Here is a 230,686-nt window from a genome sequence, read left to right as displayed (position 1 = left end):
ACTACCCAGATTCTATCCCAGCATCGTTGTCGAGCTCGGCGCACTGCGTCTATAGCAGATTTGCCTGGCCGATAGCCGTAGGAGTCAGGGTGAAATACCTTCTCCAATTCTGGCTCCAGCAGTTGCTTAGCCACCATTTGCGCAATGCGATCTTCGATTGTGGGGATACCCAGTGGTCGCAGGCTGCCATCGAGTTTCGGAATATCCACTCGTTTGACGGCTGATGGAAAATAGCTGCCAGATGACATCCGATTCCATAGCTTGTACAGGTTTTTGGCGAGATTCGATTCATATTGCTCTATCGTTATCTCATCAATCCCCGCTCCGCCGCCATTGGCCTTGATCTGCTTCCACGCTTCCCAAACCGCTCGCTTGGGAATATTGAATGGCTTTGCGCTAATCGTTAATTCCTCCCCATCTGGGTTGATTACACGGTTAGTCGCCGAATACGACAACCCCTTCGCTCCACGTCCATTACAGCCGCTTCTCCACTACTACGGGTTGTTCCGCCCCTGTGACCAGTCTTGGTACTCAACGTCTTGCAGGGCCTCTACTTGACGCTCTTCCTTAACACCTGGACGACAGGTTCTCCTGTTCCACCCAAAAGCCTGTTGTGTGTTCACGCCACCTCTATGCCGGATGCCACTCGGTCGGTAAACAGGTAACCTCCAAGCTTATCCCCGCACTTAGCCAGTGCACGGGTTTTGACATCATCTTGGTAATACGCTTTCGACACCTCATCAGTGGTTCATTTGCATTCGTCTCTACACAACATACCTGACGTATCTCGTACGCCTTTTCCTCAAGCGCTTCTAACCAAAGCTCTTTACTCCGATCACCTTGAGGGGGTTTGTTATCACTTCCTGCAAAGCGATAACGGAGGGCCGACCTCCATCTCCTGGATAGCACGTATTTTTTTTTTTATTTATAAAAAAAAAAAAAATACTCAGGACGCACTGGCTTCTGGTATCATATTTATAGTGGAAAGTTCACGGCAGAAAAGTGCGTAGAATGCTTCAAAAATTTCCAGAGAAGTCAGAAAAGACCAGTGATTCTCATTGTTGATGGGCACCCAGTACACAAATCGAAAAAGGTATTGGAGTATGTCGATTCACAGGATGGAAAGCTTGAAATGGTGTTCTTACCGCCATATGCACCAGACCTAAATCCAGATGAGTTGGTCTGGAATCATATGAGAAATATAGGGACTTCAAAGAGGCCGCTGAAAAAAGGTGAGACACTACTGAGTCGTGCAAATGCAGATTTGCAGAGCATCAAGAAAAATAGAAAACTTGTGAAATCATTTTTTCAAGAGTCGACTGTATTCTTTGCTGCTGCCTAGGTAGTAACCAGGCACACCGTGAACGGCGAGAAAGCAGGCCAGGGCCTCGCTAACGCTCGCCCCGTGTGCGCGTCATTATGCATTACAGTCGACTGAAGCTTATACTCTCCCCTGAGGTAAAGCACACTTACTAGCGAACCGCCCGATTCATGCCCCCATCAGACAAGATACTTTGCCCATTGATGTATCGGGCTCCATGAGAGGCGAGAAAAACACAGGTCTGCCCGATTTCTTCGAACGTCGCAGTTCGACGTGCAGGTATAGACCTGCGGGCAAACTCCGACAGGTTTACATTTTCACAGAAGCCCGGCATTAGATTATTCATGCGAATATTGAATCTTGCATAGCGATCACCATAGAACGGAGCCTTAAGTGTTAAGCGAATCATATCAATATGCTAAAAGAATATTTAAACCTTAGATTATTAGGGGCTTTTCTATTAATTTCAGTATTTTTGTCCATGCATGTAGGCTATTACGATACTGTATTATTTATTCCACTTATAATTAGCATCCCCTTTCTTGGATACAAAACGGAATCAAACGATAGAGATGAAGTGTGGCCGCACAAGTTGTTATATTTTATATACGCTAGTTTGGGCATACTCCTAGGACGGCATGTTGATCCCCATGCTTTATTATTCATTAAGTCGATATTTGACAATATTATTATTGTTTCATTGCTATGTTTAGGTGTATTCTTAATTTATTATGGTAACACGATTAAAAAATTATCAGAGAAAAGTGAAGCATAAAAAACAGAATAAGTATAAGCAGGTTACTACGAGCTTTTGGCTCTTCTCGGGAAGACCCACACTCCACACCAACCTCCCTGTTGTAGTCATTAAGGAGATATCATGAGTAGCAAGGAAGACCCTAAAGGGCTATCCGGTTGGCTTATATTAGTCGGAATTGGTGTCGTACTAGGCCCAATCAGGCTATTTACAACTACCTTCCCTATATTTCAACCAATATTCGTTGATGGTACATGGGAAGCTTTAACAACCGTGGGCTCAGAAGCCTACAATCCACTGTGGGCGCCAATTTTAATTGGTGAGATTGCATACAATGTAGCAATGTTCGTAGCTCTAATATATTTAGCATTTCTATTTTTCAGCAAGCACTATCTTTTTCCATCAATTTATATCTTAATAGTAGTTGTTTCATTGATTATTATACCTTTAGACGCATGGCTAATACAGTTTGTCATGCCTAATGAGCCGATTTTTGATCCAGAAATAGCGAACGAATTTTTTAGGGTTCTGATAGGTGGAATCATATGGGTCCCATATATGCTGCTCTCCAAAAGGGTTAAGGCAACCTTTGTTGAGGGAATGCCTAACAAATCAGGCCAGCTGGACGCTAGTGGAACTGGTGCCTCTGCTTGAAACATTAGATGTAAGAGATGATCCAAGGATACTTTCAATCTGAAAGCAAATGCTATCTTAGAGGCACTTTAAGCACTTCTTATTATTTGATGGTTCTGGTGGCGTCTATAAAAGGGGAATAAACAGTCAGTATGAGAGAGGAAAGAATGAAGTGGCTTAAGATAAGCCACCTCTATCACAAACAGCTAATATATGCTAAAGCGGTAGCGGCATAGGTTTTTCATTCACCTTAAGCTCGCTGTCTTTCAGGCTGACATTTGAGATGTAGCCGTCATTGGTAGACACTAACAAACCTTGCTGTTCAAGAGACGCTAATATGGTCGGCACTTGTTGAGCAGCGATTTGCTCCAGTTGCTCTTCACTCATACCTTGAGTTTGAGGGTTATTTTTCAATTGAGCTTTCATCACTTGTACGGCAATAAATTCAATCACAGCTTTATCGCCACTTAGCTCTCCGTCAACTAAGGTATGTGACAGCCAAAAAGCCGGATCTAGCGGTTGTTCCGGTAACGCACTGATGCCAACTAAGCTAGTATGAAGATTACTGTTAAAGCTGCCTTGTGGGAAAGTTCCACGTAAGCTGGTAATGTTCAGTTGAGGCTCGCCAGCCACTAAAGATAGCAAGTTTTCACTCATAAACTCCATTGTCTTAGCAGTTGCTTCTTCCGTAGGTAGTTTATTGAGTGAGATGGCAAACTCCTGATAAGACTTCATAAATTCCTGGCTGATATTGGTGACCTCAAGCTCAAGGGCCAGATCTTCACCGTGGAATTCAGCTATATCAACCTTTTTAGTTCCATAGGCAACTTGCATATTCCCCAGCTGATTTTCTGGATTGAGTTCAGTACTGGCCTTTATATATAGATCAGCAATGTCAACATTTTCTTCCTGCTCTTTATCATTTAACTTGATGACGCCAAGGTTAATTGTTGTATCAGAATCATAAAAAGCACTCTCAAAAATTGCTTCAAGGGAGGAAGGTATGGTCATATCTACAGTCAACCTTTCAACCTTAAAATCCCTTAGCTCGGAAGCAACAGTAAGGCTATCGGCACTCCCCTGGTAAGCTAGTTGCTCATCCTGATATTGCCCTTTTCCTTGAAAACCGCTAAAAGTTAACTGAGCTTTTTGATTCTCAACATCAGTAGTAAATGGCGTAATGCTATCGTTATAGTAATAACCACCTAAGGCATTCATATTGCCGTGAATCTGGTAAAAAGGAGCTTCCTCAGCCCAAACCAAGTGTTCACGTAATTGATCACCGGCAACTTCTAGCGTCCAGCCGAGCCAACCAAAACCAGCATGCTCGCCGAAACGGAAGGGGCCGTGGGAAGCACTAAAGTCTACTTCTACAGAAAAAGGATCAATTTCAGGGGCACCTGATACATCAGAGAAAGCACTGACATCCATGCTCACCAAAAAGGTGGTCTGGGTTGAAAACCAGGATGAATCCATGCTTTTTACTTCAACCGTGTATGCCGAATTTTCATTCGCGGTAGAGACTATTTCATCAATAGATGACTCGAGCTGAGTGCCTACTATTTTGGGCCCAACAATACCGGTAAGCACTGCTGCCGGAAGCAATACACTTAATACTTTTTTCATTAAGATAAATCCAAACTACAAATGGGATGGGAAATAAGTTTATTATTGCTATTATTATCTCATACTTACAGTTAGCTGTAAGTCAAAATGTAAAATATTTATTCTTTTCGCTCTAAACTATAAAACGGACGTCCCACAACAACAATATGTAAAGCCGACTCTATGAAACCCACCACATTAACTATCTTGACTGACGCGCGTGATGGCAAAGAGGGGGACCTCCCTCGCCGACAATGCGAACGCCGTGTTCAACTGTAATTGGCACAAATGCTTATGTTCTGTAAGGGATCGTGTAAATGTAACCGTTGGCGAGTTGAGGTTCAGTTTACTGGGCCACTCGAAGGTTTAACTCCACGCGTATGCGATTGTAATTATTGCCAAGCCAACCCATCACGCATTATTAGTGATCCAAATATGTTAGTAACTTTCATTGGCGATGGAATTTCAACTAGACAAAATGGGGATCAGCTCGCTAATTTCTATCATTGTAAAAGTTGTAATCAACTGTTAGCCGTAGGCTGCGATATAAATAGTCAGCTTCGCGGAGCGGTAAATCTCAACATATTGAACGACACGAATGAAATTGGCAAACCTGTTCAAGTGCAGCCAAGGCTGTTAAGTGCCGAAGAAAAACTAGAACGCTGGGACAAGTTGTGGGGCTCCCTCAGTGGGCTTTAAAGGCATAATGAGATACAACAATGGGTCCCGTTGATCACAGAGGTAGCCAAAATGTTGCCTCAACCAAAGTGATCTTGAAATTTCAGGATATTAACACTAATACCGCCTAACCCAGCTTTATTCGTCCGGGTAAATAACCATAGCGCGTAATAGAAGGTTTACCATCCTTGGTTTTCAATGAGTGGTGCTGGTCAAGCAATTCAACTTGCTCAGCCTGAATCGCCTGCGCCTTCTTTAGCGTTATTCTGAATCAAGTCAGATGAGATCGTTTTCCACAGTAACGCAGCATGATTATCATTCATGGAAAAGCACTCCTCTTGGTTGTTAATTAAACCGGATCAATCAGTGCACCGCATCACAGTCTTTCTATCTCAAACACCAGAAACGTCACATCTAATTAGCTTCTGAAATGTCTCTTTGAGATTGAGAGACATTGTTGAGGTCTCCTCCTAAAGAAAGGTTAAGGCGAGTCAGTTTTGCATTCAGAGTTACCACAATCGCTAAAACGGCCAATAGGACAGTAGCTGGTAAAGCAGTGCTGAGCGCTTGCCCTGCCAATAAGTGCGATCCCGCAGCTCCGGTCAAAGCGATGGAGAAACCTGCATATCCCCACTGTTTAAGTGTTTCAAACTTTGATTGAAGAATTGCAATCGCGCCAATCAAATAGGCGGTTCCTAAGATTTTCAACAAATAAAGCGGGTAGCCTAAATCAACCGTTGCCTGAACAATGGCTTCCTGTCCTGTTAGTTTGGCCATGCCTGATATCATCATCAGCACCGCGAACATAGATGAGGCCACGTAAAAGATGACTACCTGTTTTCTCATGAAGGGAACCCTATTTCGTTAATGACGAGCACAGACTAGGTGTTCTCTTATTGCAGTTATATAGACAAAAAGGCAAACTTATATTGCATGAATGCAACGTCAGGGTAATGTCATGGATTGGAACGATTTGAAGGTCGTTATCGCGCTTGCAGAGAAAGGAACCTTAAAGGCGGCTTCTAGCCAGTTGAATGTTAATTCAACCACTGTTTGGAGGCGGATCCAGCAGCTTGAAAGCGAGCTTTCAACGCAGCTATTTATTGTTAGTCGTCGCGGCTACCAACTGACTGAGGCGGGGCGAACTATTTTGGATAGTGCCAAGCGAATGGAGTCATTAGCCGATGGCATCCTCATTCAAAGTTCTCTGCAACATGAAAAAGTTCAAGGTTTAATTCGTGTTACCGCACCCTCAACAATGGCAACAACTACTTTGCCCAAATGGGTTAGTGAGTTTCGGATAGCATTCCCCGATGTTGAATTTGAGATCCTTGAAAGTGAGCAGGCTCTGGATATTGAACATCGCGATGCGGACATTGCCATTAGGGCAAGTCATACAGCACCAGAAAACCTAATTGCACGCAAAATCATAGGCATATCATTAAGTATCTATGCATCTGAAAACTTTTTGAAGACTAGTGGATATGACGCTTCTTTCAAGTTGTCTGAAATTGAGAGCCTAAGGGCAATTGACTATGTGCATTTAGATAACCCTGCAGTGCACTGGTATCAGAAACAAATTAAGAACAACGCCAAATCTATATACTGTAATTCTATAACTACGGCTCTGAACGCGGCTCTCAATGATCAAGGGATAGCTTTGTTACCAACTGATGATTCATACGATCTAGTTGAACTCTATAGACTGGAAACTAAGTACAACTCATCTTTGTGGATTCTGGCTAACAAGGATTTAAGAAACACAGCGCGCATCAAAGCATTTTGGGACTTCTTAATTACTAAAGTAGATAGCTATGAAGGCCAATGATTTGAATATTTCTATATATGAACAATGATGGGCAATAAAAATCTTGTGTATGACAAACTTTTGCAACGCCAAAGGTTCCTCGATCCCTTCTTCACTTGCTTCTTGTCTTGTTTTTCTGCCTCAAAACCAAATCTAACTATGTAGATATGCTTATTGGGTCTCTGACACATCCCTATTTATGTGGCCTAAATGGACCGACAATCAAACAGTATGTGATAATCAGGGCTTTCGATTACCGCTAAATGTGGGCTTCAATTTCCCCATTAACGAATGGTGATTTTTAGTATCATAATCAAACAAGAACAATCTTACAATCATAGTCAGCAAGGCTACCACCCTTCGGCCCCGCCCGGGGCGGCTTATCTTGTGGGCGTTTTCTGCAGTCGCTTTGCTGCGAGATTTAGACAGGAATTAGAATGATCTACAAATTGTCACCTGTATCAAAAGAGGATGGTAATTTTACATGCGCTTGGTTTGATGATGATGAGTATCTATGGCACGATCCTCGCATTGGCATGCCAGGATCACTTCTGTCAGACTGGGATGTTCCCGAGCTTCGCATTTATTCGAAATCAGGGTCGACAAGTGTCTTATTTAACCCAGGCGCTTACGCTGTGTCTGAGCTAGTAAAAGAGAAGATCAATTATATTCCGGGAGTTGAATTTCTCCCGATTTATCTTCAAGGTGAAGGCGTATATTACCTACTTCATGTGACCACTTGTATCGAACTTCCTAAAGGCACTGATCATCGATTAGCAGCAGGGCCTTCAGGCAACATAAGCAATATTTATTCTTTTCCCAGAGGGTGTTCTGTACCTAGTGGTTTTTTTCGTATTTTACATCCTTCAAATTCGGCTGCTGGTAAAGCCGGATTTTATACAGCTGAAATTTACTTATCTGGTGATGAAAGTAGAGTGGTTGAAGTTGCATGCGAAGGATATTTAAAACTTGAGAGCGTGCAAAGTTCCTAACAAGTAGTGGCCCTGATAGAACCCCCTACGCTAAGCATTATGTATCCTAGAGAATATTATGAATTTACTGTTCGTATGTAGTGAAAACAGACTTAGAAGCCCGACAGGTGAAGAGGTTTTCTCAGCCTATCAAGGCATCAATGCCATCGGTGCAGGCACAAATAGTGATGCCGAAACAGTGGTGAGTGGCGACCTAATCGAATGGGCTGACATTGTCTTTGTTATGGAAAAGTCCCACCGGAATAAAGTTTCAAAAAAATTCAAAGACCTCCTAAAAGGCAAGAAACTGATCTGTCTAGACATCCCTGACAATTACGCTCGCATGGACCCGGCATTGGTTCGTCTACTTGAAAGCAGGGCATCCAGACATGTCCGATTTCGGTAACCTCTATAAAAATAAACGGTCCGTAAGACCGGCGATGGGTGCCGAGCCCTGCGGCCTACACATCGTTTCGCCCTGTTTCAGTCGCCCATATACTAAAAATTAAGTTTCCATGAAAAATAGACTGATATTTACGAAAAAGCTTGATGTTAGCAGTGATCCCGAATTTGGCATATGCATAGAGCTTTGTAGCTGAGACCAGCTTGATTACATCGAAGATGTGTTGGCTGAGCACTTCGATATTGAATATGATTTCAAAATAGATAACTCCGAGAAAAACAGATACGCACTGTTTTTTAACGAAAAAGTCGATGAATTTTTTTTGAGAAAAGCGGTATCAGAAATAAACAATTATCATATTTATTCCAACCAGCTCTACACCACGTTATAGTGTGACATTTAACAAGTAAAGACTCTCGACACCAAAAACACCATTTGATTTTACCTGGAGATTTTCAGACTTATACAGATTTGAATCAAGTATGAGCATTCAAAAAAGGCTACAGAAGTTAAATAGCAATCACGACAACCAAAATAGGATAAAGATACACCTTCTAAATTTTTACTTAAAATATATTAAATATAGATTTAATGAAAATCTAGAAAAGGCATAAAAGCAGTCAGAAAAATCAATACAAAACGCACAACTTGGAAACAACTCCACGAACATGGGTGGCTTATAGAAGGAGAGGCATTTTAGTGATAATGGAAATTAAAACTCACCTTAACTTTTGAATTGGGCACACCAATTTCCGATCGATCATTTGTAGAGTGATACGAATTAAGATCCTGCACCAAACCAAAAACTGAAAGATAGTCGGAAACAAGCGATGACTACCACTATCATACGAACAATTTTCATCTTAATTTTGGTTTCCGGGATTATGTTCCTCCTTGGCTTTATAAAAATCCACAACCCAGATGTTAGCTTTGAAAGCTCAGATGGCCGCTGGGGGGACTCTGAAGTTCAGCTCAAGGGGCGAGATTATTCCGTAATAGAAGAAGGGTTCCGTAGGTACAAACTTCAATGTAACGCAAGCGATGTGTACCTTGTTAGAAATACCGAAAAGAATTGGTTAAATGTACTTGCTTGGCCAAACTACCTCTCTCATGAGAAATGGAAAGTCCCATACAGAAACGCAAGTGGAGTACGCTATGATGGCATTATTAGGTGCCAAACAAGCCAATGACATCACACTCTAATTCCACTACTACGAAACCCTAAAAATTCCGATCTGCTTTTGATCAGAGGAATAGTTTAAGAACAATAGGCCCCTCCTTCATCTTCTGAATACTGGCGCACATCTTCATTTATCGAACTGTCGCAAGACATTACATAACCCTACCGAATAAAAAGTATATACATAAGAATTAAACGTTCCTTCGCACCACTGGCGCTATCTCCCGCAACGATTTATAAATCAGACAAGCGAAAAGGATTACCGACAACTAAAAAATTTCGCAGAAAAGCAATAATCGTTTTTCAAATTATCTCTTCTTGCGTGAGAGCACCCTCAAAATCAGAATTCTTGATTTGCCCTTTTACTGCAAGACCAGTGATTGATACGGGCTTCGCCCGCAGAAACATGGGAGAGCGAAGTTGAATTACCCGGATCAGTTCACTCCTCAGATTTGGCCATTGATTGTTTATTGCCTGGCCGTATTTGCCCTAATTACCTTAATGCTCAGCCTTTCCTATTTTCTCGGTCAAAAACGCAGGGACCCGGCTACCGATGAGCCCTACGAGTCGGGTATTGTTTCCCAGGGCAATGCGCGCCTGCGCCTCTCTGTCGCCTATTACCTTGTTGCCATCCTGTTTATCGTCTTCGACCTGGAGGCGATTTACCTGTTTAGCTGGTCCATCGCATTTTATGAAACTGGCCTGCTCGGGTTTATCGAGGCCACCGTATTTATCGTGATACTGCTGGTGGGGCTTATTTATCTGTGGCGCCTGGGTGCACTTGACTGGGGCGGATACCAGAAGAGTTTGGAGAAACGCCAAAAACCCCGATAACAACAATGAGAATTCATAATGCGCTGGAAGCTGAGCAAAGCCGACGACCTGATTGCTACCGAACACGGCAATCCTTCTGAAGAAATAAGCACTCAAGATTTAGAAAAAAATATTCTCCTTACCAAACTCGAAGAGCTGGTTTCCTGGGGCCGTTCAAATTCCCTGTGGCCATTTAACTTCGGGTTGTCCTGTTGCTATGTAGAAATGGCCACCGCCTTCACCAGCCGCCACGACATCTCCCGATTTGGCGCTGAGGTCATCCGAGCAACCCCACGACAAGCGGATTTGATTGTAATTTCAGGGACGGTTTTCCTGAAAATGGCACCAGTGGTACAGCGACTCTACGAGCAAATGATCGAGCCTCGTTGGGTCATCTCCATGGGTTCCTGCGCAAATTCCGGCGGTATGTACGATATCTACAGTGTGGTTCAGGGGGTCGATAAGTTTCTCCCGGTCGATGTTTATGTGCCCGGCTGTCCACCGCGCCCAGAGGCCCTACTGCAGGGATTAACCTTGCTGCAAAAGTCGGTGGCTGCGGAGAGACGAGCCTTCAGCTGGGTTGTCGATGATCAAGGAACTCACAAGGTTCCAAAGCCCAGTCAGCGTGATCTCCATAGGGAGGAACGTATGAAAGCTGACATGCTACGTGCGCCCGACAGTGTTTAGGCTTCATGGAATAAGAAAAAAACAACGGAATAGCCAATGACTGGCGTAATTGCGAAAACTGTCCACACAGCAACTCCCTACAGGAAAGCAGCAGAGGCATTTATTCGGGACCTCGACACCGGATATAAGCTTCACTCGTTCTGGTGGCAGCCACACTGTGATGATATGCCCACACTATGGATCGAGAAACATGCCTTGATCCCTCTTTTGCTCTTTCTCAAGCGGGATATCACCCAGCCATTTGAAATGCTGTATGACCTGAGTGCTATCGACGAACGGCTGCGGGTCAACCGTGGGGAGGGAACCGAAAAACAGCCTTCCAGCGATTTCACCCTGGTATATCAACTACTTTCATTTACCCGCAATTTATTTATCCGTATCAAGGTGGCTCTTCCCGAGAGTGATCTGAGCGCACCGACTATTACTGCCGTTTGGGAGAATGCCAACTGGTATGAACGGGAAGTGTGGGATCTATTCGGTATCGACTTTCCCGGTCATCCCCATTTACAGAGAATCATGATGCCGCTGACCTGGAAGGGGCATCCACTGCGCAAGGATCACCACGCCCGAGCTACCGAAGTCGACCCATTTAGTCTGTCAGAAGAGAAGGAGCGCAAAGAACAAGACGCCCTGCTGTTCCGGCCGGAAGACTGGGGCATGGCCAGGAGTAATGAAGACTCAGAGTTTATGTTCCTCAATCTGGGCCCGAATCACCCCAGTGTGCACGGGGTATTCCGTGTAGCCCTTCAGCTGGATGGTGAACAGATTATCGATGCAGTGCCAGATATCGGTTACCACCATCGCGGTGCAGAGAAGATGGCCGAGCGCCAGGCCTGGCATACCTATGTGCCCTACACCGACCGTATCGATTACCTCGGCGGTGTCATGAACAACCTGCCCTATGTGATGGCACTGGAGCAACTCGCCGGCATTAAGGTCCCTGAACGCGCACAGATGATACGGGTGATGATGTGCGAGTTCTTCCGCATATCCAGCCACCTGGTATTTTTTGGCACCTTTGCCCAGGACGTGGGGCAGATGTCTCCCGTGTTCTATATGTTTATCGATAGGGAAAAACTGTTTGGAATAGTTGAGGCCATTACCGGCGGCAGAATGCACCCGGCATGGTTCCGTATCGGCGGAGTAGCGCAGGACTTACCCCAGGGTTGGGACAAGATGGTGCGGGAATTTCTTGACTATATGCCCGCACGCTTAGCCGATTACGACGGCATGGTAATTAAAAACAAACTCCTGCAACGCCGCACCCGTGGCATTGGTGTCTACGATACGGCGGAGGCGTTTGAGTGGGGGGTTACCGGGCCAGGGCTTCGCGCCACGGGCCTGGATTGGGATCTGCGTAAAAAGCGCCCTTACAGCGGCTATGATCAGTTCGAGTTCGAGATTCCCAGCTACGATGGTGGGGACTGTTTCGACCGCTGCCGGGTCCGGGTGGATGAGATATGGCAGAGCCTGCGGATTATCCGCCAGTGCCTGGAAAATATGCCGGCAGGCCCTTATAAGTCGGACCACCCTTTGACTACCCCTCCGCGAAAGGGGCGCACCATGGAGGATATCGAGACTTTAATTCAGCACTTTGTGAATAACAGCTGGGGACCGGTAATGCCAGCCGGCGAAGTGTGTTATCCCATTGAGGCCACTAAAGGAATCAACAGCTACCAGATCGTTAGTGATGGGGGGACCACCTCATACAGGACCCGAATTCGCACCCCTTCATTCCCACACCTGCAAATGATTCCGTTAATGTCCAACGGACTGTTGATTGCTGACCTTATTGCCATTATTGCCAGCATCGACTTCGTCATGGCGGATGTGGACAGATAACAATAAAAAACTACGGCAGGCACAGGGCCGTACAGCAGCGGAGTAGAAAAGTGCACGGAAATATACCCAGCGTTTCAGCCATCGCACACACAGATGGCAGCAGCGCCTCAACGAAACCTCCGCAAGTTCTATCTCGGGGGCGACTATGTCCAGCTTACTAGAACCGGAATTGATTGAAGTAATGGAGCAAGGCAATAGCAATTCAGCAGACACCCTGGCGACCTTAACAGTACAAGAAAAAGAGGAAATTGATCAGGAAGCCACCCACTACCACGAAAAAACTTCAGTGGGGCTCGAGGCGTTGCGGATTGTACAGAAACATCGCGGCTGGATTTCCGATGAGAGCCTCCAGGCAATTTCCAATTATCTGGATATTCCCGTTGCAGAACTTGAGAGTGTCGCCACCTACTTCCAGTTGATTTTCCGCCAACCAGTAGGCAAGGAAGTGATCTACCTGTGCAAAAGCTCCAGCTGCTGGATTATGGGTTGCGATAATTTGCAGAAAAAAATATCTGAGCGCTTAAATATCCAGCCTGGAGAGACCTCCGAAGATGGGATTTTCACCCTGCTGGAAACGCCTTGCCTGGGAGATTGTGACAAAGCCCCAGTCCTTATGCTCGGCGAGGAGATGCACCGCCATTTGGATGAGAAAGGTATTGATGAATTAATCGATAAGAAGAAAAAATACCATGCTGATAAATCCACTGACTAAAAATATTTCCAGTGAAAATATTGCCGCCACTATTGAGCAATATGTGGAAAACGACGGCTACCAGGGCTGGCGCAAAGCCATCACCATGGTACCGGACGATATTATCAACGAAGTAAAAGATGCAGGCCTGCGCGGACGCGGTGGAGCGGGGTTTAACACTGGGCTGAAGTGGAGTTTTGTACCTAGGGGTGAAGATTCGCCCAAGCAAAAGTACGTTGTCTGTAACGCCGATGAAATGGAGCCCGGCGCCTTCAAAGACCGATTGCTAATGGAGCGAGACCCTCACCTCCTTCTTGAGGGAATGGCGATAGCCGCCTATGCCATTGGCGCCTCTCACGCCTATATTTTTATTCGTGGTGAATACCACCTGGCTGCAAACCGGCTCGAACAGGCAATCGATGAAGCCAAGCAGCAGGGCATGATTGGCGAAAATATTTTCGACAGTGGCTTTAATCTGGAGATCTGTCTGCACCGCAGCGCCGGTAACTATATCTGTGGTGAAGAAACCGCACTGCTAAACGCCCTTGAAGGCAAGCGGGCCATTCCCCGCGCCAAGCCCCCCTTTCCACAGGTCAGCGGGCTTTGGGGCAAACCCACTGTCGTTAACAATGTAGAGACCTTGTGCAACCTCCCCCATTTAATTAGCCACGGCGTGGAGTGGTACAAAAACCTTAGCCGGGGTGACGATGCGGGAAGCAAAATATTTGGTGTTAGCGGCAAGGTTAATAATCCAGGAGCTTGGGAACTCCCGATGGGGACGCCCATTCGCGAAATTATTGAACAACATGCCGGTGGCATGAAAGATGGCCTGCAACTGAAGGGCATTCTTCCCGGTGGAGGATCGACCGACTTCCTCGGCCCGGACCACCTCGATCTTCCCATGGATTACGACGTTATCGGCAAGGCCGGCAGCCGTATGGGGACCGGCACGATCACCGTGCTCGACGATAAAACCTGCCCCGTTGGCTTGGTACTGAACTTGACCCAGTTCTTTGCGCGGGAATCCTGTGGCTGGTGCACCCCCTGCCGGGACGGCTTGCCCTGGGCCGTCAAAATTCTGGAGAGAATAGAGTCTGGCCAGGGGACTAAAGAAGACTTGGAACTCCTCAGGGAACAGTGTGAGCGTATTGGCCCCGGCAATACCTTTTGCGCCCTGGCTCCCGGCGCTGCAGAGCCTATACAAAGCGCGTTAAAACTCTTTGAACAGGATTTTATCGACCATATTGAAGGCGGTTGTTGCCCCTACCAATAAATTAGCGCGACAACCCTGCCCCTGAAAGCATTAATAAAAAGAAAATGGATTTCAAATGCCAACCATCACAATAGACGGTAATAAATACCAGGTTGATGGAGATCAAAACCTGCTCACTGCCTGCCTGTCCCTGGGTTTGAATGTCCCCTATTTTTGCTGGCACCCCGCCATGGGTTCTGTTGGCGCCTGCCGCCAATGTGCGGTTATCGAGCATAAGGACAGCGAAGATCAACGGGGCCGGTTGATTATGAGCTGTATGACGCCGATAAAAGACGGCGGTATTTACAGTGTCAGTTCGGAAGCTGCGAAAGATTTTCGCGGTTCTGTGATAGAAGACTTGATGACCAACCACCCTCATGATTGTCCGGTTTGTGAGGAGGGCGGCGAGTGCCACTTACAGGATATGACTGAAATGTCCGGTCATACCATGCGCCGCTATCAGGGTACCAAGCGCACCCACCGAAACCAGTATCTCGGCCCCTTTATCAATCACGAAATGAATCGCTGTATTACCTGCTATCGATGTGTCAGGTTCTATCACGACTATGCCGGTGGCGAGGATTTACAAGCACTGGGCCGCAATCACCAGGTCTTTTTTGGCCGCAATACTGAGGGCATGCTGGAAAATGGTTTTAGTGGGAACCTTGTCGAAGTGTGCCCCACCGGAGTATTTACCGATAAGACCTTCAGCCAGCACTTTGTCCGAAAATGGGATTTGCAAACAGCTGCCTCAGTCTGTGAACACTGCGCCGTGGGTTGCAACACCGCGCCAGGAGCGAGGGAATCCGGCAACAACCAAGACCCGATGTTGCGCCGTGTGGTTAACTTATATCACCACGATATCAACGGCTATTTTCTCTGTGACCGGGGGCGCTTTGGATACGAATATGTCAACAGTAAGAGCCGGATAACCCAGGTACTTTCTGCGCGCAAAGATGATGTGATCAGCTCTACAGCAGAAACTGATGAACGTCTGCACAAAGAGGTTTCCCCCAAGGATGCAGTATTCTCACTTTCAGAAAAACTCGCATCAGCACAGAGAGATGAGCACCGCTTGATCGGCATTGGTTCACCCAGGGCATCATTGGAAAATAACTTCGCCCTATTAAAGTTTGTAGGGCGGGATAACTTCTTCTCTGGCCTCAACCAGCGGGATATGCAGCTACTACACCTTGTAGACAGAATTCAGAGCGATGCCAATATCCACAGCCCGACCATCCCTGAGATAGAAAATTCAGATGTTGTATTGATACTCGGGGAAGATATCTACAACACAGCCCCCAGGGTTGCCCTGGCAGTTCGCCAAGCAGCACGGAGCCGCCAAAAAGAACAAGCTGAATCATTAAGAATACCCTTGTGGCAGGATGCTTCTGTTCGACAATTAGAGGGTGAACCCAGCCCGATTATTTTTATCGGCACTGAACTCAATCAGATCTCAGATATTACCTGTAAAGCGATCTATACCCTGCCGGAACAGGCTGCCCAAATCAGCCAGGCAATTGCCAATAATATTCTGGAGGTTAAAAGCAACAAAACTTCACTGAGTGCAGAGAATCTGGAGGAAGCTGAAAGAATCTCTGCAATATTAACTGCGGCCAAGAACCCAGTGATCATCTCTGGAACCAGTAGCAAGAATATCCAACTAACCCACAGCGCAGCAAAAATCGCCTGTGCACTGGCGGAAAAAAATGGCAAACCCACGTCTCTATACTTGTGTTGTGAAGAGGCTAATAGCTTGGGAGTTATTCAGCTGTTTGAGCCCGAAACCGGTTCCCTTGAGCATCTGATCACTGAACTCAAGAATGACAAAACCAATATCGATAAAACCCTAGTGATTCTGGAGAATGACCTCTCCTTAAGAATCGCGAGTGAAGAGTTAAACAGTCTGTTTGCCAGCGTCGACCATATCATTCTGCTGGACACCCTGCTCAATGAAACCGCCAAACATGCCGACTTAATCTTTCCTGTATCCGCAACGGCCGAATCCCAAGGGACATTTGTTAACAATACTGGTTTGGCACAGCGATTTTATGCGGTCTATGAAGGCACTGGCTATATCCAGGAGAGCTGGCGCTGGCTGGTAGATGCCGCTGGTTTTTGCACAGAACACTCCGAGAGTATCGACACTATTATCAATTGGAATCACTGCCCGGATATCACCGATTCCCTGGCAGAAAGTGTTGCTTCACTCAAGGTCATCAAAGATTTAGGGCCGGATGAAAATTTCCGGATTGAAGGGCTGAAGGTTGCTCGGCAAACCGCTCGCTACAGTGGGCGCACGGCTATTCACGCAGAGGAACATGTCTCAGAGGAGCCCCCACACCAAGACCCCGATGCTCCTATGAGCTTTAGCATGGAAGGCGTGCACAATCCAAACCGGTCACCGCTGCAAGCCAATATCTGGTCTCCCGGATGGAACTCCAACCAATCAATTTTCAAGTTTCAGCAGGAAGTGGGTGGCGAACGCCGTGGTGGTGCCTCGGGTAAATATATCCAGCGGCGAGAGCAAGCACTATCGGAGTGGTCCTTGCCCACAGCCTCCGATGGCGATACAGATAGCGATAACCACAGTCTAGCGACACTGCCGATTTACCGAATGTTTGGTTCGGAAGAGCTCAGTAACCGCGCAATGGCCATCGCTACAGTGATCGATAAGCCATTCTTTACTTTAAATCGCGGTGATGCCGAAAGTGCCAACCTCAACCAGGGAGATACAGTGGCGTTAGACACCAATAGCGGTGTTTTCCGGGGCAGTGTGGTTATCTCCGATAGCCAACCTTCGGGCAGCCTGGGTGTGCCCTATGGTCTTCCAGGGCTTGAAACTCTTGCCCCCGTATTACCTGGGGGCGCCAATCTGTTGCCAGTGGAAGAAAGCTCCGCAATCGGGCAAGAGGACTAATTATGAGCACAAATATCTGGATCATATTGCTCAATATTTTCGGCGTATTGATAGTTACCGTGCTGCTAGCAGCCATTTTAACTTGGGGCGAGCGCCGCCTATTGGGTTTTTGGCAAGATCGTCCGGGCCCTAACCGGGTCGGAAAATTTGGCACCCTGCAAGTTATTGCAGATATGATCAAGCTGTTCTTTAAGGAAGACTTCACTCCGAAATTTGCAGATATTCCCGTATTTGTACTGGCACCCACTGTAGTTATGGCAACCATGTTGATTGCCTTTGCCGTAGTGCCCGTATCGCCCAATATTGGGGTCACCGACCTGAATATCGGTTTACTGTTTGTGCTGGCTATGAGTTCTATTGCGGTCTATAGCGTAATTCTTGGGGGATATGCATCAAATAATAAATATGCTCTGCTCGGTGGGCTAAGGGCTGCCGCTCAAACCGTGTCCTATGAAGTATTTATGGGTTTGAGCCTGATGGGCGTTGTTATGCTCTCAGGCAGTTTCAATCTGCGCGAGATTGTTAATGCCCAGGCAGATGGTTGGTTTATCATCCCTCAATTCCTGGGTTTTATTGTTTTCTTTATTGCCGGTATTGCCGAGAGCCGCAGAACTCCATTTGATCTTCCGGAAGCTGAGCACGAACTGACAGCGGGATTCCATACCGAATACTCCGGTATGAAGTTCGGCATGTTCTTTGTGGGTGAATATCTGGCAGTGATTCTAATTTCAGCGCTAATCACCACCCTGTTTCTCGGTGGATGGCACGGCCCCCTACTGCCCCCATTTATCTGGTTTTGCCTGAAGACTGCCATTCTGGTTGGTGTGTTTATTCTTTTAAGGGCGGCGATTCCACGCCCCCGCTATGACCAATTAATGAAATTCGGCTGGAAGGTCATGCTACCTCTGGCCCTGATCAATCTACTGGCTACCGCAGCGGTACTTTTGTGGACTGCCTAGAAAATTAAAATAAGCGTGCGAGGCCAAAGAAATGATTTCAAGCCAGATTCGCAGCATGTGGTTGGTATTTAAACACCTGTTCCGGAAGAACGTTACCGTACAATACCCTGACCAAAAGCCCTACCTGGCACCCAGATATCGTGGCAGGATCGTGCTCACCCGAGATCCCAACGGTGACGAGCGCTGCGTTGCCTGTAATCTCTGCGCCGTTGCCTGCCCTCCTGATTGTATTTCACTGCAAAAAACAGAAGATCCAGACGGCCGCTGGCGCCCCGAATATTTTCGTATCAATTTTTCCCGCTGCATTATGTGCGGGCTTTGTGAAGATGCCTGCCCAACCTATGCCATCCAGCTAACACCTGACTTTGAGATGTGCGAGTACGACCGGCAAAACATGGTGTACGAAAAGGAAGATCTTCTAATCAGTGGTCCCGGTAAGTATCACGATTACAGTTTTTATCAAATTGCAGGAAAGGCCATCTCAGGTAAGGACAAGGGCGAAGCTCAAAATGAGGCCGAGCCCATTAATGTAAAAAGCCTAAATCTCTGATTTCAATAGGGCTGATAACTAAAAAGAGGTTTTCCCAGTGAATTACATTTTCTACTTAACCGCTGCGGTTGCCATTGTCTCAACCGCCATGGTTATTTTTCACAAGAACGCGGTCCACGCGCTACTTTATCTTGTCACTTCACTTTTGTCGGTTGCCGTTATTTTCTACCAGTTTGGCGCTCCCCTGGCAGCAGCTTTGGAAGTTATTATTTATGCCGGCGCCATCATGGTATTGATTATTTTTGTCATCATGATGCTCAATCAGGGAGACGCTTCAGTTGCACAGGAGCAAGCCTGGTTACAACCCCACACCTGGATTGGCCCAGCCCTTCTATCAGCCATTTTGTTAATCCAGCTACTTCTGCTGGTTAGTAGCGGGCAAATTCCTTCAGAGCAAACCTATCACTATATCGGGCCCAAACAGGTCGGTATTGCACTTTTTAGCCATTACGTTCTCGCTGTCGAACTGGCTTCAATGCTGCTTTTGGCGGGGCTTGTTGGAGCTTTTCACCTCGCCCGACACAGAAGAACAGTTAAACCGGAGTGAAGCTATGCCTATCGAATCTGCACCTGGTTTGGAGGCTGGCGTGCTGTTGGCCTCCATTCTGTTTTGCTTGGGGTTAGCCGGATTACTCATCCGAAGAAATATTATTTTTATGCTGATGTGTATTGAAATTTGCACCAATGCCGCAGCATTAATGTTTGTTGTCGCCGGCGCACACTGGGGCAATGCTGATGGGCAGGTGATGTTTGTTTTTGTTGTCACCCTGGCCGCTGCCGAAGTAGCCATTGCACTGGCGCTGGTCTTGCAATTCTATTATCGCAAACACACGGTCGATATTGACCAGCTCAATGGATTGAGGGGTTAATATGAACGGATCACTAGCCTGGATACCATTGCTTCCCTTTCTTGGTTTCCTGACCCTCATCAGTATTCCACTGTTTACACAAAAGGAACCCTCACAAAAGTTAGTAAGCCTGATTGGTGTGGGCAGTGTGGGAATCGCAGCGATTCTGGTTTTTAACCTCGCACTCTCCACCTTTCTGGGCAACCCGGAATCGGTCGTTACACTGTCAGTTTGGCAGTGGATGCGGGTATTAGACCTCCAGCTAGGCTTCACCTTTCATGTGGACTGGCTAACCCTGGTAATGCTGATGATCATTACCGGAGTGGGCTTCCTTATCCACTTATACTCAGCCGGATATATGCGTGAAGATCCGGATTTCCGCCGCTACTTTTCCTACCTGAATCTATTTGTCTCTGCCATGTTAATTCTTGTAATGGCGGACAACCTGGTACTTCTCTATCTGGGATGGGAAGGCGTTGGTCTTTGTTCCTACTTGCTCATTGGCTTTTGGTATAAGGACCCTGCAAACGGCGCGGCGGCACAGAAGGCATTTATCGTCACCCGCGTCGGCGATACCGCCATGGCGATCGGCTTGTTCCTGTTGTTCTTTGAGTTCTCAACACTAAATATACCGGAGCTCATCACAGCGGCAGGGAATCCCGAGGTCAACACTCAAATTGTCACCATCGCTATGCTGCTGTTACTGGGTGGCGCTGTGGGTAAGTCAGCACAGATTCCACTCCAGACCTGGCTTCCCGATGCGATGGCGGGCCCCACTCCCGTCAGCGCCCTTATCCACGCTGCCACCATGGTGACGGCCGGGGTCTACTTGATCGCCCGCATGCACCCGCTTTACCAGCTGTCTGGAACCGCCATGACGGCTGTGGCCATTGTCGGCGCTCTGACTCTATTAATCTCCGGATTCAGTGCTATCGCACAAAGTGATATCAAACGGGTCCTGGCCTATTCAACCATCTCCCAGATTGGATATATGTTCCTGGCCCTGGGTGTCGGTGCCTGGTCAGGAGCCATCTTCCATTTGATGACCCACGCCTTCTTCAAGGCTCTGCTCTTCCTCTCCGCAGGGTCAGTAATCCTGAGCGTACATCACGAGCAGAATATCTTTGCCATGGGCGGCCTCTATCGCAAAATCCCCTTTACCTTTATCTGCTTTACCATCGGTTGCGCCTGCCTGGCAGCGCTCCCATTTACGTCCGGCTTCTACAGCAAAGATCATATTTTGCTCAGCGCTTATGAATATCATCAAGGAGTAAACCTGCTTTGGCTTGCCGGTCTATTGGGAGCACTGGTCACAGGGATTTATAGCTTCCGGGTTCTGTTTCTTGCATTTCTGGGCAGTGAGGGCAGCGCCTCCTCACACTGTAAAGACGCCAATAACACGGTGATGATGCTTCCCTTGGGCCTCCTCGCTGTGCTTGCTCTATTTGGTGGAATTCTCGCTCCACCTCTACAGGGAGTCTTTGGCACCCCAACCGATGAACACCACTCCTGGGTCATTGAAGCCATTGCCATTGCTATGCCGCTGATCGGCCTGTTTATCGCTTGGAAAATGTTCCTGTTCGAGAAGAAAGTTGGGGAGCAGCGCTCTCCACTAATGCAGTTTTGGTTTAAGGGATGGGGTTTTGACTGGGTCTATGACCGGGTCTTTGTAAGACCTTTTAAATTTATCACCGCCCTTAACCACAAAGATATTATCGACAGCATCTACAAGGGTACCGCTTCGCTGAGTGCACATTTAAATAACGCCCTCAGCTCTTCACAAAACGGCCAAATACGTTGGTACCTGGCCACCTTTGTAGCCGGATCAATTTTATTCCTAGCCCTGTTGGTGGCTCTATGACATTACTGGCAATAATTATAATTTTATTTGTTGGGGGAATATTAGCCTGGCTGGCAGAGAAACATCTCTATGAGGGTGGACGCTTAATCAGCCTGGTTTCCCTGATTATCGCATCCCTACTCTTGATCAGCTATTTCCCCCAGGCAGAGTCCACAGCTGTTACAGGTGGCAGTCAGTGGTGGGATAGCCTTTTGGTATCCTGGATACCCAGGTTTGGGATCAGCTTCCATCTGGCGATTGATGGACTCAGCTTTCTTATGCTGCTACTGACAATGGGGATGGGGATCTTTGGGTTAGTAATGACCTGGAATGATGTCACCTTCCGACGCGGCTTCTTTTATTTTAACTACCTGTGGACACTGGCCGGTATTGTCGGTGTGTTTACCGCTATCGACCTGTTTTTATTCTTTTTCTTCTGGGAAGTCATGCTGATTCCCATGCTGCTGTTGATTGCAGTTTGGGGCTATGAGGGCAGAGTCTACGCTGCGATAAAGTTCTTTATTTTCACCCAGGCAAGCAGCTTGTTAATGCTGATTGCCATCGTTGCCTTGGCATTTATCCACTATCGGAATAGCGGGCAACTGACCTTTAACTATATGGATTTGTTGGGTGCTCAACTGTCTGCAACAGCAGCTTATTGGCTAATGCTCGGATTTTTTATTGCCTTTATCGTCAAGTTGCCAGCGCTGCCCTTCCATACCTGGCTACCTGACGCCCATACCCAGGCCCCTACTGCCGGCAGTATTTTGCTGGCGGCGATTCTGTTGAAGACAGGAGCCTATGGTTTACTACGTTTTACACTGCCCTTATTCCCGGAGAGTTCACAAGCTTTTGCACCGGTTGCAATGACCATTGGAGCCATCAGTGTGGTCTACGGCGCATCGCTGGCATTCGCTCAGAAGGATATGAAAAGACTTGTGGCCTATTCCAGTGTGAGCCATATGGGATTTGTTCTATTGGGGCTCTATGCGCTGAATACTATCGCCCTGCAGGGCGCAGTGATGCAAATGATCGCCCACGGCTTGAGTACCGCTGCACTCTTCGCATTAGTAGGCGCACTACAGCATCGTCTCCATACTCGGGATATGAGCCAGCTCGGCGGTGTCTGGTCTCTTCTGCCAAAGCTGTCCGCCGTTGCACTCTTCTTTGCCATCGCCTCTCTGGGACTGCCTGGGCTGGGTAATTTTGTTGCCGAATTCCTGGTACTTGTTGGTAGCTTTAAAGCTAATCACTGGTTAACAGTTATTGCAGCAATTGGGCTTATTGGAGCAGCGCTCTATGCACTATTGATGATGCAGCGTGTCTTCTTCGGCAAGTTTAATGACAAATTGAAGCCCGCTACAGAGGGGAAAACTGTCAGTGATCTAAGCCTCAGGGAGATATCCGCGCTTCTTTCACTGGCGGTGCTTCTCGTGATCTTCGGGCTCCGCCCCCAGCCTATCTTTGATATCGCCGAGCCTACGATTGCCAAATCAATGCAAAAATTTCAGCCCCCCGAAAATGAAGAAGTCGTCATAGAAAAGACAGGGCCGGAAACTTCAACAAGCTTATCCTCTCCTACTGCTAAAAGCGCTAATACAGGTACATCTCTATGAGTGCCCAAGAACTATTTTCTATCCTACCGCTTTTACTGATTAGTGCCGGTATTGTAATTTTGCTGCTCCAAGTATCCTTCTGGAGAAATCATGCGGGCGCTCTGGTTACAACTCTTATCACTTTGATAGCCGCTATCATTGCCTGTTTCTGGGTTGGAGCCACCCTATCGGTCAATAACGGGTCCATTCAAGTGACTGCCCTACTCTCGATTGACTACAACTCATTGTTCTTCTGTCTGCTGATATTAGTTACCGCCATAGCCGTCAGCGTTATGGGGTACAACTATTTAAAACTTCGGTGTGACCTGAATAGAAATCCGGATAGCTATCCAGAAGAGTTTTATATACTACATTTACTTGCCATTTTGGGAGCAAGCACCCTGGTATTTGCCAGCCACTTTGCCACTTTCTTCCTCGGTATAGAATTAATTAGCCTCGCACTGTATCCACTGTTGGGATTTGCGGTTACTGGCAATTTATCCTCAAGTAAAGATCAAGTAAATTCCCTGGAATCTGCCTTTAAATACTTAATCCTTTCAGCACTTTCTACCGCTCTCGGTCTATTCGGTATTGCATTAATTTATGCGGCGTCTGGGGCATTGGACTTTGGCAGTATCGCTGCACGTATACAGGATCTTTCTCAGACTTCTGCTCTTTTTGCAACCGGCGCTACTCTGCTGGTCATTTCTGTTGCTTTCAAGTTATCACTGGTTCCATTTCATATCTGGACACCCGATGTATTCCAGGGCGCACCTACGCCTACGACGGCGTTGATCGCCACAGTGGGAAAAACAGCCGTAATTGCCTTTCTGTTGAGATTCTTTAATACCTTAAACCTCTATCAGAGCCCTATTCTTATTGACTTACTGACAATCGCCGCCATAGCTAGCATGTTGATAGGAAATTTATTGGCCCTGATGCAAAACAATATCAAAAGGCTGCTGGCCTACTCCTCAATCGGCCATATAGGCTATTTAATTGTGGCGTTTATCATCGGCAATAGCGCGTTTGGTACAGAGGCGGTTATTTATTACATGGTCGCTTATGTCATTACTACACTAGGAGCCTTTGCAATTGTTGGCCTGATAGCTGATTCAGTGGAGGCCGCCCAACTAACCAATGGAACAAATGTCAGTGACGTGACCGACAGTGCAGATGATCCCTATCACAGGGACTTTTACCGGGGATTACTCTGGCGTAGTCCATGGCTGGCGAGCTGTCTTGCTCTAATGCTGTTATCTCTGGCTGGAATTCCCTTAACTATTGGGTTTATTGGGAAGTTTTACGTCTTTACCGCAGGTGTTGAAGGAAAAATGTGGGCTCTTCTCGCAGGTGTGGTTATTGGTAGTGCGTTGGGCCTCTTCTATTATCTTCGTCTTCTACTTACGATGGTACAAAGAGATGCCATTGACACCAGCAGTAACAGCGAAACGTTACAAATTACCACCTCAGGGCAGTTTTTAATCTCAACTCTCGCCGCTGCCCTGGTTTTTTTCGGAATATTTCCACAGGTCCTTATTAACTGGATAAATGCTATATAAAGTAGAGAGCGAGTGCTGATGTAATAATATTTTAAAGCCCAGGCAATAGCCTGGTCATCAGAGGGTACTTACTATGAAGACTTTCAAACAAGCATTTGAAGTCATCAAGGATGCTGAGAGATTTCACCTGGAAATGGCAGCGGTATACGAGACCTTGCTGGACAAATCAGAGGACTACCGAACCCAATTGCTATTAAAACACATGCTTGAGCATGAGCAGAGAATGGCAAAGAACCTACAGAACTACAGTGATGTAGCGCAAAATAAGGTTATGAAGACATGGCTGCAATACACCCATGAAGAAAGTGCCAATGAATTTATTCGCCGCCTCAATCTGAGTGATCCACCGACAATTCGTGAAATTAATAATATGGGACGAGAGGTAGACCGCTATTTCTCAGAACTCTATCAGGCGGTGTATGGAGCAATTGAGTCGATGGAGGTGAAAGAGGTGTTTGAAGACCTGAAACAAATACAAGATAAGGAAAGAATTACCTTATCTATGGCCACAAATTCACTGTGGGATATGTAAGAAATCCCGCTACTTTTAGCGTGACTAGCTCTGTAATCGGCTAACCCGGTATTAAGAAATACCAGGTTAGCCAGCTACAAAGCAACTAGAACTACTTAAAACTCATACTGCGCTCTTACGTAGTACAGAGCTCCATTAAATCCCATAGGTGCCGTTTCTGGATATTCCGCTCCAGCAACACCGGACCAGGGGTTTTTATCCGGGTAGTTGTTGAATACGTTTTCCGCACCTGCGATCAAGGTCATGGAATCATTGAAGTCATAAGCAGCCTCAATATCCACTGTCCATTCATCACCGGCATCAATAGGCAAGCTGTAATCATCCAAATGTGCTTCCCAGTAGCTACCGTAGTAGTTGAGTCGCACTAGGCCGCGCCAGCTATCACCGCTATGGGTGACAGATGCATTACCACGCACCTCTGGTAGTCCGTCCTCCAGCTGCCTGATACGCATTTCATCCATGGTATCCGTACTGAAATCGGTAACTTCTGTTTCCGTCCAGTTGAAAGCCAGGTTGAAATCTGTTGCATCACCGAGTGGGTAAGTCGCCACTAAGTCAACACCCTGGGTTTGGGTATCGAAGTCATTGGTGTAGAAACGGAAATATTCCAAGGAATCAGCACCACTGATGCCATCCTGAACCAGCTGATCGCGCTCTTCATCAGTCAGTTCCTGGTTAGCAGATTGAGTGATTCGATCTGTTACCTCAATGAGGAAGTAATCCAGGGTAATATCCCAATCACCTGCGGCAATAATTGTACCGAAAGTAAAGCTCTGAGACTCCTCTGGCTGCAGCTGCTCACCGCCTTTCAATACGGCAATGGGGTTAGTTGGAGGAATGGTTCCCCGATTAGCCAATGCACCATTGGTATAGGCGGTAGTGACATTGGTAATGTTGGATTGGCCCGGTGTCGGGGCACGGAAACCGGTGCTCAGCGTAGAGCGCAGGGCAATCACATCGTTGATTGTATAGTGGGCTGACAATTTGAAATTGGAAGTGTCGCCGAAATCAGAGAAATCTTCCCAACGCAGTGCCGCACCTAACCGAAGAGCTTCGACGACTTCGAGTTCGAAGTCGGTGTAAAGCGCAATATTATCCCGGTCAAAAGTACCTACAACCTCTGGACCAAAACCAGAGAACCCATTCGAACCAATCAAGAAACCCTGCTCTGCCAGATCGCCGACTTGCCAGGAGGCTGTATCACCCTGTTTAACTTCAAACTCTTCCTCACGCCATTCAAAGCCCGTGGCCATGAACAGTGGCATTCCGGCAAGTTCAATGCTCTTAGTCAAATCTATATTGAAATTGGTTTCTTCCTGTACATAACCGCCAGGGCTAAATCTGGTCGGGCTGTCAGGCCCGAGCGTAGCGTTAACGGTGTTGTAGATTAGGAAGTCTACTTCGTTGTGACCGGTACTGGCACTTACGTCGTAGCCAATGCCATTTGCAAATTCACCACGAACACCAAATACCGCTGAGTAGTCCTCTAGCTCACCGCCAAAGCGCGGAGTAAATCCGCCAGGGAACATTTCGGTGTATGAGAAGCACTCATCACTAGACTGTGCTTCCTCATGGGTCATGCCAATACAATCATAGATACCATTGCTAGCATCCAGATCACCAATTAAGGGCTCATCATCAAGCGCATAAACGCCGGGACGAGTTTCCGGGTTCCGGAAGTAAAAGCCCCCATCTGTTTCGCGGCTGGCATAGTTACCAAAGGCATACAGCTCAGCAGTATCATTTAGCTCTATGGCACTGTTAACAAAGAACTTGGTGTCGTCATTAACTTCTGGCTGGCCCCAGATCTGCGCAGGATTGGCAACATAGGTATTGCCATCGGCGATCAACTGGGCTGCATCATCCCGCTGCACACTGCGGCTGGTAGAATCCTGCTCACGATACTCAAGGCTGACATTCACAAAACCAGAGTCTGTCAGAGGCAGGCCAAAATTCGCCGCTATCGTACTCTGATCACCATCACCTTCAGCGGTAGTTGCATACTTGGCTTCAACCGTGCCGCCCTCAGCTGCATCCTTTAACTGAAAGTTGATAACGCCGGCAATCGCATCGGAGCCATATTGGGCTGCGGCACCGTCACGCAGGACCTCAACCTGTTTCAGAGCAATCGCCGGAATTGCAGAGATATCTGGCCCCTGGGCACCATCTGAAACACCACTTCCGAGGAAGGAAATGACGGCAGCGCGATGGCGACGCTTACCATTTACCAGAACCAGTGTGCTATCGGGTGGCAGTCCACGCAGGTTTGCAGGGCGAACGATTGAGGCAGCATCAGAAATTGGCTTTGCATTAACGTTGTAGGATGGAACAACGTTTCTAAGCAGGTTACTGAGATCTCCATCACCCTGGTTTACAAATTCTTCTCCGGTCACGATATCGATGGGAGCAGAGGAATCTGTAGCGGAGCGCCCTTCAACACGGGTACCGATTGTTATCACTTCCTCAAGGAGTGCATCTTCAGCAAAAGTGGGACTGCTTAATGCAGCAATCGAAGCTGCCAGCAGAGAGGGAGCGCCACAGGCCGTAAGCCAGCGCTTCTTTTTTTCATTCATAGGAGAAATACCCTGTTTTAGTTATCTCTTATTTTCTTCCGAGCCAAATCAACCAGCTTTCACTTAAACCAATTTGTGCGTTACAGCAAAAATAAATTGGCTAATTAAGGTAGTGCTCCAGGAGATCAATAAAAATTTTTTACGCACTTGAAAGCTCGCTTATGCAGAGGGAGGTTACCACCAATACATTCACTGCAAGAAGTGTGACAACCAGAGAAAATGCCAGAAAAACTACAATTTGCAAGAGCAAAAAAGGCAATTTAAAAATTAAGAACGACTAAAAATGTAGATACTGACAAAACTGCCAAAAATAAAATAAATCTAATTAAATAATTAAATTAAATTCTATTACAAGAGGAAGCAAAATAGAGCGCACATACACAAGAAGGGTATATCCCAAATAATAACTTCTACAGAGGACAAATGAAACTTATTTGATGACTTGAGGTGAAAAAATAACCTTAGCCTACCGTAATAAACATGATAAATATCATTTCCACAAACAAATACTGTGAAGATATTTTATCTTGTCAGCTCTAACTCACAGACAAACGTCCACAGAAAACCCACTTAACAAAAGAGATTAATACTAAAAAACTAATGAATATGGGACAAGCAAGCCTAACAAGAGTGGATTTGTGTTATAAAAAAACCACCCACTGATACACTTCGAAGCTAGTAGAGTTGCTTTAATGGATGTCACAGTGGAGCATCAGTCTAACTTTTGGTTGACAAAGATATCTCTAAGTAAACCTAGCAACACTATTCAACAATCAAGTGCGAACTTTATTGCGGCTTGAGCGTGAATCTCTGTGGAGTTCATCAGGTGAGTAGAGGTATCCTCTTGCGAAAGCAACATGCAAATCTCTGTACACCCTAGGATCACACCTTCGGCACCTCGATTGGATAGCAAATCCACAATGCGAATAAATTCCATTTTTGAACTATTAAGGACTCTCCCCTTACAGAGCTCTTCGTAAATAACCTGGTGGACTATCTCTCTATCGCTGGGCTCCGGAATCAAAACCTCAATCCCATACTTTTCCTGCATATAGCCACGATAGAAATCTTGCTCCATAGTAAAAGCTGTCGCCAACAAGCCGACGGTCTTTATCCCTCTGTTCTTAAGTGCTTCAGCTGTAGCATCACCAATATGTAAAAAAGGTACATCAAGAGTCTCGATAATATCTCCAGCTACTTTATGCATAGTATTAGTGCACAATAAAATGCCCTCAGCACCAGCTTTTTCCAGGCATATTGCCGCCTCAACCAATAGCTTACTTGCCTGAGCCCAATCACCCTCCATTTGTAACCGTGCAATTTTTTCAAAATCGACGCTATAAAGTAGAATTTCGGCCGAGTGCAGCCCTCCTAACCTTTGAGCAATTCCTTCATTAATCAGGCGATAATAAATTGCTGTACTCTCCCAACTCATTCCACCCAAAAGGCCAACCTTCTTCATCTTTGAGCTCATCTAATATCCCTTAATACATGTTGCGAATACTAACATGAGAGAGTCGAAAGACTGATTGTAAATTGAGGGCATTCAGGAATAGCAACAACTTAATTAAAAGTACCAATTTATATAAAATCGGTACTCATTTATAAATTGCATACGGACGTGATTTAATACTTTTCTTATTCTTAGTGAAAGATCAATAATTAGACACTTCTGTAGGATCAACCCGCATACAGGAAGCTATTAAGTTTCTCTTACTGAAGTTGTAACCGGACACGACACTCATCAAGTTTTCCCTTCCCAATAGCCGGTGGGTAATCTCACCAAGAGGCAATCCTTGCCGGTCCAATTCCCGTGCTTCAGTTGCAAGATTTAACAAATAATCATACTTGGCTTGTAAGCGAATTTTTCCTTTTTCTACAATCCCTCTATGAGGGCAAAATATAATATCAAAATCATAGGTGAGTACTTTTTTGATACTGTGCATTAAAGTTGGAATACTTTCATCTTTACGCAATAGCTTTAACTTACTAGCCACATACAGGTCAGCAGTGAATATCCACCCTCGATCCTGAACCAGATAACAGGTCATGTCTTTGGCATGCCCAGGTGCGGGAATAACAACTACCTTTTCGCCGGAGAACCTTAAATCTTCTGGTAGTGGCGCAGCTTCCGCACGCCCGGCCCTCCCCCAAATCAGCATCTGTATTGGCGGTATCCGAAAACCTCTCTTTAATATCTCTACTGTCGCCTTAGGGGCTCTTGGCTGTATACCAGTAAGCTTATAAATTGCTCCGGCGTTACCACTATGATCTTCGTGGTGATGGGTGAGGACCAATTGCCGAAAAGGTTTATTTTTTACAAACCACTTGACGTATTTCCACTGGTTACTGGGGCCGGCATCGATAATAGTGTCACCCAACCGATATACAATAAAGGTTGTATTGATACCAAAGTCGAAACGGCCGACCCTTTGCGCATCCAGATCTTGATAGTCAAAAGAATCAATAACCGACACGCCACTCTCCAGCGCAAGAGACAGACCTTTAAGGAATTATAGAAGCATATCTATAAGGGCTGTCCTCCCCGGCAATTGAGCAATTTTAACGCCAACCATCGCAGGCTCGGGGAAAGAGAGTTTGATATAAGCTTAAATACGACACAGTGACATTAATGTTGACTAGCTACTTTGTCATTTTTAAACGCAACTGCAAACCCAACTTGGATGTGGCTCCAGTAGTGACCCAGGCAACGCGCCCGTCAGTGTCGACAATCAGCAAGGTTGGCGTCACTTTTACGCCCCATTGGGCGCTTAAAACACCATATGGATCATTTAGAGAAGGAAAAGCAAGTTCGTGATTCCGCATATATTCGGTAACCACCTCTTCTGTTCCAGACTGCATCGCAACACCAACAACCTGGTAATCCCGAGACAGGTCAGTCACAGCGGGGGAAACTATCCGGCAATAGGGGCACCAGGTTGCCCAAAAATAAATTAATACTGGACCTTTAGGGTACATTTGCTTTAGATCAATAAGATTTCCCTGCAGCGATTGCCCCTCTAACTGAGGGGCCTGGTTCTCAGGGATATCTCTTTGGTGGAAATAACCCACGGCAGTAACCATTAGTACCACCAAGGTGATAAATATCAACGCCTGAATCAGGTAGCTATAACGAGCTTTTTCCACCCCAAATAAACTCCTTTAGTACTTCACACTACACCCATAAGCCCGCGACGAGGACTTGGGCACAGCCAGTCCCTTCAGTGAAGCATCCAGTGCAGCAGAAACATAATTGTGTGAACTGCCTATAACCGCAGGATTGGCGGAGTCATTATCATCAATGGCTCCAGCATATACGACTTCCCCCTGAGGATTAATGATAAACATATGCGGGGTAGTTTTAGCTCCATAAGCACGCCCCATAACTCCAGAGGTATCCAGCAAGAAGGGTACGCTTGCGCCGAGGTTATGACTCTGTGCAACTGCCATAGCCTGCTCTGGCTCCAAATAGCCCTGCTTTCCTTTAGCGGAAGAAATTACCGTGAGCCAATTTACTTTCTGTGCTGTATACCTTTTTTGAAGGGACTGCATATTACCACTGCCATAGTGTTTCCTGACATAGGGGCAATCTTTATTAAACCATTCAATAACCAACCATTGGCCTGTGTAATCGGAGAGATTGTGAGTTTTTCCAGCAGCATCCACTACTGAGAATTCTGGCGCTTTTTGTCCAGGAACGGCTGCTGCCAACACAACACTCGGCAACATCAGGAATAAAAGCAAAACTCCTCTAAGTATCGAATTATTCACGTTGAAAAGTAATTTCATAATTAACCATCCTCACTATTAACAGTTAAGAGCTTACTAAACAGTGCTGCAATTAAAGACTCTTGCAGCAGTGGTGGAAGTAACTCTGGTTTTTTCTCTCCTGCAGGATACCATGCATATACAGGTACAGAGTTCCTCCCTAAATCCTGCAAAGCTTGGGTAATTTCAGGGTTATAACGCGTCCAGTCAGCCCGAATTAGAAGCACGTTATTCTTTTTAAATAATGCTTGTACACTTGGGGTATCAAGCACCAGCTTTTTATTTACCTGGCAGGTAATACACCAGGCTGCGGTATAGTCAATAAATACAGGGCGCCCATTATCCAAGGCTTCCGTCAACAGTGCCTTGTCATAACGATGCCAGTCATACGCCATTTCTGCAGGTTGCTCACCACCCTCCATACGGATTGCCGGTAGAGATATTAGCAAAATAGCAGCGACACAAATCAGACCCGCTGCTCCCCCCTTTTTGGAAAAATTTTTTACTAGCCAGATTGCAAGAGTAACAACGAGCAACAGGCTTAAACCGGCCAACCAACCTGAGTCCCCAGCTAGGCGCCCTAAAATCCATAGTAGCCATATCACCGTTGCGTAAAGCGGAAATGCAAGAAACTGACGCAACTTCTCCATCCATGGACCTGGAGCTGGCAGATGCCTCAGTATTACAGGACTTGCACACATCAAAATAAATGGCGCAGCGAGCCCTAAACCGAGGCATAAGAAGATGAGTAGAGCCTGAAGTGGAGGAATCACCACCGCAGCTCCCAGAGCTGCTCCCATAAATGGACCGGTACAGGGGGCGGCAACAAAGACAGCTAAAACACCGGTGGTAAAGGAGCCACGGCTACTGGAGCTAGCAAGCCCCATTAATCGGTGCCCAAACTCAAAAAAGCCGCTAAAGGATAGGGCCATCAGCCAGAAGAGCATAATTAACCCAATTACCACAACCGGTGACTGAAGTTGAAAACCCCAGCCAACGGCCAACCCTCCCCAGCGTAGCGCCAATAAAGCAAGCCCCAAAGCAAGAAAAGTCACCATAATGCCGGCGCTATATAGGAAAGATTCACGCAAACGTTCGGCTCGGCGATTACCACCGTTAATCAGTCCAAATAGCTTTATGGACAGCACCGGGAAAACACAGGGCATCAGATTCAATAGGAGACCGGCAATAAATGCTGACAGAAGTAAAAGCCATATAGAGGTCGCGCTCTTCTCAATTTCCACTTGGGATAAGAGGGGGGCAGAGACTTTCCAGGCCCGGCTCGAGTCTGTAATCACAAAATCGCTGCTTTCAATAATCTCAGAGCCTGGCAGACGCTTGAACTTGTAGAGGAGAGTTTCATCTTCGCGCTGAACTTCTGGCTCAGACGCAGAGTACAAGTCACCATTTACGGGGAAAATACTAGGTATTTCATCGCTACGATTCCCACTGAGCTGCAAAGTAATATGCTCACTACCTCGCGCTGAAATGGATACTGGTTGCCACGGGCTCTCACTTTCTCCCCCTGGAAGCCTGTTGGCAAAGTAATTCCTTAACGCCAGATCTGCAGCTGGCCAAGCCGCCTGCTCTGCAACCGACCGTACAAGGCTCATAGTGGCAAAGCCCGGTATGCAATCCACTTTACAAACCAACCACTCCAGGTCCGCATACAGGGTCACCTCTTGCGTGCGCATATCTGGGAGGAGCTGGAACAGGTAGGCAACATTCCCGGAGTACCCCAGGTTAGTAAGATGCTCTACCCGGAGGCGCGTTGGGAATGGCCATTCGATCGGCCCTAATAAAGCCCCCTGAGCCTCCATCTCAAACCGTGGAGCCGCCCCTGAATCTCCAGCATTACGCCAATACACATGCCATCCAGGATCTACCTCAAAGTAGAATCCAACCGTCTCTCTCATTCCTTGGCGAAATGTATCAGGTGCCAGCCAACGTACCTTGACGTGATCACCAGATGCCGTCTCCTGTGCTACAGGGAGACCCGCAACCAACAGTAACGTCAAACAGCAGATGTTGATCAGCGTGGTCTTTATTTTCAATGTGATTCTCCTTCTCGCCTACTCAACTGGTACTCCCCCTTTGGGTCAGATACAAGTTACAACATTGGCCTCACCCATCACAAAACGAAGTCTCACTATACTCCGATCATACCTAACCTAAAGAAGCGCCCAGAATGCCTGCCTTGCAGATAAGTGACGGCCGTATCCTTACTTATGATGACTATGGTGATCCAAATGGCTGGCCTGTGCTTTTCAATCATGGTTTCTCAGATTCGCGACTAATTCGCAATCCTGATAAGGACCTTACCGCATCTCTTGGCGTAAGAATCATCTCTGTAGATCAACCTGGTGTGGGGGGATCATCTCCCCATAGAGGCCGGCGAATGGTTGATTGGGGGTCGGATATCGAAGAACTGGTTAATCGTCTAAATATCGAGACATTTTCGGTAGTCGGCCATTCAGGTGGTGCCCCTCATGCACTTTCTATCGCTAACAAACTTCCCCACAGAGTCTCTAAAATTGCCCTTGCAGCCCCAGTTGCGCCACTGGACTACCCAGGAATGACTGACCTGCTAAAAAACCCGGATATCAGACTTATCGCAAAGATCCATCGTTGGCAATTTCTTACTCGCTGTCTGTGCCGATTAAGTGCATACCAAGCCAATAGCAATATACAAGATTATATTCAGCTCTTTGCAAAGAAAGACGCCTCTGATGCCGCACTGTTTATTCGAGACCCGGCACTTAAGAAAATGTTTGAAGAATCATTTTCTGCTGGAGCAACGCAGCATGGGGAGGGTTTTTTTGAAATGATAATGGCGCTTTGGGATTGGGGGTTTGATCCTCGTGAAATCACCACTTCCACCAAAATATTTTATGGTGATGCCGACGATATAATTGATATTAAAATGCCAGAATATCTCTCAAGTATAATGCCAAATAGCTCAACTCAAAGCTGGCACCAGCTGGGACACTATGCATTTGTTAACAAGTACTGCTGGGTTGAATTGCTCAAGTCAGCTCGCAAGTAAGCCTTGCGAACTTTACGAGCAACGCTTTTATCTAGCCATCAACAGGCAAAGCCTCTACTGCACTTACCGGGACCAGGCTTGAAATAAAATCCTCAGTGGCAACATCCCAGGAATAGGTCCTGGCATGAGTAACACATTCCGATCGGTCCAATAATAGTGCCTTTTCTATGGCCACTTGCAGATTGCTATCCAACGCTCCAACGGGGGCATCACCAATGATATCTTTCGGACCTGTCACAGGGTAGGCGGCAACGGGCAAACCACAGGCTAAAGACTCAAGATTAACCAGACCAAAAGTGTCAGTTACCGAAGGAAATACAAAAACATCTGCAGCGCTGTAGCATTCAGTTAAGTCCTTACCCTCTTTAATTCCCAGATATACCGCCTGTGGAAACTTCCTCTTTAATTCATTGAGTTGAGGACCATCCCCCACGATAACTTTTGTTCCCGGTAACTCAAGAGATAAAAACTTGTCCAGTGATTTTTCCACTGCAACACGCCCTACATTGAGCATGATAGGTCGAGTTAGGCCCTCAAAAAGTTTTGTCTCAACCGGGTGGAATTTTTCTAACTCTACGCCTCTTCGCCAGCGGGTGACACGGGCAATCCCCAAGGTTCGAGCTTCCGCTGCCATACCATCTGTAGTCACCATTGTTTGTGCTGCGGAATTATGAAAGCGACGAAGGAGACCGTGTAACCACTTCAGTGGAACTTTATAGCGAATCGATACATATTCAGAGAGACGGGACAGCCAAGATGTCGTAAAACGCAAATTATTCCGCTTGCAGTAGCCACGAACAGCCCACCCCACAGGACCTTCACTCATAATGTGAATAGCGTCCGGTGAAAAATCCTCAATAATTCGGGCAGCTTTCCCACCAGGAAATACTGCAATTTTCACTTCTTTATAGCCCGGCCAGGGGAAATTAGTAAAATCAGTAGCAGAAACAATTTTTACTTGGTGCCCCCTTGCTATGAGTTCTTTCTCAGTTTTTTCCAGTACTCTGGAAACACCATTTAGTTGCTCCGGATATGTATCCGTAGCAATCAAAATCTTCATATTTTGCACTCTTCAGCTATAGACATTAAACCTCACCTTCCACAGGCAGCCTTGATTTCATATAAAACCAGGACCATTGAAGTATAAAAAAATCACCACTTCGACACACAAGGGATTTTAGCTTGGTCACATCGATGTGAATATTTTTTGGCAATACCCTCAACTTCAGTGAGAAGATTATCATTCAGGGTTATAGGCTTGAGCCCCATCTCGATAAGCTGGTCATTATTTACCAACAAATCATTTTCTGCTGACTCTTTTCTGGGGTTGTCCAAGTAGGCAATTCCCACCCCTGTCTTGTTGGAGATTAAATTTGCTAGATCCCTGATACGATGCGTCTCTGTCATTTGATTCAGAATTTTGACTCTATCGCCTATCTCTGGAGGATTTTCAATAGCTAACTGAATACATTGACAGGTATCCTGAATATGAATAAATGCCCGCTTCTGGCCGCCAGTGCCATGAACGGTAAGTGGGTAATTAATCGCCGCTTGCATCAGGAATCGATTGAGGACTGTTCCATAATCACCATCATAATCAAATCGATTAATCAGAGATTCATCCTTTTGTGTTTGTCGGGTCTGGGTACCCCAAACGATCCCTTGGTGTAAATCAGTGACACGTACCTGATCGTTCTTGTTATAGAAGGCAAATAACAATTGATCCTGAGCCTTTGTCATATGATAGATAGAACCTGGATTACTAGGGTAAAGAATCTCCTGTTCACTCAAATACCCTTCAGTCTCTACCTGGATTTTTAAATATCCTTCGGGAATAGTGAGACCAGCTGTTCCATACCCGTAGACACCCATAGTACCCAAGTGAATCAAATGTATATCCAATCCGCTTTCTACTATAGCCGCCAGGACATCATTGGTAGCATTCAAGTTATTATCAAGTGTATAACGTCTATGCCGGACAGATTTCATCGAATAGGGTGCGGCACGCTGTTCAGCAAAATGTACAATCGCGTCTGGTTTTTCCTCTTTTAAGAGAGTGACCAATCGCTCAAAATCCTGTCCGAGGTTAATATAAATATGCCTGATGGACATACCGGAAACTTCACGCCATACACGAAGCCGCTCAGACAGGTGCCTGATTGGTGTCAATGAATCAACTTCAAGCTCAATATCAATTTTTCGCCGTGATAAGTTATCAACAATAATAACTTCATAACCCGCCTCTGAAAGGTGGAGAGATGTAGGCCAACCACAAAATCCATCACCTCCCAAAATCAATACTTTCCTCACCCTACCCCCTAAAAACTCTTAGGAATTTATACAATTCGAATACACTAATATTTTTATCAGCTTCGAATTAACCTACCTCATTCAAAAGTACCAGCCACAGTTAAACGAAGCCATACGGGCAAATTTATTCGATTTTTTGTGACATTGTCGTGACAATCCATATCACTATCCATGTTCCTTGTACGCCACAATGAGAAAAAACGAACCACTCGTTAAAAATATCTCTCAGCAGCTTTGTAGTTGATAGTAAGTTGGGGGCTTCCTCGCCTACAGGCGCAATGATAGAACTATCTCATTGTTTCTATATTGAAATATATGGCGACAAAGATCTTTATCGCGCCATTCAAATGAATAGTGCGCCAATTTTACTTTAAGCCTAAATACATTGAGCACTCGAACGGAAACACCATTGTTTTAGACCGATCACTCTATCCCTCTACTAGAAAGGAAAATACGCCAATAATGTTTTCAATAAAGCTAAACTTTTTTGACAGTTATACGGTTCACATTAGTCGCCCCCCCAAAGCACCTTTCTGTAAGTAAGAGAGCGATCAAATACCCTTCATCTCTGTATCTACGCTCACAAGCGCATGCTGAAATTTGATCTGGTATAACGAACTGGCACGCACCGAAGGTAAGAAGTGTTTCCATAAACCCTATCTACAAAGGTGATATTAAATTCCACAAACAGATAAGTTATTAGCCTCCAAACCATGTGTCACCTGAAGACAATACGAATTCACAATTGGGGAATTCACTCTCAATCGAAAATAATTATAAGTTTTTCAAAATATCCATTGCCTTCAGTAACGTTAATAACCAGCACTTTTTCCTAAATCTAATGTCACAACCACCAGGAATAGGGACTTTCCGTGAAGTAGGAAAGCCTGTCACCGAAAGGCAAATATGCAAATACCTACCCTTTCAAAGGAACTTATTTATCACAAACGGCAACTAAAAAAGCCGAAAAACAAAAACATAGCCGCGTACTAGCGCGGTAGGTTATGGGCAAAATCGACACAATCGGGATCGCATTTTAGATCTTTAGGTCAGTTAATCTGAGCTTTAAAATCTGCTATCGCAATACTGTATCTCCCGTGGTCTTGACGCCTGCCATAAGTGGCAGAACAGGCACAGTTCTACCTATAAGAAGCTTGCAAGGATGCTGTTAAACCTTCACTGGATGCACTTTGCGAGATAAAAATGTTATTACCAAAATCTCTATCAATTTTTCCTTGTAGCACAACTGATAATCAGTTTTTTGGGGAATCGTGCTTAAAAGAAAAGTGTTCGAGTGTCTCCGCATCGAGTGCATTTTCGTAGAAAAACTCACCTTACGTCCGCTCAATATCAGTACCCGGAGATATAGCTGATGATACTTAAAAAACACCTGTTGCCTGTCGCTATGGCAATATCGGCTTTAACATTTAATGCCACTCCAGCGCTTGCCGACTTTGGTTCCAAGCACGATAAAAACCGAGTTCCCAAGCACGCAAGAAAAAACCAAAGACAGCAAAGGACCACTCCTTTCGATTTTAGTGAAGTCTTCGATACCGTACAGATATTGCATGCTGGGGCAATTGAAATTCACCTGGGTGGACATTTAGAGCAATCTGATCTCGAATCCATGGATACCTTGGAAGCCTATGTTCACGCTTTTGAGGAGGGCGATGAGTTATTCGAGATGAATTACAACGCTCTCGACGGGGTCGGCGTAAATGTAGGCAACGGCAAAAGGTTCACCAGCTTCCCTCGACCTGACCTGAAAGGGCCAAATGCATGGGCAAATGTCTTGCCCCACCGCACGACGGGCCCCAACGGTGACTCCTGTATCAGTTGTCACAACGTACCCGTGGCCGATGGCGGTGGTGGTGTTAACGATAATGTGATTCGCATGGACCCTGAGCGCAAGCAAAGAGGATTTATCGAACGCCAGTCGCCCCACTTGTTCGGTATGGGGGCTGTACAGTTGGTAGCAGAAGAAATGACTACCCAACTGCACACTCTGCGGGATGAGGCTATCAGTGAGAGCTGCTCATCCGGCACCGATACAACTGTCGCACTAACCGCAAAAGGCGTTAGCTTTGGTGAGATCTCCGTCTCCTGTGATGAGGTCAACTACGATAGCGTTGAAGGCCTCGATACTGACCTGGTAGTCAGACCCTTTGAGTGGAAAGGCCTAACCGGATTTGTACGCGCATTCGTTCGTGGCGCGGCACACCAGGAATTGGGCATGCAGGCCACTGAACTGGTCGGTGATGCGGATAGTGACTTTGATTCGATCACTAACGAGCTCAGTGTTGGTGACATCACCGCGTTAACTATCTACAACGCAGCGCAACCCCGCCCGGTAACAAAGATCGAGCTTAACAGCGTAATCGACTCCCTAACGGAAGAGGAGCAGGAGACATACGGCCTACCCTTAAGCAATGAGGAAATTGCCAGTATCGAAAATGGCGAAGAGCTATTTAGCTCCATTGGCTGTGCCTCTTGCCACTCCCCCGAGATGGAAGTTGCATCGCCGGTATTCTATGAGCCCTCTCAGCACGCTAGCTACCGCGATGAAACTTATCCCGCGGGCGATATAGCCGGCCTACCCAGCCAATCCCTGCAATTTAACTTGCTCACAGAGATCATGGATAACCCGCAGGAGCTTCCTTCTGGACAAACGCTGGGGCAATTTGAGGAATCGGAAAATGGCGGGGCTATCGTCCGCCTATATGGTGACCTTAAGCGTCACGATATGGGAACAGCCATGGCCGAGGAAATTGATGAAGGCAATGTGGGAGCCTCAGTATTCCTTACAGAAAACCTCTGGGGTGTTGGCTCAACACCACCTTATTTACACGATGGACGCGCTACCACTATGACTGAGGCGATTGTCTATCACGGTGGTGAAGCTGAATCCAGCAAGGAACAGTTTGATGGGCTGAGTGACACTGAAAAGGCAGACCTGGTCAACTTCCTGGATAACTTGGTGCTCTATCTCGCGGAAGAATAAACGCAAGGTTAACTCTATAAACCTGAAGCGGGGCGGCCACAGGCTCGCCCCGCCTCTCTTTATCCCCTCCCTAATCGGGAACATTTCGCTGGTGCCATTCAGCCAGGGTCTCCTCTGGGTAGCTTCCAAATATTTCGTCCCCTTCCCGGATATCTGGCTGCACCCAACCCGGAGCATAATCCAGCATCATATGGCTACGGACCGGCGGTACCGGCAACTCAGAATCAATCGCAGAAGCGAAAGGGTGTACCAGTTCTGGCCAGCGCGGGTCCCAAAGCCATAACGCACTGCCACACTTTGAACAAAAATGTCGCCGTGCCGGACTCTTCCCACTATTTTCCCGACTTTGTATCCCAATTTCAGCCTGATAAACACTTAAATAATCCTCGCCCTCCACTTTCAGGGTTTGGAAATCTGCCCCCAGGTTGATAGCAAAACCTCCACCTCCAGCAGTTTTTCGGCATATTGAGCAATAGCAACGATTGAAGGGATAGGGTTGCCCGGAGTTCATACTGAACTTAACCGATTGGCAGTGGCAAGATCCTTTGAGTTTCACAGCGCTTCCCCTAATTTTACCTTTCGTTCGGCAGATTATCAGTAGGGCAAATCTACGATTAATGCAGATTCCTATGCCACATTTAGCGGTGACTGAAATTACTAAAAGAATTTCACTAAGAAAAACGAGCCAACCAGAGTCATCCTCACCAAATATACATCAATAGACAAACCTATCAGGCACGACAATTTACAGGTCCAAGAGTAATTAAGGCTGCCAGCCTATAGCAACATCGATTTATTTTTCAATTATCAAAATTGACCTGCCGAAAATTTGATTCTTTATATCAATGGTAACATTGACACCTACCACCTACTATAAAAGGATTCGCGATCGCAAAGATTAGGGTAGATCTAATGTCATTTTTTCCTATTTAGCAGCTAGTTTAGCCGCCCATTTTTATATTCAAACTAAACTAACTAATCTTTTCCCTTCCGATGTAAATCCAGTGAAAAAAAATGTAAGACATGACAACTGGTGCGCTGCTGAATATGTCAAAGCATCAGAAATGCAGTGGCACCAAGCCATGGAAGCGATCGAACGATGCCCTTTTCAGAAGGCAAAATCGATCTTAGATGTAGGCTGTGGAGATGGTCGAATCACGCGATACATAGCAGAAAATCTAGAGCATGGTTCAGTTATTGGTGTTGATCTCACGGAGGATATGATAAAGCATGCCCGCGAAATGCATGGAGATGTCCCCAACCTTTCTTTTCAACAGATGAGTGCCGATGAATTAAATTTCAATAAAAAATTCGATATGATTTTCTCTTTTAGCTGTCTACATTGGGTTAAAAATCAAGCGAAAGTCTGGGAAGGATTCCACAAATACTTAAAAGATAATGGCGAAGTTGTTTCTGTAGTAGGATTTCAGGCAGGACATGAAAATTTTTGGGATACCGTTGAAGACTTCCAGAACAGCAATAAATGGAAGCCTTACTTCACTGATTTCCATGACCCATACAATCATTTTTCACTGCAGGAAATGCGCAACTTCATTGAAAATGCGGGCTTCTACCTTTCAAGGATAGATGAAATATACAAGGTGGAATATTTCGGAACCAAAAAGAACTTGACTGATTTTTTTCTTTCCTGGGTCCCCCAATTTCGACACATCCCCAGCCCACACAGAGAAAAGTTTGCAAACCAAGTAATAGAGGAATACCTTCGCAAGATCCACATCAAAATGAAAAATAGGGCCGGAATCCGAATTAAACGGTATATTATCGAGGTTGAAAAATAACAATATTGATTTCCAGCATTAAAACAAAATACCCCCTACCCTTTCGGCACTTGGGTTTGGGCATCTGCAACAAAGATCAACCCCACACTTAAAAAGGATAAACAATTTATTATCACAACAAAAAGCAGGCCGATAGTACCAGACAAATTAACCCAGACCTTATACCGACACCCCAACACCTTTACTATCTACTACAGAAATATCCGGTATGTTTTTATAAATAATAGCGGCACCAATTATCAACATTATCAATTCAAGTAAGTAATGAGTACTACTTAAAGCTAAATACGCAACAGAGTCTTCAGGGAATACTGCATAGATAGACACACACAAATAAGATACAACCAAGCCGACACACAACCAGCGCTTTAAGCCCGCCATTATCAACCGAGTCAACAAAAAGAATGCATAGGCAAAAGCAATAGATACCAATGTAAAATAGGGATAGATAATATCTATCAAACTAGGTGCAAGCCCCCCAGAAGATTCATCATAATTTAGTGCTATCAGGAAAGGTTTTAAAAAACTCAATATATTGCTTAGTAATGGCCAGGCAAGCAACCCAAAAATAAATACCCTTAGCGATTCCCTGATCACAAAACACCCTTCTTCTGCAACTCTTAATCCAGAAGCAACGATCATCTTAACAAATAACTTTGCATCGAAATTGGCTACTGGCTAGTACGTAATGAAAACCTAGAGTCTAGGCATCTCATCCAAGTTAACCTGTAAGCATGAAGCAATCAAATTTCTCTTGCAGAAGTTATAACCAGTCAAAGCGCTGAACAGTCCTTCTTTGCCCAATAAACGCAAAGTAGTCTCTTCTAAGGTCAGTCCCTGTTGTTTCAACTTCTGCGCCTCTCCAGATAAATTAAGCAGATACTCATATTTTTTATTCAACTGCTGCCAGCCATCCTCTACCACACCTCTATGAGGGCAGAGGATAACGTCAAATGAATGATCCAGGGCCCCCTTTATACTTTTCATTAATGTAGGGACATCTTCATCAATACGCAGGAATTTTAAGTAGTTGGCAATAAATAAATCAGCACTAAACAGCCAACCGCGCTCAGGCAGTAAATAACAGGTCATATCCTTTGCATGCCCGGGACTAAATACTGGAACCACTTTTTCTTCACCAATGTAGACTTCCTCTGGAAGAGGTGCCACCTCCGCTTTTCCCGCAGTTCCCCAGAAAAACTTCTGCATCGGGGGAATTCGGAAGCCTTTTTTTAATATACCAATAGTCAGATCCGGGGCCACCGCCTGCACACCGGTAAGTTTCTGGATAGCGCCGGCATTGCCACTATGGTCTTCGTGGTGATGAGTCAGCAATAACTGCTTTAGCGGTGCGCTTTGTATAAACGGCTTGACATACTTCCACTGATTGCTGGGACCTGTATCAATTACGGTTCCATTGAGGCGATAAACAACAAAGGTTGTATTAACACCCATATTGACTCGGCCGACGCGAATAGCATCTAAGCCTTGATAATTAAAGGTTTCACGTACTGGCATAGCTGTGCCCTTGGATAGCTAGGCGTTATTTTTAGGCGAATGCCGTATCTTGGGGAATTGTATTTCCCATGAAAATGAATGACATATCCTTTCCGAACCCTAGACAGTTACGTAGGAGACACATCCTGGCTTGCTGCAGAATACTGAAACTAGCTGGTCGAGGGTTATTCCAGTGCCACCACTTCTATTCCCGCATCGGTATAACGCCAACGCAAATTGAATTCACACAATTGCATGCCATAAATGCGCTGTGGATCGGTCTTTTGGTATGCCGGTTTTGGATCCTGGGATAACACCTGTTCAATTAAACGGGGGAGATCGGTACCCCAGTCATCGCGGTAGGCTTTGGCTTTATTCAGAACTGGCTCGGGGATAGCAACGGGAATTTGCACTGGAGCTGCGTCGGCAAATTCACTTTGCGCATGCGTTAATGCATCCGCATAGGGAACATAGGGTTTAATATCTAATACTGGCGTACCATCGACCAAATCTGCCCCGGCAACGATCAGCTCCACTTTAGGAGAGGTGCGTACCTCCAGAAGACGAACTACTGACAGCCCGATATTATTGGGACGAAAAGGCGAGCGAGTGGCGAGTACACCCAGTTTCTTATTGCCGCCCAAACGGGGCGGGCGCACTTTAGTTGACCACTGCCCAGCGGCTTGGTGAAATTGGAACACTACCCAGATATGGCTATTTTGCTCCAGACCTGCAACTGCATCTGGCGTATCCAGGGGAGGTAACAACGCAATACTGGCGCGACTGGCATCCGCCAATAGTGGCTGGCGGGGCACTCCAAACTTTTCTCCAAAGCAGGAATGCACCCGCGCAATAGGCTCTACAACCATTTAAAATCCAAACACTTTTATAAACTACTTATCAATACCACCGACACACAGATATTTTATTTCCAGGTAATCCTCAATACCGTATTTTGAGCCCTCGCGCCCCTGCCCGGATTCTTTTACACCGCCAAAGGGTGCCATTTCGTTGGAAATAATACCCTCATTGATACCGACCATACCGTATTCAAGCCCCTCTGCAACACGCCAAATACGACCGATATCCCTGGAGTAAAAATAAGAAGCCAGACCAAATTCCGTATCGTTGGCCATTTTAATGACTTCCTCTTCAGAGGAGAATTTATATAGCGGAGCTACCGGACCGAAGATCTCTTCTTTGAACAAGTGCATTTGATCGGTGGCCCCACCCAATACTACAGGAGAATAAAAGCATTCCCCCATAGTACTGGGACCACCAGCAACCAGGGGTTGCGCGCCTTTTTGCAGCGCATCTTCCACCAGAGATTCCGTTTTCTTCACTGCTTTGGTGGTAATCATAGGGCCCATGTCGACACCGCTATCAAAACCACTGCCCATGGAAAGCTGGTTTACCGCAGCGGAAAACTTCTGTGCAAATTCATCGTAAACACCTTCCTGCACGAAAATGCGATTGGCGCATACACAGGTTTGACCGGCATTGCGATATTTACAAACAATTGCGCCCTTTACAGCTTCGCCAATGTCAGCATCATCAAAAACAATAAATGGGGCATTACCGCCCAATTCCATAGAGGTTTTTTTCATGGTTGCTGCACACTGGGCTTGCAGCAATTTTCCGACAGCAGTAGAACCGGTAAAAGTAAATTTCCGCACTAAGGGATTGGCCGTCATTTCTGCGCCAATCTCCGGTGCCTTATCCCCTGCAACAATATTAAAAACACCAGGGGGAATTCCCGCTTCCTCAGCGAGAACTGCGAGTGCCAGTGCGGATAGAGGTGTTTCGGAAGCGGGCTTGGCAATAAATGGACAGCCTGCGGCAATAGCGGGAGCCATTTTGCGTGCGATCATAGCGCTGGGGAAATTCCATGGCGTTACAGAACAGGTCACACCAATCGACTGCTTGATAACCAAGAGCCGTTTATCACTGGAAGGCGGGCTAATAACATCCCCGTAGACGCGCTTGGCTTCTTCCGCAAACCATTCGACATAATTAGCACCATACACAATTTCGGTACGGGACTCTGTCAGTGGCTTGCCTTGCTCTGCGGTCAAAATAATGGCTAGATCATCGGCGTTAGCAATTATCAGCTCATACCAGTGCCTGAGTATTTTCGCTCTTTCTTTTACCGGAGTATCGCGCCAGGCAGGCCAGGCTTTATCAGCAGCTTCTATTGCGCGGCGAGTCTCATCTGCCCCCAAGTTGGCGATATTGGCAACCGCCTTGCCAGTTGCCGGGTCCAACACATCGAAGGTATCACCAGAATCAGCGTCAATCCACTGGCCATTGATATAGGACTGGTTGCGCAGCAATGCAGGATTCTTCAGCTTCAACATCGTATTCTCCTTGTGGTTTCTTCCCTGGCCCCGTCAAAAACGGGATCACTGGTACGATAGAAATCCCACAATGCCATTCCACTGTGGGTTAAGGCTGTAGAAGCTGGAGTGGTGCGCAAACCGGCAGTATCCCTTGCCGGCTTACAGGTAACCTAAGTTACCGCCTCTTATTTTTTCTTCTTTTTAACAAACTTCATCAGGCGGCGTTTCTTGGCCTTCTGGCGGTCACTCAGCTTGTTCTTTTTGTCCGCGTAGGGGTTGGAGCTGGTGCGGAACTCAATTTTTACCGGAGTACCGTGCAAATCCAGAGCCTTGCGGAAAGTCTTCTCCAGATAGCGCACATAATGTGCCGGTACCTGCTCAGTCTGATTACCGTGAATCACAATAACCGGCGGATTTTGTCCACCGGCGTGAGCGTAACGCAATTTGATACGATGTCCGTGCACCAATGGTGGTTGGTGCTCACTTACCGCCCACTCCAGAATACGAGTGAGGTGATTAGTGGACAGTTTGTCTGTAGCGCTCTGGTACGCACCCTCAATGGACTCGTACAGATGTCCAACACCGGTGCCATGCAGTGCAGAAATAAAGTGCACATCAGCAAAGTCCACAAAGCGCAGGCGGCGCTCCAACTCGGTTTTAACATAGTCGCGGTGATCTGCTTCCAGCCCATCCCACTTGTTCAGGGCAACTACCAGCGCGCGTCCCGCCTGTACTACGCTGCCCATCAGGTGCATATCCTGGTCCACCAGGCCTTCGCGGGCATCGATCACCAGCACCACCACGTTGGCATCTTCCACCGCCTGCAAGGTTTTGACGATAGAGAACTTCTCCACCGATTCCTTGATATTTTTCCGGCGGCGAATGCCCGCAGTATCGATCAGGGTGTAAGGCTTTTCGTCGCGTTCATAATTGATATAGACGCTATCGCGGGTTGTGCCGGGCTGATCGTAGACAACAACCCGGTCCTCACCCAAGAGGCGGTTAACCAGGGTGGATTTACCCACATTGGGGCGGCCCACAATGGCAATCTTGATTCCGGTCGCTTCCTCGGCTTCCTCTTCAATCTCCTGCTCGGGCAGGTCCTCGATTACCCGCTGCATCAGGGAGCGAACACCGCGTCCGTGGGTAGCAGTCGTCGGGAAAAGCTCACCAATACCCAATTCATAGAAAGGTGCCAGGGCAATATCCGGGTTTACCCCATCAACTTTGTTGGCCACCAGGAAAGTGGGCTTGGAGCGGGTGCGCAAGCGCTCGGCGATCATCTCGTCGGCTGGGGTCAGGCCGGCGCGGCTGTCCACCAAAAAGAGTACGAAGTCTGCTTCTTCGATGGCCTGCATAGATTGTTCGGCCATAGCCGCATCGATGCCTTCTTCGCCACCGGAAATACCACCGGTATCGACCAGTAACAGCTTGCGCCCGTCGATCTCCGCCTCACCGTACTTGCGATCGCGGGTAAGCCCGGCGTAGTTGGCCACTAAAGCGTCGCGAGACTTGGTCAACCGGTTAAAAAGTGTGGATTTGCCCACATTGGGGCGCCCGACCAGGGCAATTACTGGCAGCATACAAATTCTGGTTTTAGCCGTATAAAAAAATACAAAAGCCCGCGCGAGGCGGGCGATTTCAACTTGCCTGCGCAGCAGGCTCCATTTGCGGGCTCTAAGCCCTAAGGCGGACAGCCTGTCCGCCTCTCGTCAGTTGGCTGCGATTATCAGGAATCAGCGAGGCGCAGAGCTGATAACTTGCCATCATCCGACAGCACAAATATCAGGTCGCCATCAACCAGAATGGGGATGCGAATCGCATCACCGTCCACCTGCTCGCGGCCAATAAATTGTCCGGAATTGGGGTCCAGCACATGCAGGTAGCCTTCCAGATCTCCCACAACGACCACGTCCTGGAAGAAAGCCGGTCCGCTCAATTCGCGGCGCAATAGTTCGTTATTACTCCACTCGATCTGGCCGCTGCCCACATTGTAGGCATAGACGCTACCGGAGGCATCACTGAGGTAGACATGGCCACCACCTACTGCCACTTCGTGGTGGGTAGAGGCATCGCGAGCCCAGAGGCCGCGGCCATTATCTTTGGACAAGGCGACAACACGGCCCTGGTAGCTGGCGGCAAACACCAAATCGCCGCGCACTACTGGAGCACCATCGATATCAACTACCCGCTCCAGCTCCGCAGAGCCCTGGGGAATAGCGACTCGCTGTTCCCAGCGCTGAATGCCATCGCGGGCGTCCAGGGCCAGCAGTTTGCCGTTATCCAGGCCGGCAATCACCATACCACCGCTGATAACAGGTGCTGCAGTACCGCGCAGGGTCAGTACTGGCAAATTGGTATTGTGGCTCCACAACTCTTCACCGCTGGTAGCGTCGAGGCCAACCAGCTTGCCATCTACGGTCTGCAGGACAACCACGCCAGCACCGATCGCTGGAGCGGCAACTACTTCGCCGGAGACTTGGTAATTCCATAGCTCAGCGCCGTTTTCGAGGTCCAGAGCCACGGCGCGGCCGCGGTAGTCGGAGACTACCGCCATGCCCAGGCCAGTGCCCACGCCACCGCTCAGATCTACATCCAGATCTGTCTCCCAGAGCTTGCGCCCGGAGCTGCGATCAAAAGCACTGATTTCACCATCGCTACTGGCAGCTATCAGGCGACCATCGATAAGGCTCGGCTGCAGCATCGCGTAACGCTTTTGGTCAATACCGCCAATATCGGCAGACCACACCTCTTGCAGGGCAACAGTGGAGTTAATATCCACCAGTTCGACGGGGTCGACATCTTCCTTCTCGTCATTAGAGGCACAGGCGGCCAGGGCCACCGCTAGCGCCACCGCTGCAGTGCGACCCGCAGCGCGATTCAGAAATCCCATTACTCGTCTCCCTCAGATACAGGCTCGGTTTGGTTCTGAGCGTCACTGCTCTCGGTTACCGCCAGGCTTTCAGCCTTCAGGCGCAGAAGTTGGGTGTTGCCCGCTTGCTCTGGCAGAAGCTCTGTCAGTGCTTGCTCGTACGCGGCACGAGCGCCGGCGATGTCACCCTTTTGCTTCAGGATATCACCACGAGTCTCAGAATAAAGGGCCGCGAATGCCGGGGGTATAGTGCCCTCGAGCAATTTCAGGCCTTCATCGGACTCACCGCGGGCCGCCAAAACAGCAGCCAGGCGGCGTTTAGCGAGCAGCTCCAGGCTTGCTTCACTGGTGTTGTCGAGTACCCACTGCAGCTGCTGCTCCGCAGCTTCCAGGTCATTGCTCTCCGCTGAAATAGCTGCGAGACGCAGTGCAGCCTGGCTGGCGTAGATACGCTTGGCAAAATCACCTTTCAGCTGCTCGGCCACATTCTTGGCAGTGGTAAGCTGCTTGTTGTCCGGTTGATTGTTGTTGGCGGAGACCGCTTCAACGAAAGTCTGGTACAGGTCAGAGGCCGCTTCAGCCTTGGTGCGCTGATCTCCCTGCCACCACTGATAACCGAAGTAACCGGCCAGGGCCAGCACAATGCCAGTCACAATTCCCTTGCCATTTTCCGCCCACCAGCGCTTCAGCGTTTCTATTTGTTCTTGTTCGGTAAGATGCTCAGCCATTGGGTAATTTGCCTTTCCTGTAGATTACTAACTTTCCCGGCGGGGGCCTCCGCCTCCCTCAGTGTTTCTTTCAGCCTTGCAGCAGTGCTGCCAGCTCTTTCGGTGCCAGCGTTTGCTGCGGTTGGTCAGCGCGAAGGTACTTCACAGTTATCTGACCACTTGCAGCCTCATCTTCGCCGATAATCAGCGCATAATCGGCGCCGCTCTTATCAGCTTTCTTCATCTGGCTTTTAAAGCTTCCTCCACCACAGTGCAACTGCAGTCGCAACCAGGGCAGCTCGTCGCGCAATTGCTCGGCGGCTGTCATGGCAGCTGATTGTACATCACCAACGGCAACCAGGTAGGCATCTACCTGTTGCGAAAGGGACTCAGGCAACACTTCTAGGGTTTCCAGCATCAATACAAGACGCTCAACACCCAGGCCAAAACCCACTCCCGGAGTGGCTTTGCCACCCATCTGTTCTACCAGGCCGTCATAGCGGCCACCGGCACACACAGTGCCCTGGGCACCGAGGCTGTCGGTCACCCACTCAAATACGGTTTTTCCGTAGTAGTCGAGACCGCGCACCAACTTGGGATTGATCTCATACTTAACGCCAGCCCCGTCCAAAAGCGCCTTTAGCTGACTAAAGTGGGCGGCGGATTCCTCATCGAGGAAGTCCAGTAGACAGGGCGCATCCGCCAGCAGTTCCTGAGTTTGCGCATTTTTACTGTCGAGAATTCGCAGCGGATTGCGCTCCAGACGGCGCTGGCTGTCCTCATCCAGCTGGTCACGACGCTCACTTAAATAAGTGACCAGCGCATCCCGATAAGCAGCGCGGCTCTCAGCGTTACCCAGGGAATTGAGCTGCAGGGTCACATGCTCGCTGATACCCAGCTGACGCCACAGTCGCGCAGTCATGATCAGGATTTCTGCATCGATATCCGGCCCTTGAATGCCAAACACCTCGACACCAAACTGGTGGAACTGACGCAGGCGCCCCTTCTGTGGGCGCTCATAGCGGAACATAGGGCCGAAATACCACAGGCGCTGTGGCTGGTTCAGCAAGTTGCTCTGGATTGCTGCACGCACAGTGCCCGCTGTGCCCTCAGGGCGCAGGGTAACGCTGTCACCGCTCTTGTCATCAAAGGTGTACATTTCCTTCTCGACAATATCGGTAGCCTCGCCCACCGCACGGCAAAATAACTGGGTCGACTCCAGGTAGGGAGTGCGAATTTCGGTGTAGCCGTAGCGACTAGTAAGTTCACTCAGTGTGGCTTCCACGTACTGCCATACCGGGGACTGTTCCGGTAGCAGATCGTTCATGCCGCGAATTGCGCGAAGCTGTTTCAACGCTGTTCCTTAATTTTTCACTCAATTAATTGGGGCTTGCGCAGGGAGCTGTTGCCCTCTACGCCTTGGCGATGATATCCGCTTCGCGCTCGGCCTTGGCGGCCGCCTTCTCGCGAATCAAACGCTCTAAATCATCCACCAGATTTTCATTCTTAAACTTGCGGTCTGGCTGCCCATCCACATAGATGGCATGGCTCGGGGTACCACCAGTCAGGCCTACATCGGCTTCTTTCGCTTCGCCGGGGCCGTTGACGATACAGCCAATTACTGCCACATCCAGCGGTGTGGTCACATCTTCCAGGCGCGTCTCCAGCTCATTCATGGTTTTCACCACATCGAAGTTCTGGCGCGAGCAGCTGGGGCAGGCAATAAAGTTAATACCTTTACTGCGCAGACGCAGGCTTTTGAGCAGATCCCAGCCCACTTTGACCTCTTCCACCGGGTCTGCAGCCAGGGAAACCCGCAGGGTGTCACCGATACCGTCGAGCAGAAGGGCACCGAGACCAATCGCCGACTTCACTGTGCCGGCACGTAAGCCACCAGCTTCGGTAATACCCAAGTGCAGCGGTTGCTCAATCTGCTGGGCCAGCTTGCGATAGGCAGCCGTGGCCATAAAGATATCGGATGCTTTTACACTGACTTTGAAGTCCTGGAAGTCCAGGCTGTCGAGGATCGATACATGGCGCAGCGCCGACTCTACCAGAGCATCCGGCGTGGGCTCGCCATACTTTTTCTGCAGGTCTTTTTCCAGGGAGCCCGCATTGACACCAATACGAATCGGGATATTCAGATCGCGAGCTTTATCCACTACGGCCCGAATACGCTTCTCTCGGCCAATATTGCCGGGGTTAATACGCAGGCAATCCACCCCCAGGTCTGCGACCCGCAGGGCGATACGGTAATCGAAGTGAATGTCTGCGACCAACGGGACATTCACCTGTTTTTTAATTTCTCCAAACGCCTCTGCGGCATCCATGCTGGGCACAGAAACCCGCACTATATCGGCTCCAGCCTGTTCCAGGCGCTGGATCTGGCCAACAGTAGCTGCTACATCGCAGGTTTCGGTGTTGGTCATACTTTGCACCGAGATCGGGGCATCCCCTCCGACCGGTACATCACCCACCATGATCTGGCGCGACTTGCGGCGGACAATGGGAGATTCAAATTGCATAGGCTGACCTGGTGGTATTACTGATAAAAATCGAGGGGAGATTATAGAGAGATTGGGCGCAAACCTACAGGGTTCGCGCCCAAACGGGGAAGATCATCTTAATCGCCGACAATCAGACGGCGAGTGCGGCGGTCGCCAATAGGCTGGCTGTCGATAGTTTCATCGCGGTAAACCACATGGGTTGCACGGGCATTTCCCAACATCAGCTCAAATGGAGCGTCTCCATCTAACGATTTAGCACTGCCAGCAGCTTGGACCCCGGCCAGTAAAATCACACCTTGTGCGTCTTTCACCTCAACCCAGGCATCTTCATCAAAGCGAAGCCGCAAAGCGCCTTTCAGGGCCTGTTCTAACTGGGCTACTTGGGTGGGTACAGGCTCAGTCACTGTTGCTACAGAAGAAGTGGGTTGAACTTCCACCAAATCAACGCTGGCAACCTCAGGTCGGATATTCACAGAATCATTGACTGCGGACTCTGAGCCAAGGTTTCCAGCTGCTACAGTCATCTCTTGCTGCTGGATTTCAACTTGCTCACCATTAGCGACTGAATTATCTATAACTGCTTTGGCAACCGGGGACTCAGCTACTTGCTCAGCACCATCTTCGCCAAGGGGCATACCGGGAATATTGACCGGAGTACCGTATTTCCACCAAAAGACACCAGCGGCAAGTAGCAGAGGTATTAGAGCCAAAGCCCCATGCCCTCTTCTGCGTTCGGGCCTGAATGCTTCAGCCTTGGTGATTCGCCGGGATTCGCTACGCTGTTCCGGCTGTGGCCGGTCCCTATCATAGGCTTCCAAAACAGGTTCAACGGGAATACTCAATTCACGGCAAATATTGCGAATATAGCCTCGTGCATAGACAGCTTCCGGCTGCCGCACGTAATTGTCACTTTCCAGCCACTCAACAGTGTTGTCGATAATACAGAGGCGCTGCGACAGCTCCGCACGGGAGAGCCCCGCCGCTTCTCTAGCCGCCAGCAAGAGACGGCCGGCAGAGTCTTTAGAAGTTTGCGTACTGGATACGAGTTCACCACCATCGCAGTGCTCGGGACTACTATCCGTCATTACCACTCAACTCCTGATATTTCAGTGTCTCCGCAGAGTACGGGTACAAATTTTTCAAAGCAAGGGCGTAACTGCGCTCCTTGTCACGATTGCCAAATACTTTTTCTATTCGAATTCCAAGCCACAGTGACTGTGGAGTCTGGCGGTTTTTTTCACTAAACTGATCCAGGTAAACTTTGGATTTAGCATAATCACCGGCATCGAATTTCAGTTCGGCCATTTCAATCAGAGCCAATGGCAAATCGGGGTTCAACGCCAACGCCCTGGCATAAGCCCCTTCCGCCTTGTCTTCAAGTCCAAGACGTGCAGCCGTGCGACCATAGTTGACCAAGGCAAAAGAGCGGCGGTTGTAAGTGAGATCTGTGGAGGCATGCTCAAACTGCTTGAGGGCTTCTTTATAGCGCTCTTGCTTATAGAGAAAAACGCCATAGTTGGTATGAGCCATGGAAAACCCATCGCTATAGCGTAGAGCTTTCTTGAAATGAGACTCGGCAATATCCAACTCACCATCCACTTGATAGAGCAACGCCAGGCCATGATGTGCCAATGGATTCTTTTTACCCAATTCCAAAGCACGGTTTAAATGGCGACGGGACTGCTCTCTGTTATCAGGATCTCTCAAGTAGCGAAGCCCCAACTGGACATGGGTTTCCAAAGCTTTATCCAGATTAACTGCCTTGCGCTCCGCCCCTCCAGAGGTTACACAGCCTCCCAAAAGGGTACCGAGTAGCACTAGGAGCGGCAGGCTCTTAAATTTCGCGGACACTACACCACCTGTATCTTTATTTTTCACTTATAGGCCCAGCGAGATTATGCGGATGACAGTGCTACACCAGTCAATGCCGCCGCCAATCCCTGGACAAAGCAAGCCCGCAAAACAAAGAAAAACCGTCTACAGCCACCAGCATCCTTTGATAGTGATTCGGTTTTTCTGTTAGAAAACTGTTTCCGCCTCAACTGGCGCTTCCCAAGCCCCTATACTGCCGGAAAGCCTTACCAGTTGCAGCCCTAAAACCCAATCAATTCCATTTAGTGACGACTTTGTCCAACATTGCCATCACACCAGCCACAGGGGTCTATTCAGTGTTTAGAGTTGGTTACCCTCCTGGTCTTCTGCATCCAACTGCATCCCATCCGGACCACTGTCTCTAGGTGGAATCAGCGATTGAACTGCATTAGAGCCAATATTTGCCGCATCTGGGTCAGTTAGAGCTTCAAGGAATGCCACAAGTAAATCAACCTCATCATCGTCCAAATTAACAGCGCCATCACCATTTTCAGCCAGCAATGCTTCAGTGAGAGCTTGGCCATTAGGCGCAACTTTTGCCGCGCACTCGTCCACTCCTACAAATTGATCCAAATCACACATTTCACTATTGGTGAAGTACTGGGAAACAGAATCGGCACGACCTGTATAATGCTCCACATTTCTCTTCAAACTGCCGAACTGGCCGGCATGTCCCCAGGGGCCAGTAAGCGCTACGTTAAGCAGGGTTGGAGTTCGGAAACTACCACTTCCATTCCCGCCGAGATCAGCTCCGTTGCCACTCTCGTCCTTGCCAACACCAATTTGCGGATAGCTGACTGCTCTCAACCCCTGATTAGAGAAAAAGGCACCTGAGTGGCAATTAGTACACCCTGAATTGCGTGTCATAAAGGTGATAGCCCCACGCTTTTCATCGTTATCAAGGGCTGTTAGATCACCGTCGACATAGTCGAAAAAGGGGTTGTCGATAAAAATTTGTACCGCCTCGTAGGAGGCAATAGCCTGCGCAATCCTGCTAAAATTAATTGCCGAGTCACCGAAAGCTGCGGTAAACATCGCGCCCCAAGAGTCCTGGGTTAATTTTTCAGCAAGAATATCCTCACGGTAATCCGTAAACCCGTCATCGCTGGTATCATCGTAACCAAACTGGGTTATATCTCCCATCTCCGCAGCTTCAGTGACCGGAAAATGAGCCTGGGCCATCATAAGTGCCAGAGTGCCGGTGCCCACCGCGTCTTCAGTATTATTCGTAACATCCCGGGAGTCTGTTCTAAGTCCTCCATTACCATTTATTGCGACCCGATTATCCCAGAATAAGCCGCTATCCCAGAGCGCCACATTACAGATAGGTTGGGCATTGCGCGGCACAAGTGGAACCTCGTTCTGACCGTCAGAGCGACCCGGACCTAACAAATTAGCATCAATGGGGTCGACACCAACCGGCATCGACAAATTATCACCACCACAGCCCATTGACGGGTGATGACAAGAGGAACATGAAACGTCGTTATCAGCGCTCAGGCTTTTGTTGTGAAATAAACGCATCCCCAACTCCACCATAGCTGGGTCCTGCTCGCTCCTAACCCGAGCTGCAAAGGCACGCATATCCTCCAACTGCTCAGCCATGCCAACGTCATCCAGCACCGCCTGTAAACAGCTGTCCAGACTGCCAGCAGCAATATCTACCGCTGAGCGTGCATTTTGACATTCATCAAAATCAGATACCCGGTTATCTGCACCATCGGCATCGGAGCCATTATTTAGGCCCGCATTCGAGTTATTAACTAATGTTCTAGCAGTAACACTGGAAGTTTCATCGCCGTTATCAATATCACCAGTAGTGACCCAGTATGTGTACTCAGTATCTACCGAAAGGCCTTCATCGACATAGTATCCTTCGGTGGTCTCCGCAATTCTTTCACTGCCACGATAAACCGCATAGGTATCTCCAGTACTCTCCCAGGATAGGCCGATACTGGTGCCTGAAAATGCATTGCCAATCAATTCTGCAGGGATGATTCCCTGCCCTGAGCCTGTACCAGTATCATCACCTGTACCAGAATCATCATCGCTTCCCGTGTCGCCAGTCTCCGTTGATGAATCACTATCGCTGTTGGAGGAACCACCGCCTCCACAGCCGGTCATCACAAGAATTAAAGATAGAAATAACGACTTTATCAGCGCCGTTTGCTGTTGAGTTAATTTATTATTAACAGAGTTCATAGTTCTTGACCTGCCCGTCAATGACCTTTTCTTGTTCCGAGTTCTTGACAGCAAATACAGATCTAAGTGCCAGTACTGACACCAAAGGGTAAGGAAACACTTGCTGTAAAACTAAAAATAAAACGGTGAATTAAAACTCACTCAAATTAAAGCGAAGGAAATTTCGGCCTTACTATAGATAAGGGCCAAATACCCAGGAAGCCCCTGAACAGCTCCGTAATATCTCTGCAGATCCTGGGAACTACAGATTTTGAGCGCAGCTCGCCACGAATGGCCTTATTGCAAGTGCTGCAACACAGCCAAGGCCCGCCCTACTGGCTTTCAGGGGCTCCTTGGATCTACTCTAACCATCAAACGCAGGAATAACTGCTAAGAAAGTCGCAGTAATCTATTACACCTGTTCTCATTGCGTGAAAATTAAAGAAACTAGTCACCAAAGTGGAATTTAATGAAATCGAAAAATTTAATTCCTTGGTATTAACGGGTGGTGGTCCTGCTTAAATATTTTGATTGGCTTTAACCTAAAGATGAAAAAGCAAAAAGCATTTGAAGCAACCCAGTTCTTATTCAAACTATTACATATAAACAAAAAATGGCCTGTAAGGACTGACAGCTTGAATAACGGAAGCAAGGAAGAAATGTATAAGAACCCAGAACAGAGTAGAGAAGTAATTAATAGGGCTTTATGGGTACAAACCAAAAACTTGGGAAGGGGGATAGATAGAAAATCGATCCCCGAATAAAAGGTTCGAATATGAAAACATTTCTTCGGAGAACGGCGCCTCGGTGATAGTCGGCTATAAAATGAGGCGCCAAAATTTATTACAGGGAGTGCTTAGAGTTCATTGCCGTCCTCATCCCAAGCGTCCAACTGCATCCCATCAGGACCACCATCACGAGGTGGGATTAGGGACTGGGTTGCGCTTGAATTCACATTCTCTGCATCCGGATCGGTAAGTGCTTCAAGAAATGCTGCAATAAACCCCACTTCATCGTCATCTATGGGGAGCGCTGCATCACCATCTATCTCCAGAATAGCCTCCGTCAGTTCCAGGCCGTCTGGCGCAACTTTCTCCGCACAATCTTCAAGCTCGGCAAACTGATCCAGATCGCACATTTCGCTATCGGCGAAATACCGGGATACCGAATCCGCTTGACCAGCGTAGTGCTCGATATTTCTCTCTAAAGTACCGAACTGCCCCGCATGGCCCCAGGGACCAGTAATTCCCGCATTGAGCAGTGTTGGAACACGGAAGCCACCCAGTACGGCCCCGCCCCAATCCGCGCCATCATCCTCTTTACCAATACCAATTTGTGGATAGTTAACAACTCTCAATCCCTGATTGGTAAAGAAGGCACCCGTGTGGCAAGCAGTACAACCAGAACCTGGCGTAAAATAAGTAATGGCTCCACGCTTCGCATCGTTGTCAATTGCGGTCAGGTCACCATCGACATAATCAAAGAAGGGGTTATCGATAAAGATATAGACCGCTTCATAGGCAGCGATTGCCTCTGCGACCCTGCTGAAATCAATTTCAGAATCGCCAAAAGCAGCAGTAAATAAAGCTCCCCAGGAGTCTTGATTGAGCTTTGGTATGAGATACTCTTCACGGTAATCAGTGAGATCATCGTCGCTACTTTCATCATAGCCAAATTCAGAAATATCCCCCATCTCAGCGGCATCAGTCACCGGAAAGTGTGCTTGGGCCATCATCAGCGCCAAGGTGCCAGTACCAACCGCCGCTTCGGTATTATTGGTTACATCCCTGGAATCTGTTTTAAGGCCACCATCGTCGGTAAACAGGACCCGGTTATCCCAAAACAACCCATTATCCCAGAGCGCCACATTACAAATAGGCTGGGCATTACGTGCTACCAACGGCACTTCGTTTTCACCATCGGAGCGCCCAGGGCCGAGCAAATCGGGATCAACGGCATTAACGCCAACAGACATAGAGAGGTCATCACCAGCACAGCCTATTGTCGGGTGGTGGCAAGAAGAGCAGGCTGTATCACCGTTAGCACTGAGACTCTTGCTGTGGAACAGGCGCATGCCCAGCTCAACCATCGCAGGGTCTTGCTCACTTCTAACCCGTGCAGCAAAGGCGCGCATATCTTCGAGTTGCTCTGCCATGCCCACTTCATCCAGTACAGCTTGCAAGCAACTATCGAGACTGTCATCGTCCACATCGATTGCTGAACGCTCATTTTGGCATTCCTCAAAATCAACTATTCTCTTATCAATAGCCTCTGCATCTGTACCGTTACTGAAACCATCATTAGTGTTATTGACCAACGTCTTTGCAGTAACACTATCTGATTCACTATCAATGCCTCCGACACCAACCCAATAGCTATATTCGGTATTGACTGAAAGACTTTCATCCACGAAATAGTTATCAGTGGTTTCTGCAACCAATTCACCATCTCGATAAATGGAGTAAGTCTCTTCAGAGTCTTCCCAGGAAAGCCCTATGCTGGTACCTGAGTAGGCGTTCGCGATCAACTCAGAAACCACAATCCCCTGCTCTGAGTCCGAGCTAGTATCATCATCCGAATCAGAACTACCTTCCGAGCTACCATCACTTTCAGTGGTCTCTGTAGATGAGTCGTCATCGCTACTGGAGGAACCGCCCCCGCCACAGCCCACCATAAAAAGAAATATAGAGATGACCAACAGCTTCATTAGTGCCGCTGGCAATCGAGTTAATTGGTTTTTTTCAACGTTCATAATAATTGAACAGTCCCGTCGATGATTTTTCTTAATCTTGGCCAGGGTGATAAATAAAGTGCCGCGTGCTCCAGTCTCCCATGTACATGGAAAAACACCTTAATAAATTGTTATTCCTGAACCCAAGCCCACTGCAACTACTCCAGATCAAACGAAAAATGACTGGGCAGTACGCTCTAACGGCATGTTGTTTTGATAAACAGTGGAAATTACAAGCGCGGCCACTCTATAGTTTCAGTGCCACAATATCTGTTGAAGGTGTCGCACCAGTGGATATCCACTGTACTTACGGTTGAATTATTACAGGCAAACTGCAGATTAAAAAAATATGATCGTTCTAACTTAGCGATATACATATATTTAACACTCCCTTCCCGGGTAAATTTTCCTCGAGCGTTAAACGTTAGATAAAGCAATTTCGTTGACACGAAAAATAGAATAGAAAGGAAATTTCAGGCTGAACAAAGTTTTTTTGAGAAGGGGAAAATCGAAGCCAATAGGCTGCCAACAATTTGGCAACCTATACAAAAAATTACCAGCGACTAGTTAACAATACGAACGGGGCGCTCTGCGTTGCGGTAGCGCTCGGAGCGGCGGGTGCGGTCGTTAACACTGCCGGCCAACTGGCCACAGGCCGCATCAATATCATCGCCGCGTGTAGTGCGCACAGTCACGGTATAACCTTTGTCGAGCAAAATCTGCTGGAAGCGACGCAGTGCGTTATTACTCACTCGCTGGTAGTCGGACAACTCAAACGGGTTAAAGGGAATCAGGTTAATTTTCACCGGAATCTCTTTAAGCAGCTCCGCCAATTGCTCAGCGTGCTCCGGGCGGTCGTTAACCTCGCGCATCAGCGTGTATTCAATGGTCATTTTACGGTGCGTATCCGGCATGCGGTCGATGTAGCGCTTGGCGGAATCCAGTAGCACCGCAATAGGGTATTTTTTATTGATCGGCACCAACTCGTTACGCAATTCATCGTTGGGCGCATGCAGGGAAATTGCCAGGCTCACATCGGTCACATCGGCGAGGCGGTCCAGTGCGGGCACTACACCGGAGGTCGACAGGGTAACGCGGCGCTTGGAAATACCATAGGCGTTGTCTTCCATCATCAGGTTCATGGAATCGACCACATTGTCGAAATTGAGCAATGGCTCACCCATGCCCATCATCACCACGTTGGTAACCTTGCGCGGTCCTTTCGGGTCTAATTGACCGAAAGATTTACAGGCAATCCAGACCTGCCCGATAATTTCTGCCGCGGTTAAATCGCGGTTAAAGCCCTGTTTGCCAGTTGCACAAAAACTGCAATCCAGGGAACAGCCCACCTGGGAGGAGACACACAGGGTGCCGCGATCGCCATCGGGGATATAGACAGTCTCGATAGCATTGCCACCGGAGACTTTAATTAACCATTTCCGTGTGCCATCGGCGGAATCCCACTGATTCAATACCTCTGGGGCACGGACTTCGGCCACTTCCGCCAGCTTTTGGCGCAGGGCCTTGCTGACATTGGTCATCTCAGCAAAATCATCAACCCCATTCTGGTGAATCCACTTTAAAACCTGAACAGCGCGGAAGCGCTTCTCGCCCAATGATTCAAAAAAGGCGGCCAGCTTTTCTACCGAAAGGCCGAGCAGGTTGGTTTTCTCTGTGGTCATTCATTTCACCTCGGGGGAAGAATTGCACCGGTCCGGACCGACCGGTGCGATTTGTGGCGCGGATTAAGCGCGCGCGCAGATTTCGTCGTCGGCGAAGAAGTAGCTTACTTCGCGAGCAGCGGACTCTGCGGAGTCGGAACCGTGTACAGCGTTGGCGTCGATGCTGTCAGCGAAGTCAGCGCGGATGGTGCCAGCAGCAGCTTCTTTAGGGTTGGTAGCACCCATCAGGTCGCGGTTTGCCAGGATAGCGTTCTCGCCTTCCAGAACCTGTACAACAACTGGACCAGAAGTCATGAAGTCAACCAGGTCTTTGAAGAAAGGACGCTCTTTGTGCTCAGCGTAGAAACCTTCAGCTTTTTCGCGGGACAGTTGAACCATCTTCATGGCAACAATGCTCAGGCCAGCTTTCTCAAAACGGCTCTCGATTTCACCGATTACATTCTTGGCTACTGCGTCCGGCTTGATGATAGAAAGGGTACGCTCCAGGGCCATGGTTATCTCCAAATTGATTTTTTGTAACTTAACTTAGGAACCTCTAAACAACTCTGTAAGCCCCGTAAGGCTCGCAGAGGTGTTGCGGAGTTGTTCAGAGGTTCCCTACATAAAGAAAGAGCAACCTACTCAGTTGCTCTTCCCTGATATTCCTTTCATACCCACCGGGGGTACTCAATTTTTGATCACCGCATTTCGCGGCCGGCGGATTATACGGGGTATTGATCGACTTTTGTACTCTCTTGCCAATACTGCCCCGAAGGCCGGTTACTCCCGCTCTTCGATCCAGGCAGCCTGGATCGCCTCGAGGATTTTCTCTCCGCAGCGATCGGGATCGTCATCAAATCCGGGCAGCGCCATCACCCAGTTGCGCAGGTCGACAAAGTTGACCGTCAGAGGGTCCACATCCTCGTGAGCTTCGCTCAACTCTATGGCAATATCGTGAATATCAGTCCACTTCATGATTCGGCTTCCTCTGCGTGCAGGTCAGTGCTTTTCCGACACCTGGTTGATGGTGTACTTGGGGATCTCGACCACCAGGTCTTCATCCTCCACAATCGCCTGACAGGACAGGCGAGACTCCGGTTCCAAGCCCCAGGCTTTATCCAGCAGGTCCTCTTCAAGCTCGTCCGGCTCTTCCAGGGAATCGAAGCCCTCGCGCACAATGACGTGGCAAGTGGTACAAGCACAGGCTTTTTCACAAGCGTGCTCAATTTCAATATCGTTGGCCAGGGCCGCGTCGATCACGCTGACACCGCTCTCCGCTTCCACCACTTTGCCCTCGGGGCACATTTCCGGATGGGGTAAAAATACTATCTTCGGCATGGGGTACTGAACCTCTGTGGTCTCAATCCGACGGGGAGAAAGTAACGACTCCCCGGCCGCCGGCAGCGCAGAGTCTGCGCCTGATCATGGTTATTTATCAAATTCATCCAAGCTGTGGCCCTGCATAGCGCGCTTAATGGAGGCATCCATACGCTTGGCAGCAAAAGGCTCAGACAGCTTATTCAAGGCTTCGATACGTCGACGAATTTCCTCTGCGTCGCCGCCGTTATGGGCCAGGCGCAAAGCCTCCATCGCGTGCTCAAGCTCGTTTAACTCACCTTCGTCCAGCAGCTGGGCGCCGTTCTCACGCAGGGCCACCAACATGCTTTCCAGGGTTCTCTCCGCTTCTACCTGAGCCTCGCGCAGGGCGCGCAGGGCGATATCCTCAGCGGCGTGGGTGTAGGACTCCTGCAACATGCGCGCAATATCCTTGTCTTCCAGGCCGTAGGAAGGTTTAACCGTAATATCGGCACTGACGCCACTGCTTTTTTCCATGGCTGTCACCGACAAAAGACCGTCAGCATCCACCTGGAAAGTTACACGGATATGGGCGGCACCGGCCACCATCGGCGGTATACCGCGCAATTCAAAGCGCGCCAGCGAGCGGCAGTCACTCACCAGTTCCCGCTCGCCCTGGACGACATGGATTGCCATGGCAGTCTGGCCATCTTTAAAAGTGGTGAACTCCTGGGCTTTGGAGACGGGGATAGTCGTGTTGCGATCAATCAGTTTTTCCGTAAGGCCACCCATGGTTTCAATCCCGAGGGACAGAGGGATAACATCCAACAGCAGCAGTTCTTCGCTGGACTTATTGCCCACCAGTACATCCGCCTGAATCGCGGCGCCGATTGCTACTACTTGGTCGGGGTCAATTTCCGCATGGGGGGGACGGCCAAAATAACCCTCAACCCGCTCCCGCACGCGCAAAGTACGAGTGGAGCCACCCACCAGAACCACTTCCTGCACCTCATCGGCACTGATACCGGCATCGCGCAGGGCGCGTTTACAGGCGCGTAGGGTTTTGTCGATCAGGGGGTCCAGCAGTGAAGCCATGGTGTCGCGGTCAAGCACACCGGACCAGTCGCCGTATTGCACTTCCACTTGCTCGACACTGGACAGGGATTCTTTCGCAGCACAGGCGCTGTCTAACAGGACTCGCTGGGTCGCGGCGTCGAGATCGGTACCCAATCCCACTTGCTCGGCGATCCAGGAAGCGATAGTGCGATCGAAATCGTCGCCACCAAGGGCTGTATCGCCGCCGGTAGACATGACTTCAAACACACCCCGGGACAGGCGCAGAATAGAGATATCGAAGGTGCCGCCACCGAGATCATAGACCGCGATCACACCCTCTTCGCCTTTATCCAGGCCGTAGGCAACAGCCGCTGCTGTGGGCTCGTTGAGCAGGCGCAGGACTTTCAGGCCCGCCAGTTGGGCGGCGTCTTTGGTCGCTTGGCGCTGGGCATCATCGAAGTAGGCAGGCACGGTGATCACCGCACCATCCAGCTCACCGCCCGCCTTGCCGTAGAGCGCTTCGCGGCCGCGCGCGGCCAGTTTTTTCAGGATTTCTGCCGATACCTGCACCGGGTTTACCGGTCCGGCTGCAGTTTCAATCGAAGGCATACCGCCACTGCTCTCAGCCAGGCGATAGGGCAATTGCTCACCGAAACTTTTGATATCCGCAACACCCCTCCCCATCAGGCGCTTGATAGAAATCATGGTGTTGTAGGGGTCTTCTGCAGCGCACGCGCGGGCTTCAGCACCCACGGTAATCGCCTCGGCTCCATAGTGCACCGCTGATGGCAGGATCACTTCACCCTGCTCATCGGCAATGGCCTCTGCCGATCCACTGCGCACGGTCGCTACCAGTGAGTTAGTGGTCCCCAAATCGATACCCACTGCATGCTTGCGCTGGTGGGGAGCTGGGCTCTGGCCCGGTTCAGAAATCTGCAGTAATGCCATTAGTTATCTCTTCTTTAAGCGGGGCGCGGTACCATCTGGCCCTCTCAGTCAGTGCTCTCGCAACTAGTCGTTGAAAAGGTCTTCTTCCAGCTCGTCAATTTGTTTCTCAAGCTTGGCCAGGAACTGAAGCTTGCGCAGCGAGTCCTCTGCTGCGCCCAGATCGCCCCCGTCATAAGTTTCGGCAAAGCACTGTTCCTCATTGGAGATCAGCCCCCGCGCCTCAGCACTGAGCTCATCCAGCGCAGCTGCCGGATCGGGCTGCTCACGCACTTCTTCCAGGCGCTCGCGCAACATCATCTGCTGCATCAGAAACTCAGTATCTTTGGTGGTCTGCTCAGGTGGCACATCTACCCCGGCTAACTTGAGTAGGTAGGCGGCGCGCTGTACCGGGTCGCGCAAAACGGTGTGCGCCTCATTGATCTGAGCCGCCATTTTGATGGCCAACAATTGTTCGCCCTCGGAATGGGAAGCGTATTTGTCCGGGTGGAATTCCCGCTGTAACTCCCGGTAGCGGGTCGCCAGGGCACTGCGATCGACCGCGAACGCGGGTTGCAGACCAAAAACTTCGAAATGGTTCAGGTTGGTTGCCATCTGAATATACCTACTGGGGCACAGCCTGGGACGCGGCTGAAGTTGCCGCTTACTGCTGCACGGCCCCCAACTGTCCGAGGAGCCAATAAAAAGGCCGGTATGCGCAGCGCACCCGGCCTTGTGGGGCGAGAGCGAATCAGACGTGGAAACTCTCGCCGCAGCCACACTCATTTTTTACATTGGGATTCGAGAAGGTGAAGCCTTCGTTCAGGCCTTCCTTGACGAAATCCAGCTGGGTGCCGTCGAGGTAAACCAGACTCTTGGGGTCCACCACCAACTTAACGCCGTTTTGCTCAAATACCGTATCTTCGGCTTCGAACGAATCGACAAATTCCAGCACATAGGCGAGACCGGAACAGCCGGCCGTTTTGACACCGACACGAATGCCAATTCCCTTGCCTCGCTTGGCCAATTGACTTTGAATGTGGGCCTCAGCGGCCTCGGTCATACTAATAGCCAAAACAACACCTTCGCTATGTTTAGACGCTACATTTGGACGAAAAGTTAACCCGCCGCAGATTCCTTGGCTTCTACAGCGTCATCGGACTCACCGCGCTTTTCACGGATATCGCGAACCGCAGCTTTAATCGCGTCTTCGGCGAGAACCGAGCAGTGGATTTTTACCGGCGGCAGCGCCAGCTCCTCTGCAATGGCAGTGTTCTTGATCTGCTCCGCTTCGTCGATCGTCTTGCCTTTCACCCACTCGGTCAGGAGGGAGCTGGAGGCAATGGCGGAACCACAGCCGTAGGTCTTGAACTTGGCATCTTCGATAACGCCCTCGTCGCTTACCTGAATCTGTAGGCGCATCACGTCACCACAGGCGGGCGCGCCAACCATTCCGGTACCTACATTGTCCGCCTTGTCGTCCATACGTCCAACATTGCGGGGGTGCTCGTAGTGGTCAATTACTTTATCGCTATAGGCCATGACTTTTCTCCTAACTCTTGCGCGCGCTTAGTGAGCGGCCCATTCAATCTTGTTCAGGTCTACGCCGTCTTTGTACATATCCCAAAGCGGTGACAATTCACGTAGTTTCTCCACTGCTTTGCGCACTTCTGCGGCAGCGGTATCGACATCACTCTCGCTGGTAAAACGACCAAAGCTGAAGCGCAGTGAGCTGTGCGCCAGTTCGTCGTTAACACCCAGGGCTCGCAGTACGTAGCTGGGCTCCAGGCTCGCAGAGGTACAAGCGGAACCGGAGGAGATCGCCAGGTCGCGCAACGACATGATCAGGCTCTCACCTTCTACAAACGCAAAGCTCACGTTCAGGTTGCCCGGAATTCTCTTCTCGGCGGAACCATTGATATGGACCTCTTCCATATCTTTGATCTGATCCCAGAAACGGTCGCGCAGAGAGCGCAGACGCTCGGCTTCCTGAGCCATTTCTTCTTTGGCAATACCAAAGGCTTCGCCCATACCGACAATCTGGTGAGTCGGCAGGGTACCGGAGCGCATACCGCGCTCGTGGCCGCCACCGTGCATCTGGGCTTCCAGACGGACGCGGGGCTTGCGGCGTACGTAAAGGGCACCGATACCTTTGGGGCCGTAAATTTTGTGGCCAGAGAAGGACATCAGGTCAACTTTCATTTCCTGAAGGTCGATCGGCAACTTGCCGGCGCTCTGGGCCGCGTCCACATGGAAAATAACTTTGCGAGAGCGACACAGTTCGCCGATCGCAGCGATATCGTTGATCACCCCGATCTCGTTGTTAACGTGCATCAGGCTCACCACAGTGGTGTCCTCACGCATGGCTTCCTCAACCTGCTCCGGATAGACGATGCCGTCTTCGCGGGGATTCAGGTAGGTCACTTCAAAACCTTCCCGCTCCAGCTGGCGACAGGTATCCAAAACTGCTTTGTGCTCAATTTTGGAGGTAATGATGTGCTTGCCGCGACTCTGGTAAAAGTGGGCCGCACCCTTGATACCCAGGTTGTCGGACTCGGTGGCACCGCTGGTCCAGACAATTTCCCGCGGATCGGCGTTGATCAGCTCCGCCACTTGGCGTCGGGCATTCTCCACTGCTTCTTCCGCTTTCCATCCAAACAGGTGGGAACGAGAGGCCGGATTGCCGAAATTGCCTTCCATCGTCAGCTGCTCTGCCATTTTCTTGGCGACGCGTGGGTCAACCGGACAGGTAGCCGAATAGTCCAGATAGATGGGAAGCTTCATAGTCATACCGTTTCCGCTTAGTAAATCTCTAATATCTGTCTGCTGGCCCGTTTGGGCCCCAATCACAGGCCGCCGAGTACAGCGACCCTCTCTTCCGGCGCCTCGCGCATATCTTGCCGACGCGCAACTTCCTGCACCTCAGCTCGGGAAACCAGGTTGGCCAAGCTGATACTGCTGAGGAAGCTATGAATCTGATCGCTCAAGTCTGACCAGAGGTAGTGGGTCAGGCACTGTTCGCCATTGGCGCAATCTGCATTGCCGCCGCAGCTGGTGGCATCTACAGACTCATTGACCGCATCAATGATCTGCGCCACAAAAATCTCTTCACCATCCCGCGCCAGGCGATAACCACCGCCGGGCCCGCGCACACTGGACACCAGCCCAGAATGCCGCAACCGGGAGAACAGCTGCTCCAGGTAGGACAGCGATATACCCTGGCGCTTGGATATGTCTGCCAGACTGATCGGTCCGCGATCAGCGTGCAACGCCAGGTCCAGCATGGCAGTCACCGCGTAGCGGCCTTTGGTTGTCAAACGCATATCAGCTCCCAACTGATGTACAGCCCTTTTCCGATCGGGGCGCGAGTATGGAATAACCCACTACTGTAGTCAAGTATATAACCCAGCGGGACACTCGGGTACTCAACTAGTCGGGTCGCCCCTTACCACCAGAGCGATGAATGTAATTCTGGATTGAGGTCAACATACCGCGCAGGATACCCAGCTCCATATCATCGGGGCGCACCCGACTATACAGTCGGCGCAGGCGGGTCATTGTTTGGCGGGGGTTATCCGGGTCAATAAAGCCCAGCTCGCCCAGCGCCTGCTGCAGGTGATCGAAGTACAACTCCATATCGCTGGCCTTGGCCGGTGGACGATCCCAATCGGTGTAATTCACTGGCTCGCCCTTTTCCGCTTCCAGGGCCGCCATACGCACTTCGTAGGCAAGTACCTGAACAGCAGTCGCCAGGTTCAGGGAGCTGTATTCCGGGTTGGCAGGAATATGCACATGGTAGTTACAGGCCTGTAACTCTTCGTTGGTAAGCCCTCGATCCTCGCGGCCAAACACCAAAGCAACCGGATGAGACGTGGCCTCGGCGACGGTACGCTCTCCACACTGGCGCGGGGTCAGCAGGGGCCAAGGGATTCGGCGCTCGCGAGCGCTGGTGGCCACAACAAGGCCACAATCAGCCACGGCTTCTTCCAGGGTATCCACCACAACGGCACTATCGAGCAGCTCAGCTGCCCCGGCTGCACGCCAAACAGCATTGGCTGCAGGAAATTCCCGAGGCGCTACCAGGTACAGCTGACTCAGGCCCATATTCTTGAGCGCGCGCGCCGCACCACCAATATTTCCGGGGTGTGCGCTGTTAACCAGAACCACGCGCACATTGTCGAGTGCAGCAAGTGGAGTCGTGTCTAAAGGTGACTTGGCCATACTGAAAGTAATAAATCGGTGTCATGGGGGCGCGCGAGTGTAGCAAAAACCAATCGGAATCCCTACAATCGCGTCCGTCGCAGTTAACCTGCGGCCTGCTTTTTAACCCCTTTAACCACTTTGTGCGGAATAGTTATGGAACCCATGCTAAATATTGCCCTGCGCGCGGCGCGTAAGGCAGGAGAACTGATCGAACGGGCCTGGGAGCGCGGCGACCTGATGAAATTCGAAGAAAAGACGCGCAACGATTTCGTTACTGAAGTGGATAAGGCCAGCGAACAGGAGATTATCTATCACCTGCGCAAGGCCTACCCCAAGCACAGCATCCGCGCTGAAGAGAGCGGCCTGCAAGAGGGCGCAGAGCCCGACTACGAGTGGATTATCGACCCCCTCGATGGCACCACCAATTTTATCCACGGCGTCCCACAGTTCGCTGTTTCTATCGCCTGTCGCTATCGCGGCCGCATTGAGCACGCAGTCGTACTGGACCCCATCAAACGCGAAGAATTTACCGCAAGTCGCGGTCGCGGCGCTGCCCTGAATGGCCGCCGTATCCGCGTCTCTTCACGCCAGGGCATGCGCGGCTCTCTGATTGGCACCGGCATTCCCTTCAACGGCCTGCCGCTGGATAACATCGACGCCTACCTGGCCGCCCTAAAAGATATCGCTGGGCAAACTGCGGGAATCCGCCGCCCCGGCGCTGCAGCGCTGGATCTTGCCTATGTTGCTGCCGGGCGATTCGACGGCTTCTGGGAAATGTACCTGAACACCTGGGATATCGCAGCGGGCTCCCTGCTAGTCAAAGAGGCCGGCGGCCTGATCAGCGACTTCCGCGGCGGTGAAGACTACCTGGATTCCGGCCACCTGGTCTGCGCCACTCCAAAAGTATTTAAGCCCCTGGTGAAAATCGTGGGCAAACATATGGGGCACATACGCTAAGAGCCTGAACGGCACTCCGGCAAATAAGATGCCGGGGTGCTGATTCCAAAAGTCCAGTTCACCTCTTCCCCGTCAAACACTCCACCAAAACTCGCGCAAGCTGCGCTCGATCAAAGTTATCTGGCAAAGCGGTTGTCACCCCCGAGGAAGCCTCTCCTCCCATAACCACCAAACAGGTTTTTTGAGTGACTTGACCCTGCTTGAGGATACTTACCAAATCCCCAACTGACATTCCCCGCAAGGCATTGGGAAACAACAGTACATCCGGCGCTTGGGTACGCGCCATAAATATGGCTTCAACAACATCTGCGGCCACAGAAAGCTGTACTTGCGGTGCTCCCTGCAATAGTTTTTCCACCCTGGCCACACTTTCAGGACGGTTATCGACTAGCAGCAAACTACAATCGGGCAATGTTGATGGGGCGTCAACAGCATTTCCAAATGACAAGAAAGATTCCGCTGCATCGACCATCGGGAATTCAACCCAAAATACTGAGCCCTGCCCTTCCTGACTGTCAAAATCGATCCGCCCCCCCATCGCCTCAGCCAGACGCTTGGCAATTGCAAGACCGACGCCCGTACCCTCGATATGCCCTTTTTCCTCCCCCAAACGGTTAAAGGGCTCAAAAACTTCTTTGCGTCTCTCTGCGGCAATCCCCTTGCCGGTATCCAAAATATTCAGCCTCAACCAACCATCGGCCTGCGGCGTAAAATTAATGATGACACGGCCATTTTCGCGATTGTATTTCACTGCGTTGCCCGCCAGGTTCAATACGACTTGCTTATAGCGCACCGGGTCCGCACAAATATAAGCGGACTCCCAGCCAAGAGGTTCAAACATCAAACTTACGCGACGGGTTTCAGCTAGGGGCTCGAGTAAACGTTTACATTCTGCAACCAAATCGGCCGGACGAATCAATTCCATCGAGGGGCCCAAACGCCTACTGTCAATTCTGGCCAGCTCCAATACATCGCCGACCAAATGCAATAAATGCTGCCCCGCGCGACGAATTTCTGATAAGCGCTGACGCTGGTCTGCGTTGAGGCTCTGATCTAACTCGACAATTTGGCTGTAACCTAAAATTGCATTAAGTGGTGTGCGTAATTCATGACTCAGGCTAAATAATAAATCTGCCCGATGCGCATTTTCCTCCCGCTGCAACTCCAGCTCCCGCTCCATTTGCGAAAGTCTTTCCCGGCTGCGGCTGACATCTTGTAAAACTCCCAACACCCGCACCGGCTGACCGCGACTATTTAATTGGGCCTTGCCGCGGCAGCGAACCCAAACCACACTGTTATCCGAACGCCAGATGCGAAATTCCACATCGAGCGGCAACCCCTCGCGCACATGATCCCGCATGGACTGCTCAACCCGAGGGAAGTCCTCCGCTAAAATTCGAGCCTTCCACTGCTCCGCAGCTGAAATACCGATACTGCGTATCGGGCTCACTTCGTAACCCAGAATCCCCCAGCAGGCATCATCAAGTACCATTTCATCTGCGCGTAGATCCCACTCCCATAAACCATCGCCAACTCCAGACAGTGTTTGTAAGGGGCGCTCGCCAGGCAGGTTGGATAGGTAGCGCTGGGCCAAGGTTTCAGTGAAGTCAGCGCAACTTCCAATCACAACAAACCCACTGTCATCCTCGAGGTTTATTGCGCGTCCCCGCAATCGCAGCCAGCGCAATTGACCGAGACTATCGTAGGCCCGAAAAGTAGTATCGAAGTGTCCACCTTTGTTGGTAAGACGACGCCGCACAGTGATAATTCGATCCCGCTCATCAGAGTGAACCGAACGCAATTCATCACCCGTCCACAGGGAAGTCAAAGAGAGTTCTGCAGTTTCTGCAAACAGGAGCCAAATTTCACCCTGAGCACGCTGGGCACCGGAATCCGGATGCCACTCCCACAATCCGTAATCTGAATCTAAAAACAAATCTTGCAAAGAAGCGGTATGACGAGACAGACGAGATGCATCCAAAGAAGAGAGCTCATCGCTGGTTGCCAAGTGGAACACTGCGCTGGACGGATTTGGGGTTAGTGACTCTGACACACAGGGCTCGACTATCGAAATTAGCTCATTAATTACCTGGCTCATGCATCCTTGCCATAAAAGAGAGCCTCTCTCCCGGGGCCGTCAAATTTGGGAACGCCTTGGGAGACCCTAAACTAAAGCATTATGAGCTTTGCGCAAAGTGCGGGCAAAAAAAAGGCCCCGCAATGCGGGGCCGTAATCAGCGATGATGAGAGAAAACGGGAAGTCACCCAGTGTTAATGGTTTGCCATAACCCTAAGAAACTCTCCCGAAATGCGGGTCCTTTGCCCCGCACATTTACCAATGCAACCCTTATGCCAACTTTTAAAACAGCGTTTTTTAAGGCCTTAGCTTTCATACTCCAGCGCTTCTGTGGAATAGCGAACCAATGCGATCCTTCAGATGGCCAAAATGCACCAAAACAATGCATTCAAGTGAAAAGCTACGAAGAAAAAGTAAAATCTGGCCAAAGGAAATACTTCCACCCCTACCTCAAAATAGTCATGGGCAATCCTCAATAAAGGGGGCCTGCTATGAACGCAACTCCTCTAAGTTCCAGCAATCAGCGAAAACGTTTTTGGATTCCCACAATTTTATTTGCCAGCACAGGTTTGTTAGCACTTACCGCAGTACCGATTTATGGATTTGTCTACGGGTACCACTGGTATCAATGGCTTGCATTTGCCATTTTTGGTGCACTTTGCAGCTTTTCTATAGCAGCAGGAAATCACAGGTTGTGGTCACACAAAAGCTACGAAGCCCACTGGTCAATTCGACTTTTATTTATTTTATTCAGTGCGGCAGCCATGCAAAACACCACTTTAAATTGGTGTGCAAGCCATAGATACCATCACCAATTTATCGACGATAACAATCGAGACCCCTATTCAGCAGGGCGCGGCTTCTGGTTCTCCCATATGGACTGGATGATGCACGAATATCCCAGCAGTTATCTCGATTACAAAAATGTTAAGGATCTTCAAAGGGACAAGTTGGTAATGTGGCAACACAATAACTATGTTCCCATCATTATCGCCATGAACCTTGGCCTACCTATAATCTTGGGGATCATTACTGGAGACGTTCTCGGTATGGTTTTGCTGGCCGGAGTATTGCGCCTTGTGGTTAATCATCACACTACTTTTATGATTAACTCATTTGGGCATTTATGGGGCCGGCGCCCCTATAAGGGATCAATCAGCGCAAGAGATAACGCTTTCCTCAACCTATTTGTATTTGGCGAGGGTTATCACAATTATCACCACACCTTTCAGATAGATTATCGAAGTGGTATTCGCTGGTTCCAGTATGACCCTACCAAATGGTTGATCAAATCATTGAGCCTTATTGGACTCACCTATAATTTAAGGGTTGCTCCACCTATTCAGATCCAAAAAGTAAAGGTAGAGCAGCTTTTCAAACAAGCCAGGGAGAAAATTGAAAAGATTAAAGATAAAGAGAGCTGGCAAGAGATTCTGGAAAGTGAGGCTCGTGGATTCGCCAAGTTATTGAAGAAGTGGAAATCCCTTCAATTTTTACGCCATGGAGAAAAACATGGTCAGCCACCCAGCGAGTGGGAACTCACTTCGATCCAAACGAAAATCCAAGAACTTGAATATGGACTCAAAATGCAAGGAAAGCGGTTAAAAACTCTAATTGAAAAAATTCGACTAACCGAAGGGGCGACCACCCCCTAACCAGGCAATAAGTATTGCTTTGCAAGATAATAAAATCGATAAACTATTAGCGGACTTTCCTAGTCGCTGGCAAATTTGCGCATGGAAAATGCCACCCGTTCATCCACATTTTTCCTGAACATTTCTTCATCAAATTTTTCGATAAAGCCCAAGCGCTCGCGCAAGCCAACACCATTGGCGATTTGGATTGCCAATCCCGGGCGCGCATTAGCCTCCAATAAGAGGGGGCCACGTTCACGATCCAGGACAATGTCACAGCCTAAATAACCCAGCCCAGTCATTTCGTAACAGCTTGCCGCCAAGCGGACCAACTCGTACCAACCTGGTACCTGCAATGCATCGAAAGGCACTTCAGTATCCGGGTGCTGGTCAATTCGCAACCCGCGCATTACCGCATGGCAACTTTTGCCCGTGGCCAGGTCGATACCAACACCTACAGCGCCCTGGTGCAAATTGGCTTTACCATCTGAGGCGTGGGTTGAGCAGCGCAGCATGGCCATCACCGGATAACCGCGAAAAACAATAACCCGCACATCAGGCACACCCTCAACAGAGTAGCGATCGAAGACCGGGTCAAAGTCCACCAGGGCCTCTACCATCACCCTGTCGGGTTTGCCACCGAGACTGTATAGGCCGCTGTGAATATTGCTCACGTGCCGCAAGATATCCAGCGCATCAATTTCAGCACCGGATATCTTTTTATATTTGTCGCCATTGCGACCGGCAATAACGAGAATACCTTTACCACCCGAGCCTCGTGCTGGCTTGATTACAAACTGCCATAGAGGGTCAATCACCTCCATAACTCGCTTGCGGCTGGCAGGGCTTTCAAATGCCTCGATCAACTCAGGCACAGGAATTCCCGCTTTTTTAGCCGCGCGCTTAGTGTTTAACTTGTCGTCGACGATGGGATATTTTTTGCGATCGTTATAGCGCGCAATATAGTCAATATTACGCGCATTCATCCCCAACACCCCCATGCGGCGCAGGGTCAGCGGAGATACCACTCCGCCGCGAACTTTATTGAAGATATGCTTAACTGAAAATTGCAGCATAACGCCCCCTAGCGAACCAGCGGACGGAAACGCATCAACTCACTGAGTCGATATCCGGTGTAGTTGCCAACCACCAGAATAAAGGCCAGCAATACCAACAGTAACTCGGGGAAGTTGAACGTCCAATGCTCAATATAGCGGTTGGTCATTACCCACCAAGCCAGTATCGCCACTAATAAGCTACCCCCGGACTGCACCACCACTTCGTAGGGGCCATCCTCCTCCCACACAATCGACATACGCTCGATAGTCCAGGCAAGGATAATCATTGGGAAGAATGTCACTGTGAGAGCCTGCTCAATGCCCAGCTTATAGCTGACCACACTGATTGCCCCCATTATTATCACCACCGTCACCACGACGGCGGCGATCCTCGACACCAATAGCAAATTGAGCCTACTGAGATAGAACCTCACCCAAAGGCCGAGGATCAGGATCAAAGTAAAAATGGCTAAACCGGTAATCAGCTGGGTTTCGATAAAGGCAATTGCCAGAAGTACCGGCATAAAGGTACCGGAGGTGCGCAGGCCCACAAATACACGCAGCAGCACCACCACCAGGGCCCCCACAGGCACCAGCAGGATCAGCTTGAAAATACTCTGCTGCTCAATGGGCAAACTGTAGATCGAGAAATCCACCAGCGCATCTTTCTCATCTTTGGTGCTGCGCATAGAGACATCGCGAGCGGGGACATCATTGGCAATCACAGAGAAAGTCACTTGGGAGTTACGACCGCCCTCAAGATCTAAAAGACTCTTGCCGCCGCGCTGCCAAATAAAGAAATTTTCCGGCACACCAGGCTGGCCACTGCTGGGTTCAAACACGATCCAACGCTTGCCATCATAGACCTCAAGCAGATCTTCTGGAGATAGTCGACGTCGATCATCCTCCAGGTAGAGGCCGCGAATACGGTGAGCGGGGATATCGGCTGTGGCCAGTACAAGCAAGGCAACATCCACAAAAGAGCGGTCGGCGTAATGACGGAAGATCAGGTTGCGATCCTGATTTTCATCGTCATTCAATTCGAATAGTAACTGGGTAGTGAGAGATTCCACATCGGAAGAGCGCTCACGGGCCTGTTCAACCAGGGAGTAAATCGCCAAGCGCACCGCTTCTTGCTCACGAGCCCCCAGGAAAGGTTTTTGTATCTCAGTGCTCAGATCCAGAGGCTGCGCCAGCGCAGCACCGGGCCGCTGGTAGACATCCAGCTGATAGAAGAGAGATTGGGGGCCTCTTGCGGCCCGGCGAGACCAAATAGCCCGATAGGCATCATCTTCTCTCGCGATATAGAAACCAAAACCGGAGGAGCTGAAGGTCTCCCCCAGTATTTCCATATTGCGCTGTTCGCGCGGGAGGGTCAGCGCGGCCTTTACCGGACCGCCATCGGCATCAAAGCCCACTTTTGCTTCGATGGTCCACACGGTGCGGTACTCACCCGGCAACAGCGGAAAACCCAACTCGAGGTTTTTATAGGCGGTCAGGCCTGCTCCTACCAATGCGAGTAACGCCGCAATTACATAAACTTGGACACGCGGCGACATTCGCCATTCCCCGTAACTCTGAGGTCCCAATTAGGAACCCAATTGGATAACTGGCCTATTTAACCCCGTCTATTTGGGGTTGGCCCTGGACATTGCGCCGGCTCACATCGACAACAGCGGCATCTTTGAGGAAGTTGCGTCCCAGCAGCATCAATAAATCAGAGCCGCCCTCATCGGTCAGGTTAACTTCGACCTGGTGGGTTATACGCCCAACAGTCAGGTTAAGCTCCACTACCGGCCTGCGCTGATTATCAAAGCCCAGGCGCTCCACTCGAACATGGCGTTTTATCGGCAGCTCTACCGAGACCGGGTCCATTTTGCTCGACTGAACAATCTGGAACCTAATCCAGTCCCTGCCATCCCGCTCGAACGGAGTCAGCTTCCTGACCCGCAGTGTGGAAGTGGGTGAACCTGTATCGACAACGGATTCCAGAATCAGGCCGGGAGGCTCTATGGCCACTTCTTCTACCGATCCCAAAACCAACTTATCTTTGGCAACGGGCACTTCGACTACTTTTTCTACAGTTCGTTCGATTACCCGCTCAACAACCTTCACTTCCGGTTCCGCACAAATCACTTCCGCAGGCTCTGGGCACTGCATCGCAAAATCTGGTGATTCTACCGGTGGTGCAACTTCCGCTGGTTGAGCGGCCCTGTCCCGCCCCGGATACATCAGTGACTCACAACCGGCGAGCACCGAAAGCGTCAACATTAACCACAGAAGGGAAAATCTCTGCATACCGACCAATTACCTCAAGCCCCATTAGCAATGCCATTCGGACCGCTACAAACGCGCGGTGTTCGCTTATCTGACGGAGAAATTGCTCCCCGCCTCAGGCAAAAGGTCGATATTAGCTCATGAGCGCGGCCACTGCACAGCGATGTCCGCCGAGTCGCGGGACTCAACACTAACAATGTGACATGCCGCCCAGAGTGATTGGGAGCACCGGGCTCAGGGAGTCAGAAGCCGGTTAGCCCTGCTGCAGGCGCTGATCGATAGTCTCCAAAATAGCCAGCAGTGCCGCAGCATCATCCCGCCCCTTGAAGAACTCTTCGGCAACCGGAGCAATACCACACTGGCCCGGTAGGGGCATCTCCCCTTCAATCAGGACCTGCATACGCGGCAAAAAAATAAATTGAAGCCACTGGGGCAAGGTCAAAGTATCCACACAAAATGGCTCGGTGCTGGCCAGGGCTTCTGCGGGTGGCGCATTATCCTGCCAAACCTGCAGGCTGCGCAGTTCAGATTCAAGGAACAGGAGCTGATCAGCGATTTCAGAATAAATAGGTTGCATAACTCATAGAACCTTCACATTTACAGCCGTGATAATACGCAATAGCCACCTGCCCAATCTGAGTAACAGCGCAAATACGACTAAAGATTTTCTAAATTTTTCGATTAAAGGGCGGCAGTGAATTGAGTATTGCCTGACCATAGCGACGGGTAACCACCCGGCGATCCAGCAAAGTGACTGTGCCGCTGTCCCCTTCTGCCCGCAGTAAGCGCCCGCAGGCCTGCACCAATTTTAGGGCTGCATCCGGCACTGTGATTTGCATAAACGGATTGCCGCCCTTAGCTTCAATCCACTCCGCCAGCGCCGCCTCAATCGGATCATCGGGCACCGCGAAAGGCAGTTTCGCAATAACCACGTGGCGGCAGTAGTCACCAGGCAAGTCCAATCCCTCGGCAAAACTTGCAAGCCCGAACAGGATACTGCTGCCACCGCCATCGATAATCTCACGGTGGCTATCCAGCAACTGCTGGCGGGATTGCTGCCCCTGCATCAGAATTCGGTTGCGCCAGGTACCAGGGAGCGCCTCGTAAACCGTCTCCATCTGGCGCCGGGAGGAAAACAGCACCAGAGCGCCACCCTCCCCTTTCAACAGGTCTGGCAACGCATCGATAATGGCGTCTGTGTGTTGCTCTGCATTGCCCGCATCTACAGCTTCCGGGGGCACTTGCAGTGTTGCACGGGAAAAATCGAAAGGACTCGGCACCACCTGATAGCTGGCATTGTCTGGAGTACCGGCACGCATTTGCAAACGATCAAATTTCCCCAAAGCTGTGAGTGTGGCCGAAGTCAGTACCGCGCCGTAACAGCGGCGCCACAAGCTGTACTCCAGGGTTTTGCCTGCGAGTATCGGTGAGCTGCAAACCTCAAAATCTGTGGAGCCGCCCCAGTCCACCAGGGTGACCCAGCGCGCCTGGGGCAATGCGCCATCAGCATCGGCACGGGCGTAATTCGCCCACAACAGAAGATTGGCCTCAGCGCGCCCATGCCAACTGCCCAACTGGGGGTACCAGCGCTCCAGATCTGCCAGGGGTACCGGCGAGTGGCCGTCCTCCATCATGCGTTGGGCGGCCTGCAACATCTTGCTGAGCAGGCTTTCCAACTCATCAAAGTCTTCCCGCAGCTTTTCCGCCAGCTGCGACATGGAATCGGGGATTACCCCACCTTCAAAGCGATGGCGGATGGTATTGCCCCGCTCATCTTCAAATTCACACAGCTCTTCAATCAGCGGCCACATCTGCTCCAACCCCTGCTTGGCAGAGGTGAGAACCGCCGGCAGCTGCTCGCCGCAGCGGTCGATCTGGGCGCCGTCACCAATCTCACCCAGCATCTGCCCCAGGGCCTTATTGGTTTGATCCAACCAACCGGTGGAAGCCCCTACGCGACTGTGGTGAGAGAAATGATTGAGAGCCTTTTCCGGTAGATGGTGGGCTTCATCAAGTACATAGATAGTCTCTTCCGGGGGCGGAAGAATCGCGCCACCACCCAGGGCCAGGTCCGCCAGCAACAGGTCGTGGTTAGCAACGATCACCTGTGTCTTGCCCAAGCTCTCTCGCGCTCGGAAGAAGCTGCAATTGGTGACATGGGGGCAGCGGCGGCCACTGCACTGGCGATGGTCAGTGGTAACCCGACTCCAATCATCCGTCTCGATCGTATCCGGCCAGTTATCCCGATCGCCATCCCAGGTACCCGATGTCAGGCTATCCGTCATCTTCTGGTAGAGAGCGACACTCTCCGCTTCCACCTGCGGGAGTTCATCTTCATAGAGACCAAGGGAAAGGCCGGTGCCGGAGGTAGAAAAGCTGGACAAGAGTTGATCCAACTTGGATAGGCAGAGATAGCGACCACGGCCCTTCGCCAGGGCAAACTCAAATTTGAGCCCGCTGTGACGAGCAACTTCTGGCAGGTCCTTGTGGATAATCTGTTCCTGCAGGGCCACCGTGGCGGTGGATATCACCAGGGTCTTGTCCTGGGCTTGGGCCAGGGGAATAGAGGCGAGAAGGTAAGCAACGGTTTTACCGGTGCCCGTACCCGCTTCAACTACACAGATATGCTCACCATCAGTCTTGTCGCTATCGCGCTCACCACTGGCATTCTGGGTGATGGAACCCAGTGAGCGGGCAATGGCGGCTACCATCAGCTTCTGCCCATAGCGGGCTTTCAGCCCTCGACCGGACAGGAATTGGCTATAGGCGCCCTGAATGGCGCTTTTGTGTTTTTCGTTGAGCACGGGGGTGAGGTCTATTCGCTAAGTGGCTGGCGCAGGGGGCGCTATTATCCACTAAGCGCCCTCTCCCCACCAGCTTCTGAACTCAGCGGGCCTTACTCATAGGCGAGGCGAGATACCACGGGATTGGCGTAGGCCTGAATAGCCTTGTCGCGCCAGCGCTCATCGACCCGAGCCATGCGCGCTTCAAACTTCTCCCGCTCTTCTTTATGTGCAGCGGGGTCCCAGGCTTTAGCCGGATATCCCACCGGTAATTGCGGAACCTCACCGTAAACCATCTCGTAGGCAATCATATTGGATGGATGCAATGTGTAGTTGCCGATAACTTGGCGATCTATTTCTTCAGCCAGGCTGTTTACATCGTTAAAATCACCTTCAATCGGCGTGCCGAAGGCGGCATGTACACGGCCTTTGTGACCGACAATGCCCTTACCAATCGAGGCCAAGTCCTCGTTCTTACCCTTCTTGTACTCGTCCTTGTGCTCGGTAACGTAAATTTCCTTGGCCTTCTGTGCATCACAGGGGTCCCATTCGTAGGAAATAGACACCGGAACAATATGCAATTTGCGCCAAAAATCGGCAAAGGGAGTTTCCCGGTCCTTAGTCATGGCGAACATGGCGCAGAGTGCCGGATTGGTGCGATCCAGGCCATCTTTGGCGCGCCCGGAACGCTGAGCGATCCACACATGCTCGTTATCGTTGACGATGGAGTGATAGATGTAATTGGACAACTGGGTTGCTGCCTGCAGCTTTTCCCGGCGACTGCCCGAGCTGCGCACCACGGTGAAGCACTTGTTCAACTTCATCAGGTCGCTGGCAAACTGCTTGCTGAGCAGGTTGTCTCCAATCGCAATGCGGGAGGTCTCATGCCCTTCGCGGAACATCGCCTGAATCATTAGCGCCGGGTCCATAGCAATGTCGCGGTGATTGCTGACAAACAGACAGGCGCGGTCCCTGGGCAGGGTGTCCAGACCAGAAATGCTCAGACCGGAGGTGGTGCGCTTGATCACCTTCTCCATATATTTGCCGACAATCTCTTGAAGATCCCGCACGTTGCGAACATTGCGGAGTTCAAAGCGCAGAAACTGACGCACCAGCCAGGCGACGGCGCCCTCCAGCTGAGCCAGTTTGGGGACAAGGAAATGCGCAGCTGCATGGGACATTTCCGGGTCGGCAATTAGCCTTTTGATAACCTCGCGCACTTCATCATCGCGATAGGGGCGCATATCCTCGAATTGAGAGGGGTCTAACTCACTTGCTCTCATGAAATACTACCTGTCGGGCCTGCCTCAGACGGCCCGCACTTATTTATTTTGCGGCTGGATCAGCCGGGACTACTGGGCGCAGAACATACCGGAAGCGTCGACGAACTGCCAGCACTGGACCCGACCAGATAGTTGACCGCAGTGATAAATCCGGTTTCGACGACCAGGTCAACGCCAAAATGCATGGATAGTGCGATGATACAAAGTGGACTTCACCGCCCCAAGCTATGAGAATAAGGCTATTAACCGCCGCCGACGGCAAAACAACGATAACGAATACGGCGCTAGCCACGCAGTCAAGCAGGAGTTCACCTTGTCTCAATCTACCCCCAGCTCAGAGCCGCGCGCTCCCAGCTTAACGGACGCCCTGATCCCTCTCGGGATTCTCGTCGCCCTGTTGTCACTATCCGTATATTTCTACGGTGCAGACTCCTCCTACGGTCCCAATCAAATAGCGCTACTGCTCTGTGCCTGCGTTGTGGCCCTAATGGGGATGAAGAACGGACACAGCTGGAACGACATGGAAGGTGGGATGCTCCATGGCATTGGCCTGGTATTTGGCGCTATTCTGATCCTACTGTCTGTAGGTGCACTTATCGGTAGCTGGATTCTGGCCGGCACAGTGCCTTCAATGATCTATTACGGCGTGCAGATTCTGTCGCCACAGTGGTTCTACGCCGCCAGCTGTATTATTTGTGCCGTAGTAGGACTAAGTATTGGCTCCAGCTGGACCACAGCGGGCACCTTGGGTGTGGCACTGATGGGAATCGCCGGCGCGCTGGGCCTATCCCTTGAGGTTACTGCCGGAGCAGTAATCTCTGGCGCCTACTTCGGTGATAAGATGTCCCCGTTATCCGACACTACCAACGTGGCCGCAGCGGTAACATCCAATGATCTGTTCCAGCATATTCGTCATATGATGTCCACAGCGATCCCGGCCTTCGCGATCGCCCTGGCGGTTTTCGCTTTCCTGGGTTTTACCTCTGAAGCCAGTTCTGCCTCCGCAACTGATATCGAATCATTGCTCACCGCCCTTAGCAGTGAGTTCAAAATTTCCCTGGTTAGCCTGCTGCCTTTGATCTTGTTGCTAGCAATGGCTTGGCGCAAAGTCCCCGCGTTCCCAACCTTGATCATTGGCTCCCTGGTTGGCTGTGCCATCGCACTGATTTTCGAACCGGAGGCCGCCCGTCGCCTCGGTGGCGGTGAAGGCGCACTGGCCCCCCTGAAAGGAGCCTGGTACAGCCTGTTTGACGGCTATAAGTCCACTTCCACCAATGAGAACGTGGCTGCATTGCTCTCCAAAGGCGGCATGAGCAGCATGCTCAACACCGTATGGCTGATCACCTCCGCCATGGCCTTCGGCGGCGCTATGGAGCGGGCCGGATTCCTTCAGGTCATCGTTCAGGGTGTTTTGTCACTGGTTAAAACAGTGGGCGGCCTGGTAACTGCCACCGTATTCACCTGCTTTGGAATGAACCTGGCCGCTGGCGATCAGTACATGGCGATTATTATTCCGGGCCGTATGTTCCGCGAAGCCTTCAAAGAAAAGGGCCTACACGGGCTTAACCTGTCCCGCACCCTCGAGGATTCCGGCACCATCACCTCTGTGCTGATTCCCTGGAATACTTGTGGTGCCTTTATGGCGGCAACGCTGGGTATCGCTACCTGGGAGTATTTGCCTTTTGCCCTATTCAATATCATCTGCCCTCTGTTGGCGATCGCCTATGGCTGGTTGCACTTTAAACAGAAGCCCATTTCTGTAGCGGCTACGGCATCTTAAGGAAATAGACAAAACCCCTATGAGTGAAAGCGGTACCCTAAGCGCCCTGATCGAGCAGGCTGATTTCAAATTGCGCTGGTTCGATCTGGGCCGGCGCTTGCAGTCGGTTTCGAAATCCACTGCGGCATCCTTCGAAGCAGGCCTGACTCCCTGGCCACACCCATACTTGCGCCAGGCCTGGACGGGCCTGCTGCTGCAACCAGCCGAAGGCGGTGAACCCATCGTCTGGTTCCTGCGATTTCCGCTGGACGAGCAGGGCAAGCTGCAACTTCAAGCCCGAGATGGATTGCTTCGCGCTCTGGCACAGGAACTCAAGCAGGGACCCGCTTCTGAATCTGCAGCGCAGCTAGACCAGCTACTGCAGCAAAGTGGCTTGCTGTTTACCCCGTCAACTGAGCGGCAGGCAGCATTCCACTCCCAAACAGCGCTTCTGCTGGGCCGCCAGCCCAGCGAACATTACGAGTCTGTCCTGCGCTATTTTGGCGACCCGGAAAATCACCGCTGGGACAACCTCGCGCTGCAAGGGATCGCCGACTTGGCCGTGCGCTGGGAAAAAGAAAGCACTTTGTTAATGCGCCAGATTGGCAAAGTCGCAGCTCCGGTTTTTATTAACCTTTGCCATTGCCTGGAAAACCAGCCGGTCGACCACCGTCTTGCGACAGCCATTATTGAGCGAGCAGAGCAAGAACTGACCGCAAACACGCCGGATATCTCGGTGGCCGCTGCTGCTATCAGGGGGATCTCTCACTCACCAGCCACAGGATTGCAACAGGCATTTATACAGTCACTTTTGGCTGAAAATGCCAGCAACCGGAATAAAGAAGTCCTGGCCGCAATAGGCAGTCGCTGCGTCCAAGATTTGGAAGGACAAGAATTGGCCGCACAGTGGGTTGGCAAGCTGGCCGATGCCGCTGACCAGCAGACTTTTAACTTACTGCTTTCCGATTTAATGTTCATTCCGAAAGTACGAATCGCCCTATTGAGTGCTATGCGTGACCCAGCAAGAAAGGAAAGTCTCGCAATAGCCTTTGGCAATTTTTTGCATGGCCCCAAACCGACACATTGACGACTAATTGATAACGCCTCTGCTGGTGCTCCCCCCATCCATTAAAGCTACTTTCACGAGTAAGAATTTTTAACAGAAAAAAACCTTACTCGTGAAACCATTTTCTTTGCATCGCAAAAAAAATCCCCAATCCATCAAACGACATTATCAGCCACAATAATAATTTTTAAGGCCCACCTCAAAATTGGCGCGATCGGTTTCAGCGCGTAGATTAAATAACCGAAATTCACCATAAAAAATGGTCGGCACAAACCACATTTTTTAAAAACCCCCTTATTTAAGTAGTTTTTTAAAATAAATTGGCGCACCTCTTTTCATAACTTGATCATTGACAGACATTTAAACCCAACGCCTATTACACTCAAATAGGCGGTACCTTTGTAGAACAGATTTTACAAAGCTGACCAACAGGTGACGTTTTATTGGCTATGCTAATGGCTAACATCAACGGAAAGGAGTTAGGGGATGAATTTCACTCCAGCCAAGTACTTAATTGGAATTATCAGTGCACTGGTTCTTGCAGGTTGCTGTAGCCCTCCGGCACCTCCAGCTTACTGCCCACCCGGCGCTGAACAAATTCCTCTATCCATGGCTTGTCCTGCAGATGCCGACTGCTGGATGGCTTCCGACAGAGTGCGCTGCATGAAGGTGGTCAAGTAAAATCTTTTTCTTGCCCGACAGCGTGGTGATTCATACTAAATGAAGGTTTGACCCAATCACTGCTGACAGACACCCGATTTACAAAGCCTTATTTAGTATGGATCACCACAAAATGCCGCTCTAACGAGCGGCATTTGTCTTTCCCCACACAGTTCCTTATCTCGAAACACTCCCTGTAATAGACTGTGATGTCTGCGGCGCTGGCCCGGCAAAGAAAATGCCGTTAGCATTGCCGCCCAGAAATAATAAATAAAATTTGATTTGTGTACGTTTTAGCCAAGTGGCAATAAAAAGGCTCAGAAGAGAACAAACCGAATACCATGACTAGTGAAACCCTGGCTTTAAGCCGTGTAGCGGCAATCTCACGGTTGAAGTCCCATTTTGACCAACATAAGTGGTCCCTGAGAGAGCTGTTTGCAACGGATCCCCAAAGGACAGATAAGTTCAGCTCAGACGCAGCCGGAATCTATCTGGATTACAGTAAAAACCACTTGCGTGAAGACACCCTTAAGTTGCTGTTGGAATATGCAGAAGAGCAGGGTCTGAACAACCAAATTACTGCGCTGGTGAACGGGGCCATTGTCAACAATACCGAACACCGCCCTGCCCTACACACCGCACTACGATTTCAGGGGCAACCGAAAACTGAACAAGAGCACGCGGTAAAAGATTGCCGCGAGCAAATGAAACAGTTTGCCGAATCGGTGCACAACCATAGCTGGCGCAGCTTCTCAGATAAGCCGATCCGCCATATTGTGAATATCGGTATCGGTGGCTCCGACCTGGGTCCGCGCATGGCGGTAGAGGCCCTCAGTCCTTGGCACAAAGACTCTATCGATATGTACTTTGTATCAAATATCGATGGCGCAGACCTCAGTGATACCCTGGCTGGTATCGATGCGGAAGAAACCCTTTTTGTGATTGCTTCCAAGTCCTTTTCTACCTTGGAAACCCGTGAAAATGCGCTGTCTGCACGTCGCTGGATATTGTCTGCCGGTTGCGATGAGTCACAGTTGGCCAAACACTTTATTGCGGTGAGCAGTAATATTACTGCTGCTCAGGATTTCGGAATTGCTCCTGAGAATATTTTCCCAATGTGGGATTGGGTGGGTGGTCGCTACTCACTCTGGTCAGCTATTGGCCTGCCCATTGTTCTCGCTTGTGGCTATGAAGTTTTTGAACAGCTTCTGCAAGGCGCCAATGCAATGGACCAGCACTTCGCCACGGCTCCATTGGAATCCAATCTACCCGTACTGATGGCGCTGACCCAATTCTGGTACCGCCAGTGCTGGCATACGACCAGCCACGTCGTACTGCCTTACGCGCAGCGCCTGGCCCGATTCCCCGCCTGGTTACAGCAGCTGGATATGGAGAGCTTGGGTAAAAGTGTCGACAAAGACGGGCAGGCATTGGGCTACCCCAGCGGCAGCGTTATCTGGGGCAGTGAAGGTACAAACGGCCAACACTCTTTCCACCAATTATTGCACCAGGGAACCGACCTTATTCCAGCAGACTTTATCGCAGTCAAGGAACCGACGTCAGAGCTCCTCGAACAGCACCGCTGGCTGCAGGCCTGTTGTATTAGCCAGAGCCAGGCGCTACTGCGAGGCAAAAGCCTGCATGAGGCCCGCCAGGAGCTGGAAGAAGCTGGTCACACTCATCGTGAGGCCCACGCCCTGGCCCCACATAAAGTGATCCCTGGTAATCGCTCCAGCAACACCCTGATCCTGGAAAAGTTAGATCCTTTCCACCTGGGCTCGCTCCTGGCACTGTACGAGCACAAGGTCTACGTTGGCGGCTGTCTGCTGGGGATCAACCCCTTTGATCAGTGGGGCGTCGAATTGGGTAAGCAGTTAAGTTCAAAAATTCATAAGGCTGCCAAGGGTGAAATTCCTCAGGATGACTGGGATAGTTCAACCCGCAGCCTGATGAAAAAGCTGCTCTAAACTCTACAAAAAAGGCCGCACTAATTAGTGCGGCCTTTTTTGATCTTTGTTAAGGGCATCATTAACTGGATGCAGAGCCCCGCTTCAGCATTGGCTCAATTAGATCCAGTGGCAACGGAAATACAATTGTAGAGCTGTTATTTGCGCCGGCAATATCAATCATGGTTTGCATATAGCGCAAAGTAATTGCGTTGGCATTTTGTGATAATTGATTTGCTGCTTCAGTCAGCTTTAAAGCCGCCTGCGCCTCCCCTTCTGCATGTATAACTTTAGCCCGCCGCGCGCGCTCCGCCTCTGCCTGCTGTGCGATAGCCCGCACCATACTTTCATCAAGATCGATATGTTTAATCTCTACATTAGTAACTTTTACACCCCAGGCATCTGTTTGCTCATCGAGTATTTTTTGGATATCCACATTAAGCTTGTCTCGCTCACATAACATCTCATCCAGCTCGTGCTTACCCAACACCGAACGCAATGTAGTTTGCGCTAACTGGCTTACAGCCTCGTGATAAAATTCCACATTAATAATTGCAGACTGTGGATTAATCACCCGGTAATAAACCACTGCGTTGACTTTAACTGAGACATTATCCCTGCTGATAACATCCTGGGTGGGCACGTCCATAACCACAGTGCGCAGATCCACGCGCTCCATAGTTTGAACAATGGGAATGATTATAATCAGTCCTGGCCCTTTCACTGTTTGGAAACGCCCCAGGAAAAATACCACCGCGCGCTCATACTCCCGCAAAATACGAATGGCATACATCAGCAGCAATATGAGTGCGACTACCAGTATCCCAAAAAAATAACTGAGCATCATTGGACTCTCCTTAATCCCACCTTAACTGTTGAGCGCTGTCATTAGCTCAATTGATTGCCCTACCTATTCCACCTCTACCCGTAAAACCATGCCGTGTTGGGCCACTACTCTAACTTTCTGACCCACCTCCAGAGGCTGGTTACAGGTCGCCTGCCAAATCTCTCCATCGAGATGCACCAAGATCTCTGCGTCCTTAACTTCGCTTACCACCGCAGAGCGACCCACAAAAGCCTGGTCTGCCGGGACTTTCGGCTGGCGTAAACTGCGTCCAACAGCGGTTAGTAGCATCAATAAAAAGACACCACTTACACCGGCAATAGCCCCAATCAGCTGTTTGGAAACCTGCATTCCCGGCACATCACTATCAATAAGCATTACAGAGCCAATCACCAATGCAATAATTCCGCCGATCCCTAAGGCGCCGAAACTCGGCATAAAAACCTCTGCCACAATTAGCAATGCGCCAACAATAATTAATGCAAGACCAGCGTAATTAATCGGTAAAACTTGTAAGGCATAAAATGCCAGAAGCAGGCAGATAACACCAACAATCCCTGGAACAAAAGCACCGGGGCTATAACCCTCAAAAATAAGCCCATAAATACCCACCAATAACAAAATATAGGCCACTTGAGGATTGGTAATCAGGGCCAGCAACTCATTGCGCCAATCCGGCTCGTAACTTTCACTTTGCAACTCGGCAATATTTTCCGGAATCGTATAATCACCGGTATCGAGCAATACTTTTCGACCGGCAACCTGGCGCAATAAATCGTCATCATTATCCGCAACAATATCGATAACATTCATTTTTAACGCTTCCGGAGCTGTCAGGGTCGCTGCTTCGCGTACAGCTTTTTCCGCCCAGTCTGCATTGCGCCCATGGCGCTGTGCCAACCCTCGGATAAACGCGACAGAGTCATTAACGACTTTGCGCTCCATGGCCGTTCCCGCAAGCGGTTTTTCTTTTTCTTCATCCTCACCGTCTTCCGCCTTTTCTTTTTTCTCTTCCTCCTGCTTTCCTCCCGGCATAGGTGTGCCCTGAGGACCGCCAATCTGCACTGGCGTGGCCGCTCCCAAGGTGGTAGCAGGAGCCATAGCGGCGATCTGGCTGGCATAGAGAATATAAGTTCCCGCACTGGCGGCGCGCGCACCAGAGGGGTAAACGTAGGTGGCAATAGGGATTGGAGACGCAAGGATATGCTGGATGATATCCCGCGAGGCCGCATCCAACCCCCCAGGAGTGTCCAGGTGCAGAATCACCAACTCTGCGCCCTGGTCCGCAGCCTCCTGCGTAGCCCGCTTGAAATAATCAGTCGTCGCGGGACCTATGGCGCCATCAATTTTGAGTATGGCTACATGGGGAAAGGGCTCTTCCTGGGCGGCACTTTTGCACACAAAAAAGCTGAGCAGCAGCGCCAGGAAAACCAGGCTGCGAAAGAACAAAACGGGCGAATTCTGCTTCGACATGCATCCATCCCTGATGCGACATCTGGCTCAACGCCAATATTTGGATATTGAGTGCCACAGCGAACAAGCAAAATCACTTTAGCATTCACGACACCCTAAACCGGAAACAAAAAACCCCGGCTAATTCCATCAGATTAACAGAATTAGCCGGGGCCTTGTTTATTTCCACCGGGATTTACGCCCAGTTGAGTAGTTTTATACCCGATTGCGTCGGCTATACCAGTTCACATCGCGGGAATATTTATCTACCTGATTCTCAACACCCAGCAACATGGCAAACAGAGCCATACGCACCAGCAAGCCATTGTCGGTCTGGCGGAAAATCGCCAGGCTCGGATGTTCATTCAGGTCGGTATCCAGTTCATTCGCCTCTGCGCGTGAATCCCGTGGCAGGGGGTGCATAATTACCGTGTTAGGCTCTGCGTGGCGGGTAAAAATAGCCTTATTCAGGCGGAATCGCCCACGGTAGCGGTTGGCCTCTTCCTGAGAGGCGAAACGCTCTTCCTGGATACGGGTGGAGTAAACAATATCCACATGGGAGATGGAGGATTCCAACTGATCGGTAACTGTCACCTCGTGCCCCGCCCCGCGCAGCATCTCCACAATCATTTCGGGCATCGCCAGTTCCGGTGGAGAAACCAGGGTAATCTGCACCTTGCCAAACAAACACAGCAGTTTACACAGGGAGTGCACCGTGCGGCCATGCTTGAGGTCGCCGATCATGGCGATACGAAAATCATCCAGGGTGCGACCGTGCGCAGCCAGCTCCTTGCGAATGGTGTAGAGGTCCAACAGTGCCTGGGTAGGGTGTTCATTGGCGCCGTCGCCGCCGTTGACCACCGGCACACGACTCGCTTCAGCAAACTCAGCCACCGACCCTTCTTTTGGGTGGCGCATACAAATCACGTCGCTATAGCCCGATAGCACTCGAGCAGTGTCGTAAAGGGATTCGCCCTTTGCCATAGCGCTGGCAGTAATTCCTACCGTTTCACGTACAGTACCGCCCAACAGATTAAAGGCGGCTCCAAAACTCAGGCGAGTACGGGTGCTCGGCTCCATAAACATATTGCCGAGAATCGCCCCTTCCAATACACGCGTTACCTTTTCACGCTGTGCATAGGGGGTCATGGCGTCAGCTACATCAAACACGCGCTCTATGTCGGCGCGCTCAAATTGGCTGACCGATAGAATATTGGCTCCGATAAAGTCCATGGTTACTCCAGTGGTTGCGCCTTGTGGGCGCCGGGTATTCGCGAGCGGCATTCTACTCGGGCACCAGGAAAGAGCCCAGTGGAAGAACGGCCGCTGACGTGATTCGACACATTAGGCGAGTAAGCTATCGCCCCAGTTCTCCAGCTCTGTGATCAGGGAGATGCGCTCCGGGTGCTGCACCCGCAGCTCAGACAGCTGGCGGAAGTAATCTTCCAGGGTGATTGAGGCCCCGGCAGTAGCGTCAGTTAAGCGCTGGAAACACCAGATCTGCCAGCGCTGGTGCTCTTCCTCAGACAGGGTCTCGGGGAAATTGCGCGCTCGCATCCGGAATAGCAGCTCGGGTAGGCGCTTATCGGTGAACGGCACTTCACCCGCCAAAGCTTCCGGACCTCGGGCCGCCAGTCCACGGTGCAGTTCACGGCAGATATCGCGGTCAGAGTCGCTGAGGAATCCACCGTAAAGGTCCGCTTCCACATCTCTCTCAGGGAATTCCCGGTCCAGGAATACGTTGTGCAGCTTTTCCGTCAAATCGATATCTTTGAGCTTCTGCCAGTTCGCCTCACAGGTTGTGCGATCGATACCCAGCTCAGCGGCGCGCTTGTCATCCAGCATATTTGCAGGCGCCAATACCGGGCACTTGTTCAAATGCACCAGTTTCAGCCCTACCGGCAACTCGCCCTCACCCAGCTTGTCGCGAGAGGTGTACAGACGTTCTCGCAGAGTGTCTGCATCCAGGCTGAGCAACGGCTCAGGGTCCATCGCCAGGTTGGCAACAATAACCGCATTGCGGTTAACCGGGTGACTGGCCAAGGGCATCACATAGGTCAAGTGACCATGGTCAGCAGAGACCTTGCCGGAAATATGCAATAGCGGACGGCGCTCGCGCATATCGATCATCTTGGCGGCCTCCTGCTTGCGGCGCAGGCGGAACACATAGTCGTACAGCTTTGGTTGCTGTTTGCGGATCAGCCTCGCCATATCAATGGTGGCGTGCACATCCGACAGCGCATCGTGGGCGCCCTCGTGGGAGATCCCATTGGCAGCGGTCAACTCTTCCAAGCGGAAGGACGGCGCACCGTCCTCACGGGTGGGCCACTGGATTCCCTCTGGGCGCAGGGCGTAGGTGAGACGCACCATATCAATAATGTCCCAGCGGCTATTGCCGGAGCGCCATTCCCGTTCATAGGGATCGAGCAGATTGCGATAAAGGGTGTAGCGAGTTACCTCGTCATCAAAACGCAAACTGTTGTAGCCCACCCCACAGGTGCCCGGCGCACCCAGTTCGGCGAGGATCCGCTGGATAAACTCTATTTCCGGCACTCCATTGGCCAGGGCTTTCTGCGGGCTAATGCCAGTCACCAGGCTCGCCATCGGCTGTGGCAGGCAATCCACTGAAGGGCGACAGTAAATCATCAATGGCTCGCCGACGATATTCAGTTCTTCGTCGGTCCTGATACCGGCAAACTGCGCCGGCTTGTCGGCACCCGGGTCTGTGCCCCAGGTTTCATAATCGTGCCAATAAAGTGTGGTAGAACTCACGGTACCTCCATAATTTGGCGGCATCATACCACCGAGAACCTCCTCGTCTGGACACCCAAGTCGAGATTTCGAGCACTCCAGACCAACTCCTTTGCCAACGCTGGTTGCAAAGCCGCCACCGCCCATTAAAATTCGGCGTTTCCACGAATTTAAGACAGCACTTCACTCTATGAATATTCGCCAGCTCCTCACCGACAAATTCCAGGCCGCCATGCTCGCCGCCGGTATCCCCGAAGAATGCGGCCCAATTGTGGCACCTGCGAAGAAAGCCGGATTTGGCGACTACCAGGCCAATGGCGCTATGGGCGCTGCCAAGCGTATGGGTACCAACCCGCGCGAGCTGGCTGGCAAGATCCTTGAGCAGCTGGATAAAGGCGATATGATCGAAAAGGTCGAGATCGCTGGCCCTGGCTTCTTAAACATCCACCTGAGTGAACAGTGGCTGAGCCAGCAACTATTGTCCGCCCAAGGCGACAAGCGCCTGAATATCGCCTCGGTTGATGAGCCCAAGACCGTAGTCATCGACTATTCCCACCCCAACCTGGCCAAGGAAATGCACGTAGGCCACCTGCGCACCACCATTATCGGTGATGCCCTGGCACGACTGTTGGAGTTCCAAGGTCACAAAGTAGTTCGCCAAAATCATATGGGCGACTGGGGCACCCAATTCGGCATGTTGCTGGCACACCTTTCCGACAAGCTGGCAGACAGTGATGCAGAAGTGGCACTGGCCGATCTGGAAGTCTTCTACCGCGAAGCCAAGGTTCGCTTTGATGACGAAGAAGGCTTTGCCGATCGCGCCCGTGAATATGTTGTAAAACTGCAAGGCGGAGATGAGCAGTGCCTGAAACTGTGGAAGCAGTTTATTGATATCTCTATCAGCCACTGCGAAGAAATCTACTCCAAGCTGAATGTCACCCTCAAACAGGAAGACGTTTACGCTGAAAGCCAGTACAACGATGATCTGCCGGTGCTGGTAAAAGAGCTGTTGGATAATGGAATCGCTGTTGAAGACCAGGGCGCGATCGTTGTTTTCCTGGAAGAGATGGCCGATAAGGAAGGCAACCCCAGCCCGATGATTATCCAGAAGAAAGGCGGCGGCTACCTGTATGCCACCACCGACCTGGCCGCTATCCGCTACCGTGCCAACCAACTCAGTGCCGACCGTATCCTATATGTTGTTGATGCTCGCCAATCCCTGCACCTACAGCAGGCCTTTGTCGCCTCACGCAAAGCGAGCTTCCTGCCAGAGTCGGTTTCTCTTGAGCATTGCGCTTTTGGCACCATGATGGGCGACGACGGTAAACCATTTAAGACCCGCACCGGCGGCACCGTAAAACTGGCAGCCCTCCTGGATGAAGCAGTAGAGCGTGCAGAGAAACTGGTGGCTGAGAAAAACCCGGAGCTGGATGCAAAAACCTGTGCAGAAATCGCGCGCAAGGTGGGCATCGGCGCGGTGAAATATGCGGACCTAAGCAAGACCCGCACTAACGATTATATCTTCAGCTGGGAATCCATGCTGAGCTTTGAGGGCAATACCGCCCCCTACCTACAGTATGCTTACACCCGCGTACGCAGTATTTTCCGTAAAGCTGGTATTGAGCCGAGCGAGCTCAAGGGTGATATCCAACTGGAAAGCCCGCAGGAACGCGCCCTGGCAATTAAACTAAGCCAATTTGGCGAAGTACTGGACCAGGTAGCCAAAGATACCTTCCCGCACGTACTCTGCACCTACTTGTACGAACTGGCCAGCGCCTATATGAGCTTCTACGAAGCCTGCCCAGTATTGAAAGAAGGCGTAAGTGAACAGCAGAAGCATAGCCGCCTGCAATTATGTAATCTAGTGGCCAGCACTATCGCTACTGGCCTCGACCTGCTTGGCATTGAAGTGATGGAGCAGATGTAAATTGCTCCAGCCCGGTATCACCTTCTGTAACTTTTCAGATAGGCAAACCGGGCAGCACCCGGGTAGGCGGCCTTCAGTTGTGGCCTACCCAACCATCCTGCGCCATCTTTTATCCCACTCAGGCCACACGTTTCCCGCCAGCCTGACAAAAGGAAATCACCCGTGAAAATACTGATTACCGGCGCCTCCGGCCTATTGGGGCGCAGTGTATTTAAACAGCTTTCCAACAATCCGGTTTTTTCTGTTACCGGTACCGCCTTTTCCCGCGCGGGAGAAAATTTAATTCGCTTGGACTTGTCCGATAGCGAAGCGGCAAAGACCTGCCTGCAACAGGTTAATCCCGATATTGTCATTCACTGCGCCGCCGAGCGCTGGCCTGATCGCTGCGCCGACAGCCCCGACACCGCCTGGCAGCTCAATGTCAGCAGCACAGAATTCCTGGCGAAATACTGTAACGAAAACGATACACAATTAGTGTATATCAGCACCGACTATGTTTTTGATGGCAGCACCCCGCCCTACAAAGCTGATGACAATCCCAACCCGGTTAACTTCTATGGCCGCAGTAAATTGGCAGGGGAAGAGGCGGTACTGAATAACGGCAACCACTGGGTATTGAGGTTGCCCTGGTTATTCGGGCCCGTTGCCTATCTGGAGGAATCCGGTATCACCGCCCTACTGGATACTTTGCGCGAGCAAAAGCCAGTCACGTTGGATCACTGGGCTATTCGTTTTCCCACCAGTGTTGAGGAAGTGGCTGAAGTACTGGAGCAATGCCTGCTAAAAATTCGTAGTGGTATGAATTTTGAAGGCATTTACCAGTGGAGTGGCGATACGGCCTGCACACGCTACGAGCTCGCACACATTATTGCCAAGGCTTGCAACCTGAATGCCGAACACCTGAGCGCTGAAAGTGAACCCAATTTTACAGTGCCACGCCCTTACAATTGCCAGCTGGATAAATCAAAACTGACAGGTATGGGAATTAGCGGTAGTGAACCCCTGGAGCAACAGCTATTACGAAATTTAAAGCCATTTATTGAAGGCTGATTTAAACAGCTTTCAGACAAAGCGCTACAGGGAAGTATCGCTGCCGGCCATGTTCCGGCTCACACCTGTGTAATATCGTTAACTCATACAACAAACGGTGCTACAAGGTGGCAATCGAGTAGATCAGGGAGGAGCTATTGGATTGCCGAGTAAAACCACTCGAATATTTAGGGAAGGATAAATGAAATTAAAACACTGGTTCTCTGTAGGAGCTCTGGTACTGGGCAGCCTAACCACATTGGCTTCTTGCAATGCGGATAGCGGACCTCACAGCAAGAAACCACACCAGGCCATCAAGATCGAGAACGCCCAACCCATTATCTGGATTGGCGACTTCAATAACTTTGACGATGCCGTAGCACTGATGCTAATCGCCAAAGACCCACGCTATACCCTGGAGCTGGCTGTCGTTGAGGACTCTTTCAATACCGTAGCGCACGGGGCCAACACTGTTTACAACATCCTCGAATGGCTGGGAAATAATGATACCCAGGTTATTCGCGGAGCCTATTTTGCCACAGAAGAAGTCGCCTACGGCGCAAACGGCAAAGCTTCAGTATCTCCGGTAAATGACGATAAGGCCGTTCTCGGCAGAGAAGACTATCAACTACCCAACTCCTCCGATTTCTCCACCGGTACCTGGAACCTGGAGCGCCGCAACGCCATGGGTATCAATCTCTACGGCCAGTATGTACCCGGCCCCTGGCGTGACAACGGCTCTACCTTATATGGAACTGACCACTTAATCCCGCGCGCAAAACAGGAGCACTACCGCTACCAAGGTAACAACGGTGTCTCCTTCAGCTTTGAGCTAGCCGAAGACATTATCCTGGAAACGATGGATAACCTGGAGCAACGCCCAGTAGTTTTCAATACCGGCAAACTCACCACCCTGGCCCGGGTACTTGGCAAAGCCAACGAAGAGCAGCTGGCTAAAATTGACCGCGTTATTATGATGGGTGGTGGCTTTGAGAATTATGAGCCGTTTACCGAGAATCACGAAGCAGCCTGCTTTGGCGATAAATCTAGAAATCTGGGCGGCAATATTTTCTCCCACCCCAGCTTCGGCTGTGACAGCGACTTCAGTACCCATCAGGAATTCAATATTCTGCTCGACCCACTGAGCGCACAATGGGCCTTCGACGCCCTGAGTAAAAATAGTATTGAAACCTATCTGGTTCCGACCAACTCAACCGATATGGCCAAAGTACAGGGCAGCACCATCGAAGCCCTCGCAGAGCGCCGCGCAACTCCGGAAGCCTGCTACACCTCCCAACTCCTCAGTTCCATTCGTGAATTTGAGGGTGGGGATTTCCAGGGTAATGGTGACTTCGCCATGGATGCCGTTATTCGCCTCTGGGATATTATCGCTGCGATGGTACTACTGGAACCTGAAACCCTGGAAATGGAATTAGTGCCCGGCTATATCACCGTCGATCAACTAGATGCAGGCCTAGCCGACAGCACAACTCCCTATGATCCGATTACCTTTGACCCAACAGTGGGAAAGACTACTTTTGCTGAGGCCGGTGAGGGCTTGGCAGTAAATGTCGTTATGGGTATAAACCACGATGCTGCGCGCTCAGCAATGATTGAACGCTTGCGTGATCGTTTTAATGCGGCGCGGAAGGGGCCCAGATGCATGAATAAATTAGACTAACTACTACTACGACTAGCAAAAGGGGACCTCTTAAATCATTTCTTCCGAAATTGAAATATAAGAAGGTTCTCTTTTTAAAAAATATCGACAAACACACAAGCTTACAATAACTTAATTCAACGAACTTATATTGATATCGGGTATTGAATATCTCCCTCATACGCCCCTCAACATATAATCAAACAATTTCTCTTAAATCCTTATACATATCGTTGGAACTAGCTCTATATCTCTATCTTTGAGTATCTGATTACGCTCAATTTGAGCATATATTATATCGCTGACACTCCCTATGCCATCGAGATAGAAAACCGTTTATACAGCGCCAAGACTTCATTACCGAACAACCCAAAATACATACCCCAAAAATCTTGACTTTATTCCACACAGAAACGACTGCAAACCTTATTTAAAGTAAATATTTCATATATTTAGAAAAACACCAACAAAACAAGATCAATTTTCTTAATCAGCATTACCAAGCTACACAACCAGCGCGTTCATAAAAGTAAAACCAACCAAAACAATTCTTAGCCACACCCACTTAAGAGTCCTAAAAATCAGAACACCAAAACCTCACCCAAAAACAATGTAAAAACATCCAACATACCGATAATCACTTCAATCCTACAAACTTAAAACCCGAGAAAAAACGAATTACCCGCACATTTTCGAACTTAAAAAACCACACACCAAAAACGCCTACTCGCCCCAACAAAACCCTTACCAAATAAATAATCGCCAGAAAATCCAATATAAATATTGCAAGCACCTTTTTGTTGATGCACAAAATTATTTTTGATAACGTCCCTGCGCAGTATTGTAGTGACAGATAATCATGGAAGTTGGCACTATGAAAAATGCACATTATTCCAATAACTTAGCCACATTTATTACCCCACCTTTATTTCAATATTGGCAGGCGGTGTATAAGCAATTTCAATCCAAACAATACACATCCCACCAACCCACTCACTATAAGCCAACCGTAAAAAGTCATTTTTCACGGCTGAAAATTTTCGGCCCTCATTATGCGATATTAATTTACTTGCTCGATCCAGCCTTCTCAAAAGATCTGATTTATTAGCTTGAACATCTAAAAGCAACCACCCAGCCAAGGCGCCACGCAGTTAAAGAACAAATAACAAAATTGTCATATTTGCAACATATGAAACGTCACCAAAGAGAAGTATAGACCAGGCAACACTCAAAACTATCACTTTCAATACTGACCATTAACGACAAATCAAAAAAATAAAAATGGATAACTGATGATGGAAATCAATGAAATCGTTAACTCACCGAACATCAAAAGTGAGAATTTCAACTCAAAAGCACTATCCGTCTATAGCTGCTTAGAAAAGCAAATCAATATAAATCCAAATAAAACAGCTCTTGTATATCAAGGAATTAGTATTAGCTATCAAGAGCTTGATGAGCGCTCAAAATCACTTTCAGCCCTAATCAGCCAGGCGCTAGCTAAAGAAGAAAATTCAGAAGAAAATTTAGTTGCACTGTATTTAGATAGAGGCTTAGACATGGTAATAGCCATGCTGGCAGTAATAAAAGCTGGTGCTGCCTATGTTCCAATCTCTACAAAGTATCCACGGGAGGGAGCTTTATATATTTTCAAGGACACCAAAACCAAAGTGGTTGTAACTCAGACTCATCATAAATTTCAACTGACGAGCTGGCTAAACTCAAATCGTAACCCGCCAATCTTACTATTTTCTGACAATACAGATACTAGAGAAAGCAGCCCTTCACTGGATGAAGTAAATCAAAACTCTCTTAATGATCTTGCCTACGTACTCTACACATCAGGAACAACGGGCAACCCTAAGGGGGTCATGATCACTCATCAGAATATCCTTCACCTCGCTTCGGCGCAAATTGAAAGATTTTCACTAGAAAATTTTCAACGCACTTTACAGTTTGCATCATATGTTTTTGATGCCAGTGTATTCGAGATATTTGCCAGTCTATTTTTGGGCCAAACGATTTATATTGCTAGTGAAGAAGAACGTAAAGACCACAATAAACTTGCAAACTTAATCCGAGACAATCAAATACAGTTTGCCACTTTACCACCATCACTATTAGCGTTAATACCCGAAGAAAAACTTCACTCCTTACAAAGCATTGTTGTTGCCGGTGAAGCACCATCCATTAATATGATGCAAAAGCTCAACAAGCAAAGCAAGGTTTTCAATGCCTATGGACCAACAGAGACTACTGTGTGCGCTACCGCACACCTTTTTACGCATGGGGATTCGGCAAACAATATCGGCAAAGTATTAAAGAATACCAAAGCCTGGGTGTTAGATAGTAATTTACAGCAGGTGGCCACCGGAGATATTGGGGAACTATATCTTGGCGGTACAGGCATTGCCCGTGGCTACTGGAGAAAACCAGAATTAACAGCCGAAAAATTTATCAGCGGTAGTTTATTACCATCGAAAATTAGTCGCGACGGTTATAAACGAATATACCAAACAGGAGATTTAGTTAGACGCCTCCAAGGAGACGAATTTGAGTTTATAGGCAGGAATGACTCACAAGTAAAAATACGAGGCCACCGAATAGAGCTTGCGGAAATTGAAAATTGCCTAAAAACTCTAAATGGCATTGCCTTGGCATGTGTACTTGTAAGAGATACAGGAAACAAACAATCGTTGCATGCATATGCAGTACTCAAGCGAGAAGTCTCGTTGGATATACAACAGCTCGCATCACACCTAAAGGCACATTTGCCGCTTCACATGGTACCTGAGCATTTTCTAATTCTACCTGAGCTTCCGCTGACAGAGAATGGAAAAATAGATAAGTCGATTTTATTATCTATGGCAACACACGACCCATCTGCGACGGTGGATGTGAATCTTAATTCTGAACAGGCGACGTTTCTAGTCTTGATAAATGAATACACAGCGTTACCTTTGGCATGGAAAGAAGACTTCTTTGCAGCTGGTGGCGACTCAATCTCAGCCATTCGATTGTGCTCAAAACTCGCCAGAGAAATATCTGTAAATATTCCAGTTGAATTAATTTATACAGAGCGCACACCTGAAAATATATGGCAGAAATTACCTCGCTGTCAGCAAAGATTCAGTATCAATACCAGGGATAATAAATATCGGGATATTTCACCTTTATCCTCACAGCAGCGAGCCATATGGTTTTTGACAAAATCCAACCCAGGAAATAGAGCATATCATGCAAAGAGTAAGTTGATTCTAAAAGGTGAAATCGATCCAGACATTCTTGCTCACTCTATCCAGGATGTAGTCGATGCACATGAGATTTACCGAACGTCCTATTCTTTGGAGGAACCCTGCCAATACATCCATGAAAGCTACCAAGTAGCGATAGCCAGATATGATTTTAGTTCCATGAATTATCAACAGGCTCAACAGCAAGTTGACTATTTAATAGCAGAAGGACTGAATCAGGTATTCGACATTACCCAACTACCTTTGGTACGCTGGGGATTAGTAAAATTAACAGACAAAGAACATATTCTTATTCACATTGAATACCACCTTGTCCATGATGGCTGGTCCTCGAATATATTTCTTGAGCATTTATTCTCCTGCTATAAGCAAAGACTCGAGGGCAGAAAAAAAACAACTCTTAATCATGTTGGGCAGTACGCCGACTTTGCTGTTTTTCAAAACAATTGGCTAACGAGCGAAGCAGCTGAAAAACAGAAGCTATTCTGGTATAAAAAACTCAAAGATGCCCCAACTAAAATCAATTTACCTCAGACCGCCACAGGAGATTTAAAGGGAGGAGACACTAAAAAAATGAAGATCTCTCGGAATTTTTGGCATGAGATACAAACGTATTGCCAGAAACAGGGAGTGACGCCATTTTCCTTTATGCTGGCGGCCGTCAACTTAGTATTATCTCAATATTCCGGAGATACTGATATTTGCGTCGGCACTGGTACTGCGAACCGTAATTACCAAGGAGTAGAAAACACTATTGGAATGATGGTCGCAACCAATGTTGCAAGAATAAAACAAAACTCAAAACAAGAAATTAATGATTTTATTCACACCTGTTTTGATACGACACAAGAAATACAAAGAAATCAGGAACTTCCATTTGAAACCGTAGTTGATTTGGTAAATCCTGACCGTATCAAAGGACTAAATCCGTTATTTCAGGTCTGCTTTAGTTTTCATGATTCTCCCCTACCGAAAATGACATTGCCTGGCATCTCAGAGATGCAATTGGTCGAAGCCATCGGCAGCAAATCCGCAAAGTTCGATTTAAATATTGTGGTTATCCCGAGGATGGGACAGGAAGGCAGTGACGACCCAGTTACTGTCCTATGGGAGTTCAATCAGGAACGACATGCCCCTTGGTTTATTCAGAATATGATGACCTCATTCAAGTCAGTAATGGCCCAAATCCTGAACGGGAAAGCCAGTAAAATATCAGATTTGATTATATCTGATCCCCAACTGAAGCAACAGCTCGCCAGATGGAATAATACCGATACTGAATATGCAGCGACCAGTAATTTGGTCGAATTATTTGAATCCCAAGTGAGTAAAACCCCACAAAATACAGCTCTGGTGTATCAGAATAGTACTATTAGCTATCAGGAACTCAATAAAAAAGCAAATCAACTTGCCCAGGTTATACGCTCTCAACACCGAGCTCAAACTGGCCAAGAGTTAATGCCAGATACCCTAGTAGCTTTGTATTTAGATCGTAGCCTGGATATGGTGATCAGTATATTAGCCGTTCTAAAATCTGGTGGCGCCTATTTACCTATCTCTCCAGAATACCCAGAGCAACGTACTCAATTTATCCTTGAAGACAGTCAAGCTCCCATTATCCTAACGCAACAGTATCACTTTACTGCGATTGATAAAAAACTGTCAGAACTAAAAAATGTTCCATTACTTATTTCTGTTGATATACCTGAATTGCTATTCACTCAATCGCCAACGGCCCCCTGTATCAAACTCGACTCCAAAGCCCTGGCATATGTGATTTATACCTCAGGCACTACAGGAAAACCCAAGGGGGTGATGATAGAGCATCAAAGTGTAGTAAATCTGGCTCAATACATGATCAAAAGTCATCGATTGGATACTGAAAAGCGGATATTGCAGTTCTCTAACTATGTTTTTGATGCTAGCGTTTTTGAAATATTCCCGGCACTTTTATCTGGCTCGGAGCTCCATATTGCTTCAGATGAATGCCGGGTTGAGAGTGAAAAGCTAATTTCATATATCAATGAAAATAATATCAACCAGGCATTTATTCCAACTGTAATGCTCAATGAAATTGCAGAGGAGCTAAGAAAGTCCACATTAACATTAGTTCACACAGGTGGTGACAATTTAAGTCCATTACCAGTATTGCCTGCCGAGCCCACATTTAATGAATATGGCCCGACAGAAGCCGCGGTATGTGTGACACAGCAAAAAATAGAGAAACCTGACCAAATAAACATAGGAAAACCAATCGATAATGTGAGGCTTTATGTATTAAATGAATATGGACACTATTCACCTGTTGGTGTTATTGGCGAATTATATATAGGTGGAGCTTGCCTGGCTCGCGGATATTTAAATAGAGAAACCTTAACGCAACAGCGATTTATTCCCAACTATTTTGCAACACAGGAAGATCTCGATAGAGGTTACGATAGATTATATAAAACTGGTGATTTGGTCCGCTGGTTACCTGACGGTTCTCTAGAGTATTTTGGCCGTAACGACAGCCAAATAAAAATCCGTGGTTATCGAATAGAAACAAGCGAAATCGAAAACATCTTGTGCACTCACCCCGAAATAAAACAGGCAGTTGTTATTAAACGGGAGTTAAAGGGTAATCAAGTCTTGGCAGCCTATTTGGTTTCAACACATGATGTAGTACTGGATTTCGACGCAATAAAGTCATTTCTACAGTCGAGTCTACCCAATTATATGGTGCCTGATTCATATAATTTAATAGATGCCGTTCCCCTTAATATCAATGGCAAAGTTGACCCCAAACTATTACCCGATCCAAAACTGGTCACCCAGCAAAATTATGTTGCGCCAAGAAATGACCTTGAACGACATTTATGTGTAATCTGGCAAGAAGTATTGAATCTGGACAAAGTCGGGATAGAGGATAACTTCTTCCGTATCGGCGGTAACTCCATCAATGCAGTAAGGCTCACAGCTGTCAGCCGAAAGTCGAACGGGATAGATATTCCATTGCGCCTACTATTAGAGCACAGCACCATTGCCAGATTAGCACTCGCATTAAAGAACCAGAAAAGCGTAGTAATTCCCAAGCTGCCTGATGATCCTACGACTATAAATCAGCTTGTAATGGAGATTTAATTGATGTTGGATTTACTTAAAGAACTCAAAAAAAATAGCTTAGCGGTTTGGGTCAGTGGAGATATTCTAAAATTAGCAAGTAGCACTGATGAAATACCACAAGAACTACTAACACGATTGAAAGAAGAAAAGTCTCAGTTAGTTAATTATTTGCAAAGAAGAGAAATTGATTCACAGGAAAAATTTTCTGAGCTTAAGGAACTTATACAATACCGCCTATCTTTTGCTCAAGAACGATTATTGTTTATTGAGCGCTTACAGCCTGAAACCTGTGCATATCACATTCCGTATTTAGTGCAACTGGACCAAGATGCCCAATTAGATATTCTACAAAGTGCTTTTACACATTTGGCAATACGCCATCCTGTGCTCAATTCCGTCTATATGGAGTCTGACAACCAGAATATCAGCCAGATATTATCTGACTCTATTAAAATTTTGACAACCCAATTAAGCACAGAAGAAAATTTACTACCGGCGGTAAAAGATGAGATAGTGCGCCCCTTCGATCTGTCACAAGATCCACCAATGCGCCTGAAATATTATGAGGTCAATAAAAAGCTGTATTTGCTAATTATGTGGCATCATATTGCGTTTGATGGCTGGTCAATGGACATTTTCTTACGGGAATTATCTAGCACCTACCAATCTCTACTTAACAGTCAGGAAGTACGCTTACCAGACCTATCTATCCTATATAGCGATTACGCCCAATGGCAGAGGGATTACCTAAATGGAGAAAATCTCTCCAAGCTAAAGTCTTTCTGGCATAATACCTTATGCGGTTATGAACTTTTAGCTTTACCAACAGATCGCCCTCGCCCAAAAAAAATGGATTACCGAGGAAAAAATACCTACTTTACGTTAGAGACTGGACTATCCCTGAAATTGCGGCACTATGCCCAAACAAGGGAAACTACTCTATATACCGTCCTCCTCAGTGCTTTTTTTGCAACACTGTCTAGCCTATCAGGGCAAGAAGATATCCTGATAGGTACTCCGTCAGATAATCGTCATCATGCCCAGACCCAAGACGTAATTGGCTTTTTTGTCAACTCGCTGGCGCTACGTGTAAAGTTAAATGCAGATATAACAGCTGATGAATTAATCAGGCAGGTACATCAGGTAGTCTCTGCGGCTAAAACTCACCAAGATCTACCATTTGAGTCTCTCATTGATACACTGGAAGTGGAAAGGGATTTGTCCCGCCATCCATTGTTTCAGGTAATGTTTACGGTACAAAGTTTTGGTTTGACAAACCTATATGAATTGCCGTTTACCCGAGTAGAAACAGATCCTCAAAACCCATTATATTCGCCTGCAAAAGCGGATTTACGCCTGACTCTCGATGACAGTGGGAACCAGATAAAAGGTTTATTTAGTTATGCCGTAAGTCTATTTGATGAAGACAGCATTATTCGTATCGGTAGAGTCTATCAAAAAATTTTAGTACAGATGCTGGAGCAGCCCTCCCGATCTATCAATACTTTTGATAGTTTGTCAGATAGAGATCGCCAAAAAGTTTTAATTGATTGGAATCAGACAAGCTCACATAGTGGTAATGAGCTAAGTTTATCACATCTATTTGAAACTCAAGCCCTAATAAATCATGATTCAATCGCGGTTAGTTTTGAAGAACAACAATTAACTTACCAAGAGTTAAATGAAAAAGCTAATCAAATAGCAAGGGCAATACAGCATAACTATCAAGATAAACACCGAAATACGATAAGACCCGATACTATCGTTGCCTTATATTTTGAACAAAGCCTGGAAATGGTTATAGGGATATTAGCTGTGCTAAAAGCCGGCGCAGCTTACCTTCCCCTTGCCTGTGATGCACCTCAAAAACGTCTGAAATTTCAATTAGAAGACAGTAAATCTGCCCTGGTATTAAGTCAAAGTTTCAAGCTTGATAAACTCCGCTCTTTACTCGAAGAAATCCCCACTCCACCTTTATTACTTGCAGTAGATAACCAAGTAGAAACTGCGCCGTATTCTATCGAAAACCTAAGTCATGGTCCGCAAGGAAACAACCTGGCGTATCTAATCTATACCTCAGGCACAAGCGGTACTCCTAAAGGAGTAATGGTAGAGCATAAATCCGTTGTCAATCTAATTAAAGCACAAAGCGAAGCATTTAATTTTGACAATCAAGAACGTGTACTTTGGCTGTTGTCTTATGTTTTTGACGCATCAGTTGAGCCCTTTTATTTGGCTCTGTTGAATGGTGGGAGATTGATATTACCCGAAAGAGGAATATTAAAACAACCGGAAAAAATCATCGGCTTATTAACCAAACATCAGGTTACACACTTGGTAGCATCTCCTTCTCATTTGTTGACTTTAGGTGACATCAAAGACAAACAGCAAATAAAAAGAGTGGTATTTGGCGGTGAACCTTGTTCACCAGAGTTGGTAAATATTTGGAAAGACAAGCTTATTAATGAATACGGACCAACTGAAGCTACGGTAACAGCCATTCAAAGCCTGAACTTTTATCAGCAAAATAATAATCGATGTATAGGTCGCCCTATCAATAATGTTAAGGCTTACGTACTTAATAAAAAAGGTTGTCCGGTACCCATCGGGGCTCCAGGGGAATTATATATCGGTGGAGCAGGAGTCGCCCGAGGCTATCTCAACCAGAAAGCACTGACAGCACAGAATTTTATCAATAACCCTTTTGCCAATAATGAAGATAAAAGCAGGGGGTATGATCGCTTATATAAAACCGGCGATTTGGTGCGCTGGTTACCCAACGGGAACTTGGAATATCTGGAACGTATAGGACAGCAGGTTAAAATTCGGGGTTACCGAATTGAGTTAGGGGAAATTGAAACTGCGCTCACCAACGTAGAATCAGTAAAACAGGCACTGGTGACAACTTATCATCATCAGGGTAGTACCCTGCTAATAGCCTATATAGTACCTTGTCTAGCACAAGATATTTCATCAGAAGTCTTACGGGACACATTGGCTCTTAGCTTACCTGAGTATATGTTGCCGGAGAGCTTTACTTACCTGGATCAGATCCCGCTAACCACCAACGGTAAAGTAGACTATCGTGCTTTACCCACCCCGGAACTAATTTCTAAGGATAACTACCTTGCACCCCGAACCGAACTAGAGAGTCAGATGTGTCAGATCTGGCAACGTGTACTGGGACTGGAACACATAGGCGTTAAGGATGACTTTTTCCGTATAGGTGGCCATTCAATTAATGCAGTTCAGCTAACCGCTACTATTCGTCGAGAACTGGCTATAGAAGTTTCACTGGAAGATCTGTTCGAACGAAAAAATATAGCCACTCTGATTTCGGGAATAGAAAAACAAAAGCTGTTGACAATCCCGCGCTCAAATGCAACCGCATTTCCACTATCTTTTGCTCAGGAAAGACTTCTATTTATTGAGCAATTTGAATCTGGTAGCAGTGCCTATCATATACCTTATCTTACCCGACTAAAGCCAAAGACATCGCTGGATAAGCTTGAACAAGCGCTAAACGCTGTGATTCGTAGACATACTGTGCTTAACAGTGTCTATTATACCGATAACACCGGAATTAGTCGGCAAGAGGTACTATCTACTCCTGTCATTTTACAAATGCACAAAGCTGCGGACAAAAAACAATTAACGCTCTTAGTTAGAAAAGAGTGTATGCATTCCTTTGACCTTGAAAAGGAAGGGGCAGTTCGACTTCATATATATCAATTAGGGGAAGTAGATTATCTACTAATACTCTGGCACCACATCGCCTTTGATGGCTGGTCTAGCGGGATTTTCATCAAAGAGCTTTCAGAAATTTACCAAGCTATATGTCAAAAACGAGAAGCTCTCCTACCCGAACTGGATATTCAATATCGTGATTATGCTGCCTGGCAACATGACTATCTGCAAGGAGAGCAGCTAGAGAAGCAGCTACAGTATTGGCAACAACGTTTGTCCGGATATGAATCTTTGGCTTTACCACTTGATTACCCCAGGCCCATAGTGGCTGATCACCGAGGTAAATACCATCGGTTCACTCTAGGTAGTCAAATCTCAGCACAGTTACGAAGATTAGCAAAAGATCAAGGAATCTCTCTATATACGGTACTTCTCAGTGGATTCTACCTATGCCTGACAACCCTGTCTGGGCAAGAAGATATTTTGGTGGGCACACCGTCAGATAATCGTCATCATGCCCAGACTCAAAATTTGATCGGTTTTTTTGTTAACCCCCTGGCTTTGCGTGTTGTAATCAAGTCTGAAATGTTGATAAAAGAACTATTAGCCACAGTGCACCAGGTCGTAACTTCGGCTAAGGTGCATCAGGAGTTCCCATTTGAGCGTCTAGTTGAAGAACTGAAGATAGAGCGAGATAATTCTCGCCATCCTTTATTCCAGGTAATGTTTGGTCTACAGAATAACAGGCAGGAAATCAGTGATGCCGAAAAATTACCTTTTATTCCTACAAAATTAATTGATGAAAGCAATTTATATGTACCGGCAAAATTTGATCTAAGTTTATCGCTAAATGATTATGGCGATGAAATTACCGCAGGGTTTAACTATGCGGTAAGTCTTTTTGATGAAGAATCTATAGCACATATATCCAGTCTTTACCAAAGGATGCTTTCCGGTCTCCTTTCTGGACCAGACTTTCCGATAGCACAAATAGAAAAACTAAGTACCGTTGATCGACAGAAAATGTTGTACCAGTGGAATGATACTCAGGTTAATTACCCCGACGGAAACACTATACATGGTCTATTTGAACAGCAGGTCAGCCGGACACCTGATCATATTGCCCTGGTTTTTGAGCAATGCCGACTAAGCTATCGGGAGCTAAATCAAAAGTCCAACCGTCTCGCACGTGCACTTTTAAATAAATATGAAGACAGCACAGCGAGGACAATAGAGCCCGACGATCTAGTAGGATTATGTTTTCAACGTAGCGCAGATATGGTGGTTGCCATTTTGGCGGTACTGAAAGCTGGAGCGGCCTATGTGCCAATTGCACCGGACCTCCCTCAAGCACGTATTAAATTTATACTGGAAGATGCACAAATCTCGCTGGTAATGAGTGATAAGCAGAGCTTATCGGCACTACCCGCATCCCAGGCTGGCAAGTACCAAGCTCCATCAATCCTTGTAGTTGATGATAAAAAGGAAGTCACCGCATATCATCACGATAACTTACCAGAAACATCAAGTAGCAATCATCTTGCCTATGTGATTTACACGTCAGGGACAACAGGTAAGCCCAAAGGCGTTTTAGTGCAACATAATGCAGTAGCAGCTTTTACTTGCAATAATCGTTATTTGGAAGCCTCCAAGGTGACCAATATTGCCAGTTTGTCTTCCTATGCTTTTGATGGTTTCGTATTTGACTTATTTTACAGTGTGCTAAATGGCTGCAGTATGCATCTCATTACGCAGAACGTAATCCAGTCTCCTATAAGTTTAATAGATTATCTAAATAGCCATCATATTGATTCATTTTTTATACGACTGCATTACTGAGTGTCCTGACCAAAGAAAGCCTATTAAATGGATTGAAGGTAAATAATATTTTATTTGGCGGAGAAAAGGCCGATGCTGGAACTTTACACCAGCTAGTTAATGACCACCCTGAAATTTCGTTTACACATGTTTATGGGCCGACTGAAACGGTTGTTTTTGCTACTGCCTGTCACTTAAATACCAAGATGAGAAAACTGCCTATTGGCAGCCCATTGCATAATAAAAAATTATATGTTTTGGATAAAAATGGCCAACCGGCACCTGTCGGGTCTCCTGGGGAACTATATATCGGCGGTGCAGGTATTGCTCGCGGCTACCTTAATCAAGAAGAGCTGACAGCTAAGAGTTTTATTAATAACCCTTATGCCAGTGATGAAGATAGAGAAAGGGGACATGACCGGCTATATAAAACTGGGGATTTAGTGCGCTGGTTACCAGACGGAAATTTGGAGTACCTTGAGCGCATTGGTAAGCAAGTTAAAATTCGGGGCTACCGGATCGAATTAGGAGAAATCGAGTCAGCCCTGCATGAAATCGAAGCAGTAAAGCAAGCGTTAGTGACCACTTTTCACCATGAAGAAAATACAATATTAGTTGCTTATATAGTACCAGAGGCAAGAGAGAAAATTTCACCGGAAACCCTAAAGCAAATGCTATCTATTAATTTACCGGGATACATGGTACCTGAAAGCTATACTTTGTTGGAGAAATTGCCATTAACCCCTAATGGAAAATTGGACTATCGCGCGTTACCAAATCCACAATTGATTATAAATGATAACTACCTCCCTCCCCGCACCAATCTTGAACAAAATCTCTGCCTGATCTGGCAGCAGATATTGGGACTTGATCGCGTAGGTATTGCGGATGACTTTTTTCGAATCGGTGGGCATTCGATCAATGCGGTACAACTCATAGCTACCATTCGCAGGGAATTAGGTATTGAACTATCCCTAGCAACTCTCTTTGAGAAAAAAAATATTGCTGCCCTCTCCAAAGGGCTTGAGGAGAAGCCTCTGCTAAGAATTCCTTCAGCAAAAGTCGCCCCTTATCCCCTGTCTTTTTCCCAGGAGCGTTTATTCTTTATCGAGAAATTTGATTCCGGGGCAAGTGCATATCATATTCCCTACTTAGTTAGACTCAGGCCTCAAGCATCGCTAAATAATATTGAGCGGGCAATAAGCGAGGTAGTACGACGTCACACTATACTAAACAGCATCTACTACACGGACAAAAATGGTGTCACCCTACAAGAAGTCCAGCCCAGGGAGATAGTAATAAACAAGCATCAGCTTACAGATGAATCCCAATTGAAGACTGCCCTGATTAGGGAAAATAATCGTCCCTTTGATCTAAGCCATGAGAGCGCCGTCCGCTTACATATGTACCAGTTAGGCGAACAACGGTACTTGTTGATCCTTTGGCATCATATTGCTTTTGATGGCTGGTCTACAGGAATTTTTATTAAAGAATTTTCACAAATCTATCATGCTATTTGTGAAAGGCAGCAAGCATCACTACCGGTGCTGGAAATCCAATATCATGATTATGCTGTTTGGCAACGAGAATATCTCAAAGGTGAGACTCTAGAAAATCTGCTGAATTACTGGCAAAGAACGTTGTCCGGTTACGAATCCTTGGTACTGCCACTAGATCATCCACGGCCGCCAAAGGCTGATCAAAGAGGTAAGCACCATCACTTTGTCCTAGACGGAAATACATCAGCGCAGTTACGCGCTTTTGCAAGATCTGAAGGCACTACTTTATATACCATATTACTAACTGGGTTTTATCTTTGCCTCGCAACCTTGTCCGGGCAGGAAGATATCCTTGTAGGTACACCCTCAGATAATCGTCACCATGCCCAAACGCAAGACTTGATTGGTTTTTTTGTTAACACTCTAGTATTGAGAACTGTTCTCGATACCAAAATGACTGTAAAGGATTTGATAGCTCAGGTGCATCAGACCGTTACTCAGGCTAAAGTGCACCAGGAACTGCCTTTTGAACGCCTGCTCGAGGCACTTGATGTTGAACGTGATAGCTCCCGTCATCCACTCTTCCAAGTCATGTTCGGTGTACAGAGCTTTGTTCAGCAAGAAAGTGTTAATGACGATTTCCCGTTTTTACCCTCTAAACTTGATGGAGAAGCTTCTCTTTATTCGCCGGCAATTTTCGATTTAAGTCTATTTTTAAATGATGGTAGCGAGGAAATTATCGCAACTTTTAATTATGCAGTCAGCTTATTTGATGAAAAGACCATCATTCGCATCGCCAACCTGTATCAACACCTACTCACAAGTATGTTGGCAATGCCGAAGCTGTGTTTAGATCAGATTGAACGAGTGAGTGAAATTGAACGTCAACTAATCCTAGGTAAGTGGAATGATACAAGGATTGATTTCCCTGAGGGACAAACCTTACATGGATTATTTGAACGGCAAGCCCTGCAAACGCCAAATCACATTTCACTGATCTTTGAACAGCAACGGATTACTTATCGTCAACTTAATGAAAGAGCAAACCGCCTAGCCCGCATCCTATCAAAACAGTATCAAACAGCTCACGGGCAATCGATAGTACCAGACACCCTTATTTCATTATATTTTGGGCGCGGTATCGATATGGTCATTGCTATTTTAGCAGTGCTAAAAGCCGGTGGAGCTTATTTGCCGCTTTCGCCTGATTACCCTGAACAGCGCCTGTGTTATATCTTAGCTGACAGTCAATGTCCGATGATCTTAACGGGAGAGAGTAACGAAGATAAACTCCGGAAAATCGTCGGTATTGAACATCAAGAATCCATAGTGTGTGTAACCCAAGAGTTACTTTTGAATGAAGCAATAAGTGGGGATAATTTACCTGCGCTGACATCAATATCCGATCTGGCTTATGTGATTTATACATCCGGTACCACTGGCACACCTAAAGGTGTGATGATTGAGCATCACAGTTGCGTTAATTTGATGCAACATAACCTAGAAACGTATCAAGTTTCTTCTGATGAAAATTTATTATTACTGGCTAACTACACTTTTGATGCATCGATAGAGCAGATATTTATAGCATTACTTAGTGGTTCTCGGCTAGTAATTACCGGTGATGCCGACATCCAGTCTTTTAGCCGTCTGGAGCGGCTAATTGAGCAAGAGTCCATTACTCACCTGGATGCACCATCTAGTCTCCTTCTGGCATTGGAACTTGGGGAAAAGCATGGCTTGAAGCGAGTCATCTCGGGTGGCGAAGTGACCTCAACCAAGCTAGCCAGTGATTTGGGGGATAAACTCATTAATGTCTACGGACCTACAGAAACGACTATCAGTAGCCATCAATATCATTGTCCACCTCAATCAGAAGACAACCAGATCCCCATAGGCAAGGCCATCGCCAATAACAAAAGCTATGTCCTCGATAAATCAGGTCAGTTATTAGGAATAGGGGCTATTGGTGAGTTGCATATAAGCGGAGCCGGCCTTGCCCGGGGTTACTTGAATCAACCTCAACTGACAGCAGAGCGCTTTATAGAAAACCCCTTTGCCAGTGAGGAAGATAAAGCCAGAGGTTATACCAAATTTTACAAAACTGGCGATCTGGTCAGGTGGTTACCCAGCGGTGAGCTGGATTATATCGGTCGCAATGACTTGCAAGTGAAAATTAGAGGTTTCCGTATTGAGTTAGGTGAAGTCGAAGCGGCTTTAAATGACCTGGATGGAGTAAAGCAAGCGATAGTGACAGATCACGAATATCAAGGTCAAAAATACTTGGCAGCCTATTTAGTCCCAGATTCCGAGGACTCCAAAGATCTTGATATATTAAAAGCAACATTAGTGTCTGTATTGCCCGAGTATATGATTCCTGCAAGCTTTAACTGGATTGATAAAGTACCACTTAATTTAAGCGGCAAACTGGATAAAAAGGCCTTGCCAACTCCCAAGCTTGTTTCCCAGAGTGATTATCTGGCTCCACGTACGCAACTTGAACGCCAATTGTGCGAAGTTTGGCAACAGGTCCTGGGATTGGACCAGGTTGGTATCCGCGATAACTACTTCAGTATCGGAGGAGATTCAATCAAAGCCATCAGTCTTGGGGCCAAAAGTCGCCAGATAATTGGTATAGATATCCCACTAGCAATGTTATTTGCAAATCAAACAATTGAAAAATTAAGTACTTCGTTACAGCAAGACGCAGTATCAAATCAGGATGACACTCAAGAATTTGAGATGGTCTTATAGGGATAATAAAATGAATCAATTAATCAGCAAAATAAAAAACAATCAAGTCGCAATCTGGCTGGATGGAGAACAGCTACGCCTGAGTAGTAAAAAAGATTTGTCAGACAGCGATCTATTAGAGTCAATCAAAGAACACAAGTCATCATTAATCCGCTTGTTAAAATTTAATCACATTTACAGTAAAAGTGACTTCATCAATAGGATAATATTTTCTGCACCCGAAGAGAAATCTGAACTTAGTTTTGCCCAGGAGAGGTTATTATTTATTCATCAGTGGCAGCAAGGAAGTAATGCCTATCATATCCCACATCTGATTCGACTATCTGATGATGTTAACTATCCCGCTTTAGTAGATGCTATTCAGTATATGGTTAGGCGCCATCCAATACTAAACACCGTTTATCGCCTTCATGAAAATGGTGATACTTACCAGCAAGTCCTTAATAGCCCTTTAACTATTCGTTGTCTATCAAAAAATAACAATACTGATCTGTTAAATGGGATACAAGAAGCCATAGAGCAGAACTTTGATTTAAGCGAAAAAACACCGTTAAGGGTTATTCGATTTGATTCTCCCCAAGGAGTGTTTGTTCTTTTTGTTTGGCATCATATTGCATTTGACGGCTGGTCAGCACAAATTTTCTTCACCGAATTATCTCAAGCCTATTCATCCTATTGTCTTGGGCAGACACCTGACCTTGCTCAGATAGACATTTGCTATAGTGATTATGCCGTATGGCAAAAAGTATTTTTACAGGGAGAAGAACTACGAAACCTTGAGAATTACTGGCTAGAGCAATTGGGTGGATACAGCTCGTTACACTTATTCACAGATAGACCGCGTCCGCCCCAGCAAGATTATCGTGGTCAGGTATTCAATTTTTCATTAGATACACATCTGTCACAACAATTAAGATTATTGGCCCGTGATCGGAAGACGACTCTGTATTGTTTAATGCTCAGTGGTTTTTATTTATTGCTCTCGACGTTAAGCGGCCAGAAAGACCTGGTTATCGGTACGCCGTCAGAAAATCGTCACCATGTACAAACCCAAAGTGTTATAGGTTTTTTTGTTAATTTGTTAGCGTTGAGGGGGGAAATAGACGAGAGCTTTTCAATTGCACAATGGATAGATAAAGTTCATCAATTGGTCCTGGCAGCCAAAGTTTACCAGGAGCTCCCCTTTGAGCGTTTGGTTAAATTGCTGAAAGTGGAACGAGACCCCTCCCGCCACCCTTTATTTCAAGTCCTGTTTAGTCTGGAAAGCGTCCAGCTGAATGTAGAAAAAAGTAAAACCCCCCCTTTCACCCAGCAATCCTTAAACGACCTAAATCAACAAGATCTTGTTAACAAAGAATCACTGGAAGATATTCAACACCATCAAGAGTATTCTCCAGCCAAATTTGATTTGAGTTTATATATTAATGACTCGGAACCCGAACTTAACGGCGTCTTTAATTTTGCTACCAGCTTATTTGATCAGCAGACAATCAAGCGATTCGCTGATTTATATCAAAGAATATTGGCTCAAATGGTTTTCGATGTACATCAGCCTATTGCTTATATGGATTTGGCTTGTCAGCAGGAGAGGCAAATTTTACTAAATGACTGGGTCAAAACCACACAAAGTTCATCTCTGAGCTTATGTCTTCATCAACTATTTGAAGAGCGAGTTAAGACCTTTGCCGACAAACCAGCAATATCATTTAAGCAACAAACCCTCAGTTATCAACAGCTAAACAATAGAGCCAACCAACTGGCACTAAAGCTACAAGCTGATTATCTATCAGCACAGGGAAAACAACTTGAACCGGATACTTTGATTGGCATTTTCCTTGATCGCAGCCTGGAAATGGTAATTAGTATTTTAGCTATTCTCAAGGCTGGCGGTACTTATGTGCCTATTTCTCCAGACTACCCCAAGAGTCGAAGCTTGTATATTCTACAAGACACTAAACTCTCCTTGGTCATAACGACAAAAAAATATGCTCACACTTTTACTGCTTTCTCTGGCGAACTGGAGCTGATACCCAAATTGGTATATGCAGACACCTTAGGACCTCAAGCTACTAGCGACAGACGAGCGCCTTTAAGCGCTGTTAAACCTCAGGATCTGGCTTATGTGATTTATACCTCTGGCACAACAGGCAAACCTAAAGGGGTGTTACAAACTCATGAAAATGTGATGCGTTTATTACAGGTCACCCAGGCCGATTTCGGATTCAATGATAGCGATGCCTGGGTACTTTACCACGCTTATACCTTCGATTTCAGTGTTTGGGAACTTTGGGGCGCTTTGACTACAGGTGGAAAACTTGTAATCCCAACGACAGAAATCACAAAAGATCTACCCACCTTTGTTCGTTTGTGTCAGCAAGAGCAAGTGACAGTGTTAAACCAAACACCAGCTGCCTTTTATGCACTAGTTGATACATTAAGGATCACCGGAGAAAGTCTTGAAGCACTTCGATTAGTGATTTTTGGAGGGGATAAGCTAAATATTGAACAGCTTAAAGGTTGGTGGGATACCTATGGTAATAAATCAACTCAACTGGTAAATATGTATGGTATTACAGAGACGACCGTGCACGTGACCTATAAAGAGTTAACAGCCAACGATGATACGGCTTGCTCCAATATCGGTCGGCCATTAAGGGATATGAAGGCATATGTACTCAATAGTAAATTAATACCTTTACCGATCGGTGCTCCGGGGGAGCTATATGTAGGCGGATCAGGGTTGGCCAGGGGGTACCTTAACAGGCCCGAACTTACAGCTGAGAGATTTATTGAGAACCCTTTTGTTGCATCAGGGGGAAACATCAAAAACCGGCTGTATAAAACTGGAGATTTAGTCCGCTGGCTGCCTAACGGTGAACTTGAGTATCTTGGACGAAATGATGCCCAGGTAAAAATTCGAGGTTATCGTATTGAACTGGGTGAAATTGAAGCTGCCCTAGCCCAACATCCTCAAGTACAGCAGGTAGCGGTAATTGACAGGATACAAGGAAAGAATAAGTACCTTGCCGCCTATGTCGTTCTCAGTGAAAAGAAAAGTGCAGATCCTAGCGAGTTAAAAGCTTTTGTTTCTGAGTTCCTGCCTGATTATATGGTGCCTTCCACCTTTACCTTCCTGGATACATTGCCGTTAACAATAAACGGAAAATTAAATCGCGTGGCCCTGCCCTATCCAGAATTTACTAGCAAGGTTGAATATGTTGCGCCAGAAAATGAACTGGAGCAGGAGTTGTGCCTGATTTGGCAAAGGGTATTGGGTATAGATACTGTCGGAGTACTAGACAGCTTCTTTGAATTGGGAGGGGACTCAATACTGTTACTTAAAGTTTACCATCATTGTAGTCGCAACAATATCCGAGTTTCACCTAAACTACTCAATGAACAACCCACTATCAGGGGCTTGGCTGAAAGTATCAAAGCAGAACCCATGCCTGATTTTTCATCCTGCACCGGGGATGAAATTGTTAACTTTTTGACTGGTTATAATGAATTCAATAAATTTATGACCTTTAACGAAGCCAGTAACAAAACCGGTTTATTCCTAATTCCAGCAGCAGCAGGCCCTGAAACTTTTACTCCACTGGTGGAAAAACTGGACATCAACCGACCGGTCCACTTGCTGGAAAATATCCAGGTGTACAGTGGCCGGCAAATAAGACTGAATTATTTGATTGACTATTATTTTGCTGTGATACGTAAGAAACAGGCAAGTGGGCCCTATTTGCTGGGTGGCTACTGCGAAGGTGCTATGGTTTCCCTTGGTATCGCCCAAAAACTGAAAGCTTTGGGCGAGAGGGTCGAGTTGCTATTTTTAATCGATCCCGTGGTGATCACTATAGAGCAAAATCTGATTGACACCATAAAACAGGATCCGAGGCTACCTAAATGTGGGCGTTTTGAAGCTGAAATGGTTGATACTTTTCTTTTCTATGCCGAATATGTCAAATCACTTCAGCCCTATAGTGGACCAGTAGTTTTCTTTGAAGGCAGTAGTGTCTCTGATGAGGCAACCCCAACACAAATCCTTGCTGTGATCAATGACTATGTTGACATTCAAGAATTGTTCAACAAGGGCTTCTCAACACCAAAAAATGGTTTCGAAAGTTTATTGTTAAATTGCGATTATATTGCCATAGATGCAAAACATGAGCGAATCATGATAGAAGATGAAACACTGAATACTATGGCCAACGTAATCAACCTTAAATTTTCCTCCAGCTACGATAATTATCTAGAGACTGAAACTCATAGCGAAGTAATTTATAGTTAAATGAAGATCCGCTGAAAACTAAGATTTAGCTTTGTTAATGCTCAAAATTACAGTTGAATTGAGGTAGATTCTGACTTATTCCCTTATACACCTACATTCCTTGAATATATTTTATCAAGAAAAAATTTACATCTACATATTTACGATAGAACTTTTGAGGAATTGGGTATTTTTTAGGGACTTCCCAGGAAGGATTTATGGAACGACAAGAATTAATCCGCTTATACGGATTTCAAATGGGGTGGGGATTTTTCTCCACCTACTTAGTTTTACCGATATTAACACCTTTTTTTTTAGCTATGGGCCTGTCTATGCCACAGCTGGGAATAATACTGGCAGTCATGGGGTTGTCAGTCATGCTTTTTGAACTACCTACCGGTAGCTTGGCGGATCAGATCGGGAGAAAAAAGGTATATCTAATTTCCCTGACGATGTCTATGGCTTGTTACCTAGTGCTATTGGTTTGGCAAAGCTTTTATGGAGCTTTACTGGCAATGTTTTTATGGGGAGCTAGTCAGGCATTATTTTCTGGCTCTTTAAATGCCTGGTTTGTAGAGTGCTTTAACCAAGCCGAGGGTACAATGAGCCTGCAAGAGGGTTTTTCACATATCGCGACTCGTGCCGGACTCATTGGGGCTCTTGGTGCAATGAGCTGCGCCCTAGTAGTAGGAGGCGGGGAGTATTTCGGGCATTATGACCTGGACTTATATCGGGGACTTTTAGCTTTATCCCTGTTTAGCAGCTTACTCTTATTTGCCTTTACCGAGATAAAAATCAGAGAAAATCGTGTATTTGATCGTTTTCGACTTTCAAATATCCGCCAAATCCCTAGCCAACTCAGTTTAGGTATTAAAGCCTGCTATTCACCATCACTATGGCGCTTATTGTTGGCTGTTATTTTATTGACTCCAATAGCTAGTGCTGTCGAAAAATATTGGCCAGTTCGCTTAGAGGCCTTATCGGGCGATATGCCCGTAGGTTGGCTGTATGGGCTATTAATGGCATTAATTATGTTACTAGGCAGTTTGTCAGCGAAAATCACTACCTGGATGGCTCAATTTTTTAATCAGCAATTGGGAAAAGTACTTTTGGTAGCCAGCCTGATAAAATTATCTCTGGTGATGTTGCTGGCTTTATCTGGAGATCTATTACTGTTTGTAAGTTTATTCTTATTGTTTAATTTTAGCATCGGCCTGGGTCTTTCTGCCTCCGCTCAGTTACAACATCAAGCAGTCAAGGACGAGGTCAGATCAACTGTTGACTCCATTTTTTCATTAACGACTCGCTTTGGTGGTGTCATCGGTTCACTAGTTTGTGGTTTTGGCGCAGCTGAAATAGGACTGAACAATACTTGGTTATTGTTAGCAGCCATGGGGCTTTGTGGTAGTAGTATATTCCTGAGTTCAGAATTTAACCCTACGATCATAGATAAAGACAAGCAAATAATAGAGCACGGTTAGCCTCTAGTCCCATCCCCCTTCGGGGGGATAGCCTACTTGCAGGGGAGCAATTGATACCCTCAAGAATAATTATTTCGTCGAAGCTTCTTTCTATCCTAATCACTTCGCTATCCCACTCCAGACATCAGCTCATTAGGTGGATCGAAAGATCCTATACCCGGGTCAAACGACAGCTAATGCAGATCTCATTCCATAAGCTATATCCATGATCGCAATTCTTGATGGCAGATACGTCGCTCTCAATAAGGTGTTAGTTAATTGGAGAAGCAGCTAAGATGGTGAGCTTTTGTGAAATTGTGGGGAAGATGAACAGCATTCCATTAACAGTTAGCGGCCTGTAAGGAAAATAGCCAACCATCAAATCTGCTCAGCCATGCGTAGAAGAAAATCTCACCAACCCAAAATTCACAGGATTTAACCCACTTTTTGGGCCCAAATTTAGCAGTTTCCTCGCTCAAATCCCGCAGATTGCCCCTACTCGCCCCGATTGCTAAGATGCGCGCCTGCCGCTATGGCCCGGCTTCCCCTTTGGTTCCGTATTGCGACACTGGGGCTGCCTGCAAACCGATTTTCCCAAGCGTTACCCTCGCCTATCCGCAACGCGGAGGCCCGAGGCTTTCCACAGGAAAAGCGGTACTGAGGCCAGGTGCTATTTTTAACCGCGAGCGCACCGCGACGACTCCCTGCGACTACAGGAACGAAGTTTATGACCCAACCATCGCTGCAGCAGTTGGAACAACACGACGCCTTTATCCATCGCCATATTGGCCCCGATGCCAAACAGGTAGAGGCCATGCTGGAAACCCTTGGAGTTGCCAGCCTCGAAGAGCTGATCGAGAAAACCGTGCCCGAAGCCATTCGCAAGACCGATGAGCTGGATCTGGCCGATGCGATCAATGAAGTTGAGGCCCTCGCAGAGCTGAAAGATATCGCGGCGCGCAACAAGATCTACCGTACCTTTATTGGTATGGGTTACCACGACACCATTACCCCCAATGTGATCCTGCGCAACGTGCTGGAGAATCCGGGTTGGTACACCGCCTATACCCCTTACCAACCGGAAATTGCCCAGGGCCGCCTGGAAGGCCTGCTGAACTTCCAGCAGATGATTATGGACCTCACCGGTATGGAATTGGCCAACGCCTCCATGCTGGATGAAGGTACCGCAGCAGCTGAAGCCATGGCCATGTGTAAGCGCCAGGTCAAACGCAACAAATCCAACGTCTACTTTGTAGACCAGGACTGCCACCCGCAAACCATCGCCGTAGTTAAGACCCGCGCCGAGCACTTCGGCTTCGAAGTAGTTGTAGGCGATGTGGAAAAAGATATCCCCGCCGAGCTGTTCGGTGCCCTGCTGCAATACCCCGGCAGCACCGGCCGCGTACGTGACCTAACTGATATTATTGCCAAAGTACACGAAGCCAACGCCCTGGTAACCGTGGCCGCTGATCTGATGAGCCTGGTAGCCCTCCGGGCACCGGGTGATATGGGCGCAGACGTGGTTGTTGGCTGTAACCAACGCTTCGGCATCCCCATGGGCTACGGTGGTCCCCACGCCGGTTTCTTCGCCTTCCGCGAAGCTTACAAACGCTCCGCACCGGGTCGTATTATCGGTGTTTCCGTAGACAGCAAAGGCAAGCGTGCCCTGCGCATGGCTATGCAGACCCGCGAACAACATATTCGCCGCGAGAAAGCCAACTCCAACATCTGTACTTCCCAGGTCCTGTTGGCGGTAATGAGCGCTTTCTATGCGATTTACCACGGCCCTGAAGGCCTGAAAACCATCGCTGCCCGCATCCAGCGCCTGGCAGATATTCTCGCTTCCGCCCTGCAGCAGGAAGGCTTCAATCTGGCCCACGACAGCTGGTTCGATACCCTAAATGTCACCGTTGGCGCCAAGCAGGAAGAAATTTACCAGCGCGCCCTGGCCGCTGAGATCAACCTGCGTAAAATTGGTGAAGACGCCCTGGGTGTGAGCCTGAGTGAGACCGCCACCCTGCAAGATGTGTCCGACCTGCTCAATGCCTTTATCGGCACCGAACACAGCATCGATCTGCATACTCTGGACAGCGAAATTGCCAGCAAGGGCTCTCTGGGTGTACCCGCCTCCCTGGTGCGCGATACTGAATTCCTAACCCATCCGGTGTTCAACACCTACCACTCCGAGACCGAGATGCTGCGCTACCTCAAGTCTCTGGAAGCCAAGGATATCGCCCTGAATCACTCCATGATTCCCCTGGGCTCCTGCACCATGAAGCTGAACGCCACCGCCGAGATGATCCCGGTCACCTGGCCCGAGTTCGGCAAGCTGCACCCCTTCGCACCCGTAGATCAAGCGGAAGGCTACGCGGAAATGTTCCGCCAGCTCCAGCAGATGCTGTCCGCCTGTACCGGTTACGATGCCGTTAGCCTGCAACCCAATGCCGGCTCCCAAGGCGAATACGCAGGCTTGGTTGCCATCAAGAAGTACTTCGAAGCGAAGGGCGAAACCCAGCGCGATATCTGCCTGATTCCCGCCTCTGCCCACGGCACCAACCCAGCATCCGCCATGATGGTGAGTATGAAAGTGGTTGTGGTTGCCTGTGATGATAAAGGCAATGTGGATATCGAAGACCTGAAAGCCAAAATCGAAGAACACGGCGACCGCGTTGCCGCACTGATGGTCACCTACCCGTCCACCCACGGGGTGTTCGAAGAAGGTATCCGCGAAGTTTGCGATCTGGTTCACCAGGCTGGCGGCCAAGTTTATATTGATGGCGCCAACATGAACGCCCTGATCGGCGTCGCCGCTCCGGGCCAGTTCGGTGGTGACGTATCCCACCTGAACCTGCACAAAACTTTCTGTATTCCTCACGGTGGCGGCGGCCCCGGTATGGGTCCGATCGCTGTTGGCGAGCATCTGAAGCCCTACCTGGCGGCCCACCCGGTGACTGAAGTACCGGAAACCAAGCTGGATAATGGCACCATATCCGCCGCTCCTTGGGGCTCCGCCAGCATCCTGCCGATCAGCTGGATGTATATCCGTATGATGGGTAAGCAGGGCATGAAGCAGGCTACCGAAATGGCAATCCTGAACGCCAACTACGTAGCCAAGAAGCTGGGTGAGCACTACTCTCTACTCTACACCGGCACCAATGGCTTTGTTGCCCACGAGTGCCTGGTTGACCTGCGCCCCCTCAAGGAGGCCAGCGGTATCACTGAAGAGGATATCGCCAAGCGTTTGATGGACTTTGGCTTCCACTCCCCCACCATGTCCTTCCCCGTAGCCGGCACCCTGATGATCGAGCCTACCGAAAGTGAATCCAAGGGTGAACTGGATCGCTTTATCGAGGCTATGGCAACAATTCGCCAAGAAGTGGAAGATGTCACCAGCGGTAAATACACCCCTGAAGACAACCCGCTGCACAACGCTCCCCACACCCTTGAGGACGTGATGAGCGATGAGTGGACACACAGCTACTCCCGCGATATCGCTGCGCGCCCGGCGGCGTGGTTAAAAGAGCATAAGGTGTGGCCCGCCGCTAACCGTATCGACAACGTATACGGCGACCGCAACCTGATTTGTTCCTGCCCTCCGATTGAGAGCTACGCTGAGTAAGATCTAACACTCTCACAGGTGGATTTAAAAGCGGGCTTAATGCCCGCTTTTTTATTCGACCCACAATACTTTTATCGAACTGGCACAAACTCTCACTTCCTGTATAGCTACGTATTTGCAACCATCACCTTTCAACAATATTATTCTGCGTTAACTTAGTTAAAAATCCTCACATAGGCGGCGCCTAACAACAAAGAAACGGTATTAGAACGTTTTGGAAAAAATTTAGCCAAACTTTCTAATCGTCCCAAGCTTTCAACATCGGAGGTGAAAGTGACCATTAAAGTTTTAAAAGAAATATTAATTGCGAAGGGAAAAGCAGACTCTTACTCTGACGGTCAAACACCCATAGATCTATGGAGAGCTCTGAACAAAAAATCAGACCAAGGTGTCTTCGACTTTATAGAAAAAGGTTTCATTCTGTCTAACGGACGTCCTAGACCAGCAGATATCACCATAGAATACCGCGATGGGACAGAGTGGGTTTGCATAAAGGATCGCCCCAGGGGACTCAGCACTTTTGATAAACCAGGATTACCAAAAGGCAAAAACTGGGAGTACTACAAAATTCCTACAGGGACAGTTTTGCCAGAAGGTATTGCAATTGTAAAAGATGAATATAACACCAGATTTGAGGCAACACACTATACGATAGCCCCAGCATACGACATGCCTCTGAATCAATTTAAGAGTAAGTTAAAAATACTAGAAAAATCCTTAATTAAGGAAGCTATATAATGGAAGTACCTAATACCTGGGCACCACTACTAATTTCTGCTGTTAGAGATGCCGTTTTGTATCAAGAAAGCCTTTTAAGAAGTGAGACCATAGGCGACAAGACAGACTATGAGGAGCATCACTTACAGCTAACACAGTTCCTAGAGTTTCTTAAAGAGGAATATAAAGTGATTGAAAAGGAAACAGGTATACCCTTAGAAAAACTATTATAAAGCTTTTCTTCTGGGTGGCTTCAAACCACCCTGAAGCATATTAAGCTAAACAAATATATCCACACCACTTATCGCCCATAGCTGTATAGGATATCCCCATAAAAACAGTAATAATACAGACATTCCTGCCTGTACTGATTAGTTAGCTTTAGCACATCCCCGCTTCAGCAAGTCACACAAGATTCCACGGGGAATTTTTAACTACTTAAGGCAACTAGGAACCGCTGAAGTACCTGGCCATATTGTAGAAAGATAACTGCTAGAATCTTTAGTCACATTAAATATCATAGTGCCACCACCAAGGTTATTATTTTCATTACAGGAGGCCAAAGCACTTGCAGTAGATGCACCATTCATCACAGTGGAGGCTCCAACACCTAGCTTAGACTTATCAACACCCAGGTTGATATATTTCTGGATTCGTGAAGTACAGCTTGAGCCCAACCAATAGCTCATCTCCCAACCATAAGTTAATTGGTCGCCCAGTTTCTTCCCATTCCATTCAGCCTGAAAAGCATCGGTATCACTCCAAAGTGCTTTAGAAATAATTTTGTTAGGCATCTTCTCTCGCAATGCACTAGTCACTTTTACCAAGGAGTCAGAATAGGTTTGGCTGCACTGTGAGTACTCATCATCAATATCAATACCATCCAACCCATACTGATCCACGGCATCTTTTAGCTGCTGAGCAAAGTCATCAGCGGACTGCTCATCGGCAAAACAGGACCAACCTGCATTTTGGTGATTTCCGAGAACGCTGAGCACCACTTTCGTACCCTTGTCTTGCAAGTCTTGTACTGTACTCAAATTGTTATTGAGCAAGTCTGACACTTGGTCATTAAAATGCAGTACAGCTTTCTGACCATCGTAATTAATATTTGCCGCGAAGATCACAGCTATATCAAACAACTGGCTGCCATCGATCTCTGTAAAGCAGCCTGCATTGCCCAGGTTATTACTATTAACTTCTACGTAAGCAACTTTAGGCGCTGACACATTTTCCTGAGGAGTATCAGATTTACACAGAGTTGAGCCCAGCTCACGGATTTCATTCTTACGTGAACCACACCCATACCCGTTGCCATCCATGGAGGCATTATCGGCAAGATTTGCAATTTCCCAGTCCCCCAGGACGGAACACAGCTCATCCTTATAGATTTGAGCCTCAAGATAGGTGACCGGGCTTGCATCAGATGCACAGCTGCTTCCACTAACAACATGAGGCGCTGAAGGTTCGGATTTACACAATGTCATGGATAATTGGCGACTTTCATTACTCGTCAATTGGCAATTATTTCCCAGATGTTCTATTGAGGACCCGTCTGATAAACCAACCAAATCACCATTACTGAGAAGATCACAAAATTCATTAGGATAATTAAGCGCTTCAGAATAGCTTACTGTTGTAGTGTCCGAGGGACAGTCATCCGAATTGACCACTTCAATATCTGCGTATGCACCAGTCTGAAATAAAATGGTGGCACAAGCAGCCTGCATTGCTCTACGTGTCGATTGTTTCATATTTATGCTCATTTTTATTATGTAGTTATGTAAATTCTGTAATCTAATGTCGATAATCAAAAAAAATGGTGTAGAGCTTACACTCTACACCCAATACTACGATCAACGAGGTATTAGAATTTATAGTTTGCACCAATATATAGTCTGCGCCCAGAGTAATTATAATAAGTCATTCTGTTTTCCTGCTTCCAGAACCCCTCTGCCTTTTCCTCCGTTAAATTAATGATAGATGCCGTGAAATTGAGGTTTTCATTGAAGGTAAAGCTGGTATTAAGATCAAGCTGCCCATAAGCTTTATCGTATAAATTATACCCTTGGTGAAGCCCCCCAGCTCGATCATCTTTCCAGTTATAAGATGCTCGCACACTGTACAAATCATTTTCATAGTAACCGGAAAGATTGTACTGGTGCTTAGCCGTTCCAGGAATTTCTGCCTCAGTTTCTTCACCATTAACAAACACCCCTGAAGTACTGGTGTCGGTGTAGGTATAATTTGCCATTACACCAAAACCACTTTCGAACGCGTGTTGTGCAAACAGCTCAACGCCTCTTGAAGTTGCCTCAGCACCACCCGTTTTTGTGGTCATGTCGACTTCAATGGGTCCATTGCAGCAATTGTGCTCACGTAATACAACTTCAGTTGTGGTTATAGGAAGGTTGCTGATATCCTTACTAAATAATGTTGCCCCAAGTGCGGAAGCATCAAAGTAATACCATTCAATTCCCAGGTCGAATTGATTGGAGAGCATCGCTTCTAGCCCAGTATTTGCTGAAGTGCCAGTCCCACGGCCGGTCCAAGAATCCGGCGAGTTAATATTTACAGGGGGGCCATAAGACTCAGCCTGCCCCAAATCAGCATAACTAACTCGAGACATGGTTTTTGCTGCAGCAAATCGTATTACAAGGTCATCAGTTAGATCCCAGGCAATATTCAAACTTGGTAGGAAGTTTTCACTGTCAGCGCTTCGGTTATTTGCATTGGTGATATCTGTCTCTTGACCAATGATGTCATCGTACGTCGAGGTAGTTAAGTCGGTATTAACATAGCGGACACCAAAGTTACCCCGGAAGGCTTCCCATTCAAAATCTGCCTGTGCGTAAAGTGAAAATATTTTCTCCTCGATGGTATAGGTACCGGATAAGACAGGAACTACAGTCCGGGTAAAATTATCACTAACGTAGGCTTTAAGCGCATCTATATCAAAAGGCAGATAGTTAATAGCCCCGGTATCGCCTGCGCTATTATCGATTACGCTGCCGCCAAGTAAGATTGAAGTGTCTGGATGAAAATCCGGGTTGTGGAACCATTCGGTACCCGACAACCACCCACGATAACCACCGTTATCCGAAATACCGTCATCCCACAGGAAAGTATCTCTTAGGGACTTAGCTTCATGATCCCGATATTTAGTACCGACATAGATTTTGTTAACTATTCCCCAATTGGTATCAAATCCCAGGTCAAGCTGATAATAATCTTCCCTATCCCGATTTTGGGTAGCGTCAGAACTAAACCAGTCATAGTATGGATAGGCCTCCTGATCCGAGGTGAGATCTGTAGAGATTTCGTAGCTAGGTTCCCCGTCGGCAATAGACCACAGCCAACTATTTACGGAACCATAACGTGCATCCATATTTGCCATGATTCTTTCGGAGACACCTCCTTTTGCAGAGCTGCGCCCAATATTCACTGCTGCTGTGTAAGAGTCACCTTCATACAGAATTTCGAGGTCGAATGTATGAGATTCTGATTCACCGTAGCTATCCTGCCCGGTCAATTGCGGAGACATTAAACCTCGCTCTACCTCGACACCACCATTGACATCAGCATCGCCCCAGTTATCAGCATTTAGCAAGCCGTTATCACCGTTGCCATAGGTGACTACGGTATCCCCTTCCAGCTCAACGCCAAAGTAGGGGTTATGGTTATCATTCCATTCAGCTAAGGTGAGATTCTGACTACGGGTATCGTATCCCAACTGGGAACCGAAATAGTTCAGAGAAAATTCCAAGCGCTCAGTAGGCCGCCATTGAGTGGTAATTTGATAACCATCCCTGGCCCTATCCTGCTCATGATTACCAATACCCATAGCTCTGGGCGCCCAAACATTGTTGTAAACTTCACCAGTTTCCTGGTCAACAATTGCCGGACGCTCAGCACCTTCAACTGTATCTGAATGGAATCGCCAATGGCTCGCGTAGTTTTCAATTGAGGTTACGGTTCTGTCCTGCTTGGTATAGCCAGCCAGGATACCAAAGGTTTCACTCTCATTTTTCCAGGAGTAAAAAGCACTATATTGAGGTTCCCACTGCTCATTAGTATCTGAGTAAGTGGTTTCAGTAGTTATAACACCCTCACCAGAATCCATTTCCAGAGGCTTACGACTGTGTAGAATAACCGTTCCGCCAATTCCTCCTTCATCAATTCTAGCTTCCGGGCTTTTGTAAACTTCTACTTTGCTAATCATGTTGGATGGCAGCAAAGTGTAATTAAAGCTTCGAGAAGGCGCTTCCCCATCAGAGGTTGCAATGTAGTTTCCATTTAACTGGGTCAAGGTCCACTCGGCACTGGTGCCACGAATACTGACTCGACTACCCTCTCCACCACTGCGTGTAATTGTGATCCCTGGCACGCGCTGAAGAGAGTCTGCAACATTCTTATCCGGGAACTTGCCCACATCTTCGGCGGTTATCGCGTCTACAATAGCATTAGAATCCCGCTTAATTTCCAGGTTTCTGGTATTACTCTCAAGGATTCCGATTACCTCAATATGATCCATCGGTTTGTCTTTCTCAGAGATATCATCAGCAATCGTCACGCTACTAATGGCTAATGAAATAGCGGAGACTAGCGATTTCTGCTTAATCTCCCGACTCCAGATTTTGACCGTGGTTCGTCTATTATTCTTGACTGTTTTCATAGTATCCCAACTTTCTTTTCTTATAAGTTTTTTAAAAGAGCCCCCCTCCAAATTGGAGAGGGGCGAGAAACCGTCAGGGGACCCTAAACCCCGTAATGACAGTCCACTTGTTGAGCACTAAAACCCTAAGAAAAAAAAGGGATAAGTGGGTAATAGAAACTGAGACAGGAATAGAACAAAATCGGCGTTTGGAATTTTTGAGGACACTAAGGGAAAAGTATTAGAAGGTATGAAAGGCCAAAATTCGATTATGGATTTACAAGATATTCAACAAATAGATAAACTATTTTTAAAGGGAAGTAAGCCAGCACCAAACCATTTCAACAAAAAACTTCTATTGATTATCCATCTCTAAGTAGTTCAGGAATGGCCTATCGCATTCAAAGTTGAGACTGAACTTCTTCTCTATAAATAGCGGGAAGCTGCCCAAACATGCTCTTGAAATGTCTACTGAAGTAACTGTGAGATGGAAATCCGACACGGTATGCGATTTCAGAAATTGGCCGCTGAGTATCCACCAGCATACGACGGGAGTTCTCTAACCTAACCTCTCTGACAAACTGCATTGGAGTTTTCTCCAAATACTTTTTAAATCGCCTCTCAAGGGCGCTAACAGACAAACTGGCTACCTCTGCTAGCTGTTCGACAGTAATCGGCTGACTGTAATTATTTTTAATATATTCAACAGGCTTTTTCAGCTTATCCATTCTGGAGAGCGTTTTGACCGTCTCATTAAGATCGCGAGCTACGCCATAGGTACCAATAATTTTTCCAGTGGAATTCTTTAGTGGGCGCTTGGATGTCGTAAACCAAACCAACTCTCCACTTTTCCCTATATTTAACTCCAGTCGATCTGTAATCGTTTCACCCTCCATCACTCTTTGGTCATCACGCATATAGTTTTTTGCGAGATAAGAGGGGGAAAAATCCATATCAGAGCGGCCCACAACCTGATTAAGGGACCTGCATCCCACATGCTCAATAAACTCTCGGTTACAATGTACTACGTAACCAGAATCATCTTTTACCCAAAAAATAATATCTGATATTAAATCAAAAACCGCAATAATCTGCTGGGTAGACACCATTTCCAATATTGATTCAGACTTCATTATTATTATCTGCAATAGCTGGTAAAGAGCCCCTGTCTTTTTATATCGGCTTGAATTACTGCACAGGTCTAGCAAGCAGAAAAGACACTAAAAAGCGCCTTCTCGGCACTCTCCCCGCACCTCACCCCCATCTGCGGAAATAACCCGCTCAATTTCAAAATAGCCACGCTCACAGAAACCGGCTTCCAACATCTTTTGTTCGAGAGCCCAATCTAAATAACGCTCTACACGGTCACTTGAACGGCCTCCCAAACCGATAGTATCCCGCTGCATTCGACGTTGAGAACTAGGCTGGTTTGAAACTGGGGGAGGAAGATCCTGCCGATCCTTCTCAAGAGTATATGTAAAACGCTTGGCTCCATTTTGAGCAATCTCAGTTACAAACGACTCTTTCATTCCGGGAATCGGCTTGTTGCTGGAACAGGCACTGAGAAAAATAGGTAACGCTAGGCCAGCGGCAATAAATAAACGGGCCTGAAAACTGCTAATATTTTTATTATTCACTCAAAATCCTCTCTAAACACTAACCTGCTTTACTACATCGAGCACAAAGTTAGTATTGTTTACTGCGTTTCTATTTAAATACCACTGTTTTGTTTCCGTGTATAAACACTCGTTCCTGCAAAACTAGTTGCAGCGCTCGAGTCAAAACCAATTTTTCAACATCCCTACCTGCATCCGCCATGGTTTCTGCAGAATAGGCATGATCCACATGTATTACATCCTGTTCAATGATCGGCCCTTCATCCAGATCATCGGTAACAAAGTGCGCTGTGGCTCCAATAATTTTTACTCCACGCTCGTAGGCCTGCTGATAAGGCTTGGCCCCAATAAATGCAGGAAGGAAAGAATGGTGGATGTTGATAATGCGCCCACTATAGCGAGCAACAAAATCAGGGGTTAGCACGCGCATATACTTGGCCAGCACCAAATAATCTGGATTGTACTCATCCACTAAGGTGGCCACTTGCTGCTCGTGGGCTCCGCGCTCCATCCCCTCTGCAGAAATACAGTGGAAAGGAATATCAAACTTCTGTACCAGCCCCTCCAGATCCGGGTGATTGCCGATAACAGCCGCGATCTCCACATCCATAGCGCCGGAATAGCACTTCATCAGGATATCACCCAGGCAGTGGGGCTCGCGGGTAACCATCAGCACCAGGCGTTTCTTCCGCTCTATGGATACCAAGCGACGCTCTGCGCCCTGGGGCAGTGTCATATCCAGATCTTCCAGGAAGGTGGCATCGTTAAAGATACCCTCCAGGGCAGTGCGCATAAAGAAGCGCCCCTCAACCCGGTCCACAAACTCATCATTCTTGATGATGTTCAGCTGGTGCTTGTAGCAAATATTGGTAATCTTTGCGATCAGCCCCTTATCATCGGGGCAGTCGGTCAGCAGTATCTTCTTTTCCATGGTCAAATTTCAGGCCAAATATCCAGAGTCCAGACTATACACTATGCCGACTTTACGATTCAGCGATCCATTCCGGGGAGAACATGGATAAAAACCTTTACGCCGATCATATGGCTACCCTGTGCCGCCGCTACGACGAAATCCTCGAGCAGAGCGGGTTTGATACCCTCAACGTATTCAGTGGCGCTCCCAGGGTGCAGTTCCTGGACGATAACTATTACCCGTTTAAGGTGAATCCCCACTTTAAGGCACTGGTTCCCATTACCGACAACCCCCACTGCTGGGTTATCTATCAGCGCGGACAAAAGCCAAAGCTTTTGTTCTACCGTCCAGTAGACTTTTGGCACTATGTACCGCCGGCACCCCAGACCTTCTGGAGCGATTTCTACGATATCGAGCTACTGAGCAAGCCGGCCGATGCCCAGGCGTTCCTGAGCCCAGAGAATGCCGCTTTTATCGGTGAGAGCGACAAGCTGCAAGGCTGGCCACTGGGGGAGGAAAATCCGGAGCTTCTGATCAACCGCTTGCACTGGGCCCGCGCTTATAAAACGCCTTATGAGGTCGCCTGCCTGCGTGAAGCGAACCGCATTGCGGTCAATGGGCACCGCGCCGCCGAACAGGCTTTCCGTAGTGGCGCCAGTGAATTTGAGATCAACCAAGCCTACCTGGGCGCTGCTGGCCAGGGCGAGAACCGTATGCCCTACGGCAACATTGTTGCCCTGAATGAGCATGCCGCAATCCTGCACTACACTCACCTGTCTACTGAGCGCCTGCCTGAGCCGCAGCTGAAAAGCTTCCTGATCGATGCGGGTGCTGACTGCAATGGCTACTGCTCTGATATCACTCGCACCTACGCCTATGCCGATAATGAGTTCGCAGAGCTGGTAGCGGCAATGGATGAAAAGCAGTTGCAGCTGGTAGACGGCCTCAAACCTGGCCTGCCTTACCCAGAACTACATCGCCAGTGCCACTTAAACGTAGGCGAGCTGTTGCTCCAATTTGGCATTATCAAAACCTCTGCCGAGAATGCCGTGGAATCCGGCTTAACTCGCCCCTTCCTGCCACACGGCCTGGGTCACTTCCTCGGCCTCCAGGTACACGATGTCGGCGGTCACCAGACCGGCCCCGATGGAGGCACGACACCCCCACCGGCCGAGTACCCGTTCCTGCGTACCAGCCGAACTATCGAGGAGAACCAGGTATTTACCATCGAGCCAGGGCTCTACTTTATCGAGAGCCTATTGGGAGAGCTAAAAGACTCAGACCTCGCTGCCGAAGTTAACTGGGATAAGGTCGACAGCTTCCGCCCCTACGGCGGCGTGCGCATTGAAGACAATATTGTCGTACACGCAACCGGCAACGAAAACCTTTCTCGCAACTCTTAGTTCATAGACTAAAGCAATATTGTGAGAGTGCTTACAAGTCAGCGCTCTCACAATACCTTTACCTTACTCCGAAAGTTAAAACATTAAAGAACGCCTTACCGCTCCCGCTTTTCCTCTCGCCGCTTGCGCCCCTAAGCTGCTTGCCCCCTCACCAAAAAGAAGCCAAAGTCCATCACCGGTATTACAACAAGAAAAGGGACAGTTCATGAGAAAAAAAGCACTGGCAACGCTTATCGCAGCCACAGTTCTAGCCGCAGCCAATAGCGTTTATGCAAAATCAATCGAGTATATTTTTTACGATAAAGAGGGCATTGCTGGCTCTGAAGTTATTCATCAGGATGGAACAAAGGTATCTGGTGAATTAAAGCTCGGCTGGAATAACCGTCGCCTAAACCTCAAGGAGAGCTTCACTATCGGTGAGGCGGCAATGCCCGAGCAATTATCCATTGAAGGGGTCAGCCCATTTGGTGCTCCAGTCAGCGAAGAATTTTCCCTGGAAAATGGTGTCGCTCGCTGGAAAGGTTCCGATGAACATGGCAGTGCAAAAACTTCCGAAGCCCAATTTTATATTCCCAAGAACAGTACCCTTGCCGTACAGACGCAATTGGTAAAAGCACTGATTGCCGATGCAGATCAAAATATTGATTTACTGCCGCAAGGAAAAGCACGCCTCCATAAGCTTGATAAAGTGACCCTGCAACAGGGTGAGAAAAAGAAAACGGTCCACCTTTACGGCGTAAGCGGCCTGGGCTTTACCCCAGATCTCGCCTGGTATGATGACAATGGGGATTTATTTGCCTCCGACGAAGGGGGATGGTTCGCCATCCTGCGCAAAGGCTGGGATAAATCTCACCTCGAAGAACTGAAAACCCGGCAAGTCGCAGCCGCAGACCAGTACCTGCAAGGTATTGCCAAGAAACATACCCACACATCAACACAACCCATCCTGATCAGCAACGTCAACCTGGTTGATGTTGAATCTGGCAAACTGCAGAGAAAGCACCATGTGCTGATCAAAGATGGAAAGATCGCAAAAATCAGTAAAAAACCGATCAAAGCCAACGGGGCAACCACCATTGATGCCCGTAACCATACGCTGATCCCCGGCCTCTGGGATATGCACGCCCACTTATCCCCTACCGATGGTGTTCTGAATATGGCCGCTGGCATTGTCAATGTTCGCGACATCGGTAATACCCATGAAAGTATCATGCGTATTGAAGGGATGTTTGAGTCAGAGCAAATCATTGGCGGCGACCTTTTCCGTGCGGGCTTTATGGACCGGGAAAGCGAAAATGCCATGCGAATGGGCAAGACTGCGGACAGCCTGGAAGAAGCCAAGGATATTGTCGAGTGGTATGCCGATCGCGGCTATCAGCAAATTAAAACTTACAGCTCAATGGAGCCCGAGTGGATCGCTCCCTTAGCCAAGCATATCCACGAAAATGGTATGCGTTTGTCCGGTCATATTCCTGCATTTATGACCGCCGAAGAGGCAGTGGACGCGGGCTTTGATGAAATTCAGCATATCAATATGCTGTTTCTGAATTTTATGGGCAAGATAGATACCCGTAAAAGACTGCGCTTTACAGAAATCGGGGAGCACGCCCACGAGCTGGATCTGGATAGCAAAGAAGTGGCTACTTTCCTGGATAAGCTAGCCAAGAAAGGCACTGTCGTAGACGCAACCACCACCGTATTCAGTTCGATGTTACTGCGCCAGCCGGGCAAAGTAGATCCTGAGTTTGCCGATATTACCGACCACCTTCCAGTCAATATCCAGCGCGCCTTTGTTGGGGCCGAACTGGATGTGAAGCCGGAACACCGGGATGACTACGACCTTTCAGCGGAAGCCCTGCTGGCCATGATGCTCAAACTACACGAGCACAAGGTCACTATGGTCGCGGGCTCTGATGGCATCCCCGGATTTACCCTGTTACGTGAACTGGAGCTCTATGCCAAAGCCGGTATTCCGAATATTGATGTGCTGCGCACAGCTACACTGGTACCAGCACAAGTTATGGGAGCCGACGAGTACACTGGCAGTATTGCAGTGGGGAAAAATTCAGACCTGGTTTTACTGGAGGGAAATCCCCTCGAGGATATCACTGCGCTGCGTCGCACTGCACTGGTGTTCGAGGGACAAAATATGTATCGCCCGGATGAGCTTTACACAGCCTTGGGTATTAAACCTTTCCACCCTTCAGTGCCATTTGAATTAAATAACACTACTACAGTAGCCACCAAGTCCCAGTAAGCGAAAAACAGAAGCGGAAAAAACAGAAGCGGAAAAAACTGAAAAGAAAAACCGGCAATTAAAATGATTGCCGGTTTTTTTATTTATAAATTGGCTAGGCCAGTTCTGTGCGAACAGTGCGCGCAGCCTCTACCATATTCAGCAAGGATGACCCGACCTCAGCCCAGTTACGGGTTTTAAGGCCGCAGTCTGGATTTACCCAAAGTCGCTCAACCGGCACCACCTGTGCAATTTTCTTAAGTCGCTCAACCAGCTCCCTCCTTTCCGGCACATTGGGTGAGTGAATATCGTAAATGCCAGGTCCAATTTCATTGGGGTAACCACCGGCCTTGTCGGCAAACGCGCTGAGTAGGCGCAAATCGGAGCGAGCTGATTCAATAGTAATTACATCCGCATCAAGGGAAACAATGGCATCCATAATTGCATTGAAATTGCTGTAACACATATGAGTGTGGATCTGGGTTTCCGCTTTTACTTCGCTACAGGTGTAGCGGAAACACCCTACCGCCCAGGCAAAATAATCCTGGTGCTCAGACTCTCGAAGGGGAACTCCCTCACGCAAAGCCGGTTCATCAATCTGGATAATCCCGATACCGGCCGCCTCAAGATCCAACACCTCTTCCCGCAATGCTTTGGCAATTTGTAGACAGCTCTCACTGCGGTGGATGTCTTCCCTCGGGAAGGACCAGTTGAGAATTGTGACCGGGCCGGTGAGCATACCTTTTACCGGCTTATTAGTAAGGCTCTGGGCATAGCTGCTCCACTCTACTGTCATAGCGTTAGGTCGGGAGATATCACCAAAAATAATCGGGGGTTTCACACAGCGAGAGCCATAACTTTGCACCCAGCCATTACCGGTGTGTACAAAACCATCCAGTTGCTCCCCGAAATATTCCACCATATCGTTGCGCTCAGCCTCACCATGCACCAGTACATCCAGACCGAGTATTTCTTGACGACGGATAGCTTCGGCAATTTCAGCGCGTAGATGTTCTAAATAATCCGCTTCAGAAATTTCGCTATTGCGGTACTTGCGGCGCACACCGCGCAAAAGATCCGTCTGTGGGAATGAGCCTATTGTGGTGGTGGGCAGCAGTGGTAATTGCCAACGCTTGGCCTGTACTAAAGAGCGATCCTGAAAGCACTGTTGACGCCAGGTATCCACTAATTGATCAGCAGTGGAGCCCTCGGCTACACCACTCTCTCCACCTGAGACAGAGATCTCTGTGTCCTCATTGAGCAGCTGCTGTAATTGAGCCAACTCCTGAAGTTTCTGGCAGCTGTAAGCAAGCTTCTGTTTTTGCTCACTGGGCAGCTTGATCTCTGTTTCCAGATCCACAGGGCTGTGGAGCAGGGAGCAACTGGCTGATAGCCATAGGCGATCTCCCAACTGCTTCGCCAAAGGCTGCAAAGTGCCCTGCCAACGGTTGAGGTCTGCTCGCCACACATTGCGCCCATTTATCACACCCGCAGACAGAACCTTGTTCTTACCTGCCAGCTGGGCCGCAGCTTCAAGTTCTTCAAGTGCGCGTACACAGTCAATATGTACCCCAGACACCGGGAGGGAAAATGCCAGCTCCAGATTCTCGCGCAAAGGTGAGAAATAGGTAGCCAACAGTGTATGCGCCCCTGGGGCTAATGCCGCAATCTGCTGGTAAGTGCTATCAAAAGCCCCACGCCATTCATCCGGCAGATCCAGGCCTAGTATGGGTTCATCCAACTGCACCCATTCAACTCTGAGGTCAGCGAGCTGAGACAGCAACTCGGCATAGCAAGGCAGGAGTTTTGGCACTAAATCCAGAGGGCTATCCACACCTCGCCCCAGCCACAGGTAAGTGAGTGGTCCGATAACCACCGGCTTGGCTTTGTAGCCCAGGGATTGGGCTTCCCGCACCTCGTCAAGTAACCACTCACTATCCAGGGAGAACGCCTGATCATTGGAGAGCTCAGGCACCAGATAGTGATAATTGGTATCAAACCACTTGGTCATGGCACTGGCCGCTACCGGCTGTCCCGATGGAGCGCGACCACGGGCCAAGCGGAAATACTGGTCCAGCTTGTTGTCTGCCGCTCCCTCTGCAAAACGCTGGCCGACCACACCAAACATCAGGGAGTGATTCAGAACCTGGTCGTACCAGGCAAAATCCCCCACAGCTACACGGCTCAAACCGGCCTCACTTTGGGCCTGCCAGTTACCACGGCGGATCTCTGTGCCCACTTGCAGCAATTGCTGCTGGGGCATATCACCGCGCCAATAGGCTTCTTGCGCTTTCTTTAGTTCGCGATTGGCTCCGATACGCGGATAGCCGAGGATATGTGTTTGCACCATGGCCGCCTTCCCAAGCTCTTTCCTGTGAGGGGAACAAAGTTGCCCCATTGAAAAATACCCCGCAGCTGCGATCTCGGTAACGGTCGCATTAGCGAGAGTCCTGACTTGATTGTGTGCGCACAGTACTGTTCAATCAATTTCATATTTTTTGCAAATAACATGAATAATTTTAATGATGATTGAATTGCGCCATTTGCGTGCGCTGAGTGTTTTGCGTGAGACAGGCAGCTTGGTACGCGCAGCAGAGCGCCTTCACCTGACCCAGTCGGCTCTTTCGCACTTATTTCGCGAAATGGAGGACCGGCTCGGCCAAGAACTGTTCATACGCAAATCCCGGCCTCTGCGATTTACCAGTGCCGGTCTGAGACTGCTGCAGTTGGGCGACGACATACTGCCCCAGGTAGCTATAGCGCAGCGGGACCTATCCCGCCTGGCATCTGGGCAAGCGGGCAGGCTCAATATCGCTATCGAGTGCCACAGCTGCTACCAGTGGCTGATGCCCGCACTGAATACCTATCGGGACGGCTGGCCAGAAGTGGAACTGGACCTGTGCAGCGGCTTCCACTTCGCTCCCCTGCCCGCACTGGTGCGCGGCGATCTGGACCTGGTTGTCACCTCCAACCCGGACCCGGACCTCAAAGGCCTGCACTACGAGCCGCTGTTCAGCTTTGAAATGTGCCTTGCCATAAGTCGCAAACACCCACTGGCGCAGGAGAGCAAGCGGCGCTGGGTAGAACCGCAGGAGTTAGCTGGTGAAGTCCAGATTACCTACCCGGTTGAACGAGAGCGGCTGGATATCTTCCAGCACTTCCTCGACCCCGCTGGAATTGAACCTGCAGAAGTTCGAACCGCAGAACTGACCGTGATGATGGTTCAGTTAGTAGCCAGCGGGCGAGGGGTTTGCGCCCTCCCCACTTGGGCTCTGCACGAGTACCTGCAAAAGGGGTTTATTTCCCAACTCCAGCTGGGTAAAGAGGGCCTTTGGAGCACTCTCTACGCGGCAGTGCGGGAAGATATGCTCGAGCAACCTTATCTCACAGACTTCCTCAAAACCGCACGGGATACCAGCTTTGCCAATCTGCAAGGTGTGAGAGCGGCCAAAACCAGCCCCAGTGTGGCAGAACCTGCCTAACCACTTACAAAAGTTAACTGGGCGGCTTAAGCCTTTGCGGAAATAATGACTTATTCAACCTCAGCACAATTATCAAACAAACTGAATATTTTCAGATCGAACAAATCAATGGTTTGGTCTGGCCGGAGAGGCCGGTAAAATCACACAAATAACGATGGAGCCTCTGAACAACTCCGTGATACCTCTGGCTTACAGAGCGGTTCACACTCAAGACGCGGCTTCGCAGGAATGTCCAGACCTTGCAAGAAGTCGCAACGCAGAGTGTGAATCGCTCTGCAACGGGCCTTGAAAGCCGCATCTGCCGCATAGCAGCGTCTGCAAAGGACTGTGACCATTCGCACTGAGCTGCGTCTAACACCTGCGGCCTTCAAGACCCGCAGAGGCATCACGGAGTTATTCAGAGGCTCCTTATATACGGCAGTGGCCTGTACCCGGCCAAATGCCTGGACTTTGTAGGAGACCCTCTATGTCAAACCCGGTTGAACGTTGGAACTCAGTGAGTAAAGGACTGCACTGGCTTTTTGTAATCCTGCTGCTCTCTGTGTGGGGAGCGGTTGAACTGCATGAGTTTTACGAACGCGGCGACCCCATGCGCGGCTGGTTTATGCAGCTGCACTTCTCCCTGGGAGTCGGTGTCCTGATGCTTCTGGCCCTTCGCCTCTACTGGCGTGCACGTCACAAGCGCCCACAGATTGAAGGCAAGAAGTGGCAGAAGGCACTGTCAAGCCTGACCCATGGTGGACTCTACCTGTTGATTCTGGCTATGCCGGTATCCGGCATCGTAATGCGCCAACTGTTTGGGCGCGATACCGAGTTTTTTGGCCTGTTTGCCGTTCCCAACCTGTTCGCCAAAAACCCGGATCTGGGCAAACAAATTGCTTTCCTGCACAAAGATGTAATGTGGCCCGCCCTGCTCGTACTGGTTGGACTGCATATCGCCGCCGCCCTGTGGCACCACTTTATTGCCCGCGATAACACTTTGACCCGGATGCTGCCGCAACGCTAATCCAAGATAGGGAAGTGAGAAGAGATAGGGAGAATTGAATGGGAGAGCGCACGACTGCGCTCTCCCGAAAGGAACCTGCTACAGCAGGTACGACTTACTCGTCGTTATTGCCGCGCTTGGCTTTGGGCTTACCTTTGGGCTTGAACTTAGGCTTACCCTTCGGCTTCCCTTTCGACTTGACCGCTGCTTCATCGAAGCGGGTGATTTTCATCGGTTTACCGGAAACACGCACCTTCTTCAGGTGTTGGAACACTTCTTTCGGCATTCCCTGGGGCAGATCTACCGTGGTGAAATCGTTGTAGATTTCGATACGGCCGATATAGGAGCTGTCCAGATCCACCTCATTGGCAATAGCGCCAACAATGCTGCCGGGACGCACGCCCTGCTCGCGGCCGATCTCGATACGGAAGCGCTCCAGCCCCTCATCGGGCGGCGGCAGCTTGCGATCTTTCTCGAAGCTTTCCTTCTTGCGGCGGCGGCCACCGTCAAAGTCATCATCGCGCTCGCGACGCTCTTTGCGCGGTCTCTGCTCTTTCTCTTGAATCAGCAAGGGCTGGTCACCTTGGGCCATTGCAGCCAGCGCGGCAGCAACATCCAGAGGGTCAACTTCATTCTGCGCCAGGAATTCCTCAACCAGCTGGCGATAGGGCGCCAGATCAGTTTGGCCTTCCAGGGTCGCGGTAATGCGCTCGCGGAAGCGCTGCATACGGGCACTGTTAACCGCATCTGCGCTGGGCAAATCGAGTTTTTCGATCGGCTTCTTGGTCGCTTTCTCGATGACTCGCAACATACGACGCTCGCGGGGCGCCACAAACAGGATCGCATCGCCTTCGCGACCGGCGCGGCCGGTACGACCGATACGGTGAATATAAGCTTCGGTATCGTAGGGGATATCGTAGTTAATCACGTGACTGATACGCTTTACGTCCAGTCCACGAGCCGCAACATCGGTGGCTACAACAATATCGAGCTTGCCATTTTTCAGCTTGTCGATCACGGCTTCGCGCAGGTTCTGCGCCATATCACCGTTCAGGGCGGCACTGGCAAAGCCTCTGGCGGCCAACTTATCTGCCAGTTCCACAGTGCTGTTTTTGGTGCGCACGAAGATAATCGTGGCGTCCACCGGCTCCGCTTCAAGAATACGGGTCAGTGCATCCAGTTTGTGCAGGCCGCCAACCGGCCAGTAGCGCTGGCGAATGGTTTCCGCAGTCTCAGTCTTAACACGGATTTTTACTTCAACCGGCTCATCCAGATGCTCGCGGGCGATGCGGGCAATCTCTTTTGGCATAGTGGCGGAGAACAGCGCAATCTGGCGCTCTTCAGGAATCTGCTCCAATACCCACTGCACATCATCGATAAAGCCCATGCGCAGCATTTCATCCGCCTCATCCAGCACCAGGGTGCGCAGATTGGACAGATCCAGGGAGCCGCGACGCATATGGTCCATCACCCGTCCGGGGGTACCTACCACCAGCTGAACGCCACGCTTCAACTGCTGTATCTGGCCGCGGTAGTCCGCGCCACCATAGATAGGCGCAACGTGGAAACCTTTCAACTTGGATGCGTAAGACTGGCAGGCTTCAGCCACCTGAATAGCCAGTTCGCGGGTCGGTGCCAGCACCAGTGCCTGAGGGCGACGATCCTTCAGGTCCAGCTGGGAGAGTAGCGGCAGCGCAAAGGCTGCGGTCTTGCCAGTGCCGGTCTGGGCCTGGCCTAGCACATCCCGCCCCTCCAGCAGGGACGGAATAGTTTGTGCCTGGATCGGGGAGGGAGTCTCATAGCCGAGCTTTTCGATGGCGCTGAGAATTTCAGACGGCAGACCCAACTGGTCGAAGCCGGCCGCTTTAGGGGTATCGGTCATTTCGGAATTCACTTGAAGCCAAAGTCCCTATCGCGGGACCGGAGCGGTGGGTAAAAGGCCGCGCAGTCTAACAGGTTAGACGATCCAGATCAGCCTGTTTTTTAGGCAAGTTGATTAGCATGTATCTCCGCCGACAGATAGGATATCAATATTGGGTAGATAAAAAGAAAAGCGTCATTGATCTAGAGGTAAAAAGAGTACAGCGCTCCTTAGACCATATCCACCTCAGTCTCAGGCTGCCGCCTTCGCTCCGTTGCACGGGCCTCCGTCAAGTGCCTGCAAACTCCATCGATTGTAGCGGCAATATGGCGGGAGAAGCTGCCATCCACTTGGGTCTTATCATAGAGATAGGCCCGAAATCGCTGGAAGAACTCCGTGTCTACCGGGTCGGGTTGACTCCAAAAGCTGGAGAGCTCCCCTTGATGAGTCAGCCCCGGTAAGTCATACAGTGATCTTCCAAGTACTTGAGTTGGCACCTCGTGGAAGAGTGCAGATATGCCCACTGTACTGTTGATTGTTACAACCCCTAGGGTGTGATCGAGCAAAGTCGGCAGGTGCAGGTCATGACAGTAGATAACCCTGCCGGTAATCTGGTAACGAGTTTCCAGCTCCCGTATCAGCTTTTGATAGTGACAAAACCCACGATCCATAGGGTGGTGCTTTATTACCATCATCGAACCCTTTGGAGCATTTTGTGCAAACGACTGCAACACCACCTCTATCGCATTTTCGATAGAAACCAGATCAGAGTGCTTTCGCAGTTGAAAATCATCGCGGGTTTGAAGTGGAAAAAGAAAGTACCGTCCGCTGAGCTCACCCGTCAAACGGTCCGTAAGTCCCCGCTCCATCAGTTTATACAGGCCTTTTCGATAGAAACTCCTGATCCAGCAAACACCTTCACCTAGCCAGCTGAGACTTCGGTGGTGCCGATAGTGGGGAAATTCCGATTGGGAAACCCGCATCGCAAGATAATAGGCCATTGCAAAACGCGCTCGCCTAAAAAAAGTTTGCCCAACAGATTTAACCGGTTTTCGCTCTCTGGCTCGATAACTATTAATTGCTTCTCGAGACCAGTCCGTACGCGAATGAGCGTTAACCCCGCCAAATTCAAGAGTGATAAAATCCGGGCGCAAATATCCCTCTTCAAAAACACCAAAAGCGATCCCCTTGGACTCGCAGATGGATTTTGCAATGGTATGCAGGCGGCGGCAGTCCCCATAGCAAAAAACAGTATCTACATTATTTTTAGATAGATAATCTGAGAAGAAGGCACTCCAATCACTTTCTCCCCCGGTGAAATCCACCTGAAAATCAGCCCAAGCAAAGTAGCGATCCCCGCCATTAAAGTTGATCTTATGAGTAATGACTCCGCTCTGTGACAAGCGCCTTGCCAATTGGGCAAAGAATGGGCCATGAGGTCCTTGTAAAAATACTGCCACAGACATGTATTGGCTTTTCCTTGAGCTAAGGTCACTGGATACGTTGATACGAGGCGATGAATAAAAAAGAAATGACTATGAAATTAGGCTAACTTCACAGTTATTATATTGAACTGCTTTTTACATCTATGCGAACCATCTAACAACATAGAACTTGGATATTAGAGTCGCTACTAACAGGGCAGAAACTTCTGTAAATTTGGCAGCAAAAACTGCCCTACTATGGTTTCTTACTTCAAGGATCTTCCCATCAATCAAACTGTATAGTCTAAAAATGCCGACACACAATTTGTATTTGGTACAAACCATAAAGTCAATTTATCTAAAAGTACAACCACTCAGCCCACCAAGAAATTAACATCTGGCGACACATGAGAAGAAGTTAGCCCTGTAGTAACCCGAATAAATTCCAGCTCCATTTAATCCCACATCTTATACCAGGAAAAAATAGGTGTCAGTACAATTGGTACTATAATCACCGAAGTGTAATCGAGCGTAATAGAGTAAGAATGGCTTGCAGCCGGAAAGCCTTGGAAACCAGTTCCCGAATACTTAACGCAGAAGGGGGAAATATAAAAGTTAGCAAAGTAGAAGTTTGAAACTATATTCCCCGAGGTCTAAAAATCTAAAGCAATATATCAAAAGAAATTAAATAGAAAACCTTATACTGGATTTCGGGTACAGCTTTCAATATCTCATAAATATTCTTCGATACAAGGAGAAGAGTTTAAAAAAAACTCCTTTTTTATTTCCCAAAGACCGTGCCCCCTCAATTAGCTCAATAGTAGTTTCTGCATTGATAAATTCAGCCGTTTTGGGATCTACATAAACAGGGTATAACAGCAAAGTAGCGGCAATCATCTGATTTAAAGTTAAATTGCGCTGCCTTCTTGATAAAAAAACCCTTAACTCACCCGTGGGGATTTCTCTATTTTCAATAAGCGTATCCCTTGTGAGCCCCCAGCCAGCATAAAAGGGTAACCCATAAGTTACCACCTGCTTGCCTCTCAGTAATGCCTCAAAACCACTCAGGGAGCTCATGGTGTGAATTTCATCAGCGACTTTAATAGCAGAAACTATATCACCCTGTTCAAGCAAAGTGTCATAAAGGGAGTCAGAACTCTCCTGCAAAGCACCTAGGCGAGCACCACAAACTACGTCAGGGTGTGGTTTATAAATAATATGAGCTTCAGGGTTATTGAGCCTGACGCGTTCAAGAAGCGCCAAGTTACTTTTTATTACCGGGGAACCATTAGCTATCGAGGCATCGCTTTCTACCTGCCCGGGAACTAAAATAATTTTTTTATCATATGAAAAATCAAAATCAACTGTAGGTTTATCTTCTACAACGTTGTATTTGCTAATCCCTTTATCGATCAATTTGTCTCGTAACTTTCTAGCTCTATCTAGAAGAGGATCAGGAAAACTACAGGTATTTAACAGCATCTCCAAATCGCTGGGCTGCCTGGCGTCAAAGTAAATACCACGACTATCTAGAACCAGTGAATTCGGAACGACCAGGTCGGCACCCAAACCAACGGAACGCAAAAAGCCATCTTCAACCCTCCAGACATTTAAATCAGATTTCTTAGCCTCATCAAGCAAACCATCTGTAATCCGACTTGCCCATACCAGAATATTGGTTCCTGCCCTTGCATCTGCTACCTTTGCAGAAGAAAATTTAATCCTTCCCTTTCCACCGATAAAACCTGGAATAAAACTCCTTTTCCATTGAGAAAACCCTACTCCGACCCAGTCGCCATCGAAGCGGCTCCATTGCCTGCGTTGTTCAGCAATTAATGCCACAGTGTCTTCAAAGTTACATCGATTGCCAGTATACGGATTAATATACCGGGAGTATTTTAGGTACGCAGCACAAAAAACCTGAAGCAACGTTCGCTTCACACTGCGGCGACCACAGTTTTGCCTATCTCGAGTTAAACCCCACCCCGCATAAAAAGGCATTCCAAAGCAATGGACCTCCTTACCGGCAACCAGCGCCTCAAAACCCAGCTGGCTGCTGACCACATAGACCTTTTCAACTCGATCCAGGATTGACCAGGGGGAGATATCCTCAGAGATAATCCTACAACCCCTCAGTTCAGCCCGTTCCTTTAGATAGCCACGCTTTTTCCCTGCGATAACATCGGGGTGAATCTTTACAAGAATTTCAGCATCAGGATTTTCATTAATTGCGGACTCAAGCATTTGAGAGAAATGCTGCTCAGAAGCCAATCCACCTTTAACGGAGATATCCCCAAATGTTTGATCGACCACTAAAATGGTTTTTTGCCCAGGTAAAATTTCCAGTGATATATCAGTCGATTGATTATATTTCGACAGTCGGCTCTCTCGTATAAGCTTTAAGCCTTTCTCTGCACGAGCAAGATCATCCGGCGAGAAATCAGCCTCACTGATTAATATTTCCAGGTCACTTGGCCGGGAGGCGTCGTAATAAATACCTGTCGAGTCAACAACCAAGCTATGAGGTTGAGCGCCATTTACGCCAAGGCCGAGTGAACGTAAAAACCCATCTTCTATAGCGATATAAGGCAAACTCAAATGAGTGGCAAGGCGCTGTGCTTTAAGGGCGCTTTTTTTTAACCCCCAGCCGGCCATCATGGAAATTGAACTATCGGGCTTAAGAGCTACATAGCGACATTCAGCTTCCAGGAAGTTATCAAGGTTAGATAAACGCCGAAGCCCGAGCGAGCAGTGTCCAATTACAGGCATTTCCTTGCCTCAAGAGAAAGTGCATCCCGAAGGCTATGATCGTTGGCAAGATCCAAGATTCCCTCGACCCAAGCTGAAGGTTCCATTGGTAGTAACAGACCATTTTCCCCGTGCCGCACTATGGAACCGTATATGTCCCCTTGCGCAAAAATACCTGCGGCACCAGCCTGGGTAATATCAAAAAACTTTGTATGCGACCTGGCGCGATTAAACGGCAAATCGAGCAAAGGTGCCAAACCAATTGATCGCCCTCGCCCTCGAAGCATCGATACATAGGTAGGCCACTTCATCGGGTGCAGTACCTGCACCCGTGGCATTCCTCGAAAGAGCCGATTGACACGCTGATCTCCAATTATCTCAAAATTGAGAATTGGACTGCGGCTGAAGACTTCCTCTATCACCGGCCGCAGCCACTGAACATCCTCAAGGTGAGACGCAGATCCATGGTAAAACACGGTCAAAGGCTGCTCCTGCTCACAATTCAAGGGAGCAGGCTGCAGTAACTCTGGAGACCAACTTTGATACTTTTCCGCAAGGTAGGGCGTCGATACCAATAGTTGCGCGCCGACAGATTTCAACCACCTCTGCTTAGACCAGCTAAGCCGTAATATTTTTGCTTGATATCGAAGTGGCATGCTGGAAAACGCATACCAATCAAATAAATCATCATCGATAAAGAGGTAGATTCTCTGAAACTGACCTCTGTTTTTATCAATAAATGACTTCCAGCTCCGAGGGATGTAGCGAACAAAGATTAAGGATTTTCCATTGATATCCTGTTCAATTGGGGAGCTGGACCAAGTTATACACCGGAAGTTGATTCCCTTCTCATACAAATATGGCCGAATAAAATAGTCTGTTGATGGATTTGCACCCTCTTCAATGACTAAACAGCTTTCTGTGGGAATCGAGTCAAGTGCCAAACTACTACCCCTCTAGCGGAAACACGATTGGAATCAAAATCAAAACTGTTATCGAGTAAGCAATAGTCAGGGGTAATCCAGCTCTGAGGAAATCACGTAAATGATATCCTCCCAAGTTTTGCACAATCAGGTTGGTCTGATAGCCAAATGGAGTGAGAAAGCTGGCACTGGCTCCATAGGCTACGGCCATTACAAAGGGCATCCAGCTAACCCCAAAGCTCTCAGCCAAACTCCATGCGAGGGGGAAAGCCAATGCAGCTGCGGCGTTGTTGGTCATCAATTCAGTCAGCGCCAATGTCAACAAGAAGACGCCTACCAACCCAGCTAATGGCCCCCAGTCCGCTAGTAAACTACGCAGCCCTAGCGCCAGTGAATCTGCCAAACCACTACCCGCGAAAGCCTCAGCCAAAATCAGGGCACTAGTGATAATCAACCATATCTGAAATGGGAAGCGCCGCTGTAACTCAGTAGTAGATATAATTCCCAGGCCAATCATTCCACCAAGGAGAACGATAAGCCCTTTTAGCAGCGAGAAGATACCCAGTGCCGCACCAGCTACAACGGCAGCAAAACCCAACGCCAAAAGCCAGTTATTACGTCGAGAGAGGTCGCGCCGAACCTCTGTGCCACTGATCACATAGAAATTCTTATCAATATTCAGATGATGACGAAAATCCGGGCCCACCGCCAACAGCAGGGCATCCCCAGCACGAAGCTCAATCTCCCCGAGCTTGCCAGACAATCGCTCACCGCCACGGCGCATGGCAACCACTGCCGCATCAAAGCGAGTACGAAAATTACACCCTTTTAAGGTCTGGCCAAGAATACTGGAACTGGGCGTAATCACTACTTCTGTAAGATTCAGGTCCAGATCCTCATCTTCCAGCGCAAATAAGCGCAGCCCCTCAATATCCTGCAAGCGACCAAGATCACGTACATCGCCACTAAAAATTAATTTGTCCCCGCAACGGATAACTTCAGAGGGGCCGACAGGGCTAATAACCTGATTTCTGCGAACAATTTCAATTAAGTAAAAGGTCTCAAGTTGGCGTAGACGGTTTTGCTCAACACTCTTCCCATCCAATGGAGAGTTAGCCACCACTTCAGCCTCCAGCAGATACTCAGTGACAGGCTCCTCCGTTACTCCCCCTTCAGGGAGAAGACGGTTGCACAAAAGCAATACCACCAAGCCCACTAAAGCTGCGGCCAAGCCCACCGGCACAAAGGCGAAAAAGTCCAAACTGGGAAGGCCGCGATCGAGTACAAAGCTGTTAACGATCAAGTTCGTAGAAGTACCAATAAGCGTCAGAGTACCACCGAGAATTGCCGCATAGGATAACGGGATCAGCAACTTGGCCGCAGGCAAGCGCCGCTGCCCTTTCACACTTGAAGATAGGGCCGCCACTACTGCCGTATTGTTAAGAAATGCGGAGCTTAAGGCGGTAGCCGTTGTAAGTCTCAATAAACTGGCTTTTAAAGACCCCTTGATCAGGCCCTCTGAGATAGAACGCAACCAGCGCGCCTTCTCCAGTCCCACCGACACGAGCATCAATACAACTAAGGTGGCTAAACCGGGGTTGGCCCCTTTCTGTAACGCCGATTCCGCCGGAACCAAACCAGTAAGAAAACAGGCTCCAGCCGCCGCGGCAAACACCAGGGACGGTCGGAAGTGAGTAAAAATTAAACATCCGATAACCAGGGCGAAGATACCGGAAACAAATAATTGGGGGAAAGTCATAAGGTCGAAAGGCCGCTCTGGTTACCGATACTATTGTTCGTCTTTATATACACACCTGTGGTGAAATCAAATTATGCCAAATCTTGGGTGAGTATTCCCCTAGTGTAAACACTCCCCATCACGCCCTGAGTTGGAGATTTTTACCTCCCGCACACGATACTCACTGTTTGAACGAAACTCGATCCGGGAACTCGCCATAATATAGGCCCTTAACAACATTGAGATACCTCACACTCGACTAAGCCAAGGAAAAATCTTCATGAGCCAGAGTCAGATTCGGGTTATAGGCTGGGTCAGTATCTAGTAAATCCCCCCAACGAGCACGCATATGCTCCGCCTCCCGTTGTGCCCGTCGGCGTTTACTGAGGGTATTATCAGCACCCCGTGACACCGACTCATGGTGATACAGCTCTGCGTATGGGGTCCATAAGTTGCGATAACCCGATTCACGTACTTTTAAACACAGATCAACATCATTAAACGCAACAGCCAGGTTCTCCGCATCCAGGCCAGCAACTTCCTCAAATACTGATTTGCGTATCAATAAGCATGCCGCAGTCACAGCGGAAAGATTCTGTACCAGATGCAGGCGCGAAAAGTATCCATATTCGTGGCGGCTGAAGTACTTATGGGAGTGACCAGCAACACCACCAATCCCCAAAATCACCCCACCGTGCTGGATGGTATCATTTGGGTAGTAGAGCTTCGCCCCTACACAACCGATTTCCGGCCTCCGAACCTGGCCGACCATCTCCGTTAGCCATTCATCGCCAATTGGCTCAATATCATTATTAATCAGTCCGATGATCTCGCCCTTGGCAAGGCTGACTCCAAAATTATTAATTGCAGAGTAGTTAAAGGGATGATCCCAGCGATGTACTGAGACTCGAGAATCAGTAGCCTTCATTTCATTCAGAAAGCGCAATGTTCCTTCACAACGACTCTGATTGTCTAAAATCAGTAATTCAAAATTGGGATAACATGTTCGGGCAAGGATAGCCTCCACGCAGGGCTTCAGTATATCCAAGCCATCGCGGGTTGGAATGAGCAAGCTTACCAAAGGGGGGGGCTCAGAAATATCCCATCGCACCCGATAGCTATTAGGGGCTATGCCAGGTAGAGCTCTGGCTTTCAGGCCCTCACTTTCCAGGTAGTCACTCACAGCCCTAAGACCCGCAGAAGCCGCATAACCTTTTGCACAACTATCTTGTGCTGTCGAGCCACTAATAGCCCGCCAGTGATAGAGGACTTCAGGAATATGGGCCACGTTTTCTTGGTTCAAATAGGGCATACAGCGCAATAACAAATCGTGATCCTGACTTCCCTCAAGGCCAGCACGAAATCCTCCTATACGCTCAACCAGCGCACGGTGCAATACCGTTAAATGGCAAATATAATTTTGTGATAGTAGAAGATCTGGATTCCAGCCTGGCTTAAAGTGAGGATCAAAGCGCACTCCCTGTTCATCAATTTTATCTTCATCGCTATACAATAATTGTAACTGCGGATTATCTACGATTGACTGAGCAACCCGTTGTAGCGCAAAGGGAGCCAGGGTGTCATCATGATCTAATAGCGCAACATATTCACCATTAGCCAACGACAAAGCACTATTACTTGCAGCCGAAATATGGCCATTTTCTGTTCGAAATACTACTTTGATACGCTGGTCTAGCTTTTCATATTTCTCCAAACAAGATTTAACCTGAGCCAGACAGGAAGCATCATCAGCAATACACAGCTCCCAATGACTATAACTTTGTGCCAAAACTGAATCGATACATGAGCTTAACAGTTCAATGTCAGTGTTATAGGTTGGAAGAATAATAGAAATTAAAGGTCTACCAGACACTTTATCGAAATCCAGTGAGCCCGGATAAGAAGCAACTCTTTTTGCCTCTACAGTTCTAATCCACTCGGAATAATCATTGGCTTGCTTCCGCTTAACAAAAGTTCTTGCATAGTGCTGTAAAGCCAAATTCCGCCAGTTGCGACCTGAATCACGGGCCTCCTCACGAATGAGTTGTAAAACCTTTGCCTTTCCCCGACTGCGAAATTTATAGTGCATATTGGCCAAGCGCTGCGCCAGCCGATCGTAGGCAAACTGGGGAAGAAGCTTCACAAACTGGAAGTGTTGTACAGTAAATAGGCCTTCAGATTCCATAGGGTCAAAGCGCAAAGCATTAGGGCGTTGTTCAAGGTAGATTAGACGCTTACTAACACGACCCGATTTAATTGGAAGAAATATACTATCCTGCTCAGTAAAGCCATTCCCATAGTCAAAATAGAGTTTAGAATCTGCAGACGACTGATTGTGCTTTAGACCAAGTTCCACCATATACCAGCCAGGGCCAGGAGCTCGTCCCAATACTTGGAATTGGGGGTCCGCTCCAGATGCGTACCATACAAAATCTGTTTCAGTGCAATCGGAGGGCCCAATCGCAAGTCCAGGTTTAAGCCTGGGAGCGAAATCGACATAGAAAAAGGACTTTAAAATATTTAACACCGTAACAAATCCAGTTATTACTCAGCACTCTTAGCGGTGCCGCATGCATTCGCCAATAAAATAATAGCTAGTTCAACTTACACTGAAACTGGCAAGTATCAACTACCCGATACACACCTTAGACTAAGGGCTAGCATCCAGTCTGAAGTTGACTTTGGCAGCAATTTTTGTACCATAAATATAGGCCTCAATCTCGTCTCGATTGGATAAACTCATTTTAGGCTTAAAAGCAAACCCACATTTTAAATTCTGTGAAAGTCCCTTTCGCACAACGTCGGGGCGGTCTCTATTCAACTCAACTAAGTGCTCTTCTCCATTAATCAGCAAGCGAATTTTTATCGCTCCAGAAAATTCCGCTGTCGCCCAACCAGTAATCAAGTCAGGACCTACATCTACAAAAATTTTCCCATAACACAGATATGGAGTCTCAGCAGCTATACGCTCCTTCAAACGTACAACACCATTTTTCACACTTTCTACATGACAGAGAAGTGCATCATCAGCCTCATCATTTAAATCATGAGCTTTAAAATAAGCTTCACCCTTTTTCCTAGTTGAACTGCCAGCACCAGAACCCTTGTTCTCCTTTTTTATTGCATGTTCATGTCTGGACTTGACAACATAATGATTTATCCTTAACCCATCATAGATGACTTGAGTCGTTTTAGGTTCACTAGATCCACCATTTTCAAATTCAGTAGGTTGGAAGTTAGCAGAATAATAACGTCCGGTTTTAAGTACACATTCATGGACATGCATCTTCTCAACCAAAGACGGCTTCAAGATTGTTTTAATGTGTCGGTTAAATTCGTGCTCTGGTTTTGAAGCTTGAGTAAATCTCTCAATCACTAATCCATCGCTCTTAAACTTATGTCCGGATGAACCGAAATTCCTCCAATTTAGCGCTAGTGCGCTGGCATCCTCGATCTGATTAAAGTCAGATAGTAAACCTTTTAAATTAACGTCTTGACCAGTAACAATAAATTCATCGGCATCAATAAAGCCGAGTAAATCAACTTCATCGCCAAAGCGATTTAATATCAGATTATATGCCGGCATCTGTGGACCATGATCCCCTACTCTGGGGAAATAAATCCTATTTACTACTCCCAAGCTGTCCAGAGCCTCCAACAATTGGGAGGACCCATCATCACTGATATTATCTGCAATATAAAAAGCATCAGCACCAATCAACTGATGATAAACGATCCACTCAAGGATGTACTCATATTCGTTCTTAAAAATCGCAGCTATTCCAAACTTCATTCTTACTCAAAAGACCTTTCCAGGTGAAAGCATTATTTTCAACACTCTCACAATAAACTATATATAACTTAAAATTCTCGATCGTCTACTATAATCATCAAAAAGATGAAAGCCCAACTTTCCAAAAGGTTAACTAGCAAGCTGTTTTGTGGGCATGTGTATAAAAAGAAGCCTGCAACCTTGAACAACCAACAAACTCTTTTAGTTTACGTCCATCATTCTTTTCGATATCAAAAAGAAGAAAATTTTTCCGGCCATAAAAATACTGAAGCACATTTGAATGATGTCTATGCCACTCATATTTCCAGCGCTGTATAACGGTTTCGCGATCGCATGAGTAGATCTTCTCAAATCTGTGCAAATAACTACCATTACCGTGATTAAGCCGACTCTCAACCCATTTCTCTACAGGACGAGTATTTAAAATAAAAAGAGAATCGGGGTACTGTCGATCTAATTCCTGATAGTACTTTTCGAAAGCATATAGGCACCGACTTGAGACAAACTCCATATCACTATAGAAATCAAAATTTTCATATCCACTTAATAGAGGTCTCCCATGTAAGTAGTTATCCTCAAGTCGTAAAGCCAAGCTCCCATGATCCCAGTGGACAGCTTTATAGCCATTACGCAAGAAAAAATGATTCAGACTGGTTGTACCGCACTTATTAAACCCAATTTGAAATACTTTCATACTAAAAAATCTTTAAAAGCTTATTCATCCAAAGTGCTTCTTAACGTCGAGCCGCCTGTATTTGATCCAAATCGAAACAGTAAAGTAATACAGAATTTAGGTCTTGCTTTTAGCTATTTACACCGGTAACCAAGGACTACAACTTTAATCAAACTACATAGCATACACTATCAAGAGGATGAAACAGAGCAATCAGGAAAAAGTAGCTTACATTACTAAATCACACATCTTGGGCGGATTATACCGAGTAAAGATGAAGCAATGTTCCCTGATGCATTTCACCGGACAGAACCACCCCCGTCAACACCTTGGAAGGTAGCCCGGTTCCAAAATCGTGGGGCATACATACTAAGAAAGCCTTGTAAGAGATGGTAAAATTGGCAGGGGTTGGCCCGTTCTGGCCACAACAACCTCTATAGAGGATAAATCCTTGATATCAGTTAAATCAAAGGAGAAGCCAACAAATCCCCTCCTGCCCAGCCCTCGTGCCTTGTAGATCGGGCTATATTCACTTGCTTTAGTCTCGGCCACAACTTCGCCGTTGTGTTTAACTCTAAGCAAAGCCGCTTCAGTCTCTTCCTCTGACATCGCCCACCCCCTCAGACACCCATTTTCCCAGGCAGTAGCGGCACCTCGTGTAAAGCGTGCACTGTCACGAGCTAAATGAAGCCGCCAGTCAAATTGTGTACGAGCACAGTTATAAAATTCATACTCCTTTGCATTCAAGGCTCGCAATTCAGATAGTTGTTCATTCGTGAGCCCTCTCGAATGAACAACCTCATTAGAAGCAATGTTTTGACGCAAAATTGGAATATTAATACCAAACTTTTTGTTAAGCAGGAGAAGAGAATCCTCAAATGATTCAACAAACCCTATAAAACCAAGTTGAGACCAATTACTCTGACCGATAAGACGAAGCTGTCTATTAATATTTTCACGAGAGCGGTAAAAACTCTCAAAACTATCTTTATAACCTTGATGCCGAACTTTATGATTATACTCAGAAACAATTCTATCAACGGGATCACGCAAAAAAGTTATCATCTGTCCAACATCAAATATATCAATGTATTTTGATGCGTGAAAATGACCAGTGAAAAATTGATAGCCTTCTTTGTTAAAGTCCTGATAAAAACTCCAACCATCCACCTCCCCAGAAGCCCACTTTTTAATGAGAGGACTTGTCAAAGGTGAAAATTTTCCATAATCCTGGCAGACTCTCGATTCACCAAAATAAGTATTAGCACCTTTTCGGAAACTTGTGCCAGCAGTTTTTGGAATATGCAAAAAAAACAAACACTTCATAATAGCAAACCATAACCCCGGGAATCTATCCAGGAAAACAGAAATATATAATTTAGTAAAAGATGTTGCAAAAATCTAAATATTCTACTTTTGTATTTTTTTAAAAAAAGGATCGCCAGGGAAATTTATGCGCCCAAGAAAAAGTATATAGTCAGACATTATCATTTTTCTTTTTGCGTATACCAATCTGAAAAGATTTATATAGAATGACCTAGCTGACCTTCGCTTTCTGAAAGCAAGCCTTATCAAATAGCCAACATCAGAAGGCCCGAGATGTCCATTCATTATATTCTTTACTAAATAACTCAACATCCCAGTCTCTGACAAATAAATACTTGATGGATGGCCGGAAAACGGTAGTCGCAATAAAGTAGCGCCACTAATATTCAATAAATCCACATGCAATCTATCAGCACTGTATGGATCATAAATTATATAAACATCCGTGTAGATCGAAATAGATTGAGGAATTTCATCATAAAGAAATTCCAATCCCACTAAGTCTTTCCCCCATCTTTTTTCATCAGGTACTTTCTTACGATCTATTGAAAAAAGTGGAGAAATAGCAATCACAGAATTGAGCCTAAATTGCTTCATAAACAATAATGAAGCATACGCCCCCATTGATGAACCATATAAAATTCTTCTTGTAGCAAGATTGTATTCGGATCTTTTTTTTATGGCTTCAATACACTCAAAAATCTCGCCTGTTTGATACCAATGATTTTCATGTATCAAAACATGAAACGCATTAATTTTTATCTTCTCAAGAAAACGCTGAGCAAAGCCTAATTGATTTATTGACTTATCTACATTTTCTGGCAACCGCTGCTGAAATGTAATTGCTAGTGGCGTGCCTCCATCAGATACCGATACATATCTACAGCTAACCTGATTTCCTATAAAAATTAATTCTTCTTGCATACTCAAACAAATATAATGGACAAAACTATATTAAATTTCATAACCAAACAATTCAAAGTCCTCAGCATATAAAGAAGAAACTATATCCCTGCCCTTTTTATCAAGTAACTCAATCGATCGCTTTCTTACAGGCTTTCTATTATGGGCACGTTCCTGTGAACCCCATCTAACACTAACTAATGATAAATCCGGAAAAAGTACGTCAAATTTTGCCGAGGCTTTGCTAATAGATTCCAGCTTTAATATTAAATCCACATACCTTTTTCCTCCAATATAAAACATATCCTTTTGCTTAACACAATGTCGATATCGTAAATCGAAGCCATTGAGAGTATTACTATTCATTGAATAAACATAATCTAAAAAATATCTTCTATAATCAGAATCACTGACCTCACCATGATTATATCTCTCATAGATACCCTTATTTACTTCATTAAATGCAGATAAGACTCTATCGTATGGATTACGAACGAAGCCAAAAGTAAAGTGATCCGTTAGACTCATGAATTCTTCAGGATAAATATCTCTTAAAAGAATCAAAGGCAAATGTGCTTTATCAATTTTTCTACCTTTGAACTCGTCAAACATCCAAAAGAAATTATCGCGAGTATCAAACTGATACAATGAATTCCTAACAGTCGTGCCGGCGCATTTTGGATTGTGAATGAAGGTGAATTTCTTAGAATCACTTACTATCATAATAACATCGAACCTTAGAGCATTTACTAAACTTCATTTTTTAAGTCAACTAATTTTTTTCTATAAAATTCATTAGCAGGCCTGGCTCGAGAGAGCACCTTATATAGTACGAAAGAAATCAGCGGATTAATTTTTAAAAAAGCAGATGCTGTATCCCCCATTACTTCAACTTCAGATTGCTCCAAAATAGAACTAATGTTTAGCGACTCTATGCCCAAGTCACCAGAAGAGGGGGGGAAATCAGAAAACTCTATATTTCCGTCGTCATCAAAAAGTAATTTTGCTCTCGCAATGAAAGGAGAATAACCACTCCCAGATTGAACAGTATTCATATAATGAGATCCAAGCCCTTGATAAAGGCCATTCTCATTTTTTTTCAGCCTTTGTTCATCCAGACGCTCAGAATTTTTAAGTGCAGATTCATAATTCCTTAACCCAATATGCTTATAGTGAAGAAGAGCTATTGGATACTTATTAGAAGACTTGTAATCTAAAGTTCGCTTCATATATTCAAACCCAAACCCTTTTGGATGGCATCCATAGCTATAGGCCATATCAAAGTTACAGTCAAAAATAATTCTTTTGTCAAAATTTGGGGAGCGAATTCCATTTTTATACTGCCCTAATAAAGACTGATCTTTATCTATAGGTTTTTCATCTACAATATCAAATCCGGTAATTTCCGGTACAGTAACTCCCATATTCTTATATTCAGACAACACATCATGTAATTTGGGGTGGTATAATATTTCATCCATATCACAACTAATAACCCAGTCAGCGACCTCATCGGTGAACCTCCCTCCTGCGCGACTGTAATTTTTATATAACTGAGTTTTTAATTGGATATATTTCGCCTCATCAATTTTACCAGTTGAAGACTGCCAACTAATAACGGTTACCTTAGGAAATTTTTTTGCTAACTCTACGCTACGATCTGTAGAAAGATTATCAAGAAGAAATATTCTCGTACAAATATTACTATAGTACTCTAATACATTACTAATTATATCTTCTTCGTTATAGCAAAGGAGATATACATGAATTTTTATATTCGGAGCCATGAAATATACCTCAAGATTGAGAGTCTCTATATGAACAAATTAGATAATCAAGAAGATTCTTAACCCCTTCTGTGGGATCCCAATCAAAAGAGTCAACGACTTTTGCATCCTGAGATAGACACATATACTCCTCGCCAAAAATTTCCTCTCCCTCACAGAATTTACTGATGAATTTTCTATTTGATTCAAAATATGCAAGCTTTACAGAGTCGGAAAAAATTTTCGGAAGGAGGAAATCAGATTTTGCCAATTCCGATCTGGAAAAATCAGATATTAATTTAAAGTCATCCATATTTTTTCTATTTAGAGCCAATTTAAGCTTTACTCCTTCGGCACTGAGAGAGTAATTTGCACCCTCCCCATTTGAAATCGGCTTTAACTCTGACAAACAATTAGGTGCAATATCCAAAAGTTGTAAAAACTCAGATTCTAACCCCTTATCCTTATACCTTATCTGATCGTATGGAATTATTTTTATACTACACCCAAGCTCTAACCAAGCATTGCAAGTTTCATAATAATCAAGAACCTTATCTGTATTTTTCCAATTTAAATTGGTCGTACGAGAAAGAGCCTTTACATCTTGATTATATCCTGATGCTAACAATTCGTCTTGGCGCCTAACAGTATAAACGATTTCTATTTCATCATAAAATCGCTTAAGAAAATCTACGAGCTTTTCTTTATTCGCTATATGAAAATATTCTGAAGAGATAAATGTTTTTGAGAAGCCATTTGACTTATCTAAAAGCTTCGCCAAATCGTCTATATCAACCTCTCTTTTCAGTCCATAAATATCTTTTCGGCTAATAAGTCTATCAGAGTCTATAAAATTACACGCCAGATTATGAGGAAGACGATTAGCTAGAATCAATACACCACCAGCTTTAGAAATATACTCTCTGTTAACATTGAAGCATGATTGAATATAACTTGTTCCAGTTTTCGGCATACCTGCATGGAGATACAACTTAGTCATTAATAAGCCTCCAGATGTTTCTCTGCACAGTCATTAATACTCAAAGGAGAAGTAATTCCTTTACTAATAAACTCCCAATCAACTGCTCTTTCATGTGCCTTAGTTATAGCAGACTTCAAAGAATTACTATTTCCATGTCGAAAATTATATCCATTTATACCATCAGTAATTTTTTCAACCATCCCGCCAATATCACTGCCAATCAATGGGCGACCATGATTAAAAGCTTCCTGAATTACCATTGGAGAATTCTCCCACCAAACCGAGGGAATAATTACCCAGTCCGCTTGCTCCATCAACTTGCCAATCTCATGGGATTCATATGATCCATGCAAAGTCACTAAATCTCCCAGCTCCTCTAATAGATCATGAATTTTTTCCTGAAATTCCTCAGTCTGCCCCTCTAGATTTGCGCCATGAATATCGAGGTGTACTTCTTCCCGAACTTCATCTGGCAGCAATTTAAAGGCTTCTAGTAATACATCAACCCCTTTAAACGGATTGATTTGGCCAAAAAATGCAAAACGACCCCGTTTTTCGCCTTCACCCAGTGGCCTTGCAGCCGGGCGCTCTACTTCTGGTTGACCATTTTCGATCATGATCAGCTTTTCTTCTGGAATCCCCCAATCTTTATATCGATCAACCAGGAAGTGACTGGGGGAAACAAATTTATCCACTAGATTGAAGATGGACTTGATATATTTTTCCCGCAGAAAAAAATCTGCAGTAGAACGTTCAGGAAAACAACGTCCACAGTCAGCTGGTGATGATTTATAGCAGAGCTTCATCTGTTTGCCCGGCTTTACCATCTGTCCATTGTTTGCACAAATTGCCAAATATTCATGCAATGTCATCACAATACGCGTATCCGGCAGTGTATTTCTAACTTCACGTACTAATTCAAGTCCCATATGAATATAGTGATGAAAGTGAACTACTGTTGGTCGATATCGTTGGAGCAATGCGCGGAATTCCTGCCATACATGCTTTTTACAACCTGATTGAAACAGGAAGAAGTCAGACATATGCGTATGAAATAGGATCTCTTTCTCAGAGTTAATTGTAGAAAAGGCAGACCCACCATGAGACGCTTGGTCAGTCCGAGCTAAAAATACGGTATCCAAGCCCCGCCGTTCATACTCTTTAAATAAATTGTAAGCAGCAACTTCAGCTCCACCTTTACTGTGATCCGGGTGGCCATGCGAAACGATCAGTATTCTTTGTTCTGTCATCGGTAAGTCCTTAGTGCACCAGCTGCTCAATTAGATTTCCCCAGCGCTCTGTGTGTTGCCAAGCGTTGTATAGGGTAATCTTGAATTTCCAATCGCGATTTTCAAATAAGTTCTGAGACAATCTCTCTAAATGATAGAGCTTCTCATCAGAAAGTACGTAATGGCGATATCCCATATCACGCAACTTCAGACAAAGATCTGAATCCTCAAAATCACCGAGCACATAAGTCTCATCTAGACCACCGACAGACTGGTAGAGCGATTTAGTGATAAACATGCAAGCCCCAGTAACAGCTGGGGACTCAGTGACCGGATCTATATTTAACAACCACTCAGGATTACCTTTTCCTGGGTGTTCATTAAGCCATAGATTGCCAAACTGCATACTCTTGGAAAAACTCATACCCACATGCTGTATAGTGCCATCATCAAATACCAGCTTTGGTGCAACAACGCCAACATCTTCCAAGCCCGATGATTTTTCTTCAATTCTAGAAAGCCAACCATTACGACTTGGAATAATATCTGAATTAAGCAGTACTAGTTTATCTGCGGTTGCATACTTGACGCCCAGGTTATTGGCACCAGCATAGCCCAGGTTTCTGCCACCATAGATCACCTTAAAGCCAATAGGGAACAACATACTGGTGTCGTAACAGAATGGGATAAACTCATCGTAGAGTCTGGGATCATCCAGGACGTAGATTAATTCAGTTTCATTAAAATCTTCATCATTAATAAACTGTGCAATCTGGTGTAAAAGAAAATCATAGCGGCCATAAAGCGGAACAATGACACTACGTTTAGGATTGCGAACCTCTGTGCCAAACTGCAATACTTCAACTTGAGGTTCATCTAGAAGATCACGCCGATTCGACCAAAGTGCAGATAATGCCGGGCCGATATGTTGACGCATATTTACCTGGTAATCTCTTCCGGTAACATTAAAATTCACTAACACTTGTTGGCTAGCCAAAATAATATCTTCCCGCACATTGGATTGCTGTACTGGAATTGTGCCTAAAGCACCATCTTTAGTGAAAAAAAGAAGTTCTAACTTAGCTTGCTCAATTAAATGTGGCATAGGTATCCAAGCAAAGAATCCAGCCTTATAAGTTGGACTTGCTTTTCCAGGAAAAGCTTCCAGAACATCCTGGCGAGTATAACGAGCAGACTCTTTGAGTAAGTTCTCGCTATAACTACCATCGGTAGTACGCAAAACCAAACTCGCCAAGTCATTTTGTCCATCTAATAGCCAGCCTGATAGGAATAAACCGTGCCCCGGTACTGCTAAAATGTTATCCCAGTGGGAGTTAACTTTAGATTTAAGTTGGTTTTCATCCAGTGTACGCAATCCTGGGATTACAAATACACTGTTACCCATACTTTCGAACATCAGATCAAGTAGTTGTGCCTTTTCATCCGTACGCCAAGTCATACAATGGCCAAATAGGGATTCACCACTTAATTCAACAAAAGCATTTAACTCAACGCTCTTAGCTTTAGAGTCTTTAGCTGAAACAGATAAACATAGGGATTTTTCGTTCACTGGGTGATCATAAGGCCAGTCTACCAATAGGCTATACCCCCAACGGGCACTACCTTCAAAGCCAAAATGTCGATTTACATCTAAGCGAGTTGTGCGCAGCGTTGAGTAATTAAGTTCACCAATATTTGGTCCTTCAAAATCTTCATCGCTATCAATATATTCAAGGCGAAAGTCCAATGTGCTATGGGCGGGGTGAAAGGCCCAACCTTGTATCAATAAATGCTTGCCACCAATAACACCACATATATCAACCCAAACCTGAGCTATTTCCGGGAAATTCTTAGTTGGCTTAGTTGTTGCCGCCTTTAAACGCTCTAGTATCTTAATTCCCATTATCTCATTCCATCCTTATTCAGCGGTACGATATTGTTGTGCAATCCATTTACGGTAACTGCCATCCATTACCGCTCTCCACCAACAATCATTGTTCAAATACCATTGCAAGGTCTTATAAATGCCTGTCTCAAAGCTCTCCAGGGGTTGATAACCAAGTTCATTATTGGATTTCTTTGGATCAATGGCATAGCGGCGGTCATGGCCGGCCCTATCCTGGACGAATGTAATTAACTCTTGCGCATTACCTTTGATAACAGATAGCGCTTGAGGGTACTTAGTGGCTAGCGAAGTGTTTTCAGCAAACTCACAATTCATCAAGTCACAGATGAGTTTAACAATATCGATGTTTGCCCATTCATTAATGCCACCGATGTTATAGCACTCTCCAAGTTGCCCTTTTTGTATCACCTGTTCAATGCCCCTAGCGTGATCTTCGACATAAAGCCAATCGCGAATCTGTCTTCCATCTCCATATATAGGCAATGGTTGATTGAGCAAAATATTTGTGATCACCAGCGGAATCAGTTTCTCTGGAAAATGGTAAGGACCATAATTATTGGAGCAATTACTGGTTGTTACCTGCAGTCCATAAGTATGGTGATAGGCTCGAACTAGATGATCAGAGGCAGCCTTGCTGGCAGAGTATGGGCTATTTGGAGCGTATTGGCTCGTTTCACTAAATGCAGGATCTTCTGCTTCAAGAGTGCCATACACTTCATCGGTTGATACATGGTGAAAACGGTGAGTTTCTCGATGGAGCCCTTCATCCAGCCATACTTTTTTTACCGCCTTTAACAAGCTGTGAGTACCGATAATATTTGTCTGGATAAAGGCATCTGGCCCACTTATCGAACGGTCTACATGGCTCTCAGCTGCAAAATGTACCAAAGTATCAATCCGATGCTCTCTAAGTATATTTTCGACTAAATGTGTATCTGAAATATCGCCCTGATAGAACTTAAAGGTCGGCAGATCACTAACTGAATCTAAATTTGCAAAATTACCAGCATAGGTGAGCGCATCCAGAACTACTACTACGTCTTGTGGATAGGTTTTCATCCAGTAGTGAACAAAATTGGCTCCTATAAAGCCTGCGCCACCGGTTACCAGCAAGTGTTTCATCTTCATACCAAAAAATTAGCTACGATTTATTTAAAATCGATTTGTACTATTGAGATTTTAGGGATAGTGCTTGTCTCAGAGACTCCCGCCAATGTGGCAGTTCAACTTCCAGTTCATTTATCAATCGGCTCTTATCTAGGACACTGTATGCTGGCCTTTCAGCCGGTGTTGGATAGTCTTCAGTTCTAATTGCATCAATGGAAAGCTCTTTATCGGAAGGAATAAGGCCAAATTTCTTACTTTCTTCGAATATTGCTACTGCAAAATCATACCAACTTGCCACTCCCAGATCGGTGCAATGAAAAATACCTTTTACACTATTTTGCTCGGCTAATATGAATAGAACCTTAGCAAGAGTTCCAGTCCATGTTGGTGTGCCTATCTGATCTGCAACTACACCTAATATCTTCCTGTCAGACATTAGTCTAAGCATCGTACTAACAAAGTTATTACCATGGGCAGAATAAACCCAAGCAGTACGTACTATTACCGCTTCTGGTAGTACATTCTGAACGGCAACTTCAGCTTCCGCTTTACTAGCGCCATATACCCCCAATGGATTCAACTTATTTGTTACCAAATAAGGGGATGACTTTTTCCCATCAAAAACGAAATCAGTAGATATGTGGATAAGTCTAATACTAAGTCTCTTGCATACCTCAGCTAGGTTTGATGCACCAATTGCATTAACAGAAAAAGCTAGGTCTTGCTCTTTTTCAGCTTTATCTACAGCCGTATAAGCTGCTGCATTAATAATTAAATTTGGGCGATACTTCTCTACTACCGATTCAACGGTGGACCGATCAGTAATATCAAGCTCCTCACGAGATAAGCCTATCAACTCATACTCCACAGGACATAGACGCTGAAGTTCACGTCCAAGCTGACCGTTTTTGCCAGTTACTAGAATTTTCATAGATACGCCAACCGATTGCCTATAGTAACGATACACATGGCTTATATACGCAGCATTGCAAAGCAATTAATTTATAAATTACGAGGAGACCTTGTATAAGGATTTAACTACAACTTCAGAAATATACTGTTATCGTTTGTTATGCAAAGTAGTCGGCATCCCGAAAGTGCCTACCTTCAGCATCTTTCCTTGAGAGTATGGGGGGACGCCCATCTTCGATCGGCCAGCTTATATTTAGGTCCAGATCATTCCACAATATCGACTGCTCATAGCTTGGAGCGTAATAATCTGTACATTTATATACAAATTCAGCCGATTCACTTGTAACATAAAACCCGTGCGCGAATCCCTCTGGTATCCATAGTTGCCGTTTGTTCTCAGCTGACAAATAGACACCGACCCAGCTGCCGAAAGTTGGTGAGCTTTTGCGTAGGTCTACGGCAACATCAAAGACCTCTCCTTGTACCACTCGCACAAGTTTTCCTTGAGTTTGCTCTGTTTGATAGTGCAGACCGCGTAAAATACCCCTGGAAGATTTACTATGATTATCTTGTACAAATACACTATTTGCACATTTATCCAAAAATACATCATCACGAAATGACTCAAAGAAAAATCCTCTTTCATCACCAAAGATCTTTGGTTCGATGATTTTTACATCGGGTATATCTGTTTCAATAATATTCATAAGGTCTAAATGTCTACAACTGCCAAGACCAAGCTCTATCAAGCTCAAGCTCAAAACTGTAAGAAGTGGAGCCGTCCATCCTTAGACGATACCCTGGTCAAACTTCAAATAACCAATATATGTTATCGCTTACTTAAAGATTTGAAGCATACCTGCGCTCACTTAAAGATGATATTTCGCCATTTTCAATTAGCAATTGCATTAAGTACTTACCATATCCACTTTTCATAAGTGGCTGTATTTGAGCTTCCAGTTCTTGAGCACTAATAAAGCCTTTGCGATAAGCGACCTCTTCAGGGCAAGCTATTTTCTGCCCTTGTCGGCGCTCAATCGTCTGAACAAATTGCGCTGCATCCAAAAGGTTGTCATGGGTACCTGTATCCAGCCAGGCGCTACCTCGACCAAGGTGCTCTACATCTAGCTGCCCCTGCTCTAAATACACCTTATTGATATCAGTAATTTCCAGCTCTCCACGACTACTAGGTTTGACTTCTTTAGCAATGTCACAGACTTGTCTGTCATAGAAGTACAACCCCGTTACAGCATAGTTTGACTTGGGTGCTTCGGGCTTTTCCTCTAGGCTGACTGCTTTTCCTTCAGTATCGAACTCCACAACACCATATGCTTTAGGGTCTGCAACACGATAACCAAAGACAGTAGCACCATTGTCTCTTTTATCCGCCTGCTGAAGAATTCGGCTAAAGTTATGTGCGTAAAAAATATTATCGCCCAGAACCAGTGCACTATTACTATCGCCTACATGATCACGACCAATTAAAAATGCTTGGGCCAAGCCGTCTGGAGACGGCTGCACCGCATAAGAAATGTTTAATCCCCACTGTGCGCCATCTTCAAGCAGACGCCGGTACAAACATTGCTCATCTGGTGTTGTAATAATCAGAATATCCTTGATTCCTGCCAACATAAGGGTAGTTAGGGGGTAATAGATCATCGGTTTGTCATAAACAGCCATTAACTGCTTCCCGACACCCTTTGTTAAGGGATATAAGCGTGTACCAGAACCTCCAGCCAAGATAATTCCCTTCCGATCAGAAGACCCCTTCACAGTTTTTCCCCCAACGTTGAATCAATATTCATTTATTAATCACATCAAACAAAAAGATGTCGATGCAAAAATACAGGATTTATAGACTTAAGAGTCCAGGAAAGTTATCAAACTTTATAATGACAAATTCGAAGTGAATAATTACATACAACACTTTAAATCGGTATGGTGTAAGACTTACAGCTTATAACAGCCAGTAAGGAAACCAACCATACCGATTTATATCGTGCAATATGGGAGCCAATCTTAAAAAAGTTTACAACCTATCAGTACCAAATTAGAAAGATAGAACTGCAGCGGTTCCAACAGCTATACGGTAGAGTATTTCTGTTACATCTTTGGTTACTTGTAATTCACTGGAATGAATTTTTGGCATAATCATAATTTCATCTCCAGGGCGTAATCTATCCCCCAAACGATTATCAAAATCACTATCTTCTATACGATTAATCGTTCCATCGAGATGTAGAATCACCAACTCTTTACGGTTTGCATTATTGGCGAATCCACCGGCCAATTCTATATAGTCCTCCAAAGTCCGCTTCTTGCTGAAGACCAGGGAAGTTGGGAAAATTACCTCTCCCACGATTGACACAGTTGATGATTTCAAAGGCACAATCAGCTCATCACCATCTTCAAGCAGCATTTCTGCTGCGTTTGGGTTGTTCGCAATAACAACCTGGCCTCTGGGTTCGGCCTTTCGCGCCTGCTCGATAAAGTTCTGAATCATCATGGCGTTGTCTTTTTGCGCAGACTTTTCCAGGTCAGTATTGGGCTGGCGAGTTAGAACTTCCATCTGAAGCGCATCTAAAGAACGATCAAGAGCAGCCCGCTGGCGATCAGCGACACTCTTTCTATACAGCTGTATAGAGTTTCTATCTGCATTATCGCGAAAACTCAATTGACTAAGTAATTCGTCAAGAGTTGCACCATAGGGCAGTACATAAGTTGCAGGCCCATCCAACTCACCGGATACCCGGATTGAAATAGACTCAATATCGTTATCGCGTACCAATTCTATATGCGCTCCCGGATAGAGGCGTGTGGTCATGGCACTTGCAAGTGGCATATAGTCGGCTTGCTGAAGACCATCAATTACCTGAGTAATTCGTGCAAAGTTCGCCTGAGGGTCAGGTTTTGTTACGAGGAGCATCTCGCCCAGCTGGGTGTAGGGTCCTGTGAATTCCATCTGTGCAGCTTGCTGCACCGCTCCTTCAACTGTTACCGAACCATTACGAGCACCAACGACTACAACATCGCCATTGCGAAGTTGTAAAGCAGGCATAATTCCATCCACAAGGAAGCTATACAAGTTTACCTTTTGTATTTCCTCTCCCTGACGCATTACTCTGATATCAACAAAGCTGCCACTTTGCTCATCGATACCTCCAGCACTATCTAAATAGTAAAGGATCGAGTCTGAGCTAAAGCCGTTATAGAGACCAGGGTTCTTCACAAAGCCTGTTACAAAGACTTTAACCGGCTGGCTCGCCTCCAAGTTGGCATAGGCTTGCACATTATTCTTGAATACTCGCTTTACATGACGCAGAACGAAGTCATTCAATGCGCCATTCTTTACTCCAGCAACATGAACTGGGCCAACCTCGGGGACAAAAATATTGCCTTTCGGGTCTACCGGTAACGTCGCACTAAAGCTATAGGCACCCCAGAGTTGTAGATTAACCTGGTCGCCAATCGATATTCTATAGTCGGGATTAAATCCACTAAATGGCTGATCTTTAAATGCTCCCTGAAACAGTGATTCCCCAAAAACGGGTATACCTGTCTCAGGTATTTCTGTTGAGGCAACCTCATCAATTAATTGTGTTTCCAATGCTCCGGCCTGAATACTGGACAGTGAAACCAACAATCCTACACCTAAACTAAAGCGCTTTATTTTTTCAGTAATCATTTGCTTGTTCTTTGTAAATTGATATTTACTCTGTCAGCGACATCAAAAATTCATCGACACTATTCTGTCTTGCAGCCTTTTGTCTGGCGCTACATCCTATGATCCCGAATAGTCACAACTAGCATCTTTCCTATTCCATAAAGCATTAGCAGAATAATTCCCAAGCTGGCTAGGTTATAGAGCTTGTGCGGATACTCTGCTTTCTCTGCTAACGATGGCTGGGTTACCACCATCAAGTGCTTAAGTTTACCTGACGCTTCCATACGAGCAGTTTCTAATGCTTTTAAAGAAGCTGCATAGGCATCGGTTGCAAATTGCAAATCGAGTTCAAGATTCTGGAAATGAGCACCAAGAAAATTAAGCCGTTGCTCTCCTTCTTCTTCCCCTATCCCCACTAGGCGTACCTTTTCTATCTCAATTTGGTTTTCTAACGCATCGATGTCTGCCTGCATGGAGACCACTTGTGATGAATCAGCATTTAGATAGGATTTTGCTGCAGTCAGATTTGCTCGTTGCTCAGCCAATCGCGCCTCTAGCCCTTGAATAATGGTACTGATACCTTTTGTAAGTTCTTCGGGACTTACAACTTTATGACTATTCTGGAAGTCAAGAATTTCTTGCTTAGTACTGCGTAACTTAGCTTGTGCCAAATCAACTTCACTCTTTACAAAAGCCACTTGCTTATCTGCAAGCTGATTGCTGATCTCGTTAACAAAATCTTCTGACTTTTGAATAACTGTCTCAACCAATCTTTTAGCAAAAGCCGGGTCGAATGCCTGCATTTCTATAGTAATAATTCCGGTAGCTTCATTATGGATAACACCAATATGATCACGATAGTATTTCAGGTAGTCCTCCTGAGTAGCATCTGAAGCCAAGCGCGAAAAGATATCGTGGCTAGTACTTCTGTAATAATCAGACAAATATAACGTTTCATCCAAATACAGGGCCATATCCAATGACTGGATATAGTTCACCACTAAAAACGCATCCTGATTATCTGCTGACATCCCTGGAATTAAAAAACCTAATGCGGGTGATGCAGCCTGTGAGGAAACACTATCTTTTACGATTAATTGGGTATTGCTTACATAACGCTCAGAAACCCAAAATAGGTAATATCCTGCCATTAGAATAAGGGGAAATATGACTAACAGGCCGAGACCTCCGGAATGATAGATTTTTTTGAATAGTTTCCCTTTCCCTTCATTCTCATTGTTGCCGGTTAATTTGATAAATAGTTTTTTTGTTTTATATAGAAAACTATTTGATCCTCCCCCTGCTAGCTCAAGGTCTTTTCTTTGCTCTTCAATGACTGGTTCTTTGGCTTCCATAATCGACTCTTATGCACTCACTGCCGGCTTAGCTGCGCCACTTTCGGATTGCGGTTTTTTCACTGGTTTTTCGCCCTTGTATAGATCAATAGCCTCATCTACGGTATCAAAAATTCTGAGGCCATTTGAATCAAGGTAAATTCCTACATCACAGTTTTTCTTAAGCATCCCCATTGCATGGGCAACGATAATAAAAGAAGAGTTCTTACGCTTTTCGGCAATAACTTCTTCACATTTCTTTTTAAAGTGAGCATCACCAACAGACATCACTTCATCGACTAAATAAATATCAAAATCTACGCCGATACTTAAACCAAAGGCCAAACGCGAACGCATACCAGATGAATAGCTCTTTACGGGTGCATCAAAGTAATTGCCAATCTCGGCAAAATCCTGAACCCTATCCATCAACTTCCGCTGGGTAGCTCCCCAGATACCGTGGATACCGCAAATAAAGGCCACATTTTCGCGGCCAGTCATGCTTCCTTGAAATCCTCCAGATAATCCCATGGGCCAGGAAATTCTCTGATCCGTGACTACCCGCCCATAATCTGGATAATCAATACCACCCATAATCCGCAGTAAAGTTGTTTTCCCAGCTCCATTACGCCCTAGGATGCCAATATTTTTTCCCTCAGGGAAATTTGCACTTACATCCCTAAAGAGAACCTTTCTTCCATGGGGAGTTCGAAAAGATTTGGTTAGTTTTTCTAGTCTAATCATTGGCTTCTTACCAAATCCCGCCAATTGGCCCGGTAACACAACAGACCAAAAGCCAACATCGAAATTGAAGCACCCCCTAAGTACTGCAGGCTTCCAAATATTCCATGGTAGTTTTTGAATAGCCCCTCACGTGTCAACTCAATCACATGCAGTATTGGATTCCACGCTAGGTAGACATGGTATTCTTGAGGAACTTGCTCCAGAGAAAAGAATACTCCAGACATAAAATACAAAGGTCGTATTAGCATTGGTGACAGCTTTGCAAGCTCAGGGAATTTTACCCCAACAACACAGAGAGCCAGGCTCAAGCCTAAGCAAAAGCAGAAGAAAAATATATTTACTATCACTAGGAACAAAAAATTATTGAATGGGCTTGTGACGCCAAACCAAGCAAACACAATTATTAAGGTAATAATTGTTGCTAGATAGATAGCAAATTCAAGGAGCACCCGTGTAAGTACAGCATCGAAGGGCCTTAGCTGGCGATAATTAAAGAGCCCTCGATTCGATTCCACTGCTGCCAACCCCTTTTGAAAACAGTGAGTGAAAAATAGGAATGGGGCAATTCCTCCTAGCATAAATAGCGGAGTTGGAACACCGGGATAGAATGTATCCTTCAGGAAACTAAAGACTGCAACCAAGACCATAATATGCAGTACTGGTTCGAGAAGCATCCAGGCATATCCCAGTCGCCACTTGCCAAAGCGAGTTTTCATCTCGCGCACTAGCAATGCGTAAATGACGTCACGCTGAATTTGCCAGACGGAGCGTTGAACTGATGGATGCATAGCGATTACTTTCTTGGCAATCTGTGAACCAGTCGTTACCCAATCTTGGGTTAAAACTGAGACAATTAATTCAAATAATGTCGAGGCATTCTTGAAGCCAAAATGCCTTCGTTTATTGGGTCGCCTCTATCAAGATTCGACGCCTCCACTCTGAACCGCTAAGCTTAATTCGAGCTCAATACACCGCAAAATGGACGCGGAATCCTATCGCAGCGTCTCTTCTTCGTCATTTTTTAATTAATTACGTGCCATTACGTTCGTCCCAACAGTCTAGCTCAAAGCTCCCTATAGTGAACGATACGCTCTGCTAGATGATCACCAATGATGATTATCAATTTCTCTATGAATAAGCAGGCGACATCACCAGAATACATATTAGTCGCGGACAACAATGCTATCACTCACGTATTTTTCGAATGTGAATGCACAAACAGTTACTGGGAGAAACAGACGCAAAAAGACATCAAAGAAGTACTTAATGCCATACCTGGTTTAATTACTGAGATCCTCTACTGAATAACAAATAACCAGCTTCAAGTTTCTGGTACACAATCCTTTGCAGGCTTACTCAATAGTTCTGAGCAAAATCTACGCCAAGATAGATTTAGATAGGAAGCTTAAGGTATTAGAGAAGAAATTATTTGAGCCCTCGAAGTAGAAGCTGCAAACATTTAGCCTAATCTTTACCATAATAATTTATACTATCGTACAATATAGCTAAACCATTCTTTATAGCCATAGGCTAGTAAGACACCGAGATTCTCAGTGATAGAGAATAGTTAACTACCAAGTACTACAACTACTTCTGCACTTGTGTACCACTTTGTTTTAGGAACGGCAAGATTCACCTCAGGGAGAGAATAAGGCTTTTTTAGAATCCTTCCACTCGTATCCCAAATCCTGCCCTCACAGAGATCGACAAAATGTGCAAATTTATGGATATGGCTAGCATTCATCCACTCTCCATAAGGCTCATGATTAGGCTCTACAAAATCTACTGAACAGCCACGATTAGGGGCATAGGGGTAAAACACAAAGAAATTTTCACTCCCCGAGCGCCATACGTTATCACTGCCCTCAGGCTGAGAGCTACCCAGAGAGCTAGGATCTTGTAATGACCCTAAGTACTCATTAATGAGTAATTTATCTCTGTCAGTTCGCCGATAAACAGAGAAATAGCCATACTCTCTGTATTCACCTTTCTTCATGTCTGACAAATCAAACGCATAGGTAGAATCATTCTCAGCTCGATTATTAATACCAAAGCTAAGGAAAAAGGGCATACCGTAAAATACAGTCCCCAAAAATAATAAAACTCCCATGCAAGCCCATAGCAGTTTTACTTTCAATTGATTCATTGTCTGCCCCTCAACTACATATTCTCTGCTACCTCATTTTGCCTACCGGTTCAATTATGGGCAACATGGGCCACTATACCTAAGAGACCTATGCAATCAAAAAACTATCATTTTCTTTTTTTCGGCTAGGCCGAAATCAGAAACTCTAACTCTCGTGAGGATTTAGTCGGTATTATTTGTATCATGTCATAATTAGCCAATCCTTCACGATAGAATGGATCTTGTTTAAGTATCTGATCTAACGAGGACCGACTATCTATGGTCACTAGGATTACCCCACCTGTGCGAGGTTCCTTACGACCAGAAAGCTGAAAATACCCGAGATCGTAGTACTTATTCAAGAATTCAATATGCTCTGAAATAAACTTATCCACTTCCTCAAGGGGCTTTATGTAGGTAAGAGATACTATGAACATGCTGATCAACCTCTATTTGAAACTCAAAATATCAGAAGTAGAGATGAGAGATGAGAGATGAGAGATGAGAGATGAGAGATGAGAGATGAGAGATTTATCTCCATTTAGCTTCTTATAAATATCGATTACCAATCTATAACTCTGGACTTCATTTAGACCACTATTGTACCTTCAGGAAAGCTGAAAATTCGGACAAAAATCTCGGTATTGATGCCGAATAAAGAGGAGTCTCTCTAGATAGTATTGCCTTAAGGAAAAAACCAAAACAAAGTATAATAAGACCTAGAATTATTAAGTAACTGGTTGACAGCTTTCTATTTATCTACTATTCAAAATCCAACTTTAAAAATAGAAATTATTTGTATAATAGTGAATATATAGGTTTTGATTTAACCAGTATTATTAGTTCGGTTAATCTCCAGCATACCTTGCGCAGGCTGGCATAAATAAGCCAAAGTATTCATCCGTTATTAAATTTAGGATTATACGAATAAATATTATCGGCAGAGAATCATAAAAGCTTCACCTCTTGCTCCACCCACACCTCCACCTACAACCTTCCATCCCTCTGGCACTTTGACAGTTTTCTCCGGAACTTCCCCTTTGTTTAATGACCTTCCAGATATATTCCATAAAGTAGCAGCAAAGCACTCATTTAACTGCTCATCTAATGGTTCTTTATTCTCCTCAGAATCAGCTTCAGCCAAAGCAGTTAGAGCGCCAAGATAAACTACTAATCCAAGTAGTCCAGAGAATAAGATGCTGTGCTTTTTCATTGACTTCCTTTTAGTACTAAATTTTAAATTTCGTATTTATCCATCCGTTGAGATAGGAACATATAGCCGAATAAAAAGTCAACAAATACTCCTTTTTTTTATTTTAGATTGATCCACTTTTTCTCTATCTAACCAGTCGAAAGATTTCTAAAGTGGAAGATAGATGCTGGGAACTAATTTTTTCCTTATATTGACACGATCAATAACTATCGAAAAGGTGATCTAAGAGAGTTTTCAAATAGCTCATATGTAGCAGAAACCACATCTAAAGTACCCTCTCATAATATTCGATATGCATGCAACAGCTCTTGCGTAATGTTAGAAATTTTGTCTAATAGAGAATAGCTCATAATATTTCTTTCAGGCGTCCTCAAATCACAAGTAAATATGACCTTATAAGTGTTCACTCCAATATTAAGAAATCAGGGAAATCTGAAACAGCAGAATAAAATTGCTAATAGAGGACTGCCATATTTAGCCTTTTTTAAAATTCAAGAATCATGAATGTTGCGAAACGATAAATAACGAATTCACTTAATGAGCTTCTTGTAAGTTTCTCATCTTCACTAGTAAAAAATACAGTCATATATGGCGTTTGAGTATTTTTTAAACAGCAAGCAAGGTCTGGTTGTGGCATCATATTCAACTACGTAAATTAATTTTCAGCCTATGGAAACGATGTAATGTGTAAAAAGTTATCCATTAAAACTGGCCTTACCATCCTAGCGTCCGCAATTACTTTGATGGGATGTACAAGTGCCCAGGAAAAAGAAGCGATGCAGAAGATAGTATTTTCTAACGCTGAGGCTATAGAAGGATGCGTACTAGTAGAAGATGTAACATGCAAAACAATCAGGGTTAACCAGGGAGATGTTTGTACTTCTTGGTTACAAAAAAGGGCTGTGCGAAGAGGTGGAACCCATGTGGTTAAGGCTTCTTCAATGGCGCAATTTGGCGATATCTATATGCCTAACGGAGTATCGGCAGGTAAGGCTGTAACAGGCACGCATATCCCAGCGAAAATCTATAACTGTAGTGCTGCCAGCAAATAAGCGCTAACATCCCCAGGGAGCAAGTCACATTATCACTTGCTCCCCGGCAGTATTCTTTAACATTCCGATCAACTCAAACTATAAATTCTTGCTTACCCCAATTTTAAGCTACTCCTTGAAAAAAAGCCCTAAAGAAGAGAGAATTTCTAGAATTTATTTTTTTCTTCGCCACTAGATAATTGCAGCAACTTTAATGAAATATAGATAGTATGACTTATCATACAACGGTTATCGACTCACTAAGACACCGCGATCCAAGTCTCTGCTTCCCCATCGATTACAGCGATCAACTGATTGTTACTGAATGGAGCTAATTCCAGCTCATCTGAATATTTGGAAATAACAAGTTCAGCAGCATCCTTAAACGGTTGGTTTCCATAGTGAGGTAAGGGATAGAAGTGCACAAGATTTAACCCTTCATAAGACTCTAGATTCTTCGCTGCATCGGGGTTATCCATCTCCTGAATATACGCGATATTCGGCGAGAGGATTACAGTACCTGCCGACTCACCTATATAGGGCTTACCCAGCCTAATCTGCTCCAACAAGATTTTGTCTGCCCCACTTCGCCTAAGTTCTTGAAGTAGGAAATAGGTGTTACCACCAGTTACATAGATATACTCATTGTTTTGCAGCTTATCTTTAATCTCATCCACTGAAGCCTTAGACACTTCCAATTCATCTACAATAAGACCTAACTGCTCCAGTTCCTTCTTAGCATCTTCCACATAAAAAGTGATCTCTTCGGGAATGCTTGCAGTAGGGATGAATGTAACCCTCTTACCTTCAAGCCGCTTATCAAAACTCGCGATCGCGCTCGCGACCTCGGCAAAATACGAAGTCAAAAATAGCTTGGCCATATATTTTAATCCTTTAAAGTACTTAATTAATCAATTACTTGATATCGATATAGTTTACTCGAGATGTGAACAGGTCAATAAAGATGTATCACATTATCCGATTATGTATGGAGGGCCCAATATTATTTTTTTATTATCTCGCAGCAAAATCATCAATTACCGATTCCACCTTGAAAGTGGTCAACTTTGTCACTAAATCCAATAATAAATGGCGAAGCTTCTCCCCCCTGATTTTTACAAGAATGTTTATATCAGGCTGGTTTGACTATGAATTTCAACAATATTTATAAGCAGCTAAAGCCAAGTTTAAAGTATGATCTAAGTGGAACTAACAGGTAACCAAAATCACTTCTTTATCATTCACTATCTTGGCATCTCTCATAGAACCAGAAGCACAAGCAAGCAAAATCTGTAAGATCCATATTACATAAAGATTCGGCAGCTTAACTTTTGTACCATTTACCTAATGGTAGGAGCCAATTAGCATACGCAAAATGGAAGGGGAGATAAGTCGCTCCAGAGGCTGCGGCTCTTACTGCCCTTGTTTATGATGCATTTTTCGTACACGATCTTTCGGAGTAAGCACTCTTGCTCCCGAATCTACCTGAATCCCACCAGTGGTATCTAACCATTTAGCAAAAAACGAATATATTTTGGTATAGCCTTCCCAGCCTTTAAAGTAGCCGAAAATCGCAGCCACGATATAAACCACAAACAAAGTACAAAAGAATATGGCTTCACGGTCAGGAAAAAACAGCTCTCCCATACCTTCTTTGGGGTTTACCCCCCGGGCGAACCCCATAATTAAAATCACATTAGAAAAAAGCAGAAGAGTTACCGGGATACAGCCTAGCATTATCCCTCGAGCAATTTTCTCCGGTTTTGTTGGCTGATACATGTATTGCACCGATGATTAAAATCGATTGACTGGAAGGCAAGGCGTGATAGGAATTTTAGGCAAAAAAAAGGGCCTAAAAGGCCCTTTTTTTATTTTTGCGAGTTCTGGATAAGAGATTTTCCATCTCTTCTCGCACCCTTTAATAGACAAGGGAAATTTGGTGGAGCTAAGCGGGATCGAACCGCTGACCTCAACACTGCCAGTGTTGCGCTCTCCCAGCTGAGCTATAGCCCCAAATTTTATTGCCTGACGTTTCCGTCGAAAGCGGGGCGCATTTTAGCAAGGTTTAGGCCCCTGTCAACAGAAAAAATAACTTTTTAATCAATTAGTTAGCTGCTGACACCGCAGGCCCCCGGAGGCTGCCGCTTCCAGGGGCTCACCAACGCGAATCAGCCTTACTTGAGTCCAGCGTACTCTTTTTCCCAGCGCTTCAGCACCTTCTTCCCGGCACCGCCCAATACGTCGATCGCCTGGCGCAGGCGGGCGCGGCTGAGGTCGGGGCCCAGGAGCACCATGGCTTCCATCACGGAGAAGGACGCAGTGGTGCCGCTGATGGCGACAAACAGCGGGGCATTAAAGTCTTTCAGCTTGATTTCCATAGCCGCGGACAGGGCTTTCACTGCCTGGAAGATACTGTCCTTGTCCCAAGCGCGCAGGGCTTCCAAGCGCCACAGGGCAAATTGAAGCAGCTTCTTCTGGTCATCCAGAGGCAGCTTGTTACCGCTGAAGCTGTCTTCGGTCAGGGGCAATTTGCCAGAGGCGAGGAAGCTAACCAGCGGTGCAAAGTCACCGAAGGTTTCCATGCGCTCTTTCGCCTGGGGCAGAACCTTAAGCAGGTTGTCCCGGTTAAACATCCACTCGGTGAGGCGATCGGCGAGTTGCTCGTTTTCCAGTTCGCGAATCCACAGGCCGTTCAACCAGGACAGCTTCTCTACATCGAATACCGGGCCGCCCAGGGAGACACGCTGAATATCGAAGTGCTCCAGCATCTCATCGAGGGAGAACTTCTCGCGCTCATCTGGCATGGACCAGCCCATACGGCCGAGGTAGTTAAGCAGTGCTTCGGGCATAAAGCCGGCGCGCTGATAATACAGGATAGAGGTGGGGTTCTTGCGCTTGGACAACTTGGTCTTGTCTGGATTACGCAGCAGCGGCAGGTGGCAGAGCACCGGCATTTCCCAACCAAAGTATTCGTACAGCAGTTTGTGCTTGGGTGCGGAGTTGATCCACTCCTCACCGCGCAGTACGTGGGTGATCTCCATCAGGTGATCATCCACCACGTTCGCCAAGTGGTAAGTAGGCATACCATCAGACTTGAGCAGAATTTGTGCGTCTACCTGGGCCCAGTCGATTTCAATAGTACCGCGTAGCAGATCTTCCACTACGCAGGTACCGCTTTCAGGCACATTCATACGCACTACATAAGGTGCTCCCGTAGCGCGTCGCTTTTCAACTTCCTCTTCCGGCAGAGCCAGGTCACTGGGCTTCAGTGAAGTGCGGCCCGCTTCACGCAACCCCTCACGGAGTTGCTCCAGTTCTTCCGCTGTTCGGTAGCAGTGGAAAGCATGCCCTTTTTGTACCAGCTCTTCGCAGTAAGTTTTGTAGATATCGCCACGCTCACTCTGCCGATAGGGGCCGTGGGGGCCGCCCACATCCGGTCCTTCCTGCCAATCCAGTCCGAGCCAACGCAGGCTGTCGAGAATGGCTTTCTCCGATTCCGGAGTACTACGCTGCTGGTCGGTATCTTCAATACGCAATACAAACTGGCCGCCTTGCGCTCGGGCAAAACACTGGTTAAAGAGGGCAATATAGGCAGTACCAACGTGGGGATCACCAGTTGGAGACGGTGCTATTCGGGTTCTTACGGTCATGATAAACCTGATTGATAAATGAAGGACTGGTTAAACCGCAGGATTATAGCGCTGGCCGGCCTCTTGGCACAGGCGGGGTTTTCTCCTCAATAAGAGCATTTACGCGCCATAAATTCATTATTACAGCCTATAGGCGTGACATGCATCACGAAAAAAGTATTATTGCCGCCACCAAGAAGGAATGGCTTGACTGACTTATTTCCCATATTTTGCAGGGGTTTCCGCGAGCCGCTTCTCCCTAAAAACGATAAATTAATCGCTCAGGACGGCATACCATGCAAAAAAATGTAGTTCGCACACTGTTTTCTGCTATTGCAGCAGGTACCCTTTTCAGCATTTCTGCCGCTTCAATGGCCGCTACTGATAGTGCAAGCAGTGATATCACCCTCTCTTTCACTCCCACAATTGAGATCACTCGTGTAGACAACCTCACGATTACCGATCCCACTTTGGGTACCGATGCCGTAGGCACCGAAGATTTCTGTGTGGGTGGCCTCGGGTTCTCCACCTATAGCATCACTTTCGACAGTAATGACTCAGTAAATGATACTGAGTTCACCCTCACTGACGGCACCAACAATGTCCCTTACAGTGTTGGTTTTGATAACAGCACCTCCGGTACTTTTACTACTGTTACCGAAGGCGATGCGCTGACAGGCCAAATCCGGAATATTGCTTCCTGTGGCTCCAGTGATAATGCGCGCTTCCAAATCACTGTGGCCAACAGCGATTGGGAAACTGCAACTGTGCTAAATGGCACCACCTATACCGATACCCTGCTGATCACTGTCGCCTCCGAGTAAGAGTAAAGAGTGGCTGGCCCTGCCAGCCATAGCTCAATATGGCAGGACGTCATCTGGAGCGCCTTGCGCTGGCTTTGTGTCTGGTGCAAGCCTCCTGCCCCGATGCCCTTGCAGCGACCGCAGCGACTTTCCTGCTGGAAACCTCTGCTCCTGAAGGGTTTGATGATCTCACCGAACCCCAGCAACTCGTGGTGGATCTCTACTACGGCGGCCGGGAAATTGGTGCTGCGCAAGTCACAATTGACCCGCGCTTTGTTCGCTTTAACTCTCCGTCTGAGGTACTCGAACTATTGCCCGAGGTTCGCGATACCGAGCGAATTATCTCCATCCTCGAACGACCGCAAACAAGAAACAGTCACCATGTATGCCGCTCAAACCGGCAAATTGGCTGCGGCTACTTAATGCCCTCGGAGTTTGCCGTTATTTACGATGAGCAGCTCTACCGGCTGGATCTTTTTTTCTCAAAAGAACTGTTGCCACAACAAGCGGCAATCAATGATCCCTATTTGCCGGAAGCGAGTTCTGACTTCTCTGTCGTACAAAACCTGAGCGGTTCCTGGAGTGGGGTTGAAAGTGATTGGGGCCCGGACAGCTATAGCGCTGCATTAAATGGCAACACCATAGTGAGCTTTGGTGAGAGCGCACTGCATTCACAATGGTCTGTGGCCTCAGAGCAGGACAGCCGGATCCATAATCTGTATTGGAGTCGGGATTTTCGGGGGCAAGCCTATTCGGCCGGCCTTTTACAACCCCAGGGAGGCTTTGGCTATTTCCGGCCTCAGGAAGCGATCTATGGCGTAGAGCTACGCACTTCCCAGCGCACCCGAACCGATATCAGTTATCAACAGGGAGCGCCGGTTGAAATTAATATGCCCGTGCGCGGTAGAGTCGAGGTATATCGGGATGAACGACTTATCCACACCGAACTACTGGAGGCCGGCAACCGCCTGTTAAATACCTCTACCCTACCCCACGGCGCCTACGATATTGAGGTGCGCACCTACGATGAAGCGGGGCGGGTATTAAGCCGGCATATCGAATTCTTTGCCAAGGATTCGCTATTGCCAGCCCCAGGCGAGTGGTTTTGGAGCTTGCAGGCAGGTTTGCCCACCCGCAGTTTTTGGGGCGACACTCTGCCGGACCACTACGAAGAAGGAATTGTTACTGCCTCTGTCGCACGCCGTTTAACGACCGGATTGGGTCTTTTTGTTTCTGGCGCCGCAACCGAGGAGCAGCAATTGTTGGAAATCGGCGGTCGCTGGATTGGCGAAGGCGTTGAAGTCTCCCCAAGCTTGGTGACATCCGGTGATGGACGCAGCGGATACCGATTGCAGGCATTACTTAAAATGCCCTACGGGACTTTTAGTGCAGTAAAAACTGAGCTGGATGCCAATACAACGCCGTTCAATAACGATAAATATACATTGCTGCCGGGCAGCTATTCCCAAACAAGTCTGAGTCTGCGCACAGCAGTATTGGGCGGACAGCTATCCCTAAGATTCAGCGAGCGGGACCAAAACCAACTCCCCGACAGCATCAACAACGGCGATTCACTGAGCAGTGCCCAGAAGTTAAAAACCCTTGAGTTCCGCCACCCCATTTTTAAGAGCACCCATTGGCTCAGCAACGCCACTCTGTCCCACAGTGATGCAGACGGCGAGCAATACACCAGTGTGGAGTTCCAGTTTCGAATGCGCTCCAAACACTGGCAACACACCGCTAATCTCTATAGCGACAACAGTGAACAAAGCACTAGCAGCGAGCGATTTGCACTGCAAAGCCGCTGGTACGACCGGGATTTATGGGCGGCTGAATTTGAGCAGCAGCTTTCTGTGGAAGCATCCCCAGAAGCCAATTACCTGGAGGCCCGTACGCATTTAGCGGGACATCACGGATATTTGAATACTGCAATTGGGCTTTACGATGATGATGAAGGCCGTGCGATCAACTACCTCGGAGGATTCAGCACCAACCTGATTGCCACAAAAAATTCCCTCAATTGGGGCGGTGAGCGAAATCTCCAGAGTGCGGTTATCGTAAATATCGAAGGCAGTGAAGATAAAGATTTTGAAGTTTTGGTCAATGGCAGCCGCCGTGGATACGCCAAAGGCGGCACAACGTCAGTGATTAATTTACCGGCTTATCGCAGTTACGATCTTTCCCTACGGCCCCTCGAAGAGGGCTTTTTCGATTACCGGGAAACCTCCGAAACCATTACCCTGTATCCGGGCAATGTGGGCGCCAGCAGTTACCAGATACTGCCACAAATCCTGGTGCTGGGCCGAGTAACCAGCCTTGGCCAGGGGCTGGCAAATACAGAAATAATCATTGGCGAACACTCAGCGCAAACTGACCAATACGGCGTTTTCCAAATGGAATTCCACGGTGAACATAACACCATCCTAAATACAGAAGTTCGCTGGGGAAATTGTAAAGCCTCAATCGAAGCCGCTTCATCGGGCGATAGCTGGCTCAACCTGGGAACCATAGAAGAGTCAGAGGCCAACTGCCAGACTGGGCAAATAGCAGAGGTAAGCCGTGTCCATAACTAAGAAGCTGCACAAACTTGGCCTGACCTCTGCGCTGTTGATTCCGCTATTTAATATACCAGTACAAGCCCAGGTAAATTGCTCCAGCAATAACGATTTGCGAGTTTGTGGCTTGGAAGATTCACACACTATTGATTACGAATCAGAACCTAAAGAAATTCAGTTTACTACCCGAAGCCTGCTGGGAAGCTGGACCCTGCGCTACGATGTAGAAGTGAGTCCGCTCAGTGGATCCACTTTCGCACTATTTGCGGACAGTGGTGAACAGCTGGATATTGATATTTCATTTCGAGCCAATAACGGCACCACGGAAACACTCAGTCCAGGAACTCAGTCCGCTACTTTTGCCGGCACCAGCGACGATGCAGATACTTATTTAGTGATCGAGCTAGACAGCAGCCAAATACCCTCTTCCAGCCGCTACTCCGCCAGCTTTGAGATGACACTGAATAATTATTTTATTATTTGGACTGCCGGCACCGAAACAGTTCAGTTTGACATTGTGCTGGACGTAGAGCCAAACATCGCCATTCGCAATCTGGGTGATATTGACCTCAGCAACAGTGGCACCCTGTTTGGACAGGCCATTGAGGGCAGTGAGGACTTTTGTGTTGGCGGTATAGGATTTAGCGGTTACACAGTAAACCTGTCCAGCGCCAATGGCAGCACCGGGGGATCAGGCAGCAGTGCCTATGAATTGGGGGGAAACAGTGAACAAATCCCCTACAGCGTAGCCTTCTCAGACAATCTGGCTGCAACTTCAGGCATTTCCCCAGATAGCCAGGGAGATATCTCCGGCAGCTTTAGCCGAACTTCGGATGAAAACTGCCTTTCTGATAATGCGCGAATTTATATTTCCATTGCGCCCTCAGACTGGGAAAACGCGGGCGAACCTCTCTACACCGATGCACTCACAGTAACAGTGAGCAGCCAATGAGCTAAATACAAAATAATCCTTTAATCCGCCCAGCCTGCTATAGGCAAGCAACCAATTCTAATTAGCCACTAAGAGGAAAACGAACCCGCTCACTCTGCTGCCCTCGTAGTAAAACTTCCAGCTCACCGCCAACGGGTTTACCCGTTACTTCGATACTGGTGCCAGCGTATAACCGACCGGTGGCCTCAAGTTTTTCACACTTCTCTTCAGTCACACAATGACGTACTTCCACGACTTCTACATTAATATTGCCACTATTCGTGAGTCGGTAATTATCCCCTTCAGCCACTAAATCAATTTTATAAGCTCCGCCTTTTGGCTGCACAAATACCAATGCCTGATAAGCTACAAGGATTTTTAGTGCCGTTCTGTCACTCTTTATATCACCTACAACAGGTTTAAAAGTCACCCGGTAGACTTTTTCCTCTTCAAGATCTCTATCCAAGGCCATTAAGCGAAAGCGCTTTCTCTCTCCGGGGGCCAAGACAGCTCTTGCGGGGCTGACAAGGAGTTTAAATTCATCAGGATTGATCACCCTGACTCGACTCTCGTTACCCTGCCCCGGGTTATCTACACGAAAGATCTCAGTCTGGACATAAAGAGTTTCATCATCAGGGTTACTAACAAGAACATCGTCCCGTGCACTAGGGCCATCCTCAAGGTAGAGGACAATTTTATCCACAGTCATAGCAGCCATCACTGGCTGAGCGGCCAAGAGCAGAAGGGGAATCAGTATTTTCTTCATAAAGAATGAACGGTTTTAGAGCGTCTTATAATGAACGCAATATCAGCTTGTTTTGTTCACAAGTCAAACCAGAGATCAGGACGCCGTTTCATTAGAACACCTTCATCCTGCCAGAAGCTGAGGACGCAGTATCAAAACTCTCACACCCTCATAATGAAGAGTTCATCCATTGCTACAAAGTATTACCGGCAATACAAGAGAAACTAATGGCGGGAGAAACCACAAATTGTCTGAGTGGCGCCTTATCAACAAGGCAACCATTAATACCCCTTGATGCAGTAGACTTAGAGGCTTACTGATTGCTCCCCAGTCTTACATTTCCTCCCTGTGAACCTTGCAACAGCGGTGGCACCGTCTATTTTTCCTGTATGACCCAGCTCCAGGCAGGGTCCGGTTCATCTCTGGGGCAAAGGCCAAATTACGCCCAATTCCAGACGACAATAAAACCCGCATTTCGGACCAGATTCACATGTTAATTGCTCATCGCGGCGACAAGACCCGCCAACCAGAGAATACAATCGCCGCTTTTGAAGCGGCTCATAATCTGGGGGCCTGCGCTATCCAGTGCGATATTCGCTTCAGTGCTGATGGTACCCCCTGGTGCTTCCACGAGGATAGCCTGCATATTCCCGGCAATGACCAGTCACAGGTATTCCACTCCCTCAGGGATTCACAGCTGCATCATCAATCGATCAATCGCTTTATTGAGCTAGTGGATTGGGCCAGCTGCCACCGCCACTTGGATTGGTTTATCGGAATCTCTCCAGCAAATATTGCCGCCACTGGTTTTGCCTCGGCAGTAGAAAAGCTGATGGAACTTATGCGTAGTGAAAGCGAGTCCTTCGCACTCCTTACCGAGGACTGTCGCAGCCTGCGTGCAGCTCGCAATATGGGTTGGCACAGGGTGGCCCTTGAGTTGAAGAGCGTATCCCGTTGTCTGTCTGCAGATATCGTTACCCTGGCGCCAGAATATCTACTGATTTGCGATAACCAGGTTGAGTGTGAGGAGTTGCCCCCTGGACCATGGCAATGGGTAGTTTATGAAATTAACTCAACCGAAGAGGCTGTACTCTGGCGCAAGCGGGGCGCTCATCATATCCTCACTGGTAATCTACCGCTACTGATGCGCTCCAGGGAAGCGAGTGATGTCTACGGATTTTGACGTTCTGGTCGTCGGCGCTGGTATCCAGGGTGCCGGAGCGGCTGAAGCATTAGCTGAAAGTCATTATTCAGTTGTCATACTTGAGCAGCTGGGCATAGCAGCCGCCACTTCCTCTCGCTCGTCAAAACTTATTCACGGTGGTTTGCGGTACCTGGAAAGTGGTCAATTCCGCCTGGTCTATGAATGCCTGCGGGAAAGAAAGTGGCTACTGGATAATAAGCCTGAACTTGTTCGAATGGTTCCGTTTTATATCCCTGTCTACGAGCACAGCAAAAGGCCCGCCTGGATAGTGCGCCTGGGGTTGAGCCTGTACAGCGTGCTATCAGGGCTTAGTAACAGCGACTCCCGTTTTCGTAAACTCCCCCGCGCCCAATGGGACAGCCTACCGGGTTTAAACAGAAAGGGGCTAAAGGCCGTATTTCGTTACTTCGATGCACAAACCGATGATGCCGCTTTAACGCGCGACGTTGTAGCTTCAGCTGTCGCCCAGGGCGCCCAGATTATTTGTCCTGGTAGTTTAGTAGGCGCCGAAGTCACCCGAGACCATGTTCGGATCGATTATGTGGCAAACGGAAAACTTAACACTCTCCGCACCCGAGCATTGGTCAATTGCAGCGGCCCCTGGGTAGCCAACACCAACGCTCGCTGTACGCCTCCGGTAGCTATTCCCCCTATTGACTTAGTGGCCGGCACCCACATTTTGTTACCTCTATCACTGGGAGACAAAATCTATTACGTAGAAGCCGATGACGGACGTGCAATTTTTGTAATGCCCTGGCAGGACAAAACTCTGGTAGGAACCACAGAACGCCCCTATTTTGGGGATCCTCGAGACGTGACTCCTACACTCGAAGAGGAGAGTTATCTTTTACAGGCTATACAGAAGTATTTTACTCAAGCCCGCGAATTGAATGGGGAAGACATTTGTGAGAGCTACGCTGGACTGCGAGTACTCCCTGAGGTTGAGAAAAGCCCTTTTGCACGATCACGAGAGTCAATTATTTGCTGTAATAATGATAAGAATCCACGAATCCTGGCCGTAGCGGGTGGCAAATTAACCAGCTATCGTGCTACCGCACGCAAGATAGTAAAAAAACTGAGCCCTACACTCAGCAATGGCCACTCCTCACCCACAAAAGATACCCCAATTAAAACAGAAAATAATTCCTCTGAAAGAGAAAGGAATATTTAAAACTGTTTTGAATAACATCTTTATTTCTAACAACACTCACCCCACACCACCCCAAAGTAATTAATTATCCCTCTCTACATTTATTGTGAAAATATCTAATCAGGTAGAAAGATCACCGCATAATCAAGTAGCTAACGACAGGTACTATAATGGCTGCTGATGCAATCACATGAAGTAATTTATTACCAGGCAAAATCATCGTAATAACGTCAGGTACAAAATACACTAACTGAATCAGAGCAATAAAGGTAATTAATGTAGAAAAATTCTTATCAAGGTGAACCATAGATAGACTCCCCTCCCACCAATAAAGACAAGAGGGGTTTTAAATTACTTTTGGCCTGCAGCAGTAAGATAGCTGTTATATACCCATCGATAAGTAGTGTGTTGAGCTAATATGCCCCCAAGTTCCGTACCGTGATCACTTCGCCAATCACCCATCATCTCTGCCAACACGGATGACCAGGCAGCAACTTTAACGCCCACCTGCGCCATAGGATGCATAGCAGCTTGTGTCACTGTACTATTCCAAGTACCAGAAGCATCCACTACGGTATATACATCATACCCTTCGGCTACAGCAGAGATAGCGGGAAACAGGCAGCTCTACCCAAGCGGCAGACCGACTAGGTATACCAAAAGCCAACATAAGCAGGAAAGTAGCCCGCCTGGAAGATCAGCTATCAGTCAAACTCCTGGAACGGTCCACTCGCTCTCAAACCTTAACGGAAGCAGGTAGCAAGTATTTAAATCACTGTAAGCATATTGAAAAAGAGATGATACTGGCCGAAGCAGCAGAACCCGAAATCCTGCAGATTCATCGAGGCCCAATTAAAGTAGGTACTTCAATTACAATTGGGCAGCAAATCCTAAAACCCACACTAGCTAAATTTTTGCACTTTTACCCCGAAATATAAATGAACCTGAGCTTGGTTAATCACAAAGTCGATTTGATCGAAGAGGGCTTTGACGTGGTGATTCGGGTGGGGCAATTGGATGACTCCAGGCTAATCGCGAAACCTCTTGGACACGCATGCCGGAAAATCTATGCTAGCCCAACCTATCTTAAAAAGTATAGAAAACCTACGAACGCTAAAGATTTGAAGCGTCAACAATGGCTATTTATGAATGCCATGCGTAAGACTCCTAAAATAATTTTGCAGAATGGAAATAATTGGTATCTATGCACTGTACCCACAAAATCGAATCAAGGTTGCTAAAGTCAGCGCATTTGTCGAGTTTCTATCAGAGGTATTTAAACAGAAAGAACTTTGCACTACCTTGCCGCGAGGATACCCGGCATAAAGTGTTATTGCCCATCAGGGCAGCTATCAGCTTCTCCATGCAACCAATCAAGTATTTGGGCGCAGCAAATGTCCGGGTAGTTTAGATTGACGGCTTACAGGGAGTGAAATTACCTTCACTTGCATGCACTTCCAGATAGGGTATACGTTTTACATCCCATATAATGGCGGGCTACTCTGTTTTTATTAGTCTGTTACACCGTAGTTTATGTCCGATTTTAGCCCCCATCGCTTTTGTACCGCACCACTTCTCGATTGGAGCGACCGCCATTGCCGCTATATGTGGCGCCTATTGAGCAAGCATGCACGCCTGTATTCGGAAATGGTGACCACCGGGGCAATACTGCATGGTGACCAACAGCGACATTTGCAATTTGATGCAGCTGAACAACCTGTCGCCCTGCAGTTGGGGGGCAGTGACCCTCAAGAACTGGCTGAATGCGCCCGTATCGCCGAGGAATGGGGCTATAGCGAAATCAACCTTAACTGTGGCTGCCCCAGTGACCGAGTCCAGTCCGGGCGTTTTGGTGCCTGCCTTATGGCGGAACCGGATGTGGTAGCCGCAGGACTCACTGCCATGCGGGAAGCGGTATCTATTCCGGTTACCGTCAAGCACCGTATCGGCATCGACGATATGGAAGACTACCCAGGCCTGACCCGCTTCGTGGAGGCCCAGGCCAATGCCGGTGTGGATACCTTTATCGTCCATGCGCGCAAAGCGTGGCTAAAGGGGCTAAGCCCCAAGGAAAACCGCGAAATTCCTCCACTCAATTACGACATGGTTTACCAGTTGAAGAAGGATTACCCCCAGCTACAAATTGTTATTAATGGGGGGATCAATTCAATTGAGGAATGCCAGCAACATTTAAGCCACGTGGATGGTGTTATGCTGGGGCGCGCGGCTTACCAAACCCCGACAATCCTGGCCCAGGTGGACAGCCAATTATTTGGCGGTGAAACAGGCCCGGATGCCATCCAGGTGGTAGAGCAGATGCTGCCCTATATCGAGCAGGAAATGCAGCGCGGACAGCGCTTGAATCATATCACCCGGCATATGCTCGGGTTATTCCAAGGGCTTCCTGGTGCTCGGCGCTTCCGCCGCTATTTGAGCGAAAATGCCCACAAGCCGGGGGCGGGTCCCGAGGTGCTTGAACAGGCACTCGCCCAGGTCACCCAAGCCGCCTAAACCGCTTTCAATATGTAGACCAGTGAATAATTAAGGGAGGAACCATGAACAAGTTGGAGCAACTCAAACAGCGCAGCCAGGTTGTAGCAGATACCGGAGACATTGAAGCGATTCGCCGATATTGTCCTCAAGATGCAACAACCAATCCCTCCCTACTGTTTAAGGCCGCCCAGCTCCCTCAGTACGACAACCATATCGCCGAGGCACTTCAGTGGGCCGAAAGCCACCAGGGTGGCTCGAACGCGGAAAATATTGCACGCCTGGCCGCCATCAAACTGGCTGTCAGCATCGGCACGGAAATCTTGCAGTTGGTGCCCGGGGTGGTATCCACCGAGGTCGATGCTCGCCTCTCCTTTGATACCCGCGCTACTATTGACTACGCACGCCACCTGATCACCCTCTATGAACGCGCAGGTATTGCCAAAGAGCGGGTATTGATCAAGATCGCGTCGACCTGGGAAGGCATTGCTGCCGCATCAGTACTGGAGCGCGAGGGAATCCACTGCAACCTGACCTTGTTGTTCAGTCAATCCCAGGCGATTGCCTGTGCCGAAGCCGGGGTAACTCTGATCTCCCCCTTCGTCGGTCGAATCCTCGATTGGCATATCGCCAACAGCGGCCGCGAGTCATTCCCTGCGGAAGAGGACCCGGGCGTAATCTCGGTGCGCAATATCTATGAGTACTACAAGTCCCGGGATTACAAAACCATTGTGATGGGCGCCAGCTTCCGCAATACCGGAGAGATTGAGGCCCTGGCTGGTTGCGACCGACTGACTATCAGCCCCCAGCTGTTACAAGCCCTGGAGGACAGTGAGGCACCTCTCGCTGCTGGCCTGCCACCAGTACCCGCATCCAAATCCCGGCCGACACAGGATCTGGCTGAAGCCGAATTCCGCTTTCAATTGAATAGCGATGCCATGGCCACTGAAAAGCTTGCCGATGGCATCCGGAACTTTGTGAAGGATCAGGAACGTTTAGAGCTATTGTTACAGAACCGAGTAAAGGGACAGCAGGAAATTCATGCTGCAACAAATCCGTAAACTGTTTGAGCAGATAGGAAATAGTGTTGATGTTGAAGCACGTGATGAAAAAGACGTGCGGATGATCAGCGCTGCGCTGTTAGTCGAGGTCGCCACTGTCGATCAAAAGCTCGATGAGTGTGAGCGTGAAACGCTCACACAGCTCTTATGCCAGCACTACTCTCTCGACCAGACTAGTGCCACAGAAATAGTCAGTGAAGCTATTGGCCAACGGGACAGAGCCACATCCCTGTTCGAGTTCACCCAGGCGGTGAATGAACAGTTCAGCGAGAGAGATAAATACCTGCTGATTTTGCAGATGTGGCAGGTAGCTTTTTCAGATGATGTTATCGAGGCTTTCGAGGAGCACCTGATTCGCAGGGTGGCAGAGCTAATTTATCTGCCACACGGACTCTTCACCAAGGCACGCGCCGAAGCGAGGGATATGAAGCGTTGCTAAGAAAGGGAGATTTCCAGAACTGGGGATTAGAAGAGAATAAGCGCTAGTGATAATGCGCCGAAGATTTGGCAACCGGGGAACATTCTCGCTCCAGGGTATGTACCAAGTCGCGAAAAGTCTCGGCGTTTTGCTCGTTCATGCTCATCAATACCCGGTGAGCTTCCAGCACCTTTTCCCGCGCAGCACACTCGTCGGGGCTATTACATACCAAAGGCGTGGTGGGTACGCTCATATCGTGGACCGTATCGCTGATTTCAACCAACGAATCAAAGCCCATAGCGTCCAATAGATGGCGGATACCTTTACCCGCAGAGAATACCAGCGGCTTATCACAGCCCCGCTCCAAAGCGCGAATAGCAATCTTCGCCATCAGGCCGAGGGTCGTACTATCAACACCTTCTGCACCACCGAGATCAAATGCCACTCCGGCAAAGTCACCCCGTGCAAACATGTTGTCGATAAAGCTATCAAATGAGGTACAAAGGTTGAGACGAACATCGCCTACTAACTTGATGACGTAGATGCCCTGGTGGGCCCCAACCATAATTTGCCCGGACTGCATAACAACCCCTGGCTCACCCGAATACACCTTTTGATAGAAGTGCAGGCGGATGGCAAAAGTTCACTGGTAGAGAACACAATAGCATTTGACGTTTTTGGCGCCTAGTGCAATTTTGTGCATAAAGTGGGCGGAGCTTACTCCTGACTATGCAGACTGACAAGTGCGATAAAGCACAAAATTCGACTTCATAGTCGAAGACTATCGATAGAAGTTTTGGGCATTACTGGCGGCCTAAAGTGAGAATCGTAATATCGTCCGGAAGGGCACCAAAAGTATCCATTTTTAGAGACTGACAAAGCCTGTCGAGTTCTCCCCCACTCTCTGAAATAGCCTGCAAAAGCTGGGCCTCTTTATCGAGCAGATCGCCCTGTAATAATTCAAGTACACCGTCTGAACAAGCGACCAGGCGCCAAGCGGGCGGCAGCTCAGCACGCATCACTTGCCAATCACCCCGTTCAAAAATACCCAGGGGACGCCCTTTTCCCGGCAACCAGTCTGCACCCGCCTCACTAACCAGGGCCGGCATCGGTATTTGCCCGGCGACGGCATAGTGCAATTGCCGGGCACTACTATCCACAACCCCGACAAACATACTGGCGTGCTTGCCCAATTTTGTGGATAACAACTCCCCATTGACCAGGTTAAGGACATCCAATAAGTCATCACTGAGAGAGTCCAGCTGGGCAAATAAGGGGCGCTCCCGCAAGCGATGCATAATGCTGTGCTTAATCAGGGCAGTAACCAGCGCAGAAGAGACACCATGGCCCGACACATCGACCAGATAAAAGGCTACAAAGCGCTCACCAAATAAGCCGTAATCAACAAAATCACCGCTCAGGTACAGGGAGGGAACCAGCCGGTAGGATGCTTCCACACCGCTGGGGTAGTGATAGGGGGTACGGGGAAGTAAATGCTGTTGTAATAAACGGCCAGCTTCCTGGTCCCTGCGCAGCAGCTCCACATGATCCCGCAGTTCACTGTTGCGACGCTCCAAGGTCACTTTATATTCGCGGTTCTGCTTCGCCAGGTTTTCTTCACCGCTGATACGGCAGATCATACGATCAATAGCCGCTGCTTCTTCCAGGGGTTTAACCAGGTAGTCTTTAGCTCCAAGGCGCATCGCTTGGAGTACATCATCGGTAGCGCTATCTGAAGCAATAATTACCGCAGCCACTTCTGGAGCTATGCGCTTTATCCGCCGCAACACTTCCAGCCCACTCATATCCGGCAAATAGCGATCAATCAATACGATATGGAAAGCACCGGGGCTGAACTGGTCGATGCCATCTTCCCCGTTGTTGGCAACACTTACCTGGAAGCCAAAACGCGAAAGCGCCCCTCGCAAAAAATTGCGGGAGCGCTCATCGTCGGTAAGCACCAGGCTACTGGGGCCAGCCATATAAGGGCTCTAAGGCTTATTCGCCTTAGGTGACAGCTCAGTAATCGGAAGCTTCTTCCACCTCACCCTGATCAATTGCCTCTGCAGCCTCTTCTTCTGTTTGAACATCCATTTCACCATCGACAATCAAGTAGTCGCGACGCTGTAGATATGCATCTCGCAAGAGTACATAACGGTCACCGTGCAAGAGGGACTCCGCTTGCAGCAGGCTAGCACGGCTTTGAATAATATCTGTCCCCTTCAAAGCATATTTGGTTGCGTCATGATCTACATAAGTTAAGGGGTTAGTGTAGTAATCCACTACCTTAGCAGGGGTATCCCGAACAGTAGATGGCCCCAGCAGTGGCAAAACCAGATAGGGACCGGAGGGCACGCCCCAAACAGCCAAGGTCTGGCCGAAGTCCTCACCATCCCCCTGTTCCAGGCCCATATGTTGAGCAACATCCAGAACGCCAACAATGCCCACAGTGGAGTTCACCAGGAAACGACCGGCGTCATTACCCGCTTGTCCCCATTTACCCTGCAAGACGTCATTAAAGGTATTGGTAACTTCACGCAGATTGTCGAAAAAGTTGCTGACACCATGCTGCACGAAAATCGGGGTAATTTGGCGATAGCTAACAGCGGCGGGCTTCAACACATAGCGATCTGCGCCATCGTTGAAGGAGAATATGGCCCGATTAAAACCTTCCCAGGGGTCGCGAAGTGATAAATCTTCGCCCTCGGCACCACCAAATTCATCGGCAGGATCAAAGCCGTACTCATCCTCGAGAGACAGGCCCCCGTCATCGGCACTGGCATCCTCTGCTCCGCTGGTATCTACCGCAGCCGGGTTTTGAGCTGCACCACCAAACGGATCTTGTTGCGCTAGCGCCCCTACTGGCATAACAGCTATCAGAGTTGCCATTAACCAGGGCGATAAAGTTTTGCTTCCAAGCACAACCCTGCTCCTCTTTTATCAAACTAGTGAGACCAAGGATTCTAACGCCCTAGTAATTCGTAAGCTACCCTCGGCAGCATAGCAGCTGGGATTTGCCAAAGATAAAGGAGTTTCAGGCAATCACCGGCTAAGCCTTTAAACCAGCAATAACCCCTTTATTCAGTAGTTTTTCCAATAAATCAGCACCGAAAGCAAGTAGGGAGTCACGACTAATATTGGGTAATTCCTGGGCCATCTGGTCCAAAATTTGTAAGCCCGTGTAATCGCCCGCAGAGACCAGCTGCAATAATCTGGCGGTGACGGCATTGATCTCCATAAAATTCACTTTGTCGGAACGATCCCGGTACACAAAAAGGAACGTCGGTAACTCCGGCGGCTCTTGGGGCTGAAAATCCGGCCCCAACCGATGCACTGGGTAGCGGTAGCTGAGGCTCCAGACAAGAGGGGAAACTACAGGAACTTGCTGTAAAACATCCCCCTCTATCGCCAGCCCTTCCGGTAATTCCACATCACTGACATCTAAAGCCAACTCTACCCACTCGTAGTGGGCAAGCTCCAACAGGAACGGAGGATCTTGTGGTTGTTCTCCCCGTTCGTTCTGTAAATATGAGAGAAACTCTTCACTGATCTGCAAAAAATACGGGCTAACGGATGTGTGTTTGTGGACAAAATCACGCACCATTTGATGCCAGTTTTCGTCGCTATAAAGACTGCGCAATACCGGGAATCCACTGGCAACAAAGGATTCAATATTGTTGTAAATCAAATCTCGATAAATAGCGACACGCCGGTCCTCAATTTCTGCCGGCGGCGCAACTTGATCCGGTGCGCGCAAATGGGCAGCAAAGTCCCGCTGCACACTTTTGAATGTCTCGGGCTTATCGACGACTGAGGACATAATTCTCTTCCACCTGGTGACTGGCCTGAATGGTTTTAATATGTCCTACTTCTTCAAGTAATTTGGGAATTGGCGGAATATTAAAATCCCGCTCAAGTAGCGTCGGCATCACACCGTGAATATCGTAGGCGCGATCGAGTAGTTCCCACACAGGATCAATAACCGGTGCACCATGGGTGTCCACCTTTAAATCCTCTGCCTCATCATAGTGCCCGGCAATATGTACGTAGCGAATTCTTTCAGTAGGTAGTGCAGATAGAAAGTCCAGCGCATCGTAGCGATGGTTAATCGAGTTTACATAAATATTGTTCACATCCAGAAGCAAATCACAATCGGCCTCTTCCAACACCGCATTTAAAAAAGCCAGTTCAGTCATCTCCTGGCCCGGCGCCGCATAGTAGGAGACATTCTCCATTGCAATCCGTTCTTCCAGTGCGTCCTGGACCATACGGATTCGCTCGGCAACATACATCACCGCTTCTTGCGTAAAGGGAATGGGCAATAAATCGTACAGATGGCCGTGATCTGAGCAATAACTCAAGTGCTCACTGTAACCGCGAATATTGTGTTGCTTGATAAATTTTTTAATGGCTGCAACCAATTCCATATCCAATGGTTCTGGTGCACCAATCGAGAGAGATAAACCGTGAAGTAAAAAGGGAAAACGTTCTGTATATTCCCTAAACCAGCGCCCATAGCGACCGCCAACACCAATCCAATTCTCAGGCGCTACCTCCAGAAAATCTACGGCATCTGTATCAAGGTTCTCACCCATCATTGAGCGGCGCAATCCAAACCCAGCACCTTCTACGGAAAACTCGCGCAACACTTTCAGGTCTCACTTTTTTCAGCGATCAATAAAAAACAGGGTGGATCGCTAAAGCGTATCCACCCTCTTTGAGTACAGCGAAAAATTACCCGCCACACTTACCTTCGCCGCACTTACCTTCTTTTTTCTTGCCTTCGCCGCACTTACCTTCGCCGCACTTGCCTTCTTTTTTCTTACCTTCGCCGCACTTGCCTTCGCCGCACTTACCCTCTTTCTTTTTATCATCACCATCGTGATCAGCCAGCGCCACGTTGTAGCCTGAGCTCAGGTCTGCTGCGGCAAAGGGGTTAGCATTGCTGTTGGCAGCAGATACATTCATAGCGGCAGTGGCGATAAACGCTGCGCCAACTGCGGCGGCTACAGGGGAAAGGTGCTTCTTGTTCATAGTGAATCTCCTAACTAGGTGTCCTTAGCAATAAAAAGTACAAGAGACTTTTTTCCACTCCGCAGAAGTATAATGCTGCGAAACAAAAATCAGTCATTGAATAGAACCCGCCACAAAATAACCGGTATCAAGGGGTCATTCTGGGCTCCAGGCCTGCTTTCAGTACTTCTGTCGGGCTCTCCATCAAATTCTTACACTTGATCAAAATTTTTTTTGTGATCTCTTTTCCATAGAGAAAATCAACCAAGCAAACCTTTCCCATCAATTTCTGCCCATGACTTGCTTAAGCGCTTGGATGACACCGGCATCAGGGTTTTTAGAGTCTGCGCGAATAAGGAAACACGAAATTCCTCCAACATCCAGCGAAACTCACGCAATTCTGCCTCTGCAGAGAGTTCTCTGGGTGAATATTTCTCCACTTGCGCCAAGTAAGGCTCCGCCGCCTTCTGGTATTCAACTTGCAGTTTTCGGTCACGGTTAGGGTCGAGAGCAGCCTTTTCCAAGCGCATTGCGATCGCCTTCAGATAGCGGCCGTACTGGCGCAGCCATGACAGCGGAGTATCAAACAGGCATCCTCGGTAGAAGAGCCCAGCCAGTTGCTGCTGGATATCCCCCACCGCCATTGCGACTGCCAGGTTTTTCTGCTGCTTGATTTGTTTGCGCAGTGGCACCAGCTGGGCCAGGGCCTTGACCAACAGATCACCAATCTCCTGGGCCACCCCCACCAAGTCACCGTCATTTTTCAAAGCGGCCAGGAATTCAGCTTCGGTGCGAGGCAACTCCTCTTTGGGCCAGAAAACTTCGCGGACAGCTGCCATCAATATGTCGTCAGCTACCTCCTCACGACGCCCCAAATCTGCTGCAGAAAGCCCCAGCTCCTTGCCTCGCAACAGCTCTTTGCGCAGATACTTCACCTTCTCCGGCAAGTGCAGCAGAGCCAAACGGCAAATACCGGCACGAGTAAGCCTGCGAGCCTCGCTGGGGTTATCCAGTAGCTTCAGGGAGACACTGTCTTTTCCTTCAACCAGTGCGGGGTAAGCCCGCACCTTGAGCCCACCCTGGTTGAGGGTATGGGTCTCTGGAAGATCACCGAAGTCCCAGCGGGAAATACCCTCCCGCTCAAAACTGTCGCCAGCTGTTGCCAGCCCCTGCTGTACCCGATCCCGGTAGCGCACCTGCAATAGGGCCAAATCCCGATCTTGATCCAGCAATTTACCGCCTTCATCCATTACCTGGATATTGAAACGGTAATAATCTTCCAGGGCCTGTTCCGCAGACTCCCACACCTCATCTGGCAGCTGCTGTGCTGTCTGGCGCTTCAGCTCCAGAGCCAACGACTGCCACAACGGGGTATTGTCTGCACGCAGTCGGGGCAAAGCCTTATCTATCGCAGCCGGCACTGGCACAAAATACTTGCGCCACTGCTTGGGCAGGGCTTTTACCAGAGCGATGCACTTGTCCCGCAAGATGCCCGGCACCAACCAGGAGAGGCGAGCTGCCGGCACCTGGTGCAGTGCTGCAACCGGCACCTGTATACTGACGCCATCATCCACACTGCCAGGCTCAAAGTGATAGCTGAGCGGATAGACAATACCGCCCGCCTGCAACTCATTAGGGAATTGGGCCTCTCCCACATGATCGGCACTCTGCTGCATCAATAAGTCGCGGGGAATAAACAGCAGCTGTGTATCGCTGGATTCCGCTTTCTTGCGCCAGTGCTCAAATCCAGCCAGGTTGACGATATCCGCTGGGATACGCTCATCGAAGAAGCGGTACACCACTTCATCATCCACCAAAATATCCCGACGACGGGATTTGGCTTCCAGCTCTTCCAGGGACTTCAACAGGTCGAGATAGTGCTTATAAAATCGCCCCTTACCGCGATAGCGTTGCTCCACCAGCGCCTGGCGAATAAACACTTCCCGAGAAGTTTGCGGGTCCAGTTTGCCGTAGGGAATTCGGCGTTTTTCCACTAGCACCAAACCGTAAAGGGAGACCTTCTCAAAGGCCATCACCTGCCCGGAGCGAGCGTCAAAATGGGGTTCAAAATAATTGCGCTTAACCAGATGCTGCGCAGCGGCCAATATCCACTCGGGTTCGACCTTGGCTACGGTATGGGCGAACAGGCGGCTGGTCTCCAGTAACTGGGCAGACACCACCCAACGGGGAGGTTTTTTAAATTGACCAGAGCCTGGGAAAATATGGAAACGACGATTTCGGCAGCCGTTAAACTCCTTGTTTTCATCCCGCGCACCAATATTGCCCAGCAATCCCATCACGATGGCCCGGTGTATCGCTTCGTATTCCGCCGGTTCTTTGTTTTCTTTAACTTCGAGATCGCGACAAGCCACACGCAACTGATGGTGGATATCTCTCCACTCGCGCATACGCAGCCAGGACAGGAAATTTTTCTGGCACCACTTGCGCAACTGATTTTGACTCAACTCCTGACGCTGGACTTCAAAGGCATCCCACAGCTGGACAAAGGACAAAAAATCCGATTGTTCATGCTGCCACTGACGATGCTTTTCATCGGCAGCCTGACGTTTTTCTGCCGGGCGCTCGCGTGGGTCCTGCACGGCCAGGGCGGCAACAATAATCAAGAGCTCCCGCGCACTGCCATTTTCTGCCCCGGCCAATAACATGCGGCTCAGGCGCGGGTCCAAAGGCAATCTTGACAGGGATCGTCCCAATTTAGTGACCCGGCCCTGCTCATCTACCGCCTGTAATTCCTGCAGCAATTTATAGCCGTCATTAATCAGTCGTGGGTCCGGCGGATCGACAAATGGAAACTCGCGGATATCACCGATACGCAACTGCAACATTTGCAGAATGACTGCGGCCAGATTCGTGCGCAGAATTTCCGCATCGGTAAATTCCGGGCGCTGCTCAAAATCCCGCTCTTCATACAAGCGCACACAAACACCGGCGCTGACACGGCCACAGCGACCGGCACGCTGGTTGGCGCTGGCCTGGGAAACCGGCTCTATAGGCAGCCGCTGAATTTTACTGCGGTAGCTGTAGCGGCTCACTCGTGCAGTACCCGGGTCGATCACATAGCGGATACCGGGCACAGTAATAGAGGTCTCTGCCACATTGGTAGCGAGTACAATGCGACGGCCTTTATGGCCGAGGAAAACTTTGGCTTGCTCCGCAAGGCTCAAGCGGGCATACAAGGGCAGCACTTCCAATTGCGCTATCTGTGCATCGCGCAAAGCCTTGGCGCACTCGCGAATTTCCCGCTCGCCGCTCATAAATACCAGGATATCCCCACCGCGCCGGCTGCTGGACTTTTCCTCGTGCAGCAACTCCTCCACAGCAGTGACCACCTGCTCGTTGAGATCTGCATCCGTATCCGCTGCGGGGCGATAGTGAACTTCTACCGGGTAGGTACGACCGGAAACCTCGATAATCGGCGCATCGCCAAAGTGCCGGGAGAATTTTTCCAGGTCGATGGTAGCCGAGGTAATTATCAGTTTCAGGTCAGGGCGCTTGGGCAGTATGGTTTTCAAATAACCCAATAGAAAATCAATATTAAGGCTGCGCTCATGGGCTTCATCGATAATCAGCGTATCGTATTTATTTAACAGGGGATCGCGCTGAATTTCAGCCAGCAGGATACCGTCCGTCATCAGTTTGACGTGGGTATGCTCGTTGCTGTGATCGGTAAAACGTACCTGGTAACCGACGGACTCTCCCAGGGGCTGCCCCAGCTCCTCAGCAATTCGATTGGCTACAGTGCGCGCGGCAATCCTGCGCGGCTGAGTATGGCCAATTTGGCCGTAAATTCCCCGACCCAGTGACAGGCAAATTTTTGGCAACTGAGTGGTTTTACCAGAACCGGTTTCACCGGCAATCACTACAACCTGATTTTTCTCGATCTGCTCGGCGATTTCCTCTCGCCGCGCTACCACTGGCAACGCCTCCGGCCACTGCACTTCCGGCAACTTGCGCTGGCGCTCCTCCACCAGGGTCTCAGACGCTTGGAGCTGTTGCTCCAATTGGGCCAACATGCGATCTACCGGCTTGCCCTCTTTCTGGCGCCGGCGCACATTTTTGACGGTCCTGCGCAACCCATAGCGGTCACGCCCCATGGTCGCGGAGATTCGGGCCTGCAGCGCCCCAAGTACTTTTTCTGCTTCGGTGTGACTCATAATTCGTACAGCAATGGCAAACGCGGGATTATACCCCCTGAGCACCGCAGGGCTATCAAACCTTATTGTGGCGCTCATCTATACTGGTGCGAATAGCACTTCTTCTGAGGGGCACGGCCTTTACTGCTGGTGCAATTCCTCAGGGTCATACCTTGCGAGCAGTACTATGCAAGAGATCAAGCCCAAGCCCCCCGCCAGCGCAGGCCAGCTGTTTGGCCACCCCAAGGGACTCTTCCTGTTGTTTGGTACTGAGATGTGGGAACGTCTCAGCTACTATGGCATGCGTGGTATTTTTGTCTTCTACCTGACCTCTACAGCGACTGCCGCAGTCTTCGGCTGGGAACAACTGACCGATACCGAGTTGCAATCCAAAGCCCTCAGCTACCTGGGCTGGTATGCAATGCTGGTGTACCTGACCCCCATTATTGGCGGTTGGATGGCAGATAATCGCTGGGGCCAGCGCCGCTGTATTATGTTCGGCGGCACCTTGATGATGCTGGGGCAGTTCGCCCTGGGATTCCCCCACGGTTGGCTGCCAAATGGCAGTCAAATTTATATGCTGTGGATCGGGTTGGCCTTGCTGATTATCGGCAACGGTTTCTTCAAACCAAATATCTCTACCATGGTCGGGGACCTTTACGAGGAAGGTGACCACCGCCGGGATACCGCTTTTACCATTTTTTATATGGGCATCAACCTGGGCTCTATCCTCGGTTACCTGGTGGTGGGCTGGATTGGAGAAAAGGTGGATTACCAGCTGGCCTTTGTCGTCGCTGGCCTTGGCATGTTAGCCGGCCTAATCCTGCAGATGACCCAAGCCAAGCGCTACCTGGGAGAAATCGGAGTAGAACCTTCTGCGCACCTGGAACTGAAAGACAAGAAAGATGAGGACGTCGATAAGCGCCGCCCACTGACTCAAGAGGAGCGCGACCGCATCAAAGTTATTTTGGTGCTGGGTGTGTTTATCGTGATTTTTTGGGCCGGCTTTGAGCAGGCTGCCGGCTCAATGAACTTATTCGCCAAATATCGAACCGACCTGAATGTACTGGGATGGGAGATTCCAGCCAGTTGGCTGCAGATGGTAAACCCTCTGTTTATTATTATCCTCGCGCCGATTATAGCCAGTATCTGGGTAGGCATGGGAGACCGGGAACCCAGCTCACCGGCCAAATTCAGTTTGGGACTGGTTTTTCTCGGCGTGGGTTTCTTATCCATGTGCGGTGCCGCCCTGCAAATTGGCGATTCAGAGACCATTAAGGCGAGTATTTGGTGGTTGGTATTTGCCTATATTTTCCACACCATTGGCGAACTTTGCCTATCGCCAATTGGGCTCTCTGTCGTAACTAAATTATCTCCGCTGCGCTATTTATCCCTGATGATGGGGCTTTGGTTTGCCTTTATTGGTATTGCCAACAAAGGAGCCGCAGAGATCGGTAAACTCGTTGGTGTATCCGGTCCACTCGCAACCTTTGGCGGAGTATCCCTGGCCGCAATTATTGCCGGAATTATCCTGTATTTTATTCGCGAGAAACTGGTGGACTGGATGCACGGTGCAGAAGAGGTTCACGTAAAGGTGGGCGAAACCACCAAGGAGGAACTGAGCATCACCGCCGATCACGACGGTGTACCACCGAAGCATTTTAGCGGCAATGACAAATAAGGGAGCCAACCCATAAAAGGCGTATTTTGCGAGCACGGACCTCGCTCTTTAACGTTATCAGATTCCGGGCCGCTAACAGGCGTGCGTTTAGCGGTCAAAGATCTCTTTCAATTGAAAGGGGAGAAAAATACGGCAGGCAGCCCCGAGTGGTTCAATACTCACCCTCCTGCCAGTAAAACCGCACTTAGCTTGCAGCAATTACTGGAGGCCGGCTCAACCTTTACTGGGTTTACCCACCTTGATGAACTCGCCTACAGCATGCAGGGGAGTAATTTACACTACGGTTCTGCTGACAACCCTAAACTGCCCGGCTATTTTTGTGGGGGTTCCTCTATGGGATCGGCCGCCGCCGTGGCCTCAGGAACAGCCGATATTGGCTTAGGCACCGACACCGGCGGATCGGTGAGGGTACCTGCAAGCTATTGTGGTTTATTCGGCATTCGAACCAGTCACTCACTTATTCCTACCGACGGTGTTATCGGTTTAGCACCCTGCTTTGATACTGTCGGTTGGTTTAGTCAAACTCCTTCATTACTTGTAGACGTCGGCAAAATTCTAATCCCGTCACAGCACTTATCCGCAAATAAAGTAACCCGCCTGGTTACTTGCCCCGAGATAAGTCAACTGGCAGATACGCCTATTCAATCAGCAATCCAGGAATTTATTCCCACATTAAATAATCAATTTCCTATCTGCGAGATTAAACACCTGTCTGACATTGAATTACTGGGCGAACTGGCGGATGTATTCAGAATTTTGCAGGGCCGCGCCATCGCCAATACTCACGGAGACTGGTTGCGAAAATACCGGCCGGTATTTTCAGAGGACATCGCCACAAGAATTACTATGGCCCTATCAATTACCGACGATGAGATATCCTGGGCCAACGAAAAACGACAACAGTGGTTCAAGTTGATGGAAACATTACTACCGGACAACAGTAGCGTTTTACTAGTACCAACCACCCCCACAACCGCAATTAAGAAAGGGACCGATAGTGAATCCAGCAAAGTACAAAAAAATCGCCAGCGACTATTGGGTTTAACCGCTATTGCAGGGCTTTGGGGCGCCCCCCAGTGTCATCTGCCGTTATTTTCTATCGTAGAAAATGGGATTGATACTGGGGGAAAAGAGATAGAGAAACCCTCTGGTTTCTCATTGATAATGACTCCACAAAGCGATTTTTCGCTTCTCTCTCTAGTTGAGCAACTAACGAAATCCCACGGAGGAATAGCAGGTAGCACCTAAGGTGCTACCTGAAAAAGCGATCAGCCTTTTAACGCCCTTTAACCAAATAGGCGATGGCTCGATCCAATCCCTCCAGGGTCATCGGATACATATGCCCGTCCACCAGTCTCTGGGTCATACCGATACTGGGAGTATATTGCCAGTACTCCTCTCCTACAGGATTCAACCAGATCAGGTTACTGTAGGTATCGGTAACACGCTCCATCCAGGCCGCACCGGGCTCTTCATTCATATGTTCGACACTGCCGAAACGACTGGTAATTTCGTAGGGCGCCATAGACGCATCGCCGACAAAAATAACTTTGTAGTCCTTGCCATAGGTGCGCAGTATTTCCAGCAGCGAGGTATTTTCGCTATAGCGCCGCTGGTTGTCTTTCCACACATGTTCGTAAACAAAATTGTGGAAATAAAAATATTCGAGATGCTTGAACTCGGAACGACAGGCGGAGAACAGTTCTTCACAGACGCGCACATAGGGGTCCATAGAGCCCCCTACATCGAAGAAGATCAGCACCTTAATCGCATTATGTCGCTCCGGCACCATTTGAATATCCAGTAACCCGGCGTTGCGTGCAGTAGAGGAAATGGTGTTATCCAGATCCAGTTCCTCTGCGGCACCGGTGCGGGCAAATTTGCGCAGCTTGCGCAGAGCCACCTGGATATTACGGGTGCCCAGACTGATGCTGTCATCCAGATTTTTAAACTGGCGCTTCTCCCATACCTTTGACGCCGAGCGATTGCGCCCCTTACCGCCCACACGGATACCACCGGGATGATAACCGCTATTGCCAAACGGGCTGGTGCCGCCAGTACCAATCCAGCGATTACCACCGCTGTGACACTTCTTCTGCTCCTCTAAACGCTTTTTAAATTCCTCCAGTAGTTTTTCCAAGCCACCGAGGCTTTGCACCTGGGCCTTTTCCTCTTCGCTCAGCTGCTTCATAAATTCTGCACGCAGCCAGTCCTCGGGAATCAATTGCTCGACAATGTCGTCGAGGGTCTCAAGGTCCTTAAAATAGGCGTCGAAAGCGCGATCAAATTTATCGAAGTGCTTCTCGTCCTTGACGAGGCAAACGCGGGCAAGGAAGTAAAATTCCTCAAGGTCGGCAAACACCAGGCGCTGCTGTAATGCCTCAAGCAGGGCCAGCAGTTCGGTGATGGTTACCGGTAATTTATAGCGGCGTAAATTCTGGAAAAAGCCAATCAGCATAATAATTCGCAGTCAGCACAGGGAAAAAATAACACCCGGTTAAACCGGGCCGAAATCACCGAGGACAACCTAAGCCCTCGGTGACATTAACCAACACAGTTTAGCGATTATCGCGACGGGCCATAAACGCCAGGCGCTCCAGCATATGGACATCCTGCTCGTTTTTCAGCAGGGCACCATAGAGCGGCGGAATGGCATTGCTGCTATCGCTGTTTTTCAAGATCTCCTCGGGAATATCATCAGCCATCAACAGCTTGAGCCAATCGATCAGTTCGGAGGTCGAAGGCTTTTTCTTCAGACCTGGAACCTCGCGCAGCTGGAAGAAAATATCCATTGCCTCGGCCACCAGCTGCCCTTTGATCCCTGGGTAGTGCACATCGACAATTTTGCGCATGGTGTCACGATCGGGGAAGCTGATGTAATGGAAAAAGCAACGGCGTAAAAAGGCGTCCGGCAACTCTTTCTCATTATTGGAAGTGATAATTACGATGGGGCGCTGCTTGGCCTTGATGGTTTCGCCAGTCTCATAGACAAAGAACTCCATGCGATCCAGTTCAACCAGCAGGTCGTTGGGGAATTCGATATCCGCTTTATCGATTTCATCAATCAGCAGCACCACACGCTCATCCGCCGCAAAGGCCTCCCAAAGCTTACCGCGCTTAATGTAGTTGCCAATATCGTGAACCTTATCCACCCCCAGTTGGGAGTCCCGCAGGCGGGATACCGCGTCGTACTCGTACAGGCCCTGCTGGGCTTTGGTGGTGGATTTAATATGCCACTGGATCAGCTTTAGTCCAAGGCTCTCTGCTACCTGCTCGGCGAGCAGTGTTTTGCCGGTGCCGGGCTCACCCTTGATCAATAGTGGGCGCTGCAGGGTAACGGCCGCATTCACCGCCATCTGCAAGTCTTCGGTCGCTACATAGCTTTCGGTACCGGTAAACTTCATAACTGCTCCAATCCTGTCGTCGAGGCTAACTATCTCTTTTAGCGAATGATAATTGAACAACAGGTTGGGGGCGAGGCGGTAACGCTCAATTTGGATGACCAGCTTGCGCTGGGGAAATTTGCCAGTCCCGCAGGGCGAGTCTTGAAAGCCCGCGTGGGCTTTCCGAAGCAGCCTAGGCCATCTGGGTACTGCGGCGGTGTACAACCTGGCGACCTTTGCCGGTGATATACCAGCGGATACCCAGGTGACTGTGAATTTTCCCGACCATCTCCAGCACCAGCAAGCTGTTCAAGGCGCGAGCTATAGAATTGGTCTCCATACCGCTGTCCTGCACCATGCCGGAAAGAGACCGAAATACACACTCCCCGGTATTTAACAAATGCAGTACCTGTAGAGCATTGTCATCCAATTTACGGATCTGATTGAAATCGATGGTCGGCCCCTGCTCGGGATCGCCCTCAATTTCATGCTCCAATAGGGGCATCATTTCCAACTGCATGGTGCGCAGTTCCTGCTCCATATTCTCTACTCGGGCGCGGGCAATACTGGCGTCGCGCAACTGGCGCCGTGCGGCGTTAAACACGAACATACGGGACGCAATTGCAGCGAGCAGGCAGTAACCGGTAAAAATCAATAAACGCGAGGGGTCACCCTGGATTTCTATCAACAAGTCACTCTGGGTGAATTTAAGGAATATCGGCACCATCAAGGCGCCACACAGCCCCATAATCAGGCAACGTGCGAGCCCCGCTGGATCTTCTTCGGTAAACAGCATTTGATAGTAATTGACCAACCCACCCAAAATGCCCGAAACCAGCATTACTGCAGTCAATATAAGCAGGTGATCGAGCATCAGTATTCCTCAGCCATTCGGCTCTCACTGCCAATCCGGGCAAGTGGGTATTGAACTGAATATTTCACTCTATTCACGACTGCCCTTGCCCTCTTCCCCTGTTAGGTGCGAGGTATTTCCCACATGCAGGATACAGCCGCTCTTGTTATTACTGGATACCTGGCAGAAAAGTGACACGGCTTTTACATTGTTTTGCATTGCGCCACAGCGGGAACCAGCTTAATAGATATAGCAGCTGTCATTGACTGGGGTTGTCGGTCTAAAGGGTTTTAGCGCCTTTGATACGAGCAACCGAGTGAAGGCCTGGATATAGGCGTCGAGGAGGGACGATGGCTGCGCAAGTGAATTAAAGTGCAACAAAAAATACTGGGTGAATGGCTACCCTGCCCTCAGGCATGACAGCCATGTCTTGGGTTATTGTTCGTTAAAGTAGGGATCTTCATCAAAGCGACGACGCCTGTCCCGACGAAATCTCATCAGCAAGCTGACAATCCCCCAAACAACCATGATCGCCAGGGCTCCACCCGAAGCGAATATCAAATTGGTAGTGACCTCTGGCGCCGCTCCATTTTCTTCAAACAGCGTTTGATAAACAAATAGCGGCAACACCGGCACAGCAACTGACTCCGCTACAGAGGTCTTTGCCGGCGCCAACAACACTGCCGCAGCCACTAACAGTAGAGTCTGGCGCACCCAACTCCAGCGCCAATTGCGCATAAACCACCAGCCCGCCAACAGCATAACCAGTGTTGAAGCGGCGTATACCATCCAGGCAAATTGGAAATCTTCTGTCATTCTCTCACTCTACTTTCTGGCACACCGATTTAATATCGGGCAAATATGCCAGGGTCCTTTACATCGTCACTCGCTCGGAACCGGCATATTTACGCCGCTTCGCAGACAAGCACTGCCAGCCATAAATCGATCCGAAGAATGATTTGAGGAGCCTCTGAGTAACTCTGTGATGCCTCTGGCATGCAGAGCGGTTCACAATCAAGGCGCGGCTTCGCAGGAATGTCTAGACCTTTCAAGAAGTCGCAACGCGGAGTGTGAATCGCTCCGAATGCCCCGAAGGGCGGGCCTTGAAGGCCGCATCTGCTGCGTTGCAGCTCTTGCAAAGGGCTACGGCCATTCGCGGCGAGCTGCGCCTAACATCTGCAGCCTTCAAGACCCGCAGAGGCATTACGGAGTTATTCAGAGGCTCCTTAATTATGCGCAATATTCAAAGGCGTTCACAGGTCGCAGTTCCCGTTTGCGATCAACCTTGTTCAACCCAAGAGACAATATGATCCTCCATATCGTCTGAATGAACCGACTCTTCACTGACAACGCGCCCACGCACCGATATCCCCGCCCGATGTACGGATTCCGGGTCCCCCGACACCAGTGGGTGCCAGTCCGCAAGAGGGCGCCCTTCCGCAAGACTGCGGTATGCGCAGGTGAGCGGCAACCAATCGAATTCGGCAATATCCTCTATACGCAACTGAATACATCCGGGAACATGGGCTTTGCGCTGGCTGTACTCACTGCACTGGCAGGAATGGGTATCCAACAGGCGGCAGGCCACATTAGTGAGGTAGACCTCACCCGTATCCTCATCCTCCAAGCTATGCAGACAGCAGCGACCACAACCGTCACAAAGCTGCTCCCACTCGGATCGACTCATTTGCTCCAGCGTTTTCCGCCGCCAAAAAGGCTCCTGTGCCATTTAGCTCGACTCAGCGTTGCAACTTGCTGTTCTTCAGCGCGATTTCACTCATTTCGGAATCGGCTATTGGCGGCATCTGTAAGTAATAGCCGCGAGTGCGCACCTCTTTGAGCAACTTGTCCGCCTCTGCACGGGCCAGTTTTTTGTCCGGCGTCACCAACATCGTAGTGACGTGCTGCGGCTTGCCGAAAAGCTCCAGTAGATTTTTGGGAACCCTCGCAGTGCCCTCGCGCTTATCCACGTACAGATACATTTCGTCTTTATTTGGACTGCGATAAATATCGCATAAAACTTTCACTTCAATTCCTCTCTACGCAATTGTTTCAGAGCTTCGAGCAAAGGATGGCCAATCACATCGGCCCGCCACCCTCTGAGCCGCCCCTCTAACTCGGGTCGACGGCCCTGGACCAAGGCTTCCAGCTCTTTTTTGCGAATTAATATTTCGGCAGGCAACCCGGCCCGCTCGGCAATAGACACCATCTCAAGCCGCAGTTGCTTGAGGATTTCTCCCTGCTGCCGGTTGAGGGGCTGCTGCATTCGCGCAGGTGGATCGCTTCTCTCACAGGCTTGGGCAACGATTTTTAACAGGGCCTCGCCGTGCTCACGCAGAGTTCGCCCTTCCATACCCAGTTGGCTCAAGGCACCTCTATGCCGCGGCAACTGTTGGGCCAGGCCGAGACAGATATTCTCTTTCAACAGGTGATTGCGCGGCATATTCAGCGCCCTAGCCTGCTTTTCGCGCCAAGCACACACATCCTGAAGCACCGCCAGCTGTTTACTGCGCAGGCGCCAGGCACCTTTCACTTTCTGGTAGTAAACCTCAGGTGGGTTCGGGTTTCGAGCCGTGACCACCAATGATGCACAGTCTTCCTGCAACCACTCCAGGCGCCCCTTCGCATTGAGGTCCTTTACCAGTACGCCGTAGAGTACCGGCAACCAAGCAACATCGAGGGCGGCATAGGTTTTCTGTGCATCACTGAGAGGTCTCTGCAGCCAGTCCGAGCGGGTTTCACTCTTGGGCAATTCAATATGCAGTAGCTGGTTAACTGTCGCCGCATAACCCAAGCCCGCTTTCATACCACAGATCGCAGCGGCAATTTGGGTATCAAAAATGGGCTCGGGAATCACCCCCAGCAAGCGCTCAAGGGTTTCCAGGTCCTCACTACAACTATGCATGATTTTAGTGACAGCGGTATCGAGCAAGAGGTCGCGAAGCGGCTGTAACTCCTCAATCGCCAAATTGTCGATCAGGTAGCAGTGTTTTCCATCACCTACCTGGACCAGCGCCGGCTGGGGATAAAAAGTACGGCTGCGCATGAACTCGGTATCCAGGGCTACCGCACTCTGCTTGCGCCATTCTGCACACAACTCTACCAGCTGCTCGTAACTGTCGACCCAGCGTGGAGTGGTATCTATTTCTGTCATCGATATCACTCAACTGCCGGAAAAAAATGCGGTTCGACTGTTAAAGGCGTGGGCGAGAGTGCCGCCATCGATATATTCCAGCTCTCCGCCGATGGGCACACCGTGGGCAATCCGGCTCACCGTCACCCCCTGGGCACGAGCTCTCTCCGCGATGTACTGCGCGGTAGCTTCACCTTCTACCGTAGGGTTAGTGGCGACAATAAGTTCGCGCAACTGCTCAGTAGCGAGCCTCTGCTCCAGCAAGTCGATCCCCAGGTCCCCCGGGCCAATACCATCGATGGGCGAGAGATGCCCATGCAGGACAAAGTAGCGACCGTGGTAATTACCGGCCTGCTCAATAGCCAGAACATCAGCGGGCGTCTCAACCACGCAAAGTGAGTCCTGCTCGCGCCGGCTATTGCTACACAATGAGCAAACGGGCTCCTCTGTCAGGGTGCGACACTGCCCACAGCGCCCGACTTGTTCCACCGCTCGTGCCAAACTCTGGGCCAGTAGGGAGGCAGCTTCTCGGTCTTTTTCCAACAGGTACATCGCCATGCGCTGCGCGGACTTGGGGCCCACACTGGGCAGACAGCGGAGCGCGCGGATCAGCTCTTCAATCAGGGGACTAAACATACAAACTCAAAACCAGTGGATGGCCACTTCTTAAAAGGGGAACTTAAAGCCTTCAGGCAAATTGATACCTGAAGTCAGGTCTCCCATCCCCTGCTTTTGCAGTTCCTGTGTTTTTTCCTCTACACGGCGCACAGCGTCGTTGACCGCAGCGGCCAGCAGGTCTTCCAGCATTTCCTTCTCCTCAGTCATCAGGGAGGGATCAATTTCCACAGATGTCACATCGTGGCGACCATTCATCGTCACCTTGACCATACCCGCCCCAGACTCACCGCAGATGCGAAGCTCAGTCAGGTCCTGCTGCATCTTCTGCATTTTTTCCTGCATATCGGCCTGCATTTTCTGGGCCTGCTGCATCAAATCGCCCAAACCTTTCATAGGTAACCTCTATCTTGTGCATGTGGCCCCGGAATAAACCGGGCCCTAATTGTCATTAATCTTCTACTACTAGTGATTCTACGGAACCCGGCACCAGTTCCGCACTCAATTCTACCTGTAACTCTTGAACCAGCGGGTCAGCGACCAGTGCATCCTGGGCAGCTTCAAGCCGCGCTTGGCGGGTAGCTGCGACTAATCGGGCGGGGGTACTCCCATGTACCTGCCCTACTTGTATCTGCGCTACCACAGGCTGTTGGAAGAAGTCAGCCAGAGAGTCCCCCAGACGCCGCTGGTGAACTTCGTCGTAGAGGCTGCTGTAGGATTCATCCAGGGTGAACGAGAGTATATTGTCCTGCCTGCCCACCATCTCCAAGTGCTGGGCAATGGAGTGCAAAATACCGGTAATACCCAGCTGTCCATACATTACCGGCCAACTGCCAGGCGTTAATGCTTCCAAACGCCCTTTTGGCACTTCCTGACTGCGGCTTTCTACCGGAGCCTGCCGCGAGGTATTCACCGTATTTTGTGGTACTGGTTGCTGTGGTGCCGGCGCCGACTCCACTTCCGCAACTCGCTGGCGAAGCTCGGCCAGGACATCTTTACGCTGGGGACGCTCTTCTGCCACTCCCTGGACAGGGGGCTGGCTTGTAATTTGCTCCGGCTGAACCTCCGTCGCTGGCTCACTGATCATTTCAGTTGGAGCTGTCGACTCTGCCTCTCGCTGCTCTGTCTGATGTTTAAACGGCTGCAGGCCTTCCACTGCCTGCGAGGGAGTTAGATCAACCGCTGTAACAGCCTGCGGCTGTGCCGCTTCAGGCTTTTTTGCCGGACTGACCTCCGGTACTTCTGGTGCTACAGGAGCCTGATGCTGTAGCGCTTCCTGAGCCGGTGCAGGCGAAACGGGTTCGGAAGCCGATGGCAGTGGAGAACGGGGAATATCCGCAACACCCTGGGGACGGAAAGCCAACATCCGCAGCAGAGCCATTTCAAAGCCACTGCGCTGATCCGGGGCCAAGGGCAGGTCACGCCGGGCCAGCAGAGCCATCTGGTAATACAGCTGCACATTTTCCGGGGCGATACGCCCAGCTAAATTTCTCAGTCGCTCACCATCACCCAGGGAATTATCGATAGATTGAGGCAGCACCTGAGCCACTGCGATACGGTGCAGGTTATCGGCAAGTTCTGCCAGCGCTGCACTGTAATCAGGGGCCTGCTGAGACAACTCAGCAACTGTGGCAAATAAAGCCTGTGCGTCCTCTTCAGACAAGGCTTGCAGCAGCTTCCACACCAAACCGGTATCGATACTGCCCAGCATACCGCGCACTTCCGCCTCGGTAATTTGCCCCCCACCAAATGCGATGGCCTGGTCAGTAAGACTCATCCCATCACGCATACTGCCATCTGCCGCACGACCGAGATGCCACAGGGCGCCTTCTTCAAATGGAACCTGTTCCTGCTCCAACACAAACTTCAAGTGCCCCACAACCCGCTCGGGGCTCATATTCTTCAGCTTGAACTGAAGACAGCGGGACAGCACGGTAACCGGCAACTTCTGCGGATCAGTCGTTGCCAGTAGAAACTTTACATGGGGAGGCGGTTCTTCGAGGGTTTTTAACAGCGCGTTAAACGAGCTGTTCGACAACATATGGACTTCGTCGATCAGGTAAACCTTGAAGCGACCCCGGGTCGGTGCGTACTGCACGTTCTCAAGCAGTTCACGAGTATCTTCGACCTTGGTGCGCGAGGCTGCATCCACTTCGATCAAGTCGACAAAACGGCCATCTGCAATCTCATTGCAAGTGTGGCATTGGCCACAGGGTTCAGAACTGACCCCCTCTTCACAATTCAGGCACTTGGCCAGGATTCGTGCGATCGTGGTTTTACCCACACCACGGGTACCGGCAAAGAGGTAGGCGTGGTGCAAGCGACCATTATCCAGAGCGTTGATCAACGCCTGGAGAACATGCTCCTGTCCCACCATCTCGCGAAACAGCTTCGGCCGCCACTTCCGTGCCAGTACTTGATAACTCATTCAATCTCCGGTGCTCGACACACCTCTGCAAGGTCTTATTGTCTGCGCCTGTGGCGCGGCCGCCATTATACCGGCATCCACCGCCAGGCATAGAGAATCGGAGAGTGTGACCAGTCAAGTTCGATCGTACCTCTCGTAGCGAAACCAATGCTTGTGATATAACTGTGCGCCAGCTCGCACTAAGAACAATCAGTCCATAACTACAGCGAGCAGGGTACGGGGATCACGATTAGTAATGAATAAGGCCAGGAAGACGCTTCTTGAAAGGCTGTTTACCGAGCACGGACAGGCCTTGGTACGCTTTGTCTCTCGCATTGTAAAAAGCCCTGACGATGCCGAGGATATCGCCCAACACGCCTATCTACGCCTGCAAAAACTCAGCGATGAAAAGGAACTTGAGAATCCACGGGCCTACCTCTACCAGATTGCCAATAATCTTGCTGTAGACCAACTGCGCCGAGGCAAGCTGCATGTGGAATATGTAAGCCAGCAAGTTCCTATGGAGGGCGAGCCCTATACAGACGACCACGCGGACCACCAGTCACCAGAAAGGCTGCTAGCAGCCCGCCAGCAACTTCAGTCCATCTACGAAACCATGGATAAGCTGCCCCTCAAGTGCCGCCAAGCATTCCTCCTGCACAGAACACGTGGTCTCTCCTATAGCGAGATTGCCCAGGAAATGAATATCTCAGTCAGCAGCGTGGAAAAATATATTTTGCAGGCCTTGAAGGCCTGCCGCAAAAAGGTGAACCCGGATAGGTGAGCAGCCTCCTGTGCAGGCATAGACTGTTGATCCACTAGATCTAAAAATTAGTTGAGGGGGAAACCTGTTCAGCCGTCTCAGCTTGCAAGGACCAATTAAGAAATTGAGCCGTACTAGGATCCCTGCAAATAGCAGCATTTTTCACTGCTAATTAAGAGAAATTTCCGGAATTGTTTTGTTCCGACCTGTACAACACAAAGTAGAGGCCACACAAATAAGGAAATTTTGAGTAAGATGCCCTTTTTTAGCATCGTTGTGCCAATTAAAGTCTAAAGATACAAGGTATTTGAGCAGCCATGAGAACCAACCCGAAGCAAGCAGTAAGCGAAGACAGCCTGGATCAGGCTTGTGCTTGGGTGGCTCGCCTGCGCTCTGACTCGATTACGCTCGCCGATCGCTCTCAATTTAAAGAGTGGTACTCCATCGAGGAGAACCAGCAGGCCTTTGCAGAAATCACTGAACTGTGGGGTGACCTGGGAGCCCTATCCAAAATGCCTTTGGGAACTCTTTTTCCCGAGAGCATTCCATCCCAAAAGAAAAGAAACCTCGATAGAACAGAGTCCACCAAATCCAAGGCCTGGACCTTACCCCAGTGGCTCATTGGTGGGGGGCTTGCAACCTGTGGAGCGATTGTAACTTTGTGGGTAAGCTTCCAAGGTATGGGCGGCGAAACCCAGGCTCAGATGTATGCAACAGAACGCGGCCAAATACAAACTATCAGCCTACCTGACGGCTCCGAAGTAAAGCTGAACTCCAACAGTAAGTTGAGAGTAATCTATAACCGGGATGAGCGCCGAACAGAGCTTGTTCGCGGTGAGGCATTCTTTGAAGTAGCCAGGCAAACATCGCGCCCTTTCACCGTCTCTGCGGGTAGCGCCAATATTCGAGTTTTAGGAACCGAGTTTAATGTGGAGCTCAACCCTGAAAACACACGGGTATCTGTAACTGAAGGCACGGTTTCGGTCACCGAGTCTGGCAGTGCTCCTGGACTAAAACCTGAGTCAGTGCAACTGGTTAAAAACCAGAAGGTCAGTGTATCTGACCGCGGACTCAGCCCAATCGGTCGGACCTCCCCAGAGGAGGCTACGGACTGGACTAAAGGCTTACTAGTCTTTGAAAAAACCCCCCTTAAAGATGCTCTCACAGAGCTAAACCGCTACCTCAACGTACCCGTTGCTGCTTCAGCCCAAGTGGAAAACAGACTTGTTTCTGGAACTTTTGAGGTATCTGATCCGGACAACACTCTAAAAGCCATCGCAACCGCACTGGACTTACAACAAGACCACAGTAACGCCAACCTGACTATCTTGTCTCCCGCGAATAACTAGGTTATAACCGTCCTTTAGGGCGGTTGTTTCTTGTCCAATTAGGTTAATCCGCCCATAAAACCAAAATAGCAACACCCTTGCCGGCAGCGATGGCCGGCACTTACAATAATGGGCACCCCCTTGAATCTTAGGCACTGGATAAAAATATCCCTTGCGACAGCACTCCTTCTTCCCAGTGCTGCCCTCGCCCAGTGCCCTGAATCTGGGATCCAGATACCCTCAGGAAGCCTCTCAAAAGCACTGATATCGCTGGGAAAGCAATGCAAAATATCACTGCTTGTTAGAACTTCTTTTGCTGCAAACTATCGGGTGAGCAAGCAAGTTCTACAGAGCCCTCAAGGTCAGTTTGAGCCCGCCCTTGCCGAATTACTCAAAGAGGTCCCCCTCTCCTTTAAAAGAGTCGGCCCCTCCTCTGTCGCAATTATTGAGTCATCAGCAGCAGAGCTAACATCTACGCAGCCTCAATCTCACACACAAACGGAAGAGGTAACCGTCACCGGGCAAAGCTTAACCGGCAGCCATTTACGCCACTTTCAATCCGACGGATACCTGCCAGTCGACAGACTGTCTCGCGATCAACTTGAAATGACTGGCGCCCAAACTATTGCGGACCTACTTCAATTCCTACCTGCCATTTCGGGCAACTCAACCAGCACATCTGTTAGCCAGGAAAATGACGGAACAGCTACAGTCTCTCTGCGCAATCTCCCAGCAAGCAGCACACTAGTACTAATTAATGGTCGAAGGATTATCAGCGATGGGTTTAATGGCGAAGCCACAGATCTAAATACGATTCCTCTATCCATTGTCGAGAGAGTAGAAATTTTAAAAGATGGAGCCTCAGCTGTTTATGGTTCTGATGCCATTGCCGGGGTGGTCAACATTATCCTGCAAAGGGACTTCGAAGGCCTTGCTGTAAAAAGCTACTACGGACAAGCCCAGCAGGGGGATCGCCGCAGCGAATCCCATCAACTAACCTGGGGATGGAAAGGTGATCGCGCTCACGTAATGCTCAACCTCTCACAGACCCGTCAGGCAGAGGTTATGAGTCGCAATAGAGGGATTTCTGAGTCGGCCGACAGTCGTGAAGAAGGTGGCTCTGATCAGCGATCATCAGCAATCCCCGAGGGGTTTATTGCTATAGGCAAGGATGAAGTATTAACCAACCTCTCAACCGGTACTTATCAAGACTGGTCACCAGAGGATAAGTTTGACTATAGCGACTACTCATCAGCCATCCCAGCAACGCAGAGCGACTCTTTCTATATAGTTGGCAATCTGGATATCGGAGAAAGCACCCTTGCTTTCTCCGAGTTCATGGGAGTGCGCTCAACAGGAGAAGCAACATCATCCCCCACGCCTGTCTTTACCCGATTTGATAATGGCGACCTGACGATATCTGCAGATAATATTTATAACACCTTCGATCAGGATATTTACGATGTACGCCGACGCATTGTCGAACTAGGCGCCCGAACTCAAGAAAACCGGGCAAACACCTGGAGGATAAACACAGGACTAAAAGGCTATTGGGATGACTGGCAATGGGAACTGAATGCCTCAACCCACCAAACCCATAAAAAAGAGAGCTTGAGTAATGTTATAGATCCATTCGCCCTATCAATTGGACTTAAAGGGCCTGATATCTGTAATGAAACCACCTCCTGCACTCCGATCAATCTTCTAGGCCCCAGTGGCAGTATCAATCAAGAGCAGCTGGACTTCATTCGGGGAAAGAGCGTTACGACCAGCAACTCCCGCATGACCTCACTCACCTTTATTACTGACGGCATCATTAAAAGGATAGCGTCAGGAGACATTCTCGCAGCAGCCGGAATTGAGTTCAGGCGAGAGAGTGTAAACCTATACTCCAATGACAGCTCCGGGCTTTCGTTTATTGGCGGCCACGCCCCCGGCTCAACGAAAGGCAGCCGCATAATCAAGGAGGCATTTGCCGAGATCTCAATCCCGCTTTCGCCGGATAGTTTATGGCTGGACGGAGCTATCCGAACCTCTCATTACGACGACTTTGGAGATACAAGCAACCCAAAGCTCGCGGTAAGATGGAAACCACTAGAATCAGTACTCATTCGCGGGAGTTATACAACCGGCTTCAGAGCCCCCACCCTGACGGATATGAACCAAGAGGGCTATCAAACCCAAGAATTTTTATTTGACCCCTGCACAAGCTCTAACGCAATCAATCTTCCGGGGTGCCGAGGTCAAGCCGACAGCTCACGAGTACAGTACCTGACTGAGTTCAGTGGCAATCCAGACTTAAAACCCGAAACTTCCCGCACACTATCTCTGGGAGTTACCTGGCAACCAGCTGTAATTGATGGATTCAGTGGAACATTCGATCTTTACGACATCAAAGAAGATCAGGTCATCGCTACCAACCCACAGTTTCTGCTAGAGCAAAATGCCTACTTCAACCTCTATACGGACCTCGTTATTCGTGATGACAATGGAGATGTCACCCAAATTTACGCATCACGTATAAACCAGGGCAGCCGAGAAATTCGCGGCTATGACACAGCCTTCCGCTATGAGTTTCACCCCGGCGTTAACAATCACGTCCAACTCGCCCTGAATATCAGCCGCACGCTACATTACCTCAACCAAAGCTCTCCCGAATCAGCCAAAGAGGATCTCACAGGAACCTTTACTGACATATTGACCGGCGGTGCTGGCTCACTTCCCAAGTGGAAGGCAAATGCTGGAATTTACTGGAAGAAAGGCCCTTGGGGGGCAGGATACACTATTCATTACGTAGGCAGCCTTAAAGAGTCCTATACGAACCTTGAGGGTGTAGAGGATAGCCGCACGATCAATGACTGGTCCGCACACGACCTCCAACTCACCTTTACTGCCAATCAGCGACTTAAACTGACAGCTGGTATTAATAATCTGCTAGACCGCTCGCCACCATTTGCCTCAACTGCCGTGAGCAACAATTACGATTATCAAACTTACGACCTCACCGGCCGTTTTTTCTACGGCAGCCTCTCCTTCAAACTTTGATTCTACTGCCTAGAAGCACAGTAGAAACAGCCAAAAGATCAAAAAACACCCCATTTGATCAAATAGAAACCACCCCTTTACGTAACAAACCTGACAATACGTAGTATTAGAAAAAAAATACGATTCTTATGAGGGGTTCTGCCCGCCAATCGTCTTGTTCTTTGTTGGGAGGAAAGTGACCACTTGGGGGTAGTCACTTTTAACGATCGCCACTTATGGCAAAAGACTATAAATCCAACGATCAAGAGAGGATTGACAATGAAAAAGAATCTCCTGTCCGCAGCTGTAAAAGGGGCCTTGGGTCTGACTGCAGCAGCGATCATGGTTCCGGCAATGCCTGCCTTTGCACAAGATGACGCTACCCTCGTTGAGGAAGTTGTTGTTACTGGCTCCCGTATTAAACGCACCAATTTCGATGAAGCTGCGCAAGTAGTGAGCATGGACCGTGCCGACATTGACGCCGGTGGCAGCCTGATGATTGCTGACACCCTGCGCAATACTCCTCTGAACTCTTTGGGCTCTTTCAGTGAGCGCTCTGGTAGTTCCGCTCAGTCCAACGCCACTGTTGACCTTCGCGGTCTTGGCGACCAGCGTACCATGGTTATGCTGAATGGTCGCCGCCTGCCTGGCTCTCCGAACCTGGGCGCAGCCACTGTCAACCTGAATATGATCCCGATGGCCGCTGTTGAACGCATCGACATCCTTGCCGATGGCGCCTCTGCTGTTTACGGTTCTGACGCTGTAGCTGGCGTTGTGAACATGGTAATGCGCGAGAATTTCGATGGCCTCGAATTCTCCGTTCGCCATGGTGACCGTTCTGAAGACGATGGCTCTGAAGAGTCCTTCAGCTTTATCACCGGCATCAGCGGTGACCGCGGCAATATCACATTTGCTGCAGAATTTGACCGTCGTGACCCAATCTACGACGCTGATCGCGATTACACAGCACCCTGGGTTCAGGATCAAAATGGCGATGGGGCAATAGACACATATATTGATACAGATGGTTATTCCTACTACGGAAGAACCATGCTGCTTTCAGACAGCACAACAGGCTACGAATCATACCGCGCTACCAATAGCTGTGATTCTGACTCAGTGTTCCAGGAGCAGGGTTCTAGCGCTTTTGGTGATAGCGACGGAACTATTTGTGCATATCCTTACGGCAATATCTCAGCGAACAAAGCAGAGCTAAAGCGTGTCAACACCTACATGACCGCTAACTACGAGATTTCAGACAAAGTAGAGTTCTTCTCCAACGTCCTCTTCTCTAAGGTAGAGTCTTTCGGCCGTTATGCTCCGCCAGCAGCTACCTGGTCTGACGTGCCTGTAGACTACTCAGATAACCCGTTTACTACTGATGAAATCAACGCATTGATAGCCGACGGCACAATCACTGACGATTACACTCTGACTGGCTATTATCGCTGGACCAATATTGGCCCGCGCGACAATATTGTTACTGACTACCAGTACGACCTTACCCTGGGGCTTCGTGGCGATCTGTCTGACAACGTGAGCTATGAAACTTACGTCCAAACCGGTCGTTACGAGTCTAAAGAGTTCGGTAGCTACTACCTGTCTTACACTGGCCTCGATTACGTACTTGCAAATGATATCGACCCTCTTTCCGAAGAGGGTGCTGATGCAATGAAGGCAAGCACCTCTCAGGACAACTTCACAGCCATGTCCAAGGCCTACGGCCATGTGCAGTTCGGTATTGGCGACTGGTTCGGCGCAGGTGAGACCCTCATGCTGACAGGTGCCGAAGCTTACAACATGGAATACGGTAACCAATACGACGCAGCCTCCGAAGCTGGTTACGTAGGTGGCAGTTCTGGTAACTCTTCCAGCGGTGATCGCGATGTAGTCGCCTTGTTCGCTGAAGCCATTATGCCAGTAACTGACGCAATCGAAGTTAGCGCCGCTCTTCGCTACGATGACTACAGTGACTTTGGCTCTAATGTTGCTCCGACCCTTTCTGCCAGCTACCGCGTTACTGATACCCTCAGCCTGCGCGCTCGAGTGGGTAAAGGCTTCCGTGCTCCGGCTCTTGACGAGCTGTACGGCCCATCTTCCTTCTCTGCTGAGAATGCTACCAACCCAATCACTGGCACCTACAGACAGTGGGATGTCTACTATTCCACTAGCGAAGATCTCGAAGCGGAAACCTCCACTTCTATGTCTATCGGTGGTAACTGGGAGTTCATCGACGACTGGACTCTGGACCTGAGCCTCTGGAACGTAGAAGTTGATGATGTAATCATTCAGCCAAGTGTTCAGAGCATGTTCTATGCTTGGGCTTCTGGTGTCGAGCTGACAGAAGAAAGTGGCATTTACTTTACCGGTGATGGCTCCAGTGCTTCGACTATTTTCTACTCTCAGACTACCAATGCTGGTGTTCTTGACGTAACTGGCCTCGACATTTCTGTTGATGGTAGCTTTGAGCTTCCTTACGGACTTCTCACACTTAGCACTTTGATGAGCCACCAGTTGTCCTATGAAACTGATGCCTACTATCAAGGCCCTGTTCAGGATGTTTCTGGCTTTAATCTGTACCCAGATTTCCGAGGTCAGTTTGGTATTGGCTGGAGTATGGACCAACATTCTGTAGACCTGACTGTTGACTACGTCGCTAGTCACGATGAATTCACCGATGTCACTGATAACGGTGAACTAGTTAAGAGTGGCGAAGACCTAGATTCCTGGACCACTGTGAATCTGTCTTATAGCATCGATACAGAGTCATACGGCATGATTAAGCTTGGTGCTCGTAACCTGACCAACGAAGATCCAGTTCTGGATAAAGATGGTAAATATGCTCGCGACCACTATAACCTGTACGACAATACTGGTCGTGTACTGTACGCTGAGTACAGCATGAGCTTCTAAGAGCTAAACCTCTAAGAAGATCAAAAGGGTCGGCTTTGCCGGCCCTTTTTTGTTTAGCCGAGTCCACTCTATACCCTCCCCTAAAAACCCATTGGCGAGCACCAACACAGTACTCTCCGACAAAGTCCCCTAGCTTTTTCCCTCATCCGAGTTACTTCTTCCAAGAAAAGAGAAGAAGAGGTCATCTCGCCAGCAAGTAGCAGGTCAATGCTTCGACCGGCTTCACAAGCCTTAAATTTGTAAATTTCAGAAGAAAGACAAATTTCCTAACACACGAACTCCCTGGGTGACAGTTTTACCAGTTCAGGAGATTTTAAACAGATAAACCCCCGCCAAGAGTACAAAAATTAGACAAACAGACTGAAAAACATGCCCTTGAACTGGCTATCAGGAGACTTCAAAAGCCCCACAGTAGTTCCATATCCAAAAATAATGCATTAAAGTCAGGTCTGACAGCTTTTAACCAATATCATAAAAAGCAATATAAGTACCTTAAGTATAAGAAGGTTCCAATATGATCAAGACCAAACTGAGCATTGCCATCGCTGCTCTGGGAACACTGGCCAGTACTGGCATATTTGCCCAGGAGTCCACCGCCGGCGCAGAAGTAGAAGAAGTAATTGTTACTGGCTCGCGCATTGCGCGTGACCCTTTATCCACTACAGGCCCAATTACTCTGGTTGACTCGGAGGCCATTTCACGCTCTGGTGTTGGCACTATTGACGAGCTACTCAACCAGCTGCCATCTATGGGTACCACAGGTATCAACTCCAACGACAACAACGGCGGCGCCGGTTTGTCGTTTGTTGAATTGCGCAATCTAGGCTCCGCTCGCACTTTGGTCTTGGTCAATGGCCGTCGCTATGTATCCTCCAGTTCAGGGGTTAGCTCTGCAGTGGATATGAATAACATCCCTGTGGATATGATTGATCGAATTGAAGTTCTTACCGATGGCGCTTCAGCGGTATACGGCTCTGATGCGGTTGCTGGCGTTATTAATATCGTAATGAAGGACTCCTTTGAGGGAGTTCGCATCAATGCACGCGCAGGGGCCACCGAAGCTGGTGGCGGTGAAAATGGTGAAATTTCAATCACCTTTGGCGGCGAAAGCGATCGCGGTAAATTCATCGCTAACATCAGCCATAGCAAACGTGATGAGATTACCTACAACGATCGCGACTGGGCAGAGCTCTATAGCTCCATGTCACCTACCGGTAATATTTTCACTGATTACGGCTCTTTTAGTGTTGCTGATGATGGTGAGACCCTTACTGACTACTCCTCATACGATATCGGTCAATATATGTGGCTCTCAGGTTCCATGGAACGTACCAGCCTGACCGCTAACGGTAGCTACTCAATTACCGATGCCGTCGAGCTCTACGGTGAAGGCTCGTATACCGTAAAAACCACCAACCAGCAGTTGGCAGCCCAACCCATGTACAGTGGGAACGGCTTAAATCTAACCTCTGATAATGTATCAGATGAAATTGCCGCTCAGCTGGAAGAGGCCTGGCAAGAAGCGGAAGATCAGTATCAGATTGAACTAGCTGCTTATGAAGCCGCTTATGACGAGTGGGAATCTCAGGGCAGCCCTGACGGTTTGGAGCCCTCCGCCCCAGAAGCAACTCACGGCGACAGCTGGGAAGATGGCATCTCTGATATTCGTCTGCGCCCCGTTTCTGGCGGCACCCGTGACTACGAACAAAAAACAGAAACCTTCCGCCTTTTGGGTGGTGCCCGCGGTGACCTGGAGAATGGCTGGGGCTGGGACACCTTCTTGAGCTATGGCCGTAATGAAGGTGAAAACACCATCGGCAATTCTTACAACAAAACTCTACTGCAAGAAGTTATCGACGGAGACAGTGGCCTCGCTGATGAGGATATTTCCTTCCTCGGCGGAATGAGCGATGAAGTTATCGACTACATCAGCTACACAGATCGCGAAGATAACGAATACGATCTGATTAACTTTGGTGCGAGTTTAACCGGTGATATTGATGCTGTTCAGCTTCCCGGCGGTCCTCTCGGATTTGCAGCCGGCATTGAATACCGTAAAGAATCCGGAGAGTTTAACCCCAGTGAAGAAACCCAGAACGGCGATACATTTGGTAACCAGCAAGACGCTACTGCTGGCGACTACTCAGTAACTGAGTTGTTCACCGAGTTCAACTTGCCGATTCTCGCCGGCGAAAAGTACGCTGACGAATTATCTATGGATATCGCCCTGCGCTACTCCGATTTTGATACTTTTGGTGGCCAGAGTACGGGGAAGCTGGGTATTGTCTACGCCCCAACTGAAAACTTCCGTTTCCGTACTAGCTATTCAACCTCTTTCCGTGCACCGGGCATTTACGAACTCTATAGCGGTACCTCCCAGAGCTACGAGTACCTACTGGACCCCTGTGATACCAGCAGTTCAAATACTGCCGGGCAAGGCGCCTACTGTAGTGAAGTTGGGTCAAGCTTTACCCAAGCAGGCTCTCAAATTGCTACCAATGTTGGGGGTAACGAGGACCTAGAGGCTGAAGAAGCACGTACTTTTACCGCTGGTATCGTCTGGACACCTTCTTTTGCTGAAGACCTCTCCATCACTGTGGACTACTACGACGTTGAAATCACCAACGCAATCGATAGTGCGGATCTTCAGCAAATTCTGGACGACTGCTACCGTGATGGTATTGCCGATGCTTGCGCCCTGATCGAACGCGGCGACAGTGGTCAGATCACATACCTGGAAGGTTCTCTGCTCAATATCGGTGAGATTAGAACCAAGGGTATTGACCTCGACGTAGTTCAAAACCTGTACTTTGACACCGGAAAACTCGCTCTGCGTGCCCAGGCTACCCGCCTCCTTGAGTACGAAATTTACAATACCGAAACTGAAGCCACTTCTGACTACCTGGATTATGTTGGCACTAGTAGCGGCGTCTACGTGAAATGGCGTGGCCTTGCCAGTGCAACTTGGTATGCCGATAACTGGGACTTTGGTATTGACGCACAGTACTTAAGTGATGGCCAGAGTCCATATGTTGATGTTCCTTCCCACACCTACCTAAACTTAAAGGCAGGCTGGGATGTGAACGACAACATGCGTCTCACTGCAGGAATCGACAACATCGCTGATCGCGAGCCGTCGTACACCTCCAGCTGGTATGACGTGAACAGCAGCTACGACTACCAAGGTCGTTACGCGTGGGCTGGTGTTAGCTACCAGTTCTAAAGCCAAGTATCGAGAACCGATGTAAAAAGGGTGCTTATGGCACCCTTTTTACTAATGACTAAAGCTAATGATCACTATTCAATAAGCGATCCAGTTTTTGCTGGTATACACTTTTTACATCCGAGCTACTCACCAGCGAAAATGCTTTCTCAAAACTATTTCTGGAAGCTAGTAAATCACCGAGGTTATATTGCGCTAGTCCAAGTAAAAAATGGAATCGGTGATCATCATCATTGGTCTTTATAGCTCGCGTTAGACGTTTTTCTGCATCCTGGTAATTTTTGTTTTCATAGGATTCGCGAGCCTGGTAATACAGGTAGTAAGGATTGCGTTCCCTGTGAAATTTCACTCTATCGGCATAGACTCTGGCCAACTCATCACGCCCAGTGCCGCGATACAACCACTCCAAGTTGCTGCTGGCAACCAGGTTGTCCCCCTGTAAAACTAGGGATTGCAGGTAGCTTTGCTCAGCCTCATACAGGTGGTCAAAGCGACTGTAGAAAGCCCCCATGTTAGACCAAAAATCACTTCTCTCAGGACGTAATTGCAATGCTTTACGCAAATATAGAAACGCCTGCTCCTTATCTCCCTCACGAAGGAATTCCACACCTCGATTACTGTAATAAAGAGCGAATGCAGTAATATCATCCAGAGTTCTCTGCTGATAAATAGGATCGTAAACTTCGAGATTGAGATCGATAATTCGTTGACCGCTAGGGTGTTTAGATACCATATTCACATGGCGATAAATAACAAACGTTTCCGCCTCTTCCTGACTCCAGACAGGGGGAACATCCACTTCATTAAAGAAGGCCTCAACCCCTAACTCCCTCGCCATAGCAACCATCATCAGTGTAAAAGTTAAGCAATTACCCCGCTGCTGATAAAAGGCTTCCCTAGCAGAGAGAGTACTGTTCGCATCATACTCAAAGAAAAGCTCCCTCTTACTCACCGCGCTCGTCAGTGCCTGAAGGCGGCTATCAGGTATCGCATCAGGAGAAAGAGTGTTTAGGTATGAGCGAATTTCCGTATCAAGTTCCAAAAGCTGCTCATCTGGCAGCTCATTTGTTCGAACAGATCGGTTAAAAACAGCCTGTCCACTCAAAACAGAGTCGGTATCTACTTGTTTAGTGTGAATATTTGGATACCGGGAACAACCACCAATGACCAGTATCAAAGCAACTACTAATAGCACCTTCACAGCGTTTCCCTCCCCAAATTTTCAACTGTAACAGGATTTATCACCAATTTAGGGCCAAATAAAGTGCCCTGGTACCATTTGCTTAAAACGCCCCACAACAGTTCGCCTGTTAAATAGACAGCTGGTAAACTTTCCGGGTTACGCACGAGGTATGCACCCCGAATATTTGGGCCTTTAATCTGGCTGGAAGCAGCCACCCAAAACTCGGCTCGGCAGCGACCTCTTTAAACAAGAGCAATACTGGAAGAAAATAGTACTCTGTCACACGGATGAATTACCTGGCTGATCACAGGGCGAGTTCCTTAGCCAGGCTGCCTTCCTGATATGCACCAGCATATTGCACTAGAGCTATAACAACTGGAATTTCAGCTTATGTCGTCAAATACACATCAAAATGACGCTGGCTTTTTTGGCCACCCCAAAGGGCTCTCTACACTTTTCTTCACCGAAATGTGGGAGCGGATGAGTTACTACGGTATGCGAGCCCTGCTTGTGCTGTTTATGACAGCCAGTCTTCAGGAAGAGGGCTTGGCCTTTACCGTTGCAGCAGCGGGAGCTATTTATGGGCTCTACACTGGCGCCGTGTACTTCCTAGGCCTGCCCGGTGGCTGGATTGCAGACCGCCTACTAGGAGGGCAACGCACCATTTGGTACGGCGGCATCATCATTATGTGTGGCCATATTGTGCTCGCTATCCCAACCAGTTGGAGCTTCTTTATAGGCTTGATTCTTGTTGCTACCGGCACCGGCCTCCTCAAGCCCAATATCAGTGCAGCAGTTGGACATCTTTACCAACCAGATGATGTTCGCCGCGACAGCGGATACGCACTGTACTATATGGGCATCAACATGGGCTCAATCATCGGTTATGCCGTCTGCGGGTACTTTGGTGAAAATGTCGGCTGGCATTGGGGCTTTGGTGCCGCAGCTGTAGGGATGGCTATTGGCCTGATCCAGTATCGCCGCACTATTCACAACCTGGGGGACGCAAGCCTCAATCCCGAGAACCCACTTTCGCCAGAAAAGGCAAAACTGGCTTGGCGCATAATTGGTGCTGTCGTAGTCGGTGTTGCAGTGATTACTGGCTTGGTGATGAATGGCACTATCACCATCAACCCGGTAGAAATAGCCAAGTACGTAGCTGTAGCCTTCACCCTGACTTTCCTTGCCTACTTTGGCTTTATCTACTTTGGCGGCCAGCTGAGCGGATCAGAGAAAAAGAAAATGTGGGCGCTATTCCTAGTCTGTGTAGCCTCTACCTTTTTCTGGTCGGGCTTCGAGCAAGCGGGCTCCTCACTGAACCTGTTCGGCCGCGACTACACAGATCGCCTGATTGGCAGCTTTGAAATGCCAACCTCCTGGCTACAAAGCTTTAACTCCATCTTTATCATTACCCTGTCCCCCTTCTTTGCCGCGCTGTGGATTAACCTGGGCAAACGCATGATCACCCCATCCTATGGGCTGAAATGTGCACTTGGCCTGATCATCATGGCCAGTGGCTTCCTGGTAATGTTCTTTGCCGCTCAATACGCAGCAGCGGGCCTGAAAGTTGCTCCTTACTGGCTGGTAGCCACTTACTTCCTGCACACTGTCGGTGAACTCTGCCTGAGCCCGGTGGCCCTGAGTGCAGTAAGTAAACTTTCTCCTCGCCGCTTTGCTGGCCAGATGATGGGTGTCTTTGTTCTGACTTACTCTATCGGCAACCTCTTTGCCGGTCTTCTGTCAGGTAACTTTGATCCGAACAATGTTGCTGAGATGCCAAACCTGTTCCTGCAAATCAGCTTGTTCACAATCGGAGTGGGTATCATCCTGGCCCTGATCAGTCTCAAGTCCAAGTACTGGGAGACTGACTCAGAAGCACCCCAGAATACTGCGACAGCTGAAAGCTCTACTAAAACGGCCTAATACTTAGCTGTATTTCAAAAAAAGGCCACTGCTATGCAGTGGCCTTTTTTATTTTCCCTCGCCTAAAGCAAGCCTTGTAACAGACCGACATTCAGCCAGATAAACCGCGCCCCAATAATAAACAGCAAAATGGCAAAGCAATGCTTAAGCATTTTGGGAGAAAGGCGATGGGCAAGATTGGCACCAAAGCGGGCAAAAAACGTGCTGGTGACAACAATTCCAAAAAACGCAGGCCAGTACACATAGCCACTACTCCATTCTGGTAGAAGCTGATTGCCCCAGCCCTGGAAACCAAAGCTCAGCGCACCCGCAACCGCAATGGGAAGACCACAAGCCGCCGACGTAGCAACCGCACGTTGCATCTTCACCCGGCAACGGGATAAAAATGGAACGGTTAGTGAGCCCCCACCGATACCAAAAATCGCAGATACCCAGCCTATAACCCCTCCTGCAGATAGCAATAAAGACGACCCTGGTAAATTGCCATCCCCTTCCGTTAATTGATCGTGCCGGGCACCACTAAGCCACATCCTCACCGCAATCACGATCGCAAAGACGCCGATCAACAGCTGCAGCCAAGCACCGGGGAGTAATTCAGCAGTGGCGCCACCGGCCCAAGAACCGATTAAAATGCCTGGAGCCATAACCCCAAAGATCTTCCAGTCCACCGCCTTTTTCTTGTTGTGGGCGCGCACTGAACTGATTGAAGTGATAATGATTGTTGCTAGGGAAGTACCCACAGCCATGTGGGTGAGGATTTCAGGGGATATCCCCATAGCGGTGAAAACAAAAACCAAGGCAGGGACAATAATCAGGCCACCACCTACGCCAAATAGTCCGGCAATAGTTCCAGCAGCGGCACCGACCAACAAATAAACCAGCAGTATTTCCATAGCCCACCCCGTTTAAATACGACAAATAATTTTGTCGCATTTAAACAGATATAAGCTGGGAATAGATAGAGACCTTAGCTTCGGCTCTCCACTGTAAGCCAGTCAAACCCTTCCTGCTGACAGGCAAAAATACAGCTCTCCACTGCTTCGGCAACCTCTGCCAGGGCCTCCTTTGCCAGGGCAAGGCTGTTATTTTTTTCACTGATATGAGCTACTACCAAGTGCTGTAGTTGCTCATAGCCAACGCGCTGTAGAAAGCCAGCAGCCTGTTGATTACTCAGATGCCCATAGGCACCCCCAACGCGTCGCTTCAACGAAGGTGGATAGGGTCCTTTAGCGAGCATCAGAGGGTCGTGATTTGCCTCTAGAACCAAGGCATCACAATCTCCAAAGTGCGCTTCAACATGAGGGGTGATAGTCCCCAGGTCCGTCAACAAGCCCAGACTGCTACCGCGACAGCGAAATACAAACTGTGCCGCCTCTCGGGCATCGTGGGGAACCGCGACCGGGGTTACTTCAATATCGGCGACAACAAAAGGCTGATGCCCCTCAATTAAGTGCAACTTTGGTAACTTACCAATATCACGCGCCTTAAAAGTACCGGGCGTCAGGTAGACAGGCAGGCCATATCTGCGCGCAAGTGGACCTACACCAGAGAGGTGATCGCTGTGTTCGTGGGTAACCACAATTGCAGAGATATCAGCGGGAGACATACCGAGCCGCGCCATACGGCGCTCGGTTTCCTTGATGGTAAAACCGCAGTCAACCAAAAGACAGTGGTCGCCACTGGCGACCACTGTTCCATTGCCTTTACTGCCGCTTCCCAAAGAGGCGAAGCGCAGGCCCATTAAATAAGGTTCTGCTGGATAGATTGAAGCAGCTGGGAGGCTTCATTCTTTGAAAGCGGCTGTCCCCGAGTATCGCGCACCCGGACTTCAATCTCATCATCATTACCACGGATAACAATCAGGTAACCGGGATAAGCTTCATCAGTAGTAGCCCCTACTCCCAGCCCTTTGATTTCCTTGAATAGAGCGGGCTCAGCCCCCTCCGTCAGATCAATTCCAGCCAAAATCTGCTGCAGGCTTACCTGATCGGCACTCTCCGCCAGCTCATCTTCGTCGCTCTTGCTGCTGCCCCAGGAGAACCAACCTCCATCGCTGTCCTCTTCATCAGAAGCATGAGCACGATCTTCATCGTAAGTGACATAAAAAAGACCGATATCGGAATCTTCACGGTGCAAGCGATAGGCACCTGAATTAACGGCATGAGCGACAGTGGCCCAGGCCCGCTCCATTTCCAATCCCATCGCGATATAGGGCTCGTGACCAACGGGCTCTCTCAATTGGACCTTAAGGTCACTGTTACCAATAGCCTGGGCTACCAGAGATGCAGTCGCAGCTGCAGTTTCAGATGCCAGGGCTGTAGACATTTCATCGATCATCCAGCCTTCACGCTCAGGGCTGGAGGAACGCTCTGGCCAATTGACACTACCACCAACCGGGGCAGATGAAGGGACGGAAAGGTGGCGCACATGGACTTCTGTAGTATCCGGTTGAACACCAGTTTCCACCTGCAATCGATACTTGTCTTTAGTATCCGGGCTCTCCTTAAAGGCCATCCACGCAGTTTCCATAACCCCCGCGCTGGCATCTGACATTTCTATACGCAAGCCTGAGCTCCGAAGGAATTGGTGCAACTGGGGCCACACTTCTTCGGGAGGCTGGGATACCAGCACCCAGCGATTCGCGCCGAGTTTTTGAATTTTCACTCTTTCCAGACCCGCATTTACGGAAATCGCCAGTGGGCGCGGAACTTCAAAACTACCTTGGGCCAGCTGCTCCCCTGCAATCTGGGGAATCTCATAAAGCTCCTCCTGGTGCTTGGTATTAACACCTTCAGGTATCCTTAGAGGAGTCAGGCTATCGGCATGCTGGTAATCATTACTGCGATCGCGGAAATAGCCATCGTTGCCGAACACACCGCACCCTGCCAGCGTAATACTGGAGATAAAGAGCCCGGCTCCAACGGTCAATTTTTTCATTAAAGCTATCCTGGTTAATTCTCAGTTCGCGGATTTAGAGTACACCGGCACTACGCAGAGCTTCGCGCACTGTCCCGTGGTGCTCAGGGGATAGACTCGTCAACGGCAGGCGTATTCCACCGTCGACACGGCCCATCTCCCGGAGAGCCCATTTCACCGGTATCGGGTTGGACTCCAAAAACAGCACTTTGTGCAATATTTGTATTCGCTGGTCAATTGTCCGCGCAGTCACCGCATCACCGGCCAGCGCCGCTTCACACATTTGGGCCACTGCTGCGGGGGCCACATTAGCGGTTACACTAATATTTCCATGACCACCCAGTAACATTAGTTCAACCGCAGTACTGTCGTCGCCAGAGTAAACGGCAAACCCTTCGGGCAGAGTATCTATTAAAACCTTAGCCCGCTCCAAATCACCGGTGGCCTCCTTGATGCCTACGATATTGCCGACCAACGCCAGGCGCTGTACCGTTTCCGGCAGCATATCTACTGCTGTGCGGCCGGGAACATTGTAGAGAATTTGGGGAATGGAGACAGCTTTGGCCACCGCACGATAGTGCTGGTAGAGGCCTTCTTGGGTGGGCTTATTGTAATAAGGTGTAACCAGCAGGCAGGCATCTGCACCACATCGGGCGGCATTCTCTGTAAGGTCAATCGCTTCAGAAGTAGAGTTTGCGCCAGTTCCAGCAATCACTGGCACTCGACCTGCCACTTGGTCCACAACACGTCGAATAACCTCAATATGCTCATTGAAGTCCAAGGTTGCAGATTCACCGGTAGTCCCCACCGCAACCAGTGCTCGGGTCCCCTGCTCGATATGCCACTCAACGAGGTTGTGCAGACTGTCCCAATCCGGGCTTCCGTCTGCGTACATTGGGGTGGCCAGGGCCACCATACTACCGGTTAACATCCTCACTCCTTATTTTTTGCACTCCACCCGGAATACCACCGCCAGAGTCAGTTCAGTATGTTACTTAGGCCAGGGTATCTGCGCCAGTGCGACTAGCTCGCCACTCTTTTGCGTTTCTTTTTCTTTTTGCGTACCCCGTGATACACGTTTTCTGCCCCTTCAGGACGGGTCTTAAAACGGCGATGCACCCACATGTATTGTTCTGGGGCCTCGCGAATACGCGCTTCGATAAACTGGTTCACCAAAATGGCATCTTGCAGCTCATCTCCCGAAGGGATCTGATCAATAGGATCGTAAATCTTCAAACGGTAACCTGAGCCATCATCCAGTCGTGTCACCACATAGGGCACCACTTTGGCCTTGCCGACCCTGGCGAACCGTGAGGTTCCCGTAACAGTCGCCGCCGGAACATCGAAGAAAGGAGCAAAGATCCCCTGCTTAATCCCGTAATCCTGGTCTGGAGCATACCAGACCGCACGCCCGCGCTGCAGGGCTCGCAATACCCCGCGCACATCTTTACGCTGATAAACACTGCCATTCTCAGTATGGCGCTCTCGCCCTTTGCGCTGCATGTAGTCATAAACCGGATTTTTGTGCGGCCGATACATGCCATCGAGAGTAATACTCATCCCCATCATGGCGGCGCCTATTTCCAGGGTAGTGAAATGCATGGCCATCAGGAGAACGCCCTGGCCTTGGGCCTGGATGGCCTGCAGGGCTTCCAGCCCTTCAAAGGTAAAGCGTTTCCGTAGCCACGCTGCAGAGCGAAACCAGGCCATGCCGGTTTCCATCAAGGCGATACCGCTGGACTCAAAATTACGCCTAAGAAGCTCAGCTCGCTCATCTTCCCCCAGCTCGGGGAAGCACAGCGCCAGATTGCGTTCAGCAATCGTGCGCCGGCTGGTAGCTACTCTTAGCATTAGGCGGCCAAACGCACGGCCCATGGCCAACTGCCAGTGATAGGGCAATTGCGCGATCAAAAACCATAGTGCAAAAAGCAGCCAGGTCAGCCAGTAGCGAGGGTGCAGCAGCGCCGCGCGAAATCGGGGTTTTTCCATCAGATCTATATCAGGGTGTGGCGCCGAGGCGCAACCTAAGTCGGTTGAAAACGACGTAGTATACCCTATGCGAAGAGAGCGGGGACCGCGTAACTGCCACAGGAGGTCAGTGCCTTAACAGGGTGTCCAACTCATCCACTGCGACACACCAATCCGAATCATCCAAGATGGCATTCTCCAGGAACTCTCGCTGCCCATCACTCCAGAAGGAAGCGGCGGAAAGCTTCTCATGGCGGTGCAAATAGTGCGTGACCAGAAATTCATGGATCTGTGCATCTTCAGACGCCAGCCCCAACTGGGAAAACAGGTCCTTCAGTGTGTGATGTCCAGTAGTTTCCATAACGATTACCGCTATCTATTCTGGCAGCCATATTTTCATGGCGACTACCCCAATTATAGTTGGGCAGCCCCTGATTCATTCCGCATTATTCCTTCAGGATTTTCAGAGGCATCGCAGGCTTTCATCAATAGAATTCAGCCTTTGCCCATTTAGGGCGCCGGGTTGGGATTCCCCTGGTGTATAGCTTCGATAGCCGCTAATTGCTCACTGTCCAGGGTAATTTCAACGCTGGAAATATTGGAACGCAATTGCTCGATAGTTGTGGCGCCAATGATATTTGAAGTGACAAATGGCTGCTGATTCACGAATGCCAGTGCCATCTGCGCCGGGTTCAGGCCAAACTCCCGGGCCAAATCCACATAGGCCTGGGTCGCAGCCAGGGTTCGCTCTCCAGCGTAGCGCTGAAAGCGATCATAGCGGGTAAGTCGTGCACCCTCAGGCTTCCTTCCCCCCAGATACTTGCCCGAAAGAACCCCAAATGCGAGGGGGGAGTACGCCAATAGGCCACACCTCTCGCGAATAGCAATTTCAGCGCAGCCAACTTCAAAAGCCCTGTTTAAAAGACTGTAGGGGTTTTGAATCGATACAATCCTTGGCTTCCCGTAGGCAATCGACTGTTGCAGGTACTCAAACATACCCCAGGGGGTCTCATTGGAAACACCGATATGACGAACCTTGCCCTGTTCGACCAACTCCTCGAGTGCGCCCAATGTTTCAGCTAAAGACACACCATCGTCGCTGCCGTGGGTATAGTCCAGGCGCCCGAAGAAATTAGTTTGCCTTTCAGGCCAGTGGACCTGGTAGAGGTCGATATAGTCAGTGCGCAACCGTTTTAAGGAATCATCACAAGCCTGCAAAATCTGCTCTTGGTTCAGACGGGGACCCGAGCGAATATGGCCGACACCTGAATTGGCGGCACTACGGCCCGCCACTTTAGTTGCGACAACAACCTGGTGCCTGCCTCCTCGTGTAGCCAACCAGTTACCGATATATTCCTCGGTTCGGCCCTGTGTTTCTGGCCGTGGCGGTACGGGATACATTTCCGCACAATCAATAAAGTTAACCCCCTGAGATATTGCATAGTCGAGCTGCTCAGCGGATTCAGCTTCATTATTCTGTTCACCATAAGTCATGGTGCCCAGGCAGATCTGGCTGACCTTAAGGTTGGTGGTGCCGAGTTGGCGATACTCCATTGAAGAGCCCCCATAAACCGAAAAACCGGATTATGCAGCTTTGCTAGGAAGAGTTGTAGGAATGCGTTACGGAAGGGGAAACGGGACTCCCAAATGGAGTCCCGCATAAAATCAGCCGAATTTGGTATCTACCATGGGTGAGGTGTCTGCATCGTAATCAATGCCATCAACACCAAATCCAAACAGCTTGAGGAAATCCGCCTGATAGCCCTTGAAGTCAGTCAAGTCAAACAGGTTCTCAGCAGTTACCTCTGGCCACAACTTTTCGATCTTCGCCTGGGTCTCAGGGCGCAGCTCTTTCTCGTCCATACGTAAACGGTTCACATCATCGAGACGTGGAGTATCGGTATAGAGCCCCTCAGTGTAGAGGCGGTATAGCTGTTCGATACAGCCCTCATGAGTCCCCTCTTCTTTCATGATTTTGTACGCAAGAGAGATATAGAGTGGCATTACCGGAATAGCAGAGCTGGATTGGGTAACCAGCGCCTTCAAAACAGCAACGTTAGCCGCAGCCTTACCGTTATCGGTGATCGCTTTTGCCGCGCGATCAAGATCTTCTTTAGCTTTACCGATAGTCGCGTGACCATAAATCGGCCAGGTCAACTTTTCACCGATATAGGTATAAGCCACAGTTTTGCAGTTATCAGCCAATACCCCGGCATCACCGAGGGCCTGCATCCACAGTTCCCAGTCTTCACCACCCATAACCTTGACGGTATTTGCGATCTCTTCGTCGCTGGCCGGCTCCAAAGTAATATCGGAGATCTCCAGCTTGTCAGTGTTCAGATTCTTGGCAGTGTAAGATTTGTTAATAGGCTTGAGTACAGAGCTATACAGCTCACCGCTTTTCGGATCTGTGCGACGCGGGGATGCCAAGCTGTAAACCACGAGATCAACCTGACCTAGGTCTTCTTTGATCATCTCTACAGTCTGGGCTTTCACCTCATCAGAAAAAGCATCGCCATTGATACTCTTTGCGTAAAGCCCCGCTTTGTGGGCCTCCTGCTCAAAAGCTGCGGAATTGTAATAACCCGCAGAAGCCGTGCGCTTTTCAGTAGGCGGCTTCTCGAAGAAAACACCCAGGGTACTTGCGCCGCAACCAAAAGCAGCTGTAATTCGTGACGCCAGGCCGTAGCCTGTGGAGGCACCTATCACCAGTACCTTTTTGGGCCCTTTTTCAACCGCTGGCTGGGACTGAATATACTCAATCTGCTCGCGTACGTTAGCAGCGCAGCCCTGCGGGTGGGCATTGGTACAAATAAAACCGCGTACTTTCGGCTGGATGATCATCCTTACAGTCTCTCCCTTCGTCTTTTGGGAATCGTTGTTACCTGATTACAGATACGCTGGTGGCGCTCCGGAGAACTATCAACCCAAGGTCGAGAGTGCGACGCCTGGGTCAGGTTCGTGGGCCATTCTAATCTCTGTCGCCGAGGAGTCCCATAGCGGTATTTCCCACAATCGATAGATGACGTCCAAAATATCTACTATCCCGGCCAAAGCGCCACATCCTGCTCAAAACCCAAACAGGAAATCGATATTTCCTGACTTTCCTGCACATAAAAGGGGCTACAGTGATTAATGTCGCGCCAAGCCGGTGCCACAAAAGGGCTAATTGACATATTTCCACAGGAAAATTCATCAACCGCGCTTTTTCTGGCTTGGCACGCTGTATGCAGTCTCACCAGTGAAGGAAGCTTTTCGCTGTCATACAGCAAGCCAGGGATGGCTCGAGCGTTGTTAAACCTGTAGTAAGTTAGGAAGGTCAGAGTGAAATACTATTCGCGACACTGTGTGAAACCCGGAGACCTCAATCCCGCCCAGCGCCTGTTTGGCGGACAGCTACTGTCCTGGATTGATGAGGAAGCAGCAATCTTTGCCGGCTGCCAGATGGGTACTCCAATGCTGGTCACCAAACTGATGTCGGAAATTGACTTCGTCAGCTCCGCTTGCTGCGGTGATGTGGTGGAGTTTGGATTCGAGGTGGTTGGTATCGGCCAAACCTCGCTCACAGTCCACTGCGAGGTTCGCAACAAACAGTCACAACAGCTGATTGTGCAAGTGGACCAAATTGTTTTTGTCGCGCTGGACGCAAATGGCAAGCCCACCCCTCACGCAAAGGCCGGCATGTCCCTGGAACAGGCCCGAATTGTTACTCAACAAGAGCGGGAGGTTCGCGAGCGCAGAATTGCCAGCTGACTCTACCCCGGAGCAATAACGCCTAAGAGCAGTGACACGGTGGCGGTATACTGACGCTTTGCACTAACCGCCATCGACTATGTTTGCACTGCGATTTCACACCCCCAAACCCTGGGCTCAAGTGGTGCTCGCCGACTTTGATCGATTCCTGCAGGACCATGCTGCCGCAGAGAAAAAGGCCTCCGGCATGGCGGTATCCATGTTCTCCCACTATCCCGACAAGCCCGTTTTAGTGGAAGCCATGATCAACCTGGCACTGGAAGAAATGAACCACTTCCGCCAGGTTATCAAGATTATGCATGATCGAGGGATCTACCAGGCACCGGATGCGAAAGATCCGTATATCAACACCCTGCGCCAACTGATTCGCCAGGGGCCAGATGAATACTTGATGGACCGCCTGCTCACCGCAGCGATCATCGAAGCGCGGGGGTGCGAGCGCTTTGGACTGGTGGCTGAGGCACTGCCATCTGGCCCCCTGAAGACCTTCTACCAGGTCATCACCGATAGTGAAGCTCGCCACCACGAACTATTTGTCGAACTCGCCCTGGAGTACTTTCCCCGCGAAAAAGTGGAAGCGAGGCTATCTGAATTACTCGACGAGGAAGCCGCGATTACTGCCGCACTCCCACACCGCGCGGCATTGCATTAGCGGACCGTAATTCAACGCAATTCCTATTCCCCTCCAATGGTGTATCCTGGCGCCAATCTCTAGCCCGACGTAGAGGCGCCAAACATATGCAGATTTTCCTTCGCCAACACTGGTTCCGCCTGTTCTTATTGACCACATTTGCCATTACCTGGGCCTGGTCTGCCTGGAACCCCCTGCACCCCGATGACTGGTTGCTTGAGAACTATCTGGTATTTGCCGCTCTACCGGTCATTTTGATCAGTGCACGGAGTTTTCCCTTATCGAATATCTCCTATACATTGATCACCATCTTCATGTGCCTTCATGTGATCGGCTCTCACTATACCTATGCCGAAACGCCTTTTGGCTACACCTTGCAGGAATGGCTGGGCTCCGATCGCAATATGTACGACCGCCTGGTGCATTTCAGCTTTGGCCTTCTCCTGGCCTACCCGGTGCGAGAGGTTCTTGTGCGCCTGGCTCAGCTGCGTGGATTCTGGGCCTATTTCTTCCCGGTAGACGTGACTTTTGCGCTCTCATCAATCTACGAAATCATCGAGTGGCAAGCGGCAAAAGCTGTCTCTCCAGAATTGGGCGCAGCCTTCCTCGGCTCTCAGGGAGACATCTGGGATGCGCAGAAAGACATGCTGCTAGCGGGGCTCGGCTCTATCACCACTATGCTGGTGGTACTCGCCCTGAACCTGTGGTTGAACTCCAACGCCTGGAGTGAGATTCGCAACAGTCTTAAGGCCCCCCCGGGTGACAGCGCCCTGGGAGAAACCCGATTGCGCCACTGGTGGAGTAATCGACGCGGCTAGAGTCCACCCCTATTTGGACAATGCATGATTAAGTGGTAGACGGGTTGTCTGCTTCATCGTCTCCATAACAAAACTGGAGCTGACATCAAACAGGTCGGCTTTGATCAGTTCCTTATAGAGACGATCGTAGCCAGGCATATCGGTGACTACCGCTTTGATCAGATAGTCCAAATCTCCACTCATACGATGGACCTCAAG

The 230,686-nt window shown here is 48.2% G+C and carries 176 protein-coding genes, 1 tRNA gene and 2 pseudogenes (2 of these 179 running past the window's edge); 66 read left to right on the top strand and 113 right to left on the bottom strand.

Translation table 11 applies throughout. The annotated features are described in order from the left end of the window. A protein-coding gene (gene ltrA / locus ACJJIE_RS21640; protein ID WP_282931929.1) for a group II intron reverse transcriptase/maturase crosses the window boundary here: on the bottom strand, positions 1-455 show its beginning. It extends 844 nt beyond the left edge of the window; the window shows 455 of its 1,299 coding nt (coding positions 1-455); the start codon lies at positions 453-455; its stop codon lies off the left edge, out of view. 509 nt (positions 456-964) lie between these two features. Here ltrA and ACJJIE_RS21635 point away from each other — a divergent pair. Beyond that, positions 965-1,342: pseudogene (locus ACJJIE_RS21635) on the top strand (transposase); the annotation flags it as partial. A gap of 130 nt (positions 1,343-1,472) precedes the next feature. Here ACJJIE_RS21635 and ACJJIE_RS21630 read toward each other — a convergent pair. Then, positions 1,473-1,730 (bottom strand): SDR family oxidoreductase, encoded by a 258-nt coding sequence (locus ACJJIE_RS21630; RefSeq protein WP_444892940.1) that lies wholly within the window; start codon positions 1,728-1,730, stop codon positions 1,473-1,475. A 468-nt stretch (positions 1,731-2,198) separates the two neighbouring features. Here ACJJIE_RS21630 and ACJJIE_RS21625 point away from each other — a divergent pair, with 468 nt between their 5' ends. After that, the gene (locus tag ACJJIE_RS21625) at positions 2,199-2,729 is read left to right on the top strand and encodes a DUF2569 domain-containing protein (protein ID WP_444892939.1); all 531 of its coding nucleotides are present in this window, start codon (positions 2,199-2,201) and stop codon (positions 2,727-2,729) included. Positions 2,730-2,924: 195 nt separating this feature from the next. Here the strand turns inward: ACJJIE_RS21625 and ACJJIE_RS21620 are convergent, their stop codons facing one another. Together ACJJIE_RS21620 and ACJJIE_RS21615 are read right to left on the bottom strand one after the other, a co-directional pair. Further along, positions 2,925-4,334, bottom strand: a complete 1,410-nt coding sequence (locus ACJJIE_RS21620) for a YdgA family protein (RefSeq protein WP_444892938.1) — start codon at positions 4,332-4,334, stop codon at positions 2,925-2,927. 1,071 nt (positions 4,335-5,405) lie between these two features. Further along, positions 5,406-5,837 carry a DoxX family protein gene (locus tag ACJJIE_RS21615; RefSeq protein WP_282934020.1) on the bottom strand — a complete coding sequence of 144 codons (432 nt, stop codon included), beginning with the start codon at positions 5,835-5,837 and terminating at the stop codon, positions 5,406-5,408. A gap of 112 nt (positions 5,838-5,949) precedes the next feature. Between ACJJIE_RS21615 and ACJJIE_RS21610 the strand changes: the two genes are divergently transcribed. The 17 genes from ACJJIE_RS21610 (at position 5,950) to ACJJIE_RS21530 (ending at position 25,443) form a co-directional block, all read left to right on the top strand. After that, positions 5,950-6,819, top strand: coding sequence for a LysR family transcriptional regulator (locus ACJJIE_RS21610; RefSeq protein WP_444892937.1), 870 nt, complete (start codon positions 5,950-5,952; stop codon positions 6,817-6,819). A gap of 416 nt (positions 6,820-7,235) precedes the next feature. Then, a complete protein-coding gene (locus ACJJIE_RS21605; protein ID WP_444892936.1) occupies positions 7,236-7,790 on the top strand; it encodes a hypothetical protein in 555 nt (184 codons plus the stop codon). 58 nt (positions 7,791-7,848) lie between these two features. Then, a complete protein-coding gene (locus tag ACJJIE_RS21600) occupies positions 7,849-8,175 on the top strand; it encodes a low molecular weight protein tyrosine phosphatase family protein (RefSeq protein WP_444892935.1) in 327 nt (108 codons plus the stop codon). Between the two features lie 1,597 nt (positions 8,176-9,772). Next, the gene (gene ndhC, locus ACJJIE_RS21595; RefSeq protein ID WP_282934024.1) at positions 9,773-10,186 is read left to right on the top strand and encodes an NADH-quinone oxidoreductase subunit A; all 414 of its coding nucleotides are present in this window, start codon (positions 9,773-9,775) and stop codon (positions 10,184-10,186) included. A gap of 18 nt (positions 10,187-10,204) precedes the next feature. Then, on the top strand, positions 10,205-10,852 hold the full coding sequence (locus tag ACJJIE_RS21590; RefSeq protein ID WP_282934025.1) for an NADH-quinone oxidoreductase subunit B: 648 nt from the start codon (positions 10,205-10,207) through the stop codon (positions 10,850-10,852). Positions 10,853-10,888: 36 nt separating this feature from the next. Continuing rightward, the gene (gene nuoC, locus ACJJIE_RS21585) at positions 10,889-12,694 is read left to right on the top strand and encodes an NADH-quinone oxidoreductase subunit C/D (protein ID WP_413664590.1); all 1,806 of its coding nucleotides are present in this window, start codon (positions 10,889-10,891) and stop codon (positions 12,692-12,694) included. Positions 12,695-12,839: 145 nt separating this feature from the next. Next, a complete protein-coding gene (gene nuoE / locus ACJJIE_RS21580; protein WP_444892934.1) occupies positions 12,840-13,406 on the top strand; it encodes an NADH-quinone oxidoreductase subunit NuoE in 567 nt (188 codons plus the stop codon). Further along, positions 13,384-14,658 carry an NADH-quinone oxidoreductase subunit NuoF gene (gene nuoF, locus ACJJIE_RS21575; RefSeq protein WP_444892933.1) on the top strand — a complete coding sequence of 425 codons (1,275 nt, stop codon included), beginning with the start codon at positions 13,384-13,386 and terminating at the stop codon, positions 14,656-14,658. The genes nuoE and nuoF overlap by 23 nt, the downstream gene beginning before the upstream one ends. Before the next feature lie 55 nt (positions 14,659-14,713). Beyond that, complete coding sequence (gene nuoG / locus ACJJIE_RS21570; RefSeq protein ID WP_444892932.1) at positions 14,714-17,557, top strand: NADH-quinone oxidoreductase subunit NuoG; 2,844 nt, start codon at positions 14,714-14,716, stop codon at positions 17,555-17,557. Positions 17,558-17,559: 2 nt separating this feature from the next. Next, positions 17,560-18,516 (top strand): NADH-quinone oxidoreductase subunit NuoH, encoded by a 957-nt coding sequence (gene nuoH / locus ACJJIE_RS21565; protein ID WP_444892931.1) that lies wholly within the window; start codon positions 17,560-17,562, stop codon positions 18,514-18,516. A 31-nt stretch (positions 18,517-18,547) separates the two neighbouring features. Further along, positions 18,548-19,066 (top strand): NADH-quinone oxidoreductase subunit NuoI, encoded by a 519-nt coding sequence (gene nuoI, locus ACJJIE_RS21560; RefSeq protein WP_282934031.1) that lies wholly within the window; start codon positions 18,548-18,550, stop codon positions 19,064-19,066. Positions 19,067-19,103: 37 nt separating this feature from the next. Then, complete coding sequence (gene nuoJ, locus ACJJIE_RS21555) at positions 19,104-19,613, top strand: NADH-quinone oxidoreductase subunit J (RefSeq protein WP_413664586.1); 510 nt, start codon at positions 19,104-19,106, stop codon at positions 19,611-19,613. Between the two features lie 4 nt (positions 19,614-19,617). Continuing rightward, positions 19,618-19,935, top strand: coding sequence for an NADH-quinone oxidoreductase subunit NuoK (gene nuoK / locus ACJJIE_RS21550; protein WP_444892930.1), 318 nt, complete (start codon positions 19,618-19,620; stop codon positions 19,933-19,935). 1 nt (position 19,936) lies between these two features. Next, complete coding sequence (gene nuoL, locus ACJJIE_RS21545; protein WP_444892929.1) at positions 19,937-21,775, top strand: NADH-quinone oxidoreductase subunit L; 1,839 nt, start codon at positions 19,937-19,939, stop codon at positions 21,773-21,775. Continuing rightward, positions 21,772-23,370 (top strand): NADH-quinone oxidoreductase subunit M, encoded by a 1,599-nt coding sequence (gene nuoM / locus ACJJIE_RS21540; RefSeq protein WP_444892928.1) that lies wholly within the window; start codon positions 21,772-21,774, stop codon positions 23,368-23,370. The genes nuoL and nuoM overlap by 4 nt, the downstream gene beginning before the upstream one ends. Further along, positions 23,367-24,911 (top strand): NADH-quinone oxidoreductase subunit N, encoded by a 1,545-nt coding sequence (locus tag ACJJIE_RS21535; protein ID WP_444892927.1) that lies wholly within the window; start codon positions 23,367-23,369, stop codon positions 24,909-24,911. Before nuoM ends, ACJJIE_RS21535 begins: the two co-directional genes overlap by 4 nt. A gap of 73 nt (positions 24,912-24,984) precedes the next feature. Further along, positions 24,985-25,443, top strand: a complete 459-nt coding sequence (locus ACJJIE_RS21530; RefSeq protein WP_444892926.1) for a hypothetical protein — start codon at positions 24,985-24,987, stop codon at positions 25,441-25,443. A 95-nt stretch (positions 25,444-25,538) separates the two neighbouring features. On the opposite strand, the gene ACJJIE_RS21525 is transcribed toward ACJJIE_RS21530, so the two are convergent. From ACJJIE_RS21525 to ACJJIE_RS21500, 6 genes are all read right to left on the bottom strand, one after another. Then, the gene (locus tag ACJJIE_RS21525; protein WP_444892925.1) at positions 25,539-28,016 is read right to left on the bottom strand and encodes a TonB-dependent receptor plug domain-containing protein; all 2,478 of its coding nucleotides are present in this window, start codon (positions 28,014-28,016) and stop codon (positions 25,539-25,541) included. 766 nt (positions 28,017-28,782) lie between these two features. Further along, positions 28,783-29,490 (bottom strand): aspartate/glutamate racemase family protein, encoded by a 708-nt coding sequence (locus ACJJIE_RS21520; RefSeq protein ID WP_444892924.1) that lies wholly within the window; start codon positions 29,488-29,490, stop codon positions 28,783-28,785. Between the two features lie 181 nt (positions 29,491-29,671). Next, on the bottom strand, positions 29,672-30,493 hold the full coding sequence (locus ACJJIE_RS21515; RefSeq protein WP_444892923.1) for an MBL fold metallo-hydrolase: 822 nt from the start codon (positions 30,491-30,493) through the stop codon (positions 29,672-29,674). A 166-nt stretch (positions 30,494-30,659) separates the two neighbouring features. After that, positions 30,660-31,163, bottom strand: a complete 504-nt coding sequence (locus ACJJIE_RS21510) for a protein disulfide oxidoreductase (protein ID WP_444892922.1) — start codon at positions 31,161-31,163, stop codon at positions 30,660-30,662. Positions 31,164-31,178: 15 nt separating this feature from the next. Further along, the gene (locus tag ACJJIE_RS21505) at positions 31,179-31,805 is read right to left on the bottom strand and encodes a thioredoxin family protein (RefSeq protein ID WP_413664578.1); all 627 of its coding nucleotides are present in this window, start codon (positions 31,803-31,805) and stop codon (positions 31,179-31,181) included. A 2-nt stretch (positions 31,806-31,807) separates the two neighbouring features. Then, the gene (locus tag ACJJIE_RS21500) at positions 31,808-33,838 is read right to left on the bottom strand and encodes a protein-disulfide reductase DsbD family protein (RefSeq protein ID WP_444892921.1); all 2,031 of its coding nucleotides are present in this window, start codon (positions 33,836-33,838) and stop codon (positions 31,808-31,810) included. Between the two features lie 134 nt (positions 33,839-33,972). On the opposite strand from ACJJIE_RS21500, the gene ACJJIE_RS21495 reads away from it, so the two are divergent. Next, positions 33,973-34,830 carry an alpha/beta hydrolase gene (locus ACJJIE_RS21495; RefSeq protein WP_413664576.1) on the top strand — a complete coding sequence of 286 codons (858 nt, stop codon included), beginning with the start codon at positions 33,973-33,975 and terminating at the stop codon, positions 34,828-34,830. A 31-nt stretch (positions 34,831-34,861) separates the two neighbouring features. Here the strand turns inward: ACJJIE_RS21495 and ACJJIE_RS21490 are convergent, their stop codons facing one another. Next, positions 34,862-35,890, bottom strand: coding sequence for a glycosyltransferase family 4 protein (locus ACJJIE_RS21490; RefSeq protein WP_444892920.1), 1,029 nt, complete (start codon positions 35,888-35,890; stop codon positions 34,862-34,864). Between the two features lie 92 nt (positions 35,891-35,982). Beyond that, positions 35,983-37,140, bottom strand: a complete 1,158-nt coding sequence (locus ACJJIE_RS21485; protein ID WP_444892919.1) for an NAD-dependent epimerase/dehydratase family protein — start codon at positions 37,138-37,140, stop codon at positions 35,983-35,985. A gap of 1,372 nt (positions 37,141-38,512) precedes the next feature. Here ACJJIE_RS21485 and ACJJIE_RS21480 point away from each other — a divergent pair. Beyond that, entirely contained in the window at positions 38,513-40,141 is a 1,629-nt protein-coding gene (locus tag ACJJIE_RS21480; RefSeq protein WP_444892918.1) for a di-heme oxidoredictase family protein, read from the top strand. A gap of 70 nt (positions 40,142-40,211) precedes the next feature. On the opposite strand, the gene ACJJIE_RS21475 is transcribed toward ACJJIE_RS21480, so the two are convergent. Next, a complete protein-coding gene (locus ACJJIE_RS21475) occupies positions 40,212-40,697 on the bottom strand; it encodes a GFA family protein (protein ID WP_444892917.1) in 486 nt (161 codons plus the stop codon). Positions 40,698-41,145: 448 nt separating this feature from the next. Here ACJJIE_RS21475 and ACJJIE_RS21470 point away from each other — a divergent pair, with 448 nt between their 5' ends. Continuing rightward, entirely contained in the window at positions 41,146-41,940 is a 795-nt protein-coding gene (locus ACJJIE_RS21470) for a class I SAM-dependent methyltransferase (RefSeq protein WP_444892916.1), read from the top strand. Between the two features lie 159 nt (positions 41,941-42,099). Here ACJJIE_RS21470 and ACJJIE_RS21465 read toward each other — a convergent pair whose 3' ends face one another. From ACJJIE_RS21465 to ACJJIE_RS21410, 12 genes are all read right to left on the bottom strand, one after another. After that, positions 42,100-42,582: a hypothetical protein gene (locus tag ACJJIE_RS21465; RefSeq protein WP_444892915.1), complete on the bottom strand. Its 483-nt coding sequence runs from the start codon at positions 42,580-42,582 to the stop codon at positions 42,100-42,102. 54 nt (positions 42,583-42,636) lie between these two features. Next, the gene (locus tag ACJJIE_RS21460) at positions 42,637-43,458 is read right to left on the bottom strand and encodes an MBL fold metallo-hydrolase (protein WP_444892914.1); all 822 of its coding nucleotides are present in this window, start codon (positions 43,456-43,458) and stop codon (positions 42,637-42,639) included. 164 nt (positions 43,459-43,622) lie between these two features. Beyond that, complete coding sequence (tsaA, locus tag ACJJIE_RS21455; RefSeq protein ID WP_444892913.1) at positions 43,623-44,306, bottom strand: tRNA (N6-threonylcarbamoyladenosine(37)-N6)-methyltransferase TrmO; 684 nt, start codon at positions 44,304-44,306, stop codon at positions 43,623-43,625. Between the two features lie 24 nt (positions 44,307-44,330). After that, on the bottom strand, positions 44,331-45,794 hold the full coding sequence (locus ACJJIE_RS21450) for an NAD-dependent succinate-semialdehyde dehydrogenase (RefSeq protein WP_444892912.1): 1,464 nt from the start codon (positions 45,792-45,794) through the stop codon (positions 44,331-44,333). A gap of 167 nt (positions 45,795-45,961) precedes the next feature. Then, positions 45,962-47,359 (bottom strand): ribosome biogenesis GTPase Der, encoded by a 1,398-nt coding sequence (gene der / locus ACJJIE_RS21445; RefSeq protein ID WP_444892911.1) that lies wholly within the window; start codon positions 47,357-47,359, stop codon positions 45,962-45,964. 146 nt (positions 47,360-47,505) lie between these two features. Then, complete coding sequence (gene bamB, locus ACJJIE_RS21440) at positions 47,506-48,669, bottom strand: outer membrane protein assembly factor BamB (protein ID WP_282934067.1); 1,164 nt, start codon at positions 48,667-48,669, stop codon at positions 47,506-47,508. Further along, positions 48,669-49,376, bottom strand: a complete 708-nt coding sequence (locus ACJJIE_RS21435; RefSeq protein WP_444892910.1) for a YfgM family protein — start codon at positions 49,374-49,376, stop codon at positions 48,669-48,671. The genes bamB and ACJJIE_RS21435 overlap by 1 nt, the downstream gene beginning before the upstream one ends. Before the next feature lie 70 nt (positions 49,377-49,446). Then, positions 49,447-50,709: a histidine--tRNA ligase gene (gene hisS, locus ACJJIE_RS21430; protein ID WP_282934069.1), complete on the bottom strand. Its 1,263-nt coding sequence runs from the start codon at positions 50,707-50,709 to the stop codon at positions 49,447-49,449. A 58-nt stretch (positions 50,710-50,767) separates the two neighbouring features. Continuing rightward, positions 50,768-51,880, bottom strand: a complete 1,113-nt coding sequence (ispG, locus tag ACJJIE_RS21425) for a flavodoxin-dependent (E)-4-hydroxy-3-methylbut-2-enyl-diphosphate synthase (RefSeq protein WP_282934070.1) — start codon at positions 51,878-51,880, stop codon at positions 50,768-50,770. Between the two features lie 98 nt (positions 51,881-51,978). Next, on the bottom strand, positions 51,979-52,947 hold the full coding sequence (locus ACJJIE_RS21420; protein ID WP_444892909.1) for a RodZ domain-containing protein: 969 nt from the start codon (positions 52,945-52,947) through the stop codon (positions 51,979-51,981). Next, positions 52,937-53,713 carry a type IV pilus biogenesis/stability protein PilW gene (pilW, locus tag ACJJIE_RS21415; protein ID WP_282934072.1) on the bottom strand — a complete coding sequence of 259 codons (777 nt, stop codon included), beginning with the start codon at positions 53,711-53,713 and terminating at the stop codon, positions 52,937-52,939. Before pilW ends, ACJJIE_RS21420 begins: the two co-directional genes overlap by 11 nt. Before the next feature lie 321 nt (positions 53,714-54,034). Further along, complete coding sequence (locus tag ACJJIE_RS21410; protein ID WP_444892908.1) at positions 54,035-55,936, bottom strand: cytochrome-c peroxidase; 1,902 nt, start codon at positions 55,934-55,936, stop codon at positions 54,035-54,037. 527 nt (positions 55,937-56,463) lie between these two features. Between ACJJIE_RS21410 and ACJJIE_RS21405 the strand changes: the two genes are divergently transcribed. Next, the gene (locus tag ACJJIE_RS21405) at positions 56,464-56,679 is read left to right on the top strand and encodes a hypothetical protein (RefSeq protein WP_444892907.1); all 216 of its coding nucleotides are present in this window, start codon (positions 56,464-56,466) and stop codon (positions 56,677-56,679) included. Between the two features lie 92 nt (positions 56,680-56,771). Here the strand turns inward: ACJJIE_RS21405 and ACJJIE_RS21400 are convergent, their stop codons facing one another. From ACJJIE_RS21400 to trmJ, 12 genes are all read right to left on the bottom strand, one after another. Then, positions 56,772-58,667: a cytochrome-c peroxidase gene (locus tag ACJJIE_RS21400; protein ID WP_444892906.1), complete on the bottom strand. Its 1,896-nt coding sequence runs from the start codon at positions 58,665-58,667 to the stop codon at positions 56,772-56,774. Between the two features lie 542 nt (positions 58,668-59,209). Continuing rightward, positions 59,210-60,328: a dual-specificity RNA methyltransferase RlmN gene (gene rlmN / locus ACJJIE_RS21395; protein WP_444892905.1), complete on the bottom strand. Its 1,119-nt coding sequence runs from the start codon at positions 60,326-60,328 to the stop codon at positions 59,210-59,212. Between the two features lie 63 nt (positions 60,329-60,391). Continuing rightward, positions 60,392-60,820: a nucleoside-diphosphate kinase gene (ndk, locus tag ACJJIE_RS21390; RefSeq protein WP_108731991.1), complete on the bottom strand. Its 429-nt coding sequence runs from the start codon at positions 60,818-60,820 to the stop codon at positions 60,392-60,394. Between the two features lie 267 nt (positions 60,821-61,087). Continuing rightward, positions 61,088-61,282: a Fe-S cluster assembly protein IscX gene (gene iscX / locus ACJJIE_RS21385; protein ID WP_444892904.1), complete on the bottom strand. Its 195-nt coding sequence runs from the start codon at positions 61,280-61,282 to the stop codon at positions 61,088-61,090. A gap of 24 nt (positions 61,283-61,306) precedes the next feature. After that, on the bottom strand, positions 61,307-61,645 hold the full coding sequence (fdx, locus tag ACJJIE_RS21380; RefSeq protein WP_108731989.1) for an ISC system 2Fe-2S type ferredoxin: 339 nt from the start codon (positions 61,643-61,645) through the stop codon (positions 61,307-61,309). 90 nt (positions 61,646-61,735) lie between these two features. Continuing rightward, positions 61,736-63,607, bottom strand: coding sequence for a Fe-S protein assembly chaperone HscA (hscA, locus tag ACJJIE_RS21375; protein WP_444892903.1), 1,872 nt, complete (start codon positions 63,605-63,607; stop codon positions 61,736-61,738). Positions 63,608-63,670: 63 nt separating this feature from the next. Next, positions 63,671-64,198 (bottom strand): co-chaperone HscB, encoded by a 528-nt coding sequence (gene hscB, locus ACJJIE_RS21370; protein ID WP_444892902.1) that lies wholly within the window; start codon positions 64,196-64,198, stop codon positions 63,671-63,673. A 136-nt stretch (positions 64,199-64,334) separates the two neighbouring features. Next, positions 64,335-64,658, bottom strand: a complete 324-nt coding sequence (iscA, locus tag ACJJIE_RS21365) for an iron-sulfur cluster assembly protein IscA (protein ID WP_108731986.1) — start codon at positions 64,656-64,658, stop codon at positions 64,335-64,337. A 44-nt stretch (positions 64,659-64,702) separates the two neighbouring features. Continuing rightward, positions 64,703-65,125 (bottom strand): Fe-S cluster assembly scaffold IscU, encoded by a 423-nt coding sequence (gene iscU, locus ACJJIE_RS21360; RefSeq protein WP_108731985.1) that lies wholly within the window; start codon positions 65,123-65,125, stop codon positions 64,703-64,705. Positions 65,126-65,152: 27 nt separating this feature from the next. After that, positions 65,153-66,367, bottom strand: a complete 1,215-nt coding sequence (locus ACJJIE_RS21355) for an IscS subfamily cysteine desulfurase (protein WP_444894792.1) — start codon at positions 66,365-66,367, stop codon at positions 65,153-65,155. Between the two features lie 62 nt (positions 66,368-66,429). Then, entirely contained in the window at positions 66,430-66,906 is a 477-nt protein-coding gene (gene iscR / locus ACJJIE_RS21350; RefSeq protein WP_282934079.1) for a Fe-S cluster assembly transcriptional regulator IscR, read from the bottom strand. A gap of 106 nt (positions 66,907-67,012) precedes the next feature. Next, the gene (trmJ, locus tag ACJJIE_RS21345) at positions 67,013-67,804 is read right to left on the bottom strand and encodes a tRNA (cytosine(32)/uridine(32)-2'-O)-methyltransferase TrmJ (RefSeq protein ID WP_282934080.1); all 792 of its coding nucleotides are present in this window, start codon (positions 67,802-67,804) and stop codon (positions 67,013-67,015) included. 135 nt (positions 67,805-67,939) lie between these two features. Here trmJ and ACJJIE_RS21340 point away from each other — a divergent pair, with 135 nt between their 5' ends. Beyond that, positions 67,940-68,743: an inositol monophosphatase family protein gene (locus tag ACJJIE_RS21340; protein ID WP_282934081.1), complete on the top strand. Its 804-nt coding sequence runs from the start codon at positions 67,940-67,942 to the stop codon at positions 68,741-68,743. Between the two features lie 58 nt (positions 68,744-68,801). Here the strand turns inward: ACJJIE_RS21340 and ACJJIE_RS21335 are convergent, their stop codons facing one another. Next, on the bottom strand, positions 68,802-70,841 hold the full coding sequence (locus ACJJIE_RS21335; RefSeq protein ID WP_444892901.1) for a sensor histidine kinase: 2,040 nt from the start codon (positions 70,839-70,841) through the stop codon (positions 68,802-68,804). A gap of 470 nt (positions 70,842-71,311) precedes the next feature. Between ACJJIE_RS21335 and ACJJIE_RS21330 the strand changes: the two genes are divergently transcribed. Beyond that, positions 71,312-72,475, top strand: a complete 1,164-nt coding sequence (locus ACJJIE_RS21330; protein ID WP_444892900.1) for an acyl-CoA desaturase — start codon at positions 71,312-71,314, stop codon at positions 72,473-72,475. A gap of 59 nt (positions 72,476-72,534) precedes the next feature. Here the strand turns inward: ACJJIE_RS21330 and ACJJIE_RS21325 are convergent, their stop codons facing one another. The 6 genes from ACJJIE_RS21325 to ACJJIE_RS21300 all read right to left on the bottom strand — a co-directional run bounded on the left by ACJJIE_RS21325 (position 72,535) and on the right by ACJJIE_RS21300 (position 79,855). After that, the gene (locus ACJJIE_RS21325; RefSeq protein WP_444892899.1) at positions 72,535-73,530 is read right to left on the bottom strand and encodes an alpha-L-glutamate ligase-like protein; all 996 of its coding nucleotides are present in this window, start codon (positions 73,528-73,530) and stop codon (positions 72,535-72,537) included. Positions 73,531-73,538: 8 nt separating this feature from the next. Further along, positions 73,539-75,071 carry an inactive transglutaminase family protein gene (locus tag ACJJIE_RS21320; protein WP_108731979.1) on the bottom strand — a complete coding sequence of 511 codons (1,533 nt, stop codon included), beginning with the start codon at positions 75,069-75,071 and terminating at the stop codon, positions 73,539-73,541. 55 nt (positions 75,072-75,126) lie between these two features. Then, positions 75,127-75,810, bottom strand: a complete 684-nt coding sequence (locus ACJJIE_RS21315) for an ATP-dependent zinc protease family protein (RefSeq protein WP_444892898.1) — start codon at positions 75,808-75,810, stop codon at positions 75,127-75,129. 232 nt (positions 75,811-76,042) lie between these two features. Continuing rightward, positions 76,043-76,366: a YqcC family protein gene (locus ACJJIE_RS21310; RefSeq protein WP_282934088.1), complete on the bottom strand. Its 324-nt coding sequence runs from the start codon at positions 76,364-76,366 to the stop codon at positions 76,043-76,045. 91 nt (positions 76,367-76,457) lie between these two features. Beyond that, positions 76,458-78,593, bottom strand: a complete 2,136-nt coding sequence (dinG, locus tag ACJJIE_RS21305; RefSeq protein ID WP_444892897.1) for an ATP-dependent DNA helicase DinG — start codon at positions 78,591-78,593, stop codon at positions 76,458-76,460. Positions 78,594-78,685: 92 nt separating this feature from the next. After that, positions 78,686-79,855 (bottom strand): 1-acyl-sn-glycerol-3-phosphate acyltransferase, encoded by a 1,170-nt coding sequence (locus tag ACJJIE_RS21300; RefSeq protein ID WP_413664551.1) that lies wholly within the window; start codon positions 79,853-79,855, stop codon positions 78,686-78,688. 313 nt (positions 79,856-80,168) lie between these two features. Here ACJJIE_RS21300 and nhaC point away from each other — a divergent pair, with 313 nt between their 5' ends. The 4 genes from nhaC to pgi all read left to right on the top strand — a co-directional run bounded on the left by nhaC (position 80,169) and on the right by pgi (position 85,307). Next, complete coding sequence (gene nhaC, locus ACJJIE_RS21295; RefSeq protein WP_444894791.1) at positions 80,169-81,635, top strand: Na+/H+ antiporter NhaC; 1,467 nt, start codon at positions 80,169-80,171, stop codon at positions 81,633-81,635. 19 nt (positions 81,636-81,654) lie between these two features. Further along, entirely contained in the window at positions 81,655-82,701 is a 1,047-nt protein-coding gene (locus ACJJIE_RS21290) for a DUF3549 family protein (RefSeq protein WP_444892896.1), read from the top strand. Between the two features lie 465 nt (positions 82,702-83,166). Next, positions 83,167-83,361, top strand: coding sequence for a hypothetical protein (locus tag ACJJIE_RS21285; RefSeq protein WP_157533369.1), 195 nt, complete (start codon positions 83,167-83,169; stop codon positions 83,359-83,361). Positions 83,362-83,681: 320 nt separating this feature from the next. Beyond that, positions 83,682-85,307 (top strand): glucose-6-phosphate isomerase, encoded by a 1,626-nt coding sequence (pgi, locus tag ACJJIE_RS21280; protein WP_444892895.1) that lies wholly within the window; start codon positions 83,682-83,684, stop codon positions 85,305-85,307. Between the two features lie 61 nt (positions 85,308-85,368). Here the strand turns inward: pgi and ACJJIE_RS21275 are convergent, their stop codons facing one another. From ACJJIE_RS21275 to sbcB, 4 genes are all read right to left on the bottom strand, one after another. After that, positions 85,369-86,133: a slipin family protein gene (locus tag ACJJIE_RS21275; RefSeq protein WP_444892894.1), complete on the bottom strand. Its 765-nt coding sequence runs from the start codon at positions 86,131-86,133 to the stop codon at positions 85,369-85,371. 63 nt (positions 86,134-86,196) lie between these two features. After that, entirely contained in the window at positions 86,197-87,603 is a 1,407-nt protein-coding gene (locus ACJJIE_RS21270; RefSeq protein ID WP_444892893.1) for an NfeD family protein, read from the bottom strand. A gap of 195 nt (positions 87,604-87,798) precedes the next feature. Then, entirely contained in the window at positions 87,799-88,815 is a 1,017-nt protein-coding gene (locus ACJJIE_RS21265; protein ID WP_413664546.1) for an aspartate carbamoyltransferase, read from the bottom strand. A gap of 111 nt (positions 88,816-88,926) precedes the next feature. Continuing rightward, positions 88,927-90,381 carry an exodeoxyribonuclease I gene (sbcB, locus tag ACJJIE_RS21260; protein ID WP_444892892.1) on the bottom strand — a complete coding sequence of 485 codons (1,455 nt, stop codon included), beginning with the start codon at positions 90,379-90,381 and terminating at the stop codon, positions 88,927-88,929. A 142-nt stretch (positions 90,382-90,523) separates the two neighbouring features. Here sbcB and argS point away from each other — a divergent pair, with 142 nt between their 5' ends. The 11 genes from argS to ACJJIE_RS21205 all read left to right on the top strand — a co-directional run bounded on the left by argS (position 90,524) and on the right by ACJJIE_RS21205 (position 121,362). Beyond that, entirely contained in the window at positions 90,524-92,260 is a 1,737-nt protein-coding gene (argS, locus tag ACJJIE_RS21255) for an arginine--tRNA ligase (RefSeq protein WP_444892891.1), read from the top strand. A gap of 162 nt (positions 92,261-92,422) precedes the next feature. Then, positions 92,423-93,310: a dTDP-4-dehydrorhamnose reductase family protein gene (locus tag ACJJIE_RS21250; RefSeq protein WP_444892890.1), complete on the top strand. Its 888-nt coding sequence runs from the start codon at positions 92,423-92,425 to the stop codon at positions 93,308-93,310. Between the two features lie 181 nt (positions 93,311-93,491). After that, positions 93,492-94,970 (top strand): nucleoside hydrolase, encoded by a 1,479-nt coding sequence (locus tag ACJJIE_RS21245; RefSeq protein ID WP_444892889.1) that lies wholly within the window; start codon positions 93,492-93,494, stop codon positions 94,968-94,970. 1,271 nt (positions 94,971-96,241) lie between these two features. Next, entirely contained in the window at positions 96,242-101,326 is a 5,085-nt protein-coding gene (locus tag ACJJIE_RS21240; protein WP_444892888.1) for a non-ribosomal peptide synthetase, read from the top strand. 3 nt (positions 101,327-101,329) lie between these two features. Next, positions 101,330-106,834 carry a non-ribosomal peptide synthetase gene (locus tag ACJJIE_RS21235; RefSeq protein WP_444892887.1) on the top strand — a complete coding sequence of 1,835 codons (5,505 nt, stop codon included), beginning with the start codon at positions 101,330-101,332 and terminating at the stop codon, positions 106,832-106,834. A gap of 32 nt (positions 106,835-106,866) precedes the next feature. Next, the gene (locus tag ACJJIE_RS21230) at positions 106,867-111,066 is read left to right on the top strand and encodes a non-ribosomal peptide synthetase (RefSeq protein WP_444892886.1); all 4,200 of its coding nucleotides are present in this window, start codon (positions 106,867-106,869) and stop codon (positions 111,064-111,066) included. A gap of 10 nt (positions 111,067-111,076) precedes the next feature. Next, complete coding sequence (locus tag ACJJIE_RS21225; protein WP_444892885.1) at positions 111,077-115,354, top strand: non-ribosomal peptide synthetase; 4,278 nt, start codon at positions 111,077-111,079, stop codon at positions 115,352-115,354. Between the two features lie 197 nt (positions 115,355-115,551). Beyond that, positions 115,552-116,814: an MFS transporter gene (locus ACJJIE_RS21220; protein ID WP_444892884.1), complete on the top strand. Its 1,263-nt coding sequence runs from the start codon at positions 115,552-115,554 to the stop codon at positions 116,812-116,814. A 706-nt stretch (positions 116,815-117,520) separates the two neighbouring features. Beyond that, the gene (gene gcvP, locus ACJJIE_RS21215; protein ID WP_282934105.1) at positions 117,521-120,412 is read left to right on the top strand and encodes an aminomethyl-transferring glycine dehydrogenase; all 2,892 of its coding nucleotides are present in this window, start codon (positions 117,521-117,523) and stop codon (positions 120,410-120,412) included. Positions 120,413-120,685: 273 nt separating this feature from the next. After that, positions 120,686-121,150, top strand: a complete 465-nt coding sequence (locus ACJJIE_RS21210) for a Tse2 family ADP-ribosyltransferase toxin (protein ID WP_413664538.1) — start codon at positions 120,686-120,688, stop codon at positions 121,148-121,150. Further along, the gene (locus ACJJIE_RS21205) at positions 121,150-121,362 is read left to right on the top strand and encodes a hypothetical protein (protein ID WP_282934107.1); all 213 of its coding nucleotides are present in this window, start codon (positions 121,150-121,152) and stop codon (positions 121,360-121,362) included. Before ACJJIE_RS21210 ends, ACJJIE_RS21205 begins: the two co-directional genes overlap by 1 nt. A 201-nt stretch (positions 121,363-121,563) precedes the next feature. Here the strand turns inward: ACJJIE_RS21205 and ACJJIE_RS21200 are convergent, their stop codons facing one another. From ACJJIE_RS21200 to purU, 5 genes are all read right to left on the bottom strand, one after another. Next, complete coding sequence (locus tag ACJJIE_RS21200; protein ID WP_444892883.1) at positions 121,564-122,883, bottom strand: glycosyl hydrolase family 18 protein; 1,320 nt, start codon at positions 122,881-122,883, stop codon at positions 121,564-121,566. A 113-nt stretch (positions 122,884-122,996) separates the two neighbouring features. Beyond that, positions 122,997-125,804 (bottom strand): TonB-dependent receptor, encoded by a 2,808-nt coding sequence (locus tag ACJJIE_RS21195; RefSeq protein WP_444892882.1) that lies wholly within the window; start codon positions 125,802-125,804, stop codon positions 122,997-122,999. Between the two features lie 380 nt (positions 125,805-126,184). Further along, complete coding sequence (locus ACJJIE_RS21190; RefSeq protein ID WP_282934110.1) at positions 126,185-126,916, bottom strand: AraC family transcriptional regulator; 732 nt, start codon at positions 126,914-126,916, stop codon at positions 126,185-126,187. Positions 126,917-127,003: 87 nt separating this feature from the next. Beyond that, positions 127,004-127,420, bottom strand: coding sequence for a hypothetical protein (locus ACJJIE_RS21185; RefSeq protein ID WP_444892881.1), 417 nt, complete (start codon positions 127,418-127,420; stop codon positions 127,004-127,006). 70 nt (positions 127,421-127,490) lie between these two features. Then, positions 127,491-128,330 carry a formyltetrahydrofolate deformylase gene (gene purU / locus ACJJIE_RS21180; RefSeq protein ID WP_282934112.1) on the bottom strand — a complete coding sequence of 280 codons (840 nt, stop codon included), beginning with the start codon at positions 128,328-128,330 and terminating at the stop codon, positions 127,491-127,493. A gap of 83 nt (positions 128,331-128,413) precedes the next feature. Here purU and pepQ point away from each other — a divergent pair, with 83 nt between their 5' ends. Both pepQ and ACJJIE_RS21170 read left to right on the top strand, forming a co-directional pair. After that, positions 128,414-129,715 (top strand): Xaa-Pro dipeptidase, encoded by a 1,302-nt coding sequence (gene pepQ / locus ACJJIE_RS21175; protein WP_444892880.1) that lies wholly within the window; start codon positions 128,414-128,416, stop codon positions 129,713-129,715. A gap of 205 nt (positions 129,716-129,920) precedes the next feature. Then, positions 129,921-131,972, top strand: coding sequence for an amidohydrolase family protein (locus tag ACJJIE_RS21170; RefSeq protein ID WP_444892879.1), 2,052 nt, complete (start codon positions 129,921-129,923; stop codon positions 131,970-131,972). A gap of 94 nt (positions 131,973-132,066) precedes the next feature. Here the strand turns inward: ACJJIE_RS21170 and metE are convergent, their stop codons facing one another. Beyond that, complete coding sequence (gene metE, locus ACJJIE_RS21165) at positions 132,067-134,301, bottom strand: 5-methyltetrahydropteroyltriglutamate--homocysteine S-methyltransferase (RefSeq protein ID WP_444892878.1); 2,235 nt, start codon at positions 134,299-134,301, stop codon at positions 132,067-132,069. A 172-nt stretch (positions 134,302-134,473) separates the two neighbouring features. Between metE and ACJJIE_RS21160 the strand changes: the two genes are divergently transcribed. Both ACJJIE_RS21160 and ACJJIE_RS21155 read left to right on the top strand, forming a co-directional pair. Beyond that, a complete protein-coding gene (locus ACJJIE_RS21160) occupies positions 134,474-135,433 on the top strand; it encodes a LysR family transcriptional regulator (RefSeq protein WP_444892877.1) in 960 nt (319 codons plus the stop codon). Positions 135,434-135,899: 466 nt separating this feature from the next. Further along, a complete protein-coding gene (locus tag ACJJIE_RS21155; protein WP_413664530.1) occupies positions 135,900-136,439 on the top strand; it encodes a cytochrome b in 540 nt (179 codons plus the stop codon). Positions 136,440-136,533: 94 nt separating this feature from the next. Here the strand turns inward: ACJJIE_RS21155 and ACJJIE_RS21150 are convergent, their stop codons facing one another. The 26 genes from ACJJIE_RS21150 to ACJJIE_RS21025 all read right to left on the bottom strand — a co-directional run bounded on the left by ACJJIE_RS21150 (position 136,534) and on the right by ACJJIE_RS21025 (position 168,789). Next, on the bottom strand, positions 136,534-138,300 hold the full coding sequence (locus tag ACJJIE_RS21150) for a DEAD/DEAH box helicase (protein ID WP_282934580.1): 1,767 nt from the start codon (positions 138,298-138,300) through the stop codon (positions 136,534-136,536). 209 nt (positions 138,301-138,509) lie between these two features. Continuing rightward, complete coding sequence (locus ACJJIE_RS21145) at positions 138,510-139,745, bottom strand: capsule polysaccharide biogenesis protein (RefSeq protein ID WP_444892876.1); 1,236 nt, start codon at positions 139,743-139,745, stop codon at positions 138,510-138,512. Between the two features lie 681 nt (positions 139,746-140,426). Next, entirely contained in the window at positions 140,427-142,472 is a 2,046-nt protein-coding gene (locus ACJJIE_RS21140; protein WP_444892875.1) for a capsule polysaccharide biogenesis protein, read from the bottom strand. Next, positions 142,463-143,395 (bottom strand): glycosyltransferase family protein, encoded by a 933-nt coding sequence (locus ACJJIE_RS21135; protein ID WP_444892874.1) that lies wholly within the window; start codon positions 143,393-143,395, stop codon positions 142,463-142,465. Before ACJJIE_RS21135 ends, ACJJIE_RS21140 begins: the two co-directional genes overlap by 10 nt. Before the next feature lie 4 nt (positions 143,396-143,399). Beyond that, the gene (locus tag ACJJIE_RS21130) at positions 143,400-145,133 is read right to left on the bottom strand and encodes an SLC13 family permease (protein ID WP_444892873.1); all 1,734 of its coding nucleotides are present in this window, start codon (positions 145,131-145,133) and stop codon (positions 143,400-143,402) included. 238 nt (positions 145,134-145,371) lie between these two features. Then, positions 145,372-147,471 (bottom strand): glycosyltransferase family 2 protein, encoded by a 2,100-nt coding sequence (locus ACJJIE_RS21125; RefSeq protein WP_444892872.1) that lies wholly within the window; start codon positions 147,469-147,471, stop codon positions 145,372-145,374. Between the two features lie 291 nt (positions 147,472-147,762). Next, a complete protein-coding gene (locus ACJJIE_RS21120) occupies positions 147,763-148,905 on the bottom strand; it encodes a glycosyltransferase family 92 protein (RefSeq protein WP_444892871.1) in 1,143 nt (380 codons plus the stop codon). A gap of 133 nt (positions 148,906-149,038) precedes the next feature. Then, positions 149,039-149,599 (bottom strand): sulfotransferase, encoded by a 561-nt coding sequence (locus tag ACJJIE_RS21115; protein ID WP_444892870.1) that lies wholly within the window; start codon positions 149,597-149,599, stop codon positions 149,039-149,041. A gap of 348 nt (positions 149,600-149,947) precedes the next feature. Next, entirely contained in the window at positions 149,948-150,904 is a 957-nt protein-coding gene (locus ACJJIE_RS21110; RefSeq protein ID WP_444892869.1) for a sulfotransferase family 2 domain-containing protein, read from the bottom strand. Positions 150,905-150,988: 84 nt separating this feature from the next. After that, positions 150,989-151,828 (bottom strand): DUF2147 domain-containing protein, encoded by an 840-nt coding sequence (locus ACJJIE_RS21105; RefSeq protein WP_444892868.1) that lies wholly within the window; start codon positions 151,826-151,828, stop codon positions 150,989-150,991. A gap of 30 nt (positions 151,829-151,858) precedes the next feature. After that, positions 151,859-152,530 (bottom strand): sulfotransferase family 2 domain-containing protein, encoded by a 672-nt coding sequence (locus ACJJIE_RS21100; RefSeq protein WP_444892867.1) that lies wholly within the window; start codon positions 152,528-152,530, stop codon positions 151,859-151,861. Between the two features lie 26 nt (positions 152,531-152,556). Beyond that, a complete protein-coding gene (locus tag ACJJIE_RS21095) occupies positions 152,557-153,594 on the bottom strand; it encodes a glycosyltransferase family 2 protein (protein WP_444892866.1) in 1,038 nt (345 codons plus the stop codon). 10 nt (positions 153,595-153,604) lie between these two features. Then, the gene (locus ACJJIE_RS21090; RefSeq protein ID WP_444892865.1) at positions 153,605-154,573 is read right to left on the bottom strand and encodes a hypothetical protein; all 969 of its coding nucleotides are present in this window, start codon (positions 154,571-154,573) and stop codon (positions 153,605-153,607) included. After that, positions 154,573-155,805: a glycosyltransferase family 4 protein gene (locus ACJJIE_RS21085; RefSeq protein ID WP_444892864.1), complete on the bottom strand. Its 1,233-nt coding sequence runs from the start codon at positions 155,803-155,805 to the stop codon at positions 154,573-154,575. Before ACJJIE_RS21085 ends, ACJJIE_RS21090 begins: the two co-directional genes overlap by 1 nt. Positions 155,806-155,815: 10 nt before the next feature. Then, positions 155,816-157,687: a glycosyltransferase family 2 protein gene (locus ACJJIE_RS21080; protein ID WP_444892863.1), complete on the bottom strand. Its 1,872-nt coding sequence runs from the start codon at positions 157,685-157,687 to the stop codon at positions 155,816-155,818. Positions 157,688-157,702: 15 nt separating this feature from the next. Further along, entirely contained in the window at positions 157,703-158,812 is a 1,110-nt protein-coding gene (gene rfbB, locus ACJJIE_RS21075; RefSeq protein WP_444892862.1) for a dTDP-glucose 4,6-dehydratase, read from the bottom strand. 46 nt (positions 158,813-158,858) lie between these two features. Further along, positions 158,859-159,728, bottom strand: a complete 870-nt coding sequence (gene rfbD, locus ACJJIE_RS21070) for a dTDP-4-dehydrorhamnose reductase (RefSeq protein WP_282934136.1) — start codon at positions 159,726-159,728, stop codon at positions 158,859-158,861. Positions 159,729-159,867: 139 nt separating this feature from the next. Then, the gene (gene rfbC / locus ACJJIE_RS21065; RefSeq protein ID WP_282934137.1) at positions 159,868-160,416 is read right to left on the bottom strand and encodes a dTDP-4-dehydrorhamnose 3,5-epimerase; all 549 of its coding nucleotides are present in this window, start codon (positions 160,414-160,416) and stop codon (positions 159,868-159,870) included. 133 nt (positions 160,417-160,549) lie between these two features. Further along, positions 160,550-161,482 carry a glucose-1-phosphate thymidylyltransferase RfbA gene (gene rfbA, locus ACJJIE_RS21060; protein WP_444892861.1) on the bottom strand — a complete coding sequence of 311 codons (933 nt, stop codon included), beginning with the start codon at positions 161,480-161,482 and terminating at the stop codon, positions 160,550-160,552. Positions 161,483-161,759: 277 nt separating this feature from the next. Next, positions 161,760-163,394: a polysaccharide biosynthesis/export family protein gene (locus ACJJIE_RS21055; RefSeq protein WP_444892860.1), complete on the bottom strand. Its 1,635-nt coding sequence runs from the start codon at positions 163,392-163,394 to the stop codon at positions 161,760-161,762. 89 nt (positions 163,395-163,483) lie between these two features. Next, entirely contained in the window at positions 163,484-164,728 is a 1,245-nt protein-coding gene (locus ACJJIE_RS21050; RefSeq protein WP_444892859.1) for a KpsE/RkpR family capsule polysaccharide export protein, read from the bottom strand. Positions 164,729-164,737: 9 nt separating this feature from the next. Further along, entirely contained in the window at positions 164,738-165,451 is a 714-nt protein-coding gene (locus ACJJIE_RS21045) for an ABC transporter ATP-binding protein (protein ID WP_282934141.1), read from the bottom strand. Continuing rightward, positions 165,448-166,239, bottom strand: coding sequence for an ABC transporter permease (locus ACJJIE_RS21040; protein WP_444892858.1), 792 nt, complete (start codon positions 166,237-166,239; stop codon positions 165,448-165,450). Before ACJJIE_RS21040 ends, ACJJIE_RS21045 begins: the two co-directional genes overlap by 4 nt. Positions 166,240-167,018: 779 nt before the next feature. Further along, positions 167,019-167,597 carry a Rieske (2Fe-2S) protein gene (locus tag ACJJIE_RS21035; protein WP_444892857.1) on the bottom strand — a complete coding sequence of 193 codons (579 nt, stop codon included), beginning with the start codon at positions 167,595-167,597 and terminating at the stop codon, positions 167,019-167,021. Between the two features lie 125 nt (positions 167,598-167,722). Further along, a complete protein-coding gene (locus ACJJIE_RS21030; protein ID WP_282934144.1) occupies positions 167,723-168,013 on the bottom strand; it encodes a YciI family protein in 291 nt (96 codons plus the stop codon). A 497-nt stretch (positions 168,014-168,510) separates the two neighbouring features. Beyond that, complete coding sequence (locus ACJJIE_RS21025) at positions 168,511-168,789, bottom strand: hypothetical protein (RefSeq protein WP_444892856.1); 279 nt, start codon at positions 168,787-168,789, stop codon at positions 168,511-168,513. A gap of 683 nt (positions 168,790-169,472) precedes the next feature. On the opposite strand from ACJJIE_RS21025, the gene ACJJIE_RS21020 reads away from it, so the two are divergent. Beyond that, complete coding sequence (locus ACJJIE_RS21020) at positions 169,473-169,841, top strand: hypothetical protein (protein ID WP_444892855.1); 369 nt, start codon at positions 169,473-169,475, stop codon at positions 169,839-169,841. A gap of 239 nt (positions 169,842-170,080) precedes the next feature. Here the strand turns inward: ACJJIE_RS21020 and ACJJIE_RS21015 are convergent, their stop codons facing one another. The 4 genes from ACJJIE_RS21015 to gltX form a co-directional block, all read right to left on the bottom strand. Then, complete coding sequence (locus ACJJIE_RS21015) at positions 170,081-170,701, bottom strand: Type 1 glutamine amidotransferase-like domain-containing protein (RefSeq protein WP_282934147.1); 621 nt, start codon at positions 170,699-170,701, stop codon at positions 170,081-170,083. Positions 170,702-171,233: 532 nt separating this feature from the next. Beyond that, positions 171,234-171,599 (bottom strand): hypothetical protein, encoded by a 366-nt coding sequence (locus ACJJIE_RS21010; protein ID WP_444892854.1) that lies wholly within the window; start codon positions 171,597-171,599, stop codon positions 171,234-171,236. A 158-nt stretch (positions 171,600-171,757) separates the two neighbouring features. Continuing rightward, a tRNA-Ala gene (locus tag ACJJIE_RS21005) sits at positions 171,758-171,833 on the bottom strand. A 161-nt stretch (positions 171,834-171,994) separates the two neighbouring features. Then, a complete protein-coding gene (gene gltX, locus ACJJIE_RS21000) occupies positions 171,995-173,470 on the bottom strand; it encodes a glutamate--tRNA ligase (RefSeq protein WP_444892853.1) in 1,476 nt (491 codons plus the stop codon). Positions 173,471-173,745: 275 nt separating this feature from the next. On the opposite strand from gltX, the gene ACJJIE_RS20995 reads away from it, so the two are divergent. From ACJJIE_RS20995 to ACJJIE_RS20985, 3 genes are read left to right on the top strand one after another with little or no spacing between them, the layout of a single operon-like run. Next, on the top strand, positions 173,746-174,273 hold the full coding sequence (locus tag ACJJIE_RS20995; RefSeq protein WP_282934150.1) for a hypothetical protein: 528 nt from the start codon (positions 173,746-173,748) through the stop codon (positions 174,271-174,273). A 38-nt stretch (positions 174,274-174,311) separates the two neighbouring features. After that, complete coding sequence (locus tag ACJJIE_RS20990) at positions 174,312-176,825, top strand: TcfC E-set like domain-containing protein (RefSeq protein ID WP_444892852.1); 2,514 nt, start codon at positions 174,312-174,314, stop codon at positions 176,823-176,825. After that, entirely contained in the window at positions 176,812-177,759 is a 948-nt protein-coding gene (locus tag ACJJIE_RS20985) for a hypothetical protein (RefSeq protein WP_444892851.1), read from the top strand. Before ACJJIE_RS20990 ends, ACJJIE_RS20985 begins: the two co-directional genes overlap by 14 nt. A gap of 61 nt (positions 177,760-177,820) precedes the next feature. Here ACJJIE_RS20985 and ACJJIE_RS20980 read toward each other — a convergent pair whose 3' ends face one another. Further along, a complete protein-coding gene (locus ACJJIE_RS20980; RefSeq protein WP_444892850.1) occupies positions 177,821-178,504 on the bottom strand; it encodes a fimbrial biogenesis chaperone in 684 nt (227 codons plus the stop codon). Positions 178,505-178,973: 469 nt separating this feature from the next. Between ACJJIE_RS20980 and ACJJIE_RS20975 the strand changes: the two genes are divergently transcribed. Then, positions 178,974-179,666 carry a glycerophosphodiester phosphodiesterase family protein gene (locus tag ACJJIE_RS20975; RefSeq protein WP_444892849.1) on the top strand — a complete coding sequence of 231 codons (693 nt, stop codon included), beginning with the start codon at positions 178,974-178,976 and terminating at the stop codon, positions 179,664-179,666. After that, positions 179,650-180,858, top strand: coding sequence for a glycerol-3-phosphate dehydrogenase/oxidase (locus tag ACJJIE_RS20970; RefSeq protein ID WP_444892848.1), 1,209 nt, complete (start codon positions 179,650-179,652; stop codon positions 180,856-180,858). The genes ACJJIE_RS20975 and ACJJIE_RS20970 overlap by 17 nt, the downstream gene beginning before the upstream one ends. A 330-nt stretch (positions 180,859-181,188) precedes the next feature. Here the strand turns inward: ACJJIE_RS20970 and ACJJIE_RS20965 are convergent, their stop codons facing one another. Then, a complete protein-coding gene (locus ACJJIE_RS20965) occupies positions 181,189-181,377 on the bottom strand; it encodes a hypothetical protein (RefSeq protein ID WP_444892847.1) in 189 nt (62 codons plus the stop codon). A gap of 86 nt (positions 181,378-181,463) precedes the next feature. Between ACJJIE_RS20965 and ACJJIE_RS20960 the strand changes: the two are divergent. The 5 genes and pseudogenes from ACJJIE_RS20960 to ACJJIE_RS20940 form a co-directional block, all read left to right on the top strand. Beyond that, a pseudogene (locus ACJJIE_RS20960) lies at positions 181,464-181,775 on the top strand (LysR family transcriptional regulator); the annotation flags it as partial. Further along, positions 181,776-182,078 carry a LysR substrate-binding domain-containing protein gene (locus ACJJIE_RS20955; protein ID WP_444892846.1) on the top strand — a complete coding sequence of 101 codons (303 nt, stop codon included), beginning with the start codon at positions 181,776-181,778 and terminating at the stop codon, positions 182,076-182,078. It begins immediately after the preceding pseudogene. Between the two features lie 292 nt (positions 182,079-182,370). Then, positions 182,371-183,348, top strand: a complete 978-nt coding sequence (dusA, locus tag ACJJIE_RS20950; protein ID WP_444892845.1) for a tRNA dihydrouridine(20/20a) synthase DusA — start codon at positions 182,371-182,373, stop codon at positions 183,346-183,348. Between the two features lie 44 nt (positions 183,349-183,392). Then, positions 183,393-184,388, top strand: a complete 996-nt coding sequence (tal, locus tag ACJJIE_RS20945; protein WP_282934159.1) for a transaldolase — start codon at positions 183,393-183,395, stop codon at positions 184,386-184,388. Further along, complete coding sequence (locus tag ACJJIE_RS20940; RefSeq protein WP_282934160.1) at positions 184,369-184,827, top strand: tellurite resistance TerB family protein; 459 nt, start codon at positions 184,369-184,371, stop codon at positions 184,825-184,827. The genes tal and ACJJIE_RS20940 overlap by 20 nt, the downstream gene beginning before the upstream one ends. A 43-nt stretch (positions 184,828-184,870) precedes the next feature. Here ACJJIE_RS20940 and ACJJIE_RS20935 read toward each other — a convergent pair whose 3' ends face one another. The 7 genes from ACJJIE_RS20935 to hrpA all read right to left on the bottom strand — a co-directional run bounded on the left by ACJJIE_RS20935 (position 184,871) and on the right by hrpA (position 193,994). Next, on the bottom strand, positions 184,871-185,389 hold the full coding sequence (locus ACJJIE_RS20935) for an STAS domain-containing protein (protein ID WP_282934161.1): 519 nt from the start codon (positions 185,387-185,389) through the stop codon (positions 184,871-184,873). Between the two features lie 220 nt (positions 185,390-185,609). Beyond that, entirely contained in the window at positions 185,610-186,788 is a 1,179-nt protein-coding gene (locus ACJJIE_RS20930) for a PP2C family protein-serine/threonine phosphatase (RefSeq protein ID WP_282934162.1), read from the bottom strand. 37 nt (positions 186,789-186,825) lie between these two features. Then, on the bottom strand, positions 186,826-187,728 hold the full coding sequence (locus tag ACJJIE_RS20925; protein WP_282934163.1) for an MlaA family lipoprotein: 903 nt from the start codon (positions 187,726-187,728) through the stop codon (positions 186,826-186,828). A 127-nt stretch (positions 187,729-187,855) separates the two neighbouring features. Beyond that, positions 187,856-188,626: an HvfC family RiPP maturation protein gene (locus ACJJIE_RS20920; protein ID WP_282934164.1), complete on the bottom strand. Its 771-nt coding sequence runs from the start codon at positions 188,624-188,626 to the stop codon at positions 187,856-187,858. Next, complete coding sequence (locus tag ACJJIE_RS20915) at positions 188,607-189,452, bottom strand: HvfB family MNIO-type RiPP peptide maturase (protein ID WP_282934581.1); 846 nt, start codon at positions 189,450-189,452, stop codon at positions 188,607-188,609. The genes ACJJIE_RS20920 and ACJJIE_RS20915 overlap by 20 nt, the downstream gene beginning before the upstream one ends. Positions 189,453-189,540: 88 nt before the next feature. Further along, positions 189,541-189,840 (bottom strand): HvfA family oxazolone/thioamide-modified RiPP metallophore, encoded by a 300-nt coding sequence (locus ACJJIE_RS20910; RefSeq protein ID WP_108731896.1) that lies wholly within the window; start codon positions 189,838-189,840, stop codon positions 189,541-189,543. 239 nt (positions 189,841-190,079) lie between these two features. Continuing rightward, positions 190,080-193,994, bottom strand: a complete 3,915-nt coding sequence (gene hrpA / locus ACJJIE_RS20905) for an ATP-dependent RNA helicase HrpA (protein ID WP_444892844.1) — start codon at positions 193,992-193,994, stop codon at positions 190,080-190,082. Positions 193,995-194,160: 166 nt separating this feature from the next. On the opposite strand from hrpA, the gene ACJJIE_RS20900 reads away from it, so the two are divergent. Then, the gene (locus tag ACJJIE_RS20900; protein ID WP_444892843.1) at positions 194,161-195,654 is read left to right on the top strand and encodes a peptide MFS transporter; all 1,494 of its coding nucleotides are present in this window, start codon (positions 194,161-194,163) and stop codon (positions 195,652-195,654) included. A 12-nt stretch (positions 195,655-195,666) separates the two neighbouring features. After that, positions 195,667-196,902 (top strand): amidase family protein, encoded by a 1,236-nt coding sequence (locus tag ACJJIE_RS20895; protein ID WP_444894790.1) that lies wholly within the window; start codon positions 195,667-195,669, stop codon positions 196,900-196,902. Positions 196,903-196,930: 28 nt separating this feature from the next. On the opposite strand, the gene ACJJIE_RS20890 is transcribed toward ACJJIE_RS20895, so the two are convergent. The 10 genes from ACJJIE_RS20890 to dnaX all read right to left on the bottom strand — a co-directional run bounded on the left by ACJJIE_RS20890 (position 196,931) and on the right by dnaX (position 206,066). Beyond that, positions 196,931-198,112, bottom strand: a complete 1,182-nt coding sequence (locus tag ACJJIE_RS20890) for a vWA domain-containing protein (RefSeq protein WP_444892842.1) — start codon at positions 198,110-198,112, stop codon at positions 196,931-196,933. A gap of 100 nt (positions 198,113-198,212) precedes the next feature. Beyond that, a complete protein-coding gene (locus tag ACJJIE_RS20885; protein ID WP_282934167.1) occupies positions 198,213-199,058 on the bottom strand; it encodes an AAA family ATPase in 846 nt (281 codons plus the stop codon). 172 nt (positions 199,059-199,230) lie between these two features. Continuing rightward, positions 199,231-199,911, bottom strand: a complete 681-nt coding sequence (locus tag ACJJIE_RS20880) for a YEATS-associated helix-containing protein (RefSeq protein ID WP_108731891.1) — start codon at positions 199,909-199,911, stop codon at positions 199,231-199,233. 414 nt (positions 199,912-200,325) lie between these two features. Continuing rightward, complete coding sequence (locus tag ACJJIE_RS20875) at positions 200,326-200,706, bottom strand: hypothetical protein (protein WP_282934168.1); 381 nt, start codon at positions 200,704-200,706, stop codon at positions 200,326-200,328. Between the two features lie 463 nt (positions 200,707-201,169). Continuing rightward, positions 201,170-201,619 (bottom strand): YcgN family cysteine cluster protein, encoded by a 450-nt coding sequence (locus tag ACJJIE_RS20870; protein ID WP_444892841.1) that lies wholly within the window; start codon positions 201,617-201,619, stop codon positions 201,170-201,172. A gap of 10 nt (positions 201,620-201,629) precedes the next feature. Further along, complete coding sequence (locus ACJJIE_RS20865; RefSeq protein ID WP_444892840.1) at positions 201,630-201,917, bottom strand: YcgL domain-containing protein; 288 nt, start codon at positions 201,915-201,917, stop codon at positions 201,630-201,632. Further along, entirely contained in the window at positions 201,914-203,044 is a 1,131-nt protein-coding gene (rnd, locus tag ACJJIE_RS20860; protein ID WP_444892839.1) for a ribonuclease D, read from the bottom strand. Before rnd ends, ACJJIE_RS20865 begins: the two co-directional genes overlap by 4 nt. Positions 203,045-203,053: 9 nt before the next feature. After that, positions 203,054-203,659 (bottom strand): recombination mediator RecR, encoded by a 606-nt coding sequence (gene recR, locus ACJJIE_RS20855; protein ID WP_282934172.1) that lies wholly within the window; start codon positions 203,657-203,659, stop codon positions 203,054-203,056. Between the two features lie 30 nt (positions 203,660-203,689). Beyond that, positions 203,690-204,034 carry a YbaB/EbfC family nucleoid-associated protein gene (locus ACJJIE_RS20850; protein ID WP_413664473.1) on the bottom strand — a complete coding sequence of 115 codons (345 nt, stop codon included), beginning with the start codon at positions 204,032-204,034 and terminating at the stop codon, positions 203,690-203,692. A 55-nt stretch (positions 204,035-204,089) separates the two neighbouring features. Then, positions 204,090-206,066 (bottom strand): DNA polymerase III subunit gamma/tau, encoded by a 1,977-nt coding sequence (gene dnaX, locus ACJJIE_RS20845; protein WP_444892838.1) that lies wholly within the window; start codon positions 206,064-206,066, stop codon positions 204,090-204,092. A 235-nt stretch (positions 206,067-206,301) separates the two neighbouring features. On the opposite strand from dnaX, the gene ACJJIE_RS20840 reads away from it, so the two are divergent. The 5 genes from ACJJIE_RS20840 (at position 206,302) to ACJJIE_RS20820 (ending at position 217,296) form a co-directional block, all read left to right on the top strand. Then, complete coding sequence (locus ACJJIE_RS20840) at positions 206,302-206,829, top strand: RNA polymerase sigma factor (protein ID WP_282934175.1); 528 nt, start codon at positions 206,302-206,304, stop codon at positions 206,827-206,829. Positions 206,830-207,125: 296 nt separating this feature from the next. Next, entirely contained in the window at positions 207,126-208,157 is a 1,032-nt protein-coding gene (locus ACJJIE_RS20835; protein ID WP_282934176.1) for a FecR family protein, read from the top strand. Positions 208,158-208,466: 309 nt separating this feature from the next. Further along, on the top strand, positions 208,467-211,181 hold the full coding sequence (locus tag ACJJIE_RS20830; protein ID WP_444892837.1) for a TonB-dependent receptor: 2,715 nt from the start codon (positions 208,467-208,469) through the stop codon (positions 211,179-211,181). 258 nt (positions 211,182-211,439) lie between these two features. Further along, positions 211,440-214,073 carry a TonB-dependent receptor plug domain-containing protein gene (locus ACJJIE_RS20825; RefSeq protein WP_444892836.1) on the top strand — a complete coding sequence of 878 codons (2,634 nt, stop codon included), beginning with the start codon at positions 211,440-211,442 and terminating at the stop codon, positions 214,071-214,073. Between the two features lie 514 nt (positions 214,074-214,587). After that, positions 214,588-217,296, top strand: a complete 2,709-nt coding sequence (locus ACJJIE_RS20820; RefSeq protein ID WP_282934179.1) for a TonB-dependent receptor plug domain-containing protein — start codon at positions 214,588-214,590, stop codon at positions 217,294-217,296. Positions 217,297-217,360: 64 nt separating this feature from the next. Here ACJJIE_RS20820 and ACJJIE_RS20815 read toward each other — a convergent pair whose 3' ends face one another. Next, positions 217,361-218,497, bottom strand: a complete 1,137-nt coding sequence (locus ACJJIE_RS20815; protein ID WP_282934180.1) for a tetratricopeptide repeat protein — start codon at positions 218,495-218,497, stop codon at positions 217,361-217,363. A 372-nt stretch (positions 218,498-218,869) separates the two neighbouring features. Here ACJJIE_RS20815 and ACJJIE_RS20810 point away from each other — a divergent pair, with 372 nt between their 5' ends. Then, entirely contained in the window at positions 218,870-220,402 is a 1,533-nt protein-coding gene (locus ACJJIE_RS20810) for a peptide MFS transporter (protein WP_282934181.1), read from the top strand. A 62-nt stretch (positions 220,403-220,464) separates the two neighbouring features. Here ACJJIE_RS20810 and ACJJIE_RS20805 read toward each other — a convergent pair whose 3' ends face one another. The 8 genes from ACJJIE_RS20805 to fabV all read right to left on the bottom strand — a co-directional run bounded on the left by ACJJIE_RS20805 (position 220,465) and on the right by fabV (position 228,130). Then, a complete protein-coding gene (locus tag ACJJIE_RS20805) occupies positions 220,465-221,295 on the bottom strand; it encodes a sulfite exporter TauE/SafE family protein (protein WP_282934182.1) in 831 nt (276 codons plus the stop codon). A gap of 74 nt (positions 221,296-221,369) precedes the next feature. Beyond that, positions 221,370-222,143 (bottom strand): MBL fold metallo-hydrolase, encoded by a 774-nt coding sequence (locus ACJJIE_RS20800; RefSeq protein ID WP_282934183.1) that lies wholly within the window; start codon positions 222,141-222,143, stop codon positions 221,370-221,372. After that, a complete protein-coding gene (locus tag ACJJIE_RS20795; RefSeq protein ID WP_282934184.1) occupies positions 222,143-223,339 on the bottom strand; it encodes an NlpB/DapX family lipoprotein in 1,197 nt (398 codons plus the stop codon). The genes ACJJIE_RS20800 and ACJJIE_RS20795 overlap by 1 nt, the downstream gene beginning before the upstream one ends. 34 nt (positions 223,340-223,373) lie before the next feature. Continuing rightward, entirely contained in the window at positions 223,374-224,249 is an 876-nt protein-coding gene (gene dapA / locus ACJJIE_RS20790; RefSeq protein ID WP_282934185.1) for a 4-hydroxy-tetrahydrodipicolinate synthase, read from the bottom strand. A 92-nt stretch (positions 224,250-224,341) separates the two neighbouring features. Further along, on the bottom strand, positions 224,342-225,307 hold the full coding sequence (gene lpxL / locus ACJJIE_RS20785; RefSeq protein ID WP_282934186.1) for an LpxL/LpxP family Kdo(2)-lipid IV(A) lauroyl/palmitoleoyl acyltransferase: 966 nt from the start codon (positions 225,305-225,307) through the stop codon (positions 224,342-224,344). Between the two features lie 106 nt (positions 225,308-225,413). Continuing rightward, entirely contained in the window at positions 225,414-225,647 is a 234-nt protein-coding gene (locus ACJJIE_RS20780; RefSeq protein ID WP_282934187.1) for a DUF2789 family protein, read from the bottom strand. Positions 225,648-225,796: 149 nt separating this feature from the next. Continuing rightward, positions 225,797-226,840, bottom strand: coding sequence for an NADP(H)-dependent aldo-keto reductase (locus ACJJIE_RS20775; RefSeq protein WP_444892835.1), 1,044 nt, complete (start codon positions 226,838-226,840; stop codon positions 225,797-225,799). Between the two features lie 111 nt (positions 226,841-226,951). After that, the gene (gene fabV / locus ACJJIE_RS20770; RefSeq protein WP_282934188.1) at positions 226,952-228,130 is read right to left on the bottom strand and encodes an enoyl-ACP reductase FabV; all 1,179 of its coding nucleotides are present in this window, start codon (positions 228,128-228,130) and stop codon (positions 226,952-226,954) included. Positions 228,131-228,610: 480 nt separating this feature from the next. Between fabV and ACJJIE_RS20765 the strand changes: the two genes are divergently transcribed. From ACJJIE_RS20765 to ACJJIE_RS20755, 3 genes are all read left to right on the top strand, one after another. After that, the gene (locus ACJJIE_RS20765) at positions 228,611-229,039 is read left to right on the top strand and encodes an acyl-CoA thioesterase (protein ID WP_108731868.1); all 429 of its coding nucleotides are present in this window, start codon (positions 228,611-228,613) and stop codon (positions 229,037-229,039) included. A 79-nt stretch (positions 229,040-229,118) separates the two neighbouring features. Further along, complete coding sequence (locus tag ACJJIE_RS20760) at positions 229,119-229,691, top strand: tRNA-(ms[2]io[6]A)-hydroxylase (RefSeq protein WP_282934189.1); 573 nt, start codon at positions 229,119-229,121, stop codon at positions 229,689-229,691. Between the two features lie 86 nt (positions 229,692-229,777). Continuing rightward, entirely contained in the window at positions 229,778-230,488 is a 711-nt protein-coding gene (locus ACJJIE_RS20755; protein ID WP_444892834.1) for a DUF2238 domain-containing protein, read from the top strand. 9 nt (positions 230,489-230,497) lie between these two features. On the opposite strand, the gene ACJJIE_RS20750 is transcribed toward ACJJIE_RS20755, so the two are convergent. Further along, positions 230,498-230,686: the 3' end of an Lrp/AsnC family transcriptional regulator gene (locus tag ACJJIE_RS20750; protein ID WP_282934191.1), read on the bottom strand. Its footprint extends 288 nt past the window's final position; only the last 189 of its 477 coding nucleotides appear in the window; its start codon lies off the right edge, out of view; it ends in the stop codon at positions 230,498-230,500.

The sequence above is a fragment of the Microbulbifer maximicatervae (SeqCode) genome (assembly GCF_052467325.1).
This window is presented reverse-complemented; position numbering and strand designations above follow the sequence as displayed.

What these genes read in the sequence shown, in the direction of transcription:
- hscB (WP_444892902.1), bottom strand. Translation starts at nt 64,198, where the DNA reads ATGGCAACCAACCTGAACCATTTCGAAGTTTTTGGTCTGCAACCCGCG.
- gltX (WP_444892853.1), bottom strand. Translation starts at nt 173,470, where the DNA reads ATGACCGTAAGAACCCGAATAGCACCGTCTCCAACTGGTGATCCCCAC.
- ACJJIE_RS20800 (WP_282934183.1), bottom strand. Translation starts at nt 222,143, where the DNA reads ATGGGCCTGCGCTTCGCCTCTTTGGGAAGCGGCAGTAAAGGCAATGGA.
- nuoM (WP_444892928.1), top strand. Translation starts at nt 21,772, where the DNA reads ATGACATTACTGGCAATAATTATAATTTTATTTGTTGGGGGAATATTA.
- nuoF (WP_444892933.1), top strand. Translation starts at nt 13,384, where the DNA reads ATGCTGATAAATCCACTGACTAAAAATATTTCCAGTGAAAATATTGCC.
- ACJJIE_RS21630 (WP_444892940.1), bottom strand. Translation starts at nt 1,730, where the DNA reads ATGATTCGCTTAACACTTAAGGCTCCGTTCTATGGTGATCGCTATGCA.
- ACJJIE_RS21225 (WP_444892885.1), top strand. Translation starts at nt 111,077, where the DNA reads ATGAATCAATTAATCAGCAAAATAAAAAACAATCAAGTCGCAATCTGG.
- ACJJIE_RS20935 (WP_282934161.1), bottom strand. Translation starts at nt 185,389, where the DNA reads ATGCAGTCCGGGCAAATTATGGTTGGGGCCCACCAGGGCATCTACGTC.
- ACJJIE_RS21320 (WP_108731979.1), bottom strand. Translation starts at nt 75,071, where the DNA reads ATGTCGCCGCGTGTCCAAGTTTATGTAATTGCGGCGTTACTCGCATTG.
- ACJJIE_RS21220 (WP_444892884.1), top strand. Translation starts at nt 115,552, where the DNA reads ATGGAACGACAAGAATTAATCCGCTTATACGGATTTCAAATGGGGTGG.
- ACJJIE_RS21450 (WP_444892912.1), bottom strand. Translation starts at nt 45,794, where the DNA reads ATGTTGAAGCTGAAGAATCCTGCATTGCTGCGCAACCAGTCCTATATC.
- ACJJIE_RS21245 (WP_444892889.1), top strand. Translation starts at nt 93,492, where the DNA reads ATGAAATTAAAACACTGGTTCTCTGTAGGAGCTCTGGTACTGGGCAGC.
- ACJJIE_RS21505 (WP_413664578.1), bottom strand. Translation starts at nt 31,805, where the DNA reads ATGAAATTACTTTTCAACGTGAATAATTCGATACTTAGAGGAGTTTTG.
- ACJJIE_RS20810 (WP_282934181.1), top strand. Translation starts at nt 218,870, where the DNA reads ATGTCGTCAAATACACATCAAAATGACGCTGGCTTTTTTGGCCACCCC.
- ACJJIE_RS21035 (WP_444892857.1), bottom strand. Translation starts at nt 167,597, where the DNA reads ATGAATCAATTGAAAGTAAAACTGCTATGGGCTTGCATGGGAGTTTTA.
- ACJJIE_RS20825 (WP_444892836.1), top strand. Translation starts at nt 211,440, where the DNA reads ATGAAAAAGAATCTCCTGTCCGCAGCTGTAAAAGGGGCCTTGGGTCTG.
- nuoL (WP_444892929.1), top strand. Translation starts at nt 19,937, where the DNA reads ATGAACGGATCACTAGCCTGGATACCATTGCTTCCCTTTCTTGGTTTC.
- ACJJIE_RS21520 (WP_444892924.1), bottom strand. Translation starts at nt 29,490, where the DNA reads ATGAGCTCAAAGATGAAGAAGGTTGGCCTTTTGGGTGGAATGAGTTGG.
- ACJJIE_RS21020 (WP_444892855.1), top strand. Translation starts at nt 169,473, where the DNA reads ATGTGTAAAAAGTTATCCATTAAAACTGGCCTTACCATCCTAGCGTCC.
- ACJJIE_RS20755 (WP_444892834.1), top strand. Translation starts at nt 229,778, where the DNA reads ATGCAGATTTTCCTTCGCCAACACTGGTTCCGCCTGTTCTTATTGACC.
- ACJJIE_RS21240 (WP_444892888.1), top strand. Translation starts at nt 96,242, where the DNA reads ATGATGGAAATCAATGAAATCGTTAACTCACCGAACATCAAAAGTGAG.
- sbcB (WP_444892892.1), bottom strand. Translation starts at nt 90,381, where the DNA reads ATGATGCCGCCAAATTATGGAGGTACCGTGAGTTCTACCACACTTTAT.
- ACJJIE_RS20820 (WP_282934179.1), top strand. Translation starts at nt 214,588, where the DNA reads ATGATCAAGACCAAACTGAGCATTGCCATCGCTGCTCTGGGAACACTG.
- ACJJIE_RS21105 (WP_444892868.1), bottom strand. Translation starts at nt 151,828, where the DNA reads ATGCAAGAAGAATTAATTTTTATAGGAAATCAGGTTAGCTGTAGATAT.
- nuoC (WP_413664590.1), top strand. Translation starts at nt 10,889, where the DNA reads ATGACTGGCGTAATTGCGAAAACTGTCCACACAGCAACTCCCTACAGG.
- ACJJIE_RS20775 (WP_444892835.1), bottom strand. Translation starts at nt 226,840, where the DNA reads ATGGAGTATCGCCAACTCGGCACCACCAACCTTAAGGTCAGCCAGATC.
- ACJJIE_RS20870 (WP_444892841.1), bottom strand. Translation starts at nt 201,619, where the DNA reads ATGGCACAGGAGCCTTTTTGGCGGCGGAAAACGCTGGAGCAAATGAGT.
- rnd (WP_444892839.1), bottom strand. Translation starts at nt 203,044, where the DNA reads ATGACAGAAATAGATACCACTCCACGCTGGGTCGACAGTTACGAGCAG.
- ACJJIE_RS21200 (WP_444892883.1), bottom strand. Translation starts at nt 122,883, where the DNA reads ATGAAACAATCGACACGTAGAGCAATGCAGGCTGCTTGTGCCACCATT.
- ACJJIE_RS21625 (WP_444892939.1), top strand. Translation starts at nt 2,199, where the DNA reads ATGAGTAGCAAGGAAGACCCTAAAGGGCTATCCGGTTGGCTTATATTA.
- ACJJIE_RS21085 (WP_444892864.1), bottom strand. Translation starts at nt 155,805, where the DNA reads ATGACAGAACAAAGAATACTGATCGTTTCGCATGGCCACCCGGATCAC.
- ndk (WP_108731991.1), bottom strand. Translation starts at nt 60,820, where the DNA reads ATGGCCCTGGAGCGTACCCTTTCTATCATCAAGCCGGACGCAGTAGCC.
- rlmN (WP_444892905.1), bottom strand. Translation starts at nt 60,328, where the DNA reads ATGACCACAGAGAAAACCAACCTGCTCGGCCTTTCGGTAGAAAAGCTG.
- ACJJIE_RS21600 (WP_444892935.1), top strand. Translation starts at nt 7,849, where the DNA reads ATGAATTTACTGTTCGTATGTAGTGAAAACAGACTTAGAAGCCCGACA.
- ACJJIE_RS21605 (WP_444892936.1), top strand. Translation starts at nt 7,236, where the DNA reads ATGATCTACAAATTGTCACCTGTATCAAAAGAGGATGGTAATTTTACA.
- ACJJIE_RS21420 (WP_444892909.1), bottom strand. Translation starts at nt 52,947, where the DNA reads ATGACGGATAGTAGTCCCGAGCACTGCGATGGTGGTGAACTCGTATCC.
- ACJJIE_RS21460 (WP_444892914.1), bottom strand. Translation starts at nt 43,458, where the DNA reads ATGCCAGTACGTGAAACCTTTAATTATCAAGGCTTAGATGCTATTCGC.
- ACJJIE_RS20910 (WP_108731896.1), bottom strand. Translation starts at nt 189,840, where the DNA reads ATGAACAAGAAGCACCTTTCCCCTGTAGCCGCCGCAGTTGGCGCAGCG.
- ACJJIE_RS20880 (WP_108731891.1), bottom strand. Translation starts at nt 199,911, where the DNA reads ATGCTCGATCACCTGCTTATATTGACTGCAGTAATGCTGGTTTCGGGC.
- bamB (WP_282934067.1), bottom strand. Translation starts at nt 48,669, where the DNA reads ATGGGATTTCTGAATCGCGCTGCGGGTCGCACTGCAGCGGTGGCGCTA.
- ACJJIE_RS21205 (WP_282934107.1), top strand. Translation starts at nt 121,150, where the DNA reads ATGGAAGTACCTAATACCTGGGCACCACTACTAATTTCTGCTGTTAGA.
- ACJJIE_RS21620 (WP_444892938.1), bottom strand. Translation starts at nt 4,334, where the DNA reads ATGAAAAAAGTATTAAGTGTATTGCTTCCGGCAGCAGTGCTTACCGGT.
- ACJJIE_RS20975 (WP_444892849.1), top strand. Translation starts at nt 178,974, where the DNA reads ATGTTAATTGCTCATCGCGGCGACAAGACCCGCCAACCAGAGAATACA.
- iscU (WP_108731985.1), bottom strand. Translation starts at nt 65,125, where the DNA reads ATGGCCTATAGCGATAAAGTAATTGACCACTACGAGCACCCCCGCAAT.
- ACJJIE_RS21150 (WP_282934580.1), bottom strand. Translation starts at nt 138,300, where the DNA reads ATGACCGATACCCCTAAAGCGGCCGGCTTCGACCAGTTGGGTCTGCCG.
- ACJJIE_RS21535 (WP_444892927.1), top strand. Translation starts at nt 23,367, where the DNA reads ATGAGTGCCCAAGAACTATTTTCTATCCTACCGCTTTTACTGATTAGT.
- ACJJIE_RS21340 (WP_282934081.1), top strand. Translation starts at nt 67,940, where the DNA reads ATGGAACCCATGCTAAATATTGCCCTGCGCGCGGCGCGTAAGGCAGGA.
- ACJJIE_RS20980 (WP_444892850.1), bottom strand. Translation starts at nt 178,504, where the DNA reads ATGAAGAAAATACTGATTCCCCTTCTGCTCTTGGCCGCTCAGCCAGTG.
- ACJJIE_RS21145 (WP_444892876.1), bottom strand. Translation starts at nt 139,745, where the DNA reads ATGTCTGTGGCAGTATTTTTACAAGGACCTCATGGCCCATTCTTTGCC.
- ACJJIE_RS20890 (WP_444892842.1), bottom strand. Translation starts at nt 198,112, where the DNA reads ATGCTGATTGGCTTTTTCCAGAATTTACGCCGCTATAAATTACCGGTA.
- rfbD (WP_282934136.1), bottom strand. Translation starts at nt 159,728, where the DNA reads ATGAAAATTCTAGTAACTGGCAAAAACGGTCAGCTTGGACGTGAACTT.
- ACJJIE_RS21465 (WP_444892915.1), bottom strand. Translation starts at nt 42,582, where the DNA reads ATGATCGTTGCTTCTGGATTAAGAGTTGCAGAAGAAGGGTGTTTTGTG.
- ACJJIE_RS20955 (WP_444892846.1), top strand. Translation starts at nt 181,776, where the DNA reads ATGAACCTGAGCTTGGTTAATCACAAAGTCGATTTGATCGAAGAGGGC.
- ACJJIE_RS20930 (WP_282934162.1), bottom strand. Translation starts at nt 186,788, where the DNA reads ATGGCTGGCCCCAGTAGCCTGGTGCTTACCGACGATGAGCGCTCCCGC.
- ACJJIE_RS21480 (WP_444892918.1), top strand. Translation starts at nt 38,513, where the DNA reads ATGATACTTAAAAAACACCTGTTGCCTGTCGCTATGGCAATATCGGCT.
- ACJJIE_RS21125 (WP_444892872.1), bottom strand. Translation starts at nt 147,471, where the DNA reads ATGGTGGAACTTGGTCTAAAGCACAATCAGTCGTCTGCAGATTCTAAA.
- ACJJIE_RS21160 (WP_444892877.1), top strand. Translation starts at nt 134,474, where the DNA reads ATGATGATTGAATTGCGCCATTTGCGTGCGCTGAGTGTTTTGCGTGAG.
- tal (WP_282934159.1), top strand. Translation starts at nt 183,393, where the DNA reads ATGAACAAGTTGGAGCAACTCAAACAGCGCAGCCAGGTTGTAGCAGAT.
- ACJJIE_RS20995 (WP_282934150.1), top strand. Translation starts at nt 173,746, where the DNA reads ATGCAAAAAAATGTAGTTCGCACACTGTTTTCTGCTATTGCAGCAGGT.
- nuoI (WP_282934031.1), top strand. Translation starts at nt 18,548, where the DNA reads ATGATTTCAAGCCAGATTCGCAGCATGTGGTTGGTATTTAAACACCTG.
- tsaA (WP_444892913.1), bottom strand. Translation starts at nt 44,306, where the DNA reads ATGGTTGTAGAGCCTATTGCGCGGGTGCATTCCTGCTTTGGAGAAAAG.
- ACJJIE_RS21115 (WP_444892870.1), bottom strand. Translation starts at nt 149,599, where the DNA reads ATGAAAGTATTTCAAATTGGGTTTAATAAGTGCGGTACAACCAGTCTG.
- metE (WP_444892878.1), bottom strand. Translation starts at nt 134,301, where the DNA reads ATGGTGCAAACACATATCCTCGGCTATCCGCGTATCGGAGCCAATCGC.
- ACJJIE_RS21120 (WP_444892871.1), bottom strand. Translation starts at nt 148,905, where the DNA reads ATGAAGTTTGGAATAGCTGCGATTTTTAAGAACGAATATGAGTACATC.
- ACJJIE_RS21045 (WP_282934141.1), bottom strand. Translation starts at nt 165,451, where the DNA reads ATGATTAGACTAGAAAAACTAACCAAATCTTTTCGAACTCCCCATGGA.
- ACJJIE_RS20940 (WP_282934160.1), top strand. Translation starts at nt 184,369, where the DNA reads ATGCTGCAACAAATCCGTAAACTGTTTGAGCAGATAGGAAATAGTGTT.
- nuoH (WP_444892931.1), top strand. Translation starts at nt 17,560, where the DNA reads ATGAGCACAAATATCTGGATCATATTGCTCAATATTTTCGGCGTATTG.
- ACJJIE_RS20835 (WP_282934176.1), top strand. Translation starts at nt 207,126, where the DNA reads ATGAGAACCAACCCGAAGCAAGCAGTAAGCGAAGACAGCCTGGATCAG.
- ACJJIE_RS21195 (WP_444892882.1), bottom strand. Translation starts at nt 125,804, where the DNA reads ATGAAAACAGTCAAGAATAATAGACGAACCACGGTCAAAATCTGGAGT.
- ACJJIE_RS21525 (WP_444892925.1), bottom strand. Translation starts at nt 28,016, where the DNA reads ATGAATGAAAAAAAGAAGCGCTGGCTTACGGCCTGTGGCGCTCCCTCT.
- ACJJIE_RS21055 (WP_444892860.1), bottom strand. Translation starts at nt 163,394, where the DNA reads ATGATTACTGAAAAAATAAAGCGCTTTAGTTTAGGTGTAGGATTGTTG.
- ACJJIE_RS21590 (WP_282934025.1), top strand. Translation starts at nt 10,205, where the DNA reads ATGCGCTGGAAGCTGAGCAAAGCCGACGACCTGATTGCTACCGAACAC.
- ACJJIE_RS20795 (WP_282934184.1), bottom strand. Translation starts at nt 223,339, where the DNA reads ATGAAAAAATTGACCGTTGGAGCCGGGCTCTTTATCTCCAGTATTACG.
- dapA (WP_282934185.1), bottom strand. Translation starts at nt 224,249, where the DNA reads ATGTTAACCGGTAGTATGGTGGCCCTGGCCACCCCAATGTACGCAGAC.
- ACJJIE_RS21310 (WP_282934088.1), bottom strand. Translation starts at nt 76,366, where the DNA reads ATGCAACCTATTTATTCTGAAATCGCTGATCAGCTCCTGTTCCTTGAA.
- ACJJIE_RS21615 (WP_282934020.1), bottom strand. Translation starts at nt 5,837, where the DNA reads ATGAGAAAACAGGTAGTCATCTTTTACGTGGCCTCATCTATGTTCGCG.
- ACJJIE_RS21300 (WP_413664551.1), bottom strand. Translation starts at nt 79,855, where the DNA reads ATGAGAGCAAGTGAGTTAGACCCCTCTCAATTCGAGGATATGCGCCCC.
- iscX (WP_444892904.1), bottom strand. Translation starts at nt 61,282, where the DNA reads ATGAAGTGGACTGATATTCACGATATTGCCATAGAGTTGAGCGAAGCT.
- ACJJIE_RS21270 (WP_444892893.1), bottom strand. Translation starts at nt 87,603, where the DNA reads ATGTCGAAGCAGAATTCGCCCGTTTTGTTCTTTCGCAGCCTGGTTTTC.
- ACJJIE_RS21355 (WP_444894792.1), bottom strand. Translation starts at nt 66,367, where the DNA reads ATGAAGCTTCCCATCTATCTGGACTATTCGGCTACCTGTCCGGTTGAC.
- ACJJIE_RS21315 (WP_444892898.1), bottom strand. Translation starts at nt 75,810, where the DNA reads ATGCAGAGATTTTCCCTTCTGTGGTTAATGTTGACGCTTTCGGTGCTC.
- nuoG (WP_444892932.1), top strand. Translation starts at nt 14,714, where the DNA reads ATGCCAACCATCACAATAGACGGTAATAAATACCAGGTTGATGGAGAT.
- ACJJIE_RS20900 (WP_444892843.1), top strand. Translation starts at nt 194,161, where the DNA reads ATGCAAGAGATCAAGCCCAAGCCCCCCGCCAGCGCAGGCCAGCTGTTT.
- ACJJIE_RS20885 (WP_282934167.1), bottom strand. Translation starts at nt 199,058, where the DNA reads ATGAAGTTTACCGGTACCGAAAGCTATGTAGCGACCGAAGACTTGCAG.
- hrpA (WP_444892844.1), bottom strand. Translation starts at nt 193,994, where the DNA reads ATGAGTCACACCGAAGCAGAAAAAGTACTTGGGGCGCTGCAGGCCCGA.
- ACJJIE_RS21090 (WP_444892865.1), bottom strand. Translation starts at nt 154,573, where the DNA reads ATGACTAAGTTGTATCTCCATGCAGGTATGCCGAAAACTGGAACAAGT.
- ACJJIE_RS20805 (WP_282934182.1), bottom strand. Translation starts at nt 221,295, where the DNA reads ATGGAAATACTGCTGGTTTATTTGTTGGTCGGTGCCGCTGCTGGAACT.
- hscA (WP_444892903.1), bottom strand. Translation starts at nt 63,607, where the DNA reads ATGGCATTACTGCAGATTTCTGAACCGGGCCAGAGCCCAGCTCCCCAC.
- der (WP_444892911.1), bottom strand. Translation starts at nt 47,359, where the DNA reads ATGCTGCCAGTAATTGCCCTGGTCGGGCGCCCCAATGTGGGCAAATCC.
- ACJJIE_RS21275 (WP_444892894.1), bottom strand. Translation starts at nt 86,133, where the DNA reads ATGATGCTCAGTTATTTTTTTGGGATACTGGTAGTCGCACTCATATTG.
- nuoE (WP_444892934.1), top strand. Translation starts at nt 12,840, where the DNA reads ATGTCCAGCTTACTAGAACCGGAATTGATTGAAGTAATGGAGCAAGGC.
- ACJJIE_RS20850 (WP_413664473.1), bottom strand. Translation starts at nt 204,034, where the DNA reads ATGAAAGGTTTGGGCGATTTGATGCAGCAGGCCCAGAAAATGCAGGCC.
- ACJJIE_RS21235 (WP_444892887.1), top strand. Translation starts at nt 101,330, where the DNA reads ATGTTGGATTTACTTAAAGAACTCAAAAAAAATAGCTTAGCGGTTTGG.
- ACJJIE_RS21170 (WP_444892879.1), top strand. Translation starts at nt 129,921, where the DNA reads ATGAGAAAAAAAGCACTGGCAACGCTTATCGCAGCCACAGTTCTAGCC.
- pepQ (WP_444892880.1), top strand. Translation starts at nt 128,414, where the DNA reads ATGGATAAAAACCTTTACGCCGATCATATGGCTACCCTGTGCCGCCGC.
- ACJJIE_RS21110 (WP_444892869.1), bottom strand. Translation starts at nt 150,904, where the DNA reads ATGAAGTGTTTGTTTTTTTTGCATATTCCAAAAACTGCTGGCACAAGT.
- nuoK (WP_444892930.1), top strand. Translation starts at nt 19,618, where the DNA reads ATGCCTATCGAATCTGCACCTGGTTTGGAGGCTGGCGTGCTGTTGGCC.
- gcvP (WP_282934105.1), top strand. Translation starts at nt 117,521, where the DNA reads ATGACCCAACCATCGCTGCAGCAGTTGGAACAACACGACGCCTTTATC.
- ispG (WP_282934070.1), bottom strand. Translation starts at nt 51,880, where the DNA reads ATGCAATTTGAATCTCCCATTGTCCGCCGCAAGTCGCGCCAGATCATG.
- ACJJIE_RS21030 (WP_282934144.1), bottom strand. Translation starts at nt 168,013, where the DNA reads ATGTTCATAGTATCTCTTACCTACATAAAGCCCCTTGAGGAAGTGGAT.
- dnaX (WP_444892838.1), bottom strand. Translation starts at nt 206,066, where the DNA reads ATGAGTTATCAAGTACTGGCACGGAAGTGGCGGCCGAAGCTGTTTCGC.
- ACJJIE_RS21335 (WP_444892901.1), bottom strand. Translation starts at nt 70,841, where the DNA reads ATGAGCCAGGTAATTAATGAGCTAATTTCGATAGTCGAGCCCTGTGTG.
- ACJJIE_RS20875 (WP_282934168.1), bottom strand. Translation starts at nt 200,706, where the DNA reads ATGACAGAAGATTTCCAATTTGCCTGGATGGTATACGCCGCTTCAACA.
- iscR (WP_282934079.1), bottom strand. Translation starts at nt 66,906, where the DNA reads ATGCGTTTGACAACCAAAGGCCGCTACGCGGTGACTGCCATGCTGGAC.
- ACJJIE_RS21025 (WP_444892856.1), bottom strand. Translation starts at nt 168,789, where the DNA reads ATGAAAAAGCACAGCATCTTATTCTCTGGACTACTTGGATTAGTAGTT.
- ACJJIE_RS21330 (WP_444892900.1), top strand. Translation starts at nt 71,312, where the DNA reads ATGAACGCAACTCCTCTAAGTTCCAGCAATCAGCGAAAACGTTTTTGG.
- ACJJIE_RS21015 (WP_282934147.1), bottom strand. Translation starts at nt 170,701, where the DNA reads ATGGCCAAGCTATTTTTGACTTCGTATTTTGCCGAGGTCGCGAGCGCG.
- ACJJIE_RS21410 (WP_444892908.1), bottom strand. Translation starts at nt 55,936, where the DNA reads ATGAACTCTGTTAATAATAAATTAACTCAACAGCAAACGGCGCTGATA.
- ACJJIE_RS21490 (WP_444892920.1), bottom strand. Translation starts at nt 35,890, where the DNA reads ATGAAGATTTTGATTGCTACGGATACATATCCGGAGCAACTAAATGGT.
- ACJJIE_RS21265 (WP_413664546.1), bottom strand. Translation starts at nt 88,815, where the DNA reads ATGGACTTTATCGGAGCCAATATTCTATCGGTCAGCCAATTTGAGCGC.
- ACJJIE_RS21050 (WP_444892859.1), bottom strand. Translation starts at nt 164,728, where the DNA reads ATGGAAGCCAAAGAACCAGTCATTGAAGAGCAAAGAAAAGACCTTGAG.
- fdx (WP_108731989.1), bottom strand. Translation starts at nt 61,645, where the DNA reads ATGCCGAAGATAGTATTTTTACCCCATCCGGAAATGTGCCCCGAGGGC.
- ACJJIE_RS21040 (WP_444892858.1), bottom strand. Translation starts at nt 166,239, where the DNA reads ATGCATCCATCAGTTCAACGCTCCGTCTGGCAAATTCAGCGTGACGTC.
- ACJJIE_RS21290 (WP_444892896.1), top strand. Translation starts at nt 81,655, where the DNA reads ATGAGTGAAAGCGGTACCCTAAGCGCCCTGATCGAGCAGGCTGATTTC.
- ACJJIE_RS20840 (WP_282934175.1), top strand. Translation starts at nt 206,302, where the DNA reads ATGAATAAGGCCAGGAAGACGCTTCTTGAAAGGCTGTTTACCGAGCAC.
- ACJJIE_RS21610 (WP_444892937.1), top strand. Translation starts at nt 5,950, where the DNA reads ATGGATTGGAACGATTTGAAGGTCGTTATCGCGCTTGCAGAGAAAGGA.
- pgi (WP_444892895.1), top strand. Translation starts at nt 83,682, where the DNA reads ATGACTAGTGAAACCCTGGCTTTAAGCCGTGTAGCGGCAATCTCACGG.
- ACJJIE_RS21190 (WP_282934110.1), bottom strand. Translation starts at nt 126,916, where the DNA reads ATGAAGTCTGAATCAATATTGGAAATGGTGTCTACCCAGCAGATTATT.
- ACJJIE_RS21400 (WP_444892906.1), bottom strand. Translation starts at nt 58,667, where the DNA reads ATGAACGTTGAAAAAAACCAATTAACTCGATTGCCAGCGGCACTAATG.
- ACJJIE_RS20780 (WP_282934187.1), bottom strand. Translation starts at nt 225,647, where the DNA reads ATGGAAACTACTGGACATCACACACTGAAGGACCTGTTTTCCCAGTTG.
- dusA (WP_444892845.1), top strand. Translation starts at nt 182,371, where the DNA reads ATGTCCGATTTTAGCCCCCATCGCTTTTGTACCGCACCACTTCTCGAT.
- purU (WP_282934112.1), bottom strand. Translation starts at nt 128,330, where the DNA reads ATGGAAAAGAAGATACTGCTGACCGACTGCCCCGATGATAAGGGGCTG.
- rfbB (WP_444892862.1), bottom strand. Translation starts at nt 158,812, where the DNA reads ATGAAACACTTGCTGGTAACCGGTGGCGCAGGCTTTATAGGAGCCAAT.
- argS (WP_444892891.1), top strand. Translation starts at nt 90,524, where the DNA reads ATGAATATTCGCCAGCTCCTCACCGACAAATTCCAGGCCGCCATGCTC.
- ACJJIE_RS21100 (WP_444892867.1), bottom strand. Translation starts at nt 152,530, where the DNA reads ATGATAGTAAGTGATTCTAAGAAATTCACCTTCATTCACAATCCAAAA.
- ACJJIE_RS21495 (WP_413664576.1), top strand. Translation starts at nt 33,973, where the DNA reads ATGCCTGCCTTGCAGATAAGTGACGGCCGTATCCTTACTTATGATGAC.
- ACJJIE_RS21325 (WP_444892899.1), bottom strand. Translation starts at nt 73,530, where the DNA reads ATGCTGCAATTTTCAGTTAAGCATATCTTCAATAAAGTTCGCGGCGGA.
- ACJJIE_RS21530 (WP_444892926.1), top strand. Translation starts at nt 24,985, where the DNA reads ATGAAGACTTTCAAACAAGCATTTGAAGTCATCAAGGATGCTGAGAGA.
- ACJJIE_RS20990 (WP_444892852.1), top strand. Translation starts at nt 174,312, where the DNA reads ATGGCAGGACGTCATCTGGAGCGCCTTGCGCTGGCTTTGTGTCTGGTG.
- ACJJIE_RS21285 (WP_157533369.1), top strand. Translation starts at nt 83,167, where the DNA reads ATGAATTTCACTCCAGCCAAGTACTTAATTGGAATTATCAGTGCACTG.
- ACJJIE_RS21155 (WP_413664530.1), top strand. Translation starts at nt 135,900, where the DNA reads ATGTCAAACCCGGTTGAACGTTGGAACTCAGTGAGTAAAGGACTGCAC.
- ACJJIE_RS21405 (WP_444892907.1), top strand. Translation starts at nt 56,464, where the DNA reads ATGAAAAAGCAAAAAGCATTTGAAGCAACCCAGTTCTTATTCAAACTA.
- ACJJIE_RS20970 (WP_444892848.1), top strand. Translation starts at nt 179,650, where the DNA reads ATGTCTACGGATTTTGACGTTCTGGTCGTCGGCGCTGGTATCCAGGGT.
- ACJJIE_RS21130 (WP_444892873.1), bottom strand. Translation starts at nt 145,133, where the DNA reads ATGACTTTCCCCCAATTATTTGTTTCCGGTATCTTCGCCCTGGTTATC.
- rfbC (WP_282934137.1), bottom strand. Translation starts at nt 160,416, where the DNA reads ATGAATATTATTGAAACAGATATACCCGATGTAAAAATCATCGAACCA.
- ACJJIE_RS21010 (WP_444892854.1), bottom strand. Translation starts at nt 171,599, where the DNA reads ATGTATCAGCCAACAAAACCGGAGAAAATTGCTCGAGGGATAATGCTA.
- lpxL (WP_282934186.1), bottom strand. Translation starts at nt 225,307, where the DNA reads ATGGAAAAACCCCGATTTCGCGCGGCGCTGCTGCACCCTCGCTACTGG.
- ACJJIE_RS20760 (WP_282934189.1), top strand. Translation starts at nt 229,119, where the DNA reads ATGTTTGCACTGCGATTTCACACCCCCAAACCCTGGGCTCAAGTGGTG.
- ACJJIE_RS21435 (WP_444892910.1), bottom strand. Translation starts at nt 49,376, where the DNA reads ATGGCTGAGCATCTTACCGAACAAGAACAAATAGAAACGCTGAAGCGC.
- ACJJIE_RS20920 (WP_282934164.1), bottom strand. Translation starts at nt 188,626, where the DNA reads ATGTCCTCAGTCGTCGATAAGCCCGAGACATTCAAAAGTGTGCAGCGG.
- ACJJIE_RS21140 (WP_444892875.1), bottom strand. Translation starts at nt 142,472, where the DNA reads ATGCCTGTAATTGGACACTGCTCGCTCGGGCTTCGGCGTTTATCTAAC.
- fabV (WP_282934188.1), bottom strand. Translation starts at nt 228,130, where the DNA reads ATGATCATCCAGCCGAAAGTACGCGGTTTTATTTGTACCAATGCCCAC.
- ACJJIE_RS21080 (WP_444892863.1), bottom strand. Translation starts at nt 157,687, where the DNA reads ATGGGAATTAAGATACTAGAGCGTTTAAAGGCGGCAACAACTAAGCCA.
- recR (WP_282934172.1), bottom strand. Translation starts at nt 203,659, where the DNA reads ATGTTTAGTCCCCTGATTGAAGAGCTGATCCGCGCGCTCCGCTGTCTG.
- ACJJIE_RS21095 (WP_444892866.1), bottom strand. Translation starts at nt 153,594, where the DNA reads ATGGCTCCGAATATAAAAATTCATGTATATCTCCTTTGCTATAACGAA.
- trmJ (WP_282934080.1), bottom strand. Translation starts at nt 67,804, where the DNA reads ATGGCCAAGTCACCTTTAGACACGACTCCACTTGCTGCACTCGACAAT.